This is a genomic window from Bradyrhizobium sp. USDA 4011 (assembly GCF_054063415.1).
The window spans coordinates 2,602,076-2,831,331 of sequence record NZ_JBSSGG010000001.1 but is presented as its reverse complement, the minus strand read 5'-3'; the positions used below and the strand labels follow the sequence as shown (position 1 = coordinate 2,831,331).

Genomic DNA, 229,256 nt, shown 5'->3' with positions numbered 1-229,256 from the left:
CAGCAGCGCGACCTTCAACTCCGCGGCCGGACGATAACCGGCGACGGAGAGCTCTTCCTGCCGATCGTAGGCGACCCGCACCGGCGCTTTCGCCTCGCGCGCGAGTTCTATGGCGGCGATCGTCTCCACGCCCAGGCTCGCCTTCGAGCCGAAGCCGCCGCCGACGTGATCGGCGATCACGCGGACCTTGTCGTGATCGAGCTTGTAGCGCTTTGCGATCTGCTCCTTCAGGTGAAACACCTGCTGGGTCGAGGCGTGCAGGGTCAGCCGGTCGCCGTCGAAGCGCGCCACCGCGGCATGCGGCTCGAGGCATGCATGCTGTTGCGTGGCGGTGCGGAAGGTTGCTTCGACGAGCAGCCGGTTGTTGGCCTGGCGCGCCTCGTCGACCCAGGTGCGGGCCTTCCTGGCGCGCGTCGAGAACACCGCGGTCGGCCCGCGGATGTTCTGCTTCCATGGCGCCGGCCCGCCGGCCGCCTCCGAGACATTGCCGGCCCGCTTGCGGCTCGCCTTGTCGAACACCACAGGCGCGCCGTCCTTGCGCCCGGCGTCGAGCCCGACCACCGCGGGCAGCCGTTCGCTGGTCAGCTTGATCGCAGCCAGCGCGGCCAGCGCGGTCTTGCGGTCCCTTGCGGCGACCGCCGCAATCGGCTCGCCGACATAGCGCACGATACGGTCGTCGCTGAGCAGCGACACCGCGGCGACGCCGGCGATTGCGCGCGCCGGAGCCAGATCGAGCGCGGTGATGCGGGCATGCGCCTCGCGCGAGCGCAGGATCAGGCCTTCGAGCTGGCCGTCATGGTTGATGTCGACGGTGTATTTCGCCGCGCCCGTCACCTTGTCGCGCGCCTCGATCCGCGGCGCTGTGACATTGTCGCCGTCGAAGCGGCCGGCGCAGGCGTCCGCCACCGCACGGAAGATCCCGTCATAGGCGCCGCAGCGGCAGAGATGGCCCGACAGCGCCGCGCCGATCTCCTCGCGTGACGGCACGACCGTTCCCCTGGTCGCGCGCCAGCGGTCGCAGAACGCGGTCGCCTCCACGATGAAGCCCGGCGTGCAGAAGCCGCATTGCAGGGCGTCATGCGCCATGAACGCCTTCTGCACCGGATGCAGCCCAGCGGCGCCGATGGCCTCCACCGTCGTCACCGCTTTGCCGGCCGCGGCGTGCGCCGGCATCAGGCAGCTTGCCACCGGCGCGCCGTCGACCAGCACCGTGCAGGCGCCGCAGACGCCGGCACCGCAGACGAGCTTGGTGCCGGTGAGCTTGAGCTGGTCGCGCACGATGTCGATCAAGAGCGCATCGGGATCATCGGGCAGGGATTCGACGCGGCCGTTGACGGTCGTCGTGCTCATGGATGTCCTCCGCTTGTCCTGCGTGTCGGGTTTTTTCTGATTGCCGTCTTCTTGACGGGCGGCTTTGCGGATTTTGGCAAGGATTTCGTCACCGCGCCCGCGCAGAGCGTCCGCACCATCATGGCCATGTCCTTCAGGAACGCATCCGCCGGCTGCATCGCCGGATACTGCGACTTCGATGCGTACACCGACATTTCGACCAGCCGCGCGAATTCGGCCGGCGAGAGATCCTGCGGCAGCGCGAGCTGCTGCTTGCGCACGGTCCGTGCGATCGTCGCGACCATTCGCTCCGCATAGCGCGCGGCGTAGGTCTGGTAGAGGTCGCGCGCGTGCACGAGGTGTTCGGAATACAATTCCTCGAGATGCGGCGAGCCGTCCAGCGACGCGATCATGGTCGACATCCGCGCGGTCATGCCCGCGGCAAGAATGTCGCCGAGACTGCCGCCCGCCGTCTCTGCCTCGGCAATGGCCGTTTCCTCGGCCGCGATCGCGGACTCATGCATGCGCTCGATCACGGCGCGGAACAGCGCTTCCTTGGATTCGAAATGATGATAGAGCGCCTGCCGCGTCAGGCCGGCCGCCTCGGCGACCTGCTCGATCGAGGAGCGGCGAAAGCCGTGCCGGCGGAATACCAGCATGGTGGCATCGAGGATGCGGGTTTTCGGTCCCATTTGACGAATTTGACAAGTATAGGAGAACTGTCAAATCGCGATTTGGTGAGGGCGGCGGCGCGGCCTGGCGGCCGTGTCGCACTTGTGTGAGCCGCATCACGGATCGGCGCGCGCTGCCCGCGTAAGGCTTCGTCATGCAAGGGCGAGCCCGATCGCCCGGAGCTAGCGAGGATACGCAGATGGCTCAGGTCTATTTCCATTGCTCGAACACGCGCGGAGTGCTGATGGATCGCCGCGGCACCTCGGTGGCCAACCTCACCGAGGCCTGCGAGGCGGCAACCAGCATGATGCGATCCCTGGTCGCAACCGTCAGCATGGAAGACTGGCGTGACTGGGCCGTGCATGTCAGCGACGAGGCCGGCGAGGAGATCGTGATCCTGCCCTTCGCGTTCGTTCTCGGCAAACCGCACTGAGAGGAAGCCATGCTGTCGCTGCAGTCATTGCTACCTCTGCGCCGCGGCCTGAACGTGATCACGACCGGCTGGCAGAACTTGATCGAGCGAATGCGCGATCCCTACCGGCCCGAGCTGCACTACATGCGCGGACCGGGTCCCAAATGGCGTGCGAAGCATCCCGTCCACGCCGCGTCGGCCGGCTGAACGCGGAGATCCAATTTAGAACGATCCCAGGAAATCGCGCTGAAGGCCGAGACGCATCGTCGCAGTTCGCGGACGCTCTCGTTGCGTGATCGCAACATGACCGACGATAAGTCCAACACTGGACGGGTTCTAATCGCCGCGCGACCGCGTGCATTTCTCATCGTGTTAGTGACGGCAAGAATGGAGACTGGAATTAGGTAGCGAAGTTGACTGCGACGACCAAATCCCTGCGGCGATGGAGCGCCGTCCACAAATGGACCAGCCTGATCTGCACCTTGTTCATGCTGCTGCTCTGCATCACCGGCCTGCCGCTGATTTTCCACGACGAGATCGATGATCTCCTGCACAGCCAGGTCAAGCCGGCCGAGGCGCCCGCAGGTACGCCGCCGGCCAATCTGGATCATCTGCTCGCCAACGCGCTCGCGCGGGCGCCGGGCAAGGTGCCTCATTTCCTGATCTGGGATCGCAACGAGCCCGGCGCGATGTGGGTCAGCGTTGGCCCGACGATCGACGCCGATCCGACCAACAACCTCCTGATCCGGATGGATACGCATACCGGCGCCTATCTCGATTCCCCCGACGTGACCGGCCGCTTCACCTACATCATGCTGAAGCTGCACACCGACATGTTCGCGGGCTTGCCCGGCAAGTTGTTCCTTGGATTGATGGGGATCCTGTTCTGCGTCGCGATCATTTCCGGCATCGTCGTCTACGCGCCATCGATGCGAAAGCTGCGCTTCGGTGCCTACCGTGCGCGGCGGAGGCGCGTCGTGCGCTGGCTCGACGTCCACAATCTCGCCGGCATCCTGCTGGTGGCCTGGACGCTGGTCGTCGGCTTCACCGGCGTCATCAACACCTGGGCCGACCTCGTGCTCAAGATGTGGCAATTCGGCCAGCTCGCCGAAATGACCGCGCAGTATAAGGACCGGCCGGTGCCGTCGAAGCTGACCTCGCTGAACAGGGCCGTTGAGGTCGCCAGGCATGCAGTGCCTGGAATGACGCCGAGCTTCGTCGCGTTCCCGGGGACCCTGTTCAGCAGCAAGAGCCACTACGCGGTGTTCCTGCACGGCGATACGCCGCTGACCTCGCGGCTGCTGAAGCCCGCGCTGATCGATGCGGAAACCGGGACACTGACCGACAGCCGCGACATGCCCTGGTATGTGTCGACGCTTTACGTCTCACAGCCGCTGCATTTCGGCGATTACGGCGGCATGGCGCTCAAGATCGTCTGGGCGCTGCTCGACATCCTCACCACCTTCATCCTCGTCACCGGCGTGTATTTGTGGATGCGCCGGCGCAAGGCGGGCGTCAGCCAGGAACGCGCCATCGCCAACGCCGCCTCCATCGACAACCCCGCGCTCACCTCGTAACATCAGCATGGTCGCACATCGTTCATTGAGCCAGATCTTTGCCGCTCCGCTCGTCATCGCGATCGTCAGCACGGTGGGATTGATCAGCGCGCTGGTCGGCGACGGCTGGTGGGATGCCGTCTCCTGGGTGGCGCTCGGCCTGCCTGTGCTGCTCTATCTGCTGTTCATCTGGCGGCGCCGACCGAATTGATCGGAATATGCGCATCCCTGCGGTGTCTCAACTGCGGAGATGCGCGGGAAGTCGACCAGGAAATCGAGCAGGCAATCGCCGCCACGCAAGTGCCTGGCTGTGCGGCATCGCACCGGTGCGAGCACCGCAGATCATCTTCCATGGCTGTATCGGCTCGGCGGCGGTCGAGGCCGTGCGCAAATCCGGGGTCGCGGGGGGAGGGAGCCGCCGGGGAAAGCCAAGGCGCATGTCGCGCGTGCTCTGAAGAAGCCGCGGCTTTATCCCGGCGTACCAAGGCGGCTGTCCAGGTGGACAACCAGGTTGTGTAGCCAAGAACGTGAAGGCAAGGCGATGTCATGATGTCCCGCCGTTTCCGCTATGGGCAGAAACCGGTTTCAGCATTTCGACGGCGTTGTGAGACGACCGGCTTTCACTCCGGGAGCCCGGCCATGCGTAACGGGTTGACCAATGCGTCCAGGTCGCCTTGTCGGCGATACGGAAGCAGCTTGGCCCAGCGGGCCAAGCTAAAATTGGGGTGACCCGCCAGCAAATCGGTTGAGATAATACGCGCTTCATCTTGCCGGCCAAGATTCCAAAGTGCCGCGATGAGTGTCGATTGCGCGGTCAGCCAGAGCGGCCGCTGCTTCAGGACGCGGGAGGCAAGGTCGTGCGCTGCTGCGAAGTCTCCGAGATGAAATCTTGCGCGCGCTTCGTCGACCATGGATTCATTGCGCTCAATAGGACTGAGCCGTTGGGCGTGTTCCTCGTAGAGGACGGCTTTCCTGAAATTGCCGGCGTAACCATGATACATGCCCGCCATGTGATGGGCGTCAGAACTGCTGGGCACGAGGCCTATCGCCGCTTCTCCTGCTGTTATCGCCTCATCATGGCGACGCTGAAAGGTGCGAACATAGCCAATGACCAGATATGCTTCGCCGAAAGTAGGGTCAACGGCGAGGGCCCGATCAGCGCAATCCAGTGCGGCTTGATACGTTTCATCCTCATCTTTGGCCCAACCAAATCGGGCCTGGTCGGTCAGAGTAAGACCCAGGAGGTAGAGTGCCGGCATGAAGGCGGGATTGATCTCCAACGCTTCTTCTAGAAGCTTCCGAGCTTGTGCATGAGTCTGCCTTGCAAAATTAACGTATAGAGCTCGCCCCTTCAGAACATACTCATATGCTAGCGGACTGCCTGACCGCTTTCGCCATATCCTTGCGCGTTCGCCGACCGTTAGCTGCACTTCAAGCGCTTCAACAATCTCGCGTGTAATTCGGTCTTGAAGGTCGAACACGTCATCGAGTTCTCCATCAAAACGATCCGCCCAAAGGTGGCGGCCGTCTCGACTATCAATCAATTGCGCCGTCAACCTTATGCGATTGCCAAGCTTCCGAACGCTCCCTTCCAGCAGATAGCGAGCGCCTAGAATCTGCCCGATCTTGCGAATGTCCCTGTTCTGCCCCTTGAACGCGAAGCTCGAATTGCGAGCTATCACCATCAGCTCTTGAATCTTCGACAGGGTCGTGAGGACGTCTTCGGCGATCCCGTCTGCGAAATACTCTTGTTCGATGTCGCCGCTCATATTTTGAAACGGCAGCACCGCGATGGAGGGCTTTTGCGAAAGCGGGCGGACATGGCGTGGTGCGGTGGAAGTTGCAAGATGCGCAGTCGAGGCTTTGGCGCCGATTTTCATTCGCCAAGCACGTACCGGTTCAGCGATATTTTTCAGATTCTGATGGCCGATGTCTTCGAAGGCCGCATCGACCTTGCCCCGGATTTGCCGGTAAGCGTCGTCGGACAGGCATATGCCGCCCGGGTCGGCAACATTCTCCAACCGCGCGGCGATGTTGACGCCGTCGCCGAAGATGTCGTCGTTATCGATAATGATGTCGCCGACGTGAATGCCGATGCGAAACTCGATCCGCTGCTGTTGAGGTGCCGGGGCGTTCAGCTCCGCCATCCTGTTCTGAACCTCAACAGAACTGCGCACTGCATCGACGGCGCTGCCGAATTCGACGAGCATGCCGTCGCCGGTTGTCTTGACGATGCGGCCACGATGAGCGGCTATCGTTGGATCAATGAGATCCTTTCTGGCGGCCTTGAGTCGCGTGAGCGTGCCTTCTTCATCCGCTCCCATGAGGCGGCTGTAGCCGGCGACATCCGCCGCCAGCACTGCTGCCAGTCGTCTTTCCACTCGCTCGGGTGCCACGGAACTGTCCTAACTCGGAAGTTCAAGCCAGCCAATTAAAGCACGCCAGGTTGCCTCCGGGCTAGAGGCCGCACTCTCGCAGGCCCCGTTCGACGCGCTAGACCCGCGCTTCCGCGCGCAGTGTCGTCTCGATCTCGCCGAGGATGCGCGCCAGCCGCTCGGCCCATGCCGTCTCGCCGGCCTGGTCGGAGATCAGGTCCTGGCGGATCTCGATGCCGGAATTCATCAGGCCGCGCTTTTCGGCATGCACGGGGATCGTGTAGTCGGTCTCGTCGCTGACCGCATAGGGCTCGTTGTCGCCGACCACGAGATCGCCCTCGCTGCGCAGATGCTTCAGCAGCAGCGGCGGCAGTGCCTTGTCGCGGTGATAGAGCGTGCCGATGTGCCAGGGACGCGCGATGCCGGCATAGACCGGCGTGAAGCTGTGCAGCGACACCAGCACCGTCGGAATGCCCTGACGCGCACGTTTGTCGATGATCTCGTCGATGCGCTGGTGATAGGGATCGAAGATCTGCACGCGGCGCATCTCGGCGGCTTCGCGCGACAGGCCCTCATTGCCGGGAACGGTGGTGGCTTCGCTGATCAGCGGGACCGCGCTTGCGACATGCGGCGGACGATTGCAGTCGATCACGAGCCGCGAGTAGCGCTGCGCGATCAGGTGCGCGCCGAGCAGGTCGGAGAGCTGGGTTGCGACGCCGGCGATGCCGATGTCCCAGGCGATGTGCCGGACGAGCTCGCTTTCGGGCAGGCCGAGGTCGCCGAGCAGGGAGGGAATCAGCCTGCCATAATGATCGCAAGTCAGAAGGAACGGTGAGCGGCCGCCAGGATTATGTTCAAGAACCGGTGAAACATCGGTGTCTGTCAGCAGAAAGAACGGGCCACCGGCGTGATTCACGGGCTTTTTCCTCAACTTTGCCTATTCAAGGGGCATGCTGGTTTGGAATCAAGCAGCATTCTCTATAGATTTGGCGGCCCAAATCACGATGATTGTTTGAAGATGCCGCTCCTGACTATCCATCACAAGACCGTTTATCGCTATGCGCGCCCGGTGGCGTTCGGCGAACACCGCATCATGCTGCGCCCCCGCGACGGCCATGATCTGCGCGTGCTCGACAGCGCACTTGCGATCGACCCGCAGCCAATGTCGCTGCGCTGGATCCACGACGTGTTCGGCAACAGCGTCGCGATCGCCACCTTCGACGAGCGCGCCGACACGCTGTCGTTTGTCTCGACCGCGACGGTGGATCACAATCCGGCCGACAGGTTCGCGCTGACGCCGGACGACGCCGCCTACTTCTATCCGTTCCTCTACGATGATGAGGAATTCCCCGACCTGCAGCAGTTCATCACACCGCAATATGGCGACCCGAACTGCGAGCTGTCGGCCTGGGCGCGGCGCTTCCTCGATGTCGAGGCGCCGACCCTGACGTTCAAGATCCTGAGCGACATGACGCATGGCATCCGTGAGGCGTTCAGCTATCGCAAGCGCTTTGAGCATGGCACCCAGCATCCGCTGGATACGCTGCGGACGCAGTCCGGCACCTGCCGCGACTATGCGCTGTTCATGATCGAGGCGCTGCGCCGGCTTGGCATCGCCGCGCGCTTCGTCTCCGGCTACCTCGCGATGCCCACCGACAGCGCGCATGGCTATGTCGGCGGCGGTTCGACCCACGCCTGGGTGCAGGTCTATCTGCCGAGCGCCGGCTGGATCGAGTTCGATCCGACCAACGGCATCGTCGGCACGCGCGATCTGATCCGCGTCGCTGTCGCGCGCGATCCGCGCCAGGCGATCCCGCTGCACGGCGTCTATCTCGGCCCGACCGATGCCTTTCTGGACATGGACATCGACATCAAGGTCGTGTCGGTCGGCGAGAATGCGGCAGAGCGGGAGACGGCCTGACGATGCAGATCAAGGTCGGCTTCGAAATCACCTACACGGCTCCGCAGCCGACCCCGATGGTGATCATGCTGTCGATCCATCCGTCGCGCTACGCCGATATCGTCGGCACCGAGAGCATCTCGGCCGAGCCGGATGTCCCGATCGGCCTCTATCGCGACGGCTTTGGCAATGTCTGCGGGCGTCTGGTGGCGCCTAGCGGTGGCGTCACCTTCCGCGGCAGCGCGCTGGTGCGGGATTCCGGGTTGCCCGATGTCGTCAATCCGGCGGCGCAGCAGGTTCCGATCGAGCAGCTGCCTGACGACATGCTGCTCTATCTGATGCCGAGCCGCTATTGCGAGACCGACAAGCTGACCGATATCGCCTGGTCGCTGTTCGGCAACACGCCGCAGGGGTGGGCGCGGGTGCAGGCGATCACCGATTTCGTGCACCACCACGTGACGTTCGGCTACGAGCACGCCCATCACATGAAGTCGGCGCATGACGTCTACGAAGGCCGCGCCGGCGTCTGCCGCGACTTCGCACATCTGGCGCTCACCTTCTGCCGCTGCATGGGCATTCCGGCGCGCTACTGCACCGGTTATCTCGGCGACATCGGCGTGCCGCCTGATCCCGCGCCGATGGATTTTTCCGGCTGGTTCGAAGTCTATCTGTCGGGCCAGTGGTACACGTTCGATGCCCGCCACAACACGCCGCGGATCGGCCGCATCCTGATGGCGACCGGCCGCGACGCTGCCGACGTCGCGCTCACCACGAGCTTCGGCCGCATGACACTGACGAAGTTCGTCGTGGTGACCGATGAGGTGGCGACGGCTTGATTCTTCCCAACCATTCCGTCATTCAGGGCTCGCAGCTTTGCAGCGCTTCCCGTCGTCCCTGCTTTCGCAGGGACGACAGCGAGTGTGAGGCGCAGCTTGTGAGTTATACTGCCCCATTCTGCCGGAATGACAAGTAAGCTCATGATCTCCGACCTTCTCTTCGTCTACGGCACGCTGATGCGCGGCTTCGATCATCCGATGGCCAAGCTGCTCGCAGGCAATGCCGAATTCCTCGGGCCGGCGCGGTGCCGCGGCCGGCTCTATCTCGTGAAGCATTATCCGGGTCTCGTCGCGTCGGATGATCCCGCCGACATCGTGCACGGCGAATTGTTCCGCCTGCGCGAGCGCGAAGCCATGCTCCGCGAATTCGACATGTACGAAGCCTGCGGCGAGGGCTTTCCGCCGCCGACCGAATATGTCCGCGAGATGCTTGCTGTCACGCTTGCCGACGGCAGCGTGAGGGAGGCGTGGACCTACCTCTACAATTGGCCGGTCACCGAGCTGCCGCGGATCGCGTCAGGAAGGTTTCTCGAGCACTGACTGCTTCAGACTTCCCGCTCGACCCGGATGTCGACCTCGCGCTCGACATAGCTCCATTCCTCGGTCGCGCGCAGCATGCCGACCAACTCGTCAAACAGGGCGACATGCTCGGGGGCGAATTCGAACCAGGTCAGGAAGTCGAATGGCATGCCGAGATCGCGGCTGTGAAACAGCTGGCGGGCGATGGCGGGGAGGAATTTCAAGGTGCCGGCGATATGGTGCGACTTGTCCTCGAAGATCTCGCGGCGCTGCTCCTGCGTCAGCTCCCACCACGCCGCGGATTTCCTGATCGGGATCAGCGCCGCATGCGTTGCCTCGCTGCGGCCGAGCCCGGCCTGCACGGCGGCAAGCTTCTCGCGCTCTTCCTTCTCAGTGTAGCGCAGATAGCTGGCAACGCCGGCGAGCCGCCAGGAGGTCTGCGCCGGCAGCAGCGGCAGCGCGATCGACTCGCTCGCAACGATCGACAACGCCGCGACCTTCGGCAGCGTCTCGCCCTTCACCCGCGTGATGGACGTGACCTGCCAGCCGCCGCTCTGTCCGCCCCTGAATGTCGTGAACATGGCGCTATCCAATCCCGGAAGCGGGGAGGGGGCAAGCTTGCCGTGCGGGCTCTCCACCGTGGATTCGGGGGTAGCCCGCTCGACGGAGCTGCGACGGAAAGGCCTGTGAATAGCCCGGAAAAGCCCCACATTGTTCGGCATGCCCGGCCGTGCCGCTATATGGCTAACCGGTTGTCCCTGATTCGCCGCCCGAGCCCAGAATCACCCTGATGCGTTTCACGCCCGAATTCCTCGATGAGCTGCGCGCCCGGCTTCCGGTCTCGGAAGTCGTGGGCCGGCGCGTCAAGCTCAAGAAGGCCGGGCGGGAGTGGAAGGGGCTGTCGCCGTTCCAGCAGGAGAAGACGCCGTCGTTCTTCGTCAACGACCAGAAGCAGGCCTGGTTCGACTTCTCGTCCGGGCTGAACGGCAACATCTTCGACTTCCTGATGAAGACCGAGGGCGTGACTTTCCCCGAGGCGGTGGAACGTCTCGCGGCGATGGCGGGTGTCCCGCTGCCGGCCGTAACGCCCGATGCGGCGCGCCACGAACAGCATCGCCGCACCCTGCATGACGTGATGGAACTGGCGACGAAATTCTTCGCCGACACGCTGGCCTCGCGGGGCGGCGCCAAGGCGCGCGGCTATCTCGCCGACCGCAGCATCTCGCCGGCGACCCAGCTCCAGTTCCGGATGGGCTATGCGCCGCCGGATCGCTTTGCGCTGAAGGAGCATCTCGGCGCGTTAGGCATCTCCACCGAGGACATGGTGGAGGCAGGGCTTCTGGTGTCCGGCGAGGACAAGCCGGTGCCGTTCGATCGCTTCCGCGACCGCGTCATGTTCCCGATCACGGATGGCCGCGGCCGCGTCATCGCTTTCGGCGGCCGCGCGCTGGAGAAGGACGTTCCGGCCAAGTATCTGAACTCGCCGGAAACCCCGCTGTTTCACAAGGGCGACAATCTCTACAATTTGTTCACCGCGCGCCAGGCCGCGCATGACGGCGCGCCGCTGATCGTCGTCGAGGGCTATGTCGACGTCATCGCCATGGTCACCTCGGGCTTTCCCGGCGCCGTCGCGCCGCTCGGCACCGCGCTAACCGAGAACCAGCTGGCGCTGCTCTGGAAGATGGTGGACGAGCCGATCCTCTGCTTCGATGGCGACCGCGCCGGCCAGAAGGCCGCCTATCGCGCCGCCGACCTTGCCTTGCCCCAGCTCAAGCCGGGAAAGAGCCTGCGTATTGCGCTGCTGCCGGAAGGGCAGGACCCCGACGATCTCGCGCGCTCCGGCGGCCGCGGCGCGATCGAGGATGTGATCGGCGCCGCGAGGCCGCTCGCCGAAATGATCTGGTCGCGCGAGATCGAGGGCGGCAATTTCGACACCCCAGAGCGCCGCGCAGCACTGGAGGCGCGGATCGGCGAGCTCACCAATGGCATCCGCGACGAGGTGGTGCGCCGTTATTATCGGCAGGACCTGCAAGAGCGGCTGCAACGCAACTTTGCCCCGGAGGGGGGACGCGGCGGTTACGGCCGCGGCGGCTACGGCAACAGGGGCAATTTCGGCGGCGGACGCGGCGGCGAATCACCCCGCCAGTTTGCCCCCCGCGGCCCCGGCCAAGGTCGCCAAGCCGGCCGGTTCGGCGCCAGCGGCGGCGCCACCCCCGGGTTTTCACGGGGCCCCTATCAGGCCGCGAGCCAGCAACTGGCCAACAGCCCGATCATGCGCGGCCAGCGCAGCGCGATCTCGAGCCGCGAGGCGCTGATCCTGCAATCCCTGATCAATCACCCCTGGCTGCTGCACGACCATCTCGAGGAGGTGGCGGCGCTGGAACTCGCCCATCCCGAGGCCCACAAGCTGCGGGCTGCCATCATTGCGGCCTTTGCCCACGACCATCACCATTCCCCTGATGTCGAGGAGCAGGCCGAAAAGATGCGGGCCGACCTTGAAGCAGGCGGATTATCGCAGATTCTTCAAAGGGTTGAGCGGGCGATCACAACCCAGGCGGTTTGGGGGGCGCAGATCGGCGCCGCGCGCGAGGATGTTTTATCGACCTGGCGTCAACTCGTTGCCTTGCATCAGAAAACCCACGCCTTACTTAGGGAAAGAAAAGATGCGGAAGCGGCTTTGGCTGAAGACTCCAGCGAGGCCAATCTGGCATGGTTGCAGGATATCCAGGCCCGGATGGCAGAAGCCGATGGGACCGAAGCCCTGATTGAAGGGTTCGGCGAATTATCGGGCCGGTTCCAGCGTAATGTCTGATAACAAAAATGCTGCGGACGGCGCTGGCCGCACCCGCAAAAAGACTCGCCAAATCCATGGTTTGGCTGCAAAAACAGGGTTAAGCGAAACTTAATAGCCTCGCGGCTATTTCAAGATGGAAACCGTCGAGACGGATGACAGGGGTGGCGATAGTGTGCGCCGCCCTTTGTGCGTCGAGAGAGTAAATCTAGATTTCGTGCGGATGCGCGTGCGTGGCGCCATCTGGCATGACCGCGTTTCGGGAGCTTAGTGAATGGCCACCAAGGCAAAGACGCTGCAGGTTAAGGACAAGGAAAAAGACGACAAGGCAGCGGATGCTCCTGAGAAGGATGCCGCTGACGCGCCGTCGCCGTTGCTCGACCTGTCGGATGCCGCGGTGAAGAAGATGATCAAGCAGGCCAAGAAGCGCGGCTTCGTGACCTTCGATCAGCTCAACGAAGTGCTGCCCTCCGACACGACCTCGCCCGAACAGATCGAAGACATCATGTCGATGCTCTCGGACATGGGCATCAATGTCACCGAGGCGGATGACAGCGAAGGCGAGGACGAGAAGGACGACGGCGACGACGAGACCGACAACGAGCTCGTCGAGGTCACGCAGAAGGCCGTCACCGAGGTCAAGAAGTCGGAGCCGGGCGAGCGCACCGACGATCCAGTGCGCATGTATCTGCGCGAGATGGGCACGGTGGAATTGCTCTCCCGCGAGGGCGAAATCGCCATTGCAAAACGCATCGAGGCCGGCCGCGAGGCGATGATCGCGGGCCTCTGCGAAAGCCCGCTGACCTTCCAGGCCATCATCATCTGGCGCGACGAGCTCAACGAAGGAAAGATCTTCCTTCGCGACATCATCGATCTCGAAGCCACCTATGCCGGCCCCGAGTCGAAGGGCGGCATCAATCCGAATCTGATCGGCAACAACGGCGCCGAGGGCGCCGCCGCTGAAGGCAATGGCGGCGATGTGCAGGCCGGCGCGCCGGCCCATGTCGCGCCGCCCGCGGCGCCGCCGGCGCCGACCCCGTTCCGCGCCGCGCCCGCCGGTGGCGAAGCCGGCGTTGAGGAGAAGGATCCGGCCGAAGCCGCCGCCGAAGGCGACATGGACGACGACGAGTTCGAGAACCAGATGTCGCTCGCTGCCATCGAGGCCGAGCTGAAGCCGAAGGTGGTCGAGACCTTCGACAAGATCGCGTCCGAATACAAGAAGCTGCGCCGCCTGCAGGAGCAGGACATCGCCAACCAGCTGCAGAGCGAGTCGCTGTCGCCCTCGCAGGAGCGCAAGTACAAGAAGCTGAAGGACGAGATCATCGTCGAGGTGAAGTCGCTGCGCCTCAACCAGGCCCGCATCGATTCACTGGTCGAGCAGCTCTACGACATCAACAAGAAGCTGGTCTCGTTCGAGGGCCGCCTGCTGCGCCTCGGCGACAGCCACGGCGTCGCGCGCGAGGATTTCCTGCGCAACTACCAGGGCTCGGAGCTTGATCCGCGCTGGCTCAACCGCGTCTCCAAGTTGTCGGCCAAGGGCTGGAAGAACTTCGTCCATCACGAGAAGGACCGCATCAAGGATTTGCGCCACGAGATCCAGTCGCTGGCGGCGCTGACCGGGCTTGAGATCGGCGAATTCCGCAAGATCGTGCACGGCGTGCAGAAGGGCGAGCGCGAGGCCCGTCAGGCCAAGAAGGAGATGGTGGAAGCCAACCTCCGTCTCGTGATCTCGATCGCCAAGAAGTACACCAACCGCGGCCTGCAATTCCTCGACCTGATCCAGGAAGGCAATATCGGCCTGATGAAGGCGGTCGATAAGTTTGAATATCGCCGCGGCTACAAGTTCTCGACCTACGCCACCTGGTGGATTCGGCAGGCGATCACCCGCTCGATCGCCGACCAGGCCCGCACCATCCGCATCCCCGTGCACATGATCGAGACGATCAACAAGATCGTCCGCACCTCGCGCCAGATGCTGAACGAGATCGGCCGCGAGCCGACCCCGGAAGAGCTCGCCGAGAAGCTCGGCATGCCCTTGGAGAAGGTCCGCAAGGTCCTCAAGATCGCCAAGGAGCCGCTGTCGCTCGAAACTCCCGTTGGTGACGAGGAGGATTCGCATCTCGGCGATTTCATCGAGGACAAGAACGCGATCCTGCCGATCGACGCGGCGATCCAGTCGAACCTGCGCGAGACCACGACGCGCGTGCTGGCCTCGCTCACCCCGCGCGAGGAGCGCGTGCTGCGCATGCGCTTCGGCATCGGCATGAACACCGACCACACGCTGGAAGAAGTCGGCCAGCAGTTCTCGGTGACGAGAGAGCGCATCCGCCAGATCGAAGCCAAGGCGCTGCGCAAGCTGAAGCACCCGTCACGGTCGCGGAAGCTGCGGTCGTTCCTCGATAACTAATGCCGTCATTGCCGGGCTTGACCCGGCATCCATCGAGACAAAAAGCGGCGGGCAAAGGCCCGCTGTTTTCATTGGTAGAGATCCCGCAAAATTCTCAACGCCAGCGCCCGGGGCCACCCCTCTCCCCAACCCTCCCCCGCAAGGGGGGAGGGAGCCTGACGAGCGTGCCTACATGACATCAGAGCGCACGATGCGTTTCGCATCTTGTGCGAAGCCTGAAGATTGATGGCGAGTGAGTAAGGCACCGGTGGAAGGGTTCCCTCCCCCCCTTGCGGGGGAGGGTTAGGGAGAGGGGTGCCGCTTGCTCCGCTGCTGATGGGGCGCGAAAACTTCGCGCGCGCCGCTACTTCTTCTTGGCGCCGACGCGCTCGATGGTCTTGATCTCGAGCGGCGGGCGGCCGCCCTTTTCGGCGATCTCGCGGTCCTGCTCGCGCAGGAAGGCGCGCGCCGGCTCGTCGCCGTCCAGCCCGCCCAGCAGCTCCGAGGGCACGCGGCGGTTCGAGCGCTGCGAGCCGTCTTCATAGAAGACGTTGAAGAAGGCAAATTCGCCTTTGGGATTGGTCCCGGGTTTTTTCGGCATGGGCGGCTTGTCCCCGATCAGGCCGCCGCTGTCAAAGCAAATTACCTGCCGCTCGTGCCGATCTGCCCTGCATGATTCGGCGGCGGAGAGCCCTTGCGCCGTAAATATGAGGCCCGCGCCTCAGCCCTCGAACAGCACGAACGCCGCCCACGCGCTCGCGCGGCGCAGCTTCGCTGACGCCGCGCCCGGTCAGCATCTCGACCGGCGCGCCGCGCGCGCGGGCGAGCTTGGCGATCGCCTCGATCTCGGTCTTCGTGCCGGGCAGGGGCATCGGCCCGGGCTGGCCGTATTCGAGGCCGCCGGCGAGCAGCATCGCCCCGTCCGGTCGAGGCTCTCGCGCGCATGGATCGCGATCAGCGCATCGGGGCTGGTCTCGGCGACCGACTTTCGCTTCGGAATAGAAAAGCGCGCCGGCCGAAAGCTGAGGTTCTTCTGACCTTCGTCACTTGCACCGTCCGGTCCGATTCGCGTATGAGGCGCATCTTCCCTTTTCTGCAACTTTTTCCTTTGATCGAAGGCGCCCCGCCGATGTCCAACGCCACCCTCGACGCCAACAAGGCGCTGGTGCTCGCGCATTGCGACGCCGTGACCAATCGTCTCGATCCCGATGCGATCCGCGCGCAGCTGGCGTTCGATTTCTTCGACCATGCCGTCGGCAAGCGGATGAGCGCGGAGGAAGTGACCGCGCATGCGGCCGCCATGCACGAGACCTTTGCCGATCTGTCGGTGGTGGCGGAATGCCTTGTGGCCGAGCGCGACATCGTCGCCGGCCGCTTCGTCTGGCGCGGCCGGCACCGCAGCCCGTGGCGCGGCATTGCCCCGACCGGTCGCCACGTCGAATTCCGCGGCATGACGTTCTGGCGGATTCACGACGGCAGGATCTCCGAGCGCTGGGCGGAGATCGACTTCGTCGATCTGGAGCGGCAGCTCAAGGATTGAGGGCAATCTGCACAACTCCGCCGCGCTGCGACCGTGATCTACGGCAACGCTGGTCAACTTGGTCAATGCGCCGCAGGCATTGACCTGCGAGAATGCTGATGCCGATGCGACGAGGTCGGAAAGCTGCGGATCGCATGCCATCCCTACTTGCCGAGGTTGGCCTGCTTACTCAACCTGAAGTATCTCACTACGCTTGGGCGCGTGAAATCGTAAGGCAGAATCAACGACCTGGTCGCCATACTTCGCTCGCATCCTCCCGAGGAAAGCAGGTTCATTGGCAACACAAAAGCCTAGTAGTCCTTTCAAGCGGCTGCGCTCCATCTGATTCAGTAGCTCCTTCGATGACCTATGGAGCATTGATGAAATCAATCTCTTCCTTTCTCTTCCAACCGAGATTGATCCGACCGGCGTCACGACGAGACCGGTGACGAGCCGGCGCTGTCCTTTCTTAAAGAGACCACGCTTTTCCTCATTGAAGGTGAGCTTATGCTCTACGCTGCGTCTCTGGAAGGAGAGCTATCACGACTGACCGCTACCGGTATCAGGCGCCGCCCACGAAGCGGACGGTTGAGATAGCGCGGAAGGTTGAGCGTCGGTGCCGACGCTTTGACTGCCTCGTTTGCTCCGTGGCATCATCGGCCATTCGAAGCAGGAGGGATTGTTGCATGCTCAGGTGTCGTTTGGCGGTTGTATTCGGCGCCTTGCTGCTTGCCACCCCCTCCTATGCCGCCCGCTGCGGCGGCAGTTTCCCCACCTTCGTCCAGTCGTTCTCGCAGGAGGCGGCCGCGGCCGGCATCCAGCAGGACGTGATCTCCCAGGCGCTCGGCGGGGTGCAGCAGGACGGCGGGGTGCTCGCCTTCGACCGGCGGCAGCGCTACACCTTCAACAAGACCTTCGAGCAGTATGTCGCAACCCGCGTCGGCGCCGGGCGCATCAATGGCGGCCGCGCCATGTTGCAGCGGCACGCCGCGCTGCTCTCGAAGATCGAGCAGCAATACGGCGTGCCGCGCCAGATCCTGGTCGCGATCTGGGGGCTGGAGACCGATTTCGGCAAGGGCGACATGGGCAAGCTGCCGGTGTTCCGCGTGCTCGCCACGCTGGCGCATGATTGCCGCCGCACCGAGCTGTTCCAGGGCGAACTGCTTGCTGCGCTCAAGATCCTGCAGCGCGGCGACCTCAGGCTCAACGACATGATCGGCGCCTATGCCGGCGAGATCGGCCAGACGCAATTCCTGCCGTCGTCCTACATCAAGTATGGCGTCGATTTCGACGGCGACGGCCATGTCGATCTGCGCCACTCGGTGCCCGACGTGCTGGCCTCGACCGCGAACCTGTTGCACTCGAACGGCTTCAAGATGGGCGCGCCCTATGGCGAAGGCAGCGCCAATTTCGAGGCGATGCGCGAGTGGAACAGGGCGGTGATCTATCGCAAGACCATCGGGTATTTTGCCGATCAGCTCATCGGGCGGTGAGGGGCGCGGCTTTTGCGTCTGCCGTCATTGCGAGCGAAGCGAAGCAATCCATCTTTCAACATATGGGGGACGATGGATTGCTTCGTCGCTTCGCTCCTCGCAATGACGGCTGACATGGCCGGGTGATGGCATGGAAACCATCGGCAGCCAAAAAATCTGGTCGTTCTTCGACCGCCGCGGATGCCAGATCGCGAAGAACGCGGCGGTGCGGGAGGGGCCGGGCCATCGCGTCGGCTCCTATCTCGAGCTCGCGACCAAGATCGCCGAGCTGCAATTCCTCAACCGCGACCATGTGCTGCTGTTCCGCGGCCAGGGCGCCGATTTCAGGAACGTCAAGCGCAACTCGTCGCTGAAGCCGACGCTGTTCCGGGCTGGCCGCGGCAATCCGGACCGCGAGACGCTGGCGGCGCGGTTCGCGGCGCTGGCCCGCGCCGAGCAGATCCTGATTGCGGAATACGCGAAAGCAAAGCTGCTCGGGCTGGAGCGGCTGAAGCGGCATCGCATCCTGCGCTGGTCGATCCTGCAGCACTACGAGGTCTGCACCACGCCGCTGCTCGACGTCACCCATTCGATCCGGATCGCGGCGTCGTTTGCGTCGCTGGCGGAGACCGGCACCGCCTTCCTCTATGTGCTTGGCGTGCCGAACCTCAGCGGCGCGATCACCGCGAGCGCCGAGGCCGGCCTGCAGATCGTGCGGCTCTCCAGCGTCTGCCCGCCCGCGGCGGTGCGGCCGCATATCCAGGAGGGTTATCTGCTCGGCGAATATCCTGAAGTATCCGGCACCGACGAGAGGGAAAACTATTTCCCCTACGAGATGGATTTCGGCCGGCGGCTGGTCGCAAAATTCTCGTTCGCGCCGGCGTCGTTCTGGAAGAACGACAATTTCCCGCAGGTCACGAAGAGCGCGCTCTATCCGTCCGAGCGGAGCGATCCGCTGTTTCGGCTGGCGCTTGGGGTGAAGAAGCAGTTGGGATGATCAGGCTTCGCAGGATGTGTGACTCGCACGCAGGTGTATGGACCCGCGGGCCGCGCAACATCCTCAGTGTCGTCCCGGGCTTGACCCGGGACCCATAACCACAAATGTTGCTTGTTGCGCGATGTCGGAACGACGAGTCCCGCTCGCTACGCCTGCTGCGGCGTATGGGTCCCTGCTTTCGCAGGGACGACACTGGTTATATGCACGGGCTACCCCCGCGACGCCGCACATTCAACCGGCCCTCGGCGCCTCGCGCGCCAGCCGCCGCGCCGCCGTCTTCTCCATCATCCGCTGCATCACCTTCCAGTAGGTCGCAGGACGGAAGCGTTGCAGCAGGTCCATGAAGCGGGCGTCCTTGCCGATCAGGATGCGCGGCTGGTTTTTCTCGATGCCGGCGATGATGCGCTGCGCGGCTGCGGCCGGCGTGGTCCTGGCCAGCGCGTCGAAACGCTCGATCGATTCGGCGCGGCGGGCATTGTCGGTGATGCCGGCGCCGGTGCGCGAGTTGCGCGCGATGTTGGTGGCGACGCCGCCGGGATGCACGACGGAGAGCCGGACCGGGCTATTCGCCACCGCAAGCTCGTGGCGCAGGCTCTCCGAGAAGCCGCGCACCGCGAACTTGGCCGCGCAGTAGGCACTCTGGCCGGGCGGGGCGATGATGCCGAAGATCGAGGAGACGTTGACGATATGCGCCTCGCGCTGCCGCAAAAGCAGCGGCAGGAAGGCGCGGCTGCCGTGCACCACGCCCCAGAAATTGATGTTGAACAGCCACTCCATCTGCGCCTGCTCGATCTCGTCGAACTGGCCGAGCAGCGCGACGCCGGCATTGTTGACGACGATGTTGAGCCCGGGATGGGCGGCGCCGGCGGCCTCGGCAAATGCCGTGATCTGCCCGAGCTCGCTGACATCGAGGCGATGCACCGTGACCTTGCGCGGGCTCGCCTTGGCGATCTCGGCGGCGGCGGCCTGCAGGCCGGCCTCGTCGCGGTCGGCGATCGCCAGATCGCAACCGCGCAGCGCCAGTTCATGCGCGAGCGCGCGGCCGATGCCGCTGGCGGCCCCGGTTACGGCGGCGGCAGATCCAGAGATCGCGGTCATGTCAGGTCAGCTCCATCTCAACGAGGGGTGGCGGGAGCCATGAGGAACACGGCGGGTTTCCCAACTTTTCTCAGATTGGAACCGAACTATCCAGCGCCCAGGTGTTTGACCCTCGTCACACTCTCAAACCGAGGCATTCAACCCAAGGGAGGCCAGCCATGGGACAATCGAGACCCTGTCGTGCGAAGGCCCTGGTTGTCGAAGACGACCCGATGCAGCGCCAGATGATCGAATTGCTGCTCGAGGAGAGCGAGTTCGAGGTCATCTCCTGCGAGAGCGCGGAGGCCGCGGAATCGGTGCTGCGGAGCAACGGCGACAGCGTCGTGCTGATGTTGACCGATGTCGAGCTGGCCGGAAGCATGACCGGCGTCGAACTCGCTTATGTTGCGAAGAAATACAGCCCCGATCTCGATGTGATCGTGACCTCGGGCAAGCCGCTGCGGCAGCGCCTGCCTGACGGCACCCTGTTCTGGTCCAAGCCCTGGGCGCCGTTGGATGTCATCCGGGTCGCCGAGATGAAAGCGTCGGAGCTGTCGGCGGCGGGGTCCGCAGGTTCTGACAAGATCAGCTTCTGACAGGACCGGGGCCCTCATAACGGATTTGTCAGCACGGGGAAAAGGCCGCCGGCTGGTGGCTGCTTCCGCCCCGGGGGTGGGACGTGATATTGCGGGCGATCTCCCCGGGGATATTGAAATGACCTTGTCCTTCCTGGTGACCACCCTGATCGTGGTCGCCTCACCCGGCACCGGCGTGCTCTACACCCTGGCGGTGGCGCTGACCCGGGGCTCACGCGCGAGCGTGGCGGCGGCGTTCGGCTGCACGCTCGGGATCGTGCCGCAGATGATCGCGGCGATGCTCGGCCTTGCCGCCATCCTGCACACCAGCGCCATGGCGTTCGCGGCGCTGAAATGGGGCGGCGTGGTCTATCTGCTCTATATGGCCTGGCAGGCGCTGCGCGAGCGCGGTGCGCTCGCCGTCGACACCGAGATCAAGCCGCGCTCGAGCGGGCGGGTGATCGTGACCGCCATCCTGATCAACATTCTCAATCCAAAGCTGTCGATATTCTTCCTGGCCTTCCTGCCGCAGTTCATCGCCGTCGACGAACCCCACCCGCTGGCGCGGATGGGCGAGCTCAGCGGTGTGTTCATGGCGATGACCTTTGCGGTGTTCGCGGTCTACGGGCTGTTCGCGGCGTCGGTGCGCGACCGCGTCATCACCCGGCCGAAGGTGATGGCCTGGCTGCGGCGCAGCTTTGCCGCGGGCTTTGCCCTGCTCGGCGCCAAGCTCGCCTTCGCGGAGCGCTGAGTTCGCATTCCCTCGCGCCCTGTGGCAGGCAATAAAAAAGCAGGCCTTGCGCCTGCTGCCTTGCGTCCCTGCCTGGATGGTCCGGATCGGGTGCCCGGGCAGGGCAGGAGCCGCTACCCGGGCGAGAAATTGGTTACTTCTTGGCGGCCTTCTTCTTGGTGGCCTTTTTCGCCTTCGCCTTCTTCGCCTTCTTCGCTTTCTTAGCCATAGTATCCTCTCAAGGTTTCATGGATTGAACGCGACTCCGAGGCATGCTTGGCGGAGGGCCAGCCTCGCAACATCCTCAGTATCAAACTCAGCAGATTCGGAGGCTGCTGCCGCGTGCTGTCACTGCGCTGTCATCGTGTTATCCACAGCTGTTACGTGTTTTCGCCAGTTTTTCGCCAGTGTGCGCGTGTCACGCGTCGCGGCGGCGTCGCATCCGTCATGCTTAACGACGCGCAAACGGCCGGTGCGCCGATCTTCATCAATTCAAAACCACAGCGCGGATTGGCGCGTGGCGGGTGAGAGTCCGTTAAGCGGCGCGGCCGCATCCTGTCCCGCAAGGCAACGGGGATTGCCAGCGGGAGAAACGCCCCAGGGGCGGACGGTCATTTCAGGAGAGGCGAGGCCGATACGGGTCTCGAACAGGGGCGATGTTGAGCGTTCCGACGCTTTGGACGGTATTCGTTATCAATTTTCTCGCGCTCGGCCTGATCTGGGCCTATGTCGCGCGCAGCTATCCAGCTTTCGGTGCGGCGCGGTTCTGGACCGCGTCCACCTTCGTCGCGTCCGCCGGCGCCGCCTGCGCGATGCTTCGCGTGATGATGACGGACTCGCTGCTGCCGCTGCTTGCGGCAGGGACGCTGATGGTGTTCGCCGCCGGCCTTGCCGCGATGGGCGTCGAGCGCTTCTACGGCAAGCCGGTCGGCTGGCGCAGCACCGCGCTGTCGACCGCATTCGCCTTCGCCGGCCTCGGCTTCTTCATCTTTGCCTATGACAGCATGCCGATGCGCATCCTGGTCTACACCGTCGCCCAGGTCACGCCGTTTGCGCTGACGCTGAAGCTGTTGCTGTCGCCCGAGAACGGCCGCGTCAACCCTGGCGCGCGCCTTGCCGGCATCGTCGCCTCCGTGTTGATCTGCATCTATGCGCTGCGCCTCGTCGGCGCCTTGCTGCAGCCCGGCGAGTTCTCCTTCGTTCGCTTCAGTGCGAGCCAGTCGCTGGTGATCCTGCTGATGGTGTTCCTGTCGATGGCGCTCAATTTCGGCTTCCTGCTGATGGCGATCGACCGGCTGCGCAACGAGGTCGCCGACCTCGCGCTGCTCGACGATCTCACCGGCGTCGGCAACCGCCGCCATCTGTTGCAGCGGCTGACTGAGGAATGCGCGCGCTCCGACCGCAACGGCGAGGCGTTCGCGTTGCTGGTGATCGACCTCGACGGCTTCAAGGGCATCAACGACACCCATGGCCATGCCGCCGGCGACGCCTGCCTGCAGCACTTCACGCTGATGGCGCAGACAAGGCTCCGCCCGGGCGACATGCTGGCCCGCACCGGCGGCGACGAGTTTTGCATCGTGCTGCCGTCCTCGACGCTGCGCGAGGGCGCCATGATTGCCCGCCGCGTGCTGGAGGTCTGCCGCGCCGACGCCGAGCAGTGCACCGGCAATGACATTCCGATCGCGGTCTCGATCGGCGTTGCGCAATGGACCCGCGAGATCGGCCTGCATCCCGACCGCCTGGTCGCTGCCGCCGACCATGCGCTCTACGACGCCAAGAAGGGCGGCAAGAACGGCTACGCGACCTATGAGCCGAAGCTGCCGTCCGAGATGGCCGCTCTCGTGGAGGAGACCCTGCGCAAGCGCGCGTGAGCGTGCTAACGAGGGGCCACACTGGATCTCTCCGTGATGATGCCTCGCCTGCTCACCACACTCCTTGCGCTCGTGCTGTCCTCCGCCGCATCGGCCGAAACCGATCTTGCAGCGATCGCGCGATCGCAGGGCACGCCTGAGATTCCCGGGTTGAAGGTGGTGTGGCTGTCGCCATGGGGCGATGTTGCCAAATCCCACCCGTGGCGCAACATCATCGTGCACCAGACCGAAGGCCCGGCCGGCTCGGCGCGAAATGGTGCCGCCGAGCAGCACAAGAACCCGACCCGCCGCGGCGTGATGGTTTGGGTCGAAACTGACGGCACGGTCTATTGGGCGGTCGCCGACAATCTGGTCCCAACCCATACCAACGGCGCCGACCGCAACGACAACAAATACATCGACAACAACAAGACCTATCGGCAGGTGAACAAGGACACCTCGATCGGCGTCGAGTTCGCCGGCAATTTTCCCGATGTCACGAAGGGCCCGACCGATGCGCAGATCGCCGCCTGGCGGGTGCTGGTGAAGCTGCTGCGCGCGCGTTACGGCATCCCGCTGGAGCGCGTCTATGCGCACAACTGGATCGACTTCAAGGACGCCCGCTATTGCGAAGGCTGCGCGCTCGCGACCATGGCGCGGCGGTGGGGCGAGTAGGGCACGTACTCATTAAAATCCAGGACGCCCGCTTCGGGACGAAGCGGAAACCCACCCATCCTACAGCCGAACTGGCGTTAACGACGCTTGGTGATTTCCAGCCTGAGCGAAATCGCTTCGAAGCTTGTTAAAATTTGCTGGGTACCTGTTCGAAAGCACAGGGATCGGGGGAAAGAAAAGACATGGCAAAGCGGGCCAAACGCAGGAAGACTGAGGCGCTCGCGCTGCCGGTGATCGGAAGAGTTGCAATTGGCGCCGTGGCGGCTGTCGCATTGGGGTACGGCTTGCTGTGGCGGCCGGCGAGCGTTCAACCGATACGGAAGCAAGCCGCGCACCAGGTCCCGGCGCCATCTAGTCCTGCGCCATCGACGCCTGTTCGCGTATCGGCGCCAGTTCAGGTAGCAGCGTCAGTTCCGGTTCCAATCCCGGCCCCAGCGCCCCGGGTCGAAACACCAAAAGCCGCTGACGCTCCCGGAAGGTTTGTTCGGCAGGTGGTTGACTACGTCAGCCACCAGACGCCGGGCACCGTCGTCATCGATACCGGAAACACATTCCTTTACCTGGTTCTGAACGACGGACAGGCGATGCGCTACGGCATCGGCGTTGGCCGCGAAGGTTTCACATGGTCCGGTGAACAGACCGTGGCCCGCAAAACAGAATGGCCGGATTGGCGTCCGCCGGCAGAGATGATTTCGCGCCAGCCTTATCTGCCGCGGTTCATGGCAGGGGGTCCCGGCAATCCGCTCGGCGCCCGGGCGATGTATCTCGGCGATACCGAATATAGAATTCACGGCACCAACAAGCCCGATACGATTGGGAAGCGGGTTTCGTCCGGCTGTATCCGGCTGACCAATGAGGACGTCGTGGACCTCTATGACCGGGTGAAGGTCGGCGCGAAAGTGATCGTGCTTCCGGCACAAGCTGCCCATCGACCATCCCAGGGAGCGCCGCCCTACACCGCCTCAACGCCGGACCCGGCGTCGCCGTCGGATCGACCTTCGGCAACGAACCTGCAGTTGCTGTCACCTCGACCGAAGATGGCCGATGCCCAATAACTCACTACGGTCCGCCGCGGGCATCTCGACAGCGCCGGTCATGTGCGCTCTCGAGCTGATGCGTACATTCGTCGGCAGCGAGCGGGGGATTTGGCTTCCGCGGCCGGGACCTTCCCTGTTGAGGGGAAGGTCTTTGTTTAGGCAAACGCTTTGTTCAGGAGAATGCCTTGGGAAGGTCGGCTGACGGCTTAGTGACGATCTGGTGCGCATCGCGCCAGAGCACTTCGCGCTGGCGCGATGTGGTGATCGTCCGCACCGGCAGGCCGCCCTCCTCAAGCAGCCAGGCGCAGTAGCGCGCGCGGCTGATCGCTTCGCGGGCGTCGGGGTCGAACCAGCAAATCCCCCAGATCGAGTCGCGCCGCTTGAAGTGCCGCGCGATGCGGCCAGGAATCGGTAGATGCTGTCCGAACCAGTTGAACTGCTCCGAAAGTTCCTGCCGGATCCAATCCGGACAGCCGTTCCGGTGGATATACCAGGACGCACGAAAGAAGCCGCTCTCCACGCGGCTGTGCGGGTGGATGAGCGGTGTAACGAACCGCAAATACATGACGACACGGCGCGACGCCGTGTTGCATCACGCCCCTCGTAGCCAAATTGGATGAATGGATGAACGGCCGCGAAGCGGCGTTCAGCGCGTGACCGCTAGCCGATCACAGATGGGCGGCGGCGGTCGGGACGTATCGATCTAAACTTCATGCCGCCTCCCTTGAAAGCGTTGAACAGAACAGGCGCGGGTTGGCGCCGGGCGGCAGCACATACACCCGCAAACGACCTACGACAAGCCTACTCATCCGGGAGGCGGTTCGCTGGCGCGTGGCCAACAAAAAAGCCGGCGTTGCCGCCGGCTTTCGTGTCTGTTGGCTTGTCGCCGCGCGATCAGTGCGCGGCTTCGAGTGCGGCTTCCTGCCGGGCGATCGTGCCCTTGACGGCCGACTGCACCTTCTCGAACGCGCGGACCTCGATCTGCCGCACGCGCTCGCGCGACACGCCGAACTCGGCGGCGAGGTCTTCCAGCGTCATCGGCTCATCCGCCAGGCGCCGCGCCTCGAAGATGCGGCGCTCGCGCGGGTTGAGCACGCCGATCGCACCGTTCAGGGCCTGGCGGCGATGATCGAACTCCTCGCTCTCGGCCATCAAGGCTTCGGCGTTGGGCGAGTTGTCGACCAGCCAGTCCTGCCATTCGCCGGCTTCGCCGTCGTCGCGGATCGGGGCGTTGAGCGACGCGTCACCGCCGAGGCGGCGATTCATGTCGATCACGTCCTGATCGGTCACGCCGAGGCGCTTGGCAATCAGCTTCACCTGGTCGGGGTGGAGATCACCCTCTTCCAGCGCGGAGATCTTGCTCTTCGCCTTGCGAAGGTTGAAGAACAGCTTCTTCTGGTTCGCGGTGGTGCCCATCTTCACGAGCGACCAGGAACGCAGGATGTACTCTTGTATTGACGCCTTGATCCACCACATGGCGTATGTGGCGAGACGGAAGCCCTTCTCGGGCTCGAATCGCTTCACCGCCTGCATCAGGCCGACATTGCCTTCCGAGACGACCTCGGAGATCGGCAAGCCGTAGCCGCGATAGCCCATGGCAATCTTGGCCACGAGCCTGAGATGGCTGGTGACAAGCTTATGCGCCGCGTCGCGATCATCGTGCTCGCGCCAACGCTTGGCGAGCATGTACTCCTGCTGGGGCTCCAGCATGGGGAACTTGCGGATCTCGGCGAGGTATCGAGAGAGGCCGGATTCTCCATTGAGGACCGGCAACGTAGCTGTACGGGCCATTACTTGCGCCCTCCAGTGGTTCAGGCCCCCGATAGCGGCGGGCCCGGCAGGTGGCCGCTGGGTTAAAGCCGGCCAGGCTGCGATGTTCCGCGTTGGATATTCAACGCAGGTGCAACATACACCAAACTGTCCGTGATAGGGAAGGATTGCTGACGTCACGTCCCCGTGTGGCAGCCATAACCTATTGTCATGGCAAGTCTTTTCAGTAGGGGGTGCGTCATACCGCCGCTGCCAGCGCGCGCTGCAGGAGAAGCAAATCCTCCGGCAAGGCCGACTCCCAGTGCAAAAGTTCCCTGGTCCGGGGGTGTTCCAAAGCCAGCAGATAGGCGTGCAGGGCCTGCCGATCGAGCGCGGTGAGTGCGTCCTTACCTTCCACGCTGAGCTGCCCGGCCTTGGTCTTGAAGTGGGCGCCGTAAACGCTGTCGCCCATCAGGGGATGGCCGAGATGGGCAAGGTGCACCCGGATCTGGTGGGTCCGGCCGGTCTCGAGCCGGCAGGCCAAGAGCGAGGCGACCGGCTTGCCGTCGCGGCCGGCAAAACTCTCTCGCACCTCGAAATGGGTGATCGCCTCGCGGCCGCTCTGGCGCACCGCCATTTTCTCGCGGGCATGCGGATGGCGGTCGATCGGCGCGTCGATGGTGCCGTGGGGCCGGTTCGGCACGCCCCAGGCGAACGCCATGTAGCCGCGTTCCATCGGGCCGGTGCGGCCGTGGTCGGCGAATTGCGCGGTCAGCGACTGATGGGCGTGGTCGTTCTTGGCAACCACCATCAGTCCCGTGGTGTCCTTGTCGAGACGGTGCACGATGCCCGGCCGCTTGACCCCGCCGATGCCCGACAGGCTCGAGCCGCAATGCGCGATCAGCGCGTTGACCAGCGTTCCCGTGGCGTGGCCGGCCGCCGGATGCACGACGAGGCCCCTCGGCTTGTTGATGACGATGATGTCGTCGTCCTCGAACACGATATCGAGCGCGATGGCCTCGCCCTGAGGCTCGGCGGGCACGGCCTCCGGAATGTCGATTATGATCGTATCGCCCTTGGCGACATGATAAGCGGGGTCGCGCACGACGGCGTCCTTGACGGCCACGGAACCGGCGAGGATCAGCGACTTCAGCCGGGACCGCGACAGCTCCGCGGTGCGCTGTGCGAGCACGCGGTCGAGCCGGGCCGAGCCCTCGTCGCCCGCGACGATGACCTCCAGCTTCCGACCGCCATTCGAAGAGACCTGATTCAAATCGACCTGTTGCAAAGATAGAGCCTTGTGATGACCGACACCGCTGTGACCGAACCGACCCCCGACCAGGCCGCGCTGATCGCACGGGTGCGGCGCATGATGCTGATCGCGGGCCTGACCTCGGCCCTGGCCGTGGCCGTCGTGTTGATCGCCATCGGCTACCGCCTTTATCGCAGCGAGGGAAGCCCCGTTTCCGTATCAGACGTCACTGCTGCGCTGCCGAAAGGCGCCCGTATCGTCGCAACCGGCGTCGCCGGCGAACGGTTGGTGCTGACGATCGATATAGGCGGTGCAACAGAAATCCGCACATTTGATGCAAAGACACTGAAACCTGTCGGCAGGCTGAGCTTCGTCAACGAGCCCTGATCGAAGCAGTCGCAAAGGCGCACGGTCGATCAACTAAAAGCTGCAGCGTATTTTTTGCGCATGCGTTCGCGCATCGAGAATGTGTGCCGCCATCTTTTCGGCTGAGTTGCACGCTCAGCTTGCGCCATGTCGCAATCCAACCCCAGCGTTTCCATCAAACAGTCCGGTGAATCCGATGCAGCAGGGGCGCGGATCGACCCGACGCGTCGCGCGGTGTTGACCGCGCTTGCGGGCTGCGCCTGTCTCGCGGCGATCGAACCCGCAGCCGCCGACGATGAAGAACAGCCCGGCGCCAGTGAGCGACCGCAAAAAGCCGACGTCCTGGTGCGCGCCGAAGGCGACAAAGCCGGCCAGGTCATCAAGTCGGATGATCTGACCTTGGGCGGACCGCCCATTCGCGCCTGGCCGCAGGACCCGAAGACCTCCGTCGTCCGCAAAGGTTCGCGGCTCAACGAGGTCGTGCTCGTCAAGCTCGATCCGAACGAACTCGACGATGCCACGCGTGCGCGCGCGCCCGACGGCATCGTCTGCTACTCGATCATCTGCTCGCACGCCGGATGTCCGATCACCGCCTGGGTGAAGCAAGACCAGGGCGACAAGAACGTTCTGAAATGCCTCTGTCACAACTCCGAATACGATCCGCGGCAGAATGCGCAGGTCGTGTTCGGGCCGGCGCCACGTCGCCTCGCGGCATTGCCGCTGACGGTTGCCGACGGCGCGATCATGGTCGCAGCGCCATTCGTCGGGAAGGTGGGTGCTCAGCAGGGAGGATGAGGCCACATCGGGATTTCTGCACGACCTAAAGCATGATCCGGAAAAGTGCGAAGCGGTTTTCCGCGCGACAAACGCGGAACGCGTTTGCGCGGAGATCATGCTCAAAACAAAGCTAAAAAACAAAACAGAGCAGGGAGGTAGCATCTCATGACAAGCAAGCAGTGGTTACTGTCGAGTTGTGTCGCATTCACGTGCCTCATTTCGACCTACGCGGTCGCAGGGCCGATCGAAAACTACAGTTCGGTGACGTCTGCGCGTCTGGAAAATCCCGAACCCGGCAACTGGATGCTCTATCGCCGGACCTATGACGGACAGGGTTTCAGTCCGCTCAACCAGATCAACACGTCCAACGTCAAGGACCTCAAGCCGGCCTGGACCTTCTCGACCGGCGTGATCGAAGGCCATGAGGCGCCGCCGATCGTCAACAACGGCGTGATGTTCGTCGCGACCCCGATGGGGCAGGTGATCGCGCTCAACGCCAAGACCGGCGACGAGTACTGGCGCTACAAGCGGCAGCTTCCCGACGATCTGTTCCAGCTGCATCCGACCAGCCGCGGCGTCGGCCTGTGGGAGGACAAGCTCTATCTCGCCACCACCGACGACCACGTCGTCGCGCTCGATGCCAAGACCGGCAAGGTGGTCTGGGACACCAAGGTCCAGGACTACAAGAAGGGTCAGTACATGACGCTGATGCCGCTGTTGGTCGACGGCAAGGTGATCGTCGGTGGCTCCGGCGGTGAGTTCGGCGTGCGCGGCTATGTCGTCGCCTACGACGCCAACAGTGGCAAGGAACTGTGGCGCACCTTCACCATCCCCGGCGAAGGCGAGCCCGGTCACGAGACCTGGAGCGGCGACGACTGGAAGTCGGGCGGCGGATCGGCCTGGATGACCGGCACCTACGACAAGGACACCAAGACGGTCTATTGGGGCGTCGGCAACGCCGCGCCGTGGCCCGGCTCGATGCATCCCGGCGACAATCTCTACACCAGCTCGGTGCTCGCGCTCGATCCCGACACCGGCAAGATCAAGACCCACTTCCAGTATCACCAGAACGATTCCTGGGACTGGGACGAGGTCGATGCGCCGATGCTGATCGACATGCAGCGCGACGGGCGGTCGTTCAAGAGCCTGGTCCATCCCGGCCGCGACGCGATCTTCTGGGTGCTGGAGCGCAAGCCGGACAAGATCAACTACGTCGCCGGCTGGCCGTTCGTGAAGACCAATGTCTGGAAGGGCATCGAGGCAGAAACTGGCCGGCCGATCCTCGATCCCGAGCACAAGCCCGTGCTCGGCAAGCGGGTCGAGTTCTGCCCGTCGCTGTGGGGCGGCAAGGACTGGCCTTCGGCGGCCTACAGCCAGAACACCAAGCTCGTCTATGTTCCCGCCAACGAGAATTTCTGCGGCGGCTTCACCGGCGAGAAGCAGCCCTTGGTTCCCGGCCAGCTCTGGCTCGGCACCAAGCCGGAGGACATCGGCCTGACGCCGGCACCGAACGCCGATCATTTCGGCGAGTTGCAGGCATGGGATCCGGTCACCGGCAAGAAGGTCTGGCAGCACGACTACAAGACCTCGCAATTGTTCGGCGCGGTGACGGCGACCGCAGGCGACCTGGTTCTGGCCGGCGGCACCAATGACCGGATGTTCCGCATCTTCAACGCCAAGACCGGCGAGCTGTTGTGGGAGCAGAAGACCAACTCCGGCATCATGGCGATGCCGATGTCCTATGAGGTCGACGGCAAGCAATACATCGCGGTCCAGTCGGGCTGGGGCGTCGACGCGCAGCGCATCCAGGACGCGCTCGCCGGCAAGGTTGCGGGCTTCGAGAACAACGTCCCGCAAGGCGGCGTGATCTGGGTGTTCGCGCTCGACAAGAAATAAGGCACGCGATCGGAGCTTCGGTTCTATTGAATCAGAACCGAAGCTCCAGAAAAGCGCTTCTCGCCGATAGGGGGCGATGCGATCGGGAAGCGGCGGTTGGGGAGACCGCCGCTTCCCGGTCCGCTTTGGCTTTCCGCATGATCCTTCCGGATCATGCGCTACTTTCCCTTGGTGTCGACCTTCTGCTTCTCGTCCTCGTTCATCTGCTTGATCGTCGGATCACGGCTGGCCTCGCCTGTGGTTTGGCCGGTGGTCGAGGGCGGGCCGCTGCTCGGAACCGAGGTCTGGTCGGGCAGCACTTTCGCTGGACGCGTCGCGGTCGTGCTCGGCGGCGAGGCGGTCTGCGCAAACGCTGCCTGTGTCGCAAAAAGCAAGACGCCCGCGGACAAGATCGCCGCGAGCGTCCGGAATTTTCGAGGTGGGGTTCTCATCGATCGGCTCCTCTAAAGCGCGATCTAGATCGCGCTTTAGCTGATTTGCTGGGGCATGATCTTCTCGGAAAACCGCTTCGCACTTTTCCGGATCATGCCTCGGATCGATGAGAACGGCCCGCTTCAGCTAACGTTCCTGCTTCAGGTCTCCAGCTGCTTGCCGATCGGAAGCGCGCGGATGCGCTTTCCGGTGGCGGCAAAGATCGCGTTGCTCAGGGCCGGTGCGAACGGCGGCACGCCGGGTTCGCCGACCCCGCTCGGCGGGGTGTCTGCCCCGGGCGGCACGATGTAGACGTTGGTGATCACAGGCGACTCGTCGATCCGGATCACCGGGAAGTCGTCGAAATTGCCCTGCTGCACCTTGCCGTCCTTGAAGCTGATCTCGCCATATTTGGCGAGGCTCAGCCCCATGATCGCGGCGCCTTCGGTCTGCGAGGCGATCCGCTCTGGGTTTACGTAGGTGCCGCAATCGATCGCGGTGTCGACCCGCGGCACCGTGAGCTTGCCCTTGTCGTCGACAGCCACCTCGACGATGGTTGCGATGTAGCTGACGAACGAGCGGTGCACGGCGATGCCGAGACCATGGCCCTTCGGCAACGATCGGCCCCACTCGCCCTTTTCGGCAACCAGTTCGACCACCTTGCGGAGCCGCGCGGTGTCGATCGGGTAGCTGTCAAAGGGCTCGCCGTAGTTCCACGGATCCTTCACCGAGGACAGGTTGACGATCCGCGGGCTTCCGATCAACTCCAGCAGCATCTCCTTCTGGTCGCGGCCCGTCGCATGCGCGATTTCCCCGACCATGGATTGCACCGCGAAGGCGCGCGGGATGTTGGACACCGAGCGGAACCAGCCGATCCGCGTGAACGCGGCCGCTTCCGGATTTTCGCACTGCAGATTGGCGATCTCAAACGGGTTGTCGATCAGGCCCATGCCGAGCTCGAACGGCGCTTCGTGGTTGGCGCCGGCGGCGAAGGTGGAGGCGATGGTCGGCGCCACGCTGCGGTGCCGCCACGCGATCACCTTGCCGCTCTTGTCGAGACCGGCCTCGATCCGTTCCACGGAGACCGTGTGCAGGAAGTCGTGATGCACGTCGTCCTCACGGGTCCACTGCACCTTGACCGGCGCGCCGAGTTCCTTCGACAACAGTGCCGCCTCGAGCGCGAAGTCGCATTTCGACTTGCGGCCGAAGCCGCCGCCGAGCAGCGTCACGTTGACGGTGACATTGTCCTCGGGGATGCCGAGCGTCTTGGCGACGTCCTCGCGGGTGCCACCGGGGCTCTGCACCGGCGCCCAGATCTGGGCCTTGTCGCCCTTGACGTCGGCAACCGCGACCGGCGGCTCCATGCTGACATGGGCGAGATGCGGCAGATAATATTCGCCCACGATCACCTTGTCGGCGCTCTTCAGCGCCGCATCGACGTCGCCTTCCTTCCGCACCACGAGGCCGGGCTTGCGCGCGGCCTCCTCGAGCGAGGCACGATAGGTGACGGAGTCGTATTTGGCGTTCGCGCCGTCATCCCAGACGATCTTCAGCGCGTCGCGGCCCTTGATGGCGGCGCCGGTGTTGCGCGCGATCACGGCCACGCCGCCGAGCGGCTGGAACTTGGACGGCCAGGGCCAGCCTTTGACCTCCATCACCTTCTCGACGCCGGGCACCTTCATCGCCGCGCTGTCGTCGAACGACTTGAGCTTGCCGCCGGTAACCGGCGGACGGGCGATGACCGCGTATTTCAGGCCGGGGAGGCGGACATCGGCGCCGTACTGCGCCTTGCCGGTGGTGATGTCGTGCAGGTCGACGATCGAGACCTCGCCCTTGCCGAGATAGCGGAAGTCCTTCGGGTCCTTCAGCTTGAGGCCTTCGATGCTCGGCACCGACTCCTTGGCGGCATCGGCCGCGAGATCGCCGAAGCCGATCTTGCGTCCGCTTGAGCTGTGCACAACCTCATGGTTCTGCGCCTTCACCTCGGCGACCGGCACGCCCCATTTCTTGGCGGCGGCGGCTTCCAGCATCGAGCGCGCGGAGGCGCCGATCTGGCGCATCGGGATCAGATAGTGCCGCGTGCTGCGCGAGCCGTCGGTGTCCTGGTTGCCGAACTTGACCTCGTCGCCATGCGCCTGCTGGACATGGACGCGCGACCAGTCGGCCTCCATCTCCTCGGCGACGATCAAGGGCAGGCTGGTGCGGACGCCGGTGCCCATCTCGGAGCGGTGCGCCAGGATGGTGACCACGCCGTCGGGGGCGATCGCGACGAACACGCGCGGGTCGACCACGACGCCGTGCGGCATCTTGCCGGCACCGGTCTCATAGGCGAACGCCTGCCGCGTCATCACGGGTGCGGCGAGCACGAAAGAGCCGGCGATGCCGAGACCCTTGAGGATACTGCGGCGCGAAACGTTCTCGACCTTCACGTGCTTCTCGAAGCCGCGAAGCTTGCCAGAGTTGGTGGGTATGTTGGTGCGGATGTTCATGTCACACTCCCGTCGATGCGAGATGGACGGCATTCTCGATCCGCTGGTAGCAGCCGCAGCGGCAGATGTTGCCGGACATGGCTTCGCGGATCTGGTCGTGGTTGGGCTTCGGGTTCTGGTCCAGCAGCGCCGCGGCCTGCATGATCTGGCCGGCCTGGCAGTAGCCGCACTGCGGAACATTGACCTGGCGCCATGCCTTCTGCACCGGATGGTCGCCGGTCGGGTGCAGCCCCTCGATGGTGGTGACCTCGCGGCCGACGACGTCGGAGACCGAGGTGATGCAGGCGCGCACCGCCTCCTTGTCGACGATCACGGTGCAGGCGCCGCATAGCGCCTGGCCGCAGCCGAACTTGGTGCCCGTGAGCCCTGCTTCGTCACGGAGATACCAGAGCAGCGAAAGATTAGGGTCGCCGTCCCAATTCTGTTCCTGGCCGTTGATTTTTAGTTTGATCATGGTCTTTCCTCGCTCTGCTTAAGCTATTGACCGGTGCGGGCAGGGCGGAACGTCTTCCATGGCCTGCGGCCGCGTTGATGTTTGTTTTTGCCAAGATGTTCGTGAGCCAAATTGCCGTGCTGGCGGGTTTGCGCTTTGTTCCAAGCACTCCTCTCGCTTCTCGAGCGCCTTGCCCGGCGCAGCATGGTGAAAAACTGCGATGTTAGCAGAGGCAGGCCGTCGGGTGACTTCACAGCCAGGTGTTTTGCATTTCCGTTTGGCGAAAGCAGGGCCGTGCACGATACAGATATGACATCCGGAGGTAGCCATCATGCGGGCGGCGCGGCCGCATCGCGTCCGTGCGGGTGCGGCGCGCTGAGGCCCCGCGGGGCGCAGGGGCGTTGCGGGGCCGCTCCCGCGCCGAAATCGCCGGCACGGCATGGTAAGCATGGATGACAAAATCCCGCCGCAATGCACAAGCCATCTTGCGGCGGGGCGATTTCGAGGCTATTGTCTTCCCCCCAACGCTCCCTTCGTCTAGCGGTTAGGACGCGGCCCTCTCAAGGCTGAAACAGGGGTTCGATTCCCCTAGGGAGCGCCAGAGATTTCAACGACTTAGAACTTGCATTGAAAAGTCGTCGAATATCCGTTGAATAAGCGTCGGCGAACGTTGCCGGACTCTGACGGCTAACTAGTACGGCCCAGCCGCAGCTTACTCTAGCTTTCATCGCCGGCTAAAGTTCAGTGCCTCCTAAGCGCTGAGCGCGCGGTCTGCTCGCGCAGGCTTTCGCGCACGATTGCATCGTCGCGCGTCGCCGATGGGTAAAAGTCGACCACAACGCTCGGTGGAGCGGAACTCAGGCAGCCAGTTCCGCTAAGATGAACCATTGTCCGATTCGGTTCGCTGGCGTCTTCCGCGTCGTTCGGCGTCCCTTTCTTAGTGATCAGAAGGATGGATGAGCAACTGGCGCTGCGCCTTCTCAGGCGCATCATGCAATGGGGTGAGGACGTCGCGACCCAGGAGTATGCTTGGGTTCGCCTAATTGCAGGCCTAAAGTACGATGGATATGGCGACTACGTCGCGGGCGTCCGATTTGCGGAGAGCCTGGCGGGATGGCTTGCCCAATTCGAGCAGGCTGATCGACAGACCGCTTACCACTTCGTCAAGCATCGGTTGGTCTATTTTTCCGCGAGCGAGGTCAAACGGCTTGTCGTCGAGCTCCAGCCTCGCTTCGTCGAGCCAATGCTCAGAAGGGCGGTCGGCGACGCATGCAAGGTCCCCGCGTACCTTACGTTAGCCGATCCCGATGCGAGTGCCGAATTAAAGCGCCGTCGACGGCAAACGCTATACATCGGACTCAGTGATGGTGCTCGCATCGACCTATTGCGGCGAGCCAACGCCGGGACGCTGGTCAACGACCAGATTGTACTGGCTACCCACATCGATCACGAAAAATGGGAGGATCTCAGCTCGAATCTCGCCACTGATCTCGCCAAGCTTGGCGGCACTGGCGAGGCGCTGTTCCGCAATGTCGTTCTTATCGATGATTTTACGGCATCGGGAACAACGTTCGTCAGGAAGAAGGATAACGGAAAATGGACCGGCAAGATTTATAAGTTCTTCACTGCCGTCGTCGAAACGCGCAAACAGTTTCTTGAGAACAACAAGCATTTTCCGCTCGCGCCCGATGCCGCCATGCGTGTCCATCACTACATCTCAACCACCCAGGCTCGAAATGCGATCCTGACGCGTCTCGATGCCGTGAAAGCGGACGTGACCGATTGGTTTCCAGATGTGACAGTGACCGAGGGATTGCTGCTGCCACCGACCGTCACAGTCGATGAGCAGCGCGACCCTGAAATCTGGAAGCTCACGGAAAAATATTATGACCCCGACATCTACGAACAGCTCAAGGCTCATCTCGGTACGGAACAGAAGGATTTGAAGCGCGGCTACGCTGAATGCGCCCTTCCTGTTGTTCTTGAGCACAATTGCCCAAACAATTCGCTGACTTTGCTCTGGGCGGAAACCGAGGGAAAGGGCGGCGCGCATCCGATGCGCGCCCTGTTCCCACGCCGTCACAGACATTCCTGAAGAAGCATGACATGGCAAATCCCTTCGAGAAGCGCGCAACAGAATATCTTCGAGAAGACGAAGCTGCGTTTCTCTCGCTCGTAAGCCCGGAACCGCTCCGAACGTATCTGGGCGACGCAGCCAAGCGTGGACAACTTTTCGAGAAGCTCATCCGCATTGTAGGGACGCCCGGGAGCGGCAAGACCACGCTTGCAACACTTCTTGAAGCACGCATGGTTGAAGCAGTCCTTTCGGATCCGGAAAAGGATGGGTATTCGGATATCATTCAGGCACTCGAGGCCTGTCAGTTCATCCAGAAAGGGCAGCAAAAGATCGCGGCCGTTCGGCTTCCGCTGGAAGGGGAATATCGCGATTTCTGGGAGCTGCCCTACGACGAGACGCTTCGGACAAAGCTTGTTCTCGCCCTTATTCAGGCGCGCGCCGTATTGGGCCTGGTTCGTAATCTGGAACGTCGATCTTTGCGCCTTGAAAGATGCAAGGACACTATATTGGCATGACCGCCCGCTTGATGCGCAGAATGATCTGCCGAAGTTCCTCGTGCAAGTGAAGTCGACGGAAAAGTCAGGCGCGCCACCCCGGATAAAGCTGTCGGCGCTGAAGCACCTCGTTGATGCGGATTTGCCAGCAGCGATCGCGGTGCTGTTCTTTATTCAGGGTGGGAAGGTGCCGGTGCGCAAGACCGAGGATAAGGTCCGGATTGGCGGGTGCTTGAGCTCGGTAATGCGCCTGGTCGTATCTCGACGCGAACGGGCGATCTAGGTTTTCATTCATATTCGCGGTGTGCGGATCATTGCCTGCTCGATCCAAATCGCGAGTCTCTGGCCTCCGTTCACCTAGAAGAGTCGAGGGAAGGCATAAAAATCAATTATTAATTGACTCATCGATTTTCTGCGTTAATTTTGGCGGCGGGAGAACCGTTCGCGTGATTCTCTGATCACAATTGGTGACGCAGCGCGTACTGATGGCAGGTCCGCGAAACGGGCACTGTTCGTACGGCGAGCGTATCGCGAACGACGCCGAACATGTCACGAAGATTGGGGCACCGATTGAGCAGCTCACTACGAGCTCGTGACCCTACGGAGTGGTAGGGCCGACCGGTTAGATTCTAAATCGAGCCACCTACAAAGGCAGCGGAGAAACCGTTGATGAATGATCTAGACAATGCCTCGATCGAGACGAGCCGCGCAGCGTTCGTTGCGCCATCGGCGGCGCTGTTCGGCAAAGTAAGCTTGGGTGAGGGAAGCAGCGTCTGGTTTAATAGCGTCATCCGGAGCGAGCACCGATACGTTTCGATAGGTCGCTATTCCAACGTGCAGGATCTAGCCATGCTGCATGTAGGCGCGCAACATCCAACTATTGTCGGCGACTATTGCTCGATCACTCATAAGGCGGTCCTGCATGGATGCTCGATCGAGGATTACTGCCTGATCGGAATTGGCAGTACGATCATGGATGGTTGTGTCATAGGAAGAGGATCGATCGTCGCCGGGCATACTTTCATCCCAGAGGGAACGGTGATCCCACGTGGATCGGTGGTCATGGGATCGCCCGGTAAGGTAGCGCGTGAGCGCGATTCATCGGTAGCCAACATCGCCAATGCGCTTCTGTACTACAAGAACGCCACGGCTTACGCCGCAGGCAACCATCGTGCATGGGTCGGTTTAACTCCGATTGATATTAAGAAGGAGGCGGAGCGGCTCGCTAAGCAGCTTGGCATCGGCTGAGGGCCCGAGGAGATATCGCTCCGCCTCGATAGAGAAGTTTCAGGAACTGACGGCTGGGCGTATCCGACTAGATAACGATTATTCAGCCTATGATCGTTTCCGCGCAGCTTACCGGAATCACCAGCTTATTCACTCTATCAGGCGCTTGCCCAGAGGGACCATCGACGGAACGGTTGATCGGCCCGCTCCTATTCCCGTCCATGCTTCTAGCCAAGTATCACAACAGCGGGGGGCCGACATATTGTAGCACAGAGCTCCTTCTGCACGCAGCCAGAAGCCGCTTTTGGTTCACTTCTCCCGTTCGCGGGTGCGCGGCCGTAGTTGCCAGTCTGGGGCGCACTATCGGACAGGCGTTATAGGCATTTCCATCTGTTCAAGCTTGCCGCCTGAAGCTCTCTGTCGGTGCTCTTGATTGTTCAGGAAGCTGTATGGGAAGATAGCTGGAATCGTGCTGGCCTGATCAAGGCGCATTATCTGATCGCGCGTTAGAACGAGGTCGACCGCAGCAATGTTATCGCCTACCTGTTCACGCGTGCGGGGGCCAATGATAGGAAACACTCGCTTCGACGAAACCCAAGCGATGGCTACTTGACTTGGAGACGCTCCCGTTTCGATTGCGAGCGCGAGTACGGTATCCAAGATTGAGGTTCGTTGCTTGGTATCCTCCGGTTGAAAGACACGACCTCCAAGCCCTTGCGCGCGGCCGGCCTCACCACGACGATACTTGCCGGTAAGCATTCCTCCGCCCAGCGGCGACCACGCGACGGTACCTAAACCCAGTGACTGAGCCATTGGAATCAAATCGTGCTCGCCGGTTCGTTGAACGAGACTATACTCGATTTGGAGACCAGCTATTGGCAATGATCCCCTTAGCTCTGCGATTGTCGCGCCACGCGCTATCCGCCATGCCGGGAAATTTGAGAAACCGGCATAAAGGATCTTTCCGGCGCGCGCCAAGTCGTCGAGCCCTCTGAGAATCTCGTCGATCGGCGTAAAACCATCTGCGTAGTGAACCCAATAGACGTCGACCCGGTCGGTTTGCAGTCGCCTAAGGCTTGCTTCAAGGGACGAAACCATGGCCTTCCGACTGTTGCCCGCGGCAAGTGGGCTGCCGCCTTGAACCGAGGTCTTGGTGAACTTCGTCGCGAGGACCACGTCTTCTCTACGACCGGCTAGGAGCCGGCCCAACAGCTCCTCTGACTCACCGGACTGGTAGCTATCAGCTGAGTCAATGAAGTTCCCACCGGCATCGACGAACGCATCGAGGATCTTTGCCGATTCGTCCGGCGGGGCGCCATATCCCCACCGCGTACCGAAATTGGCGGTGCCCAAAACCAGTTCCGATACTCGTAGACCGGTATGATTTCCGAACGTCCGATACTTCAAGAGTATTCTCCAAATCTGCTCTTTCGGCCGCTGGCGTTCCGCGACGCGACCCTGGACGCACTAGCCATTCATCACAGGATCAGCATGATAAGCCACTCTGCGATCAGAGCGGGCTTCTCTTCATTTTCGATTTCTACGGTGAATTCGAAGGTCTGCATAAAAGTTCTAGGGTCCTTTTCGACAAGATCGGAAAGAACGAAACGACCTCTGACGCGCCCGCCTGACCGAACTGGAGCAGTAAATCTCAGCCGATTTGCGCCGTAACTAATCGCCATTGTCATGCCGTGCACGCGGGGCGCGTTGCTCTCCTCGAACATAGCCCGCAGGAGCGAAAGGGTAAGTAAGCCGTGCGCTATGGTGCCTCCGAATGGAGTCAGTTTTGCTCGTTCGGGATCGGTGTGGTGGAATTGGTCATCGCCAGTCAGCTTGGCGAATTCGTTGATCATCTCCTGGTCAATTACGAACCACTTTGACAGCCCAATCTCTTTACCGACCAGCTTCCTCAGCTGGTCGATACTGATTTCCTTCCGGTTTTCCATGCCAGGTTGCCTTGCGAGCCGTGAATAATAGATATCTGCAGGATAATCGACATTAGCATGATCGCTCGATCGGACGACCTAGGTCAAGCCAATAAATCGATTTTTGGTTGACAAATTGATTTCAAGGGGCAGAGTCGCTGGCAAAGAACCAGCGGCGGCAAGCTGCTGTCAGATAGGCGGTGGGAATGACCAGGATGCACCTAGAGCGGCAGCACAGCAGATGCTTCTGCACAATGATCGGCCCCGGCTTGGATTGCGTAAGTGAGCGCCGGACGGCGTCGCTTATGGTCCTGCAGTGCGGCTTGTATCCCCGACCTTCTTGCCGGTTGTCCCCACGCAGCTCTCTAGAGGGTTGGAGCTAGCCAAATGCAGGCTTCTGTCGACACGCATGACGGCGCCGATCCTGGGTTTCGGGCAGCGAGGTTCATTAGGCCGCGCATCCAAGTCGAACGACGGGGCGACGGGACGATCATTCTTCGATCCGACGGTCCAGAGGGCAAACCACGGTCGAACTTCATCGAGCATATCCGATATTGGGCAGAGCTGAGGCCGGCTCGCACATTCTTGGCCGAGCGTGGTACGGACAATCAATGGATCAAGCTGACTTATAAGGAAGCTTGGCGACGTATCTCAGCCATCGGTCAAGCTTTGGTCGATCGCGGTCAAACCGCGGAGCGACCGGTTGCGATCTTGTCCCAGAATTCGATAGCGCATGCGATGATCGCGTTCGGCGCAATGTCGGTGGGAATTCCAGCTGCGCCCATTTCACCTCAATACAGCCGGCTCGAGGGCGGGTTGGAGCGTCTTAGGCATATCGGCGAGGTGCTCCGTCCGGCGGCGGTATTTGCTCAACAACTCTCCGGGTACGAGTCAGTTAGACAGATACCTTCTTTCGCAGGTGCGGAGTGGATTGTCGGCGAAAATGATAAGGGGGCCACATCGTTAGACGATCTTCAAAACGTACGTCCTGAGTCCAAGTTCGAGTCAGCGTTCGAGGCTGTTACAACCTCTACGGTCGCCAAGATCATCTTCACCTCGGGATCGACTGGTCTCCCGAAGGGGGTGATGAATACCCATGGCAACATCTGTAGTTCCGCTGTTGCGGTCGGCGAGATGTTCCCCTGGGATGACGAGGACTATGTTCTCGTCGACTGGCTCCCGTGGCACCACTCACTGGGGGGAACAAACAACGTAAGTAACGTCATCTACAATGGCGGCACGATGTACATAGATCGAGGGAAGCCGCTTTCGTCGGAAATCAGCGAGACCGTTCGTAACCTCAAGGAAATATCCCCCACGTTCGTGCAGGGCGTGCCTGCCGCCTTCGCAGCGCTAGCGGACGTGATGGAAGCGGATGAAGAGCTGTGCGAAAGCTTCTTTCGTCGTCTTTGTTATGTGTCGTACTCAGGAGCTAGCCTTCCCCAAGAAGTGTGGAGCCGCTTGCAGGCATTGTCGATCAAGACGATCGGCAAGAAGATCGCATTTCTTTCGGCGTGGGGGGCAACGGAAGCGGGACCTGGCATTAGTTCAACGTGTTGGTACACGGACGGCCACGGTGAGGTTGGGGTTCCGTTGCCCGGGCTTGAAGTTAAGCTCGTCCCGCTCGGCGATCGGTTTGAAGCGCGCGTTCGAGGCGCGGCGGTAACTCCAGGGTACTGGAGATGTCCGGAACTGACCGCTGCAGCCTTCGATGAAGAGGGCTTCTACAAGGTCGGTGATGCCATGCGCCTCGTCGATGCTAACCACCCGGAACAGGGAATGCGGTTTGCCGGACGGGCAAGCGAGAATTTCAAACTCGTCAGCGGCACGTTTGTGAATGTCGGGGCGCTACGTCTGGCCGTTCTTTCTGCGACCAATCCACTCCTACAGGACGTCGTTGTTGCAGGTGAGGGGCGGGACGATGTTCGAATTCTCGCATGGCCGAGCCCGTCCGGTTGTGCGAATTGGATGCGCAATGAAATAGCGCTGCACACCAACCCCGACGTTCAAAATGCTGTTCGAGAAGCCTTATCCCAATACAACGCGGCCAACCTAGGTAGCTCGCGTCGGGTCGCCGCCTTTCATCTTCTCGCAGAGCCGCCCTCTCTCGGTAAGGGTGAGACCACCGACAAGGGCTACATCAACCAGCGCGGCGTTCTCGCTGCTCGGTCGGTCCTGGTCGAGGATCTGTACGCGAGATCCCCGCCCGGACATGTGATCGTCCTCTGAGAATGGTCAGGGCACGCGAACCTTCTACAAAGTTTAATCGAAGAATTGCTGAAAGGGGGAAGCATATGACGATACCGACCGTGGTGAGCTCGCTGAGCGACGAGATCAAGCTAACCAGCAGTCCGACAGTATTGCGGAGGGTGGGATGGCGGATCGTGCCCCTCGTTACGTTAATGTTCCTTTCTTCCGTTATTGATCGGGCGAACGTCAGTTTCGCCGCGCTTTCAATGAATCATGATCTTCAAATCGATCCGGCGGCGTTTGGGGTCGCCGCGGGATTGTTCTTCTTCGGTTATTTTGTATTCGAAGTCCCTGCGAACGTCATATTCCTTCGCCGCCTCGGCGCGCGCATTTGGTTGGCTCGGATCTTGATGACTTGGGGGCTCATCTCTGCGGGGACTGCTTTTGTCTCGACCACCGCGCAGTTCTACATTCTTCGCTTTTTCCTCGGTGTTGCAGAGGCCGGATTTGTACCATGCATCATCATCTATCTCGCGGCGTGGTTCCCGGATAGTGTCCGCGGTCGCATCACCGGCGCAATGTTCATCGCGCTGCCACTCGCAAACGTCATCACCGGCCCTTTATCGAGCTACATGCTTGGCTTGAGCGCATTTGGACTGAAGGGTTGGCAACTGATGTTCATCGTGGAAGGCCTGCCTGCGGTCATACTTGGCGTAGCGGCCTTTGTCTGGATGTCGGATGATCCTTCGTCGGCAAAATGGCTCAACAACGATGAAAGAGCCGAAATGGTGAGGATACTGTCGCGCAATAAGCCGGAACCGCATCATCTGGCGCTGCGCGACGGTTTCTTGAGTGCAACCGTCTGGTGGCTAGCGGCCATTCTGTTCTGCTTTACGGTTGGCATTTGGGGTTTCGTGTTTTGGGGACCGCAAATCCTAAAGAGCCTCGCGGGTGTCTCGAACGAACGCGTTGGACTCTTGATGCTCATTCCCAATGTGATCGCGATCGTCGCGGTCGTCCTTTACTCGCGTCACTCCGACTGGCGCAAAGAACGACGGTGGCATATTGCCGTCGCGGGGCTCGTTGCTGCTCTCGGCTTTGTCCTCAGCTTTCAGAGTTCTGACACGGCCGTCATCATATTTTCGTTCTGTCTGATCGCTGCTGGGGTTTACTGCTCGGCTCCAATCTATTGGACGATACCAAGTACTGTGTTGGCAGGATCGGCTGCCACAAGTGGAATTGCCGTCGTTAACTCGATCGGAAACCTGGGCGGCTATGCGGGACCCTACTTGATCGGAAAATTGCGCGAGTCGACGGAAGGGTTTTCCGCAAGCCTCACCGCGATCGCCATTTTTCTATGCATCGGAAGTATCTTAATCCTGGCGATGCCTCAGCTTCGGCGAACACCAAAAGGGCGTGCCTGATAGCGCAGGATCGCATCCCGCGGTATCAAGCGGAAGTCGGCAAAGGAAGAGCGCCCGCGAGTGCGGGCGCGATCTCGCGGATCGAAGCTATAGAACGAGCAGCGCCGTTTTCAGCGGCGCACGATTGCTAAACCACGCGGCGGCATCAACGGGCACTTGGGGAGGATGTGAGCAACACGCTTGGTCGGCCCAGAGGCCACAAAGAATGGGAGCCGTTCCCTCTCGTGGCGATGATGTCGATCAGTGCGTCATCAATGACTCTGCCGGCGACCGTCAACGCGACTGAACCGGCGTTCTCGTTGGTGTCGCTGCTCAGCCGTGCAGGCTCGCACCGAATCCGTCCTAGTCCGGTTCAATCTGCCCACTGCGTCTCGATCACAAATATTCGATCGGGGTTGAGAATGTTGTTGGGATCGAGCGAGCGTTTGAGCGTCTTCATCAATGCCACCTCCTCCGGAGTGCGACTGTGATGAAGGTAATCTCTCTTATCGATGCCGATCCCATGCTCGGCAGAGATTGATCCCTGATATTCCCCGGTAATGCGGTAGAAAATTGCCTTGATATCAGCCGTGACATCTCCGAGCGCAGCATCGTAGTGAACTGCAACGTGAAGATTGTTGTCGCCAAGATGAGCAATGGTACTTACGGAAATTGGTCCCAAGGCGGTGCGGAGGCGAGCCTTGAGAGCTTCAAGGTATTCAATCATCAGATCAAGGCGCATGCTCACATCAAAAGCGACGAAGGGCGATCTCTGCCCAACGGCCTCAAAGGCCGCTTCGCGGATACGCCAGATTGCACGAGCATCCGCGGTAGACTTGGCGATGACGGCGTCGTTGATGATATTCTTGCGCAAAGCGTCTTGGAGGACGCTCTCGAGCCGATGAGCGCTCTCCAAACCAGCAACCTCGATCAGAGCATAGAAGGGACTTCCGAGTGGAAGCGGGGCCCGAACAAACGGAAGCAAAATTGCCAATTCATAATATGATTCCCACATCGCCTCGAATGCAAACAGGCTTCCTTCCAAGTTATCGCGCATATGTCCAAGAAGAGAGACGAGCGCCGGGAAACTCGGTACGGCGCAGATCGCGACAGCATTCTCATTCGGCTTAGGAAAAAGGCGTAGAATAGCTTTGGTAACGATCCCAAGCGTTCCCTCACTTCCGATGAAGTTCTGCTTTATGTCATAACCCGTGTTATTCTTGAGATATGGATGCATGGAGTTCACGATCGTTCCATCCGCAAGAACAACCTCCAATCCTAACACTAGCTCGCGCGTCATCCCAAATCGTATGACCATCGTGCCGCCTGCGTTAGTGGCGATCACGCCGCCAATAGTTGCGCTTCCGCGTGCAGCAAGATCGAGTGGAAAAATGAGACGATGTTCCTCAGCGCTTTCTTGAACCTGCTGTAGCGTGATGCCGGCTTCAACCGTCATCGTCTTCGCGTTCCTATCCAGCGCAATGATCTTTGACATCCGCTCAAGCGAGACGACAACTTCATTGCCTTTGGGCAAAGCGGCCGATACCAGCCCTGTCATGCCCCCTTGAGAAACAACTCGCCAGCTCCTCGTGTTGCAATACTCAAGAAGCCTAGAGAGCTCCGCGACTCCGGACGGCCGGACTACGATCGCTGGCGGAGCGACCGGCCGGCCGAACCAATCCGTAAAGTACTTAGGGCTGATGCCTGGGCCGGCAAGAATGCTGTCGGGTGGTAGAATGGAGGATATTCCGTCGATCCTAGCATCGTATTGCATCGTCTCCTCCTTGCCTTCTCGAGAACCCGAACAGCTTGAGCTATGCATCCGCAGGCTGGTCCAGAGGGGCGCCCAACCAGGCTCTCAGGGCCGTATTGACGGATGAGGCGCGTTCGCTTTGCAGGGGTTTATCTGGCTCATGACCACGGAAAGCTGATCGGCCGAGCAACCACAGCTATTGATAGTCCGACGACTAGCATGATGAGCCGTCCGAGGCGGACGTCCTGCTCCTGGATGTTAGGGCCGCGCGAGAGCGTGTACGTAATCATCCAACACTCCATGAGTTGCTCCCCGTAGCCGATCGAGGCGAATTGGGTGGCCCGATCCATTCTTGCATTCCAAGGTCGATGATTTCAACGAATAAATCGATTTCGATCAATTTAATGCATTATCACAGGAGTGCCTGTTGGGGAAGGTTATCAACCCTTGCGTTTGGACAGGCCTTGCTCGGTAGTATGACAATTGACATGCAAACTGGTGGAATCCATCATCGTGCCGATGTGGGGCGTGAGAGTTCACCGAAGTCGAATGCGGCCCCGAATGTAGTTTCTACGCAGCCGGACAAACCCGGCTGCTTCCTTTGTTGACGGAGTAGCAGGTATGGTCTCAGAGGCTGCCTCCATGAAGCTTGAGCTCTATGGCGCGAAGACAGGCAACTGTTTGCGTGCGGCGGTCGCTCTCAGCGAGGCTGGCCTTTCTTACCAGGTCCGAAGCATTGATATCGCTGGCGGGGAGCAACGAGGTCAGGCATTCAAGCGCCTGAATCCGACAGGCAAGATCCCGGTTCTCCTCATATCCCGTTCTCCTGATGTCGAAGCGCTCGCAATATCGCAATCCAGCGCGATTATGTTTTTTGCGGATCAACAGGCGCCTGGCCGGCTTCTACCGGCCGTTGCGTCCCCGAGCCGCGCAAAGGTTCTGGAGGCCTTCTTTTACTTCACAAGTGAAGTAATTGGCGTAAATGGAATCGCGTTCAATCTCTTCCGCGGCGGGTACACCGACGCAGCTGGAGAACTTACTCAACGCTATCTCACCTCAATGATCGAGTCCGAGCGCTTTCTCAGCCAGGCTGGCTTCATGGGCGGTGATGACTTCTCGCTGGCGGACATCGCTGGGTATACCGTGATCAGATCCGCGGCTGATACACTGCCTTGGGAGCGACTTCCTCGGCTCGCTGCCTGGCGCGATCGAATTGCCCAGAGGCCAGGTTTACAGAGAGGGATGGCTGCGTTTGATGCTGTCAGCGGGAGTTGATTGTGGCCCGCCGATGTTGATGCGGCCGGAGCAGCATGATCCGGTTGCAAGTTCAAAAGAGGTAAGCAATGGACTTCCACTACTATGAGCCGTCAAAGGGCCGCGGGTTGAAGCATAACCCATTCTACGCCATCATCGCGCCCCGTCCGATTGGCTGGATATCGTCGCTCAACGCACAAGGGCATCTCAATCTTGCGCCATATAGCGTTCTTCAACGCGTTCCTTTACGATCCACCCATTATCGGATTTTCATCGATATCCTGGAAAGACACGGTGAAGAACGTGTCCGAGACAGGAGAGTTCGTCTGGAATTTGGTCACGAAAGACCTGGGTGACCGAATGAATCGGACGTCGGCGCCCTTCGAGCACGGCGTCAGCGAATTCGAAAAGGCGGAACTCACGCCGGTCTCTAGTCGCATTGTGAAGGTTCCTCGTGTTGGCGAGAGCCGAGCCGCAATGGGGTGCGAGCTTGTTGAAGTGGTCGGGCTCAAGCACGCTACCGGCGCGCCAGCGGAGGGCTGGCTGGTTCTTGGCAAGGTCGTCGCGGTGCGCATCGACAAGGCTCTGATTAAAGATGGTGTCTACCAAACTGCGTTGGCCAATCCGATCCTTCGGGCCGGTCGCGAAGGGGACTACGTCGAAGTTACCGAAGAGGCGGTGTTTGAGATGGAGCGGCCGACCGGCAGCAGCAATCCCGCGCGTTTCACGGCTCATAGTTGTGGCCATATCGATGTCTCACGTGAATTAGTTGGTCACCCGATTGGCGGCAGGGGCCGATTGGTGCTCTCATAAGGTGTAAGTGACGACCCGTCCCTTTATTCACCAGCTTAAGCGTGTTTCGATCTCGAATATGACACAGCACGACTTTGAAACGATTGCGCGCTTTGTCTGCCCGAAGTGCAAGCGCCATGTCTCCACCAACGTCGCCGTGCCGGAGCCGAGCTTCGATTCTGAGCCGGCTTCGGACACCGTTTCAGAAGGTGCGGTTGAGGTTTTATGCCCAAGATGTGGGGCGGCCTTTAACGGGCACTGCTTCAGCACCGTGAACAGCTGCGAAATCACTCTCGACGATTTCGATGAAACAACGGTTGAGGCTGGCCTTGCGCAGTACGTACCCGATGAGCCCTGACTGGATTGACTACGATCCGCCTGACGATCCGCTTGGGATATTCCTCGACACTTATCACCACACTGGCGAACTATTGGCAGAGCAAGGTGGGGAAGCATACCTTTACGCCCGAAGAATCGGTCACCGAGGAGATGCCTGGGTAGCACCGAGTATGAGTGCGCGCGCCGTGGGGTAGCGTGAGCGGCTTTCACCTGCTTCGACGGATGCGTAAGGAAGCAGCCTCATTGAGTGGCGGTTAGCCATTCCGACGAGTTCTTCCTACGAGACGGGGGCAGGCTCGACCATCAAAAGGTAGCAGGAATCACGATCCTTGACCGAGCAACAGACCCGCGACTTCTAACCGTAGCGGTCCGCAAAATCATCAATAAGCGTTGCGAATACAACGGCTTAGCGTCCGTTCGGCCAAAGAGTTCGCCTGTCGAAAAATTTTCGAAGCGCCTGCTTGTATGTCGCGAGGCAACGGCGTATTTCTATATAAGAGCATATGCTCCTATTTGAAAAGGATACGTTCAATGAGCAAAGCGGACATCCTCGTGAGTGGCGCGACCGGACGCACGGGAGGTGCGGCGATCGACGAGTTGTTGAAGATGGGGCAAAAGGTGAGGGCCTATGTCCGCGCGGACGATGATCGGGCGGCTTCCTTCAGGAAGCGCGGCGTCGAGATCGCGGTTGGCGATTTCACCAATATCGATGCGATCCGAGCGGCACTCGAGGGAATTCGAGCTGCCTATTTCCTTCATCCGATTCGGCCAGGCATCCTCGAAGCTACCGCATACTTTGCACAAGCTGCAAAGGAGGCTGGAGTCAGCGCGATCGTCAACATGTCGCAGATCTCCGCGCGTCGGGAATCAAAGAGCAACGCAGCTCAAAACCATTGGGTCTCCGAACAGGTGTTCGACTGGTCGGGCGTGGCAACGACACATCTTCGGCCGACATTCTTCGCCGACTGGCTCGTCTACCCTCACTTCGCGAAGGAAATCTGGGCGAAGAAGCGGATTGAATTTCCCTTTGATGGAGGCCGTCACGCGCCCATCAGTACGCCTGATCAGGGGCGGGTCATTGCCAAGCTTCTGGTGAACCCCAAGGGGCACGAAGGAAAGGTCTACAAGCTGCATGGCCCGGTCGAGATGGATTTCGACCAGATCGCTGTGGACATGAGCGAAGTGCTCGGAGCCAAGATCGCGTTCGCCCCAATTTCAATCGACGAGTTCCGCCAGAGGATGGAAAATGTCTACAAGTTCCATCCGTTTCTCGTCCAGCACCTGGTTGAGGTCGCGCAGAACTACAAGGAAGGCATTTTTGCCGGGACGAACGATGCGGTCGAGAAGATCACGGGAGAGCCGGCGCTCTCCGTGGCTGAGTTCGTCGCCCGCAACAAGAAGGCGTTCGCTTGAAGCAGACGTGGGCATCGAAAGTTGTCGTGGCCTTACAACGCAAGGACGAAAGTAATGCTGTCGGACAGCCGCTCTCACGTGATCGACAAATGCAGTTGTTCCGCCGTGAGACGGGCTGCCCGGCAGATATCGCGCTTCTATGATGCTCACCTAGAGCCCGCGGGCCTTAGGATTACGCAATACTTGATCCTGGCCACCGTGAGGGAGCTTCACTGCGTTCCGGTGAGCGTCCTTGCCGAACGGCTCGATATCGAGCGCACTGCGATGGGGAGAATGGTAGCTCTTCTCGAGCGCAATGCCCTTGTGGTCATTCGGCCATCACCCTCAGACAGCCGAAGCCGAATAGTTGCGCTCACTCAGGAGGGGGTACGTACAGCCGAAAAGGCTGCGGCCCTTTGGCGCGAAGCGCAGCGTCGATTTGGTGAGTTGAATGGAGGCACGGATGGAATGCGGTCTCTGCGGGAACGACTCGAAGGTCTGGTGGTCGTATCGGCAACGACGGAATAACGATAAAGCTGGTATCTCAGTCGCAATACTGAGGCGAAAAGGCCCTCTGCCGCGGCTTGTTCACTTTCCTATAAGCTCCTTGAGTATGCCTCCGTAGCGGCTGAAAGCCTTTGTGAGGTGGCTTTGATCCGCGAAGCCGTATCGTATCTATGGGTCACTATAACCAGTAAGGCGCTAAGGAGCTGCTTGTGATCAAGAGCAGATTTGCCAAACTATCGGACGTCAACTTGCACTATCTCGATGGGGGTGAGGGCGAGGCCGTCGTTCTCCTCCATGGCTGGCCACACACGTCCCATGCTTGGCGCCATGTCATGCCGGTGCTGGCCGAGCATTACCGCGTCATTGCACCCGATCTCAGAGGGCTTGGAGATAGTTCTCGGCCGGCTACCGGGTTCGATAACGCGAGCGTTGCTGGAGATGTCCTCGAATTGATAGAGGCGCTGGGGATCCAAAGCGTCTCGTTGGTCGGTCACGATTGGGGTGGTCCTGTGGCGTTCGCCGCGGCGCTTCTGGCTCGTCAACGCGTCAAGAAACTGGCAATTGTCGATGTCGTGCTTCCGGGGGACGGTCGCGTGGCCGGATCTGGTCAGGGGGGTGCACGTTGGCACCATCTTTTTCACCGTACGCCTCATCTGCCCGAGGCGCTGACCGCTGGCCGAGAGGAGATTTACCTCAGTTGGTTCTATGACGAGTACAGCGAGCGGCCTGGCGTCATCGGTGCATCTGATCTCGCGGAGTACGTGCGCTGCTACTCGAAGCCCGGCGCTATGCATTGTGGTTTCGAATATTATCGGACGGTCGAAGTATCATCGGCATTTGTAAAGGAGCGTATCGCTCGAGATGGCAAGCTAAACGTCCCCGTCTTGACTGTTGCGGGCGGTGCTGGCCGAGGGCGGGGCGATGAAACGGCCGATAGTGTGGGGCGATTGGTGATCGACCTAGAATCGCACGTTATTCCGGGCTGCGGTCACATGGTGCCCGAGGAGGCGCCGGAAGAACTGAGCAATCTGCTGCGAGCGTTTCTCAGCCGCCCGGCCTGAAACGTCGTTATGCAACCATTCTGGAATAATCAATAATATAGAAAAAATCAATTTTTTTATTGACAGCGGTTGCTTCCAAGCCCTTAAAGGGCTGGGCCGGTGTGCCAAGAGCGCCAGAGACCCGGTCAGGGAGGAGACGAAGGCCATGACAAACAAGGAAGACAAAAAGCGGCTTCGCTCACGAGAATGGTTCGAAAACGCCGACGACCCGGTGTTGGCTTCGCTCTACACTGAACGATATCTGAATTTTGGACTGACGAGAGAGGAACTCCAATCGGGGCGCCCGATCATTGGCATCGCCCAGACAGGCAGTGATCTTTCGCCCTGCAATCGAAGCCACCTTGAACTTGCCACCCGCGTGAAGGACGGCATCAGAGAGGCTGGAGGCATCCCGCTCGAGTTTCCGGTTCATCCAATCCAAGAGACCGGCAAACGTCCGACGGCCGCCCTCGATCGCAACCTGGCGTATCTGGGACTCGTGGAAGTGCTGTTCGGCTATCCAATTGACGGCGTCGTGCTGACGACGGGCTGCGACAAGACTACTCCGGCTTGCATCATGGCCGCGGCAACCGTGAACTTGCCGGCGATAGTCCTGACCAACGGGCCAATGCTCAATGGCTGGTACAAAGGAGAGCGCGCCGGCGCGGTAAGCATCGCCTGGAAGGTGCGGGCGCTCTATGCAGAAGGCAAGATTACAGAGCAGGAACTGACCCGAGCGATTACTGCCGGGGCGACGTCGGTTGGTTATTGCAACACGATGGGTACCGCGTCGACCATGAATTCGTTGGCGGAGGTTCTCGGGTTGTCATTGCCAGGCAGCGGGACCATACCCGCGGCCTATCGGGAGCGCGGAGAAGTCGCATACAAGACGGGTCGCCAGATCGTCGATCTCGTCCGAAGGGACGTGCGTCCTTCCGACATCCTTACGCGACAGGCGTTTGAGAACGCGATCGTCGTGAATACCGCGCTGGGAGGCTCTAGCAACGCGCCCATTCATATTAACGCGATTGCGCGACACGTCGGCGTTCCACTCGAGATGGCCGACTGGGAATTGGGGCATAAGGTCCCGCTTCTCGCGAACGTCCAACCGGCAGGTAAGTACCTCGCAGAAGACTTTCATCGGGCTGGCGGCGTGCGCTCGCTGATGGGCGAGTTGTTGCGAAATGGTCGTCTACACGGTGATGCGATGACCGTGAATGGAAAGACGTTGGCCGAAAACTGCGCGGATGCTCAAGTCGAGGATCCAGATGTGATTCGGTCTGTCTCAAATCCGGTCAAGGAAGATGCTGGATTTATTGTGCTCACAGGCAATCTGTTCGACTCGGCGATCATCAAGACATCTGTGATTACGCCGGAGTTCAAAAAGCACTATCTTTCTAACGCTCATGATCCGGAAGCATTTGAGGCGAGGGCGGTCGTCTTTGAAGGACCAGAGGATTATCGGCGCCGTATCGACGATCCCAGCCTTGAAATCGACGAGCACTGCATCTTGATCATCAGGGGGGCTGGACCTGTTGGCTATCCTGGCGCCCCGGAAGTGGTGAATATGCGACCGCCGGCGAGCCTCCTGAAGAAGGGGGTGACTGTGCTTCCTTGTATTGGAGATGGGCGCCAATCAGGAACGTCTGCGTCTCCCTCTATCTTGAACGCATCGCCAGAAGCCGCCGTTGGCGGAGGTCTTTCGATTGTGAATACAGGGGATCTATTGCGAGTCGATCTCCGTCAAAAGCTGGTCAATCTGCTTGTTTCCGAAGACGCTATCGCTCAGAGGCGCAAGAGCCTGCAGGAGCGTGGTGGGTTCGCCATCCCTCCCAGTCAGACACCCTGGCAGGAAATTCAGCGCTCGCTGGTGGACAGTCTCTCGGATGGCATGGTGCTGAAGCCGGCGGTCGGATTTCAACGCCTCGCCGAAACGAAGGGCGTCCCGCGGCATCCTGTGTGAGTTGCTGCTGAGCGCGGACGATCCAATAAGGTCGTCCGCTTGATAGCGAATAGGGCAGGATTCTGTCCAAACAGGAAATCGATTTTTTGTATTTAAATCGATATTTATGTGACGGCATCAAATGTCCGATGGAGAGAATTCCGTGATTCAACATAAATACGCGTCTTTGAGTGCCGTTAGGATGCATTACCTTGAGGCCGGAGCGGGCGACCTCGTCTTGTTGCTTCATGGATGGCCTCACACTTCTCATTCCTGGCGCCACGTCATTCCCGAGCTCTCGAGACACGCGAGGGTTATCGCGCCCGATCTAAGGGGGCTTGGCGATACATCTAGGCCGCTGTCAGGTTATGACAACGCAACGGTCGCAGGCGACGTCCTGGAGCTCATTGATCGTCTTGAAGCGAAGACCTTCTCGGTGGTCGGTCACGACTGGGGAGGGCCCGTCGCTTTCGCTCTCTGTCTTATGGCTCGGTCGCGAGTGAATAAGCTCGTTCTCGTCGACAGCGTACTTGCAGGCGACGGCCGCTCGGCCGGCGGATCCCAAGGTGGAGCGAGATGGCACCACCTATTTCATCGTACACCGAACTTGCCCGAATTCCTCACCGCTGGGCGTGAGGCGGCGTACTTGAGTTGGTTCTACGAAGAGTACAGCGAGCGCGGAGGCAGTGTTACTCCCGCTGATCTTGCTGAATACGTCCGAACGTACTCGCAGCCGGGCGCAATGAGATGCGGGTTTGAATACTACCGGACAATCGATGCGTCTGCGGCCTTCGTTCAGAAGGCAATTAAAGCGGAAGGCAAGCTGAACGTGCCGGTCCTCAGCGTGGCGGGCGACTCCGGTCGAGCAAGAGCGAACGAAGCCAAAGAGAGCATCCAACTATTGGTCGAGCAATTGGATCACCGATTGATACCTTGGTGCGGCCATCTCGTCCCTGAGGAAGCTCCCGAGGAGCTACTGCAGCATCTTGTTCCGTTTCTAGCTCGGTAATCAACAATCATTAGGGGAGTCCAAAAATGACGGAGGGAACCACAGTTCGGCATGGCTGGCTGGTCGTGTCGCTTCTTTGCTTGCTCTATGTGGTCGCATTTATCGATCGGCTGATCTTGGCCCTTCTCGTGCAGCCACTCAAAGCGAGCTTCGACGTGTCGGACTTTCAGATCGCGCTCCTATTTGGGACTGCGTTCGCGCTGGTGTTCGGTGGTTTCGGTCTCCCATTGGGCAGATTGGCCGATCGAATGAACCGACACAAATTGATCGTGTTTGGCGCGGTCGTTTGGACGGTCTGCACGATCCTTTCGGCTTTCGCGCCAAACTTCGCGACCCTTGTGCTTCTGAGGGGTGGACTAGCGTTCGGCGAAGCCGCCCTCATTCCCGCGGGATACTCGCTGATCGCGGACCTATATGAAAACGAAACGAAACGGAGGAGTGCGTCGAGCTTCTTTGCCGCCTCCGGGACCTTGGGGGCATCCTGCTCGTTCATAGTAGGCGGGATGATCCTGACCGCAATCGCGTCGATGACGGCGGGCGGAAGAGCATTTGGATTCCAGCCCTGGCAGGCCGTTTTGATCTCTGTCGGCGTTCCTGGCCTCGTATTAGCGTTAGTCTTTGCGGTATTCGCGAAGGAGCCGGCGCGACGCGATCGAACAGAAAAGCATTCCCATCCGTCACTTGCTGATCTGTTTGCGCACGTGCGCCAGAACGTCGGGGTATTTGCGGGGATGTTCGGGGGAACGGCATTGCTCTTCGTCGCGGTCTATTCCGCGACCGCTTGGGTACCAGAACTCCTGGTGCGTAGCTACGGGGTCCCGATCAGCAGAGCCGGATTCCTGTTTGGTCTCGTCCTAATGTTCGCAGGGCCTGTCGGCAGCATTGTCGTTCCGTGGTTCGTCAAGACTGTTGGCGCCCGATGGCTGAATACCGCCATCATACAGTCGGCTGTTGCAGTCGTGGGGGGAGCCATTCTGATAATCGGCTATCTGCAGTCGGATGCCACGATATTCCTGGTGCTGTTCGCGCTCGGAGCCCTGTTGATCATTGGATTGTCCAGTGATGGCATTATCAGCATTCAAATGCTGGCTCCTGATCGCATGCGAGCGACATTGGTGGCGGCCATCGTGTTCTTGAACATCCTTGTCGGTCTCGGGGTTGGCCCGGCAGGAGCAGCCGCAGTCATGGCCAACGCACCGGTTCAGTATCAAACCCTGAACGTGGCGCTGTCGGTCATGGCGCTATTGGGGACGCTGTCCTCGGCTCTGTTCTTCATGCTTGCGGGATTGAGCTTCTCGAAAGACCGATCGAAGCTTGGCGTCGGTGCGCTCGTATCTCAGTAGCGAATTGTCAGCGAGGGCATTCGCGCGTCGAGAAAAAAGCGCGGCGCAAAAGCGAAGTATCGGGAGTGTAGGCGAGGTACGATGAAGAGCTATCAAGTCACGGAATTCAATGCGCCGTTGAAGGAGGTCGAGCAGTCGACTCCGCAGCCGAAGGGCACACAGGTCCTGATCGAGGTGAAGGCGGCAGGTGTGTGCCATAGCGACCTCCACATTTGGGAAGGTGGCTATGAGCTCGGTCACGGACGCAAGCCGCTTTCCTTGCGCGATCGCGGCGTGTTGTTGCCACGCACTATGGGGCACGAAACTGTCGGCGAAATCGTCGAGTTCGGGTCGGATATTAATGAGGCTGACAAGAACGGTTTGAGGGTGGGCGACGTTGTGCTTGTCTATCCGTGGCTCGGCTGTGGCGGGTGTTCGATGTGCCTTGCTGGTGACGAGAATATGTGTCTGAAGCCCCAATCGCTCGGCGTCTATTGCGATGGCGGCTACGCCGACCACATGATCGTCCGGCACCCCAAATACCTGCTCAACCTGAAGGGGCTGGATCCAGTCATGGCCGCGCCGTACGCGTGCTCGGGTGTCACGACCTATAGTGCGCTTAAGAAGGTTGAGCAGGAGTTTGATTCCCCGATTGTGATTGTTGGTGCCGGTGGCCTCGGCCTGATGGCGTTGTCGCTACTGAAAGCGATGGGTGGCAAGGGCGCGATTGTCGTCGACATCGATGCCAAGAAGCGTGAGGCAGCCGAGAGGGCTGGCGCGCTGGCCACCGTCGACGGCAGTGCGCCGGACGCACTAGAGCAGCTCGCCATGAAGGCAGGCGGACCGATCAGAGCGGTGATCGACCTCGTCGGCAGCACTAGCTCTGTTCAACTCGCCTTTGACTGCCTGACAAAGGGTGGAAAGCTTGTGATTGTCGGCCTGTTTGGCGGCGGTGCTCCATGGGCGTTGCCACTGATCCCGTTGAAAGCCCTGACTATCCAAGGAAGCTACGTGGGCAATCTGCGCGAGACCCAGGAGCTTCTCGATCTCGTGCGCGCGAAGAATATCGAGCCAATTCCCGTCACGCCGACGCCGCTCGCGAGTGTCAACAGTGCTTTGGATGATCTGCGGAAGGGGCGACTCGTCGGCCGCGCGGTGCTCGTGCCGTGACGTCTCGATGCTTGCGATCATATGCAGCTGACGATCTACGCGAAATCGGCAGCGTGGTTGCTAACGGATGCGCTCTCGGAATTGAGCAGAAGCTGCGGCCCTGGGTGACTTCGAGATCGCTCGCAGGTGTCCTTACTCGTCAGCTTGTCACGGGCGAGGACACTACCGCACGCCATCCAAGAGCGGCGCCAGTTAAGGGGCCAATGCTTCACTGACGTCAAAGTGAGCATTCGCCACGTTTATCAATTGTGCGGCGATCCTGCCGATCGAACCAATGAGGCTTGTAATGGAAGATGTTCTCGCGAAGAAGACCATCACCGTCCTTGGTAGGCGGATGGCGTACCATGAACGAGGCGAAGGTGCGCCAATTCTGTTTCTACATGGCAATCCGACTTCGTCATACCTTTGGCGAAATGTGCTTCCGGCGCTGCGCGGCCAGGGAAGATTGATCGTACCGGATCTGATCGGCATGGGAGACTCCGAAAAGCTCCCGAATTCAGGTCCGGAGACCTACACTTTTGCGACGCATCGCGAATTCCTATGGAAGTTCATTGATTCAGTGACCGGCGACCGAGAGAAGATCGTACTGGTCATCCATGATTGGGGGTCAGCGCTTGGCTTCGACTGGGCAAATCAGCATCGGGATCGCGTTCGGGCCATCGCCTATATGGAAAGCTTTGTTCGGCCTGTCGCCCGCTGGTCGGACTGGAACGATGAGCGTAGGCCCCTGTACCAAGCTCTTCGTTCCGAAAAAGGCGAGGAGATGATCCTCGAGCAGAACATATTCATCGAGAAGGTATTCCCAAGCTCCGTCATCCGCCCCATGTCGGAAGCGGAAATGAACGAATATCGCAGGCCGTTTCTCAACAAAGAGGATCGATGGCCGACCCTGACGTGGCCACGTCAGATCCCGATCGAAGGAGAGCCGGCGGACGTACACCAGGTCATGAGCGCCTACTCAAGCTGGATGTCCGAAAACAACCTGCCAAAATTGTTCATCAACGCTGAGCCAGGAAGGATCGTCTTTGGTTCAGCTCGAGAGTTCTGCCGATCCTGGAAGAATCAGACCGAGGTAACCGTAGCGGGCATCCACTATATCCAAGAAGACTCGAGCCCCCAGATCGGCAAAGCAATCGCAACCTGGCTTTCGGAGAAGGTTGAAAAGGGGAGCGAAAAATAATGTCGACGGACTTCGTAAGAGGAGCGTTCTCGAACGCGCAAGGCATTTTCCAAAGCCGAGGAGTGCAAAGCCATGGTGCCTAAGTCAAATCGCCAAGTCCTGCTCAAGAGTCGTCCGGTAGGAATACCGCAAGCGTCTCATTTTGAGGTCGTGGAAACGCCCTTGGTCGAACTTGCGTCCGGTCAGTTTTTGGTGCGCAATCGCTTTCTTTCTATCGATCCTGCGATGCGGGGCTGGACCAATCCGACCCAGAATTATTCAAAGCCGGTCGCCTTGGGCTCTGTCATGCGCTCGTTTGCCGTTGGCGAAGTCGTCGCTTCGCGACATGACGGGTTTGCGGTCGGCGATGCCGTTGTCGGGATGCTGGGCTGGCAGGAGTACGCGCTGACGGACGGCGCGAACGTCCGCTACAAGGTTGTAGATAAGGATCTGCCACTTTCCACTTTCCTAGGTGTCTTGGGACTTAATGGGTTCACTGCCTATCTTGGTCTGACGGAATTCTGCGTACCGAAGCCAGGAGACACATTCGTGGTGTCTTCGGCCAGCGGTGCGGTTGGCTCAGCCGCCGGTCAGATTGCTAGTATATATGGCTGCCGAACCATCGGCATCACCGGCGGTCGCGACAAGGTGAAGGTTTGCCTGGATCAATTCGGCTTCGATGCGGCGGTTGACTACAGGAGCCCGGACTTCGAGGAGCGCTTGAAGGAGGCCGTCCCAACCGGCGTGGATGTGTATTTCGACAACACGTCGGGATCCATTTCGGATGCGGTGATAAAGAATCTTGCGAACGGCGCCAGAGTAGCGATTTGCGGGACTGCGTCGATCGCGGATTGGGAGGCTTGGCCGACCGGCCCGCGGGTCGAGCGTCACTTGCTTGTCAAGCGCGCCCGGATGCAGGGCTTCGTCAACCTAGACTATGACCACCAGTACGACGAAGCGGTACGCCGTCTCGCGACGTGGGTAAGGAATGGGCGATTGAGGTACCGAGAAGATATCAGGGAAGGGCTAGAGACGGCGCCATCCTTGATTGCGGAGCTATATGAGGGGACACACACCGGCAAGTTGTTGGTCAAGCTCTGACGCCTTCCCTCGGCGGTTATCTAGCGACGACGCTACTTCCTCGACGCCCCGGCTTCGCGTGAGGAAACTTCAAATCAGCCCGCCTCAGTGACAGGCGATCGTTCCAACAGCCGCGATTGGGCCCGGGACTACCGGAGCTCAGGGCCAACCAGGTCGAGAGGACCTAACCATGAGCGAAGAGCCTCTTTCAAAAGCAACCGTCGAAGTGCTCGGTCGCCGCATGGCCTTTCATCAATCGGGGGAAGGGGCGCCCCTACTTGTCCTGCATGGCAATCCGACGTCTTCCTACTTGTGGAGGAACGTTGTTCCGGCTCTACGCCCACTGGGGACCGTCATCGTTCCTGACTTGATCGGAATGGGCGAATCCGAAAAGTTGCCGGATGTTGGGCCGCAGACCTATCGGTTCACGACCCATCGCGAATACCTGTGGGCGTTCATCGATCGAATCGTGCCCAAAGATCAAAAGGTCGTCCTAGTAATTCATGATTGGGGCTCAGCTCTAGGCTTCGACTGGGCCAATCATCATCGCGATAGAATCCGCGGCATCGCCTATATGGAGGGTATAGTGCGGCCGATCGCGGATTGGGCCGAATGGAATAAAGCCGCGGTACCGATCTTCCAAGGCTTCCGCTCCGAAAGCGGGGAGCAAATGATCTTGGATAAGAACCTCTTCATTGAAAAGGTTTTGCCGGGTTCGATCTTGCGAAAGTTGTCCGAAAGCGAGATGGCCGAGTATCGCCGGCCGTTCCAGAAGCGGGAGGACAGGTGGCCTACGCTTACTTGGCCGCGGCAACTCCCGATCGCCGGCGAGCCTGCTGACGTCACGGCCATCGTCGCGGCATACGCCGAATGGATGAAGGAAAATGAGCTGCCTAAGCTATTTATCAACGCTGAACCGGGAGCAATCCTAACGGGTCCGGCCCGCGATTTTTGCCGGTCGTGGAAGAATCAAGCAGAGGTGACCGTAAAGGGCTCGCATTTTATCCAGGAGGACTCGGGACAAGAGATCGGCCAAGCAATCGCTGACTGGCTGGTGGCTGCAACAGTTTGAGTAGAACTCAGCCAGCCGAAGAGGCGGCTTTCCCTCGTTTTACAAGACCGCCCTGGATCAATATCTCCGTGGTGAGGCGCATGTGCGTTGACATGAGCTTCGCCGAAAGAACCGGATCCTTGGCGATCACGGCATCTGCGATCTTGGAATGTTCCTTATCTAAGTCTCTCTTTTTTCCGGACGTTGCCGCGGAAAGCCAGCGGTATCGGTCGCTCTGTGTGGTCAGCATCTCGCGCATTCTGAGCAGCCAAACGTTGTCGCAAGCTGCGACCAAAGAGGTATGGAAAAGCGAATGAGCGGAAGCCCAGTTCGGCGAGAGGTTCTTGCCGCTAGCGTCGAATCTGGGGGTATGCAGAAGTCGATGCAGCGAGGCAACGATCGACGTTTCCCAATTGAGGTCACCATTCTCGATCGAGCGAGCCAGGCACAAAGTCTCGATGTGCACACGAGCGTCTGTGAGTTGGACTAGGTCGTCAACGGATATGGGAGCAACCCTAAAACCGCGCTGGGGTTCGGCGATCACCAATCCTTCAGAGGTCAACCGCGCCAAAGCCTCCCGCACCGCACTGAGGTTGACTGACAGGGTCTCGCACAAGGTAGAAATCTTGAGCTTCTCCCCCGGACGAAGATCGCCGTTGAGGAGCTTCGTGCGAAGGTCCTGATAGACGCTTTGGGTCAGACTCGAGGCGAGGGTCATTGTCATTCTATTGTCTTACTTCGAAAGCTCGAAAAACTCAACTTTTACCTTTATGGCGACTGTTGACCGGAATCGTGCATTTTTAGCAACAACAAGCATTCGGCCGAAAAATCAATTTTTTATTGACTAATGGATTTTTATGTCGTTCTTGGGTCTTCGAAGAAGGGAGATCAACATGCGGTTTGCTCGATTTTCAGACCGCGGCAGGCTTGGCCTGGCCGCTGCAGCGAAAGACAACAAGTTCAAAGGGCTGACGACCGGAGAAGGGGGCTATCCCGGAGATCTGACTGATCTGATCAAAAAGGGGCGTGGTGCCCTTCAGGCCGCTTACGAAGCGCTTTCCAAAGGAGCGTCAATCGACCTGGACGCCGTAACGGTGCTCCCTCCACTGGGGAATCCCGGAAAGATCATCTGCATCGGGCTAAACTATGTTGATCACACCGCCGAGACTGGCTTTCAGCAGCCCGAATATCCGATGGTGTTCAGCCGGTTCACCTCCACTTTGATTGGGCACAACGCGGCGATCGAGCGTCCTCGGATCTCCGAACAGTTGGATTATGAAGGTGAGTTTGTTGCCGTCATCGGTTCGTCTGCAAGGCATGTCGGCAAGGCCGACGCCCTGAAGCATGTAGCTGGCTATTCGCTGTTCAATGATGTTTCTGTGCGCGATTTCCAACGGCGCACGCCGCAATGGACTGTAGGCAAGAACTTTGATGCAAGTGGCCCCTTTGGGCCATACTTCGCAACGGCCGATGAGTTTCCGCCGGGTTGTCGGGGGCTCAGGTTGCAGACCCGATTGAACGGAAGGACCGTCCAGGATGCGAACACCAACGATCTGGTGTTTGACCTCGAAACGCTGATCGTAACCTTGAGCGATGCGTTCACCCTCGAGCCGGGGGATATCATCGTCACCGGTACGTCAGCCGGAGTCGGTGCGGGACGAAAGCCACCCTTGTGGATGAAGGCTGGCGATGTCGTCGAAATTGAACTCGAGGGCTTCGGCGTGCTCCGTAACACTGTTGCCGACGAGGCGACATAGCGCGGCGTGGGAGCTTGGCCGCAAGGGGCGGTGAGCTAGTCCGCCTCCCGAACGAGTGGCTAACGGAAGGATGTCGCGGCGCCCGGATCCGTGTGGAGGTGGATTACCTCACTTGGTTTTGGCTGCCGCGATCAAATAGAACAAAAGGGAGAAGCCATGGCGCTTCCGTCGGAGGTTTGGCTGCGCCTGGTCGCTGTGATCGTGTCTGCATTCAGCTTGATCGCCGCTGGCGTTTGCTGCTCCACAGGCGTCTTTTGGTCAATTCCGAGTACCCTACTGAAGGGAACCTCCGCGACTAGTGGCGTTGCCCTGTCCGATTCGTTCGGCAATCTCGGTGGTTACGTTTGGGCCTTGTCTCATCGGAAAACTGAAAGAGGGGCGGATTCATTCGCGCCAAGTTTGGTCGCGATTGCGGTTTGGCTGGTTCTAGCGATGCCGCAGCTCAAGTACTTGTGGAAGCCATCTCGGAAGGGCAGCCCGTGACTCGCTTCGCCCTCTTCGGTCCAATCGTAGGTCTGATTTCAACGCTCTAACTTAGAAGAGGTACCAATGTCACCCGAACACCATGCGACCCAGGATTTTTGGAACAGTGCCCGGGCGGGCGAGGCGTTCCCGACCCAGTGGGCCCGTCGGCTGTCGGTGCCCGAAGGATACCGTATACAGTTCGAAATTGCCGACCGGCTTGCGCAAGCCGGCAATCCGCGAGCCGGATGGAAGGTCGCGACAGTCAACAAGATTCTGCAAGAGCAACTCGGAGTGACCGAACCATTCTTTGGTTCCGTTCGAGGCAAATCTGTTTTTGAAGCAGGATATCGGCTCCCCGCATCGAGCTACTGCAAACCCCACGTGGAAACCGAAATTTGCTTTCGCGTGACGAAGGGCATCGAGATCGCGACGACCGCGGAGGCGGTTCGTCAGTGCCTGGACGCCTGCTATCCCGCGTTTGAATTGGTCGAGAAGCGCTGTCCGGTGCCGGACTTGGGCGTCGCGCTGGCGGACAATGCCGAACACGCGGCTATCGTACTAGGAGCGCCGGTCGAGGTTACAGACGATATCGCGTTTGGTGACGAAGGTGTTTCACTTTACTTCAACGGTAAAGAGGTTGGCACCGGACAGGGCTCGGCCATTCTTGGCGATCCCGTTAGATCCGTCCTTTGGTTGAACGACAAGCTAAGGGAGTTTGGACGCACGTTGCTGCCGGGGCAGCTGGTTATGAGTGGATCGATCATACGCCAGTTCCCGGTGAGCCCGGGAGATCAGGTCGAGGCGAAGTTCTCGACCCTCGGCAACGTTCAGATCGCCGTATCTGACTAACCGATTGCTGCGTCGATAGCGCGCGGCACCTCGAGCGCTTGTGCGCCCGAGGTGCCGCGGAGCGTCCGCTCAAAAGTTAAAGGACAGAAGGGGTCATACGTGCTTGTAGAACCCGACCGGATCCAGAGTGTTCTCGCCCATCCCGCCTTCAAGGAATTGGCGGACGCGACGCGCGCGGCCCTGCAAGCCGAATCCCTCAACTCTCTGTTCGCGCTTGGTCTTGGTGCGTTGCGAGACTTGCGACACGCGGTCGCCGATATGCTCGACCAGAAAGCGAGTGGCGATCACGTGCGGAGGCACGCGTCAGACTTGTTGGTCCCTCTCGATAGCTGCGCGTTGCATCTTCCGACCCGGGTCGGGAACTACACGGACTTCTACGCTGGCATCTATCACGCGCGCGCCGCAGGCGCTTTGTTAACACCCGAGAACCCGCTTCCGTCGAATTACAAGTGGGTGCCGATCGCCTATCATGGTCGAGCGTCGTCGGTGCAGGTTGGAGGTGGTTTGGTGCGCCGGCCTCTTGGCCAACGCCCTCCTTCAGTGCCTGGCGCGGCGCCGAGCTTTGGCCCTTGCGAGCGATTGGATTTCGAGCTCGAGATGGGATTTTACGTCACCGAGGGCAACAGTGTTGGGAAGCCAACACCCATTGGCCTGGCATCGAGACAGATTGCGGGTTTCTCGCTGTTGAACGACTGGTCAGCGAGAGACGTTCAACGTTGGGAGATGTATCCGCTCGGCCCGTTTCTTAGCAAGAGCTTTGCCACTGCGGTTTCGCCCTGGGTCGTCACGGCGGATGCGCTCGCTCCGTTCCGCGTAGAGGCGCTGTCTCGACCGGCGGAGGATCCACGCCCGCTAGCATACTTGTTTGACTCTGACGACCAGGCACGTGGCGGCCTCGACATCGATCTGCGTGTGCACCTGTCCACCGAGGCAATGCGAAAGACCAATCAGCCGGCAACTGAGATCATTAGCTCGAACGCGAGATACCTCTATTGGACGCCGGCGCAGATGATAGCGCATCACACGATCAATGGGTGCAACCTTCAGCCAGGCGATCTCATCGGTACAGGCACTATATCAGGGCCAAGTCCGGTCGAGCTCAGCAGTATGCTTGAGTTGACGAACGCAGGCGCAAAGCCGGTGACCCTTCCGAACGGCGAGCAACGAGGCTTCCTGCTGGATGGAGACGAGGTCACCTTGAGTGCCAGGTGCAGCCGGCCTGGATATGTGTCGATAGGGTTCGGTTCTTGCATCGGCAGAATCGAAGCCGCGCTGATCTAGCCCGGGAGGGACGATATGGAGTGTCACGCTGCTCTCATATATTCGCTGTTGATGTCGCCGGATGTCGATCTCGACGAAGTACGCTTTGGACAGCTTCTCGTCGCTCTCGTGATCACCGTGGGAATGGTGCTCTTCGCGGTGTCTTCACTGCTGTTCGGTAGATTCTTTTAGCGTCGCTCGGAACGAAAGTCGGTGGGAGCACGATCGGTCCACTTTTTGAAGGCCTTTCGAAAGCTTGTCGCATCGGCGAAGCCGATGCGCTCGGCAATCTGGTCGACGCTCATAAACGTATTTTCGAGCAATTCGATCGCCAACGATTGGCGCATCTCATCTACGATCGCTTGGTAGGACGCCCCTTCGTCCGCCAGTCTTCGATGAAAGGTTCGCAGCGAGAGGCCGATATGAAGTGCAACTTCCTGAGTGGTCGGAAAGCGGTTTGGACTGTTGAGGCACGCTGCGCGTATCTTCCGCACGAGAGCGGATTCGCCCGGGTGCTCAGTTAGCACTGTATCGCAAACCTGCTGACAAATCTTCGCGGTGATGGGGTTTGCGTTGGGGCAGGAAATATCGAGTACCTTGGCGTCGAAGTGCCATTCCATGCGATCAGAGTCGAACTCAATCGGACAGTTGAACAGGCGCTCGTAGTTCCGCCAATGAACCGGAGCGGGAAATGGAAAAATCATCCGCTTGCTGGGAAACGGCGCTTCGAGGACGCGGCTGAATAGCGCTGTCATAGAACTTCGCCAGAACTCGGCTGCAAATGGCAATAGCTCGCCGAGCGTGTCTAAGCCGTGACTCCTCAAGATAGCTGTGTTCTTACCTTCGACACGGAAACTTATCTGTCTGACCGCCGGGCCCGCCATGGTCACGTGATTGAGCGAGAACTGCAGTGCGTCCCCAAAGGTGGGACTCGACACCATGGCGTAACCATAGATGCCGTAGTCGCTAATTCGCTGTCGAGATCCCGCCAGCAGGCCCACGTCCGGGCGCTTCGCGAGCTTCATGGCGTTTCGGTAAATTGCGAGGCGCTGACGGTGCGAGATGCGTGCGTGATCGTCCTCCAGTTGTCTTGCATTGACACCGGTGCCTGCGAACAGTTCGTTTACCGAAACTCCCTCTGCCCCAAGTTCGGCTGCCAGTGCAGCCAAACCTAGGAGGGTCTGGTTGGGAGTGTCCAAATCCCCCGTTATCGGGGTGATCAGCTTCCATGGCTTAGACGTCGGACTCTCTCGATTGGCACGGATAGACATGTACCAGATGCCTTACTCGTCAGCTTTGGCAGCGTTTGACATGATAATTGGCAGAAAGTGACATTGCTGGCTCTCTCAGGCCTGGTCAAGATGTCTTTGAAATCACCAATAGCTGAAGCCCATTGGGCACACGCGCAAAGAGAGGGGACGTTCGTCGACCATCGCAGTCGCGGGTTCGGTCGCTCGACGAAGAGAGGGATAGAGATGAGCACAGTTACGTACAAAGTCGACGACAAAGTCGGCGTGGTCACGCTAGCAAAGCCCCCGCACAACCTGATTGACGACAAGCTGATTGAAGACCTCGTGGCCGCCTACCGGGCCGTGGTTGATGACGGCTGTCGCGCAATTCTGCTTCGTAGTTCGATGCGGCACTTCTGCGCTGGGGCCGAAATGGCGTCGTGGGGGACCGGAACAACCATTCAAACCGACAAGCCGCGGTTCGACGCCATGCTGCAGGCCCTTGAAGAGGTTTCGGTGCCGACAGTAGCGGCCGTCAACGGCGGGGTGCTCGGCGGTGGCCTGGAGATTGCGCTTACCTGTGACATGATCCTTGCCGCCGACACTGCGTTCTTCGGTCAAGTTGAAGTCGCGGTGGGCCTCTTGCCTCTCTTGGGGGGTACTCAGAGGCTGGCCCAGCGAGCTGGTGCCGCGCGCGCGAAGGAGATCGCGATGCTCGGACGGCGCCACACGCCGCAGGCTTTCGAGCGCTGGGGCATCATTAACCTGGTTGTCCCGGAATCTGAGCTTGTATCTGCCTCAATGACCTGGGCGAGGCAACTTGCGGCCGGACCCACTCAAGTCATCAAGGGAATCAAGATACAGGCGAATCTGGCGGCGCGCAGTGGGATCGGCGCGGCCGATGCACGCCAGATCGAGATCAACGAAATGATCTGGAAGAGCAATGATCGGCAACGCGGCGCTGAGGCATTTTTTGCCACCGGGCCGGCGACCGCAGTATTTCAGGGAGATTGAGAATGTCCTCCGCTCCTCTGGAAGGTGTGCGCGTCGTCGATTTTACTCGCGTTCTCGCTGGTCCGCACTGCACCAAAGCCCTTCGCGATCTCGGCGCAGACGTCACGAAGATCGAGCCTCCGGCCGGCGACCTCGCGCGGGTTGGGTTGCCCTACGTCAACGGTATCGGCCTCTACTATGTCCAGCAAAACGCCGGAAAACGGAATCTCAGTCTCGACCTGAACTACCCAGAAGCTCGCGAGATAGTAAGGCAACTCTGCAGCCAAGCGGATATCATCGTTGAAAACTTTCGCCCTGGAACGTTGGCTCGATTTGGCTTCGCCTACGAAGACGTGAAGGCGTTCAACCCAGGCGTTATCTATGTTTCTCTGAGCGGATATGGTCAATCGACGTCGTGGAAGAACCGGCCCGCCTTCGCGCCAACTGTCCAAGCCGAGACTGGATTGACGGCGATCGTTCAAGAGCATTTCGGCGAGGTTTTGACCGAACCTCGGGGCGATTCATGCAGCCATGCAGACGTCTATACTGGCTTGCAAGGCGTTGTCGCTGTGCTTGCGGCCCTGCAACATCGGAACCGAACTGGGGAGGGCCAACATGTGGATGTTTCCATGGCGGCCACCATGCTTTCGGTAAACGAGCGTGCGGGCGCCCTATTGTCGGACATCGATACCGATGGCGAGCCGATCGCATTGTCTGCGAATGAGTCTCATATCTTCGAGTTGGCTGACGGGACGCAGTTAACGATCGCCGGAAGCCCTATCTATTCGCCGATGTTCACGCGATACTGTGCGATGATGAGGCGGAGCGACTTGCGCGCGGATTCCCGCTATGCAACTGCAAAGCTTCGGCGGGAAAACCTCTCTTCATTGTTGGCTGAGGTCCGAGCTTGGCTTGCCACGTTCGATAATCTGGAGCAACTGCAGGCGCAAGTCAGCGAATCCGGTCTAGCGATAGGTTCCGTTAGAACGCTGAATGAGTTCGCAAACTCGGATTGGGCCAAGGAGTGGAATGCCGTCGTTGACGTCGACGATCGGGATGGTGGCGTCGTTCGAATGCCAGGGAATCCCTGGATCTTTGGCACATCGAAGCTGCCACCGCCTGGCGCGCCGGCGTATCAAGGCGAGCACAACGAAGAAATTCTGAGAGAATTGCAGATCTCAGAGGATCAAATTCGCGACATGCAGAAGAAGAGCGTCATTCTGAGCCGACGTTAGCGCTCGGCTCAGTGCGAGTCCGAGCCTGCCAAGTCGGAGCTTACAAGTCCTCGCGACTGAGAGCCGTCCAACCGGACCTCAATCCAGTGGAAGGGCGCTAGTCGAGTGTCTCGTTTCTCAACGCGACAAATCTTGGCTAGCCGGATTACCGTGTGGTTGATGACAGAATTTCGTACTATCGGTAGCTGATGGCTTCGGGCGGCTGCGCTCGAATCCTGGGCCTTCGAACTTGAACTGCTGAAGTCCGATGACGTGGCCCAAGGCCAGGACCTGTTTCGAGGTGGGAGACTTCCAAATCCGGGTTCGGTCGGAGGGCGTCCACCCACCCTAGATGCTCATGGATCACCGACGACCATGTTTCGCAAGGCTCCTCGCAACGCGACGACATTTTTTGTGCCGTTTAACTTCTCAAATTCCTGCTGTGCCGCCTGCCAAAGAGGCGATGCCTTGTCGTGAAGTCGGCGTCCCGCGTCGGTGAGTTCGATCAGGCGACTTCGGCCGTCGGTGGGTGAAGGCCGAATTTTGGCAAGGCCATCGTGTTCAAGGAAGCCGGCCATCTTGCCCATCGCGGTCCTTTCGATGTCGAGCCGCTCTGCAAGCGCATTAACTGTCGCGCTCCCGACCTCGTTTAGAGCTGCTAAGGTGAGGAATTGGGTGATGCGGAGGCCCGCCGGCTCGAGGTGAGCGTCGTAAAAGCGCGATATCTGCCGGTTTGCCTTCCTCATGGCGAAGCAATTGCACTGATCGATTCCCAAAGGCTTGCTCACCGGCATCGTCTCGTCCTTCCGATTTCCATTTACGCCCGTTTCATATGGATTCTGGGCGAATGCAGTATTCTCAAAGACCCGGCGGCGTCATGTAGCCCGGGACCTCAGCCGCAAGTGTGCCCTTCAGTACAGCCGTTCCCTTGTCAGCCATGACCTCGCTCGCGCCAGCGGTTAGGGCGTCATAGGTCTGGCTGACCACGTCCTCCGGCTTGGCTTTGGTACGTCAATTCCGTTGGTGAGGTCGGTATCTACGAACCCGACATGCAGGCCCAGAACCTGGACGCCGCGCTCGCGTAGGTGGAAGCGAAGCTAGTTAGTGAAGCTCCATGCTGCCGTCTTTGACGCAGCATAGGGTGTTAGATAGGGCCGGAGGAGCCACACGATGTCGGATAGCACGTTGATAATAGCGGCTTGGGGCTTGGCCAACAACGCCTCCTCGAAGGCCTGCGTGACCCGTATTACGCCGTAGTAGTTGGTGTCGAACATACGGGCCGATTGAGTCGTGACGTCGACCGCCAGAGGACCCTCGATCAGAGCGGCGATCCCGGCATTGTTGATCAGCAGATCCGTATCGGCTGCCAGAGCCGCTGCTGCTGCGATCGATTTGACGTCCGTGACATCGATTTTGACCGGAACGACGCCTGGCTCTTCAAACCGATTCGTGTTGCGCATGCCCGCGTACACCTTCCTCGCGCCGCGGCGATGCGCCTCTCGTGCAAAAGCCAAACCTAGGCCGCGGTTGGCACCAGTGATGAATACGGTTGCGTTTGTGACGTCCATGCAAAGCTCCTATTCCAGACTTGCATTTTAGATTGAACAGACTCCTGGCGACCTCATGGGTAGTCAGGGAAAAAGGCTCTCAGGTAGCTGGTTAGAAAGCGCTCCCCGCAAATGGTGGCCGAGAGAAAGCACCGCGCCTAGCGGACTCATCCGCACGCTAACGCGCGGCACCGATCCGTCGGGATTGCGGTCGACGATGACGGCTGCGGTCAGGCTCTCCCCGCTCGTCAGAACGGCTTCGTATTCGAGAACCAGCCTCGATCCAAGGCTTTGAAAAAACGTGGGCTTCTGTGAGGAGTAGAAGGTTCCGACGGCGTTGACGACAAGTCGAATTTCATCTCGTCCGATGATGCGGTCGCGCAGCACCGAGCTAATGAGCTCTGCGTCGGCAGTCAGATCGTCCAGAAACGGGTGGCGTTCGTCCGGTGTGTGCGACATTTTCAAATCCTTACGCTCGTGCTCGAGTGAACACGGTTCGATTTTGAGCGATCAATTTTTGGACTTAGGAGTCGCCACGTTCCGGTTGCGGCGAATTTTCCCGCAACTTCGACCGGTGCTGCATGGAATACTGACCGCCGACCCGAACGTCTGCTTCGATCACAGTTTCGCTCCTGACCGCCAAGAGAGATTAGCTTTCGACTGCTCATCTAAGAGCATGTGCTCTTATATGCAAGTGGCCGAATCGGCGCGGAGACTGGCGCTACGGGGCGTGCAACTGCGACGATCAGGGCGATGAGCTCGCGTTATGCTTTCCACTTTGGCAGCGGCATCGAAGGGGGCGATCGCCGACGGCCTGGCGGCCCGTGTCACGCACTTTTTATTGTTTCGTTACCCGTTGTGAACTTCAAAGGCGGACCCAGGGACCCCATTTTGAGGAAGGAATGACGGTCATCATTCAATAGGAGACGCCATGGGCGAGGTTATCCAGTTTGTCTCGAAATCCGAGCGCGAGCGCATCCGTCTGATCTCGGAAGCCCGCGCGATTTATGACAGCATCTTCCCACCAGCCGCTGCGGGCAGCGAGCAGTGCGACGACGCAGCTCTTCGAGTAAGTGGCATCAATGCTCAACGCGGCGAGGGCGCTGCGTCGTGATCGCGATCATTGCCCTGCTATGTAGCCTGTCTTCCCCAACGAATTGCCACGAGCAGGCCGTCACCACCTCGGACTTCGCTGAGGTGTCGATGCAGTCATGCATGATGGGCGCGCCGCAGCTTGCCGACTGGATGAAGGAGCATCCGGCCGAGCGCCTCGCAGCATGGCGTTGCGTGATCGGGAAGCGGGGCGGCAGGGGAGCTTAGGGTGGAAAATGGACCCATTCTCAAGAGGCGCAAGCCCAAGACGACCACTTGGGCGCATTACATGGCGGTGGTCTGGTCGGGTCAAAAGCGGGGGTTCGGAAGCGACCGAGCCTCAACATTGGAAAATTTGGCGTCTCGCCTCGAAGCTTGGTTACCGCGATCCTCGGTCATTCCGAAGCGCCTTTTTGGGAGTTGCCCGGTGTTGCGCCAACGATTCAACGTGAGCAGTATCTTGTCTTGCTGAGACGCCCTGAACACTCGTATCCTGGTCCGATACCCACGCAAGGCTGAGCGGACCAGCGGAGTGCGACTCCTCAGTCCGCAAACGGTGCGCCGTTCAGCAAGGCTTGTGCGTCCGGCACCGAGAGCGGGGCGCGATTGTGCGCGATGCACGTGCATATGTGGTGAAAATGTTCGTACGGCTGCTTGCCGTCGAGTTCTTGACAGAGCAAGTCGTAGAAGCCCTGCTTGAAGCCCATTCTCGGATAACGTCGTACCACCTCGGAAACATCAGCCGGATCAAGCTTTGCGTCGGCTATGCCGACGACATCGTAAAGGATTCCAAGCTCGAATATGCGGCTGGTGTCATCTCTGAAGAGATTGATGTCCCATGTATGCAGTGCAATGTTGTCCCAAACTCTCCAGGCCCGGTCGCTCGGAACGCTATGCTTCGCGAGAAACATCCGAGCCGCGTTCGCGCCCTCGATTTCGAAACGGTGCGGACCGCGGCCGAGATCGGTGAAGCCTAAGTCATGCAGTATTGCCGAAAGAAACATCAATTCGCGGTCAGCCTTCGAGCTCTCCCGCTGCGCGAAAAGTTCGCCAAACCAGTAGCATCGCATGACATGATTGAACAGCATGTCGCTAGACACCGTGCGCACGAGTTCTTCAGCTTGACAAGCGATGGCGCTATCTGGAGCCTTAATATCCGAAATCACAACTTTACCTCTAACGTCGACGAGAGCATGTGGTCATCTGCCAACTACTGAGAAACGGTAAGAAGGGTTCACAGAGGTCCTCGGGCGCCTCTTCCGGGACCATGTGTCCGCAATCGGGAAGACGGCGACTCGTGCAACAATATCGTGGGTGGGAACGTCTGACCGATGTCAGGCGTCCACGTCGGTCGAGTACGCAAGATCTTTTTGGGCCTCGAGGATCGCAAGACGCTCCATCAGGGCACCGTGGACAAGCGTATAGGCATCGCTGCCGAGCGTGAGACGCTTCGGCGCCGGGCTTTGGTCGGCCGAGGCGATGATCGCTGAGGCGACTTTGCGCGGATCGCCCGGAAACATAGCAAGGCCAGCCGACGTGACGAGACGGCGGAAGTCGCCGACAGGGGTCTTGTCGTACACATCCAGAATCTGGCCACTGTCCGCGCTGGAGGAGGCAAAGTTCGTTCGCGAGGCGCCCGGCTCGACGAGCGTCACCTCGATGCCAAAGGGAGCGATCTCGGGGATCGTGCCTTCGAAAAAGCCCTCGATACCCCATTTAGTCGCGGCATAGACCCCCATGGTTGGATAGGCAGCCTGGCCGACCGACGATGAGATCTGGATGATCCGCCCACCGCCCTGGCACCGTAGGTGCGGGATCGCCGCCCGGGCGACCTGGATTGAGCCCGTGAGATTGGTCGCGATCTGACGCTCGATCTGGGCGTCCCCAACCTCCTCCGCCGCACCGAAGAGCGCATAGCCGGCATTGCTGACCACGACATCGATGCGTCGAAGATCGGCAAAGGCGCGGTCGATGACGCTGCGCACCGCGGCCCCGTCTGTGACGTCGAGGATGCCGACCCAGAGGCGCTCGCCATAGGTTGCGGCCAAATCCCCCAGCGCGTCCGCATTGCGAACCGTAGCGGCGACCTGATCGCCGTGCTGGAGCAGAAGCTCCGCCAGCTGCCGGCCGAAGCCGCTGCTGGCGCCGGTGATTAACCAAGTCTTCGGCATGGGAAAATCCTTTCGTTTGGGCAGAAACATCCTGTCGCTCCGGCTGAGCAGAGGCAGTCGGGATTTCGAATGACCGGAGACGGCATCGTGACGCGGTACTGGCGGTTCAAGGGCTCAGATGTCGGACCGTTCGAGGAACAGGTTGGTGTGCTCCACGAAGAGACGGGCGTGCTGGAACAGCGCGCCGTGGCCCGAGTCCGGATAGATGATCAGCTGTGCCCTGGGGATCGCCTGCGACAGGATGTAGGAGTTGATCGTGGAGACCATGATGTCGTTGTTACCGTTGGCAACCAGGGTCGGGTGCGGCAGCACGCGAAGCCGCGCTAAATAGTCGGCGTGGGTAGCTGCATGGCCCCACTCGCCAAGCGCCTCGCTCTGGGCCTGCATGGTTTGCATAGAGGGGCCAGGATCGAGGTCGGCGGTGCGCTCCGCGTTGCGCGCCATGAAGCGGGCGGCCTCGGTACGGCCGTTCTCTGTCTGGGAAAAGAACAGGAATGGGCGAGCCGATTTCGGGTCAGGGCCAGCCTCGGTCAGCGCCTTGACCACGTCCGGCTTCGGTTGCTGCATGCCCTCGCCCCCGCGCGGCCCGGTGCCGACAAGCAGGAGCTTGCGCACGTCATCAGGATAGAGGAGCACCAGTTCCTGCGCGACCATGCCGCCGATCGAGAAGCCCAGCACGTCGACCCGGGTCAGACCCAGCCCATGGATGAAGGCATGTACGTCTGCCGCCATCATCGCGATGCGGTCGGGCGTCTCGCCCGAGGAAAGTCCGACGCCACGGTTGTCGAACAGGATGACCTCCCGCGTCTCGGCCAGGCTGTCGACAAGCAGGGGATCCCACCAGTCCATGGTTGCGATGAAATGGGGTAGCAGCAGGAGTGGCGTGCCGTCGAGCTTACCGAAGCGCCGGTACGCGTAGTGCACGCCGCCGACCTCGACGAACTGATTTCGGGCAGTGTTGTGCGTGGTCATAATCTTCGTCCTTTCGTATGGCGCGCACGCGTTAGCCGCTGACGTCATCGTGCAGATTTCTTCAGTTCGACCGACGCATGGCCCGGGCTTGTCGTATGGCAAGCAGTTATTCGCGGATGAATGCCAAGATATCGGCGTTCAGTTCGTCGGCGTTTACGGTCAACATGCCGTGGGGATGGCCGGGATATACTTTGAGGCGACCATGCCGGAGCAGCTTTGCTGATAGCGGGGCAGAATCGTTGTATGGGACGATCTGGTCGTCGTCGCCGTGCAACACCAACGTCGGCACGTCGATCTCCTTGAGGTCTGCCGTGAAATCGGTCTCCGAAAACGCCTTGATGCAATCGTAGTGCGCTTTCGCTCCACCCATCATCCCTTGGCGCCACCAATTGTCGACGACGCCGGCGATCAGTGTAGCGTCCGGCCGATTGAAGCCGTAGAAGGGGCCGCTCGGTAGGTCGCGGTAGAACTGAGCGCGATTTGCCGCGAGCGCGGCGCGCATGCCATCGAAAACGCTTAGCGGAAGGCCGCCTGGGTTGCTTTCCGTCTTCAACATGATTGGGGGGACGGCACCGGCCAACACCGCCTTTGCAACGCGTCCCTTGCCGTGGCGGGCAACGTATCGCGTCACTTCTCCTCCGCCCGTCGAATGACCGATGTGGACGGCGTCCCGCAGGTCGAGAGCCTCGGCCAGTTCTGCGACATCGGCAGCGTAGGTGTCCATATCGTTCCCACCATCCGTCTGTGAGGAACGGCCGTGACCGCGTCGGTCATGGGCGATCACCCGATAGCCCTTCTCGCGGAAGAAGATGAGCTGCGCATCCCAATCGTCCGCCGACAACGGCCATCCGTGATGGAAAACGTTCGGCTGGCCCGTTCCCCAATCCTTGAAGAAGAGTTCGGTGTCGTCCCTTAGTTTAAGAATGCCCATGTTGGTCTCCATTCGTGCGCCTTAGCGGGCTGGTAGATATGCGATTGTGATCATTTGGCAGGAAACAGGCGGCCGGCTGTCAGTCACGGCTCAGCTTTGCCAGGACGAGTGGCGAATGACGGTACAGAAGTTGCCAGGGTGAAAGCCGTGATCCTTGTCGGCGAGCACGTCGGCTTTGACGTTGCCGAAGGTCGTTTCCGGTTTGTGTTTGATGCCGTCGTAGAAGGCCTGGATGATGTCTTCCTTGAAATGGATGGTGCGCGGGTGCGCCTTCACGACCGCTTCGCGCTGAACGTCGGGAAACTCATGATAGGTTAAGCCAAGGACATCCATCTCGACGCCGGCGGTCACAAGAGCGACGACTGGGTGCATGAACTCGGGAATACCAGGCGTCGCGTGCAGGGCGATCGCTGTCCAGACCAGATCTATCTCTGCCTCGGAGATGCCGTGGCCCTTGAGGAAGTCTCGGGCAACATCGGCGCCGTCGACCTCGAAGCGCTTGTCGGGACTGCTGTGCTCGTGCAGCAGCCCCATGTCGTGAAACATCGCACCCGCATAGAGGAGCTCGCGATCAAACTTCAGCCCGCGCCTCACACCCGACAGCGCACCGAAATAGTAGACGCGGCTCGAGTGATGAAAGAGCAGCGGAGGAGCTGTGGTGCGAACTAACTCCGTGATCTCCTGCGCAAGCTTGCTGTCAGGAATGGAAATGCCTTCGACATTGAACGACATGGTCGGTCACCTCTCGGTTGGAAGCTTAGACGTCGTAGTCGCGTCCTATTCCGCGGCGACCTCTTTCGGTGTCTGCCGCCTCGTCAGAGCCATACGCACTCCCTCGCCGTAGGACGGATCGGCTTTCGTGCAGTTTTCGATGTGGCGTTCCTGGATATGGACCGCCGCGGCACCGATCTGTCGCGCCGTATTGTCGAACAGGAGCTGACGCTGGGCAGCGGTCATCTTCCGGAACAGGTTGCCGGGCTGCTGGTAGTGGTCGTCGTCAACACGGTGATCCCAATGGGCGACCGCTCCATCGATCTCCAATGGCGGCTCGTTGAGGTCAGGTTGATCGGTCCATTCACCAAGGCTGTTAGGGAAGTAGGTCGGAGTGCGGCCGAGATTGCCGTCCGTGCGCATGGCCCCGTCGCGATGATAGCTGTGATAGGGACATTGTGGCGCGTTGACCGGAATAAGGTGGTGGTTCACGCCGAGCCGATGGCGGGCGGCATCTCCGTAGGAGAACAGTCGGGCCTGCAGCATTTTGTCAGGCGAGAAGCTTATGCCCGGGACCACGTGTGCCGGTGAGAACGACGCCTGCTCGACTTCGGCGAAGAAATTCTCCGGGTTCCGGTTGAGCTCGAAATAGCCGACCTCGATCAGCGGAAAGTCGCCCTTCGGCCAGACCTTGGTCAGATCGAATGGATTGAATGGGAAGGCCCTGGCCTGCTCGTCGCTCATGACTTGGATGAAGAGCGTCCACCGTGGAAAGTCGCCGCGTTCGATGCTCTCGAAGAGATCGCGCTGATGCGTTTCGCGATCCTTGCCAACCAGGGTCTCGGCTTCCTGATCCGTCAGGTTCTTGATGCCCTGCTGGGTGCGGAAGTGGAATTTTACCCAGGTGCGCTCATTGCGGTCGTTGATGAAGCTGTAGGTGTGGCTGCCAAAGCCGTGCATGTGCCGGAAGCTCTTTGGGATGCCACGCTCGCTCATCACGATCGTGACCTGATGCAGCGCCTCAGGCAGAAGTGTCCAGAAGTCCCAATTGTTGTCGGCTGAACGCAGCCCCGTGCGCGGGTCGCGTTTGATGGCATGATTCAGGTCGGGGAAGCGCAGCGGATCGCGGAAGAAGAACACGGGCGTGTTGTTGCCCACCATGTCCCAGTTGCCTTCCTCCGTATAGAACTTGAGCGCGAAGCCACGGATGTCACGCTCAGCATCGGCCGCGCCGCGTTCACCAGCGACGGTTGAGAACCGCGAGAACATCGGCGTCTGCTTGCCGATTTCGGAGAAGATTTTCGCCTTGGTATAGCGGGTGATGTCGTGGGTAACCGTGAACGTGCCGAAAGCGCCCGCGCCTTTCGCATGCATGCGCCGCTCAGGAATGACCTCTCGGTCAAAATGGGCCAGTTTCTCGATCAGCCAGATGTCCTGAAGGAGCGCTGGGCCGCGCCGGCCAGCGGTCATTATGTTCAGATTGTCGCTGACGGGCGTACCAGTCGCATGCGTCAGGTATCTCGGTTCGCTCTCTTTTGACATGGCTACACCTCAACAAAGACAGACACTGCAGTGCTCCGACAACGGTCTCGATGCCCTGTCGGGTTTTGCCGAGACCTTATGATCTTCCTATCGAGGCTGCTGCTCGCTGCAGACGCTTGCGTTCGTCAAATCGTAGGGATGTGATGTTATGAAGTCTGGTAGGAAGGCGTCCGAGTTGGTACCATCCAGCCGTCATCGTCTTGCATTTTAATGGATGTCGGGGATTCCCTTGCGTGGCAAGGCACGGGGAGCGGATTGAGGAAATTCCAAGAAGATCTAGACCGGATAGGAGGTTCGCGTGCTCGCCGATCGAGTGTCCTTCGCCATTAGCAAGGGATACAAGATCCCGCCGCCTCCAACGATCACCGCTCGCATTGCGGGCGCGTCGGAAATTGCGTTTTCGCACTTCAAGAGCTTAGAACCTCAGCCTGGCCTGTCTTTGCCATCTCCTCGCGAGGAGGCGTTCGTCTTCAATATCCCATTAGCACCGGCACGGTATCCGATCGTGTCTGTCGATGGCAGGCGACAATCCGTCGTCCAAGATCCGGGCAAGGCTTATCTGTTCGACTTGACGTCGAGAAACGAAGTCAGCCTCGACACGGCGTATGACAGCATACGTATTCATCTGCCGCAAACCACGATCGACTGGATGGCTTATGAAAAAAATCTACCTCGAGTCGGCGGTCTTCGGGCTGACCGGATCGGACAGGACGACGTCGTGCTTTATCGCCTCGCTCTCACAGTATGGCCAGCTATCCTCAACGAGGTGCAGGTCACCACAGCATTTATGGAGTACATTGCCTTAGCGGTGCACGACCATGTCATCTACACTTATGGAAATGTTCAAAGAGACGCCCGCGCGATCGGTGGATTGACACCGTGGCAGGCCCGTCGCGCCTGTGACTTTATCGAGGCCAATCTAACCGACGATCCATCGATTGCCGAGCTCAGTCGGGAGTGTGGCATCTCGTCGAGCTATTTTGCGCGAGCCTTTCGCACCACACTCGGCATGACGCCTCACCAATGGATCACCAGAAGGCGGATCGAGCGGGCAAAATCGTTGATGGCCCAGACCATGGAAAGCTTGGCGGAGATCGCTATCATGAGCGGGTTCGTCGACCAAAGTCATCTCGGGCGGCATTTCCTCAGGTCGGAGGGCGTCAGTCCCGCACAGTGGCGCCGGCGGCGGCGCACTGAGTAGCTTTTTAAACTCTGAACGATATCGGACCGCCGGGCGGCACAAGCCCGGTCAAACTCACCAACCTCGTATAGCTCGGCAAGGCTGGTGAAGGCTTTGCGTGGACGACGCGAATGACGCTGCCGGATCGTCCCAAAGCGCATGGTCCAGTACTCTAGGTTGTCTTCAACTCACTGCGCTTCCGCATGTAGTAGCCCTGCCTCTGAACGGTAGACTTAATCTCGTCACTGACGCTGGGGACCCTCCTCTTTCTCTTTTGCCATCTCCCTGACGTGAAACCGAGAGGTATCGACGATCCCCGCCTCACAACGAGCAGATCACGTTTATGGTTTAGGTACACGTCAAACATGTGCCACCTCCGATCCGAACCCAAAACACTATCGTTTCGCAGCAGAGAGAAGGTTGCATGGCTGCAACAGCCCGAGCGGTATTTTGGTGATCTTCACCGTTCACCCGGCCACCACGTTGACGGCGGATCGCTCGCCGAAATCTTCGTCGGCCCCAACGCGATGAGATGGCCGCGCTTGTACGGATAGCCGGGCGCGGTGGCGGAGGTCTTGAGCGCCATCTATGAAGCCGACTTCCTCGATTGCTCCTTTGGCTTCCGACCCAGGCTCAGTGCTCATCAGGCGCTGCGGGTGGTGCGCGAAGCCATCACGACGGAGCCGGTGAACTGGGTACTCGATGCCGACATCCGCAGATACTTCGACAGCGTTGACCACGACTGGCTGCTGCGGATGCTGGCGCACAGGATTGCCGACCCGAGAGTCCTGCGGCTGATCGGCCAATGGCTCCGCGCCGGCATCCTGGAGGGTGGCGTGTACGCCGATACGGTGGAAGGAACGCCCCAAGGCGCGGGCATCAGCCCGCTGCTCGCCAACATCTTCCTACATTATGTGCTCGATCTCTGGGTGGAACAGTGGAAGCGGTGGCATGCGACCGGTCAGGTACGGCTGGTCCGATATGCCGACGACTACTTGCTCCTATTCCAGCGACGGCAGGATGCGGAGACGATGACGGCGGCCTTGGCGGAGCGACTGGCCAAGTTGGGTCTTCATCTCCATGAGGACAAGACGCGGCTGATCGAGTTCGGACGGTTTGCTGAAGAAAACCGTCGGCGCAAGGGCAGGGCACGGCCGGAGGTGTTCGACTTCCTGGGCTTCACGCATTACTGCGGCAAGACCAGAGACGGACGCTTTCTCCTCTGCCAGAAGACCCAAAGGAAGCGGATGATCCGCAAGCTGAAGGAGCTGCGCCAGGAGATGAGGCGACGGATGCACCAACGGCTCCGCGACCAGCACAGGTGGCTGGCTGCGGTGCTGCGCGGGCACTACGCCTACTTCGGCATCCCTGGCAATAGCACCTGCCTCGGTCGCTTCCGTCTTCAGGTCATGAAGGCGTGGCGGCGGGTCCTGCTACGGCGAAGCCAACGGCCGAAGCTGTCGTGGGAGCGGTTCAACGCGATCCTGAAGGTCTTCCTGATACCGATCGGGCATGTACGCGACTGGCGTCACCAAATGGCCTGATCAAGTTGCTCGTCAGAGGAGCCGGATGCGGGAAAGCTGCACGTCCGGATCTGTGAGGGGGGCGTCGAGCGATCGACGCCTCTACTCGACCCTATTCCGGGACGAAAGCCGGCGATGGATTCCGTACGAGCGCTGGCTTTTGACGCATTGCCAACCGCGTACGCCGCGAGAGTTAAGACGCCCTCCGGTAGGAAAACAGGAGTTCGGAAATTGTAGGATTAGCATTGTAGCCCTGCGACCATACGTTTCGGGCTGGCGGTCTCCCGGCTCGAGCCCACGTCACTTGCAGGCTAAGCTCCTTTAACTAGGAGGGAACCCCGACAACTCCGCGAGGACCCCAGCAGAAGAAAGGGGCAAAGCGCACGATCATGCTGCAATCTTTCCCAGCTTTTGGACTGGCAGGGCCTCAACGTGCCGCGCCCAGCGTTGAAGTGCCTTGCGCATCTCGGCCGCATACCGATACCGAGCGGATATATACACCAGCAACACCCGCCCGATGGCCGCTGATGTGGTTTAGGATCGCCTCCACGATGTGTGGCAACACGCCAAACCAGTCGGCCATCACAGTCTCTCACAGGCTGGAGCGTTGCTTATGACCATCTTCGACATGCGGCGAGTTGAGCTGATCACCACTATGGCTAGAACTGAGCAGTCGGCGTGGAGCGCGATATCCTGAGCTCCTCCTCGTTCATGTCGGCTGAGACATCGGCGAAGAGGGGCGTGCTAAGATAGCGCTCTCCAGTGTCGGGCAGCATGCAAAGAATATTTGCGCCCTTCTCCGCCTGTGCTGCGACCTGGAGCGCACCTGCCAATGTTGCGCCCGAGGTGATGCCGACAAAGATGCCTTCCTTGGTCGCAAGTTCCTTGCTGCATCGAATAGCCTCTGGGCCGGTGATCGGCAGGATCTGGTCAATGACCTCCATCATAACGGCGTCACCGGTCAGCTTCGGAATGAAATCAGGCGTCCAGCCCTGCATCGGATGCGGCTTGAAACCCGGATGCGGCGCCGCCGGCGAACCATCCGGATTGCGCTTCTGCTCGATGCCGCTGCCCAACAACTGCGCGTCTGCGGGCTCGCAGACGACAATCCTGGTTTCGGGGCGCTCCTTGGCGAGCACCCGCGCAACACCCTTCAGGGTGCCACCGGTTCCATAGCCTGTGACCCAGTAGTCCAGGCGTTCTCCTGCGAAATCATCCAGAATCTCGATTGCGGTGGTTTTCGAGTGAAAGTCGGGATTGGCCTCATTCTCGAATTGCCGCGTCATGAACCAGCCGTGCGTTCTGGCCAGTTCGATCGTTTTGTTGATCATTCCAACCGCCCGATCCGCCGCAGGCGTCACAATGACCTTGGCGCCCAAGAATCGCATCAATTTGCGCCGTTCGACGCTGAAGGGCTCGGCCATTGTGACCACCAGCGGATATCCCTTGGCGGCACAAACCATCGCAAGCCCGATTCCCGTGTTGCCGCTTGTCGCCTCAATGACGGTTTGACCAGGTTTCAATTCTCCGGACTTCTCGGCGGCTTCGATAACGCCGAGAGCCAGCCGATCCTTGACCGAGCCGATTGGATTGAAAGCCTCGATCTTCACGAACAAATTTACTCCTGCGGGAGCGAGGCGGTTGATCCGCACGACGGGAGTATGGCCGACCGTCTCAAGAATACTTTGATATCTATGACCCATGATACCTCCGGTGTCCTATTCATTTAGGAAAAGAAAATCTCAGAGTGTCGCCGGCTAACAGGCAGAGCATACCCGAATAGAACCATCCGGCAATTGGGCACGCCTTGCATCCGCACCCACAATTTCTGACAATGCGTGGGGCGGAATTGTAGCGACCCGTGGTTTGACAAGCTTGCGCGGCAGATATCGCCGGCTATAGTCGACTAATGCGCCGCGATGAAGAGCGCACCTAGCTGAACTAAAGGTGCTTCGCAAAACGCTGGTCGATACTTCGATTGTCTCGCGCCGTGGCCGGATTGTCAAAACCACTGGCGACGGCATGCTGTTCAACTGCGTCCGCGCCGTCGACGCAATGCGGACATTCGACCGAAAGCGCGATGCTTGGCAGCGTCCTCAAGCACGACCGCCGCAGTATCCAAGCCGGTCTGAACTGGCTTCCCTGTCTCTGGGCAACGGATCAAATGTCGGGCATGAGCACAACCGTCTTAGTTCGCCGCGCTGGCTTCGCTATTCGTATGCACCGAACAGTCTCCCGGCTTCCCGCACGCTGGCCGAAGACCTGAATGACCTTCGACAGAGCATCCCGAACATGCTTCAACGAGAAAACGTGAGTAGATTCTGGAGTTACCTTCTGGGTGTATCGTCCGGCCGTTCGACAGCCACAACGGAACGAATCTCGTCTATCCGTCGACAAGCGCCGATCGCTACACTCTCTCAAGTCGTCGATCGATTGCGCCGCTGCCCCTGTCTTTTCAAGCTCTTCGATTTGCGAATTGAGGGCAGCAAGTTCTGCCTGCAGTTGCTTAAGTAGCGATTGGTTGGATCCGACCGCCCTTTCCACCCGTTTTGCCCGCATTGTCGTCCCCAAATACGGTTGTGCGCTCGTGACAGCGATCGTCGTCATTATGGATCCAAAGGTTCCTAGCTTGAAGGGAAGCTTGGCATTATCCATCGTGGGAGCGCGGTCCGCGGGCGAGCAACAGGAAGTTCGTGCCCATCTGCGCCTCACCTCAGCGCCATGAGCAAGCTTGATCCAGTCGTCGAACTTCGCCCACGCCTCCTTGTCAAGAGGGCTGATGGCCCTCTCGGCGTGCCTACGATCATTCTTCCGCCGGTTGGCGAAGAGACTGCTCTTCTGTTCTGGTAGGTCCTTTACCGGAGTCTGACATGAGCAAGACCTCGTTTCATCGCCAATGCCTGCGGATTAACCAGGTGGACGCTATCAGGCATCAAATCACGCACGGCAAGGCAGTGTCTGGAAACGAGTTGGCTTCAGCGGTCGAAGAATTGCCCGGATGCGACCTGCCACCAGAGCTTCGTGAGTTGTTCAACCACCGACGCGAATCGTCGATCAAGGGATCGCCGCGCACCGCGACCGGATCAAGACCGCCGGCGGGCGATTTGTATCATGGATAATGAGCGGTCGCAGCAATCGACGAGCGTAAGGAGATTGGGGTGCTCCAATGTTAGGGTTCAAGGGCAAGCCGAATACACGTGTTGCGCTAAGTTCTCCTCAGCCTGAGCCAATTCGCCATTTCGGCCCCTGATGGCGCCATTGGGATTGAATGCCGGGCATCCCGGGCGGTAAACTGGCCGCGTATTTGCGAGATTGACACGCCCGCTGTAGCCCCGGTCCTAAAGCTCGATCGGGTCAACACAATCCGCGGGAGACCGCCATGCAGCAAGTTCAGGACTGGCTTAAAAAACTCGGCATGTCGGAGTACGCCCAACGCTTTGCCGAGAACGGGGTCGACCTCGGCGTGCTCCCCGATCTGACGGATCAGGATCTTAAAGACCTCGGCGTCTTGCTCGGCCATCGCCGCAAGATGCTGCGTGCGATAGCCGAACTGGAGAGCGGCGAAGCACCGAGGCCTGCTGCGGCAACCCTTCAACCGAACGATACCGCGGAGCGCCGCCAAGTCACAGTCATGTTCGCGGACCTTGTGGGTTCGACGGCGCTCTCTGTCCGCATGGACCCGGAGGACCTGCGCGAGGTCATTTCGGCCTACCAGAGATGCGTCGCTGAAACTGTGAGCCGCTTCGGCGGGTTCGTGGCGAAGTATATGGGCGACGGCGTGCTGGTCTACTTCGGCTACCCGCAGGCTCACGAAGATGACGCAGAGCGAGCGGTACGCGCAGGGCTGGAGTTGGTGAGTGCCGTAAGTAATCAAAAGACCCGGACGGTACTGCAGACGCGGGTCGGCATTGCCACCGGGCTAGTGGTGGTCGGCGACCTGATTGGGTCGGGCTCTGCTCAGGAGCAGGCAGTCGTTGGCGAGACGCCGAACCACGCGGCACGCTTGCAGGGCATTGCAGAACCGAACACGGTCGTTATCGCCGAAAATACTCGTAAGCTGCTCGGCAATTTGTTCGAGCTTGAGGACCTCGGAGTAAAGGATCTGAAGGGCATCGCGGTGCCTGTCAATGCCTGGGCGGCGCTGCGACCGGCTTCAGTCGAAAGCCGCTTCGAGGCTTTTCACGCGACCGGGCTGACGGAACTTATCGGGCGGGAAGAAGAACTCGAACTGCTACTACGGCGCTGGTCGAAGACAAAAGCCGGCGAAGGCCAGGTCGTGTTGCTTTCTGGCGAGGCCGGCATTGGCAAATCGCGGCTCACGGCCGCGCTTTTGGAACGCCTTGCTGGTGAGGCGCACACTCGTCTGCGCTATTTCTGTTCTCCACAACATACCGACAGCGCGCTCTATCCCATCATCCACCAGATGGAACGGGCCGCTGGATTCGCGCACGACGACTCCCTGCAAGAGAAGCTCGACAAACTCGACGCACTCCTCGCGCAGACTTCGACGTCACCTCAAGATGCGGCACTCTTTGCCGAGATGCTGTCGCTCGCGCACGATGACCGCTATCCGGCCATCGAGCTGACACCGCAGCAACGCCGGCAACGAACGCTGGAAGCGCTCACCGCGCAATTAGAGACGCTAACGCGAGCGAATCCGGTGCTAATGATCTTCGAGGATGTGCACTGGATCGACCCGACGAGTCTGGAAGTGCTTGGTCGGGTGGTGGACCAGACTCCGACCTTGCGCGTGTTGCTGAGCGTGACGTTTCGGCCAGAATTCAATCCACCTTGGATCGGCCGGTCTTACGTGACCGCCCTCACTATCAATCGGCTGGGCCAGAGCGACATCGACGCCATAATCGAGCATCTGGTCGGCAACAAGGGTCTGCCGGCAAGTATCCGGCAGGATATCATCGAGCGCACCGACGGCATTCCCCTTTTTGTGGAGGAAATGACAAAGGCCGTGATGGAGGCGGACGGCGAGGGCGAAGCGCGGCGGACGGCCAGCGCGGTTCCGCCCCCAGCGCCGGCGGTCCCCGCGAGCCTGCACGCGTCGCTAATGGCGCGGCTCGACCGGCTTGGCCCGGCCAAGGAGGTGGCGCAGGTCGGGGCGGCGATCGGGCGCCAGTTCTCCTACGCCCTGCTGGCTTCGGTGGTGCGCCAGCGGGAAGCGGAGCTGGGATCGGCGTTGGACCGTCTCATTGCGGCTGGCTTGCTGTTCCGGCAGGGCGCGCCGCCGCATGCGACCTATCTGTTCAAGCATGCCCTGGTGCAGGACACGGCTTACGGCACTCTCCTACGCAGTCAACGCCAGGAGTTGCATGCACGTATCGCCAAGGTGCTCGAACAAGAATTCCAGGAGACGATCGGCGCTCAGCCAGAGACTCTTGCTCATCATTACTCGCAGGCAGGCCTGTCCGATCTCGCAATCGATTTTTGGGGACGCGCCGGCGCGCGCAGCGCAGACCGATCTGCTCATCACGAAGCGGTCGGTCATTTCGGATGCGCGCTCGATTTAGTAGGAAAGCTGCCGCCGAGCCATCAGCGCGATGAGCGTGAGCTGGGTCTGATGCTTGCTCTCGCAGTATCCCTGATCGCAGTCTACGGCTTTGGGTCGTCACGTGTCGAGGAGTGTGCTGTTCGGGCGAAGGGCCTTTCGGACAAGCTCTACGGATCGCAAAGTCGCTTCGCCGCGCAACGGGTCGCATGGAATTCCAGTCTGATGCGCCAGCCGGTTCCGCGGACGGCGGCTTTGGCGAGAGACTTGGTCGGTTTGGCGGAAGAGGACGGGAATCCAGCAAAACTCGCCTTGGCGCATCGGGCATCGGGGTACTCGCTACTTATTGCTGGCGAATTCCGAGTGGCCGCCGAAACCCTTGCTCGGGGAGCGACCATCGCCGACACAATTTCGGAGGGCGAATTCGCGATTTATGGCGAGCATCCAAGCATGGTTTGCCGCGCCTATGGCGGGCAGGTAAAGATCTTGATGGGTTTCCCCGAATCCGGGATGAGGCTGATTGAGGCGGCCATAGCGCATGCGCGCCAGCAAAATAACCCACACAGCCTTGCCTGGGCGCTCGGCGTTGCCGCGCATGTTTCTCAGTCGCAGCGCGAGCCTGCGGCAACGGCTCGCTTCGCATCCGAAGCCATAGAGACGGCGCGCGAGCACCGCATGCCACAATGGCTGGCTCTCGGGGAGCGATGCAAAGGCTGGGCAATTCATCAGCTCGGCGATTTTGAGGCCGGCCTGAATCTCCTGCGACAGGGTGTGAGGCGATGGTACGAAACCGGAGCCGTCCTGCACACCACCCACGCGGAGATCTGCCTGGCGGAAAGTTATCTCCTGCAAGGTCACGCCGTGGCGGCGCGGTCCTATTTGTCCGCCGCGCAAGCGCATTGCACGAGTTTTGGCGAAAACTATCTCGCGGCGGAAATGCGCCGGCTGGACGCTTTGTTGCTTCAGTGCGAGGGCGCGCCTACCGAAATGGTAGAAGAATGCCTGGCCAAAGCCGTAGACGTCGCGCGCCAACAGGGGGCTCGGCTGTTTGAGCTCCGCTCCGCCACAGCATTGGCCCGGGTAACGGCCGAACACAATGAACACAAGGCCCGCGATATCCTCGCGCCAATTTACTATTGTTTCACCGAGGGGCTATGTACTTCGGACCCGAAAGACGCAAAGGCGCTCCTCGATCGGTTGAGGTGATGCAATTTATTCATCCGCTCCGCGCTGACTGACATTTGTTCCCTCGCATCGGCGCATCGCCGGTCCAGCGCATTTGCCACGCCACTGACTGATCAGATCGCTGTTGCGGGTCTTGCCGGTTTTGGTGACGGCCTGGTTCTGCGTCACATGCGGCGTCACGCCGATGGCGCGAAGATTGGCGACATGATCGGCGGTATCGTACGCCTTGTCCTCACCGGCGGTGATACGGCGGCCTGCGGCTTTGCGTCTCGCCCTCAGCATGGTCTCCGAAGCCCGGCGTTCGGCGGTGCCATCGGCATGTGTGACCCTGCCGGCCACCGCCAGCCCATGCCGATTCTCCATGGTGACGTGGCCCATATAGCAAAGCCTGGCCTCCCGTCCGGCCGCCTTGCGATAAAGCCTGCTGTCCGGATCGCTGGTGCTCGCATGGGTGTCGTTCTTGCGCTTCTGGCCGTGGAAGTTGGCGCCGTCCTCATCGTCGCCGCTGCCGTCCTTGGGGCGAAAGCTCTTCTGTGAAGCCCAGGCTTCGATCAGCGTTCCATCCACCGAGAAGTGCTCGTCCGACAGCAGCGGTTTGACCTGCGGATGGTTCAGAAGCCTGGTCATGAACTTCGTGAACACATCGCCGTTCTGCAGCCGCTCCCGGTTCTTGGTGAAGGTGGTCGGGTCCCACACCGGATCGTCCGGCGACAGTCCCACGAACCAGCGGTACAAAAGATTGTAGTCCAGTTGCTCCATCAACTGGCGTTCCGAGCGGATGCCGTAGAACACCTGCAGCAGCAAGGCGCTCAACAATTGCTCTGGAGGGATCGAAGGGCGTCCCTCGCTGGCGTAGAGCCTCCCAAGGCTGCGGTTCAAATCACTCAAAACGTCCCGGACAAGTTCCCGAACCTGCCGCAGCGGATGGTTCGCTGGCACACGCTTATCCGGCGCAATGTACGAAAACAGGCCGCCCTGATCCGTAAACCTGCCGCGCATCATCATCTCCACCGAATCGAGATGATAAAGTGAATCATCAAGCCCCCTCCGTGCAGCCAGCTGCGAGCTTTGGATCAGGGTGGCCTGCACGTACCGCAGCAACAGTTTCTGGATGCGGCGTCCTCCCTTACCAGCTCGATTAGCGCGTCAGCTTCGATGCGCGCAAGGCTCTACCGGGAACCTGAACTATGCACCGGTGAGGCGAAACGCGCATGCCGAGGATCAGAGGAATGCCGATGAAATCCTGTATCTCGACGGGCAGGCAGTCTCCGGCTCTGGCGCTCAGCGAGGCCGCGCCATGTTCGAGAAAGTAGGCATGCTTCAATGGCAGATTGCGCTCCTGCAACATCTGTCTCGGTCTCAGTCGCACCTCCTCGCAGAGCTCAACCAGCCGGCAGCGAGATGAGTGTGGGAGACGTCGGATCAGATCGTTGTTCTCGTGGTGCGCGGGCTGAGCTTGATTTCTCTTGCGTGTCGGCTCGAACGACGGTGTCGGACTGAGCGCCGGAACAGCGTTCGCGGGTTCGTTCCTCAACATATTCGTCTCCCGGGGACGGCGATTTACTAAGATGTGGGGTGCGTGCCGGCTGATTCACAGTCGGGCTGAAGGTGAGGAGCCGTCAGGAGAAATCTGACCTGGCCATGAAATCGGGGATCGGCGACCTCGCCTTGGGGCGCTGAGCCATGAATAAAACGAGACCTAGCAGGCTGTTGGAGAAGTCTCTTAACGGCGCGCGATGAACGGGATGTCGTCGCCGTTGGTGAGGCAGATTTCGCCTTCGAGCGTGCCCTCATCCTGCAGTTCGGCCCATCTCTCGCCGCCGGCTGGCTCCATTTCGTCGTTTCCTGCCAGTTGAATTGGACGGCATCACCATCGCAGGAACCATGAATGGAGCCCGTGAGGCAGTTGAAGGCGAACTCGCCGCCGACCTCATCGAACAGTTAGGCGCCTGCCACGGCCATGTCGTAGCCCGGACGTCTCCACGACGCGCCATCGACCCCGGTCGCTCATGCCGGCGCGGCCAGAAGTTTGGGCAGCCGGACCAGATTGTAAGCCGCCAAGGCCAGCGTGAAGGCAGCGTCCACCCGGTCCCGACCTCGTAGCTTCCAGACTGGCGAAGTTCTTGATCCAACCGAACACCTCCTCAATCCGCTTGCGGCAGCGCTGGCTGACCTCGTAGCCGGCGTGGCGGGTGGTGCGAGCATCGACCGCGGTCTTGTGCGGGACGACGGTCTTGCTGAGGTGTCCGTCAATCGCGACATGCGGCGTCACCGATCGCTCTCTCAAGTCGTGCAAGAATTGCGCAACGTCATAGGCCTTGTCCGCACCCAGCGTGATCCGCCGGCCTGCGCGATGGCGACTATCGAGCAATGCCAGCGCCGCCTCTCGTTCGGCAGCGCCGGTGGCCTGGCTGACGATGCAGCCGACCGCCAGACCATGGCGGTTCTCCATCAGTCATGCCCCCATGTAGCAGAGCTTGGCCGGCTGCCCATCCTCCTTCTTGTACAGCCGGGCATAAGACCTCGATATCGATCTGCCGCAAATTCCTTAGCGAGCACGCGTCTAAAAAGTCGGACGGCGAAACAGCCGGTAAGCTCGACCCCAAACCGGTGAGTCCCGCAAAATTGTTGTACGCTAAGAAGCTGGCGCAGGGGAAAGGTCTCATTATCCCCGATGATGCGAGGTCTAACTCGGTCGCGATGTCCGCATGGATTGAAATGAATCGAGGCAAAAAAGCGCCGCAAGCCCAGTCGCAAGACCTTCAACAAACCGGCTGGGTCTACGACCACGCGCATGAACAACGTTGATCGTGAAATTTGGCGGTGAGAAGATCTTGGGTGCGTCGTGGACGGTCGATGGCTTTACGAAGCAATCGTTTAAACCGGGCGGATGGGAGGAGGTTCTGCGTCGTTACTGCCGGCTGCCTGTGCTGCGTGGCATTCAGCGCGCGCCAGTGGATGAGCGGCCGCGTTGAGGGGCAGGGTGAGCGCTGACGCCCTGTTCGTTCGGATAGCGCTTCCATTGCACGTAATCGTAGTTGCCGGACCACCGATAAACTATGCTGTCGCATTGCTCGCATCTGAAGGACTTAGTCGCCGGCCGCGATACTTGGCTGGCCTCGTAGACGGCCATGCAGACCTCACAAACGAACATGATACTGACGCTGCTTTCTGCGCCGGGCACCCTCGTTTTCTTGCAGCTGGTGTCTGTCATCGGGGTCGCCATATTGGGCGGGGCCACAGTCTCTACCGCAGAACAGCAGCCCCTGACCGGGCGGCACGCATGAACAAAGCCAATCCGCACGGCTGCACGATGATCGGACGTAGACGGAGGGGCAGCAACGCCATTCAGTTCTTAACCTTGCTGTTTGAGGTTAATGGGCAACGTTGCGCCGCCCGCGACCCGGGCATCGTTCGACGGACGGTCGACGCCGCCGTCAAGGTCCGGCAAGGGCTCTGAGCCATTTCTTGGGTTTCCAGAGCTGCAACGAACGCTATCCAACGTTTCCATGACTTTGCATCACCGCGATGTCAATAACTGGCATGCCGGAAAAACTGTCGGTGTCATTTTAGGCGGCCCTGCGTCGCCGGCGCGTCGGAATGCCTTGGGATCGCCGGACATTGAGACCAGCCGTGAAGCCCAGGGCGCTGCCGAGTTGTCATCGAAACGCTGTCCGCCATTGGTGCGCATCCGGGGACCCTGGACTAGCTGAGAATAATCGACCGGCATTGGTTGAATTTGGATCGATCGGATGAGACCCTTGCGTGCCCCTCGAGCCGATACCGGATGTCCGAATGTTTGAACGCTTGCCTGTGCTCTTCCATTCCGCAATGTACGCGCTTCGCGGCGGCTTCCTCATTCGGCCGTTGGCCATCGCCATGATCCTGGGCGCAGTGGGCGCAGTGCTCTCGTCGCTGGAGGAAGCAATCCCCGGGATTGGCGCTTGGATTCCGAGCACACTTTTCCCTTCGCACGATGATCCGGGCGTGGCGCAGGTGATCCTCAGCAGCATCGCCACGTCGATCATGACGGTCGTATCGATTGTGTTCGCGATCCTGCTGATGACGCTCACGCTTGCATCGACGCAATTCTCGCCGCGCATCCTGATCAGCTTCGTCAGGGACCGCACCACACAGGGGACGCTCGGCGTATTCCTGGGGACGTTCGGCTACTGCATGGCGGCATTGCCCGCCGCACGCTCATTGCCGCATCCGTTCGTGCCGGTCGCGACCGTGACGGGGGCAATGGTGCTTGCGCTGGTCTGCGTTGGATGGCTTATCTACTTTATCAACCACATCTCCCGCTCGATCAGTGTCAACCACATCGTGGATCGGATTGCGCACGAAACCGAGCTGGTCATCGACGAGTTCATGATTTATCCGCGGGGTCCGTTCGAGTTGCCGGATCGCAGCGAGGCGCCTGCGGCGGAGCACGGTACGCCCATCTTCAGTCGGAAGTCCGGCTATATCCGTTATATCGATATCAATCGCCTTGTCGCCCTTGCGAAAGGCTACCAGATTTGTGTGCATCTGGAACGCCGCGTCGGTCAGTTTGTGCCGGCCGGCGTCCCGCTCATGCGGGTGTCGAAGCCAGAGCGCGTGCCGGCCGGCCGCGCGCTCCATCTGATCGCTGCCTTCGACATCGGGCCGGCACGCACGATGCAGCAGGACGTTGAGTTTGGCATCATCCAGATCGTCGACATTGCGCTGCGCGCAATATCGCCCGCGATCAACGATCCAAGCACGGCCATTAGCTGCGTGGATCAGCTCAGTCGGATCATGATCCTCTGGATTAGCCGTCTACCGCCACCGTCGCACTATTACGCGCCGCCGCACGTATTGCGGCTATTCGTGCCGTGGATCACCTTCGACGGATTGCTCGATACGGCGTTTGAGCAGATCAGGCACTATGCGGTCGCTGACGTGGCGGTCAGCTTGAGGTTACTGCGCGCCTTCGACGATATCGCAAGTACTACCCAGCACGCCGACATGCGAACGAGACTTCTCGAGCGCGCACGGCGCGTAACGGCCGGCTGCGCTGGTCACCTTCCGACCGACGAATTGGCAAGACTCCAGCATCGTCTCGCGACGCTTGAGATTGCGATCGCAGCAAGGACGGAAGGTTAACCGAAAGGCTTCGGCCGGCGGCCGCCCATCTCATAAAGGTTCACGTCAGGACCTCCGATTCTTATTAATTTCCTATATCGTTGTCGTTCCCCGCGTCTCGAAAACATATGCGCGACGTGCTGCGACTAGACGTCCATTGTGCGTGATATCCGTTGCATTTTCCTTCCCGGAACGCTTCTGAGGAGAACGAAAATGTCCTTCGATTATTCACTCGCCGCCGTCGTCGCTGCCGGCCTGCTGTGTTACTTGCTCTATGCCCTGCTGCGGCCTGAGCGATTTTAGCCAAGAGCCTGCGCTCAGATCGGGTTTCGTCAGGCATGCCAGGAAAGTCGCGGCGGGCGCTCATAGCGACCAGACCCATGATCGGTCCGTGGCCTTACACATGCTTTCGTCATCCCCCCGGAGCGTCGGCGAGCACCGGGTACCCGTTCTTGGGTGCGCCATTACCGGCGGCGCCGTCAGCTTTCCGGATCGCTGGACGAGCCAAGCAGTCCAGGCGGGCCACCACGACCCCTCGCATTGCTCCACCGTGCAGACCCATGTCTCGGAATCGATATGACTCCCGTGTGCAGGGCGCTTCGCGATGCGGAACGAGCGGGGCGGCAATCCCAGCCTGCGTTCACCCGTGCCAGCTTCCACGATTTCACAGGCGGCGCCGGCCCCGAGTTGCGAAGGATCAATAGTCGCGCCAGCGCCCCCCATATTGATGGCGCTACTTCCATCGAGCGGATTCGGTCGTGCACCTGAACTCCGACGATCTTCTGGAGGGGAATGCGATTGTTCCAGTTCGGATACCTTCTTCTCGTCCTTCTCGCCGCCCTTCCGCTCGGTCGCACCCTCTTGAGCCGGCAGGCCGGCGGCTCCCCGGCCATGTTCGTGCACCGCCTCTATCGCGACTTGGCCTTCATTGCGGCGGCCGTCCTTGGTCTCATCTGTCTCGAGTCGGTGTTGACCATATCGCTGCAGGACTACTGGTTCGAAGAACTCGGCCAACGCTACCGTTACTGGCTGGCGCTTGGACTTCGCTCGGGGCTCTTCGTCACCGTGGTTTTGTCTGTCGGCATCTTCGTAGGCTATAATTTGCGAGCCATGTGCCGGCCATTGTCCGTGGTGCCAAAGAGTGCGCCATGGTTTGCGGCTTTCGTCCTCGCCGCGTTGGTTGCCTTGAGCACGACGACGCTCTGGGTGCCGCTGTTGGGCTTCCTCGGGGCGACCCCTGCCGGCACTCCTGACCCGGTCTTTGGCAACGACATTTCATTCTATCTGCTGGCGCTGCCCTGGTACGAAGACCTGGTCGGCATTGTCATGATCGCCCTGGTCATCACGATCGTGCTTTGGGCGGCAATCGGCTTCTGGCTGTATCCAAGCTCAGGACGACCGCAGGATTGGTTTGCCGACTACCTCGCGCAGCGCAGCACGCCGTCGCTGCGCATCATCGGCGCCGTTGACGCCGCCCGCACACCAGGCGAGATGATCTGGGGCCGGTGGATACGCCGGGGCCTGACGTTGGGCGCGCTGCTCTGCTTGGCGTCGGGTGTGTCCCGCTTCCTGGATCGGTATTATCTCATCATCGGTGGACATTCGAAGGTCGTTGCCGGGGGCTCGTATGCCGACATCAATTTCTGGATCCCGGCCTACAACGCCGTCGTGGTCGGGTGGCTAACCGCCGCCTTTATTTTGCTGGCGGCAGCCTGCGTCACGCCGGTTCGTATCTGGCTGCTGTCGCGGCCATCGCATTGGGTCGTTCCGTGCGCGCTGTTTGTGGCGCTCTACCTCGGAGCAGCCATCGTTCCGACGGCCGTCGAGCACCTTTATGTTGGGCCGAACCAGATCACCCTCGAGCAGCCCTATCTGGTCAGGAGCATCGCCGGGACCCGGGAAGCCTACAATCTCGATGGCGCGTCGATGCAGGAGCGGGAATTCGCCGTGTCGGCCGCGCCGCTCACGCGCGAGGATCTGGACAAGAGCGGGGCAACGCTGCGAGACGCCCGCATCTGGGACTGGCGAGCGCTCGAACCGCAACTCCAGCAGATTCAGGGCCTGCGGCCGTACTACACTTTCGCCGGTGTCGATATTGACCGCTACATGATCGACGGCGTCGAGCGACAGGTCATGATCACGGCGCGCGAGCTCAACGTGGAAAGGCTCCCCGATCAGGCCAAGGTCTGGGTCAATCTCGCCCTCAAGTATACCCATGGCTACGGAGCGGTTGCCGTTCCCGCCAACGAAATGGACGGCAGGGGGAATCCGCTGCTGTGGGCGCACGACATTCCCATCAAGGCGAAGGGCGATCTTGCCGTGAAGCAGGGGGCGATCTACTACGGCGCCCTTACCCGGGACCGGATCTACGTCCGCACATCGGAGAAGGAATTCGACTTCCCGCAAGGGCAGGCGAATGCCGAGACCGTGTATGAAGGACGGGGCGGAATTCTGTTGTCCAACTTCTGGCGCAAGCTGGTCGTTGCGCACGAGACCGATGGATTGCGGCTCTTCATCTCCGAATATTTCACACCCGAAAGCCGGGTGCTGTTGCGGAGGAACATCGTTGAACGCGTCGAACGCCTCGCGCCGTTCCTCACCTTCGACCGGGATCCCTATATCGTCGTCGACGGCGACCACTATTCGTATATCATCGATGCCTATACCAGCTCGGCCAACTATCCCTACAGCGAGGCCTATAGTGGATCGCTGCCGTCGCTTCATGGGCACAACTACCTGCGCAACTCGGTCAAGGCCGTAATTGACGCCTATAATGGCTCAGTCACGTTCTACGTCTTCGACAATCGTGATCCCATCATCAGGGCCTACCGGAAAATGCTGCCCGGCCTGTTTCGGGACCGCAACGAGATGCCGGAGAATCTCCAGCGTCATATTCGCTATCCCGAGGATTTGTTCACCGTACAGGCCGAAATGTACGGCACCTATCACATGACCAATCCAACGACCTTCTACAACCGCGAGGATCGGTGGGAGGTGCCGCACGAGCTCTATCGCGATCGCGAGATTGAGGTCAGGCCTTATTATGTCATCGCGCAGCTTCCGAATACAAAACAGCCGGAGTTCCTGCTGATGCTGCCGTTGGCCGTGGCGGGGAAAAACCAGATGGCAGGATGGCTCGCTGGGCTTTGCGATGGCGAGAACTACGGCAAGATGGTTGCGTTTCGCTTTCCGAAGGGAACGTTCATCGACGGTCCGGCCCAGGTTGAATCGCGGATCAATTCAGACAGCCGGTTCTCCGGAGATCTGACACTCTGGGACCAGCACGGCTCCGAGGTGATCCGGGGCAATCTGATCGTGCTGCCGCTCAATGGCAACCAGCTCATCGCCATCGAACCGGTCTACATCGAGGCCGAGCAGACCAAGATTCCGACGCTCGCGCGCATTGTGCTGGCCCAGCTGTTGCCCGACGATCGCAAGATCGAGTGGGCCAAAAGCCTCAAGGAAGTGGAGGATCTGCTGGTCGGGGCGTCGGTTCGGCTTGAAACTTCATCCGCTGACACGGAAACGGACAACAGAATCGATCGCGCGCGCATCGTGTTTCAGGAAATGCAGCGTCAATATGCATCGGGCAACTACGCCAAATATGGAGAGCTGCTGCAGGAGCTCGAAAAGCTTCTGATGGCCCGGTAGGCGCGCCTTTGCAACGCCAGGGGCCGCATCAAGCGTCGGCTCTTTCGCTGTGATCGGTGCCTCTTCCGGATTATGCTTGCAACCAAATTTGATCGACCTATGGAAAGCCAGAATGCTGTTCCTGGAAATCATTGTCGTCCTGGCGCTGTTCATGCTGAATGGGGTCTTTGCGATGGCGGAGTTTGCCATCGTGTCTTCGCGTCGTTCACGCTTGGCGCACCTGTTGCAGGAGGGACGACTGGGAGCGCAGGCCGCGCTCGCTCTCATTGACGATCCGGCGCGCATGCTGGCGGCCGTTCAAATCGGCTTTACCACCAGCGCGATACTCGCAGGAATTTTCAGCGGCGCCACGCTGGCCGAAAGGCTGGAGGAGGCGCTGCTGGTCGTCCCTCGTCTGGAACCCTATGCGAAGCCGCTTTCTATCGTCCTCACGACGCTCGGCGCGACTTACGCCGCGCTCATCGTCGGGGAATTGGCTCCCAAGCATATCGCCTTGAGCAATCCGGAAGCGATTGCGATCCGCGTCGCCCAGCCGCTCTCGTGGGTGGCGAGGACGGCGGCGCCGCTGGTCTGGCTGCTTAACGGGTCGACCCGCCTTCTTCTGCGTGTGCTGCCTTTGCGTCCATAGCTCAAACGCGCCTTGACCGAGGATGACATCCACTACCTCGTTGCGGAGGGCGCCAGATTGGGCGTGATCCACGCCGTCGAACGCGACATGATCGAGGGTGTTCTCGATCTGGCCGACAGTTCGGTCCGAATGATCATGACCCCGCGGCCGCATGTGCAATGGGTGGACCTCGACGGTCCCAGAGAGCAGGTCCTGAGTAGAATCCGCTCTTGCCCACATGCTCAGATTTTGGTCTGCCGCGGGTCGATCGACGAGGTCATCGGAATTGTGCGCAAGCAGGACCTGGCCGACCATTTTCTGGATGGACGGTCGCCAGACGTGGAACAGGAGACGCGGCCTCCTCTGATCGTGCACGAATCGACAACCGTTCTTCGAACGCTCGATCGTTTCCGAAAAACGCCAGTTCACACCGCCATCGTCGTTGATGAGTTCGGAGCGCTTCAAGGCATCGTCACCCGAACCGATTTGCTGGAGGCCATTGCCGGCCACTTGCCCAAGATTGACCCCCCAGCAAGGCCAAAGGTCACGCAGCGCGAGGACGGCTCATACCTGATCGATGCCTTCGTCCCGTTCTCCGATGTGATGCAGCTGATCGGAATGGCCGAGCCGCCCTCCGGCGACTACGTGACACTGGCCGGTTTCGTTCTCTCTCAACTGCATGAATTGCCGAAGCCGGGAGACCACGTTGTCTGTCACGGCTGGCGCTTCGAGGTGGTCGATACGGACGGCAAACGCATCGACATGATCTTGGTGCAGCGTCAGTCCGATGAGACGTCCGCTGTTAAAGGATAATCTGCAGCACACGAGGCGGAAGGTTGGCACTGCCGGCGTTGGTGCCGTCCCGCAATGACCGCCGACAAACCGGCTGTGTTACGATCTGCCCTTTATGACTCGCTTATGAATGGCGACGGCCCCGTCATCTCGATTTCATATGCCCCCAGGCACATCTTCTGCGCGTTCGCCTCTTCAGCCGTATGGGCCGCAAGGTCGAAGATGACGATGTCGCATTTCTTGTCGGGTAAGCCTCACATGTTTGACCAAGATTCGATCCCTGCGCGGAAATGGGCTTCAAATTTGCCCGTTTCACATGGAGCTGGGCATTCTGTTCTGACGCTCGATGATGAGACAACGGATGACGTTGCTGACATCTACAACGATGCCGGTGACGACTATGTGGCTTATGCCGATGGCGATCCGTCGCGACTATTTGCCTTTGACGGGATGCACGGATACGCGGATCGCTGCGTTTGGGCCGTATCGGAAAAGAAGCTGACCGACCTGCGGGCCTCGGGCGCAAGCTCGGTCAGGCTGCTCGATGCGGGTTGCGGACCCGGGACATGGCTGCGTCGACTGGTCACACGCGCATATGCGCTCGGTTTCAGCAGCATTGCCGCGCGCGGATTCGACATCGCACAGGCGCAAATCCAACGGGCGCGGTTGGCGGCCCGAAATCTTTCCAGCCTTCCTGGAGTGACTCTCACGTTCGACGTCGCAGACCTGGCCGACCGGTTGCCGGAATCCGATGCGTCCGTCGATCTGACGCTCTGCCTGTATAGCGCTCTCAGCCATCTACCTGTGGCACGCCTGCCGGATATCTCGAAAGAGATCGCCCGCGTCACATCGGGTTATTTCATAACGACGGTGCGTCCGATTGGCAACATGCCAACGGCTTTTGTAGACTCGATCGAGAAAGTCCACCGATTGAAACAAGATCATGCCAGGGACCGGTGCGAAATCGACCTCAGCGACGGTAGGCAGATTGCGTTCAGCTTTCACCAATTTACGGCAGCCGAGTTACGGAACCATTTCGCCGGCTATTTCGACATCGAAGATGTACGCGGCATCGACCTTTTTCACAGTCGATTCATGCCGGATTCCCGGTGGAACCCTCTCTCTCCGACCGGCGACAGTCGGCTTGCCGATGAACTCGAGCGGCTTGAGAAGGCGTATGCCTCACGCACGGAGTTCATGGATCGCGCCACCCATCTGCTGCTCGTGGCGCGCAGCCGGTGGGCACAACGGCCCACCGGCCGTGTCGTTGGTCCGGCCTAGCGCCAGCGACTTTTGTCTGAATCCTCTTTGAACCAAACCAACTCACGAGACGGCGAGGGTTCTTCGCAGCCGCGTGATCGCTTCGGGCAGACCGCGCACCCTCATGATCCTGCCGGTGGCGTCGTAGTCCTCGGAGAGCACATACGCATGCTCATACACGTCGCTGAGCAGCCCCTGCTTCGCGTAGGGCAGCACCAGCTGGTCCTCCACCATCGCAGATTCAAAGAACGCGATGATCGTCTCGCGCAGTGCAGCGACATCCTTGGGCGACACCGCAGAAAGCAGGATCGCGTTCGGGTGCTTTGCGCGGAGTGCGACGCGATCCGCCTCGCTCATGCGATCGATCTTGTTGAAGAGCAGGCGCGACGGGACGGCCTCCGCGCCGATTTCGCGCAGCACGCCGCGGCTCACCTCGAGCTGCGATTCGTAGGCCGGATCGGACGCGTCAACGACGAACAGCAGCAGCGACGCTTCGAGCGCTTCGGCGAGCGTGGAACGGAATGACGCCACGAGATCGTGCGGCAGTTTCTTGATGAACCCGACGGTGTCCGAGACCAGCACGCGCGGGTTCGTCTCGGGCTGCAGGGCCCGCACCGTCGTATCGAGCGTCGCGAACAGCTTGTCCGCGACCAGCACCTCGCTGCCCGTGAGCGCTCGCATGAGCGACGACTTCCCCGCATTGGTGTAGCCGACGAGGGCGACCCGAAGCTGATCGCGACGTGCGGACCGACGCTGGTCGCTGTCTCGCTGGATATTGTCCAGTTGTTCTTTTAGTTCCGCGAGGCGATCGCGGATCTTGCGGCGGTCGAGTTCGAGATCGGACTCGCCTGAGCCGGGCCCCTGCTGCCGTCCGCTGCCCGGCGCTTCCCGCAAGCGCGGCGACACGTACTTCAATCGCGCGATCTCGACCTGAACCTTTGCCTCACGACTGTACGCGTGACGATGGAAAATCTCTACGATCACGCCGGTCCGATCGAGCACCTGCGCGCCGGTCGCGCGCTCCAGGTTGCGGGCTTGGCCTGGCGATATTTCATGATCGACGATCACGAACTCCGGCTTCGGCTGCGCCTCAAAATCAGGCTCCGGCTGCCTGGCGTTCGGCTTCTTGCCGTCGGAGTCCTGGAAGCGCTCCCGGGCCTTCGACTTCCGCGGTACTGCCATCGATCCGACGACTCCCGTGCCGCCGGTGATTGCCGCGACCTCCTCAAGTCGACCCTTGCCGAGCACCGTCGCGCCGTCGATTTCGTCGCGCTTTTGCGATACCGTGCCGACGACTTCGTAGCCGAGCGTATTCACCAGATGGCCCAGTTCTTCGATGCTTGCGGCGTGCGCGACGTCATCGACGCCCGGAAGCTGGATGCCGACCAGGATCGCGCGCGGAACGGGCGGTTTGGTTTCTACGATGCGGCGCTCGCCGGCAGCGTGGCACGCTTCTGTTTTTGCCATTGACATTCTCCTACCTGGCGACAGGCCGATCCATCTGCCAAAGTTCCACATCACGGCGGTCGACGAGACGCGCCGCGGAGTTGATGGCGGAGCCATCATCGACACAATCGATTTGAACAACCCCGACGGGACAGTCTTGTAACCCAATGACATATGCGCGATAGATCGGCATCCTGGGCCTCCAGATAGCGTGAACGCATCCTTGGTGATTTGGATCGGGGTCTTGATGCATGACGACGAATGAGCCGGCGACGCGATCGTGACGAGGACCGGTTGTCGGAAGCGCTTGCGATCAAGCGCTCACGATCCCGCAGATTGATCCAGGCCGTGCTTCTCTCGCCATCTCGGCCCGCGGCCCCGCATATGTGCGCTTCCGGGCGGTATCGCACCGCCGTCATTCCCCAGAAAGAACTGGAATATCGCCAAAGCTGCTCTTCGAACCAGGCTCTTCGGATCTCCGGCAAGGGCAGGGTGAATCATCTTCTGTCTCCATCGCCACCATGGGCGAATGTTGGTTTGGAAGATGAACGCGAAGGCATGTGAATTCGAGGGGGATTGGGGTGTCCTTTCATAAGAGCGGAATAAGAGCCGGCCAAATGCGAGGAGCCAGGGAGACAGGAGGCCCCTGGTGCCGACCACGTGCTGACTGGTGCAGTCACGCAACCATCCCCAGTGACGCGGAAATCTCCGAATTCAACCTACCTCGGTCCTCGATTCCTATGTTGTCCTTATATTGGGGAGTCGATGCTCTATCGAATTCGTGCGTTGACTGGTCAACGGTATGGCCCCCCGCTATTCTGATGTCGACGGCGGCATTACGGACGTCTGAAAACGCCGTTGGAGTCCTTATGTACTCGTTCGTGGCCGATCAGGTCCTTGGGATCAACGGTCTGATCAACCTGTCAAACATCGTGTTCCTTGTGGCGTTCTCGGCGCGGGGCGTCCTTCGCTTCGTGTCCTGGCGATCGTAGGAGAGGGGCTGACCTTGCCTTATTACTATTTCCAGGACGATAACTTATGGCCGCCGATTTTCTAGGGCGCAGCGTTCATGGTGGTCAACGCGATTCGCGTCGTGGCGATATTCCTGGAGCGGCGGCCGGTCGTTCTCAGCGATAGGGAAGAACGGCTCTACCAAGTCGCGATCAGCTCGATCGACAAACGGGAAGTTTTGAGGTTGGTCAGCATTGCCCGGAGGACCGACTGCTCACAAGGGGAGGTTATCCTCAAAAAAGGGGCAGCACATGTCCGAAGCCATCGTCGTTATTGCCGGAGAGCTCGAAGCCATTCTCGGCAACAACACCAGAATGGCGCTTCGGCCCGGTCAGCTAATAGGGGATGTGAGCGCCTACGGCGGCTGGGCCATTCCGGTGGACGTCGACCCCGGCCCCGGAATGCTTGCAAGCTGGGATCTCGAGCATGTGAGAGAATTCACCGCGATCAGACCAGAACTCCGCGCCAACCTCCTGCGGATTGTGAGCGCGGACCTTGCTGCCAAATTGCGCGACGTCACCACCGCCGGTCCGGGCCTCGCTGCGGAAAGACTTGCGTCGAAGTGACCTAGACGGCGTAGGCGGGCGCATCCCGTGTCGTGCGGCGATCTTATGCAGCTCCTATAAGCAGAGAGTTGCAGCGCTCTCGAAACTATATCCCTTCCGGCAGATATTGGCCGAGAGAGTTGCGCAAAGATCACGGTTTGCCCGGTGGGCGAGACCGAACGAAAACAGGTAATGTCATGTCCTCTCCTCAGGTTGCCGCTGGCGATAGAATTATTGATCCGATGATCGCACTCGCGGGCTGCTCAACGCGGCATCGCATTGTGGTCGCCGGCTCAAAGAGCATGGAATTGATGCTGCAGTTGCACCGGCGAGGGTATTTGCTGGCGGCTGCGACTGGCAACTGCGGTCGTGCAGCTGGTCAATACGATGTTGCCCTGGTGGATTGGCGCCGCCGCACGCTTCACGAGCTTGAGTCGACGTTGGACTGGCTCGTGAAGTTCCTCCGCCCGAATGCTGTGCTGGTGGTCTGGGTTGACGCTCAGAAATCGGCAGCGAGTGAGAGCCTACGGGTCGCGGTGGCGAAACGCGGCTTTGTTGTCATGCAGGACACAATGCATGAATGCGGTTGTGCTCTGTCGGCGCGGCGATTGCAGACGTATCCAGTCCAAAAGGCGGCATAGCGCGCTGCCGGAATAGCTGGCTCATCGAAAGGAAATCACAATGGCCAGGCCGAAAGTACGACGTGACATCATTCGCGAGTGGATGTCACTTGCGCGGCAGAAGCGGCAATCCGGCGAGCAGGCACTGGCCTTTGCAGAGGCCGTGGTCCAACGGCACAGCCTGCCACGCAGCCGGCGAACGCCGCGCCAGGTGGCGATGGAATGGCTGCGGCCGCGCCGACCGGAATCGACCGATTATATTCCGGAGTCACGAACAACAACGCGTCGACCGCACTCACCGCGTCCTTGAATGCGCGCGCAACGGGCGGATAGTCGGCATCATAATCGTAGCTGTAGAGAGGAAGGTCTTTGGGCGATATTTCCATGAATTCCAGGCTCGGAGGCGTCAGCTTCGTGAGCGCCCGTGCGAGCTTGCGGTTGATCGACTTCGTAGCAAGGCTTCCGACGAAGTATCCCACTTTGTAGCTGGTCATCGGATCGTTCGACAGGCCCCAAGGAAGCCAACTCGACAGTCCTTTCCAATTGGTCGGATCGTCGCGAATCCGACGACGGCCACGTTCACAAGCAAAACCCATTATTGGAGCGGCGCAGGGCCAACATTGTCCGCCAATGCGAACGCACTCCTGAGCACTCGCGTCCGCAGTCCGGAGCTATGGCTACGTCGGCGAGCCAGCACGTTTGGCTTGTCCGACGTACTCCCTCTTGATTCTGAATCGCCGTGTAACCTATTGATCCAATTGGAGATGAAAACGGCGCGAAATTCAGAATAGTTATTGATATATCTGAAGATACCGCCTGATTTTGATTCCGCCGTACTGAGTTTCCGGCAAAGGTGGTCCGCGAACCGGTCCGCGAGAAAAGGCGCCCGCCTACTAAGCAATTGAACTCATTGGTGGGCCCGGCAGGACTCGAACCTGCAACCAGACCGTTATGAGCGCTCGGCTTGCAGGTACGGTCGCCGCCACGTGCAATATAGTTGGGTCGGCAACGCTCCTTGCATTTCTCCGTGGGGGCGACAAAGGCTATTTGCTGGGGCATCCCAAGGGGAGGGCGATTGATCGATAATCTTTGCTCGCCAATGGAGTCAGTTCTTAGACTGATAAGGTTTCTAACAAAACCTTACCAGTTGTCGTCGGGCCGCTTGTGGCGCGAAGCGGCCGTTGAGGAATAGATGTTGAGCTTTCCAGAAGACGGTCCGCTTGAAGCGGAAGCGACGCAGATATCGTCAGCCCGACGTCAATAACGGGCCGCGGACCTGATCCGCCAATCACGTCCGATAGCGCACGTTTAGCTTGTTGCATTGACGCGTTTCTTTCACGCGAACCGGTGCCCGCTTCGCTCGTAACCGCTATGGTCGGTCTACAAGATTGTATCCTGCATCATTGCCTGAGCGTCTCGGCGAGAACACTCGCAATGGCGCTGGTGCCACGCTCGACCGATCAGCATCAGCGCCTGGGCATCATTGGTGAGTTCGCGGACCGGAACGTAGGCGAGCCGGCCCGCCCCGGCGTTCAAACTCGATGTCGAACGGAGTGAGGAAGGTGATGCCGTTGTCCAGGATTGCGGCGTGCCTCATGATCTCGATCGAATTTGTCTCGATGATCGGCCGGAGATCCAGCGTGGCCCTGGTGAAAGCGGCGTCGAGGTAGGGGCGTATCGCGCTACTGGTGTCAGCAATGATAATCGGATAGTCGACGCAGTCGTTGGGGCGAATACTGGCGCGTTTCGCCAATGGATTCCGGCGCTGCTTGAGCCCCTCTTGTATTTAACTCCGCCGTAACGGCTGGACCGGCTTCTGTCGTTACGCGACGGCTCTGACGCGCACATAACCGCCGGGGGCGTCCTCGATTACGGGCAGGTTGCCCCCACCGGGCCGGCGCGCCGGAACCCGCACATCATCCAGGCGGGTCATCCAGGCGTCCCAGACAGGCCACCAGGAGCCCTGATGGCTGATTGCGTCGGAAAACCATTGGTCGGGATCGGCCGGCAACTCGTCATTGGTCCAGTGGCCGTACTTGCTTCCCGGCGCACTGATGACACCCGCCATGTGCCCTGATGCCGACAATACGAATTTGACTGGACCCGAGTACAGCCGCGTGGCCGCGTAGGTTGATTTCCAGGGTGCGATATGGTCCTCGCGCGTCGACAGGATGAAGCTCGGGATATTGATCCCGGACAGGTCGATCGGCATGCCAGCGAGCACAATGCCACCAGGCCTGGCCAGAAGATTTTCGAGATACATCTTCCTTAAGTAGAACGAGTGCATGGCCGCCGGCATCCGCGTCGAGTCCGAATTCCAGAACAGGAGGTCGAACGGAAGGTGCTCCTTGCCGAGCAGATAGTTGTTGACGACGAAGGACCAGATCAGGTCGTTTGCACGCAACATGTTGAACGACGTTGCCATGTCATGGGCTTCGAGATATCCGCGCTCGCGCATGCGCCATTCCAGGGAGGCGAGTTGCTCCTTGTCGATAAAGACCGCCATGTCGCCGACCTCGGAGAAATCCACCAGCGTCACGAAATAGGTCGCGCTTGCGATGCGGTCGTCATCATTCGCCGCAAGGTAGGCAGCCGTCGAGGCGAGCAGGGTGCCACCTAGGCAGTAGCCGACCGCGTTGACCTGCCGCTCGCCAGTGGCTCTCTGGACCGCATCCAAAGCCGCCACGGGACCCTCGAGCATGTAGTCTTCGAATCCCTTTCCGGCGAGCTTCTCGTCCGGATTGACCCATGAGATCACGTAATACGGTATGGCCCTGGTCGACCGCCCACTTGATCAGCGAGTTCTTCGGCTGGAGGTCGAGAACGTAGAACTTGTTTATCCACGGCGGAATGATGAGGAGCGGCCGCTTCCGAACGTCGGCCGTCGAGGGAGTGTACTGGATCAGCTGCATCAGGTTGTTCTGGAAGACGACCTTTCCGGGCGTCGTCGCGATGTTTTCGCCGAGCCGGAAGGCCTTCATATCGGTCATCGTGATCGACAGGCGGCCGTCGCCGCGATCGAGATCGGAAAGCAGGTTCTCCAGCCCGCGGAGCAGGTTCTGTCCCCCGGTATTCAGCGTGGCCTCGAGGACCTCAGGGTTGGTTGCGACGAAGTTCGAGGGAGAAATGGCGTCGACGAACTGACGCGTGTAGAAATCGACCTTGCGAGCCGAGCCTTCATCCATGCCCTTGACGTCCCTGACGGTCGAAAGGATCGACTTGGCGGCGACGAGATAGCTCTCCTTGACGTAGTTGAAGACCGCATTCTCGGTCCAATCCGGGTGTTTGAATCGCTTGTCCGACGGCTTTTCGGGTTCGGAAGGACGCGTTGTCCATATGCGCTCTGCGGTCTTCTGCCAAAGCGCAACGCTCTCGTTGAAGAGGTCGATCTGGGCCTTGGCGGCCGGGGTAGGGTCGGACATCACGTTCGTCATGAGGTCGATGAAGTCGAATCCGAGCGTCGAGGTGTCTCCCATGCCGATCCTGGTGGCGTGGGTCTGGCTCGCGGCAAAGCGCTGCATGAGCGATTGGCTCTGCTTCGCTATCGCGTGCAATTGGCCTGCGATGACGAGGGGGTCCCAAGTCGGTGGTTGTGTCGATCGATCTGCCATGGCTCCCTCCCTTGGGCGTTTTTCGAAAGACTAACACCGTGGAAATCTAAGACAACGAGGCAATCAGGATCCATCGATCGCAATATGCTCTCCTGGGCGGCGCGCCATTGTCTGCGCGGATCGGGATTTGCGTCGCACGAAGGAGACGAACGAGTGGAGCACTTACGCCGCCGCTCTCCAGGGAAAGGCCTAGCGCGCGAGGCGGCTGGGCATTCTGTCTCCCTGCCGTGGTCGAGCGCGTCTCCAAGCCATCTGGTCTGAATAAAGGTATGAAAATCCGGCGACCGCGCCTGACATCTTTCTCCAATGAGCCAAACCTCGCCCCGCACGCGGGGCGAGGTGGTGAGGCTCAGGTGCCCTCGAATTTGAACGATACGTTGAGCTTGGCGCGATAGGCTTCTACTTTTCCCTTTTCATCCAGTTGCATATCGAGTTTGACGACCTCGGCAACGCGGAGATCTCGCAGAGATTTTGCAGCTTGCTCGACCGCATTGGTGGCGGCCGTTTCCCAGGAGTCGTTGCTGGTACCGATCAGCTCTATGACCTTGTAGACGCTCTCAGGCATGTCGTCCTCCCGTTCAGTGTGAAGCAAGGAGCAGGTGCACCCTGCCGCTGTGAGCCTAGCATCAAGATATCGGCGACGATACGACCTACATAACTTCACGGACGTCGTCCGGAGCGAGAAGGCGCGGACAGCGGCCTGCCGAGAACGTCCGATCAACTTCCGTGCGAGGCGTCGATCGTGCCTGACGCCAGTGGCACACCGGATGTTCTCGTCTCTCTCGGAGGCGCAATATGATGAAGTCTCTGAGTGCGTCGATATCGCACGGGTTGCGCAGTATTTTTCAGGTTTGCAGAGCTGCCTTTGCAGGATCACTATAGTCGTCGTACGCGCTACCGGTAGCTTGGGATACCGCGAGCGAATTTCTCTCGCCAGCCCGCCGCCGTCGATGGTCGCTGAAGACGAGATCGATCCTTGCCGGCCTAAGGCCATGTAGCGACTGCAAGCGTCACATTTGCATGTGAGCGTTTCTACTGAGTACCTCCGATGTCGTGGGATTCTCGTTGGGCGGAATGATCGCGCAACAGCTCGCCTTCGAATATCCGGATATGGTTAGGCGCATCACCGGCCCGCGGGGCGGTGAGGGCATGACTTTCACCGAGCTTTCGGTCGACGAGTAGCCAATCCCGAGAAGTTGCTGATGTTTGCGTTCTTCACGCCGAGCGGGACAAGCCAGGCAGCGGGTCACGCCTAACTCGAACGCTTGAAACGGCGCAAGGCCGACCGCGACGAACCCGTCTCCCGTGAGGCTCGCGCAATTGGATGCCATCCGCGAGTGGGGAGCGATCCCCGTGCAAGATCGCTTTGCAATGCTCGGCGGGATCTACCAGCCGGTGCTGATTGTTCAGGGCAAGAAGGACGTCGTGGTCATGCCGATCAACGCTTTTCTTCTCGCCGAACACCTGCCCAACGCGCAACTGGCCATGTATCCGGACGCCAGCCGCGGGCTCAGTCGCAACACAGGGAGATTTTTCACGAGCACGCGCGGATGTTTCTGAACGGGTGAGGCGAGGCGCGCAGCACGATCCACGCTGCGTCAGAGACCCTGACCAATAGGACTGCGCGAGGGACGTGTCGGCGGGCGACCATCAAATTGGCAGTTCAAGCTTGGGACTAAAGGTTTGAATTTCAATTCATCGCTCTGCAAAGCGCTGGCTTGCTTGACAAGGTTAGTGCATTCTATTTAGGAACCCACGACGCAGGAATGGTCCCGGAGAGGACGCGTTGGGAGGAGGAAAGCATGGCTGAGCTTCATGCGTCCAATTCGTTCGTGCGCCTGGTCGGGGGCGATCTCGTTTCGTCGCGGATTACCAACACCGACGCGATGCGGATCGAAGTTTTGCGTCGGGTCTCCCGGCCCAAGATGGAATGGCACTTCCGGCAGCCCGAGGTCACGCTGTTCTGGTTTCGGCAGGGCGCCGAGAATCTCCACGGCACGATCGACGGATGCAACGTCGCCCATCGTTTCAACGGAAATATCAATCTCGCACTGTTTCCGGCGGGCATGGAGATCCGGGGTGAATGGAGCGTCGGTCCTTCGCTCGACTATGTCGTCGTGTTCCTCGATCCGGAGTTCGTGCAAGGCCGGCTGAAGACCGATATCGATCGCCCGCTGGTCGGCTTTGCGCATGAACAGCTGACGCGAGGCCTCGAAGAACTTTGCCGGGAAACGCTGGCCCCCGACAATGTGTTTGGTCTGTTTGCCGAAGGATGGGGCACACAGGCCCTGGCGCATCTGGCGAGGGTTACGCGAACGATCGGTGCGGGCAAGGTCGCATCAAGTGGAGGATTGAGTACGCGGGTGTTGCGTCTGCTAGACGAATATATCAGGGCGCGTCTCGCGGAGCCAATCACGCTCGAGGATTTGTGCGGCATTGCCGGGCTCAGCAAGCGACATTTCCTCCGATCCTTCCAAGTGAGCATGGGGACGACCCCGCATCGCTACCTCCTGGGCCTGCGCATTGAGGATGCGAAACGCCGTCTGGCAGGTTCGGACGATGATCTTACCCGTATCGCTTCGGCGTCCGGCTTCAGCCATTCACAGCACTTCTCCACCACATTCCGGCGCGCGGCCGGGATGACCCCCTCGGCATTTCGGCGCAGTCGGCTGTCCTAAAGCACCAGGTAGATTGCGGCACTTTTTAGCAAAAGCTGGCGCTCCGACGGAAGTATCGCATCACGCGTCCCCCTAAAGCTCAAGCGTGGCAGCCCATCCAAGGAAGGTGGGCGCCGGCCGGAGACGAGCTGCGGGAGGGCTCTGATGAAGTATACAGGCGTTTTGGCGGCGGCAATCCTATCTGTGCTCGGCGCTGCAGCGCAGATGGCGCGCGCCGAAGATCTGCCGCCCCTGAAGATCGGCCTCATGCTGCCCTACAAAGGGGTCTATGCCGTTCCGAGCGAGGGAATAGATCGAGGCTTCCAGGTCGCGCTCGCCGAATACGGAAACAGCGTCGCCGGCCGGCGCATCGACATCATACGTGCCGACGACGAACTGACGCCGAATGTCGGCGTTCAGCAATTCAACCGGCTGGTTCAACTCGAGAAGGTCGATCTGGTGGCGGGAGTGATCAGCTCCAGCGTCGGCATCGCGGTTTCGGGATTGGCCGACAAAGCCAAGGAGCCACTCGTTCTCGTCAACGCCTTTGCCGACGAAATCACGGCGAAATTTTGCAGTCCTTACGTTGCCCGCACCTCGTTCAGCGCGAATGGTTTCCAGTACAACTCCGGCAAATACTGGGCCAGTCACGGCATTCGTACAGCGGTGATTATGGGGCCAGATTACTCGGCGGGCCATTCCTTCCTGGATGCCTTCAAGCGTGGCTTCGAGGAGGCCGGCGGCAAGGTCGTCCAAAAGATTTGGACACCGTTCCAGAAGACGAAAGATTGGGGCGCGGCACTCACCCAGGCGAGCAATTCGGGCGCGCAAATCATCTATTCGTTTTACGCGGGTGCCGAAGCCGTCCAGTTGGTCAAGCAGCACGCCGACTTCGGACTCCGCGAGAAGCTCCCGTTGGTCGGCGACCATTGGATATATGACCAGCTCAACCGGTCGGCTCTCGGCGATCTCATCGTAGGCCCGGAGTTCATTACGACGTATCTGTCGACAGCCACGACCGAGGCGAACGAAAAGTTCGTCGCTAGGTACCGCGAGATGTTCAAGCAGGATCCGGAAGTCAACGCCGAACTCGGCTACGACAACGGAAAAGCGGTCATGCTTACCCTTGAGAAGCTGGGCGGCAGGATGCCGGCGGACAAATCCCAGTTCATCACGACCATGCGAAGCCTGGTCTTCGGCTCACCGCGCGGAAAGCTGCGGTTCAATGCGACCAACAGTGCCCTGCTCGAAAAAATCTACGTCGTGAAGATCAAGAAGGATCCCGCCGGCAATCTCCTTCCGACCTATGTGGACGAGTTTGCCGGTGCCGAAGATTTGCCCGGATGCACGAAGTCATTCTGACCGGATTCCATAAGAGCACAGTCCGATGCAGGTATTCCTCACACAAGTACTGAACGGTCTGCAGCTCAGTATGCTCGTGTACCTCCTGGCCGCAGGCCTAACCTTAATCTTCGGCCTGATGAACATCCTTAACCTCGCGCACGGGGCATTCTTCACGCTGGGAGCCTATTGCGGCGTCGTTGTCGCGGGCCTCACAGGCTCGTTCTGGCTTGCGTTGCTGCTCGGGCCCCTGCTGCCGCTTCTGTTGGGCGCCTTCCTGCAGTCGATGGTGCTGCAGCCGCTTGCCGAACGTGGCCGGTCCACTCATCTTGACCTCGCTTTGCTGACGTTCGGCCTGCTGTTTGCGACGGCTGGCGCCGTCGAATGGCTGTTCGGATCCGCATTCCTCGCGGTACTGACGCCGGCGATACTGACCGGCCATCTCCATCTGCTCGGCATATCCTATCCGGTGTACCGGCTCTTCATTATCGGTGTCGGACTGGCGGTCGCCACCGGCTTGACCTTCGTCTTCGACCGAACACTGCTCGGGGCGACGCTGCGCGCGGGTGTGGACGATCGCGCAATGGTGACGGCGCTCGGCGTAAACATTAATGCCCTGTTCGCTGTGGTCTTTGGGCTCGGGGCAGCGCTGGCGGGCTTGGCCGGCGTCATCGCCGCTCCGCTCACGAGCGTTTATTCGCAAATGGGCATCACCATCGTGGTCGAGACGTTCGTGGTGGTGGTGGTCGGCGGCCTGGGCAATCTGAGAGGCTCCTTCTATGCGTCGCTGATTGTTGGGATGACGAACGCCATGTCGCAGGCCTATCTGCCCGAGGTCGAGATGTTCGCCATCTATCTGCTTCTGATCGGGGTCATGATCGTCCGGCCGCAGGGCATGTTCCGCACGGTGGAGCGCGTGGCATGAGCGACGAGGCCATGATCGTGCGAGCGGCGGCGCGGCACAGGATCTCCCCTGCGCTCCAGGTCCGGCGTGCGACGTTCGCACTTGCCGCTTTCACCATCCTGGGAGCATTAGCGCTGCCCTGGCTATCAGCCTCCTACGCCACGACGCTTGCGGTCGAAATCATGATCGCGGGTATCTTCGCCTCGGGCATAAATCTGCTCGTCGGCACGACCGGGCTCGTCTCCTTGGGACAGGGAATGTTTCTGGGTCTCGGCGGTTACGGGATCGGAATCGGGTCGACGGTGCTGGGTCTGCCTTTATGGCTGTCGGTGCCCGCGACGCTCGCTTTGGTCGCGATGCTGGCAGCCGCGATCGGCGCTGTCTGCACGCGGACCCGCGGCGTCGAGTTTCTGCTGATTACGCTTGCGTTCTCGCAGATGTTCTATGGTGCCGCGATCAAGCTCCGGTTGACGAACGGTTCCGATGGTATGTCGGGCATACCGCGGCCCGATCTCGGTTTTCTCGGTCTGAACGCCGACAGTCCGGTTGTTTTCTACTACTACGTTCTGATCGTCACCATTCTTGCCGTCGCCGCCATCTGGCGGATTGTCGACTCGCCTTTCGGCAGCGTCCTAGCCGCGATCCGAGAGAGCGAACGACGCGCGGCGGCCATGGGTTACGCGGTTGGCAGCTACAAGGTCGGCGCGTTCATCGTGGCAGCCGTGACGTGCGCCATCGCCGGCATCGTTCAGGCCCAATACACCTATTTCATCAATCCGGACTCGATGAGCTGGCAATTGAGCGGCGAGGGCGTCCTGATGGTCATCATCGGTAGCACCACGACGGTGGCCGGCCCTCTGGTCGGGGCGGCCGTCTTCGTCCTCGCCAAGCAAGGACTGAGCGTCCTGACCACCGAATATATGATGTTCTTCGGCATTTTCTTCATGCTGGTGGTCGCATTCTTTCGCAACGGTGTGGTCGAGGCGTTCAAGTCGGCCGTCCGGAGCAAGCCATGAGCGCGCTCGAAGTCCGAAAACTGTGCAAAGCCTTTGGCGGTCTGAACGTCATATCGGACCTTAACCTGACGGTGCCGCCCGGTCAGCGCCGCGCCGTCATCGGTCCGAACGGTGCCGGAAAGACAACCTTCCTCAACTTGGTCACCGGGTGGCTGATTCCGACCAGCGGCGATGTGCTGGTCGACGGACGAGCCGTCGCAACCAATCCGGAGAAAGTAACCCACTCTGGAATTGCGCGCTCGTTCCAGCGCAACATGCTGATGGAAGATCTTACGGTTATGGAGAATCTGAGGGTCGCCTGCCAGGCCTTTGATACGTGCCGCCGCGTGTTCTGGCGCTCGAAGCGAGAGTTTACCGACCTGATCGAGAAGGCTCGGCGGGCAGCGGAGCGCATGCACCTGACGGATACCCTTCAGGTTCCGGCCAAGCATCTTTCCTACGGTCAAAAGCGGCAGCTCGAGGTGGCGCTGGCGCTCTGCGCCGATCCGAAGATCCTCCTCATGGACGAACCCGCGGCGGGAACCTCGCCGCAAGAGCGAGCGCAGCTTATCGATCTGATCAACAAGCTTCCGAAAGATCTTACGATCGTGCTTGTCGAGCACGACATGGATGTCGTGTTCTCGACCTGCGACATCATTACCGTCCTGAGCTACGGTAAGGTGCTCGCCACCGGGACGCGCCGTGAAATCCAAGAGGATCGGACGGTGATCGAAGCTTATCTGGGGCACCGTCATGCTCGCGGTTGAAGACCTGCACGCCTATTACGGCGACAGCCATGTGGTGCAAGGCATTTCGCTTGCCGTAGGGGCGCACGAATGCGTGGCGCTTCTCGGCCGCAATGGAGCGGGGAAGAGCACGACCCTCAAGGCCATTGTCGGCCTGGTCCCATCGCGCAAAGGCAAGGTCGTCTTCGGCGATCGCCAGATCGAGCGTTTGCCGACCTATCGGATCGCGCGGACAGGCATCGCTTATGTGCCGGAAGATCGCGGCATCTTTCCATCGGTCACCGTTGACGAACACCTTGGCATCGCGATGAAGGCGTCGCGCGGCCGTCCGTCGAGAAAGACGGCCGACTACGCCTACGAGCTTTTTCCTCGCCTTGCCGAGCGGCGCCGCAGCCTCGGCGGGCAGCTTTCCGGTGGTGAGCAACAGATGCTGGCGATTGGACGCGCACTCCTTTGCGGTCCTGATCTCCTCATCCTGGACGAGCCGAGCGAGGGGTTGGCGCCGGTGATTGTCGACCATCTTGGCGACGTTCTCGAACGCATTAGAGACGAAGGGACGCCCATTCTGCTGGTCGAGCAAAACTATCAGCTCGCGGCACGGCTCGCTCACAGGGCCTACGTTCTCAGTCAGGGGGGCGTCCAATTTGCGGGGACGATGTCGGCGTTGGATTCCGACGAAGCCGCGCGCCGCACGTATCTAAGCATCTGACCATGCGAGGCAGTCATTCCGTTTGAAGCGAAAAGGAGAGAATCTAATGCCGGGACCACTCAACGGCGTTCGCGTGCTGGACTTGACCGGGGTCGTATCCGGGCCATTTGCGACGATGTTTCTCGCGGATCAGGGCGCCGATGTCCTGAAAATCGAACCGATCGGAGGTGACATCACGCGTCGCAGCCGAGCGACGATCGACAAGGCGGGCGAATTCTCTGCGCTTTTCATCTCCTCCAATCGGGGTAAGCGCTCGCTTTCCGTCGACGTCAAGTCCGAAGCCGGGCGGGATATCCTCGCCCGTCTCGTCGCCCAAGCGGATGTGCTCGTGCAGAACTTCCGCCCCGGCACGATGGAGCGGCTGGGCCTCGGCGTCGACGAACTGCGAAAGCGCCATCCGCGCTTGATCTACGTTTCGATCAGTGGGGTGGGGGACCATGGCCCTTACGTGAAGAAGCGCGTCTACGACCCGATCGTTCAGGGCCTGTCCGGCTTCGCGGACATACAATCCCAGCCGGTGACCAATCGCCCGCAGATGATCCGCACGATCGTGTGCGACAAGACGACGGCGGTGATGACCGCGCAGGCGGTGGCTTCCGCTCTCTACGCACGGGAAAAGACCGGGCACGGCGATCATATCCACGTCGCGATGCTGGATGTGATGATCTCCTATCTCTGGCCCGAGGGGATGATGCAATACACCGTCGTCGGCAAGGAGCAGACCGTCACCGACCCCAATGACCGGCCTGACCTGGTCTTCAAGACGCTCGACGGCTTCCTGACCTGCGGCACGATCTCGGACTCGGAGTGGCAAGGCTTCTGCAAGGCGTCGGGCGATCCGGAGCTCGTCAAGGACGAGCGCTTCGCGACCCCGACGGCGCGCTCAGTGAACGCCACCGCGCGCATCAACAAGATGCAGGAATATATCGGCCTGCGCACCACGGCGGATTGGCTCGACCGACTTGATGCGGCGGATGTGCCGTGTGCACCGATCCTGCGGCGGTCCGAGATCATCAAGAACGAACAGGTGGTCGCCCGAGGCATCATCACCGAATTCGATCAGCCAGGCGTCGGCCGCGTCCGGCAACCGAAGCCGGCGGCCCAGTTTGCCGTGAACCCGTCCGCGATTGGCGGGCCGGCGCCGCGCATCGGCGAGCACAGCCGCGAGGTCCTTCGCGAACTCGCTTATTCCGACGCCGAGATCGAAAAAATGATCGCCGACAAGGCGGTGCGGGTTGCCGTTGTGAAGGAGCACGAGCATGTCTGACGGGAAAAAAGTTGCGTTGCTGGTTGGCGCTGGTGACGCGATTGGCGCCGCGGTCGCAAAGCGTTTCGCGCTGGGCGGCTTCACCGTGTGCGTGGCGAGGCGCGACGCCGCCAAGTCGCATCAACTCGGCGACGAGCTGAAGAAAGCAGGCTGTGATTTCCATGCCTTTTCGGTCGATGCCCGGAACGAGGCGGAGGTGCAAGAGCTGTTTGCGAAGGTCGAAAAAGAGGTGGGACCGATCGAGGTGTGTCTCTTCAATGCCGGATCGAACGTGAACAAGCCTCTTCTCGAGACCACCGAAAAGCTCTTCACGCGAGCCTGGGAACTCGCCTGCTACGCCGGATTTCTTGTCGGTCGCGAAGCTGCGCGGCATATGCTCCCGCGAGGACGCGGCACGATGCTGTTCACGGGTGCGACCGCCAGTCTACGCGGCGGCAAGGGCTTTGCGGCGTTCTCTGCGGCTAAATTCGGATTGCGGGCCGTAGCGCAGGCGATGGCGCGCGAATTGGGTCCAAAAGGCGTTCACGTCATGCACCTGATCATCGACGCCGGCGTCGATAGCGTGGCCATCCACGAGCGCTTGAAAGCCTCGGGCGTCGACCTTGAGACCATCAAGCCGGACAGCCTAACGAAGACATCCTCGATCGCCGAAGCGTACTGGTACGCGCATCAACAGAGCCGCGATGGATGGACGCATGAGCTCGATCTTCGGCCAAGCGCGGAGACATGGTGACATGGATCCGAACCTGATCTTATGGGGGGTCGGAACGTCCCGCACGATCCGTCCGCATTGGGCGCTGCACGAGCTAGGGCTCAAATATGATATGCGTCCTATTCAGCCGCGAACCGGCGAAACCAAAACGGTCGAGTTCACCGCGTTGAGCCCGCGGCAGAAAATTCCTCTGCTTCAAGACAATGATCTGACGATCGGGGAAAGTGCCGCGATCGTGGCTTACTTGGCGCGCCGCTATGGAACCAGCGAAAATCCGCTGGTCCCCGAGGATCCCAATGGCTACGCCAAGTGGTTGGAGTGGTGTTTTTTTATCGTCACTGAACTCGATTCGACCAGTCTTTACGTGATGCGTCGGCACGGCACGGTGAAGGGATTGGCGCACATTTATGGTCATGCGCCCGAAGTCGTGCGTCAGGCGGGCGAATATTTCCGCAGTCAGCTACGAAACGTCGACGCCGCGTTACGCGATGACCGGACCTATCTCATGGGTGATCAATTTACGACGGCGGACATCCTCCTCACGACGTGCCTTACCTGGGCGATCGATTATGGCGTGGGTATCTGCGATAGCGCAGTCCCGTATCTCGAACGAACCACGGCAAGGAGCGCCTACCTCGCCAGTGAGAAGACCAACTGCTCGAGTTAAGACTTAGACGCGACCGCAGGGTCGCTGGCTGTGCCTCAGCAACGTTTCGGCGTGACCGAGGATTTTTCGCCGTCGTCCGGACGAAGCAGATCCCATGTCCCGCAGGCGTGGGCCCAGCTTAGATAGTCTTTTCCAGGCGGGCTAGCACGACGTATAGCATGCGCCGCTGCGTCTGCCTCCAGCCCGCTTCCTATTAACATTTGAACTTCTCTTCCCAATCAGAGTCAACGGGAAAGCGGAGGCCGGATTTCTCTCAGCTCGGTTGACGATGACTACGCGTGCACAATGGATTTCCGCTCAGGGTGCCTTAGCGGCCATTTTTCGACCAAGACCCGGTGCCCGCTTTTGACCCGAACCGATCATCAAAAAAGCGGCACTCTAGACAGGCTGTCTCGCCTGAGGGATTATGCACCGTTAGGCGAACCAGGGCGGCCGCCATGGACGTCGGGGATTGGCTGCGGAGGCTTGGCTTCGAGCAATATGAGGCGGCATTCCGCGACAATGAAATCGACGACACGGTCTTGCCGAGCTTGTCGGCGGAGGACTTGAAGGAGCTCGGTGTTGGATCAGTCGGGCATCGCCGCAAGCTGCTCGACGCCATCGCGGGCTTGCGAGCCGAAGCGGACGGACCAACGCCGCTATCCGACACTGCTCCGGCAAGAGACGAAGCCGCCAAGGATACCGCTGAGCGCCGCCAGGTGACCGTGATGTTCTCGGACCTAGTCGGTTCGACATCGCTCTCCGCACGGATGGACCCAGAGGATCTCCGCGACATTATTTCGGCCTACCAGTCGTGTATTGCCGATACCGTGCGCCGCTTCGGCGGCTTTGTCGCGAAATACATGGGCGACGGCGTGCTCGTTTACTTTGGCTATCCGCAGGCGCACGAGGACGATGCTGAGCGAGCCGTTCGCGCAGCGTTGGAAGCGATTGCTGCAGTTGGCGCACTGAAGTTTTCTGTTCCCCTACAGACCCGCGTTGGTATCGCGACTGGAGTCGTGGTTGTGGGCGATCTCATCGGATCGGGCGAGGCACAGGAGCGCGGCATCGTAGGCGAGACGCCGAACCTCGCATCTCGCCTTCAGGCCATCGCCGAGCCGAGCACGGTTGTCATTGCCGGGGCAACGCGCGGGCTGCTGGGCCGCCTGTTCGAACTGCGGGACCTCGGACCCAGGCAGCTCAAGGGGATCGCTGGGCCGGTGAAAGCCTTCGCGGTGTTGCGGGCAAGTTCTGTCGAGAGCCGCTTCGAGGCAATGCACGCCGGCGACCTCACTGCGCTCGTCGGACGAGAAGAAGAACTTGAACTGCTTCTGCGGCGCTGGGCGAGAGCCAAGGCCGGCGAAGGCCAGATGGTGCTGTTATCCGGTGAGGCCGGGATCGGCAAATCCAGGCTCTGCGCAGCGCTCATGGAGGGGCTTGCAGCCGAACCGCACACGCGGCTGCGTTACTTCTGCTCGCCCCAGCACACGGACAGCGCTTTTTATTCACTCATCGGGCAGTTCGAACGTGCCGCCGGATTTGAGCACGGCGACACACCGCAAACAAAGCTCGACAAGCTCGATGCGTTGCTGGCGCAAAGCTCGACGTCCAAGCAGGACGCGGCGCTCTTTGCCGAGATGTTGTTACTCCCCAACGACGGACGCTACCCCGCTCTGGAGCTTGCTCCCGAACAACGCCGGCAGAAGACGCTGGAGGCACTTGACCTACAAATGGAAACCCTGGCGCGCTCCAGCCCCGTGCTGACGGTCGTTGAGGATGCGCACTGGGCCGACCCCACTAGCCTGGAAGCGTTTGGTCGCACGGTAGACCGGATTGCAAACCTTCCCGTGCTGTTGATCGTGACGTTCCGGCCCGAATTCGAGGCACCCTGGGTTGGGCAACCTCACGTGACGACACTTGCGCTCAATCGGCTGGGCCATCGCGACATCGGCACCATGATCGACCGCGTTGTCGGCAACAAGCCGCTGCGGGCGGACATCAGAAAGGACATCATCGAGCGTACCGACGGCGTCCCCTTGTTCGTGGAGGAGATGACAAAGGCAGTATTGGAGGCAGGCGGCGAGCTGGAAGGGATGCAGACTGCGGCTTCGGTTCCCTTGCCGGCGCACGCCGTCCCCGCGAGTTTGCATGCGTCCCTGATGGCCCGGCTCGACCGGCTCGGCTCGCCCAAGGAGGTGGCACAGATCGGGGCGGCGATCGGTCGTGAGTTCTCTCACGCGTTGTTGGCCGCCGTGGCGCGCAAGCGAGAGGCGGAACTGGTCTCCTCACTCGATCGTCTCATCCAGGCCGGCTTGCTGTTCCGCAAGGGCGTGCCGCCGCACGCGAGCTATCTGTTCAAGCATGCACTTGTCCAGGACGCGTCCTATGGCACGCTGCTGCGGGAGCCAAGGCGCGCGCTCCATGCCCGTATCGCCGAAGTCCTCGAAAGCCAAATCGTGGATATTGCCGATCGTCAGCCGGACCTGCTGGCGCACCACTGCACCGAGGCCGGCCTGACCGAGAAAGCTGCGCGCCTCTGGAGCAAGGCGGGGCGGCAGTCGCTCGCGCGCTCGGCCTTCATCGAGGCAGTGGCGCATTTTACGCGCGCGCTCTCCCAATTCGAGGTATTGCCGGTTACGGCGTCGCTGATCCGCGATCGGATCGAAGCGCTAGTAGGGCTCGGGAACGCACTGATCGACACCGCGGGCCACGCGGCGCCTGAGACGAGAGCGGCGTATGGCCGGGCTAGCGAACTGATGACACAAAGTGAACAGCTCGGAGAGGCTCTGGACGATCCACTGCTGCAGGTTTCGGTGCTCGTGGGCCTCTGGCGCGGCGCTTACGTGGCGTTCGACGGCGACCGGATGCGCGAGCTTGCGGCGGAGCTACTGGTGCTCGCCGAGAAGCACGAGGCGACCGTCCTGCTCGCCATCGCACATCACTACATGGGAATGACACAGGGGCTTACAGGAAATATTGCCGAAGCTAGAACGCGCTTCGATAAGGCGCTCGCCCTTTACGATCCTGCCGAGTACCGTCCACTGGCGACGCGACTTGGCATTGACGTTCGAATTGCGGCCTTGTCCTTTCGAGCGTGGACCCTCTGGTTGCTTGGTTATCCCGGGGCCGCGCAAGCGGACATTGACTACGCGGTTAATGAAGCGCGCAAGATCGGCCAGGCTACCAATCTGATGCTAGCGCTGGGCATCACGAGTTATACCCATATGCTCTGCGGGAACCACGCTGCGGCGAACGCGCTCGCGGACGAGCTCGTCGTCTTGGCGGATAAACAGGGCGCTTTGCTCCGCAAAGCTGAAGCAGTCTTTCATCAGGGTTGCGCGCTGGCGCTTAGCGGCAGAACGGCTGATGCTGTCCGAACAATCACATCCGGGGTGACCGCCTGGCGGTCGACCGGTGCAACTTGTTGGACGCCGTTGCACATGTTGTTCCTGGCGGATGCCCATGCGAGGCTCGGCCAATTCGTTGAGGCTTGGCGCTGCATCGGCGAGGCACTTGCGGCGAGCAAGGCATCCAAGGAAAGCTGGTGCGATGCCGACATCGACCGCCTGGCCGGAGACATCGTGCTGCTCTCGGGCGAGCCGGATACGGCAAAAGCGGAAGTGTATTTTGAAGGTGCACTCGCGGTGGCGCGTAGGCAGCAGGCAAAGTCCCTCGAACTGCGCGCGGCGACGAGCATGGCACGGTTGTGGCGCGATCAGGGGAAGCGGGACAAGGCCCGAGAACTTCTTGCTCCAATCTACGGCTGGTTCACGGAGGGCTTCGATACCCTCGATTTAAAGGAAGCCAAGGCACTGCTCGCCGGGTTGCAGGACTGACAACGAGTTTTTTCCTCGGATTTTTTGCGGCGCATAAGTCCGTTACTGGCCCTTCTGAGACATGCCAAACGGCCGTTACGATGTCCGCATGGGAGCCAAGACCGGAAGTGCCGCTCCCACTGGTCCAAGATCTCAGTTTGACCCATCGCGGAATTGGTCGGCTTCAAGGGGGAGCGCCCTAAACCTTCGTATCGTTCCGTGACACCATTTAGATGACGGACGACTACCGACGTTCAATTGAGTTGCTGATCGAGACCGTCCTAGGCTGCACGCGTTAGAAAAGCGCACGGGCTCATGAAGTGCGATCGTGAAAAAAGGATGATCGACGAACAGCTGCGATAGAGCCAAGAGGAGACTACGATGCCCATCTGCTCCGAAAGTCTTAAATCTGGCAGTGCCGCGCGATGCGCCGTTTGTGACGGGAAGTTTGGTCTCGTGCGGCACTACTCGTGGCGAACGCCTCTTTGTTCTAAGAAGTGCGTCGATCGCTTCAGAGCTCGCAAGGAAAGTGATCGCAATTGGGTGGGTTGGCTCCAGATCACCTTCAACCAGCTGACAGAGAACCGAGCGAGGGCTTTGTGATGATCCAGATCTCACAACGAGGCAAGGGATATTTAGAGACGGCACGGACTTTGCTCCGCGCAGCCCAAACCATGACCGACTCAGCGATTGCGGGTCAGCTTAAGGCCCTAGCCGACGACTACGAGCGGCGAGCTGAGAAAGCTTCGCATGTTGATGCGGCAAAGCATTCGCCCGATCGGCTGAGCGCTGAACGCGAATGGCGTGCATGACCGGCTGGGCAGCTTCAAACATGTTCCTCAAATTCTGTACCATTGAAACGCTGAACCTGCGCTCCGGCTCCAAGGAGCTGGAGGCATTCAACGTCGAGCGTGTGCGCGGCTACCTCAGGCGCAATCTCGGCTGCAAGAAGAAGGAAGTAATCCACGCGCTAGGCCTAAATCCACGAACGGTGGCCAAGGCTATCAAGATCATCCGGGCAAATGCCCATCGGAGCGATGGGGTTCTCCAGTCGTGATCAAGATCATCGCCGTGCTCTGCAATCTCTCCGCTCCGGCAAATTGCCACGAGCAGACCGTCACCACCTCGGACTTAGCCGACGTCTCGATGCAGTCCTGCCTGATGGGCGCGCCGCAGCTCGCCGAGTGGATGAACCTGCATCCGGCAGAGCGCCTGGCGGGCTGGCGCTGCGTGGTCGGCAAACAGGATAGCAGGGGAGCTTAGGGTGGCTAGCCGCTTCCCGGGATGCGTTGAACCTCTTAATTCCAAAGGCTGCGATCACTGACTAGGACCGTTCGATAGCCACCAAGGCCTGCCGATCGAGTAAGTCCTTATTTGGTGTATGAGGCCGGGAGTGGCCTTCTCGGAAGTGTCGCGCTGGCTATTGAAGGTCCGGTGCCGGGAGTGAAGCGGACGTCGCGAATCGCGCGTTCCAACTTCCGAGTGTGACCCTGGCTGTGTGAAAACGCGAAAAATCAAAGCGCCGCGAGAATTGGTTTATCCAATTCGTTCTCTGAGTTGAGTTCGCTTGCGATGTGAGGGGCAAAACGGTCTCAGACGAATGATTTCGTCTCTCGCCATTGAGCGCCTCGGCGTTTTCACCCAGCCAAGGCCCTTTGCAGACCTGGGTTGACGATGGCAGAAGTCTGCCGTTGGGGCTAAAGTCATGACGCCCGCACGTGTCGCATCGGAGCGTCAGGCGGAGGGAGAACGGCATGGCAGCGCGCGGATCAGATGGACTGCTCCTTTGCCTGGGTCTCCTGCTTGCGATGCCGGCGCTGGCCGCCAAGCGGGCCGAACGGAATGAGTGCGCGGCCAGCGCCAACAAGCCCGAGGTCGGGGGCGCGGCCTGCAGCCGCATCATCGAGGATGCGAGCGAGCCGGTGGCAGAACGCGTCGAGGCCTTTAAGAACCGGGGCCGCGGCTCCTTCAACAGGAAGGATTACGACGGCGCGATTGCGGACTACGGCGAGGCCGTTAAGCTCAGCCCGAAGGACGCCTGGGCTTTTGCGCACCGGTGTGAGGCGTACGAAAGCAAAGAGGATCACCACGCGGCCATTGCGAATTGCACCGAGGCGATCAGGATCGATCCGAATTATGGCTGGGCCTACAACAACCGCGGCGTCGCCTCCTACGGTCTGCATGAATACGACGCGGCGCTGGCCGACCACGCCGAGGCGATCAGGATCGACTCCAGGGACGCGTGGGCCTACGCCCGCCGCGGCATGGCGTGGACGGAAAAGGGTGAATTCGACCAGGCGGTCGCCGATATCACCGAGGCGGTCACAATCGATCCGAAATACGCTTTTGGTTTTGGCCAAAGAGGTCAGGCGCTCTTCAGGAAGAGGTTGATCACGAAAAAAGGCGGATGGGAGCCCGCGATCGCAGACTACAGCGAGGCCATCGAGCTCGATCCAAATCTGGTCTGGCTGTACAGTTCGCGTGGCGTCGCCTACAGCAACAATCACCAATACGATTTAGCCGTTCCGGATTGCAGCGAGGTCATCAAGCGCGAACCAAAAAATTCCAGCGGGTACAACTGTCTCGGCGTCGCTTACGAAGGCTCAGAGGACTATAGCCGCGCGCTCGCCGCCTACAATGAGTCCATCAGCATCGATCCAAGGAACGGCGTGGCGTATTGGAATCGCGGCAATGCCTATGCGGCGTCGCGCAGGATGGATGACGCGATCCGCGACTATGAGCAGGAGATCGCGATAAACCCCAAGGACTTCAACGCTTTCAACTCACGCGGCAAAGCCTGGGTCGCAAACGGCGACCGCGGTGCCGCGATGGCAGACTCCAAAGCGATTGCAGATTTCACGCAAGCGATCCACTTGAATCCGTCCTATGTCGAGGCCTACGACAACCGCGGCCGCACCTATGAAGTGATCGGGCACCGCACTGATGCGATCGCCGATTTCCGCAAGGCGCAATCGATCGATCCGACCGACGAGGTCAGCACGAAACTGCTCCGCATGCTCGGTTTCTGACCGCGTGCCGCGGAGCCGCCTCAAGCGAGAATGTCTGCAAGTGGCCCCCTTGAGACATGTCGGACGGCCGTGACAAGTCCGCTCCGAATGAAGACCGGAAGTGCCGACCCGCCGGTGCGAGGTCTCAGTTTGACCCACAGCAGAACTCGCGGTCAGGTTGCCTGTTCTTTAGGACGGCTCACAAGTGCAGCATCACGACGCAGTGTTTGCGATCGCCGGCAGGGCGAATTGAAAGCTGGCGCCGCGGGGCCCGTTTGCGCTGGCCCACAGGCGTCCGTTATGCGCTTCGATAATTGACCGGCAGATCGATAGCCCAAGCCCCAAACCGCCCGGTTTTGTGGTGTAGAAAGCCTCGAACACGCGCTCAAGATCCGCCGGTGCGAAGCCTGGACCTGAATCGCGCACTTCGACGAACACGCCATCCGGCTCGTTACGGGTGCTGATGAGCAATTCTCGCTCCTTTTCGCCAACGTCGCGCATCGCTTCGATGGCATTGAGGATCAAGTTAAGCAGTACCTGTTGCAGCTGGACCCGATCCCCCCTGATATGCGGCAAGCCCTCCGCTAACTGCGTCCGCTCCGAGACGCTATTGTTTGCGGCCTCCACTCGGGTGAGAGCAATAACCTCAAGGATGGCATCGTTGATCGCTACGGCGTCCTTTCGCGCGGGCGCCTTCTTTATGAGCGCGCGGATCCGCCCGATGACCTCGCCAGCGCGATTCCCCTCCTTGACAATAAGAGAGACCGCGTCATCCACCTCGCGAAAATTCGGCGTCTCCGCCCTTAGCCAGCGCCGAGCGGCTAACGCGTATGTGACTGCCGCGGCGATCGGCTGATTCACTTCATGCGCGATTGATGACGTCAACTGTCCCATCGTTGCCACGCGATTGGCGTGCGCCAGATCCATCTGCATGTCCCGCAGCGCCTCTTCTGCCCGCTTGCGCTCGGTGATGTGCTGCGCGACGCCTCGGTAGCCGATGAAGCGCCCCGCCTTATCAAACACTGGCAGGCCCGAAACAGATATGTAGCGCTTGCCGCCGTCCGCGGCGGGTCGCGCGAGCTCAAAGTCACGGAAAGGCAGGTGGGCCTCGAGGGTCTCCCGGTGCTTGCGCCAGGCCTCCGCGTCAGGCTCCAAGTAGGGCACTTCCCACCTTGTCTTGCCGATTTCAGAGCCCGGCGCCGGCGGGTCTGCAAGGCCTTCGGCGAAATCCTGACGGATGAAGCGATGCTGCGCATCGGATTCCCAGTACACGTCGAAGGAGAATTGTGTGAGCGTGCGAAAGCGCTCCTCGCTCTCGCGCAATGCTTCCTCCGCGAGCTTGCGCTCGGTCAGGTCGAGCACGAAAGCGACACCCTGGTGTCGTTCTTCGCCGAACGCAGCCAAACCGATCAACACGGGCACGCGGCCCCCATCTTTCCGAAAGTACTCCTTCTCGAATGGTTGGACTGCCCCGATCAGCTTCAACTCTGCATCAGTCCGCGCGTCGCGCTCGCGCCATTCCGGCGGCGTCAGGTCCGTTCGGTTCAGGCGACCCGAGATAAGATCCTCTCGATCGTATCCCCCCATGCGGAGAAACGCGTCATTGGCCTCAAGAATGTGACCTTCGAGATCCCAGATGATGATCCCCATGATATTGGCGTCGACCAGGCGCCGGATCTTTGCTTCGTGCTGTTCGAGCTGGCTGTGCAATGTTGCTAGCGTTCTCAAGTCGTTCTGCAACACATCGCGGCACAGCAGCAGCTGCCTGAGGTAAAGCTGGCTATATTCGTTGCTTTTGTTGTCGTAAACGCAAATAGTCCCGAATATCTCGCCATTGGGCCAACTGATCGGGACACCCAGGTAAGAGACCATTCCCCGTTTGATGTCAGGACTCGATTTCCAGCGTTCATCCCGGCGAGCGTCAGGGACAAGCAGCGGTCGACCGGTCTTCATCACGGTCTCGCAATAGCGCGATCCGGCTTCGGAAGGTTTGCAGTCGCTGGCTACGGCGACTTCGCTGTTGGAGGGCTCTACTCGCATCACCACGGCGGAAGGAACGTGCATGATCTCGGCAAGTAAGTCCACGATCTCTTGCCACTTCTTGATGATTTCAGAGGGTACCCGAGCCAGAGCAGGCATGGTCTCTTCGAGCCTCGTCTTTCAACAGGTGGGGACTCCGTTTGCGCGTCCGGCGGCAGATCTCTGGAACGTCTCCGATGATGAACGCCAGTTCGGGGACCGAGGCCCGCAATTCCCGTCCCCTCGACCCAGTGCTTCGCTGCGAGTGGGCTCGTCACCGAGGTACCCACGGGATTGGAAAATGCTATCCCGCATCAGCGCTGAACCGGAAGGACAAATCCCATTGACGCATACTGGACGCTACCACCCTATACCCCAAATTCAAAGGGCGCTTCAGAGCCTCCGCAACGGTCGTGAGCTTGACCGCCGGCTGGCCCAGGTCCGGAATTGGCCGATTTCGTTGAAAAAGGCGGCAGTAATCCGGTGCATTGGCGCCAGCTTCGAAGCAGCCCAGCGCTTGGGTTCTCCGCTATGCGGACCTTGGGATTTGCATCGGGATCAGCTTGGCCATCTTACGAAGGTTCTGAGCGGTGGCTGCGAGGGTGAACTCGTCACGCGCGCCGTTCGGGCCTCTTAGTCGCAGACGATCGAGTTTGAGAATGCGCTTGAGGTGCGCGAACAGCATCTCGATCTTCTTGCGGAGCCGACGAGAAGTGCGGCCCTTCCATGATCTTGCGATCTGGCGCGCCATGTCGCGAGCGCCCTCGTAGATCGAGCGCGGCACCCTCCGTGAGGCCTGCGTGGGACAGCACCGGGACTTCAATGCGCAGCGATCACAATCGCGCTTGCTGGCGAGGTAGAGCATGGTGGCGCCATCGTTCACCAGCGTTCCGGTCGTGGTAAGAACTTTGCCGCCGGGACAACGATAGAGGTCTCCGGCATGGTCATAGGTGAAGTCATCGCGCGAGAAGATCCCGTCTGCGCGGGCTTCGAGGTCGGCGTTGGCGCTTCGCATTGGAGTGCGGCGCCCTATTGCAAAGGTCAAGGATCTTACAATTTCGTGGGGCACGAACACGCAAGGCCGAGACGCCGAAGGCGGCTGCTGCTGGGACTCGGCGCTTGCGCCTTGCTGCTCATTGCCTTCTGGGGGCTGACGTCGCGATAGTACCAAAAAACTACGCCGCCCGTTCGTACAACTAACGGAAGAAGAGCCGGCGCCAGGGCCCGTGCGCCAGCTCCTCCCGAAACGTGACCGCACTACTGCCGCTCCGGATTTATGCGGCCGGTTCCGGCTTGCGATATCCCGCGCTGACGCTAGGCTGAGAGCCTTACTTCAATTGGAGAGACGACGTGGCTACAGGTACTGTTAAATGGTTTAATCCCACCAAGGGGTATGGGTTCATTCAGCCCGACAACGGTGGCAAAGACGTATTCGTGCATATTTCGGCGGTCGAAAAGGCCGGTCTGAGCAGCCTCAACGAGGGTGCAAAGGTCAGTTACGAAGAGCGAGAAAATAGGGGCAAGACTTCCGCCGAAAACCTGCGGGTGGGCTGAGCGGGCTAGGAACAAGTGACAATGCCAGGAGTCAGGGAAAATACTCCCGGCTCTCACACCCCACACACACCCGGTCGGGAGTTAAGAATGGCGACCTCGGCGTGCGCGGCACGCCGGGGTCGTTCTCGTTTCAGAGTGGCGCAAACGCCACAAGGTCAGTGGCGGGTCGAAGGGGGTGTCAGGCCGATATTCCACTCTCTCCAATGGGTCGGATGAACCAGCACGGGTCGATTTGAATCGGCCTTGACCCATCCGCCTAGAACTCGGCAACAGGGGAATATGAGCGCGTGGAGGCCGTCCGAGTCGATCACGGCCAATTCAAAACGCGATTGAAGTAAGCCATCGGCGGGCGTCGGAAGTTGACTACGATCAAAATCTAAAGCCGTAAGTGCGAGAAACTACCGCCCAAATGTCCGGTGTCCTGATTCTCCGCTGCGAGGTCGGTGTCGCCTGCAGCCGGTGTTTTTACGGTGGAGAACACGGGACGAACGTCACCCTTGCTGCTCTGGTAGTCATCCCTCGATAGTGAGGCGACCCAGGAACGCATTGCAGGCCCGCTCGGCTTCAGCGAACGTGCCGAAGGGCGGATCCGGATACTTGAGCCGCGGGCATATTCAGAAAGTCCGGGCGATATGACGCAACAAAACCAGGCTCTCCATGCCAGCCAGGTCCACTTCGATTCTCGCTGCTGATAACGAATGAATAGTCGTCGCTGCTTGCGATCCAAATTTCCAGATCCTTAGCTGTATCCACGCGGTGATAGTGCAGGGCCATTTCCACCCTCCACCGGCAGAGGTCCAAGCTTGGTTCTCCGCGGTCAGCCAGATGGACGCTTTAACCTACTTTTGTTCGGTTGGCCGCTTCAGCCTCGCGCGCCAGCCGTTCCGCCTTTAGGCGCTCCCGATTGTCGTGGAGTGCTTTTTGCGCTTTCGCATATTCGGTCAAAGCTTTCTTCGCTTCGGCTTGTCTGAATACCTTGCGGGCTTCGCGTTCCGCTGCCGTAGGTGCCCGCCGTTCTCGGTCACTGATCATTGTTGACCTCCCATTTTGGGCTCGACAGTCAACGCCCAGAGACTCGGTTTTGATCCTATTGGCTTTGGGGGCTGACAGGGGACGGCGGCGGCCATGCCGAAACTGCTCAAGTTGAGTTTCGGTCGCGTCTGACTTTCTGAAACTCCTCCGGTCCTTTGATGAGCCGACGCTTACGACTGGCTTGATCGTCCGGGCTGGCCGCGGGGTCGGTAACCTTGTCGATTGCTTTGCTCGCCAGTTCGCGGGCGCGCTGCTTTGGGTCTTCGCGGCCTTGCTGGTCTTCGCGCTCATCAAGCGGTGGCTTAGTCAGTACGGTCAGCCCGAGCTCGACCAGTCGGCGGATGGCTTCGGACAGAGAAGGCGAATCCGGTTGATATTCAGCCCATCTGACTACGCTTGCCCGCATTTCAGGAGATGCGCGAAAGCCCATTAGGGGATCCTTGCCCGTAGCGGGCCGGCCCCTCTTTTTAGGTTTAACCTTTATTGGCTTCTTCATGATTTAGGTTGTACGTTAAAAGCGAGCCGAGCGAGGATAATCCGTCGGACTGGCAGGGAACCTGAGGGCTAAGTACTTAAAATAAAAGGTAATATATTATAGTATTTTATATCGAGCGAGCTATCAGTCCATAACGTGGAACGAATGTTTGGCCTCGGGAATCATGAGCCCTTCACTTGATCAAGAGGCGCAGTGGCCAGCCGCCCGAGAGGGGAGCCGGGTGGGCCTAGGCAGCCCCCAGGATCCCCAGCGGAGCCCCGAGAATTCGCTCCGGCATGCAAGGCGGCTCTAGCCAGACGCTCACCAGTGGATTCGCAAAGCCGTCTGAAGGAATGCGCACAATTCTGCGCTGGCGATCGGGTGGCGTGACTGGCGAGTTCGCCTTAGGATGGTCCCGCTAGGGGATTTGCGTGTCATGGCCGAAATCGAGCCTAGCAGGGTTGGACGCAGGTTGGCGGCGATAGTGGCCGCTGACGTGGTGGGCTACTCGCGGCTCATGGGCCTCGATGAGGTGGGCACCGCCCGCACCCTCCGCGAACACCGCAAGGTTACGGACGCCCTCGTGTCAAAACACGGCGGTCGCCTCGTGAAGACCACCGGCGACGGTGTGCTCCTTGAGTTCCCCTCGGTGGTCGACGCGGTCGAATGCGCGGTAACTGTGCAAGCGGTGATGGCCGAGCGGAATTCCGGTCTTCCCGAGGAGCGGCGTATGCTGTTTCGGATCGGGATCAACCTTGGCGACATCCTTATTGAGGGCGATGACATTCTTGGCGATGGCGTCAACGTTGCGGCGCGGCTTGAGGGGATCGCTGAGCCGGGTGGCATCTGTATCTCGTCATCCGCTTACGATCAGGTTCGCGGCAAGGTCCCGATCGAGTTCACTGATCTAGGCGAGCAGACCCTCAAGAACATCGTCCGTCCAATTCGCACCTACGCAGTTGGTCTGAGTGCGAATGCTGACCGGGCTGTTCCGCCTTTATCTTCTGCTCCGCGTCTGTCCATCGTGGTACTGCCATTCGCAAACATCGGTAGCGATCCCGAACAAGAATATTTCGTGGATGGAGTGACTGAGAGCCTGACCACGGACTTGTCGCGAATCAATGGTGCTTTCGTGATTGCGCGCAACACTGCGTTCACGTTCAAAGGCAAAGCCGTGGACGTGAAGAAACTGGGGCGTGAGCTGAACGTCCGATACGTTCTTGAAGGTTCGGTGCAACGTGGCGGCGACCGGCTTCGGGTAAATGTGCAATTGATTGATGCTGAGACTGGAAATCACTTGTGGGCCGAGCGGTTCGAAAAAGCAGTGGCCAACCTTTTCGATATGCAGGACGAAATAGTATCCCGGCTCGCAAACACGCTGAACTCGCAATTAATTGCGGTCGAAGCGCGGCGAGCAGAACACTCCCCCTGCCCCGATACGACTGACCTGTATTTCCAAGGGGCCGCTTGGCTTAACAAGGGCCGAAACCCCGAACACTTGGGACAAGGGCGCCGCTTCTTTGAACAGGCCTTGGCGCTCGAACCCGCAAATGTTGAGGCGCTGGTCGGCACGGCGCTGGTTGATGTCGGAATTGCCACCACCTTTTTGACAGATGATCGGATCGAACGTCTTACCGCCGCTGAGGCGGTTGTTACACGGGCGTTGTCGTTGGCACCGAACCATCCGATGGCCCATTTCGTCCTGGGAATGGTGCAAACTTATACCGACCGGGTGGCTCAAGGTATCGCCGAATGCGAGCAGGCGCTGGCACTAGATCGGAACTTAGCCCGGGCGCACGCAAACATCGGGGTCGCCAAGCTTCTTATCGGCCGGGGTGTTGAAACCGAAGCTCACATACAGGAGGCGCTTCGCCTTTCCCCCCGCGATACCAACCTCCATATTTGGCTAATGTTCGGGGGGCTCGCCAAATTTTTGCTTGGCGCCGACGCCCAAGCGATTGACTGGTTGCGGCGCAGCCTTGAGGCCAACCGGAATTATCCCCTTGCGCATTTCTTTCTCGCGGCCGCTCTTGCGCAGGTCGGCGAGTTAAGTGACGCGCGGGCAACAGTGCAGTCGGGCCTTTCGCTCAATCCGAGTTTCAGTATCCGCCGTTTTCGCAATAACAGCCCAAGCAATCATCATGCGTATCTCGCACTACGGGAGCGCCTCTACGAAGGGCTGCGGCTAGCCGGGGTACCAGAAGCTTAGGGACTTTGAGACTAGGGCTGGCGATGTCAGACCTACGGCAGTCAGCCGACGCCTCACAGTCCTCGCAGTGGATGTGGACGGCTACAGCGCCTCATGGCCGCCGCGAGGTCGCATTGCAGGCCCAGGAAATCCTCAGGAATGCACACGGCTCGTTTCAGCTCGGCAGGTGCGCGCAGCGAAGCGGTCATCGTTTGAGGTCGAGGGATGGCCAATCCAGCGCCCCGGCCGTAGGGACCCAAATCAAGGGGCGCGCCCAGCTCGAAGCGTTCGCAACCAGGGTTTACGCCTTTCGTCTTTGCTCCTTGGCCTTTCTCCTCTGCTTAGAGTTTCAAGCCATGACCTTTCGTCCAACGTGGCTGCCCACGCCAACCGAGACGAAGGGGACCGCATACCACCACCATTTGACCTGCCATGTCGGCGCTTGATCTGATGGTACTGGCGGCGGCGTCGAAGTTTGTGCTCTGAACTCGGGTACATCTCCGGCCCTTAGCCAATCCGTAAAGCCAGCATGCCAAACGAGGACATTCTCTGGATTGGACAGGCGCGGAAGCCTATCTTTCAATTTGCTGAAGCGTAAGCGGCCCAATCTGCCCGTTGTAATCGGCATAACCAAGCTTCAGCCAAGGCATTCTCTCCGATGTTGTGTCGAGACACGCAGCATACTACTGGGATTGGCTGTCTCAAGCACGCTCTGGTACGTTCGCGACTGTCTACCATTGGCCGCCGCGGGCAGTTGCGATGCCACGAGCGTTCAGCGCCTCCGCAATCTCCCTGAGGGTATGCGCGCCGGCCTTCTGCGCCTCACGGATAATCGGAGCACATTCGCCGCGTATCGGTCGGCCTCGGCCTTCACAGCCTCAACAGCGCTCTTGCGGGCTGTGTGGAGATTTGGGTTATCCAGGGAGACCCCGCGAGCCTTAGCCGCTGATAGGGCTTGTCGGGTGCGCGTGGAGATGAGCGCACGTTCCTTCTCGGTTAACGCGGCGAACAAGTGTAGGACGAAGGGATCAACGTCAGGCCCTAACTCGGCCACCAGGAACGGTACTTTGTAGGCCATGAGCCCGCTGATGAAATGAACGTCGCGGCTCAAGCGGTCCAGCTTTGCCACCGCCACATGAAATTGAGCTTCCCTGCGGCGGCCAAGGCGGCCTTTAGCTGCGGCCTGCGGTAAGGCATCGGAGCCTTTACCAGTCTCGACCTCGACGAACTCTCGCAGGATCACCAAGCCCTCAGATTCACGCCGACTGGGTCGCGATGCAGATGAACAATCTTTATGCACGTTGGTGTCGGGAAAATCAGCGAGAGCCAAAGGACCACTACGCCTTTAAATGCATGGGTGGGGTTAACAACGGTGCGGATATGATCGAGCCCATGCGGCGCTCCGGTGAGCGTGCCTTCATCGCCTGCACGGTAGATTTACTGGAGAAAGGCGTGGACATTGAGCGGCTCAACGCCGTCGTTTTCCTCCGGTATCCCAAATCGACGATCAAGTTTTACCAGATGGTCGGGCGAGGCACCCGCAAAGTTCGAAATCGGCGCAAGCGCCGCGAGAAGGTCAGCGTCCGCCCCAGCTTCTCCGAAAGGACTTCCACTGCACGTAATCGTAGCTACCGGACCACCGGTGAACGATGCCGTCGCATAGCTCGCATCTGAAGTGGCTAGTCGCCGGCCGCGGTATTTGGATCGCTTCATAAACGGCCTTACAGCCCTCACAAACGAACATGATGCTGACGCTGACGCTGCTTTCTGCGCCGGGCATCCTCGTACAGCGTTTGGCGAATTGACCAATTCGCGGCAGTTCTCTTGATGGTCCAGCCCAATACCTAGCGGCTTATCACCGCGCGCGATCGGCGCGATCATGGCTCATGCCCTGGCGCCGCAAGCCCGCTCAATTCCTCAGGTACTGGTCCGGGCCCGTCGATCGCAATGCCGGCTTCAGGACAGTGCTTGTCTTCTGCGTCGGGTGCCAGCACCACAACGGCCGGCTGAAGCTTGCCGACCTGCCCGATTGGGACTGTCTGCGACGATTACGACGCTCGAGAACGTTCCTACGCGCGTAGCCAGCAACGAGACGGCCCCGGGTACGACGAGGCTAGCTCGGCCGCATCCGCCGTTTGATCTGGCGTCAGGCGCACCGCAGGCGCCACAACAGAGGTAGGGTCCGTCATAGCTGGGGTAGGCTGCCTCAGTTGACGGCCTTGGCTCTGCCGCAAGACGCCTAGGTAGGCTTATGCCGTTCGCTCTCAGCCCTACTCACAGCCTTTAGCTGGCTCGCGATGTAGTCGGAGATATCGCCGATCTCAGCCTGCAAGTCCGCTTCCGGGATCCCTCGTTCCTTGGCAGCATCAATGAGGCGGCGGCTCAGTTCGGTCGCGCCGACAGTCCTTGGCGAAGTTGCTTTGGCCCTGGGGGCTTTCCGGTGGCGCTCCGCCTGAGCCGGTGTTAAGTGGCCCAGTCCAGCCTTGGGGCTGCAATTGACCTTTGTCTTCGGGCGCCGAACGCCCAGTTGGCGCATTGACGTCCCCTTTTGTCGCAGGCTGCGCCGTGGCTAATCCGCAGGACAGCATGATGAACATCAATGCTAATCGGTCCCGCACTGAAACCTCCAATGTCTTCGTACTAAGCAAACAATCGGATATGCACCTCAGTTCCTGCAATGGTCGGATTGGCGCCGACAAGCACCGTCCTTAAAGCCGGCGTTGCGATCGACGGGACCGGTCCAGTAACGGAGGAAGTGAGCGGGCTTGCGGCGCCAGAGCCCATGATCGCGCCGATCACGTACGGAGCCGCTAGGGATCGCCCCGCCTGCCGGTATCAGCCCGAGCCGTTGGTCAACTCGGGAAGGAGTGGCACGCTGCAAATAGAATGGAAAAGGCCCCCGCCGATGCGGGGGCCCTGCAAATCAATCGCGCTCTTTGATGATTGTCTTTTCGCGCGGTTCGTCATGCTCCCGCTTGATGACCGTCGTGCGATCCGCGGGCTCGCGCTCCTTGATCACAGTGGTGCGGTCGCGGTCGCGGTCCCGATCGACGTGGGTTTCGCCCGTGGTTACGCCGGCACCCACGGGCCCGACTTGGACACCCACTTCATCAGCGAAAGCGGGGGTGGCAAGTGCGATAACAGCGGCAACAGCCAACACGTATTTCATCTCGTAGCCTCCAGTTTGTTCGATCCCGGAAAATGCCGCGAGTTGCCGAATGTTCCTCGTCATCTTGACAGTTTGTCGCACCGAATTCGCCTTGGCGGTGTCGTCCGGCAACGTCGTGACCAAGGCTCTGACGCCGTCATTAACGCCCGAAGAACAACCACAGCAGGATGATCACAGGAATTGGCACGCCCAAAAGCCAAAGCAAAACTCCTCGTCCCATGGATTTCCTCCTCGCTTAATCGCTTGGAGGGAACGCCAGAGACTCATCCATGTTCCTGTTGCTACTCGATAGCCTTTTACGTGGGATCAACCGGGAGTCGGTTGCCCGCTTCTGCCTCCCGGGCTAGCCGTTCTGCCTTCAGGCGCTCTCGATTATCGTGCAGCGCTTTTTGGGCTTTGGCGTAATCGGTCAAATCTTCCTTCGCCCTGTCCGCTTTGAATACCTTACGGGCTTCCCGTTCGGCTGCCGTGGGAGCCGGTCGGTTTCGATCGTTCATCATTGTTGACCTCCCATTTGGGCTCAACGAGCGCATAAATATGGCTTTCGATCCTGTCGCCAAAGGGCAACTTTGTCACGCCGTAGGGCCGCCAAAAACGAGGTGGCATTAAACTCCAAACGAATGCCTCATCTGACTCGCCATGCGCTGGACCGCATCCGTGTATTGACCATCGTTGAAGCGCTGATCGCCTGCATAGAGGACTACAACAACGCCTATCGCTATCAACAAACCTTTCACCCCATGCTCCTTTAGTGGCAAATCTGATGGGCAACATGGCTATGGACGAGGCGGCTCGGATCGCCTCGATGATTCCGGCGTCCTAGCCGGGCCCTCTGTCCGTGTTGGCTCGGGTGGCCGGCCTGGTTCTAACGTTCTGTTCGAACGCGCCATCCAGGCCGCAAGACGGACGTAGCCGCGCCGCAACGTCGGCCTGAACCATTCCTGGTCGCCCTGATCCATACGCGAGAATTATTTCTGTCGCCGGTTAAGGAACTGTTGCGGGCGTCGATCGCACCGTGATCTTACGGGCAGGTAGTTTGTGCCAGTTTGCGCAGGCACTTTCTGCAGATATCAGGGACATTTGCGGGGCTATCAATTCCAGACAGGAACGAAGCGTGCTCGGTAGCCCCCACGGGGACGATCGCTACACATGCACGCTCGGCTTGAAAGCGAGTTAGTTGTCGTCAACCACAATGCGGGCGCTCCAAGCGCCTCAGCCCGTCTCGTGACAGCCTCGCAGGCAGCCACATACATCATCGGGATAGCTGTCCGGAACGCGTGGACGCTGGTGTTGCACACAATCCGGAACGCCCAATAGCGGCGTCCGATGGGTTGAACCCCGTACATCTTCTTATAGTCGCGGGTGTCCATTGAGACACTCATGCGCGTGAGAGCTTAGGAACATAACGCGGCCCCAGCAACCCTTGGAGGCCCGGGGGGCGATTGCTGAGGCCGCATGGCCCGTCCCGCGTCAGTCGAGATTGGTCGATTGATCGCATACCGAATCCGGAGATAAGACAAGCGAGAACCAAAGCTCTTGTCGTGGCGCGGGTAAAACGTGGCAATATTACCACGCGGATTCACATGGGTTATAAACACCAACGCCGCCCGCTTAAAATACACGCGGTCGGCGCTGGCTCTACCCCAGGATGTAAAGTGCAAAATCCTGACGCGCGTTAGACTGCGCAGGCGCGCAAACGTTTCATACCTAGAAGGGTAGTTTGCGAGAGGGCGCGCTCGAACAGGAAAATAGGAACCTTATCCAAGTGCGAAAATTAAATCCGTTTCAAGAACGGCCTTTGCGAGGAGCGTGTGGGAGACTTAAGGCGTCGGGTTGTGCAGACCGAGACACTAGAAGAACGACTGGCGAACCAGGCCAGAGAGCTTCGCGGGCGGGCGAAAGCAATGCCGCCCGGTGTCGAGAGAGAGGCTCTGTTGAGGAGGGCGCGAGAGGCCGAGGCTGCCGCGCAGATGAGTGAATGCCTCGCGTCGCCGGGCAAGTTACCGGCCTGAGGGCTTACGGCGATCAAAAATCCAGAGCTTCACTTGAGATGCCCCGGTACTTTTTTCACGTCTATCACGATACGACAGAACTCGACCAGGAAGGCGAGGAACTGCCGGACAAGCACGCAGCGTGGAAAGAGGCGACAGTTACGGCGGGCCAGATGTTGGCGAGCATTGACGGTCGCCTGCGGCCGGGGCACGACTGGCGCATGGAAGTGACGGATGAATTCCAGAACCCTCTGTTCGTCCTAAACATTAATGCCGTGAATTCCAGGTCCAGATAAGACCCACATAACATTGAACGCCGCAAGTCGATGGATTAGTGGGGTTCACGCCTTCGGCGCCCTTACTGTCAGCTTGCGGTTGATTAGCATTTCAGCGCGCCGCTTCGCCAACTCGACCAATCTTGTTCGCGGCTTACTGCGGATCAACTGGCCTCGAACTTGATGGCGCTGTCAAATGCATCATCATAGCGATGGGTCACGGTGAACGTGACGCCTCGGTGGGTAAAGGTGCTTGGCATGCCCGCGAGATAGGTATCGAGCGCGGCGATTGCGAACCCCGTGGGAGACCCATTGGGCCTACGGCTCCACGATGATCCGGAAGGCCTTCCAGAATGCAAGTTGGACATCGCCACGCTGGGCGAGCTTGCCATAGCCGGCATAGCCATCGACCTGCAGGATCCCTTCGAAGCCCGCGAGATGGGCGATCGGCCGATCGGCTTTGCGATCGGGGGCGTAGACATAGGCAACGCCCGCCGGATCGGCACCGCCGGGACCAGGTCCAGCCGCTCGCTTCTATCCTCGCCGATCCGGTGTAACTCGCCCTGGCAACAGGGACAGGTCTTGCCCTCAATGTCGACGACGACCTCGATCCGCGGCAGGTGCATCGGCAAGGCGCCACGGTTGCCGCGGCGCGTGCGAGCCCGCGTCTCACGGCCTTCGGGTGCGCTCACGTCCTGTGTCGTGTCTCGTTGTACGCGGCAACCTGCTCGACGTCTTCCAAGCCCAGCAGCATCTGATCTTCAGGCAGCGTCTCTGCCCGCCGGCCAAACCGATGCCGCTGCAATTCCTTGATGATTTGACGCAGCCGCTCGCTCGCACCGCTCGGCAAGCAGCATCGCTTTCAGCGTCTCAGGATCGTCAGGCAGGGCGTCGCTCACACCCAATTCAGAGCATATTTGCCGCCATCTGGCGACGCGTCCCACGCTCCTGATTCACTTCGCCGCAGCTTCGCCAACAGCTATCCGGCTTGCGTTGGCGCCGATGAGGTGGCTGCCCGCGACATAGCGACACCAAGCCTCATCAAACCAAAGAAACCTTCATGAGCACCGGCAGTTGCCATCCGCCGTCAAGCGATCCCGCGGCGGGGGCTTTAGCAACGCTTCTGGGCGTGCTCACTGTTTTGGTCACAGCTTCAGGCGTTTTTGGCGAGATGCACACGGCGCTAAACGCGACGTTCAAGGCCAAGCCGATCAATTAGCCGATCTTTTCCCTAATCCGGACCCGTGCGGCCAGTCTGGGCCTCGTCGCCGCCCTTGGTTTCATGCTGATAGTATCGTTGGCCGCAAGCACCGTGCTATCCGCTCTGGGACAGGCCTTTCAGGGATGGTTCGCCGGCAAGATTCTGTTGGCGGCCCTCAACACCGGCGTATCCCTGACGATCTTTACGCTACTGTTCGCGGCGATCTACAAAGTCCTGCCCGATACAGCGATACCGTGGCGCGAGCTCATGCTGGGCGCATTCGTCACAGCCGTACTCTTTACGGTCGGCAAATCGATCATCGGCATTTACCTCGGGCGGGCAGCACCGAGCTCGGCCTATGGCGCAGCGGGCGCGCTGATCGTTCTGATGTTTTGGACCTACTATTCCGCCCAGATATTCCTGCTTGGCGCTGAGCTGACCAAGGCCATTGCCGATGAGGGCACGTCCGCGGGCCAGGCTGCCAGAGGAACGATTCACCAAAGCGTGAGTTCGCTTCAAACAAGAACGATAGATCGGTGACAGCCATGACAAGATCCGTTGAGGAGTTGAGGCGCGAGTCCGAGCGGAGCCGCGCGCAGCTTTCGGCAACCGTCGATCGGTTAAGAGAGCAGATCACCGATACCGCAGAAGACTTGCGCTACAAGGTCTCCCCGCAGGGGATCAAGTCAGAAGTCTCCGAGTTTGTCGGCCGAAAAGCCCAAGGCTGGCTCGACTCGCTTAAGCAGCAAGCCATGGAAAACCCGATGCAGACGATCGCTGCGGGGACTGCGGTTGCGGTGCCCGTGCTGCGGCTGGCTCGGGGCTTTCCACTTCCCCTTCTGATGATCGGTGCCGGCCTTGCCCTGACGTCGAAGACCGTTCGCAGCCGCGCCGTTGAGGCGGCGGCGCCAACGATCGAAAAGGCCAGGGAAATGGTAGGTGAGGCTGCCGAACGCGTTCAATCCTTCGGGGAAGGTACGGTGAATGCGATATCCGCGACGGGGCGTGAGGCCGCCGACCTGGCGAGCGAAGCCCAAGCCGCCGCGACCGGGTTTGCCGGCTCCCTGAAAGACCGAGTAGCCCAGACTGTCGATCGAGTGAAGGCAGGCATCGATACCGCCTCGGACGCGGCAAACGATAGCATCGATCGAGCCCGTTCCACCGCGCGCGAAAAGCACGGCGTCGGCTGCCATGTCGAGCGCCGCGGATGCGGTCAAGCAGGGGTTGGATGAAGGCGTCACCTATGCGCAGGAAAACTTGGGTAAGCTTGGCGATGCGATGCCTCGAAAGGAGTCGATCGCAGAGGTCCAGTCGTCCCTCTCGGCGCTGCTTGAGTTGATCGGTGCAATAGGTTTGACAGTTGGAGCCGCGGTTGCCGGCGCGTTCAGCGCGTCAGAGTTCGAAAACAAATGGGCCGGAGAGTTCAGCGACAGCGTCAAAGAGGATCTGAATGCTCGGGCGGAAGCGGTAGCCCAAAGCGTGCGCGAAGCCTCCGATGTGCTCAAGGCTGAAGCTGACGACATCGGCACCGAAACTCTTGAGCGGTTGCAAGAAACCGGCCGGACGGGGGCAAATGTGGTGCTTGAGCATCTAAGGACGCGGTAGGCCGCGGGTGGGCGGCCCAAAGCTTCGCAACATGCGCCGCAGTGCGGTGGCGTTTTTCGGCGCATAGGCGTCATTATCGTTATTGAAATAGACCCAGGCTCGTTTGGCTCGGCTGGCCTTAATCCTGTCGGTCCACACCGTCAGCTCTTCCTTTGTATAGTCGTGCCGATACCAGCGCTTGGGACCATGCAACCTGACATATACTTCGTCCGCGGTCCGGATAAGTACGTCCGGTAATCTCGGCCCACTGCAGGAGCAGAAGATGATGCCTGCCTCACGGAAGGCGCCCCCACTTTGTCCGTGTGATCCGATCCAGCCGTGATGCCATTAAGTGTTTTGTTTGGACGGGTCGCATTAACGCATGAAGGTCAGCTAATTTGTCCTAATTTGCCCAAGTGATTTCTTGGGAGCCGCGGGCAACGACTCTCGAACTGCTGTCGGGAGGCCGCGCATTGCCGGCCGTCTGGCACCAGGACGTTCGAAGGGATGGTCGACTCGCGGCGGTCTCTTACGAAACGGCGCGGTTCTCAGCCGGTTGACGCGGGTTCGAGTCCTGCTGCCAGTGCCATTCGCCCACGTAACCGGCTGTGCCTACGACGCACAAGTACCGTAACTGGAGCATGCAAGTTCGACTCTTGCTAACCACAATCCTCATAGGAATTTATGCTTGGACATAGATTGGGTTGATCGAGGCTGCGTAACCTGCTCGACCTTCTTTCAAATCCCGCTCTATGCTAGGGCTTTTGACTTTCCTGCCAGTGCCGTAGGATATCAAATGTCCTTGAGCCTCAGCGAAGTAAAGCCACCAACCGCGAATGAAATGGCTGGCCTCATCGCGAGCAAGGATTGGTCAACGACAGCGCTAGGCGACCAGAAGAATTGGCCTCCCAGCCTTAAGCTTATCGTCGGGATCATGACAGCGTCGGGCTTTCCGATGGCGGTGCCCTGGGGGCCCGACTTTATCCTAATCTACAATGACGGATACCGGCCCATTTTGGGGGACAAGTCGCGGTACCGGCAACAACGGGGGTCTCATTCAGGCGCTCCGGCTCGGAGCCAGCGATAGCCTGAACCAGACCGGGCAAAAAATCGTTCAGCGCAATCTCAACATTCAACCGACTCTGACGATCAGACCTGGTTTCCCAGTCCGCGTGATCGTCAATCGTGACCTCGTGCTCGAGCCTTACAAGGGGTGAGAAAATGGCAAAGCTCAAGCTCGGTGCTATCGCCGACGACAAGCCGGTGAAACTCACGCTCGAATTACCCGCACCAGTGCATCGCGATCTGCTTGCGTACGCCGAAGTGCTTGCGCGCGAAACGGGACAGCCTATCCCAGCAGCGCTTCCGCCGCTTGCCGGAAGCTGCCGTGATCTGCGGCCGCTACGGCGCACCGGAGATGTACGAGGTCGATCGCCGATGTTGAACTGCGAAAAGGCGCAGTCTTCGCTTTGGGATCGAGACTCTTGTGCTCCACCGCTTGCTCTCCGGCAGTTTAAGTTTGCGTCTCACGTTCGGTGTGGTCGCATCTGGGCGTATTTGCTCAACATCGCGAGGGCCATCGCATGGCTCATTGTGCGCAGGACGTACGCCAAACGCTGACGAGTCCAAAATATTGCGGCTACGCGATGATGGGCAGCCACAGCCAATTCGTCTTCTCCGTTATAGAGAATTTGGCTATGTGCCGCCATCCAGTTCAAAAAAAGGTGGCGTGGGGAGTGGTCCCTCAGATGCTCATCTTGTGACGGGAAGATAAGGGCAGCGCGACTGATCAGCAGTGCTCCCGCGACAAGCTCTGTCATTTCGTTGGGAGCGCTTCAGTAGCGTCACTGAGCGACGAAAGGAATGAATGGTCCAGATTCACCTAATACGTGTTCTTACTGGCCCTGTCGATTTTCCACAAACCAAGTAATTGAAGCACTCCTTCCTCCCAGACTTGGACCGCTTGCTTTGCAAGCGGTCGCCCTTTCTTTTCGCTTCTGGCCACTTGATGCGTCCATCGCTAAAGCTCTACCTTAAGTGATCCTCGACAAAAGTATGGCGCGATGATCTTTATCAAGAGCGCGCTGCGGGGCGCATAAGAAATCGATGAACGCATCGCGGCCGGTGAATGCGTCGGAGCGTTGGCCCGATTCCATTGTGAACGACTGCCGTGATCTTTGAGGAGAATGGCGTCGGATCCTCACAGGACTTGCGGACGTTGCTCGCGGAGCAATAAAGTTGATGTGATCGAGACGCGATATCGGTCCATAGTGAACTGGGCTGGACGAAGAGGAAATGCGAATTCACTTTGGTCGTTTGCAGAGACTTGCCGGCCGAACTCCGTCTGCTTAATACGGTTCAGTCACCCGACGGTACCCATTCGAAGGCGAGGTTCCTCCATAAGCCCTCTAAGTCTCGTGATAGCTTCACTCATCTCGTGCCGATCTTTACTGGCAAACCCGAGTCTGAGTCCGTGCGGGGCTGAAGAGCAGATGCGATAGGAGTCGCTCAGCAGGAGCCGAAAGCCTTTCGCGAGAGCTCTCGTCTCAAGTTGATGGAGGTAACTATCATGTTGGAAGCGGATCCAAAAAGCCAGTCCACCGACAGGGACTTCGAACCGTATCAAATCGCCGAAATGGGCGCGTAGCAAAGACGCAAAGGCATCCCGGCGTCCGCGATAAACCGTCAAGGCTCGCCGGGCATGACGCGCAAGTTCGCCTTGATCGATAATCTCGGCGACGGCTGTCTCGGTGATCTGATCGCCTTGTCGGTCGATGAGAAGGATCTGCTTGGCGAATACGTCGATTACTTCCTTCGGCGCGACCACGTAACCTAGGCGCAGATTGGGTGAAAGGATCTTTGAAAAGGAGCCAATGTAGATGATTTTGGTCGGGGCAAAACTCGCCATTGGCAGCAATGGCTTAAACTCGAAATTATATTCGTGATCATAGTCATCTTCGATTATTGAGAACCGATAACGGTCTGCGATCGTCAGCAATTTCATCCGACGTTCCGGAGGAAGAATAACGGTCGTCGGAAAATGATGATGAGGGGTAAGATAAATCGCCGAAATGCGGGTCTCGCGGCAAACTTCTTCAAGGTGATCCACATCGAGTCCCTGTTCGTCAACACGAATGCTGACGACATTAACGCCAGATGAGGTGAACGACAGGTGCGCCGGCGGATAGGTGACTTTCTCGAACGCAACAGTGTCTCCCGGGCGCGTAAGAACCCGTGCCGCCAGAAAGATACCCATTTGGCTTCCACGGGTCAGGCAGATGTTGTCCGTCGTCGTGGTCAAACCCCGATCAGCATTTAGGAGCCGCGAGATTGCCTCTCGCAGACCTTGGTGACCGCGGGGGTCGCCGTAGTGAAGGCGGTTACTGCGCGCTGCTTGTTGGATGGCGGAGCGGTACGCACGTCCTAATATCGCGGCTGGTACCAAGCGCGTGTCCGGTAACCCATCATCAAACGACTGTGCTGCCGGGCCTCCCACGACGACTGGGACGTCGCCTATATCGTCGGCGATCTCATAATCTCGCCGAAGTGGCATCTGCGGCTCGAATGGCCGCGCGGAGCCGTCGGCTGGCTCTGGCAAAATAGAAGATACAAATGTGCCGCGCATAGGATCGGCCGTGAGCCAGCCCTGAGCGATTAGCTCATCATACGCAATGACGACGGTCTTTCGATTGATCTGTAGTTCGGACGCGAGTTCGCGTGTTCCAGGTAGTGCTGTGCCGGGAGCCAAGCGCCCGCGACGAACTTCTTCGATGAGTTGTTGCGCCAACTGCTGATAGATCGGCATGCGCAGCCGTCTATCCAAGCGGATAGGCATATTGATGGGCCACCTGCGAACAACTGGACCGGTCATCTTTCCCAAACTGGCTGATGCATGGGTCCATCACATGAACCCATAGTGCTCCTACGCTGAATCCAGGGCACCTGGCAAGATGGACGAAGAAACGACAACGTACGACTTGGGGCGTTTCGCGCTTGCGAACGACGCGGTGCAAATTGATGCGTTGCAAGCGAAAGCCGCATCTTTTGCGCAGTCATGCCGCCCACTTGTTGTGGCGCCGTCTGTCGGCTCGCGGCAGCAGACAGCTATCCCACCCAGGTCGTGTGTGGCCGGCCAAACACTGCGGAGGCTGCCGCTCTTCGAACTGAACTTCGGCCGCGGATCTTTGGAGTGGATCGCCGTCTCGGGATTCCACGCAGACGGACGTTTTCTAAGGCGGTGCACGCTGTGAGCGCAGCTGAATATAGCTGCCCAGCGCCTCATCGATCGTGAAGTCGGAAGTGCTTTGAGTTTGGAAAGTTATCAAAAGAGGGGGAATGCTATGTCGAGGGAATTCAATTTTACTAGTCAAGCAGGCGCGATCACGCGGCGCTCTGCTCTCAAATTGGGTTTGGCGGGCGCTGCAGCCATTGCTGCGCCGGCAATCGTGCGTGCCGAAGACTCGACGTTGCACGTCGCGAGCCTCTTCGACCTGACCGGGAATCTCAATATCTACGGGATTCAGGAGATGAACGTCTCTCGCTACGCGATCGACGCAATCAACGCGTCGGGCGGCGTTCTGGGTAAGAAGGTCACGCTGCACGAATACGATACGCAATCAAAGATCGAGCTTTACTCGCGCTACGCTCAAGAGGTCGGATCGAACGACCAGATCTCCGCCGTCGTCGGCTGCTTCACGGGCGCCTCGCGCGAGGCGGCGCGTCCCGTCCTCAGCCGCAACAAGAAACTTCTGTTCTTTCCGACCATCGACGAAGGCGGCGAGTGCGACAAGTACTGCTTCATGCAGGGGACGGACTGTGTTCAGCAGGAAGGGCCGCTGCTCGACTGGGCGATCAAGAACGGCGGAAAGAAGATCTACGTCGTGGCCGCGGATTACATCTACGGACACGTCGCGAATGCCTGGACGAAGAGCCTCGTCGAGAAGAAGGGCGCCGCGATGGTCGGAACGGAATTTATTCCGCTCGACGTATCGGATTTCAGCGCTACGATCCGCCGTATCCAGGCAGCGAAGCCCGATGTGATCATGTCGAATCTCGTCGGCAACAACCACGTCGCGTTCTACCGGCAGTTTGCCGCCGCCGGCCTGAACAAGTCGATCCAGATCCTGTCGCCGGTGTTCGGCTTGGGCAACGAAGAGAAGGTACTCTCACCATCCGAGGGCGCTGGCATCGTCGTCGCTTATTCGTACTTCGAAGGTCTCGATAATCCCGAAAACAAGACGTTCTTGGAGGGCTTCCGCAAGAAGTATCCGGACGCCGGTGTCGTCGCGGATACGCCCGCCCAGGTCTGGAATGCCTGGCACCAGTGGAAGACCGCGGTGGAAGCTGCCGGATCCGCAGAGGTCGACAAGGTGGTCGCAGCCTTGGAGAAGGCCACCCCCTTCAACGGGCCGGCCGGCGAGGTCCGTCTGGATGCGCAGAGCCACCGCAATATCCAGAACGTCCACCTGGCGCGCGTGACCGACAAGCAGACGTACGAGATCATCCAGAAATTCGATCAGGTTGCTCCGACGCGGGAAGTCGTTGGGGCGGGAACGTGCGATCTGACGGACAAAGACAAGACGTCACATCGAATGATCAACCCCAAGTTCTGAGGTTACAGCATCATGGATGCATTCGTCGTCATAGCGGTCTCAGCTGTGACTGCAATCGCCACCCTGGTTCTCATCTCGACGGGGCTTGCAGTCATCTTTGGTCTCATGCGCGTGGTCAATATGGCGCATGGAGAATTCTTGATGGTGGGAGCGCTAACGACGACTTCCTTGGTGCTGAAACTCCACTTTCCTTGGTGGCTCGCGATGATGGTGGCTCCCTTCGTGGGAGCCACCATCGGCGGTGTCATGGAGGTCCTGCTGATCTCGCGGATCTACCAAAGGCAGCTCGTCGACACCCTCCTCATAACGTTCGGTATTAGTCTTGTGATGTTCCAACTCGCCGTGGATGTTTTTGGCACGACACCACCAGGCATCGAGACGCCACTCGGAGCGGTAACGATCGGCTCCTATTCGTTTCCCGCTTACACTTTGGTGATGTTGCTATCCGCGATCGCGATGCTCGCGGGCCTCTATCTCTTGTTCACCCGAACGAAGTACGGCCTGCTGGCACGCGCGACGGCGCAAAACCCGACGATGGCCTTGGCCTTGGGCGTGCCGGCGCAGCGAATCAATTTCATTACGTTCACGCTTGGTTGCGCGCTGGCCTCGCTCGGCGGCGCGATCCTTGCGCCGATGATCTCGGTCAGTCCGAGCCTCGGCCAGGCGTATGTCGGGCAGGCGTTCATGGCGGTGGTCATTGCAGGGCCAGCCTTCATCTCGGGCACGCTCTTGTCGGCCATTCTGCTTGGCGGAGTGTCGAACGCGTTGTCACAGGGGGCGACCACGCTCTGGGGCGTCACAGGTCTGTTTGCGATGGCGATCGTGATCCTCCGGTTCAAGCCGTTCGGCGTGTCCTTCGGGTGGAAGAGGGGGCTGTAATGACGTCTATGCCTCAAGACGAATGCTTAGCGTCCGAATTCGCTCCACATCTCGCGCTCCGGTCCGCGCGTCTGAAGACAGCGGTGGCAATACCCGTGATTGTCGCGTTCTTGGTGGTAGCCGCGCAGTTTACGTCAAGCACTTTGGCGCTGAAGCTGACCCTTTGGATCAGTTTCGCCATTTGTGCCTTGAGCCTCGACTTCGTTTGGGGCAAGGCGGGAATATTCAGCTTCGGCCAAAACGCCGTATTCGGATTGGGCGGTTATGCGTATGCCGTGATTGCGCTCAATTTCTTCCCGGACAGCCAGGAGACGATTTCGGCGCTCGTCGGAGCGGGCCTGGTCGGCGCTGTTAGCTCCGTGCTTTTGGGCTACTTCCTATTCTACAGTCGCCTCACCGATGTGTCGCTGTCGATAGTTACGCTGGCCGTCACGTTGATCATCTATACGGTCCTCGCGAGTACGGCCGGTCCCGAGTACCATATTGGAGATGCCCTGCTTGGTGGCTTCAATGGCATCCCTTCGCTTCCCGGTATCGCATTTCCCGCAATCGGCGGGATAGGAGGCGAGGAGCTGACCATTCGTCAGTTGTTGACCTTCGCAATTGTGTTCGCGGGGGTGATCTACCTTGCTCTTCATCTTCTGGTGCACAGCCGCTTTGGATTGAAGATCGAAGGGCTCCGCTCCAACGAGCTGCGCATGGAGCTTCTCGGGTACGATGTGCGTCGGCTAAAGCTCACGGCTTTCGCTATCGGGGGCCTCATTGCCGGACTTGGTGGCGGTCTCTTTGCGGCTTGGGGTACATTCGTAAATCCCTCCGTCTTTTCACTGGCTCAAGCGGCGACGGTTGTTGTTTGGGTCATGGTCGGCGGCCGAGGCTCGCTGATCGGAGCATTTGTCGGCGTATTCATCGTTCAGTCGGCCGCAGATGCGGCAGACCTCGTCGTTACACAGCAAACGCCTTTGCTCGTGGGCGCACTATTGGTTGGCGTCGTCATGTTGATGCCGGATGGTGTGGTACCGACGGTCCGCCGTTGGCTTCTGCCTGGCCGGCCTCAGCGGCACGAATTCCGGATCAGGATTCGCCAATCGAGCTCGGGGCTGGCTAGTGGCGCCACAGGGCGTCAGTTGGCGGTAACTGATATCGCCAAGCACTTCGGAGGCGTCCATGTTCTCCGCGGGATCAGCGCTGCCTTCGGGCAACATCCAATAAACGCGATCATTGGACCGAATGGCGCGGGAAAGAGCACCTTCTTCAACATTCTGACGGGAAGGCACGCCCCCGATCAAGGCACTGTCGTCCTAAACGGCGCCGACGTCAGCAAGATGCCGACTTTTCAACGCTGCCGCCGCGGCCTCGGAATCAAGATGCAAGTGCCGTGCATCTTCCCCGAGCTGACCGTACGGGAGAACATGTTGTTGGCCGCAATGATCTCCAGCGATCCTCAGGAGCTCGGGGCCGTCCTGCAACGGGTAGGATTGGGTCATCGTGTAGGGGACGTGGCCAAAAACCTGTCGCACGGCGAACAGCAGTGGCTGGAGATAGCGCTGTTGCTCGTACAAAACCCGTCGGTTGTTCTGTTGGATGAGCCAGGTGCCGGAATGGGCGACGAAGACAAGCGTCGCACCATTGCGTTGATCCATGCTCTCTCGGAGCATCACACCCTCATCGTGGTCGAACACGACATGGAGTTCATCAGATCGCTTTCGGCCCCCGTTCTGATGTTGCATCAGGGGATTGTTTTCCGCTCGGGCTCGTTCGATGAGTTGGTCCGCGACGACGCGGTGATCGACGCCTATCTTGGGAGGCGCTCTCATGCCGCATGAGAATATATGCAATCTCGAGCGCGCGGATGCGGCGCTGTTGGTCAACGAGCTGTCGTCGAGCTACGGATCCGCTGCCATTCTCAAGAGTGTCTCGTTTTCCGTAAGCTCTGGGGAGATCGTAAGCGTTCTTGGCCGCAACGGCGCCGGTAAGACCACCTTGCTGAAGACTATCATGGGGCTCGTTCGCCCCGAACACGGTGAGATATGGCTCGAAGGGAAGCGGATAGACAGGTTGCCGGCTAACAGTATTTCGATTGCTGGTCTTGGCTATGTCCCGCAGGGGCGCGCGATCTTTCCGAACCTCAGTGTGATCGAGAATCTTCAGGTCACGCAGTTTGCACAAGGCAAGGGAAAAGAGCGGGTAGACGAACTCATCGAAATGCTGCCTGCATTGAAGCCACATCTTGGCTCGAGAGGCGGCGGATTGAGCGGCGGTCAACAGCAGATTCTTGCGCTGGCGCGGGCCCTGGTCGGTCGACCGCGCGTATTGCTGCTGGATGAACCGTCGGAAGGCATTCAGCCATCGATTCTCGATACGATCATCGGCGTGCTGAAGAATCTGATGAGCAGGGAGTCGCTCGCCATTCTGCTCGTGGAGCAGAATCTTGACTTCGCTGCTGCTCTCTCTCGGCGCGCCTACGTAATGGACATGGGACGGATCGTACGGAACGTCGATCAGGACGAATTGGGTGCGAGCAGAGAGCTCGCGCGCAACTTGATGAGTGCAAGCTAAAACTCGGAGGATGCACAAATGGCCGCTACAACGACTCTCGCCGCAACCACGGATTCCAATCTTTGCTACATCACGGCAGAGCAGGCCGTAGAGGCGTTCAAGGCGAAGCAACTGTCGCCTGTCGAACTCATGCATGCGGTCATCGCGAGGTGTGAGACGGCGAATCCGAAGGTGAACGCTCTGACATACATGTATTTCGATAAGGCATTGGAAGAGGCGAAGGAGGCGGAGAAGCGCTACGCCCGCGGAGGCGGCAATCCGCGTCCGCTGGAGGGGATCCCGCTGGCCATCAAGGATCTGCATCCCGTGAAGGATGAGATTACGACATGGGGTTCCAAGATCTTCGAGGGCGTCAGAGCTGACTATACGCTTCCGATCGTTCAGAGACTTCTGGATGCCGGTGCTATTCTGCACGTCCGCACGACGACGCCGGAGTTCGCGCATACAGGCCATTGCCACAGCCCGCTCTGGGGCGCGACACGAAATCCTTGGAACACCGAATACAGTTCGGGTGGTTCCTCCGGTGGCTCGGCCGTGGCAGTGGCGACCGGTATGACGACCCTTGCGGACGGTGACGACGGCGGTGGATCGATCCGCATTCCCTCATCCGTCAACGGTGTCTTCGGCTTCAAGCCGCCGTTTGGGCGTAACCCCGGATGCCTGTTGCCGACCAATCTGGATTGGATCCTTCATCTGGGCCCGATCACGCGCTCGGTAGGGGACGCGATCATCATGCAGAACATCATGAGCGGACCTCATCCGGACGACATGGCGTCGCTGAAGCCCAAGATCGACGTGCCTTTGAAGGGCGGGTCAATGAAGGGCAAGAAGGTCGCCTTCTCCATGGATCTCGGTTACTTCCCGGTCGATCCGGAGGTGCGGAAGAATACGCTCGCTGCGGTCGACGTCTTTCGATCACTTGGCTGCGAGATCGTCGAGGTCGACGTCGGCTGGAATCTCGGTTCGTACGATGCCTGGATGACCCACTGGGAGGGACTGTTTGCGTCGGTCGCCGGGCAGCACCTTCCTCGCTGGAAGTACGAGATGGATCCTTACGTTCGCGGGCTGCTGGAGCGCGGCATGCAGCACAACTACGTGCAGGTTAAGCAAACGGAGTTCGTTCGAACCGAGATGTACAAGAAGCTTAGCCCCATCCTTCAAGAGCACGAATTTCTGCTGTGTCCGACAACTGCCGTGCCATCGGTTGCTGCCTGGCATCAGTGTGACGACAAATCCTTCAAGATCGATGGCCGGCCGTGGGATGCAATGATCAATTGGTGCATGACTTATCCCTTCAATCTGATGAGTCCGTGCCCGGTGGCGACCGTTCCAAGCGGCTTCGCGAGCTCCGGCGTGCCGACGGGGATGCAAATCGTCGGTCGAACTTACGAGGATGCCTCCGTGTTTCACGCTGCGCTGGCTTACGAGGCCGCCAACCCTTGGATCGGCAAACATCCGCAGATCTGAGGCGGAGACGATCGAGGACGTCGAGACGGTAGGGATAGCAGCCGCAGGGCCTCGCCGTGCGGCCGCGATACTCTGCGCCTGAGCAATCTCAAATTCCCGCGGTTCAGCCGCGGGTGACCATGTATCAAAAGCTCTCTGAAGAGGACCTGACAGTAATGTCGAAGGAATACATCGCCGAATTCATTGGTACCGCAATTCTCGTGTTTGTCGGATGCGGGTCGGTGGTTGTTGGGGCATACGGATCTGCAATCCCGATTGGCGCATTACCAATTGGTCTCGCCTTCGGCCTGACCGTGACTGCATTGATCTATGCATTGGGACCAGTATCCGGCTGTCACATCAATCCAGCCGTGACGGTGGCGCTGTGGGCGGCTGGACGCTTTAAGTCCAGTCGAATTCCCGGATACATCGTAGCTCAGCTCGCTGGTGGTGTCGTTGGTGCGGGTGTTTTGGTCCTTATTATGGGCGGTAAGATCGGGACCTCGTTCGATCCATCATCCGGCCTGGGTCAAAACGGGTGGGGAGACAATTATCTCGGGCAGTACGATGTTCTGTCCGCCTTCCTGACCGAGTTCATTACGTCAGCGATCTTTATCGTTGTGATTTTAGGGGCTACTTCGACGAAGTCGATGGGCGATCTTGCGGGATTGGCGATCGGGGGCTTGCTTGCGGTAATCATCGTTGCGTTCATCAACGTGACGGGGGTGTCGTTGAATCCGGCGCGTAGCCTGGGACCCGCTCTGTTCGTCGGTCAGCACGCTATTGCACAAGTATGGTTGTTCTTCCTTGCACCGTTGTCCGCCGCACTTCTCGTAGGTTTCGGCTTTCGATCGATTGATGCAAACTAGGCAACCGGCTTCGCTAGTCTGATGACCCGTACTGTTGTAGCCATCCGGCATCTTGCCTTTGAAGATCTCGGCGCTTTCGAGGATGTGTTCCGACAAAGCGGACTTGACGTTCGTTATGTCGATGCCGGAATAGACGATCTTAGCAGCCTCGATCCTGGTGACGACGATATCGCTGTCATTCTGGGAGGTCCTATCGGTGCCTACGATGACAGTAAATATCCGTTTCTGAAGGTCGAGGCCGACTACATCGAGAGACGGCTTGGCCATAAGCGAGCAACACTGGGAATTTGTCTCGGAGCCCAACTAATGGCCCGGAGCCTGGGCGCCCGCGTCTATCCCGCAAACGACAAGGAAATCGGGTTCTTTCCCGTAGATATGACTCGTGATGGCAACCGGTCCTGCCTGGCGAGCTTGCTAGGCGAGCCCGTCCTCCATTGGCATGGCGATACGTTCGATCTTCCCTCGGGAGCCGTGCGGCTTGCATCTACGCAGATATGCGAGAATCAAGCGTTCTCCTTCGGGGACAATGCGATCGCATTTCAGTTCCACCCTGAATTGGGTTCAGTCGGATTTGAGCGCTGGCTGATAGGTCACACCTGTGAACTCGCCGTTGTTGGCATCGATGTGTGCAAGCTGAGACGTGAGTACAAGTCACTTCGATTCAAGCTTGAAGCCCGGGCTCGCGCCTGCCTACGTCTTTGGTTGAACGAAATCGAGATGATCCCCCAAAACGCGGCGCGCTGATTCCGCTATTTAGAAGTCGAGAAGCAGCAGTGTCGCGGACAGTGGGCTGTTGCTGTTTGGAGAAGGCGAAGCGAAATGAAGAAGTCGGGGGCACTGCCAACGTCTGAGAGGGTCTACGACGTCCCCGCGGAATGGGCCAAGCGCGCCTGGGTCGATCCGGCCAAGTACAAGGACATGTACGCCTGCTCGATCGCGGACCCGAACGCCTTCTGGGCCGAGCAGGCCAAGCGCGTCGACTGGATGAAGGCGCCCACCAAGATCGAGAACGTCTCCTTCGCGCCCGGCAACATCTCGATCAAATGGTTCGAGGATGGCGTGCTGAACGTCGCCTGGAATTGCATCGACCGCCATCTCGAGAAGCGCGGCGACCAGACCGCGATCATCTGGGAGGGCGACGACCGCTCCGAATCCAAGCACATCACCTACCGCCAGCTGCACGACGAAGTCTGCAAGATGGCCAACATCCTGCGCACGCGGAACGTCAAGAAAGGCGATCGCGTCACGATCTATCTGCCGATGATTCCGGAAGCGGCCTACGCCATGCTGGCCTGCGCGCGGATCGGCGCGATCCACTCGGTGGTGTTCGGCGGCTTCTCGCCGGACAGCCTCGCCCAGCGCATCAAGGACTGCGACTCCAAGGTGGTCATCACCGCCGACGAAGGCCTGCGCGGCGGCAAGAAGGTGCCGCTGAAGGCCAATGTCGATGCCGCGATCGCCAAAACCGGCGGCGTCGATTGGGTCGTGGTGGTGAAGCGCACCGGTGGTGCGATCGACATGAACCCGACGCGCGACCTCTGGTACCACGAGGCCGCCGAGATGGTGACCACGGACTGCCCGGTCGAGCCGATGAATGCCGAAGATCCGCTGTTCATCCTCTACACCTCGGGCTCGACCGGAACGCCGAAGGGCGTGCTGCACACCTCCGCCGGCTATCTGGTGTTCGCGTCGATGACGCATCAATACGTGTTCGACTATCACGACGGCGACATCTACTGGTGCACCGCCGACGTCGGCTGGGTCACCGGCCACAGCTACATCCTCTACGGGCCGCTCTGCAACGGCGCGACCACGCTGATGTTCGAGGGCGTGCCGAACTACCCGGACAATTCGCGCTTCTGGAACGTGGTCGACAAGCACAAGGTCAACATCTTCTACACCGCGCCGACCGCGATTCGCGCGCTGATGCAGGGCGGCGACGAGCCGGTGAAGAAGACCTCGCGCAAATCGCTGCGGCTGCTCGGCTCGGTCGGCGAGCCGATCAACCCGGAAGCCTGGGAGTGGTACCACCGCGTGGTCGGCGACGACCGCTGCCCGATCGTCGACACCTGGTGGCAGACCGAGACCGGCGGCATCCTGATCACGCCGCTGCCGGGTGCGACCAAACTCAAGCCGGGATCGGCGACGCGGCCGTTCTTCGGCGTGGTGCCCGAGATCGTCGATGCCGACGGCAAGACGCTGGAGGGCGAGACCTCGGGCAATCTCTGCATCGCCAAATCATGGCCGGGCCAGATGCGCACGGTCTATGGCGACCATGCCCGCTTCGAGCAGACCTATTTCTCGACCTACAAGGGCAAGTATTTTACCGGCGACGGCTGCCGACGCGACGCCGACGGCTATTACTGGATCACCGGGCGGGTCGACGACGTCATCAACGTCTCCGGCCATCGCATGGGCACCGCCGAGGTCGAGAGCTCGCTGGTGGCGCATGAGGCGGTCTCGGAAGCCGCCGTGGTCGGCTATCCCCACGACATCAAGGGCCAGGGCATCTACGCCTATGTCACGCTGATGAAGGGCACCGAGCCGACCGAGGCCTTGCGCAAGGAGCTCGTCGCCTGGGTCCGCAAGGACATCGGCCCGATTGCCTCGCCGGACCTCATTCAATTCGCGCCCGGCCTGCCGAAGACGCGCTCCGGCAAGATCATGCGCCGCATCCTGCGCAAGATCGCCGAGGACGAGCCCTCCAGCCTCGGCGACACCTCGACCCTGGCCGATCCTGCCGTGGTCGACGATCTCGTGAAGAACCGACAGAACAAGCGATAGCGTGCGCGACGCATGAACGTCTGCCGTGCGGCTGACGGCACTGGGGCGCGCCGAATGAAGCGCGCAGGTTGATTGACGCCGCGTTCGGCCAAACGACCGCAGGACAATCTGGTCGATGGAGAAGTGATGTGAGACTTGTACTATTGGGGCCACCCGGCGCCGGGAAGGGTACGCAGGCGTTCAGACTGTCCCAGATGCTCGCGATTCCTCAGCTCTCGACCGGAGACATGCTGCGGACGGCAGTGTCCGCGCGAACTCCGATCGGACTGAAAGTGGCAGACATCATGCAACGTGGCGAACTCGTTCCTGACGGTTTGGTGGTGGAATTGATCATCGGGCGAATTGCTCAGCCCAATGCTGCGCATGGATTCATCCTTGACGGGTTTCCGCGCACAGTTACGCAGGCCACAATGCTCGACCAGCTCCTGGTCGTCGACGGACACGAGCTCAATTGCGTGATCGAACTCAAGGTCAGTGAAGCGAAGTTGCTCGACCGGATCCTGGGGAGGGCCATGCAGGCCCGCGCGGGGGGCGAAGCAGTGCGAGCGGACGACAATAAGGAAGCGCTCAGCGTGCGTCTGACTGCCTACGCAAGCCAGACGAGGCCGCTTACTGAATATTATTCAGCCAAAGGATTACTGAGGACAGTTGACGCCTCACAGTCGATTGACGCCGTAACGACAGCTTTGATCGATGCGATGAAATGACAGAAGGCTTCGTGCGCCAGCGCTCTCGGTGCCCACCGAAAGCACGCGCTCGCCACCCCTGTTCCTTTTGTTGGCTGAGAGTACAGGCAGTCGATTTGCCTGCGCACAGAGAAGATCAGGCCAACCTATCTGACGCATATTGAGCGGTTCTTGCCAGAGATATCTGCATCCACTGTGCTGTATTCCTCGATCGGCGTTCGCGCGCGAACGCGCCACGCGCGGTAGGGCAGCAGCGACCAGTCGTCCAACTAAGTTCAGTGGGTAAGCATGACCGAGGTCGGGCGTTGGCGCCCGACCTCGGTCTTGTATACCGACCCCCTGCCGGGCTTGCTTGCAGGCGGTTAGTTCGGTCCGAAACTGGACTCCACACCCGGGACAGGAAAAGCCCGGCACATCTGGACGCATTCTGATCTGAGCCGCGCGATGACCGCATCGTCTCCCTTGGCGTTCAAGGCGGTCGCAATGAATTCGCCGATACGACGCATCTCGGAATCTCCCATTCCTCGTGTGGTCGCCGCCGGCGTGCCGAGGCGGACACCGCTAGGCCTCAGCGGCGGGCGCGGATCGTCCGGAATCACCTGCTTGTTCGTGGTGATGGCCATCGCATCGAGCATTTCCTCGGCGGCTCGTCCATCGATTCCGACCGACGCTGAGGTATCGATGACCATCATGTGATTGTCCGTCCCATCCGTGACGAGTTTCATCCCGCGCTCCATCAGCGCGCCGGCCAGCACCTTTGCGTTGCGCAAGACTCGTCGCGCGTAGGCCTGGAAATCCGACGTTGCCGCCCTCTTGAGCGTGACAGCAATTCCGGCCACGACGTTCATGTGAGGTCCGCCCTGCAAGCCGGGAAAGACGGAGGCGTCGATCCGACCGGCATGTTCTTTCTGGCACAGGATGATCCCGCCACGGGGCCCGCGTAGCGACTTGTGGGATGTCGTCGTCATGACGTCGAAGCCGGAATCGAGCGGATTGTGCATAACGTCGGCGGCAACCAATCCGCCGAAGTGGCTCACGTCAGCCATCGTCAGCGCACCGATTTCGTCGGCAATGCGTTTGAAGGCGGCATAGTCTAGGTCGCGCGGATAGGAGCTGTAGCCGCACAACACCATTTGGGGACGCGTTTCCTTTGCGATTGCGCGCAATGCGTCGAAATCGATTTCTCCGCTCTTTGATGGGCTCGTCTTGTAACGAGTGAAGTTGTACAGGCGACCCATGTGGGACACCGGCGCGCCATGGGTGAGATGGCCACCGTGCGACAGATCCATCGCGAGGATGGTATCGCCGGGTTGGAGCAGACCGAGATAGACGGCCTGATTCATCGGCGATCCAGAGAGAGGCTGCACGTTGGCGTGTTCGGCGCGAAAAAGCGAACACGCCCGTCGGCGTGCGAGATTTTCGATCTCGTCCGTATATTGCTGTCCGCCGTAGTACCGACGTCCCGGATACCCCTCCGAGTATTTGTTGGTGAAGACCGACCCGAGCAGCTCAAGCACTTCCGGATAGGTGTAGTTTTCGGATGGAATCAGTTCGACGCCGTCCTGCTGGCGGCGTTCTTCTCCCGCAAGGGCGGCGGCGATCTCTGGATCGTTGATGGACAATTCATTGCGAAATGACGACATGCTCGGGCTCCTCAACTCGCTGTTATCTCAGCAGATTGGTTGCCCAGGCGATCGGCATGAACCCATCGCGCTTCACCGTGGTCGATTCCACGTTAACTCGCCAGTTGCACGATAGGACGAATGAGCACGGGAGCTCTTCGCGAAACAGGATTTAGCCGACCTGTGGACCTTCCGCAACTACCAGTTCGCGGACTGCTCGCGGGCAGGGCCTGAAAGTGGGCGCCAAGCGCTTGTCCGAAGATCCTCGTGCCCTCCGAAGCCGAACTTTAGCGACATAAGTGAGTTCTGAAAAAGATCCGTGACGCATCGAGCTCCCTCATGTCCAACGGGGCGGGTCAGCATTTGCACGGAGTTTTGGAGAAGATGAGAAGTAGGAATCGTTGTCGCGGGAAACTTCGGTGCCACAAAATACCGGCGTGCCCCGTACGTAATCTTACCTACGCGGGATGTTAACGCTGCCGAAGCTTGAATCAATTTGTATGTAGCATCGACATATCGACCCGGTATCCACCCTCTCTCAGAAGAGAATTGCTAATGTTCTCCAGATTCTCCATTCGCTCGAAGATTGCCGCCGTTGTGGCGATCCTCATTGTCGCGCTTGCCGGCATGGGTGTTCTCGCCCTTCTGAAGATGCAGGCAATGAACACGAGCATGAGCGAGATTACCCTCAACTGGTTGCCCAGCATTCGTACGTTGGGTGAACTGCGGGCGAGTAACCTCGCTTACCGAGCGGCGGTGCGTCAGCACATGCTGGCCCAAACTCTTGAAGAGAAGTTGGCGATCGAAAAAAATCTAGAGGAAATGAATAAGAACCACGACGAGATATGCCGGACCTATGAGCCGTTGATCTCCTCAACAGAAGAGCGCGCACTCTACGACGAAATGGGCCAAGACTTGGGCTTCCTATCGGGAGATTTCAACGAAGGTCATGACGCTGTCGCGTGAGGACTCTCTTCGCGACGCCTATGAGACGGCCGTGTCCGCCGATCAAGTGGCGACGAAGGCGGAAGATCTGCTGGGAAAAGACGTTGCCCTTAATAATCGAGGTGCTGACGCCGAAACACGGACCGCGTCCGATGCATATAACTCGACGTTCTGGTTGGTCGTAACCATCCTATTGGCTGCGACCGTCGTTGGCGTGTCCATGAGCGCCTATCTTGTTCACGACGTCTCGAACATCATTGCTTCGATCATGGAGCCTATGCAGGCTCTCGGCCAAGGCGACCTCACCGCTGAGGTTCCCCATCGTGGCGAGAAAACTGAGATGGGGAAGATGGCAGACGCTCTGCAAGTGTTCAAGGAGGCGTTGATCGTCAAGAGAGTTGCTGACGAGGCAGCGGCCGAGGAAGCCGATGCCAAGATCGAGCGTGGTCTTCGGGTCGACAGCATCACCCGCGAATTCGAGAAGGTGGTCGGCGAAGTCGTTAACAATGTCTCTTCCGCGTCGTCTGAACTCGAGGCATCGGCTAGCACCTTGTCGGGTACGGCGGCGCGATCGCAAGAGTTGTCTACCGCTGTGGCCGCAGCTTCCGAAGAAGCATCGACCAACGTTGAGTCGGTTGCCGCTGCAACTGAGGAACTGTCATCGTCGGTCAACGAAATTAGCCGTCAGGTCCAAGCATCCGCTCGGATGGCTAGTGAGGCCGTCGGTCAAGCGCGCGTGACGACCGAGCGTGTCGGCGAGTTGTCGAAGGCGGCTACCCGAATCGGCGATGTCGTCGAGTTGATCAACACTATCGCCAGCCAGACCAATTTACTCGCGCTCAACGCAACCATCGAGGCCGCCCGAGCGGGGACGCGGGTCGCGGCTTCGCGGTCGTGGCTTCGGAGGTAAAGACTTTGGCGACGCAGACTGCAAAGGCTACCGGTGAAATCGATCAGCAGATTAACAGTATCCAAGCAGCGATGCGGGACTCGGTCAACTCCATCATGGAAATCTCCGGTACCATCGAGAAGCTTTCCGAGATCTCCTCGACGATCGCAGCCGCGGTCGAAGAGCAGGGCGCGGCGACGCAAGAAATTTCGCGGAACGTTCGCCAGGCGGCGCAGGGCACTCAACAGGTGTCGTCCAACATCACTGAAGTGCAGCGCGGCGCAACAGAGACGGGCTCTGCGTCTTCGCAGGTGCTATCAGCCGCGCAGACGCTGTCGTTCGACTCTAATCGCCTCAAGACAGAGGTGTCAAAATTCCTCGTCAACGTACGCGCTGCCTAGGCAACTAAGCCGCGAGAAGCCTTTAGTGAGGCCGAGACTTCGTCTACGCCAATGCAAAACGTTAGCTAGGCCAGGGGATCGTGGTCTAGCTCCTCCCAGCCGGAAAATCGGATCGCAACATGCCATACTTAAAAATAGGCGCACGTATTACCTTGCTGATTGCGATCAACGTTGTTGGGTTAATCATGGTTAGTGTGATTGCTGTCGATCGACGTCTAAGACACAGGCCATGTTGTCTCGTACTGAAACTGATGCACTAAAATCGATCGAACAAACGTCCAAACTGAACGAGTCGATGCAGGAGACGTTCCGTCAGCTTCTGTTGGCCGTCCAGCATAATCCAGCAATTCCCGCAGCGAAGCGTGACAATCACCCGGTTACTCTCCATACGGAAGCGATGGAGAAGGCTGTTGCGATCATGAACAATGCGCTCCGTGATTATAGGAGTTCCAGCCGGGCACGTACTTCACCGATGTCGTGACCCAGGTCGAGACTTCCGAGACAAAGCTGGTCGAAGACGGTCTAAGACCATTGGCTGCCAGGATATTGTCTGGTGACTACGATCAAGCAGGAATTGAGATCACCACGACAGTGCTGCCGCTATTCAATGAGGTCAAGAAAGGGGCCGCGCAACTGCTCGCACGGCATCGGGATATGGCCAAGCAGATCGAACAGTCGGCTGATGAGCAATATGCATGAATCCGCCTTTTCCTCCTCGTGGGCGGAGCCGTGATCTTTGTTGCGATGGTCGGAGCCGCCCTCATGATAGCGCGGTCGATCACCAGGCCGTTACGTTCATTGACCGCCGCTATGACGGTGTTGGCGACCGGAGGTCACTCAGTATCGATCCCCGGCACGGACCGCCATGACGAAGTGGGCGAGATGGCCAATGCGGTTCAGGTGTTCAAGGACAGCATCATCGAGGCGGAGCGCCTTCGCAGAGAGAAGGCGGAGTCAGAAGGGGTGGAGCACGAGCGGCGCCGAACTTATATGCGCGAGCTTGCTCAACGCTTCGAGGGCGACATTGGCGAAATCGTGGATGCAGTCTCGTCAGCCTCGGGCGACCTTGAACTCGCCGCAAACAGCCTCTCCAAGACAGCCGTGAGTGCGATGGCGCTCTCGTCCATTGTCGCCCAGGCCTCCGATGAGTCCTCCACGAACGTCGGATCGGTCGCCGCATCGATCGAAGAACTCGCTCATTCAGTGGTAGAGATCGGTGTGCGCGTCCGAGAGTCGGCCGCGATGACTGCCGCCGCCGTGGTACAGACCGAGAAGACAAACGAGCAGATCAACGCGCTCTCTAGTGCGGCCACGCGGATCGGGGACGTCGTCGAATTGATCAACACGATTGCTGGGCAAACGAACCTTCTTGCATTGAACGCCACCATAGGGGCCGCTCGAGCAGGCGAGGCCGGGCGTGGATTTGCCGTGGTGGCTGCCGAGGTAAGGCTCTGGCGGAACAAACGGCCAGGCGACGTGCGAAATTAGTCAGCAGATCAGCAGCATTCAGGCCACGACGCGGGGCTCTGTGCACGCCATCCAGGAAATCAGCTCCACGATTGCCCCGATATTGCCGCTGCAGTCTCGACTGCGGTCGAAGGACAGCAAGCCGTTACGCAAGAGGTGTCGCGGAATATCCAGCGCGCTGCGCAGGGCACCCAGCAGGTTGCGTCAAGTATTGGAGACGTGCAGCGTAGGGCGAGTGAAACAGGGTCTGCATCCATGCAGGTACTTACTTCGGCCGGCGCGCTAACGCAGCAGAGCGCGCGTCTGAAATCTCAGGTCAGAAAATTCCTGGAATCGGTCCAAGCCGCATAGAGCGCTGCGTATCGGTCGATCGACCCGACCGGCTCCGTTGCCCGCCGCGAGGCGAATGGGCGGACCTCCATCGCGAAGCAATCGGGCTCGACGATCTCAAAGCAGATTGCCATCCACGCCCTGGAGTCAATCGAAGCAGCTATCCACCTCGATCTGCTGACAGGACGGCTTCTCGCAAGACGCGACGATACAGCTCAAGCACATTTCGTGCGTCCAGCTTCCGCATGATCTTTGCGCGGTGACATTCGACTGTGCGGGCGCTTACTTTGAGGAATCTCGCAGTTTCCTTGCTTGTCTCCCCAAGAACCACTCTCGCGAGAATTTCCTGCTCGCGGGGTGTAAGCAATTCACGCCCTGGTAGATAAGGTTGGAGCGTGTTTGATTTCGGACTAGCCGTCCTGATCAAAGCCGCTTGAGCAATCGCCGCCTCCGCCTCGCCGAGTAAATCTACGCAACGTGTCCTCTCGATGACATCGTAAGCTCCGTTCCGCATCGCCTCGACCGCCACTGCGAGGTCTGGCTTGTCCACGATTACGATGATCGGCGACGGGAAGTTTTGCGAGCGCAGCGACTTCAAGGCCGACATGCCAAGCGGACTTGCACTGAAAATCAAGAGAATGCAGGCAGGTACGCGCTGCTTAGCAAGTGACAGCAGCGCAGGCGTGGTTCCAAAACACACCAGCTCCAAGTTCTTGTCCTCCGCGGAGATCTTCAGTGATTTTCTCAGATTGACGCCAGCTCCGAGCACGAAGATGTCCATGCTGGACGCCTTCACGTCTGACGGACTGTCAAAGCCCAGCAGAGCGACCATCCGAAATCTTGATCAAGCGGATCACGCCGTCTTGCCTTTGGATCTTAAAGGAAATCGCGATTATTTCTGCGAACGGTATCAGCTCCAGACGTCGAACGCGTCGTCCAGTTTGGGAAAAGGAGACTGGTCCAGACTTCGATAGTTCGAAAAGTCGGGGTAGGTACAGGGAACATAGTCGATCCGAAATATGCGATCGGTGCCTCGATCAAGAAGATGTTCTTTCCGTGACGGAGCGGTAATTGTCTGACGACCTCAGCATCGCTGCTAGGGCGAGAGGCAGATTCGAGGAATTCAGCTTCGGCGCCCCTGGCCGGAGGGTGAGAGCTTGGCATGGGCTCTCACAAACTCGAGCCCGGCATTCACTTGCCGGGCTCCTCTCCTGAATTGAGCGAATGACCTGTAGAGTTAGATCTTGAGTAAGGCAACACCCACCCGGCCGACCGTGACGCAACGCAGGCGCCCGAACACCACTGCGATTGCGGATTATCTCTGATTGCGGTCGCTTGGCCGCGAAGAGCGGAGCGATTGCGATCGTCCGTTACTATATTCTTAAGCGAGGCTATCTAGACGGTTGTGTTCCGCGTTCTCGCGCAAGCGGTTGGCTCGATCTGCGTGATTTCGCACCGGACGCGACCGCACTCGCTCGATGGCCCGAGCCAGAAGATGCGCACCGTTTTTGATCTGCCGCACATCCAAGGCTGAATATTACATCACAAGGTCGGTACGCATCCGGCGGGCACCGGCGGGCGCCGTCTTGTCTGATGACGCAGGGAGGTTTTTCCAATGAGAAGATGCGTACCCGCCTATTTCATGCCGGCAAATCAGAAATTCAAAGCAATCTCCAGCGAACTTCCTGCCGTCAACTTCTTCCCAACGCCGCCGGCCACTGCTGCGTAACTGCCAAAGCGGACGCCGGCTTTCGATCCCCTGTAACGACCGAGCGTTTGGAGTGGCTCTTGGCCGAACTCCGCCTTCTCCTGGTCGATCGTGGTCATGTTGCAACGGTAGCAGACGTCGACGAAACGGAGTGTGATGTCGTCGACGCGTGCTCTCGCGAAATAGTCCTCGCCATAGGCGTCGACGCCCTCGATGACAATGTTCGGCCTGAAGCGGTTCATCGGTACGCCGGTGACGAGACGCTTATTTAGGTCGTTCCGTGAGGCCTCCGAGATCACTAGGATCCCGTAATTGTCGACGAAACTGGTCGGAGCCTCATCCCTCGATGGGTATTGAACGCCACCCTTCCTCAGGAAACCCGGGTCGCGGCAAACGAACTGGAAATTTCCTCCGAGATATTCTCCGAACCATTTCGAGGGCTCATCACCGGCAAAAAGCGATGGCATCTTCTCCCCGAACAGTTCGACCTCGCGACTCCGTGTCGCCGGCGCCTGGCGCGGAATGACAAGTGTGGTCATCCCGGGTGCGTTCAGAGTCAGGTTGCTTTCGGAGAGTGTCGGCTCCACGAGGGCGAGCTTCGGATACTCGCGCTGGGTGACGAACACTCCGGCTTCGTCGACGATCATCCAGTTTCTGTCGCCGAGAAATCCGGTCCGGGATAGCTCAATCTCACTTACTCTGATGCCCTTGCAGGACTTGATAGGATAGACGAATAGATCTTTGATTCTGATCATCAGATAAACCTTTCCTGGATTGAATGGGTTGGCGCGCGGCCGGCCACCGAATAATCGAAGCTGTCCGCGAAGAAGCGATCTGGTCGGGCGCCGCGCGCGCTCAGAGCTTCGTAAGTCGCGTCGACCATCGCCGGGCTCCCGCAGGCGTAGACGTCGAAATCCGACAGGTCGGTGAAGTCGCGTAGCACCGCTTCATGGACCAACCCAGTGCGTCCGGTCCAGATGTCATCGGGGTCGGAGAGGACCGGCACATATTCGATACCATTGCCGCCGCCGCAGAGGTCTCTAAGCTCGCGGTCGATATAGAAACCGCTCCGCGCCCTGCTACCCCAATAGACCCGGGTCGAGGATCGAGAATCGTCTCTTGTGAGTGCTTCGAGAATAGCGCGCACAGGTGCGATGCCGGTGCCGCCGGCTACGAAGATGGAAGGCCGGTTCTGTGATGAAAAAGCGAAGTTTCCATAAGGTCCGCTCACCTCCAGAACGTCGTTTATCTTCAATTTCTCGAAAACGTGTCCCGTGAACGCACCGCCGGCCACGCGTCCGATATGCAACTCAATAGTTCCGTCATCGCGTGGCGCATTGGCAATTGAAAATGACCGGTCAATTCCATCGGAATGGCGAATGCCGACGAACTGGCCCGGCTTGAAGGTGGGTTTATCAAACGGCGGAAACCGCAGCGTAACGCGGATGACGTTGTCGTTTTCACGCTTTAAAGCGACTACACGTGCCGGCACGCGCGGCCTTTCGCTTGCCGGTGGTTCGGGAAGGTCGATTACGTCGATCGTAACGTCGGTGAGCGCGCTGGCCCTGCATAGCAAGGCGGAAAGAGGATCATGACTGCGGCCCAGACCGCCGACGGTCCCGTTGTGGATGAACTCGCCCGTGACAATCTTGGCTTTGCAGCTCCCGCACGAACCAGCGCCACAGGCGCTCGGCAACCAAATGCCGGCCCGCATGGCGGCGGCGAGAATCGTCTCGTCCGACCTGGCTTCAAACGTCCTCCCGGACGAAAGTGTTGCTTTGACAGTCCTCATGCTCCGACCTCGAACCATTCCCGATCAGTAGGCCGGGAGGCGAAATGGAGCCGTGATCCAGTTTTCTGATCACATATGGGCCAGTACACTTTTTCGGGCGGACAGCCTTGGTGCCATGCCTAAGGGGCCATCGCCGCCTTCATCCGCCTGACCGCATCGCGGATGCCGGCGTCGTCAAGGCCGGCAAAGCCGACCCGAATCCCGCGGCGGCCATCTTCCTTCCCGGCAAAGCTGCCGCTGGGCAGGAATTGCAGTCCATGCTTCGACGCATTCTGCTCCAGCCGATCCAGATGCGATGCACTTGCGAATGTTAGCCAGAATGCAAGGCCACCGTCGGGAAGGCGGAAATCGATGGTCTCGCCGAGCTCGGCGCGCAAAGTCACCGCCAGCTTCTCCCTACGCGCCGCATAGATCTTGAGTACCTTGTTGGCATGCCGTCTTACTTCACCCGACTCTACGAGTTCAGCAACCGCATCCTCCGTGACCGGATCGCCTTGGCGATCGATGAGGCAGATTTCCTGCGCGGCCCGTTCGATGAATTTTTCGGGCGCCGAAATGTACCCTAAACGAAGGCTGGGAGAGAGAAGCTTCGACATCGATCCGATGTAGAGGACCGAAGGATCAAATGACGCTAATGGCAGCAGCGGCTGGTGCTGGAAATGAAACTCGTGGTCGTAGTCGTCTTCGATGATGGTGAAGCCGAACTGTGAAGCGAGCCCCAGCAGCCGCAGTCGCCTGTGGGGATTTAAAAGCACTGTGGTGGGGAAATGGTGATGGGGCGTCAGGTAGACCAGGCGGACACGGTGGCGTCGACAGGTCTTCTCGAGGCTATCCATGTCTGTGCCGTCGTCGTCGACATGCACCCTGAGAATATTGGCGCCGGCCGCGCGAAACGCCTCGCGGGCGGGCGGATAGGTCAGATCGTCCACGACCACCCCGTCGCCATTCCGAATCATGATCCTCGACACGAGATAGATGGCCATCTGGCTTCCTCGCGTCATGCAGACGCGGTCCGGCGTCGTCGCAAGGCCACGGTCGACATTCAGCATTCGCGAAATCGCGCCCCTCAGACTCGGACTGCCGCGGGGATCGCCGTAACCGAGCTTTCCAACCTTGCCCGCGATCGTCATTACACTCCTGTAGGCGCGGGCAAAACTTTCGGCGGGAAACAGCCGCGTGTCCGGCGTTCCATCGTCGAGCGATAGCAGGCCCGGCCGGGGGAAAAGGACGGGAACGTCCATCGGCGGCGCAAGTCGGCTGAATTGGGGGCCATCGCCCCGTGAGCGCGGCCCATCGAGCGCCAATCGCGATGGCCTGGCCTTTGGTTCTGGAAGTTTCGCGGAGACGAAGGTGCCCTTGGTGCCACGGGACGTCAACCAACCCTGAGCGATGAGTTCGTCATATGCGAGGACTACGGTCTTGCGATTGACGCCAAGCTCTTCAGCCATCTCGCGCGAGCCTGGAAGGACTTCACCGGCGATCAACCGTCCCCGTCGTATCTCGGCGACCAGTCCGTGAGCGATCTGAACATAGACAGGTGTGCCCCCAGGCTTGCGCTTCAGATTGAGCTTGAGATTTAGTCTCCACTCGCGCAGCACCGTTGCCTCTCCACTGGCCCATCTTCAATTGTAAATTCTTGCCGGCGCCTGGTCCAGCTCCGGTCGCCTCCCCTATAGACGGTGAAGCTCGGCGGAGTAAAGCAAAGGTGCCGGCACGCGCATCCTCCAATAGCGTTGTAGCGGGCGGACAGCCTCGCGGTGGTCACCGATGATTCGTCGATCAGGTTTGGACTGCGACACCAACCTGATTCAAGGAGCCACCGATGATCGACGCGCCTGATGCGGTTTGGGATGGCGATGACGAAGAGCGGCCGGGGCACGGTCGAAGCTCCCAGAACGCTGGTCCGGAAACGGGCTAACCAGACGCTGCTCGAGATCGCCCCGCGGGCGATCCGAACCATGCTGGAGTACAAGTGCCCAGCGGGCGCTCGCAGCGATTGCGGGCCGGGTGACCTTCGTTAAGCACGGTGATGAGATCGTGTCCGTGACACCCCTGGGCATACCCCAGGACAGTTTTCGCCGGACCTCGAAGGCGATACTGGCCTGATCATCACCGCGGACGCGCTGACGCACGAAGTCATTTCCTTCGAGTATCCGGAGTGGGTCAACGGGTTAGATCTGGATTCAGACGTGGCTATATCGACCCGTAGGAAACTCCTTAACCGGGTAGCAATGGAGCGCACGAAGCTTCTTGGGGTTCACTTCAGATATCCCGGAGTCGGGTATGCCGATGCCTCAGGCGCGGTCTATCGCTTCGTTCCCGCCTAGCTCTGGGGCAATTCGCGGACATATTGGTTACACAATGTAGACATGCGCAATGCGATCATCTCCGGCGTCATGCCAACGAGCGTTGGAGGTGGCAATTGCCGAAATACTGCCACAGCCATTGGACCCGCTGATGACGAGCTTGATGATCTCCTCGCGTTGAACCAGTTTGTTCCGCCATTGTTGTGCGGCTGAAACCGAGGGGAGGCTAAGCGAGACTTTTGTCTCAAATAGATGAATATTGGCCATCGTTGGAGCGACCCGTCACGGGACGCCTGCTTTCAGTCAATGTTGGCTTGCCACGCGATGTCGCCTGGCAAGGCAGCGGTTCATACCGGCGTTTGGAAAGCGCCTGGGCCCACGGCGCTCCGTCTCAACATCGACGGCGACGGCCAGGGGGACCTCGCGGGCCACGGCGGCGAGAACCGCGCTGTATTAACGAAGTCTGCATCGGAGACCGCTACCGGATCGGCCGCGCCTTGTTCGAGGTCACGCAACCCCGCGTCACATGCTACCGGGCAGGGATCCGCATGAACCAGCCGGACATCGCCGCCATGCTGGTCAAGCACGGCCGGCCGGGCTTCCGTGTGCTTGAGGAAGGAGAGGTGCAAGCGAGATTACGCGGGTTGAAACAGGCCCTGAGCACATGAGCGTCGCCGAGATCGACGCGCTGCTCTACATGCCCGGTCACCCCTGTGATCAGTTGGAGCGCGCGCTACGCATCCCGGCGCTGAGCGCCGGCTGGCGTCATTCCTTCGAGGCTCGCTCAGAAACAGGTGCCTTTAGGTGACCTCAAGCGAGCGCACCTCCCTTGATCGGCATCACCTTCTTGGGATCGAGCCAATGGTCGATCCGATCCGCCCAATGCTGCATCAGCTTTGTGCGCGAGCCGATCAGCGCGAGTGGTCCGTGCTTCTTATAGAGTCCTTCCACTGTAGAGTTATCGAGATGCGCGAGCTGCAGCTCGACGACATCGCCATCCCATGCCTTGGCGTCGTTGATCTCTTCGTGATGAGACAAGGTCGAGAAGGTGGTCCGGAAACCGTGGGCACAATGATCAGTCTTGGTGTCAATGCCAAGCAGCCGCAAGCGCTTGTTGAGCGTGTTGTTTGACAGCGGCGCATCCTTCGAGCAGGAAAACACGTAGCGGCGATGGCCGGTCAGCTTCTGGACGCTGCGCAGGATTGCAAGTGCCTGCCGTGACAAAGGCACGACGTGGTCCCAGCCGGTCTTCATCTTCGCGGCTGGAACAGTCCAGCGTTCGGCGTCCCAATCGACCTCGCTCCACTCCATTTCATTGACCATGCCGGGTCGGGGAATGGTCAGCGCATCGAAGCGCAAGGCAAGCCCGACGACGTCACCAAACCTCGCTCTCGTCCACGGTGCGTTGATGAGCTTGAAGACGCGCGTCACGTCACGTGGTTCGGTAACGCCTGGACGCGGCGTCGAAATGTTGGCGATCATCTGCCCCTTCAGGTTGCGGAATGGATTGTAGCCGTCGCCTTCGACATCGGCATAGTCGCAGATTTGCTCACCGATGCTGCGCACGCGGTCGCGCGTTTCCAGCTTTCCCTCGGTTTCGTATGAACGCATGAACGCGAGAACGTCCGGACGCTTGATGTCCAGCCTAGATAACTTGCCGAAGCGAGCTTTGACGTAGCCGACACGCAGCTCAAGCACCTCGATGGTCTTGGGGTCGCGCACCGCGACGATCCTGCCGCGTTTGACTTTTTCGATTTTCTTCTTTGCGAGCCAGTCGTCGGCCCATTGCCCGAACGAGCGGGCGGCCGTCTGCCGGTGCTTGTCGAGCTGCTTCTCGATGCTTGGGTCTTTGCCTTCCTTGAGCAGATCTTTGGCTTTGTCGCGCTCGCGCCGCGCGTCTGCGAGCGAGAACGTCCCATCCTTGCCGTTTCCGTAGGGGCCGATGGAGTAGGTTTTCTGGCGGCCATGGAAGCGGTAGTCCATCCGCCAGAGCTTCGAGGCAGCGTTGCCAGGCCTGCTCACGTCCGGCGTGACGAAGAGATAGAGCCAGCCGCCGGTCACGTCGGAAATCTTGGCGGGACTCCACGCGCCCTTGACGAAGTTCGGTCGGGCGGCGCGGCAGTCGACGTCGGTCTTGATCTGCTTGGGATTGGCGCACGCGCCGCCGGCCATCTGCTCAATTCCTTCATTCGGAAAAGCGAAAGTCGCCGTGAACGTTTGTCCTCCCGATACCAGCAAAAATACCAGCAAATCGGGCGGCTGGGATCGGAGGAGAACAAACAGTGACGAACAAGAATGTACGCGGAAGTGCCTATTTTTCAAGGGTTTCCGGGCACTGCGCGGACGATTGCGGACGCTTCGGAACGGGCTTGAACAGCCTAGTTGGTGCCCCTGGCCGGAATCGAACTGTACGTCGATATTGGTTGTGAAAAATTCTGCGTTGCCTTTTGTAGCCGAGAGTTTTCCGATGCTTCCTGACGTTCGCTAAGGCTCTCCATTGTGCGCTTCTGCTTCCGTTGACGTGGAAGGCGGCGCGCCTCAGGGTAGCTCCTTCGATCGTGGCGGAGGCATAACCTTGATACGGCTTGGCCTGGAGCGCGAACGCAGTGCCCAAACTGAACGCGAGGCGGCGGCAGATAAGTCGATGCCCTGTCATCAAGGCCCACGCCTTCCGTTTGCGCAGCGGTTGACCTGCACCGTCGCGGAGGCTTGTGAAGTGACCGGTCTCGGGCGGACCAAGATTTATGAATTAATCGGCGAGGGTCGAGTTATCACGACGACCGTCGGTCGCCGTCGGCTAGTCATTGTGCAATCTCTGCTGACTCTGGTTGGCGTCAATACGACATCGGCCGACCGTGGATAGGTTCGCGGCTCCTGATGACAGTCACCCGAACATGTGCGGAAGCTGACGGCAGCACGCCTATCGAATCGATCGTGAAATAGCCCTTGATTCAATTGTGTATCAGCCCGGAAAGGCAGCGAGTGCGCTCCGGGCTTGGGGCCGCGGAGCCAAGCCTGCAGAGTTATGCGTTAGATGGAAAAAGCTTCTTGCCGTCATCCGCTCCGGCCGCATTTTCACCGGGCCGAGGGACCAGCGGTACAACTGCTGCCCGAGCGAGATCTTCCAAGGCTGTCGAGATATATTTCGCGTAGTGCCGCTCGATCATTTTCACAGAAGTGTTGTGCAGTTTAGCAACGTGTTGAATCGGAAGTAGGTTTCGCAAGCCGCGGACGATGCTGGAATGTCGTAACGCATAAGGAATAGCTTCCGGCAGCCCTGCGCGCTCACGGATGGCATGCCACGGACGAGTAAGTTCTGCCGTCTTCCACGGACCGCGTTCTGACTTTCTCCAAACGATGCTGCCTGCTTCTTGTTCATGGCTCCATCGCTCGAACAACGGCGCGTCTCTTGGACGATCTAAGATTCCCGGTAAGAGGACTTCGATGATATCCTCGCCTACCGGAACCGGTACGGAGCCGCCGTTGCCGCCACGTCCCTTGTAGGAACCTGGTACCATCAAGCGTCGCTCTTTCCGTTGTACATCACTGACGCGCATCCGCCTTGCCTGCGCAAATCGCGCGCCCGTTGCTGCAAGGCACACGACAATGCGATATAGATCGCCTTCAAATCCCTGCTCATCGTCGATCTCGCGGGCGGCTCGAAGCAGCGTGCTGATCTGCGCGTCCGTGAGGATTTGATTGTCTCGAGCGACAGATATCTCGTCATCGTCATCAATGCGCTCAGCCTTAAACCCGTCTTTCACAATCGAGAGGAATGTTGGATTCAGTTTCTTTTGTTCCGCCGTCAAGCGTGGCCATGCTGCGTTCAGCGCTGCCTTCAGGTCGTTTATGAGCCGTTGCTTTGTCGTGGCTTTCAATTCTACAGGAAGGTCCTCTCGCCACGCGAGGAGGTTATCTTCCTGTAGCGCGTGCAAATAGACTGCGGTGAGAGAGGCAGCCTCAACGGCTTCCTGGCTACCGCGCTCTTCTTGACCAAGAACGTAGCGCCGCAAGCGGTGACCAGCATCGGATCGAACCTCGCGGCCAGCCCTACGGCTGTCACGGGCATTACGCTCCCTGATGTATGTCTCTACAGCCGTCCGCACGGTGGGTGCCGGTCCGGCAGCTTGGGCCGCAGCTTCTATTCTGGACCGGGTGACGTGTTCCCGCGCTTGTGTCACCGCCTGCTCGAAAGTCAGCGTTCCTTCGGCAGGCTTGTCGTTGACGTCGTTGGCGACGCCGACCGGCGCCTGCTTGTAGATGGCTCCGCCATGGTGATTACGCCAACGCACGAACCACACGCCGCTCCGCTTGCCCTTGCGATAGCCTAGGTGCGCCTCGGCATCGAGGCGGCGCCAATGCGCGCCAAACTCCAACCGGGCGCGCGCTTTAGCGGTCGTGATCTGAGCCTCTACTAGTGTTTTCGCCACAGCACCCGCCCCCAAAAGTCGTCGAATATCCGTCGAATAAGCATCGGCGTACAAAGCCGAACAGTGACGGACGAGCTTCAGCTAAGCAATTGATAAACTTGGATTGTGGCGAACAAATGTGAACTGGCAGAGGAAAAAATTTCCAGCCCTCTCAAGGCTGAAACAGGGGTTCGATTCCCCTAGGGAGCGCCAGTGATCTTCCATTCATTTTGATTTTCCTGCGGTTTTTGACAGTTTCCCCAACTGACAGACAAGGTTTGGGGAATTCTGTTCGCCTTGTGATCTTCAAGCTTTGAGATTGCGCGACGGGCACCGCGGCGACGGTCAGCCTCGCGCGTGTGGCGCTCCGCCTCGCCGAGCGTCAGATGGCCCAGCGCGGCCATGATGTCGTGAGCGGTCGCGCCAGCGTCTGCGAGAGGTCGGCCAAAGGTCTTGCGAAGGCCATGCGAACGGCAATCAAGCGGTAGCCCGGCCTCCGTCATCGCATCGCGCATCCATCCGCTTTAGCCGTCGACCGTGAATGGCTTGCCCCATTCGGTGGTCAAGATGCAGACGTGCTTCCGAGGGAGTGCGGCGAGGGGGGCGCAAAGGGATTGCGCTTTCTCGACCAAGACGCCGGTTTTGCGCCTTGTGTACTTCGAAATCGCCAGCGTCGGCCTGCACCCATGTCGGCAGGCGGGTGTCAATGCGAGCGGTGCCAACGTTGAGCATCAGCTCGTAAGCCGCGCGTTGCTTTGTGCCAAACGCCCATCGGTCCTCGAAGGCCTTCATTTCGGCATCTGTCCGGGTTGTACAAGGTATCGACCTTGATGCGGTCCCGCCACCGGGGTGAGGAGCAAGGCCTAACTAGCCGTACTCTCTTGTCGAGGCTCGTTCGGGTGCATTGACGCGACATCTCGCTGCCAAGGCCAGCGCCCCTCGATTTCGAGCGCCAGTGTCCAACTTAGGAAGGTGCGTACCAGGACCAGGCCGGCGAGGAGACCCAGGCTCGTAAAGGTAAGCTCTATGGCGATCGTTTTGACGATATCTGCTGCCACCAAAACTTCGAGCCCGAGCAGAAGCGAACGTCCGATGCTGATCTTGTAGCCCTCGTAACGGGACGTGAGTCCGCGACGATAGACGTATCGGCTGGACCATATGATCCCCGCGACGATGATGAAGACTCCAAATATCTCGATGCCTATGCCGACCAAATGTATCCACTGGCTGGTGGTCATCTCGAAGGAGGGCAAGGGAAGGGAGCCGGAATCCATGCTTTCAAGTGTCCCCTGCGTCGCGAAGCACAACGAGATCTGTCCGGTGAGCGACCAGTTCGCGCACGGGACAGCAGGAACGGGCCACGCCGGTCCGTCGCGGACAGCTTTCCGTGCCGCAGCCGTACCCGATTGACCTATGTCAAGACTGGCGCCGAAAACTGGCAGTCAATGAATCGCCGCGAGGACGTGAAATGCAGCTCTGGCTCATACCCACGATCTATGCCGCCTTGAGCATCGCAGGCGGCTTCGTGGTGCCGCGCCTCGAGTCCAGATTTCTCGCTATCAGCCTTCACCTTTCGACGTCGTCTGCCCAGGCGTATCTGTCGGCGGTTGCTTCTGGAATGATGGCCTTGACCGGCATCGTTTTCTCGATCGCCTTTGTGCTCGTCCAATTCAACGCTATCGTCTATTCGCCTCGTCTCGTCGTCTGGTTCGCACGCGACCGGCTCTTGTTTCATTCATTGGGCATGTTTGTTGCGACGTTCATGTACAGCCTCGCGACGTTGGCCTGGGTCGATCGCGCGGACGCGCCGAGCGTTCCTTTGCTGTCCGCGGCCATCGTGGCCGCGATGCTGATGGCTAGCGTGCTGATGCTTTCGCGGCTGGTCGAGCGCTTGAACAATCTTCAGATTACGCGGGTGCTGCAGATTCTCGGAGATAAGGGCAGGGAAGTCATCATCAGCACCTATCAGGCCGCCCCATGGTTGACATCCGGCGAGACGATTCAAGCGCAGCAACCACCCAGAGGGACGGTGCTTACGGTCAAGCGTACCGGAAATCCGCGATCGGTTACGTCAATCGATATCGCTGGGTTGGTAGGCTATGCGCGTCGGATCGACGGAGTCGTCACGTTGGATTGCGCCGTCGGCGATACGTTGCTCCAGGATACGACCATCTTGCATGCTCACGGCAAGGTCGCCTTGGTCTCGGAGGAGCAGTGGAACGCATGCATTCATCTCGGCGACCAACGCACCTTCGAGCAGGATCCGAAGTACGCGTTACGCTTGCTGGTCGATATCGCCATTAAGGCCCTGTCTCCAGCAATCAATGATCCCACAACGGCGGTCCAGGCTATCGACCAGATCGAGGATCTGCTGCGGCGGCTGGCAAAATGCGATCTGGAGACCTGCAGCGCGCATGATCAGGAGGGTGTCCTGAGGGTGATCTACCGGATGCCAACCTGGGAAGATTACCTCGCACTCGCCTTCGATGAGATTCGGCAGTTCGGATCGACTTCTATTCAGGTCATGCGCCGCTTGCGCTCTGCTTTGTTGGAGCTTGCCGACTGTATCGGCGGTGAGCGTGCGGTTATAGTTCGCGCTTATCTCAGCCATCTCGATTCCAGCATCGAACGGTCGGGCTTCGATCTGCAGGATCGCGCCGCGGCCCGTATCGAAGACCGGCAGGGGTTGGGCTTGTCGCATCGGCACGAGGACGACAAAGTCGATCGGTCCGCATTGATGGAATCGGCCGGACGGGCTGCATCGTGACCGCCGGGTCATCCGGATCGATGCGAGCAAGACTGCGGGCTTCGCGGGTCGCCGCAGTGGCCGGCATCCTGTTTTCGCTGCTGCTCCTTGCGGTATTCCTGTTGATGCGCGGCTCCGTGCCGGCCGATCCGCTCGAACCTGGAGCATGGCTCGAGGGTGGAACGGGGAATGTGGCACTGGCGCTCAATCTGGTGCCTTTCGCCGGCGTCGCCTTTCTTTGGTTCGTCGGGTTTCTTCGCGATCGCCTCGGCGCGCAGGAGGATCAGTTCTTTGCGACGATCTTCTTCGGCAGTGCGGTACTGCTGCTCGCTATGCTGTTCACCGCCGCGGCCGTCATCGGCGCGGTCATTCTTGCCTTTCACGCAGCACCCGGAACGCTGACCGATTCGGCGACCTTCCACTTTGGCCGCGGCTTGGCCTATGGAATGGTCAACGTCTACATGGTCAAGACCGCTTCCGTTTTCATGATCACGACGTCGACGATTGCACTCTACACCGGCCTGACTCCGCGCTGGCTGGCGCATGGCGGTTATACAGTGGCGGCGATATTGCTGATCGGCAGTTATTTCATCGATTGGAGCCTTGTCGTATTCCCATTCTGGGTGCTCTTGGTGAGCGCGAATATCTGGTTTGAACGGGACCACGGAGTCCCCTGACGCGGCTCCGTCAGGTGCGGCTGGCACTTCAAAGTTCACCGCCACGCCAGCGCTACGTGAGCTTCAGAACAAGATGGACCGTTTGTGGATCCCGGGCCGAGACGGGTCTAACAGTCTGCTGAAAAACCTTGAAATGGAGAGCTTTCTTGTTGTTGCGGCCGTTGCTGGGTCGGCGCGGTGGAGTTGGTTATAGTTTTCCAGGCTGGTGTTGGGTGTACCCTGACGCGGGGTGGCTAGGCGGCAAGCAGTTTGGGAATGCGGATCAGGTTATAGGCGATCAGATTGAGCAGGAAATCGGCGGCGACGCGGCCGATGCCACGATGTTTGGTCTTGCGCATGGTGCCGTGCTGCTTGCCCCATCCGAAGATGCACTCGACCATCGCCCGGCGTGATTGCGACATGCCATATCCCGGATGCCGCGTGGTTCGTTCGTCGATGGCGCTGTTGCGGGTCTTGCCGGTTTTGGTGACGGCCTGGTTCTGCGTCACATGCGGCGTCACGCCGATGGCGCGAAGATTGGCGACATGATCGACGGTATCGTACGCCTTGTCCTCACCGGCGGTGATACGGCGGCCTGCGGCTTTGCGTCTCGCCCTCAGCATGGTCTCCGAAGCCCGGCGTTCGGCGGTGCCATCGGCATGTGTGACCCTGCCGGCCACCGCCAGCCCATGCCGATTCTCCATGGTGACGTGGCCCATATAGCAAAGCTTGGCCTCCCGTCCGGCCGCCTTGCGATAAAGCCTGCTGTCCGGATCGCTGGTGCTCGCATGGGTGTCGTTCTTGCGCTTCTGGCCGTGGAAGTTGGCGCCGTCCTCATCGTCGCCGCTGCCGTCCTTGGGGCGAAAGCTCTTCTGTGAAGCCCAGGCTTCGATCAGCGTTCCATCCACCGAGAAGTGCTCGTCCGACAGCAGCGGTTTGACCTGCGGATGGTTCAGAAGCCTGGTCATGAACTTCGTGAACACATCGCCGTTCTGCAGCCGCTCCCGGTTCTTGGTGAAGGTGGTCGGGTCCCACACCGGATCGTCCGGCGACAGTCCCACGAACCAGCGGTACAAAAGATTGTAGTCCAGTTGCTCCATCAACTGGCGTTCCGAGCGGATGCCGTAGAACACCTGCAGCAGCAAGGCGCTCAACAATTGCTCTGGAGGGATCGAAGGGCGTCCCTCGCTGGCGTAGAGCCTCCCAAGGCTGCGGTTCAAATCACTCAAAACGTCCCGGACAAGTTCCCGAACCTGCCGCAGCGGATGGTTCGCTGGCACACGCTTATCCGGCGCAATGTACGAAAACAGGCCGCCCTGATCCGCAAACCTGCCGCGCATCATCATCTCCACCGAATCGAGATGATAAAGTGAATCATCAAGCCCCCTCCGTGGCGAGGAGTTCTTCAGCAGACTGCTAAAGCCGAATTTGCGGAACACGTTCAGCATCGCCGCGTTTTCCGGCAGGACTTCCGCGGTCAGTTCCTTTAGCCCGGCATGCCCCGCAAGCTTGATGAGATGGCGCATCAGCATCGAGCCGATCCCACGCGCTTGCCAGGGATCGATCACCATGAAGGCCATCTCGGCACGCCCCGGCGCGAAGACGATGTATCGGCCGCCGCCGATGATGATTTTCCGGCCTGCTTGCTCGGCGAGTACCGCCAACGCCACGTGGTTGCTGAAGTCGATGTCCAAAAAGAACGCACGCTCCTTGTCGGAGAAATGGCGCTTCATCACGAAGAACCGGCGTTGCAGCGACTGGGCGCTGGTCTGCTCCAGCGCCGCCAGCATGTCGGCTTCATCATCCGGCCGGAGCGCTCGAATTTCGACCGGCCGACCGTCGCGCGAATGTTCGTGGGCGATGTAGTTGGCGAAATCCGACATTGAGAGGCTTTTCCCGTCTCACGCCGGGACAGCGATCTCGACCGGCGTCCACTGATGAATCCTTCGGGCTGTCCCTGATCGCTTGATCTGGATCAAGACAGGCGCGCGAAGGCGCCAGCTACGCTTGCTCGCAGCAGGCACCGCTAGAGGATAGAGGCGCGGACGTGAAAACCCTTCGTCAGCTTCTCACCGGAGAGGAAATGGTCCAGCTCCTGATCCGGCTCGGACTGCTCGGCTTGTTGATGTTCTGGACATTCGTCCTGATGCGGCCGTTTGTGCCGATCCTGGTGTGGGCTTTCGTGCTCGCAACTGCGCTCAATCCCGCGTTCGTGCTGCTTGCCAAAGTCTTCGGCGGGCGGCCGAAGCTGGCGGCGGCCACGCTCACACTGATCAATCTTGTCATCGTCATTGGGCCAGCGGCTTGGCTCGGCCTGAGCGCGCTGGATGGACTCAAGGACTTCGCCGGACGGTTGACCACGGGCGATCTGGTGATCCCTTCGCCTCCCCAGGCCATCAAGAGTTGGCCGCTGATCGGATCGCAGCTCTATGAGCTGTGGGACCAAGCTACAACCAATCTCCGCTCCGTTCTGCATCAAGTCGCGCCGCATCTGAAAACCGTCGCGACCACTTTGCTGACCCTTGCGGGCGGCGCGGGCCTCGGCGCCATCAAGTTCCTGCTTTCCGTGGTCGTGGCGGGTGCCATCCTCCCATTTGGATCACAACTCGTAGCGGCAGGGAGGGGCTTTCTGTCGCGGATCGTGCCGGACCAAAGCGAGCATTTTCTGGACTTGGCCGGTGCAACGATCCGCGCGGTGTCCCAAGGTGTGATCGGCGTCGCGATCATCCAGTCGCTGCTCGCCGGTGTCGGCTTCAAGCTGGCCGGTATCCCAAGCGCCGGCCTGTTGGCGCTGCTGGTTTTGCTGCTGTCTATCGTTCAGATTGGTGCAACGATCATCATTCTGCCCGTGATCATCTGGATCTGGACCGACAAGGACATCACCACGGCACTCCTGCTGACGTTGTTCCTTGGGGTTGTCGCCATTCTCGACAACATCCTGAAGCCGCTGCTGATGGGGCGCGGGCTGACGACGCCGACACTGGTCATCCTGATCGGCGTGATTGGCGGCACGCTTGCGCACGGAATTGTCGGCCTCTTTGTCGGGCCGATCATCCTGTCGGTGGCTTGGGAGCTCGCCGTGGCTTGGATTCGATCGGATCGGGCCAGCTTGCAAGTATCCGGCGAGCGTTGACCTAAATCAACGTCCTGCACCGCAACTCACCTTGTATGAGACGAGATACCAGTGAGGTCGGATCAACATGTCGATGGAAACTCCAAACCTGCCCGGCGGTGCTATGTCCGGGCTTGTCGCCTCGGCAGTGGAATACATGGTCGATGCAGGGCAACGGAGCGTGCTGTTCCTGGACATCATGCGCCGGCGTGGCGACCAGTACCGTGAACACGTCGCCCAGACGGCGCCGCATGTCCTGCAATATGCCGCTGAATTGATCATCGACGGTCGCAAGCTGGACGAGCCGGTCAACTACGCGCTCGTCCGCATCATTCCGCCCGCGGGCGTCGAAATCGATCCGGAGCGGCGGCCGTTCATCGTGGTGGATCCGCGCGCCGGGCACGGTCCCGGAATTGGCGGGTTCAAGGCCGATAGCGAGATCGGCGTTGCGATGAAGGCTGGGCATACCTGCTACTTCGTCGGGTTCCTGCCGGAACCGATGCCCGGGCAGACCATCGAGCGCATCGCGCGCGCTGAAGCGCGGTTCATCGAGAAAGTGATCAGCCTGCATCCCAAGGCTGACGGCAAGCCCTGCGTGATCGGCAATTGCCAGGCCGGCTGGGCCGTCATGATTCTGGCGTCGCTGCGGCCGGAGCTGTTCGGGCCGTTGATCATCGCCGGCGCTCCGCTCGCCTATTGGGCGGGTGTGCACGGCAAATATCCGATGCGCTATTCGGGCGGCCTGTTGGGCGGGAGCTGGTTGACCGCGCTGACCGGCGATCTCGGGGCCGGCAAGTTCGACGGCGCCTGGCTGGTGCAGAACTTCGAAAACCAGAATCCCTCGAACACGCTGTGGACCAAGCAGTACAATGTTTATTCCAAGGTCGACACCGAGGCCGATCGCTACCTCGAATTCGAGCGTTGGTGGGGCGGCCACGTCAATCTGAATGCCGAGGAGATCCAGTTCATCGTCGATGAGCTCTTCATCGGGAATAACCTCGCCGCCGGCAAGATCGAGATGTCCGATGGCCAGAAGGTCGACTTGCGCAACATCAGATCCCCGATCGTGGTGTTCTGCTCCAAGGGCGACAACGTCACCCCGCCGCAGCAGGCGCTGGATTGGATCCTCGATTGCTACGCCGACGTCGACGAAATCAGGGCATACGGGCAGACGATCGTCTACACCGTTCACGAAAGCATCGGCCACCTTGGCATCTTTGTCTCCGGCGGTGTCGCAAAAAAGGAGCATGCGGAATTTTCCAGTAACATCGATCTGATCGATGTGCTGCCGCCGGGACTTTATGAGGCGACGTTCGAAGCCAAGGGCGAAGAGACCACAAGCTCCGATCTCGTCGTCGGCCAATGGGTGATGCGCTGCGAAGCGCGGACACTCGATGACATTCGTGCCATGGGCGGCAACTCGCCCGAGGACGAAAGGCGCTTCGCCACCGCCAAGCGTATCTCGGAGCTCAATCTCGCGGCCTACAAGAAATTCGTCCAGCCCTGGATCAAGAGCATGGTGACCCCGCAGATGGCGGAAACGATGCGCAATCTGCATCCGCTGCGGCTCCAGTATGAGGCGCTCAGCAGCCATAATCCTTGGATGGCGGCGGTGCAGTCGGCCGCCGACCAGATGAAGGAGAGCCGCAAGCCGGTTTCGAAGGACAATCCTTTCCTGCTGTTCCAGGAACAGATGTCCAAGCAGATCGTGCATGCGCTGGATAGCTGGCGCGACTCGCAGGAGGCGCTGAGCGAGGCGATCTTCCTCAATGTCTATGGCTCGCCCGCGCTGCAGGCGGCCGTCGGCATCGATCCGAAGTCCGAGCCATCGCGCAGGCGCGAAATGCCACCCGAACACCGTGCAATGCTCGAGAAGCGGATCGCGGAACTGAAGTCCAGGATCGGTGACGGTGGCCTTCGCGAAGCGGGAATTCGTGGCCTGCTCTATGCCGGATCGGTGCGAGGGATGGTCGACGAACGCAGCCTCGAGGCGCTGCGCAACTTGCGCCGCCAGGATACCGGTGCGCGGATCACGCTGTCCGAGTTCAAGATGTTGGTCCGGGAGCAGTTCTTCATGCTGCTGCTGGACCAGGAGGCTGCGTTGGCGGCAATACCGAAATTGTTGCCCGAGAATGCCAATGAACGTCGCGCGGCCTTTGCGGCGATCCAAGAGGTGCTGTCTGCCAGCAGCGAAATTTCGGGTGAAGTCGCCAAGCGTCTCAATCGGATCAGCGAGTTGTTCGGCATTGATGCGGGGGTGGCGTCGAATGTTGCCCCTTTCGATCCCAAGGCGAAAGCGTCGTAACCCCGGTTGGAAGGAACGGCATCATGTCAGCCGACACGCAGTTACCCAGCAAGTACGACCGCCTGATCGCGGCGGCCAAGGCCGTGCCTGCGGTCCCGACCATTGTGGTGCACCCCTGCGATGAGACCTCGCTGCGCGGCACGGTCGAGAGCGCGAGGGCCGGCATCATCCGACCGATCCTGGTCGGTCCCGAAAGGAAGATCAGGGACACCGCAAGCAAGCATGGTCTCGACATCTCCGGCTTCGAGATCGTCGATGCCGCACATAGCGAGGAAGCAGCCTCCAAGAGCGTCGAACTGATCCACGCTGCCAAAGGCGAAATGCTCATGAAAGGCAGCCTGCACACCGACGAACTGATGCGCGCCGTCACTGCGAAAGTGGGCGGCCTGCGCACCGATCGTCGCATCAGCCATGTGTTCGTGATGGACGTGCCGGCCTATGCCGAAACGCTGTTCGTGACGGACGCGGCGATCAACATCTTTCCGGACCTCGACGCCAAGCGCGACATCATCCAGAACGCCATCGATCTCTATAACGAGGCTGGGTTCGGCAAAACGCCGCGCGTGGCAATCCTGTCTGCGGTCGAAACCGTCACCACCAAGATTCCGTCGACGATCGAGGCGGCGGCGCTCTGCAAGATGGCTGACCGCGGCCAGATCACCGGCGGTGTGCTCGACGGGCCGCTGGCGTTCGACAATGCGATCGACCTGGAGGCAGCACGAATAAAGGGCATCAAGTCCGAGGTCGCTGGCCGGGCGCAGATCCTGCTCGTTCCCGACCTCGAGGCGGGCAATATGCTGGCGAAGAATCTTGCCTACTTCGCCAAGGCCGATGGCGCCGGTATCGTGCTCGGCGCCCGGGTCCCGGTCGTACTGACGTCGCGAGCGGACTCGCCGCGCGCGCGAATGGCGTCGTGTGCCGTGGCGGCGCTCTATGCCAATGCGCGGCGCCAGCGTGCTCCAACAGTAGCCGCGTGATCGGCATGGATACCATCCTCGTCGTCAACGCAGGCTCCTCAAGCGTAAAGTTCCAGATCTTTTTGGTCGAGGGGGAGGGCCGGCTGCGGCGGCAGATCAAGGGCCAGGTCGACGGAATTGGCAGCCGTCCGCGCTTGCGGGCAAGCGGTGTGAGCGGCGATCCGCTGGCTGACCGCGCCTATCCGATTGAAGCCATTCCGGATGTCCCGGCCGCAATGGGCATCGCCGGCGCATGGTTGCGGGACGAGCTTCGCATCCATCCGATCGCTGTCGGGCATCGCGTGGTGCACGGCGGTCCGGACTTCGACCGGCCGGTCCTGATTGACCACGGGGTGGTCGCCCGCCTGGACCGCTTCGTCAGCCTCGCACCGCTGCATCAGCCGCACAATCTGGCGCCGATCCGCTCGATCCTCGCCGGCTTTCCGGCATTGCCGCAGGTCGCCTGCTTCGACACTGCGTTTCACCGCACGCACAGCGCGGTCGCCGATCATTACGCGATTCCGCGTCAACTCCACGCCGACGGCGTGCGGCGGTACGGCTTTCACGGCTTGTCCTACGAATACATCGCAAGAGCCTTGCCACAGGTCGCGCCCGATATCGCGAAGCGCGGGGTGATAGTCGCCCATCTCGGCAGCGGTGCCTCGATGTGTGCGCTGAAGGAAGGGCGCAGCATCGAGAGCACCATGGGCTTCACCGCGCTGGATGGTCTGCCGATGGGAACGCGTCCCGGTCAGATCGATCCCGGCGTCGTGCTCTATCTTCTATCCGAGAGGGGAATGTCGGCATCGGACGTGCAGAATTTCCTCTATCGCGATTGCGGATTGAAGGGGCTCTCCGGCATCAGCAACGATATGCGTGAGCTTGAGGCCAGCAAAGACGCCAACGCCAGGTTGGCGATCGACTATTTCGTTTATCGGATCGGACTCAATGCCGGCATGCTTGCAGCGGCGTTGCAGGGGCCGGACGCCTTCGTGTTCACGGCCGGCATTGGAGAGAACTCCGCAACCATCCGCGCACGCGTGGGAGAACACCTTGGTTGGCTCGGCGTGACGCTGAATCCTGCCGAGAATTCCCGCCACGCGACCCTCATATCGGGCCCCGACAGCCTCATTCCGGTCTATGTCGTGCCGACCGACGAGGAGTTGATGATCGCGCAGCACACGTTGTCGCTCTTGATGAACAGGCCATCGCCCAACCCCAAGCATGAGAGGCTGTCATGATCCCCGTATTTCCGGATACCAAGGTTGCCCTGAAAGGGAAAAAAGGTCTCATCGTCGGCATCGCCAACGATCAATCCATCGCTTGGGGCTGTGCCAGGGCATTTCGAGCGCTCGGGGCGGAGCTTGCGGTCACCTATCTGAACGAGCGTGCCCGGAAGCACGTCGAGCCGCTTGCGCAAGCGCTGGAAGCGCCGATCTTCATGCCGCTCGATGTCATGGCCGAGGGGCAGACCGAACAGGTATTTGAGCGGATCGCAAAGGAATGGGGGCAGCTTGATTTCCTGCTGCACTCAATCGCCTTCTCGCCAAAAGAAGCGTTGCACGGACGCGTGGTCGACGTCGGCCGCGATGGCTTTCTGAAGACGATGGATGTCTCGTGCTGGTCGTTCATGCGGATGGCGCATCTGGCTGAGCCGCTGATGAAGAACGGCGGCACGATGTTCACCATGACCTATTACGGCAGCCAGATGGTGGTCGAGAACTACAATGTGATGGGCGTGGCGAAGGCGGCGCTTGAGGCTGCCGTCCGTTACATTGCCGCCGAACTGGGGCCCAAGGGCATCCGCGTGCACGCGATCTCGCCGGGGCCGCTCGCCACGCGGGCTGCGTCAGGCATCCCCGAATTCGACGAGCTGATGGACAAGGCGCAATCGAAGGCGCCGAGCCGCAGCCTCGTCAGCATCGATGACGTGGGCAACGCCACGGCATTTCTGGCGCTCGACGGCGCCAAGCTGATCACAGGCGGAGTGCTCTATATCGATGGCGGCTACCACATCATAGACTGAGCGTGATCGGCGCGCGCCGCTCAGCGATAGTGCAGGGCAATCAGCTCGGCGACGCAGGCAGGCTTCTTGCCACCTTCGATCTCGATGACGAGATGATAGTTGACCCGTAGGCCGTCGGGCGGCACGTCTTCTGCCTCGGCGACGGTGACGCGGCCGCGCAGCCTGGAGCCCGCCGGCACCGGGGCCAGATACCTGATCCTGTCCGCGCCGTAATTGAGGGTGTTGCGCAGTCCCTTCAGGCCCATTACCGACCGGATGAACATCGGCGCGAGCGCGAGCGACAGCAGGCCGTGCGCGATCGTGGTGCCGCTGGGCAATTCCTTCCTCGCGCGTTCCTGGTCGACATGGATCCATTGCTCGTCGCAGGTCGCCTCCGCAAAGCGGTTGATGCGATCCTGAGTCACCTCGATCCAGTCGCTGGCCCCGATCTCAGTGCCGACGGCGGATTTGATCTCGTTGAAGTCGCTGAATATCCGCATGTTCATTCCTGCTCATATCTTCATTTCGGGGACCGTATCGGGAATCACGAGTTCGGCGTCCGTGACCGCCATGACTTCGCCGAGGGTGATACCGGGAGCGGTTTCCAGCAGGGTGGCCTTGCCGTCGGGGAAGCCGATCACCGCGAGATCGGTCACCACCAGGCTGACCGCCCGCGCCGAGGTCAGGGGCAGGTTGCATTGCTTGACGATCTTCGATTTGCCCTTGGCCGCGTGCTGCATGGCGACGATGACGCGCTTCGCGCCGGTCACGAGATCCATCGCGCCGCCCATGCCGGGCACCATCTTGCCGGGGATCATCCAATTGGCGAGATGTCCGTGCGCGTCGACTTGCAGACCGCCAAGCACGGTGACATCGACATGGCCGCCGCGGATCAAGGAGAACGACATTGCGCTGTCGAAGGTCGAGGCGCCGGGCAGGGCGCTGATTGGCCGACCGCCAGCGTCCGTCAGCAACGGATGCGCCAATCCCTGCTCGGGGATCGGCCCGGTGCCGATCAACCCGTTTTCCGACTGAAAGAACACGTTCAAGCCAGGTGGAACGTAGTTCGCGACCAACGTTGGAATTCCGATCCCCAGATTGACAAGATCGCCGGAATGGAGTTCCTGCGCGACCCGCCGGGCGATGATCTCCTGTGCGTCCATGTTTCACCCGTTCGGGTTCGTAATGAGATAGTCGACCAGCGGCGCGGGCGTCACGACATGGTCGGGCCCGATGACGCCGACAGGCACGATGTGCTCCGCCGTCACGATCACGGTATCGGCTGCCATCGCCATGACTGGATTGAAGTTGCGGGCAGTCAGCGCGTAGGAGAGGTTGCCGAGATAGTCGGCGAGAAAGGCGTGCACCAGGGCGAACTGCGCCCGCAGTGCGGTCTCGAGCAGGTACGGCTTGCCGTCGACCTCGATCTGGCGCTTGCCCTCCGCGACCAACGTGCCGACGCCGGTCGGCGTCAGGACGCCGCCGAGACCGCATCCACCGGCGCGAATGCGCTCGACGAACGTTCCTTGCGGAATGAGATCGACGGCGATTTGGTTGGCGAGCATCTGCTGCTGTGCCTTCGGATTGAGCCCGATATGGGTCGCAATGAGACGCGACACGAGCGCAGCATCGAACAGTTTGCCGACGCCTTTGCCGGGCACCGCCGCGTCATTGCTGACGATGGTGAGTCCGCTCTTTTGCTGCCGCACCACCTCATCAAGCAGGCGCTCCGGCGTTCCAACACCCATGAAGCCGCCGACCATCACGGTGGCGCCGGCCGGGATCGTCGCGACAGCTTCTTCGACGGAAACGGCCCTCATAATTGTAACTCCGGTCTGCAGGCGATCAAAGAAAGGCGACGGTGAATGAATGTCGGCGTGCCATCACCACGCTCCATTGATCTGCATCAAGGCTTTTCATCATTCGCGAACGATGACGCCGACGCCTTCGAGCGCTTCGCGCCAGAGCTTGCGCACTTCGGCGTGACGTTTTTCAAGAGCCGCGTTGACGGCCGCGCGAAATGGCACGAGTGCCGAACCCTTGAGGAACAGGATTTGTGCCTGCAGGAGTCGGCCGCTTTCGAATTCGATGCGGCGCAGCGCCATCATGAAGGGGTCGCTGGCATTGGCTTCTAGCGGGAGCAAGGCTGCTGGCCGTATGCCGGCATGAACGGCATGTGCAAGCGTTGCGAGGTCGAGCGCCAGCGCCAGGGGACGATCCGGAATCTCTTCGGGCGGCCGAGGGAACCATGCCGTCTCCCACGACATCGCCATATAGCCCAGCGCGACATCCGGCACCCACGAGGTCGCGCGCAGCAGCAGAGAAACGATCTCCGCTTCGTGGTAGAACTGCGCGTTCAATTCGGTCTGCCAGGCGGATTCCAGCTTCGGGGGCAACGCAAATGCGAACTGGCGTGCCAATGCGCCATGGGCGGAGGTCAGGAACGCGGCGGCGCGCGTCTGCTGGCGCGGCGGCACGCGGCCTTCGGAGTCGAGCGGCCCGAAAAACGCGCTCATTGGGTCGTTCCCTGCACCGGGATCGCGCGCAGATGATCATAGCCGGCCGGAAAGGGAACGAGTGCGCCGCCGGCGTCCTCCGGGGCGATCCAGACGGCCTTGTTGCCGTGCCAGCGACCGGCCAGCACATCCTCCGCGAAACGCGCGAGCAGGTCCGCGGTCAGCGCGGGCTTTTCCAGCGTGAAGGCGTGATAGGCTCTCGGGATGATCACCAGCGAACTGTCGGGGATATGGACGCGCAGCGTCTCGTGCAGTGCGCGCGGCGTCAGGAAGTCGAATTCGCCGTTCAGGATCATGGTCGGTACGCTGATCGACGGCAGCTGCGGTGTCAGCGGCTGGAAGTCGAGGAAGGACTCCATCAGGTTTTGCAGGGCGTAGACGTCGTTGACCAGCCAGCCCTGCCGCTTCACGCTGTCGAGCTTGTCCAGCACCGGCTTCAACCATTGATCCGACACGTTCATCGGCAGCAGCAAGTCCTGCAGATAGCTGGTGCCGCCAAGGATCAGCCCGGTGCGCAGGGCATTGCCGAGCAGGAAAAGCTGTGGCGGAAGGTCCGCAAAGCAGCTCATGGGCACCAGACCGGCCAGACGATCGCCGTGCTGGATGGCATAGCGTAGCGCGATCAGGCCGCCGAAGCTGATACCGCTGAGAAAGACGGGGACCTCGCCGAGCTCGCCGACCAGAAGATGAAGCGCTGCAACCTGGTCGTCCTGATTGATGAAGAGGGCGGGCTTGTCGGACTCACCCTGGCCCAACAGGTCGAATGTCGCGACGCGAAAGTGACGCGTGACGAGGGCGTCGCGATAGGCCGCCCACAGCTCGGCATATTGCGTCAGTCCGTTGACCAGCACAAAGGCGGGGGCATCCGTCGGCCCCTCGAGCTCATAGCGTATGCGATATGAGCCGTGGCTGAGAAAGGGCATTGCGGCGGTCCGCACCAGAGGAATGACAATAAATACTCGTCCATGAAAACGGTCATCCCTTGAGCTATATCAACGGTCGACCGAGACGCCGTACCTAGCCTTCTTCCAAAGCTGCCAGGAGGAATCGGCCATGACCGCAAGAAATTTTGCAAGGCATTGCTTTGTCAGCGTGCTCCTGTTGCTGATCGGCACCGCCCTTGCAGTTGCGCAGCCCTTTACCCGCCGCTCATCGCAGATGCAGCATGATGAGCTCAAGAAGACGATCGAGATTGCCAATTTCCGGCTCGGCGGCAAATACGATCTGAGCGATCCCTCGAAATGGGAGAACGGCGGCGAGGGCGGCGTCACGCTGGAATCACTCGGCGCCGGAAAACTGCACAGCGCCTATATCGCGGTCGGCACACCACGTCGCAACGCCGCTGGCGAAATTACCAATGCCGTGATCATCAATTCCTATTATTCCGGCGATTCCACCGACATGTACGAGCAGTGGGTCAAGGGCGCTGCCCTGTCGGGCGGTGTGCCGATCATTGGCCCGGGTCGGCCGATCGATACCGATCGCTACTACGTCGTCATGGTCGATCCGCTCGGCACCTGGGGCGCGAGCAAGCCGTCCGACGGCCTCGGCATCAAGTTTCCGCAGTACAGCTACTACGACATGGTGCAGGCGAATTACCGCATGCTGCGCGACGGCTTGAAGATCGCGCACGCCGCGCTCATCACCGGCGTCTCGATGGGCGGTACGCAGACCTATGTCTGGGGCGTCATGCATCCGGACTTCATGGGTGGGCTGATGCCGATCGGCGGGACCACGCAATCGGACGCCGAAGATCCGGTCGGCAACTGGACGTTCCAGTTGATGACCGCTGCCATCGAGGCCGATCCGGTATGGCAGGCCACGAAGGGCGACTACTACAAGCTGCCCAAAGAGAAGCATCCGATGCTCGGCGTGGCATTCGGCTGGTCGGTGCTCGGCTTGACTGGCTATGATTTCGGCTTCCGAACGACGCAAAGCTTTTCGGCAGTACAGCCAGAAGTGTTTTATTGGGACCCACCGAACGAGAAGGCGGGCAGCAGCGTGATCACGCGAGCCAAGCTGTATGACGCCGTTGATCTCGTTTGGCGCAACCGCGTTGGTGAAACGCACAACATCAATTCATATCTCGGCCGCATCCAGGCCCGTACTCTGGTGATGCACATCACCAACGACCAGTGGCTGAACTACAAGCTGGCCGAACGCGCCGTCGATCGGGTCCCCGGTGCACAGATCATCGGCGAGGAAAGCCCAGTTGCCCATTACGGCGTATTCCCGATCATCAACCACCGGAAGAACGACCCGAAATTCGTCGCCTTCATGGATGATGTGGCGAGCCTGGACCGGGCGCAGAAATACGTCGACAAGAACTATCGCGTGCCCGGCGTTGCCGAGAACATCGACCCGACCAAGTCGTTCTGGAAGAATTATGTGACCTATCCGTATCCGGTCAAATACGCGACCGCAAAGGACAAGCGTGGCACGTCCTGGCAAATCGGCTACATGGACGAGTACGCCGGCACCGACAAGGACCCGAAAGTACTTGTCATCATCCATGGCAAGGGCGCGTTCGCCGGGCATTACGGCAATGTCATGCAGTATGCTCTGCGCAGCGGGTTGCGCATCATCGCGCCCGATCTGCCGCATTACGGCATGTCCGGACCCGGCAATCTCGACAAGAGCCCGGCACGTACCATGCAAGATATGCGCGAGGTTATCTATGACCTCGTGGTCAACCAGCTCGGCGTCAAGAAGGCATATTATCTCGGCCACTCGCTCGGCGGTCAGTTCGTGATGGGCTACGCCCTGACCTGGCCGGACGCAGTGCAGGCTCTCGCGCTCGAGGCGCCGTCCGGTCTGGAGGAATATCCGCGCGACATCACCATCGCCAAGGACAAGAAGGCTCGCCTGTTCGATGAGGCCTTCGGCCGCGACTTCGACAAGTGGAAGCAGACCTGGGACCAGACCGGCATTTTAGCCGCAGAAATGGGACGCTCCGAACAGAACATCCGCGACTTCTTCTATTTCAAGAAGCGCGATCCGGAGACCAACGTCGTGTCTGCTGCAAAGAGCGGCTATTTCTTCAATGACAGCGAATATGCCCGCTTCCACACCGAGCAGCGCGTCGGGCTGACCAAGGGCAATCCCAAGGAGCTGGAGCAGTGGTGCAACGTCTTCATCTTCGACGTCTATACGATCGGGGCGGAGCTGCAGCAGGATGATCCCAAGAACTTGTACGAACGGCTAACCCAGATCAAGGCGCCGATCTTCCTGTCGTTCGGCGACAAGGAGCCGTTCATCCCGACGCCTGCGTTCAACGGGCTGACCGACCTCGGACGCGACGTCATTACGCCGTTCATGTCGCGCATGACCAATGCCGGCAACCGGCCGATCCTTAAGATCTACCCGGACACCGGGCATTTCATCCACACGGACAATCCGGTGGAATTCCCGGCCGACGTCGTGGACTTCGTGACCAAGGGAACGGTCGATACCAATTCGCCGCTCGGCACCGACCGCATGATCAAGGGGGCGGTGGTATCCGCATTGCCTGTGGCGCCGACGCCGGCCGGTGCGGCGCCGACGGCCGGTCTGAACAAATAGGCCGGGTCATGTCAACGGTGCAGGCGGGTGAAGTGAGATTGGGTTGGCGGGAGTGGGGCAAAGGCGACACCACCGTCGTCTTCATCCACGGCAATCTCGCCAGCAAGGATTGGATCGAGCTCGCCGCGCCGCTCTTTCCCATCGGCCTGCGGGTGATCGGGATCGACTGGCGCGGCTGCGGCGACAGCGATCGGCCGCAGCCCGCGGCCGACTATTCCAACTATTCCATGCAACAGCACGCGGAGGACATGCTGGCGGCGCTGGATGGGTTGGGTATCAAGTTCTGCCACCTCGCCACCCATTCGACCGGCGGCATCATCGCCGCGCGGATGCTGTTGATGCAGCCACGGCGGTTCGGTCGGGTGTTCGCGCTTGATCCGGTGACGCCGCTCGGCATGGCCTTCAATGCGGATCAGATCGGCCTTTTCCGGGCGATGATGGCAAGCAAGGAGCTGACGCGGACGGTGATGGCCACAGCGGCGTCCTCGCTGTTCGTGCCGGACAGCATGGCGCCGAATGCGATCCCGCGATTCCGCGACGGGCTCGGGGATATCCAGGCGCTGTTCGACCGGATCATCGAACAGACCTTTGGCGTCTCCGAAGGAATTTGGATCGGAACGCCGGTCAATCTCACCCGTGAGCGGGAGAGTGGCGAACTGGAACGCCGCATGCGGGACATCTGCCATCCACACCTGGTGCTGTGGGGTGAGCGGGACGGCTGGATTCCGCCTTCGGATCTTCGTGCAATGGCCGAGGCGATGCCGGATTGTCGGCTCGTCATCGTACCCGGTATCGGGCACTCAATGAATCTCGAGCTGCCGGCCCTTTACGCCGGCTATTTCGGCGCCTGGTTCGGGGGACTTGCCGCGTAACTGCAAACGAGCAAAGGAGCATTGTCATGCCAGAGATCAATCCATCCGCCGACAAGATGCGCGCGATGCTGACCGAAACACTTGACCGCCTGCGAAAGGCCAACGAGGAGTATTTTGCGCTGCTGGAGAAGGGCTTGAGTTCCTCGCCGCTGCCCATCGCCGACCAGGCCAAGCAGTTCTGCCAATTCATGCAGCGCAACGTTACCGCGACGTTCGACCTCGGCGACAAGCTCGTTCAGGCCAAGGACATGCAGGACGCGCTCAAGACGCAGTCGGAGTTCTTCCAGGACCAGATGCGAGCACTGACCGACCAGGCCAAGAACATGGGCGAGACGGCCATGAAGGCTGCAAGCGGAATGTTTGGCCACAAGGGCTGAAGCTGTAGAGACGTTGGAGTTGGAATCGTCCAGCTGGCCTGGCGCCGCGTCGGTGCTCGGTCAGATCGTGAGAACGGCGACGCAGGAGAACTTCATGGCAGAAACGACGAAACTCTCGGTCGAGAAGGCGCTCGAAAAGCTGCGCGGCCGCGATCGGCTGAAATCGAAGGATCAGCAACTCGATGAAAAGACCGAGGCCCTGAATGAAGAGGTCAGGCGGATGCGAGCGCAGAGATTGCGCCTTGACCAGGGCAAGCCTAAACGCGGCTGAGGCTTGACTGGTCCATATGACGCTTCAATTCCTGGTCGGCGCCGTCGTCAGCGGGATCAACATCATGATCCACGCGATGGTAACTGTCGGCGCCATCGGCATCGCCCGGTGGGCCGGGCTACGCCATACGGCGTGGCCGAGATTGCATCTGATGGCCGTCATGGTCGCGACTGCGACTGCCTTGATGATAGCGCACACGCTCGAGATCCTGGTATGGTCGCTGGCATATCGCATTTTCAGGGTGGCACCCGCCGATAGCGATCTGATCTATTTTGCCTTCGTCAATTACACCACGCTTGGCTACGGCGACATCACGCCGGTCGAGGCGTGGCGCATGACCGGGCCGATGACGGCCATGAACGGCATCCTGATGTTCGGCTGGTCAACCGCCGTTCTGTTCGAAGTGTTGCGCAAGACGCTCGAGCATTTGGCGGCGATCGCCGCGCCGGACCTCAGTTCTGCAGATCGAGACTAGCAAGCTGCACCCGGTCCAGCAGAACGATCTCGCGCTGGGTGCTGCCGATGAATCCGAGAACGCCGAGCTCATGCAGCCGCGATAGCGCGCGAGACACGGTCTCCAGTGTAAGGCCGAGATAGTCGGCAATATCGCGTCGCGACATCGGTAGCGCCATGATGTCGGCCGCGGTCAGCCGCTTGTCCATCTCGATCAGGAAGGCGGCAACCCGCTCCAGGGATGTCTTGCGTCCAAGTAGGAGCATATGGTCTTCCGCGTGCCGCAAATTGGTCGTGGTCATGCTGAGCAAATTCCTCGCGACAACGACGTCGTGCTCGGCGACCAGTTCAAGGCTTTGTCGTTTGATCAGACGAACGGTCGTCTCGATGATCGCTTCCGCCGTGAACCGATGCGACGCACTGTTTTCCAGCCCGAAAATATCACCGGCGAGGTGGAATGCGCCGATCTGTCGTCTTCCATCCGCGAGCAGCTTGTAGCTTCGAACCGCACCAGACTTGACCTGATAGACGTACTCGGCGGACTCCTTCTCGCCGTAGATTTCAGTGCCTCTCTTGTAGGTAAACTCGCTCAAGCTGACGATCGGATTTGAATCGCTGGTCATTCCAAATTCGCCAAGGGAATTGGCGCGCCCTGTCGGGCCTGTCGCGATGCGTACTAACATGACCGAACTCCTGAACTTCGCAGAATTCCTTCCAGATGCACCGTGAACGCGGCGCGCTTTTCTCTCCCGCACCAGTGATCTGCGGCGTCCAACAGCGCCGGTCCCGATCATCAACCGATCAACTCGATTTCAAATGACTCAGCCACATCGCCTCGCGGCTGCAAAACGCTACTTCGCGATACGAGTTTATTCTACTGATCCAAGTAGTGGGAAATCGGCGGCGTTGGCGTCATTAGTTAATGACCGTGGAGTGGAATCTTGTTGATCAAAATCAAATGAGAACGGCCGTCCGGCAGCGCATTCATCAACGGATGTTCTTCGACATTCTTACCATACTTGTTCGCCTCGGCAAAAGATGTGCCAAGCAGATTGGTTGGACGCAGTCGCCTATGCAGTTCGTGCCAGACCGGTCCTCCTGCCGAGTGATCCGCACTTGTACGTACCGGTTTTGAAAAGAGCATCAATGGCTCTAACTCAAGGTAGGTGAATAGCGCTGTCGGTAACTGAGAGGCTCGAACTTCAGTTTTCAATCGACTCATGAGCGCAATAGGTATCCACTAGCGTCATCACCGCTCCGATCTCGGCATTCACCGGTGACAGAGAGCGTTGCGCTCCCGCCTGCCAAAACGAGGGCACATCACGTGTCCGAAATTCGACCAGACCGGAATGAGTCCGACAACGTGCGGTGCCGGTTCTCCATGACCGCAGCAGGCGCGCGTTCGAGCTATGAGTTCTGCGTGTTTGAGTTTCCAGCATGCAAGGGTTGCCCAAGGGCGGTTCATGTCGTCGGTGCAGTCGGAAGCCCGGAAGACCCCATGAAGTCGACGGTTTGCAGCAACTGGATTGCGAGCGTCGCTGGTCCGAAGGGCGGTTGTGCGTAATCAGGCAGATTCGCTGATGGAGAGTTCATTCACGAACAGAATCTTTCGCTGTTCAGGAAGCGTTTCGCAGGCCTGAAGACAGACGCTGAGCGAGAGTTGCTCATGAGGTTGTTGACGGTTGAGAGCGCCAAAGCGCCGCCGCAGCAAGATTGAGCCCTCAGGCCAAGATGACCGGCAGCAGGCGTTCCGGTGGCTCTCAGCGCCACCGACGGCAGACGTTGCCAACGCCCCACACCGCACACCTGCGGACCTGGCGTTTGGTGGTCCTGGCTACGCAGACATCGCCTACTCGCGTTCGACCGGCTCCGCATCCGAAGGCGACCATTGTGGTCATGGCGGCGGGCTGATGAAGCGGCGCGGGTGACATGGCCTGCGCCGACGTTGTGACGGTTAAGGCAAAGGCAGCAACTGCGATCATCCTGATCATTAGAATCTCCCGTATCGTCACGTCGAGATTTGACGATGCTTTGTCTTGGTTGGCATACGTTGATCCATATCAAGCTGCGGTCGCCCTCCGAGAATCAATTGAACTCAACCAGAGGTGACATGAAGCCAGCTATTCATCGATGTCCTGCTCAAGCGTCGGCGCCGGCGCACTCCGGTGAACATCGGCGAACTGTGCAAGCGGCAGTACGGTCTTCAGCGACAGTAGACTGGAGTCGACGACGACCAGTTCGAGGGTGTGTCCTGCCTCCAATTCCTTGATAAGCCTCGGATCGGCGACGTCGGCTGCGATGCAGGCATTGGCGAGACACCAGCTGTAGGGGATCGAATGAGGCGGACCGTGGTCGACCGTGAGCTTGGCCGGGATCTGGAGATACATCCCGACTGGAACGAACAGTTGAAGTCGCGCGATGCGGTCGCCTTCGCGCTCGACCAGATCGACGCGGACTGCCGTCTGGCCGGTTTCGAATGTTCCAGTGATCGTCGTTCTGCAAAGCGTCTTTGCGCCACCTGCCTTGAAGCAGAGCTTCCGCCAATCTCCGTACTTTATGTCCTTTGTCGTGCGCTCCCCGCGGGGCGAAACTTCGGCAGCGATCGGTTTCGACGTCACGGACGATTTGTCCCGCGCCTCGGATGGATCAGTGGCGGAGGCACCGAGAACGACAGCCAGCAGGAGTGATGCGAGAGCGGGGTTTGCGATACTGTGTTGCAGCCGGTCTTGCTTACGTGGATCGTGTGGCACGATTGCACCTCCAAGGGTCGGCGTTTGCCGTTATCGCTGTTCATCGAGAAATTTCGTCACCAGTGGCGACCAGATCGGAACCGCGTCGGGTGAACCGATGAAAAAGTGTCCGTCGTGGCCGAACGGAGGCAATAGGTGGTATTCGGCCTTGCCGCCCGCGGCGGTGAAGGCCTGGTGCATGCGCTGGGTCAAAGCTGGGCCGAAGAACGTGTCGTTCTCGACATAGATCCATAGCATCGGCACCCGTGAGGTACGGCCGAACTCACCGGTTGCCTGGACCAGCTTGTCGGGCGCGCAATTGTTGTTCGGCTTGCCGCCGACACGGCCGCCGCGGCCGGCGGCAAAGGTGATGATCGCCTTGACCTGTGGCGGGTTCAGGCTCGACAGCCCGATCGAAGCCCAGCCGCCGGCGGATTGCCCGACCACGATGACATCCTTTGGCACGATACGCTTCTCGGCCGCCATGTAATCAATGATCCAGAGGTCAGCCTGGGCGACCGCCATGGCGGGATCGCGAAAATTCGGGTTGGTGCACTTGCCGACCTTGGAAAAGAATGGACCGTAGTGCCCGCGTTCCGGCAGATCGATGGCAGCCGCGCCGTATCCCGAGCCGACGGGCGCGACCACGAGATAGCCGCGTCTCGCGAACCATTTGGCCGCATCGCGGAATTCAACCAGCGGAAAGAAGCTGCGCTCGGTCGGATTGAGCGAGACACCATGGTTCATGATAGCGAGCGGAAACGGCCCGTCGCCGACCGGGCGGACCACATAGGCGAACATCGGCAATGGCAGCGGCAGAGCCCAGATTTCCTCCTGAATGCGGGGCGAGGCCGCCTTGTCCTCGGCGTGCGTCGGTGCGATCAAACAAGCGAGGCAGAGCAGGGCGGTCACAAGCGAACCGAACAGTGCGGCAGGTTGCCGAGGCATCGAAACCTCCTTCAGCCGGTGTATGTCAGAGCTACGATGATCGGGCCCAGCACGGTCAGCACGACGTTGCCGACGGCGTATGGCACGGCGACGCCGAGCACCGGCGTCTGGCTTTCGGCAACGTCGCAACAACCGGTCACGGCGGCATCGACCGTCATCGCGCCGGCCAGCGCGCCGCAGGTAATGACCGGATTCATGCGAAGGACGTGATAGGCAAACAAGGTCGCGACGATCAGTGGCACCAGCGTGACGACAAGGCCCATGCCGACCAGCAGAACGCCGTGCGCCTGGATAGCAACCCAGGCGGCGTGGCCGTTGCCCAGCCCTACAGCTGCGATGAAGCCGCCGAGGCCGAAGTCGCTCAGGGTCTGCTGCGCAGCGGGCGGCAGCGCGCCCATTGTCGGCCGGCGTGAGCGCAGCCAGCCGCAGACGAGGCCCGCAATCAACGCGCCGCCGCCGCCACCGAGCGTCAGCGCGATGCCGCCGACCCTGAAGCTGACGAGACCTGCGAGCAGTCCCGCGGCGATGCCGGTCGCAAGGAAGGCGATGTCGGTTCGGTCGCCGGAACGCAGGATTTGGCCGACTTGCGTGGCGGCGCGCTCGATGTTGCGGGTGCTGCCGACCAACGTCATGACGTCGCCGACGTAGAGCCTGGTATCCGGGCTCAATGGGACCTCACGGCCCATCCGCGTCAGCGTGCGCAAAAAGACGCCGCGTGCATTGTCGCCGACCCGATCGGCGACCTCCTGGAGGGACCGGCCATGGAGCTTGTGGCTGTCCACCAGAACGTCGACCACGTTCCCGGGTATCGCCTTCAGAATCTCGTCGGCATCGATTTCGGTGCCGATGATGGGTCTGGCGGCGACAATGGCGGCCGTTCGTCCGGCAATCACGATATCGTCACCGGTCGCGAGAACAGTATCCGGATGCGGTTCGATATCCGTGCCTTGGCGCACGATCCGCTCGATCACAGTGCGGCTGCCGATCTCGTCTTCGATCGCCCTGACGGTTCGGCCGGCTGCCGCCGCAACGCGATAGGCGCGGGCCTGGAACTTGCGATAATGCAGGTTCTCGGCCTTCGGAGGCTTGCCGCCCGAAAGCTCGATCTCGAGCTTCTTCGCTTCTTCCTTGAGGTTGATCCCCATCAGCTTCGGCGCGAATAGCGGGACGTAGATGAGTGTAAGGATGTAGCCGAGCACATAGGTGACCGCGTAACCGGCTGCGATATTTGCCTCCTGCTGTTCCAGCGCAGCTTTTGGGAGCCCGAGCTGGTTCAGCGCGCCGGATGCGGTCCCGATCACGGAGGATTGCGTCAGGGCACCGGCCGCGAGACCCGATGCCGTGCCGGGATCGAGCCCGAAGGCAAAAGCAAAGATGAGCACGATGGCGAGACCGGTGCCGCCGAGCACGAGGGCCAATGCAACCTGTGCGAGCGTCCGTACGCTCAAGGAGGCAAAGAACTCCGGCCCGGAGCGGTAGCCGATGGTGAATACGAACAGGCTGAAGAGAACAACCCTTAGCACGGAAGGAAACGTAAAGCTGCCGAGCTGTCCGATGAGGACTGCCACGATCAGCGTACACGCCGTCGTGCCGAAAGAAAATCCACGTACCTTGACGCGGCCGAGAATGGTGCCGAGCGCGATCGCTGACAGTAGAAAGATTTCGGGAGCGGTGGCGATGATCCACCTGACCGTATCCATAGCCGTACGCCCCAAGTGTCATTGATCGAGCTCAATTGAGCCCTCCAACCCGGGTGAAGGCTTGATCCAAATCAATCCTCTCACGCGCCGAGGCGTCGTTGATGCAACGATGCATGACCAGCGACACACGACGTCCCAAACATGAGTTCACAGGATATCGCTGCCATTCCATTGCCGCCCCGCGACGAAGCCGTGTCGATTGCACTGCTGCTGGCGTTTGTCGGCGGTTATCTCGACGCCTACACCTGGATCATCCATGGCGTAATGGCCAATGCCCAAACCGCCAATCTCGTTCTGCTCTGGGTCTATGGCACGGCGGGCAATTGGGCCGACGCGCTCCGCTTCGTGCCTCCGATCCTGGCATTTGCGATCGGCATCGTCGCCGCCGCGTGGCTGCGCCGGGCCAGCGGCGAGCGGGCCAGCGCGATCAACACGTTGATCGAGATCCTGCTGCTGGTCGCGATCGGCATTTTGCATAATCGGCTGCCGGATCTCGCGGGAACGCTGGGGATATCCTTCGTCGCTGCCATGCAGACTGCCATCTTCACCAAGGTCGAAGGCGTGGCCTACAGTTCGGTGATGATCACCGGCAACATGCGCCAGGCGATCGAAGGCGTTTTCCTTGCGCTGTGCAGCGGCGGTCCGCTCGGGACGCTCCGCCGCTCGGGCATCTTTACCGGGCTATGCATCGCCTTCGGCCTCGGGGCGGCCGTCGGTGCCTTTGCGACCGAGAACATCCAGGATCTGGCGCTCGGGATTCCCGTGATCGCCCTGGTGATCGTTATGCTACGTTGCGAAGTTCAACCTAACGAGGCAAGCCCATGAACTCGCAATCCGAGCAGCGCGCAGGTTGGACACGGTTTTTTCCGCCTTCCGACTGGCTTGTCGGCTATCGCGCTGAATGGTTGTCCTTCGACGCAATTGCCGGAATAACGCTGGCCGCTTACGCGATCCCGGTATCGCTGGCCTATGCCGCGCTTGCCGGCTTGCCGCCCCAGGTGGGGATCTACGGCTACATGCTTGGCGGCATCGGCTACGCGGTGCTCGGTTCGTCCCGCCAGCTCGCAATTGGTCCGACATCCGCGATCTCGCTCATGATCGCCAGCACCGTCGGGGCGCTCGCGGGCGGAGACGCGGTGCGATACGCGCAAATCGCCAGTCTTGCGGCATTCGCAGTGGCCGTCCTGTGCTTTATCTCCTGGCTGTTCAAGCTCAGCGTCCTCGTCCGCCTGGTCAGCGACAGCATCCTGGTCGGCTTCAAGGCCGGCGCCGGGCTCACCATCATCGTGAGTCAGCTTCCGAGCCTGTTTGGCGTCGCCGGCGGCGGTCACAATTTCTTCGAGCGCGTGTTTCGGCTCGCGGGTCAGCTTGGCGGCGTCAATCTCCTCATCGTGGCGATCGGCGCGGCGGCGCTTGTGCTGCTGCTGCTCGGCGAACGGCTTCTGCCAGGCAAGCCGGTCGGAATCACGATCGTGGCGCTCTCGATCGTGGTTGCAACACTGCTCGGTCTTCCGGCCGCGGGCGTGCCGGTCACCGGGAAAATCCCGGAGGGATTGCCTGCACTTGGGCTTCCGACGTTTGGTCTTTTGGAGTTCGACGATCTCTTTCCGCTCGCGGCGGGATGTGTGCTGCTGGCTTACATAGAGGGGGTCTCGGCGGCCCGCAGCTTTGCGGTCAAGCACGGCTACAATCTGGATGCACGGCAGGAATTTTTGGGGCTCGGCGCCGCGAATCTCGCGGCGGCGTTCGGTCACGGGTATCCCGTCGCGGGCGGCCTGTCGCAGTCCGCGGTGAATGACAGTGCAGGTGCGCGCACGCCGTTGGCTCTCGTGATCTGCTCAGCGACCCTGGCGCTCTGCCTGCTGTTTTTCACCGGACTATTGACTAATCTGCCAAAGGCCGTACTGGCCGCCATCGTCTTCGTCGCCGTGTACAGGTTGGTCGACATCCCGGCGCTGATGCGGATGTGGCAGGTCAGCCGGCTCGATTTCTATGCCGCGGCGATTGCGCTGGTGTCCGTACTCCTCCTCGGAATTTTGCAGGGCGTGCTGCTGGCGGCGATTGCGTCCATATTCCTGCTGCTGGCACGCGCATCGAGCCCGAACATCGCGTTCCTCGGGCGCCTTCCGGGAACCGGGCGTTATTCCGACAGCGCCCGACATGAGGGCGTGGAGCCGCTCGTTGGCGTGATCGCTTTTCGCCCCGAAGCCTCGCTGCTTTACATCAACGCCGAGACAATTTTGGACTCTGTTCTAGGTGTGCTCAGGAAATCGTCCGACATCAAGCTCGTTGCCTGCGATCTTTCGGCATCGCCCTACATCGATCTGGCGGGTGCGGGCATGTTGCGCGATCTCCATGATGAGCTCGCCGCCCGTCACGTCGCGTTCTGTATCGTCGGCGCGCATGCGCAATTGCGCGACCTGCTGCAGGCGGAAGGATTGGCGGAAAAGACCGACAGCGGTCTTTGGCTCCGGTCGCTCGACAGCGTGCTTGGCAACGGTAAGGCCAACTGAGCTCTGATCTCGGAGCCGGGCGATGCGACCCTCTCGGCCTCCCGGGCGCATTATTGCAGTGCGATGACGTATGCGCGCCGAAATTGTCATCGCAAATCTTGAGTTGAGTATCGCCGGCAACCGTTGACTTGGATCAAGGGAGCACGAGGGAAGGGAGCCACGGTGCGTCATCAGCTTTGCCCACCAGTCGGGAGACAGGGACATGCCCAACGACGCCAAGCCCACCCAGAAGCGCATCGATCAATTTTTTTCCGGCCCCGGCGGGCGCGGGGACGACTGGCGTGACCTGGTTGAAGCCGCAAAGGCATGGGCCCAGGGTGGTGACCGCGCGAACTACGATGCGGCCTTGGCCGATATCGCGGTGACGGAGGAATTTCATGGTTATCCCGGCTTGCACTTGATGGCCGCATTGAAAGAGGCGGCGACGTCCGGCGACGCAGCGGCCTCGCTCCTGCTTTCGACGCGGATTGCGCAGGCGCTGGCGACAAAGTCCTTCCGTCAGCACGCCGGCGACTGGAATGTAAATGACGAAGCCGAGGGTGACGTTCCGGATCTGCTGCCGCCCGCGTTCGGACGGAAAGAGGCGCACCGCCCCTACTTTGAGACCCTGATCGTCACCGGCGTTCCTTCCAACAATTGGCCGGGGCTCTGCACGGAATGGCGCAAGCTGAGGCGTCCGATCGACTCGTTCGTCTACGAGCCTGTCGTTGTCGGCAGCCTTGAAGACGCATTCTGCGCCGCCGTCCTGAATCCAGATCTTGCCGCCGTCGTGATCAACGAGGGCTTTACGCTTCGGTCGCGTCACGACGCGCCTGTGCTTCGTGCCCTGATGGCCTCGATGGGCCCACAGATGGAGTCCGATCTTTCTGCGCTGCGGCTCGCACAGATCATCAAGCGGCTGCGTCCCGAGCTTGATATTTATCTGATGTCCAATCGCAACGTGGAGGAGATGGCCGGCAACCCCGAGGCCAACGTGGTCCGCCGCATCTTCTATTCGATCGAGGAAATTCTGGAGCTGCACCTCTGCATACTGGAAGGCGTCCAGGATCGGTATGACACGCCGTTCTTCGACAATCTCAAGAAGTATGCGCAGCGTCCGATCGGGACGTTCCATGCGCTGCCAATCGCCCGCGGCAAGTCGATCTTCAAGTCCGACTGGATCCGCGACATGGGCGAATTCTACGGCCCGAATCTGTTCTTGGCCGAGAGCAGCGCGACCACAGGCGGCCTCGACAGTTTGCTGGAGCCAACCGGTAACATCAAGACGGCGCAGGACAAGGCGGCGCGCGCGTTCGGCGCGGACCACGTGTTCTTCGTGACCAACGGGACCTCGACCTCCAACAAGATGGCGGTGCAAGCGCTGCTCGGTCCGGGTGACATCGCCATCGTCGACCGCAATTGCCACAAGTCGCATCATTACGGGATGGTGCTCGCCGGCGCGCAACCGCTGTACGTCGAAGCGTTCCCGATGACGGAATATTCGATGTATGGCGCCGTGCCGCTGCAGACGATCAAGCAGGCTCTGCTGCATGCGAAGGCCGACGGTCGGCTCGACCGGATCAAGATGGTTGACCTGACCAACTGCACCTTCGACGGCCACATCTACAATACCCGGCGCGTGATGGAGGAATGCTTGGCGATCAAGCCGAATCTGATCTTCCTGTGGGATGAAGCCTGGTTCGGCTTCGCGCGCTTCTCGCCGTTCCTCAGGCCGCGCACCGCGATGGGCGCCGCCAACGACATCGAGGCGTGGATGCACGACCCGAAATCTGTCGCGGCCTACGAGAAGCAGCAGGCGGAACTCGGCAAAAATCCGTCTGATGAACTCTTGCTCAAGACCCGGCTGATTCCCGACCCGCGCCAGATCCGCCTGCGCGTGTACCAGACCAACTCGACCCACAAATCGATGTCCGCGCTGCGGCAAGGCTCCATGCTGTTCGTCAAGGATGTCGAATTCCACACCGTCGAGGCCCAGTTTCACGAGGCGGTTTTCACGCATGCTTCGACCAGTCCCAACCAGCAGCTCATCGCGAGCCTCGACGTCGCGCGGCGACAGATGGAGCTCGAAGGCTATGGCCTCGTGAACAATGCCTTTGAGATTGCGTTCGCCATCCGGCAGGCTGTCGCCAACAATGCGCTGATCTCGAAGTATTTCCACATCCTCGGTGCGGACGGCATGGTGCCGGCGCAGTACCGACAAACCGGCTTCGTCGACTACCTGGCACCCGGTACGAACTGGGTTACGGCTCTGAAGAGCTTCCAGGAGGATGAATTCTGCCTCGATCCGACCCGGATGACGCTCGTATGCGGCACGGCCGGCTTTGATGGCACTCAATTCAAGGGCATTCTGGCGAACAAGTACGGCATCCAGGTCAACAAGACCTCGCGCAATTCGGTGTTGTTCCAGTCCAACATCAACAACACGCGCAGTGACGTCGCGCATCTGATCCGGGTGCTGATGGAGATCGCCAGCGAGGTCGACCGGGGCCTGGCGCAAGGCGGCGCCAATGCAAGGAAGACCTTCGAGGCACGGGTGAAGAGCCTGATGACCGATGTGCCGGACTTGCCGAATTTCTCGCATTTTCACTCGAGTTTCCGCGGCGATGCGGGCGCAAAGACCAACGAAGGCGACATCCGCAGCGGCTTCTATTCGGCCTATGACGCGGCAGGATGCGAATATATCCGGCTCGCTGATCCGGAGATCGATCGTCGCCTGAAGGGAGGTCCGGATCTCGTCTCGGCCAATTTCGTGATCCCGTATCCGCCGGGCTTCCCGATCATGGTACCGGGCCAGGTCATCACGCAGGAAACCATCGACTTCATGCGGAAGCTCGATGTCAAGGAAATCCATGGCTACGACGCAAAGGAAGGGCTGAAGCTCGTGCGCGCGGAGGCCCTGATGAAGATCGGAAATCTCAAGCCCGGCGCAGCGCCGAAACTGAAGGCCGCGTCATAGGGGAGAACGAACGTGCAGGGCTTTTTCACATTTCTTCAGCAAAATCCGTTCTTGCTGCTGTTCTTCGTTGTCGGGCTCGCGGTGTGGATCGGCCGGGCCAGCATCAAGGGCTATGGCCTCGGCATGGTTGCCGGCGCCATCGTGGTCGGCGCGGGTCTATCCGTCTGGGGTTCGACTTACGGGGTCAAGCTCGAGCTGAACAATTTTGCCAAGAGCCTGTTTTACTACCTCTTCATGTACGGCGTTGGGCTACGTGTAGGGCCTTCCTTCATCAACAGTCTGAAGGGTGACGGTCTCAAATTCTGCGTATTGGCGCTGGTCTCGAGCGTGCTCGGGTTGGCGCTTGTCGTCATCGGCGCAAAGCTCTTCTCGCTGCCCATCGGCGCGGCAGGTGGCATGCTGGCGGGTTCGCAGACCATGTCGGCTGCGATCGGCTCGGCGGAGCAGGCAATCACTTCCGGCGTGGTGAAGCTGCCGGAAGGGATGAAGCCCGAGGACGCGACCGGCATGATCGCACTGTCTTACGGCATCACCTACATCTGGGGTACCGTTGGCATCATCCTGATCTGCAAATACCTGCCGCGTTGGTGGGGAGTTGACGCCAAGGCTGCAGCGAAGCAGTACGAACAGGAGTTCGGGGTCAAGGATCTCGAAGGCGGCGGCCTCACCGGCTACCGGCAATTTGGCTTGCGCGCATACCGGTTGGAAAACGCTGCCCAGGTCGGCATGAGCATCGCCGGCTTCCGAAAGAGCAATCCCGAGTATCGTATCATCAACGTGTTGCGTGCGGGCGAATCGTTGGGGGCCGATCCCGATCTCGTCCTGCAAAGGGGTGACGTCATCGCATTGGGTGGCGCGACCGAGCATCTCACCGACAAAATGGGGCTGATCGGTCCCGAGGTCGCGGATGCCAAGGCGCTCAGCGTGCCCATGGATCAGGCGGAGATTCTCGTCACCAACAAGGAAGTTGTCGGGCGGACCTTCGAATCCTTCCGCGACAAGGCGCTTGCCGGCCAATTGCAGGTCACGAAAGTCGAGCGCGGAGGCGTGCAGATTCCGGCAGGCCTCAAAACCGAGCTGCAACGGATGGATATCATTTCGGTGGTCGGTCTGAAGTCCGCCGTCAGCGAGCTTGGCGAGATGTGGGGACGCATCGCGCGAACCAACACGTCGACGGATTTACTGACGCTTGCCGTGGGAATGATCATCGGTTTCCTGATTGGCATGATCGAATTTCCGGCCTTCGGCGCCAAGATTGGTCTCGGCAATGCCGGGGGCCTTTTGCTGTCGGGCGTGATCGTATCGTCGATCGTGTCGCGGCTGCGTTTCTTCGGCAATACGCCGAACGCGGCGCGTAACGTGCTGGAGGATCTCGGCCTTATCGTATTCGTCGCAATCGTCGGCGTGAATGCGGGAGCGGGTCTGCTCGCACAGCTCTCGGGCGCCGTCGCACTGAAGATATTCATCGTCGGCTTCGTCGCCTGCACCATTCCCCCGTTCATCGTCTGGGCGATTGGCTTTCATATCTTCAAGATCAATCCAGCCGTGCTGATGGGCGGTGTCGCCGGCGCGCGATCGCATTCAGGTCCGTGCCGCGAGGCCGCGGTGGAAATCCAGAGCTCCGTACCCTGGATCGGATTCCCGGTCGGCTATGCCGTTTCGGGCATCCTGCTTACCGTGTTCGGTTACTTCGCGATGCTCCTGGCCCAATAGCCTGGCGTCATAACCTCAGAGGACAGAAAGCCATGAGAAGATTTGCTATCCCCACCGTTTTCGTCGCCCTTCTTGCTGGCGCAGCTGGCTTCAGCACGCCATCGCGTGCCGAGACCGGTCAGGTCGGCGTGATCTTCACCAAAGGCGGATTCATCGTTGGGGTCGGCGGCGGTGAGGGCGTGCTCATTCTTCGCGGCAAGCGATACCCGTTTACCGTATCCGGCATGAGCGTCGGTTTCACGATCGGTGCATCGACCACCAAGCTCGTCGGCCGGGCCATCAATCTCAGAGGGCCGGCCTCGATCGAAGGCTCTTACGCCGTGGCCGGAGCGGGCGGTGCGATTGCGGCTGGCGCAGGAGGCGTGCAATTGCAGAACGCCAACGGGGTGATCCTGCAGCTCAGCGGCCCGAAGGTAGGCGCGGAGGTGTCGGCCGCGGTAGGAGGCGTGACGATTCGCTTGAAATAGTGGGGCGGGCGATTGGGCCGCGCGATGCGCGGCCTGGTCCGCTCAATACCGCTCTGCGACGAATCTCATCCCGCGCAGGCTCGCCTGGTCGTTGTAACGCCCTTTGTCGGAACGCTTCGGCAGCTTGACCTTGTCCTTCCTGACGCGCTTGTGCGGGATCGCCTTCAGGAGATGCGCGATGCAATTGAGCCTCGCGCGCCGCTTGTCGTCGGATCGGATGACATACCAAGGTGCGTGCTTCGTGCTCGTCTTTCTCAACATCAGGTCGCGGGCGCGCGAATAGTCGTACCAGCGCCGATAGGATTCCAGATCCATCGGGCTCAGCTTCCATTGTCGCACCGGATCGTCGATACGCGCCTTGAAGCGGCGCTCCTGCTCGTCCATTCCGACCTCGAGCCAGATCTTGATCAGGATGATGCCGCCGTCGATGACGTACTTTTCCATCTCGGGGCAGAGCGAAAGAAAGCGCTCGTGCTCGGCGGGCGTACAGAAGCCCATGACATATTCGACGCCGGCACGGTTGTACCAGCTGCGGTCGAAGATCACGATCTCGCCGCCGGCCGGAAACTGTTCCATGTAGCGCTGGAAGAAGAGTTGTGTCTTTTCGCGATCCGACGGCGCCGGAAGCGCGACGACGCGAAACGCGCGGGGACTGACCTTCTCCGTGATCGCCTTGATCGTGCCGCCCTTGCCGGCTGCGTCCCGGCCTTCGAACAGCACGATGACCCGAAGCTTGTTCGCCCTCACGAAGTCCTGAAGATGGCAAAGCTCGACTTGAAGCTTCTTGAGCTCCTTCTCGTATTCCTTGCGCTTCATCCGCTCCGCGGGCTCGTCTTTTGCCATGCGCATTTTTGCTACTTCAGGTTCAAAGCGACCGGACGGCCTTCAATCTCCCCAGGAGATGGTGATGCCGATGTCGCCAGGCACGCCGCCCGGAAAATCGATGATCTGGTAGGCGATGCGATAGCCGCGTGGCTTCAGATAATCCGTCCAGAGCTGGAAAATCTCCTTCGGGATTCCCGTCAGGGTGTTCTCCCAGCCAGCTTCCATCTGATTGATGGCGCGGCCCTTGTCCGTGCACAGCGTATTGGGGAAGCGATAGACCAGGACGTCCGTCATCCCGTTTCGTACCGCACGCTGGATGATGGTGGAGGCGAGCTTGATCTTTTCCTCCTCGGTCTTGCCTGACGGTTTGCTCAATCGATCGATCAAGGCGTGTTTCTCGGCCTCGGCTGCGGCGGCAAGGCGGGCATATTCGTCCGCCTTTTCGGCCTCCTTGAGCGCCGCTTCCTTCCGGATTTGCATCGCGTTGGGAATGAGATCGTCGATGGTGTTGGACATGGCTGACGCCTCCCGGTCGGTTTGCTGCTCCAGCGTTGTTCTTGCAAGGGTAGGGCCGGAAGGGCTCGATCCCTTGATCCAGATCAAGCGGGCTCATTCCCGGTTTGGTCAATCTGGGCATTGGCTACGGGAGCCGGCCGGTTGCCATCAAGGGAGAGAACGTTGAGCGAGCAGCTTCACCCGATGGCGCCGCACCATCTGCCCTTCTATCTGGCCCCGGCGAACGGGACCGATACGCTGATGGTGCTGATGGGGATCTTCCTGGTTGGCACCGTATTCTGGGTCGGAACGATCTACTGGCGCCTGCACAGCCTCCCCGAGCGGATGGCGCACAAGTCACAGAAGCTGCAATTCGAAATCGTGGCCATTCTCGGCCTGCTGTCCTTGTTCACGCATAACCATCTCTTCTGGGTAATAGGACTGTTTCTCGCGCTGATCGATATTCCCGATTTCGGCACCCCGCTGCGCAGCATTGCCGATTCGGTGGAGAAGATCGCCGAGACGACGCCGGGAGACGGAAACGAAGCCGCGCCGTCACCTTTGCCGGCCGACGGCCAAGCCAATGCTCAGCCGACTGAGAAGGCCGGTCCCGTGAAGGCGAGGGAGCAAAGCAATGTTTGAGCTTATGTTCTGCTCCCTGTTGACGATACTGCCCGACTATCTGTTCCGCCGCTACGCCCAAGGCAAGCGCTTCGGCAAGGAGATCACGTTCTACTCGGTCTGGTATGAGCTGCGATGGGGCATCACCGGCTGCCTGATGCTCACGATATCGCTGATCACGATGATCTTCTATTTTCATCCGGCGACGAGCTCAGCCGCGCTGTACTTTCGCACGATCCCAATTCTCCCTGAAGGTTCGGGACGGGTGGCCGAGGTCGATCTCGGCCATAGCGCACCGGTGAAGAAGGGCGACGTGCTGTTCAAACTTGACAGCTCAAAGCAGGAAGCGGCCTTAGAAACCGCCAGGCGCAAGGTCGCCGAGGTCGATGCGTCCCTGCAAACCGCGCAGTCAGACGTGGTCAAGGCCGAAGCCCAGATCCAGGAGGCCAGGGCGAACCATCAACAAGCCAGGGACGAACTGGAGGTCAAGACCGAACTGCAGCGCCGCAATCCCGGCATTGTGCCGCAGCGCGATATCGAAAAGCTTCAGGTACTGGTCGATCAGCGGCAGGCCGCGATCGATGCCGCCACAGCGGCCAAGGAATCGACGACGTTGCGGGTCTCGGCACTCTTGCCGGCGGAGAAGGCAAGCGCCGAAGCGGCGCTGGCGCAGGCCCAGGTTGATCTCGACAAGACCGTCGTCCGCGCCGGCGTCAACGGGCGGGTCGAGCAGTTCCTTCTTCGCGTCGGAGATATTGTCAACCCGCTCATGCGTCCCGCCGGGATACTCATACCCGAAGGCGCCGGTCAGCGCGCGGTGCTCGCCGGATTTGGTCAGATCGAGGCCCAGGTGATGAAGGAAGGAATGCCGGCCGAGGCGGCCTGCATGTCCAAGCCATGGGTGATTATTCCGATGGTAGTCACGACTGTTCAGGACTACGTCGCCACAGGTCAGTTTCGCGGTGGGGAGCAGTTGATCGAGGCCCAGAACATTGCAAAGCCCGGTACTATCCTGGTGTACCTCGAGCCGCTTTACAAAGGCGGTCTCGAAGGGGTCACGGCGGGCAGCAGTTGCATCGTCAACGCCTACACCAGCAACCACGAGGAGATTTCCGCCAAGGACACCAGCGTCGGTCGGAAGATCGCGTTGCACGTCGTCGACGGCGTCGGCCTCGTACATGCCATGCTTCTGCGAATCCAGGCGTTGCTGCTGCCGATCCAGACGCTAGTGCTGGGCGGTCACTGAAAAGGGGACAGGGAGAATAAATGCATGGTCTGCTTACCGAAACTCTGCGCTCTGGCTGGATTGCTGATCGTTTCAGCGGTCGCAACCGGCGCGCGCGCGGATGCCTTCGATCTCAATGGCGCCTGGGTCGGCGACGCCAATCAATGCGACAAGGTGTTCAACCGCAAGGGTGGCAAACGCGGCTTCACTGAGATGTCCGACGTCTATGGCGGCGGCTTCATCATCGATGGCGACGAGATCATCGGAAAATTCGCGCGCTGCAAGATCAAAGCCAAGAAGGAGGACGGCTCGAGCATCAACCTGATCGCGGGTTGTGCGACGGATATCATGTTGTCGAGCGTTCAGTTCAGCGTGAAGAAACTGGATGCGAACAGCATCATCCGGCTGTTTCCAGGCATGGACGGCATGGAGATCACCTATCACCGCTGCCCGAACTCATGAAATCGAAGCCAGCCAGCAGAGCCCGTGGAAATGGGGGCGTCGCGATCGCGAGGTCACGCAAGTTGTTTGTCGCAGCGACGCTTGTCATTGCCTGCCAAACGATAACGCAGCGGCTTGACGCATTCGAGCTCGCCGGCGCCTGGGTGGCCAAGGCGGATCAATGCAGCAAGGTGTTTGCGCGGAGGGGGCGCGCAAATCAGGTCGACTTCACCAACTTCTCCGGCGCCTATGGCGGCGGCTTCCTCGTCGAGGCCAACCGCCTGCGCAGCAAGTTTGAAACCTGCACGATCAAGGCCAGAAAGGACGACGGTGAATCCATCAATCTGGTTGTCGCTTGTGCGAACGGTGTCATGCTTTCCAACATCCAGTTCTTCCTGAAGGTCATCGATGACGATACGGTCACGCGGCTATTCCCGGGCGTGGACGGGATGGATACGAACTATCACCGTTGCAAGATCTAGCCCGCCGGCTCGTCTGCGCGCCGATCAACCTGCAAAATTTAGGGTCAAAGCCAGGGTGCTCCGATATTCCTCAGCGACAGGCGCCGCGTCCCTGAATGTCCAGTTTCCTTGATCTTGATCAAGCTTGCCCCATCGGCAACGCCGATGTTTCCCGCTGGAAGGCGAGGGAGGTGTCGATGTCTCGTCGTGGCCAAATCCTGCTCGTGCTCGCGTTGCTGCTGGGCATTCCGATCGCCGCGATGGCGCAGACCGCCGAGAAGCCGCCTGCTCAGAGCAGTCAGGCGCAGCCGGCGAGCCCGGCTCAACCGGCCGATCAGCTGTTGAAGCCTGAGCAACTCGAGGCGCTTGTCGCGCCGATCGCGCTCTATCCGGACGAATTGCTCGCCAATGTGCTGGCGGCGTCGACCTATCCGCTGGAGGTTGTGCAGGCCGACCGCTGGCTCAAGGAGCGCAAGAACCTGAAGGGCGATGCGCTCAAGAAGGAAGTCGATAAGCAGGCCTGGGACGACAGCATCAAGGCACTCACCAGCACCGCCGACGTTCTGACGATGATGAGCGACAAACTCGAATGGATCAAAAGCCTGGGTGATGCCGTACTCGCGCAGCAAGCGGACGTGATGGACGCGATCCAGCGGCTGCGCACCAAGGCGTACGACAACAAGAAACTTGTCACCACCAAACAGCAGAAGGTCAGCGTTCAGACTCAGGAGAACAAGCAGGTGGTCGTGATCGAACAGGCTGAGCCGGATACGATCTACGTGCCGTATTACGATCCTGCCACCGTGTACGGAACTTGGCCCTACACGGAATATCCGCCCTACTATTTCGGGTATCCGTCTTATATCGGTGCAGGCGTGATCGCAGCTGGCGTTGCCTTTGGGGCAGGATGGGCAATCGGGCGTTGGGGCAATTACTGGGGCGGCGGCTGCAACTGGGGCAACCGCAACCTTTACGTCAATCATTATAACAAGATCAACAACGTCGGAAACAACTGGCAGCACAATCCGGCGCATCGCCAGGGGGTACGATACAATAACGCAAACGTTCAGCAGCGTTTCGGTAACAACAATCTGAAGGCCGGTGCTGCTGATCGAATGGATTTCCGCGGCCGTGATGGACAGCAAGTGCTCAAGGATCGCGCCGGTGTCGCTGATCGCGCCGGAGATCGGGCCGCGGATCGCGGTGGCGATCGCGCGGGCGCGCGCGACGGCCCCGGGAGCAGTGATCGCGCCAACCGCTCGAGCACGGCAGATCGCGCCAAGGCAAGCGGCAAGGGTGCTCCCAAGGTGGGCGGCAAAGCTGCTACCAAGGGCGGTGCAGATCGCGCGAGGGCTGCCAGCAATGCTGGCAATGCGACGCGCCGCGGCGGCGAAAATCGCGGCGGTGCCATGAACGTGTCGTCGGGCAGGGCGGCTGCCGCCGCCTCAGCCCGCGGTCAAGCCAGCATGGGCGCCCGTGGCGGCGGCGCGGCGAGCTTCGCCGGGCGTGGCGGTGGCGGCGGTGGCGCCATGCGTGGTGGCGGTGGCTTCGGTGGTGGGGGCGGTCGTGGCGGAGGCGGTGGAGGACGGCGGTCCGACATTGCGCTGAAGCACGACATCGTCCTGCTCGGGCATCTCGCCAACGGTCTCGGCTTCTATCGCTTCAGCTATCTTGGCAGCCAGGAGGCCTATGTCGGCGTCATAGCGCAGGAAGTGGAAGGCGTGATGCCGCAGGCCGTGACCCGCGGTCGCGACGGCTACTTGCGTGTCTATTATGAAAGGCTCGGATTGAAGCTGCGTAGCTACAGAGACTGGCTCGCAGACGGTGCAAGGATTCCCGCGGAGATGACACCATGATCATTTTGAGGTCGCTCCATCGCGCAGCTTTGCCAGGCATCATGGCGCTTGCGCTGCTGACGTCTGCGTCCCGGGCGCAGCAGGCCTATCCGACGCCGGAGGATGCCGCGGCCGCGCTGGCTGCGGCAGTCAAGAGCGGCACAAACCTGGCAGTCCTGAAAGTTCTCGGTAACGCTGCCCAGGACCTCGTCGCCTCCGGTGACGAGGTTGCAGATGCCGAGACGCGCCGAAGCTTTGCCTCTGCCTATGATGCCAGACATTCCGTCAAGACGGAGGGCAATAAAAAGGCCACGCTCGTTCTCGGCTCCGATGATTTTCCATTCCCGATTCCGCTGGTCAACACCAAGAGCGGCTGGGAGTTCGACACGGAGGCAGGCCGTATCGAGATTCTCTATCGCCGCATCGGTCGCAATGAGTTGGACGCGATCAAGACCTGCCTTGCCTTCGTCGATGCCGAGAATGAATATGCCGACAAGGATCGCGGCGACGGCGCGGGCGTCTATGCGCAACGCATCGTCAGCAGTTCCGGCAAGAAGGACGGCTTGTTCTGGCGCGACGACCGCGACCCGAGCCCGCTCGGCGAACTGGCGGCGCGGGCATCAAGCGAAGGCTACAAGGTCGACGGGCAAGGGGCGCCCTATCACGGATATTATTTCCGGATATTGAAGGGGCAGGGCTCCGATGCGCCGGGCGGCGCGCTCTACTACGTCGTCAGAGGCAAGATGATCGGCGGCTTCGCGCTGATCGCCTATCCTGCCGAATACGGCAACTCCGGCGTGATGACCTTCATGGTCAATCATGCCGGTACGGTCTACCAAAAGGATCTGGGTAAGCGCACTGGCATCATCGCCAAACGGATCATGCTGTTCGATCCGGACCAGACTTGGAGGAAAGTCGATGCCGCGAAACCGTGAGAGCAGGCAGACTGTTCTGCAGACATACTTCGTCCGCTTGGCGGCTATCGTACTTTTCGCGTTCGCCGTCCCCGTGACGCCGTCCTTCGCCCAGGCCCCCGCTTTTGTCCAGCTCAAGATCGTTAAAGCGGGCTTGCTCGTGGGTGCGGGCGCGGGCAGCGGCGTGTTGAGCTATCGCGGCCGCAATTATCGTTTTCGCTGGTCCGGCATCAGCCTCGGTGTCACGGCCGGCGCGACTGTCGGCCGGCTCGAGGGGTCGGCGTCAGGAATTCGAGAGATTTCCGATTTTGCCGGTACGTACAGTTCTATCGGCGGTGGGGCATCACTCGTCGGCGGCGTTGGTGCCGTTCACCTGCGGAACGACAAGGGCGTCACGATGGAGCTGCGCGGTCCAAGGGGTGGCTGGGAGTTCGCCGCCAACTTGAGCACGATCACGATTTCAATGAACTGAACCGATTTTCACATCAGGGTGAACGCGATCTGTGGTCGTACGTTGGTCCGTCATAGCCTCTCTCATTATCAGCGTTAGCATTGGCCTTGACGTCCGACGAACCCTCTTACTTGACGGCAACAACCCGGCGCCTGCCAAGGCGCCCCCAGGGGCTGATCCAGTGCATCGTAGGTAGCGTACCGCTTTGCCAAGACGCGCTCGTACCGCCCCAGCCGCTGGCGGCCGAGATAGACGGAATGCTCGAGAGGCTCGAATTCGGGTTTGGGGTCGGCCTCGGAAACCCTTTGAGGTTCAATGCCGGATGATTTTCCCAAATCATCGGCTAAGTGCTTGATAACGCGAGGTTGATGCTCTCCCCTAGGGAGCGCCATTTCCGCTTCGCGTGCGATGCCGCCGATCAATTGCTGGCGCTTCCCGTGGTGTTCCGGATCCTTGCCACAACGTCGGGCCGGTTCTTCTCGAGCCAGGCCACGGCGTCGGGTCCATCGACGACGCACGCGAAGGTTTCCCAGGTTGGGTCCTCCAGGGATTCCGGTTGCAGTCGCTTCGCCGCATACTCAACGAGGTCGTGCAAGCGTTCATAGCCTCGCCGGCGCTCAAGGGAATCTGCAATCGCTGTGCTGGCCCATCCCCGCTGGGCCAAATCGACAATGCTCGGAGCGTCGGCCTCGCTGAACCAGGGTGTGGCATCGAACTCGATGCAGCGGACATTATCGGCGGTATGGCAAGTCGCGTGGATCATTGGATTCCTCCGTTCGCCGGCTAACAACCTGCGCTAGCATTGCTCTTTAGAGTTTCACATCGCTGCCTCGCACGCCTCAGGCTTTGACCAGATCCCCGAGCAGGTTCGCCGCCACCGTCAGCTTGGCGAGCGTCATGCCGCTGGCCGCGATCTCCTCGACCGAGCGGCGGATGCGGGTCGCTTCGGGGTGGGCCGCGAGCCAGGTCTCGACAGCCTGCTGGCCGGACTGCCCGGTTGCCAGCATATCTGCGGCCAGTCTTCTTTCGGCGCTAGCGATCTGCTCAACGGCGCGATCGATCGCCATACGTTCGAAATAATCGTTTGCCGGCACGCTGCGCGCGGCGGCGACGATGTGGTCGAGGCGGAAATTCGCTTCGGCGGCGAAGAAGGTCGCGGCGGCGTCGCCGATGGGGCGGGCGGTGCGCTCGGCGACCGTCACGATATCGGGTGCCGAGACCAGAGCGTCGAGATCGGCGAGTTCGCCGGCGAGGCCGGCCGGGACGCCGGCATCGGTCAGGTCCTGCCGACGCTTGGCACGTGCGGCCTGCAAGTCCGGCGGCAGCGCGGTGTCGAGCCCTGCGACGATCTCGCGGATAGCCGGGCCGAAGCGCGCGATGACGGCCTCCAGCCCGTCCTTGAAATCAACATTGCGCACGTACCAGACCATGCGGGAGAGCAGGAGGTCCTGGACAGACGCGTAGAGGGACAGCTGCACCTGCCCGTCGATGCAGGCATCGAGTGCATCGATCGCGTCACTGAGCCACTTGAGCCCGTAGCATTCATCGACCGCCACATAGGCCATGACGATGGTCGGGACATCGGCGTCCGTCTCGTCGATCAGGCGCACGACACAGGCCGGGCCGCCGCGGTTGATTACCGCATTGGCGAGGCTCGTCGCGATGATCTCCCGCCGCAGGCGGTGGAATTCGACCGCTGTCGGGAATTTGTCCTGAACCTCGCGCGGAAAATACTGGGATAGTTCTCGGGCAAGATAGGGATCATCGGGCACGCTGGTGACGAGCAGGTCATCGTGAAGCGTCAGCTTGGCGTAGGCGAGCAGCACGGCAAGCTCGGGCCGTGTGAGGGAATGGCCGCGCCGTGTGCGCTCGGTGAGCGTTGCGTCATCGGGCAGGAACTCCACCGCGCGGCTGAGCAAATCGCGCTGCTCGAGCGACTGCATCAGGCGCGTGAGGAAGCCGGTCTCGGCCACGCCCTTGCGTTCGGCGAGCGAGAGCGCCAGCGACTGCAGATAGTTGTTGCGCAGCACCAGCGTGCCGACCTCGTCGGTCATCGCGGCCAGCAAACTGTTGCGGTCCGCGGGGCTGAGCCGTCCCTCGCGCTCGAGCCGCGCCAGCGCAATCTTGATATTGACCTCGACGTCGGACGTGTTCACGCCGGCCGAGTTGTCGATGGCGTCGGTGTTGAGCTTGACGCCCTTCTGCGCCGCCTCGATGCGACCGCGCTGGGTGACGCCGAGATTGGCGCCTTCGCCGATCACCCGGGCCCGCACGTCGCTGCCCGTGATGCGGATTGGATCGTTGGCGCGGTCGCCGGCCTGATCGTCGCTTTCCGCGGCGGAGCGGACATAGGTGCCGATGCCGCCAAACCACAGGAGATCCGCGCGCGCCTTCAGGATTGCCGTCATCACCTCGAAAGGCGTCGCTTGCGGCTTGTCGAGATCGAGCAGGGCGCGTACCTCTGGAGCGAGCGGGATCGCCTTGAGCTGGCGCGAGAACACGCCGCCGCCCGCCGAGATCAGCGACTTGTTGTAGTCCTGCCAGCTCGATCGCGGCAGGTCGAACAGGCGCTTGCGCTCGGCGAGGCTGATCGCAGGATCAGGCGAGGGATCGATGAAGATGTCGCGGTGATCGAAAGCCGCCACAAGCTTTGTCGCTGGCGACAGCAGCATGCCGTTGCCGAAAACGTCGCCGGACATGTCACCCACGCCGACCACGGTGAACGGCATGGTCTGAATGTCGGTGCCGAGCTCGCGGAAGTGGCGCTTGACAGCTTCCCAGGCGCCGCGGGCCGTGATCCCCATCTTCTTGTGGTCATAGCCCTGGCTGCCGCCGGAAGCGAAGGCATCGCCGAGCCAATGGTTTTTCTCGGCCGAGATCGCGTTGGCGACGTCGGAGAAGGTGGCGGTGCCCTTGTCGGCGGCGACAACGAGGTAGGGGTCGTCGCCGTCGTGGCGCACAGTGGAGTCGGGCGGCACGACGATGTCGCCGTCGAGATTGTCGGTGAGCTCCAGCAGCGAGCGAACGAAGATGCGATAGGCTTCGGTGCCTTCCGCGAGCCAGGCGTCGCGATTGGCAGGCGGCGGCAGGCGCTTGGGCACGAAGCCACCCTTGGCGCCGACCGGCACAATCACGGCGTTCTTGACCTGCTGCGCTTTCACGAGGCCGAGGATCTCGGTGCGGAAATCCTGCGGCCGGTCGGACCAGCGCAAGCCACCGCGCGCAACCTTGCCGAAGCGCAGGTGAATACCTTCGACACGAGGTGAATAGACGAAGATCTCGTAGAGAGGTCGTGGAGCCGGCAGGTCGTCGATCCGGCGCGCGTCGAACTTGAAGGAGATCACCGGACGCGGATGTCCATCCTCGCCGATCTGCCACAGATTGGTGCGAATCGTCGCCTGCACCAGGTTGGTGAAACGGCGCAGGATGCGGTCCTCGTCCAGCGAGGCGACGGATTTGAGCTGCTCCTCGACCTCGGCAAGCAGGGCCGTCTCGCGTGCCGAGCGCTCGGCATCCGTGGAGGCGAGGCGCGGATCGAGGCGGGTCTGGAACAACGCGACGAGGTTGGCCGTGATCGCGGCGTTCTTGCGCAAGGTCTCCCACATATAATCCTGGCTGAACGGCGCGCGGATCTGGTGCAGGTAGCGGGACAGTGCCCGGATGGTCGAGACTTCCCGCCAGCCCAGGGCGGTGCGCAGGATCAGGCCGTTGTATCCATCGGATTCGGCGTGATCGCGGACCACTGCCATGATCGAGGCTTCAAGGCGATGGCTGAATTCGGGGCTGATCGTGATCGGCTGGCCGTCGCTGGCCTCGATCGTCATCTCGTGGAGCCAAACCGGCGGAGGCGCCGGCGTGGCGCGCGGCGCGATCTGATAGGTGCGTTCGTTGACCACGTGCAGGAAGTGATTTTCGATCACGGGCACGCGGTAGGACAGCGACAGGGGCGCGCCGTGCGAAAACACCCTCAGTCCGAAGCGCTTGGGATCGGCCTCGCTTTCGTCACGGTAAACCGAAATCGCCACGGGGCGGGTTGGCGTAAGCTTTTCGATGGTGGCGATATCGGTGATCGCCCGTTCCGCGCTGAACACCTCGGTATAGCCGCCGCTAAACGCCTGGGCATATCGGTTGGTGAGCATGCGCGCCCGCATGCCGTCGGTAGAGGCAGTGAGCGCGGCCTTCAGCTTGTCGGCCCACGTCGCGGCAATGGCGCTGATCCCGGCTTCGAGCGTGGCGCGTTCGACGACGGGAGTTTTGCCGTCATAGCGTCCGATGATGTAGTGGACGCGCACAAGCGCCCCTTCAGGGAACGAAACGTAGGAGGCCGACAGCATCCCCTTGTAGACCTGCGACAGGAAGGCCCCGACGCGGGTGCGGACGTTCGTGTCGTATTTCTCGCGCGGAATGAAGGTGAGGATGGAGACGAAGCGATCGAACTTGTCCACCCGCGCCAGCGCCCGGACGCGCGGACGCTCGTAGAGGATCAGGATCTCCATGACGAAATTGTAGAGCGTGTCGACGTCGACCTGGAACAGTTCGTCACGCGGATATTCTTCGAGAATATGCATGAGGGCCTTGCCCGAATGGCCGTTCGGGTCGAAGCCGGCGCGTTGCAGCGCGCGCGTCACCTTGTGGCGGACATAAGGGATCTGCCGTGCGGAGCGGGTATAGGCGCCCGAGGTGAACAGGCCGACGACCCGCAATTCGCCCTCCAGCCGGCCGTCGGGCGTATAGAGCTTGATGCCGACATAATCCATGCGAATGCGACGATGAACGCGGCTGGAGACGTTGGCCTTGATGACGATGAGCAGGGTGGGGTCGTGCATGAACTCGCGTATTTCCGACGTCATCACCACCATTTCGCTACCGCGGCGCAGGACCTTCGCATCCGGATCGCGGAGGACGCCGAGGCCTTTGCCGGTCGTGATGTCGTCGGATGCATCGCTGTCGGGCGAGAAGCGATATTCGCGCACGCCGAGGAAGGTGAAATTGTCCGCGCACAGCCATTGCAGGAACTGGTTGGCCTCGGCGACCTCGTCGATCGGCAGCGGCGGGGGATTGGAAGTGAAAGTCTTGATCGCGTCCTCGACCCGGTCGCGCATGGCACGCCAGTCGGTGACGCAGGCGCGGACGTCGTTCAACGTCCGGGTGAGGCCGTCGATCAGCTTCTGGCGATCAGCATCGGCGTCCAGGCGGGTAATGTGGAGATGAATCAGGCTTTCCCGCGTGCCGTTTGCTCCCTCCGGCAGCGCTTCGCCGTGGAAGCGCAGGAGCTTGCCTTGGCTGTCGCGCTCCACCGCGAGGATCGGGTGAGCGACGAGGGTGACTTCGATGCCTTGCTCGGCCAGCTCCGCCGTCGTGGAATCGAACAGGAAGGGCATGTTGTCGTTAAGAATCTCGAGCACGGAAATCTCGCGCCCGTCCGGCATCATCGGATTGACGACACGGATATCGGCGCTGCCGGCCGTACGCTGCTGCACGTGCTCCCAGGCTTGTTCCGCCAGGAAGGCCAGCGACTGGGCATCGTGATTGGCGAGGTCCTCGACATTGGTGTAGCCGAACAGAAGTTCGGCAAAGCTCCGGGGCGCCTTGCCCGGCTGCACGCTTCCCGCTGCATCGCGGATCAGGATCGAACGGGCCTTGTCGTCACGCCAAGCCATCACGTCCTCCATTTGCCGCGCCGTCCGATCGCAGCCGCGATCATCGGCTTGATTCTGGAGTGCATCGCTTCGAGCGCCTCAGCCTTGACCGCGATCGAGCGCGTCCGCGAAATCCCCGGTCTCAAAGCTGCGACAACTCCCGTCGACAATACTCCGATCCCAAAGCTATCCAAGGCGGATGCTGTCGTGAGACGTGCCGGGATGCCCTGCTGCAGCGCGTGAGGCCGAAGGCGGGGCTGGCGGCCGACGGATCATGGGGGTAGACAAAATCACAAGCAATTTCAATTGTGTATGAGTACGCAATTTTGTTTTGGGGGGCGCGCCAAATATACTCTATTCCACGGCATTGTACGATACGGCTCCATTCGTGAGCGCATTCCTGCTCGACGACTGATTGATCACGCCGGCCGCCTGAGCAGTTGCCGCCTTGTGCTCATTCGTGTCCCGGTGACGGAGCTTCGAGCACTCATCGCGCCTTGGCGGGGCAATCCCTCCCACGAATCAAGCGGCGAGCGTCCCTCGTTTCCGCTATGATCAAGCCATGACGATCGGGATTACCGGACCCGGCCCGAAGGCACCACGGCAAAGTGGCGTGGTCAGGCTGATCGTTGCGGCCGTCGTCATCACGATTGGCCTGATCCTGCTCTCGCTCGCGAGCGACTTCCTGGTCGATTGGCTGTGGTTTTCCGCGGTCGGCTACCTGCAAGTTTTTTTGACCGCGATCGGCGCCAAGGCGACCGTCTTTTTCGCCGTCTTGGCGGCGACCGCCGTCGTCCTCTGGCTGAACGGAGTGCTGGCGGCGCGGTTTGCCATGTCGCAGCCGCGACAGATTCCAGCCGCCCCGTGGAAGGTGGCCGGTGTTTTGCCGCCGCCCCCCGATCCGTCCGCAATACTGCGCGATCGACTGACCCGGCCCTGGTTCATCGCACTCGGTGCGGGTTTGCTCGGCGTGCTGGTTGCCGCAAGCGAAGCCGGTAATTGGGGCATCTTCCTGCAGTTTCTCTACCAGGTGCCCTACGGCGCGGAGGATCCGCTCTACAACAAGGACATCGGCTTCTACCTCTTTTCGCTACCCGCCTATCTGGCGATCAAGAACTGGATGCTGCTCGCAATCGTCCTGAGCGCGCTGTTTGCCGGAGCGATCTATTGGGCGCGCAGCGACATCGCGTACGACGTCCACAACCGATCAATCTCGCCGACGGTCATCGCGCATGGCTCGGCGCTGGTTGGCCTTCTGTTCGCGGTGAAGGCCTGGTCCTATGGTCTCGACCGCTATCTGCTGCTCTACGGCGACAACGGTGTCGTGGTCGGGGCAAGCTACACCGATGTCCATCTGGGGCTGCCGGCTCTGTGGCTGATGATCGGGCTCTCGATCATCGCGGCGGTCATCGCATGGGCCAATCTGCGAGCCCGCACCTACCGGCTTCTTGCCGCCGGGTTCATCCTGGTCGGCGCCGGCTCTGTCGTGCTGTCGAGCATCGTCCCTTCGCTGTTCCGGCACTTCGTCGTCAAACCGACGGAGTTGCAGCTGGAGAAGCCCTACATCGAACGCAACATCGCGCTCACCAGGCAGGCCTACAATCTCGACCGGATCGCAGCCAAGCCGTTTGCAGCCGAACAGCGGCTGACCTTCAAGACGCTGGAAGCCAACAAGGCCACCATCGACAATATACGGCTATGGGATTGGCTGCCGCTGTCGGATACCTACGCGCAACTGCAGGAGATCCGTACCTACTACAAATTCCACGATCTCGACGTCGATCGCTATTGGCTCGACGGCTCCTACCAGAGCGTGATGCTCTCGGCCCGCGAACTGCGGGCCTCCCTGCTGCCGGCAAACGCCCAGACCTGGGTCAACCGACACGTGCTGTTTACCCACGGCAACGGCGCGGTGATGAGCCCGGTCACCCGCAAGAGCCCGGAAGGACTGCCGTTCTTCTATTTGCGCGATATTCCGCCCGTTGCAGAAGGCGGTCCCAAGATCGAGGAACCGCGCATCTACTACGGCGAAGAGAGCGACGACTACGTCATCGTCAAGACCAGCATCCCGGAGTTCGATTATCCGAAGGGGAAAGACAACGTCTATGCGGCCTATGACGGCAGTGGCGGTGTTCCGATCGGAGCATTGGGATGGAGAACGCTGTTCGCTTACTATTTCAATGACGCGAACCTGGTCCTCTCAAGCTACATCACGGCCGACAGCCGGATCATGATCCGGCGCAATATCCGGGAGCGGGTGCGCACGATCGCTCCGTTCCTCAGGCTCGATCATGATCCCTATCTGGTCATCAGCAACGGGCGGATGTTCTGGATGCTGGATGCCTACACCACGAGCTCCTATTTCCCCTCCGCGCAGCCTGTGCCGGAGCTTGATCTCAACTACATCAGGAATTCGGTGAAAATTGTTGTCGATGCCTATAACGGGACGGTCGATTTCTATCTGATCGACCCACGCGACCCCGTTGCAGCGACCTACCAGCGCATCTTTCCGAGCCTGTTCAAGCCGTTCACGGCCATGCCCGCGGATTTGCAGAAGCACATACGCTATCCGGAGGATCTGTTCCTGATTCAGGCGCGGCTGTATCAGACCTACCACATGGAGCAGGCCGAAACTTTCTACAACCGCGAGGACTTCTGGCAGTTTCCGCGACAGCCGGGCGGCGATGGCACCTCGGTGATGACGCCCTATTACATCATCATGCGGCTGCCCGGCGAGCCGCAGGCCGAGTTCTTTCTGATGCTTCCCATGGTGCCGAGCCGTCGCGACAACATGATCGCGTGGCTCGCTGCGCGGTGCGACGCCCCCGACTACGGCAAACTGATCGTCTACGAATTCCCGAAGGACAAGCTTGTCTACGGGCCGTTTCAGATCGAGGCGCGGATCAACCAGAACACCGAGATCTCGCAACAACTCACGCTGTGGAATCAGATGGGCTCGCGGGTGATACGGGGAGCGAACCTGCTGGTGATCCCGATCGAGAACTCGATCCTTTATGTCTCGCCGCTCTATCTGCGCGCCGAGCTCGGACACCTGCCGGAGCTGAAACGCGTGATCGCAGCCTACGGTGAGCATGTCGTGATGAAGGAGACGCTCGCCGATGCCCTGGCCGCGCTGTTCGCAGAGCCCGGTGCGGTGCCGGCCGTTTCAAACGCACCGGAAGCGGTGCCCCCTGCGGGCGGGGCGGCGAGCCCGGCGCAGCAGGCGCTCGATCGCTACAACCAGGCGGTGGAGCGATTGAAGGCCGGAGACCTGAGAGGTTTCGGCACGCAGTTCGATGCCCTGCGCGAGCCCCTGGAGGAAATGAACCGGCGCTCCGTCGGTCACTAATGTGCGGGGAATTGTGAGCGCAGAGCGTCGCGCGTTCCAGCTCAGGATCGCGCGGGCGCGTCGCCAGCAAGCATCTCAAATCCAGTGGCGCCTGCCGCCAAAACCGCGCCCGATCAATCGCAGGATCAGCAGAAGTACACCCTCACGCCGCTGCGACCAGCACCGGCTGCGCCGGGCGTCTCGTGATCGTCAGTGACAGCACGGCCGCGACGATGCCGGTCAAGCCTGCGATCATGAAGGCCTGCAGATAATCGCCCTGGGCCGAGCGCATGAAGCCGGCGAAGAACGCGGCGCAGGCGGCGCCGAGCTGATGGCCCGCGACCACCCAGCCGAACACCAGCGGTGCGTTCTTGTCGCCGAACGCCTCGTTGGCGATGCGCACGGTCGGCGGCACGGTCGCGATCCAGTCGAGACCATAGAACACCGCGAATACCGACAGGCTGACCAGCGAGAAATCGGAGTAGGGCAGGTAGATCAGCGACAGGCCGCGCAGTCCGTAATAGAAGAACAGCAGCTTGCGCGGATCGAAGCGGTCGGTGAGCCAGCCCGAGAGCGTCGTGCCGAACAGGTCGAAGAACCCCATCAGCGCGAGCAGGCTCGCCGCCTGTACCTCGACGATGCCATGGTCGCCGCAGAACGCGATCAGATGGGTGCCGACCAGCCCGTTGGTGGTGAAGCCGCAGATGAAGAAGGTGGCGAACAGGAACCAGAACGCCCGCGTCTGCGCGGCGCGCGCGAGGTTTGAGAACGCGGCGGTGAACGGGTTGCCCTCGGCCTTCGGCGCGGCATGATCCTCGTGCGGGCTGCCGAACGAGCGCAGGCCGACCGACGCGGGCCGCTCCGGCACCAGGAAATACACCAGCGGGATCAGCGCCGCGCAGCACGCGGCCACCGTCAGCACCACCGGCTTCCAGCCGCCCCATTCCACCAGCGCCGCGAGGCCCGGCATGAAGATCAGCGTCCCGGTCGCGGTCGACGCCGTCAAAAGCCCCATGACGAGGCCGCGATTGGTGGTGAACCAGCGATTGACGATGGTGGCGCCGAGCACGTTGGCGACCGCGCCCGAGCCGATGCCGGACAGCAGTCCCCAGCTCATGAACAATTGCCACGGCGCGGTCATGAAAACGCTGGCGCCGGTCGAGGCCGACATCAGCACCAGCGCGCCCAGCACCGTGCGGCGGATGCCGAAGCGCTGCATCACGGCCGCGGCGAACGGGCCCGCGAGGCCGTAGAGGAAGATGCCGACGGCGGCCGACGACGAGATCACGCCGACATCCCAGCCGAACGCCTTTTGCAGGGGCAGCATCAGCACGCCCGGCGTTGAACGCAGGCCGGCGGAGGCGAGCAGCGCGAGGAAGATCACGGCGACGACGACGAAGGCGTAGTTCTGGCCGAACGGCCGTCTCGAGGTGGCGGCGGGTTGAATGGAGGCATTGGGCATGTTACTTACCGGTACGTATTGCGATGCGGCATGTATACGTACCGGTCAGTAACATTGTCAAGCGTGCCCAGCGCAAAATCTGGAGGGAGCCGTCATGAAGAAAACCGTCGCGCCGTCTGCGGAACGCCCCGCGCGCGCCGCCGACCGGATCCGCGCCTCCGCGCGCGAGCTGTTCTATCGCGAGGGCATCCGCGCCGTCGGCGTCGACGAGGTGGTCGACCGCGCCGGCGTCACCAAGCCGAGCCTCTATCGCAGCTTCGCCTCCAAGGACGATCTCGCCGCCGCCTATATGCGCGATTACGATCTGGCCTTCTGGGAGGAATTCGAGAAGCCCGGCGGCAAATCCTATTCGGATGCGCGCGAGCACGTGCTCGCCTACATTCGTGACCTGTCGACGCGCGCGGTGCGCAAGGGCTATCGCGGCTGCGGCCTCAGCAACGCCACCGTGGAATATCCGGCGCGGGACAATCCCGCGCGGCAGGTCGCCGAAGCCCACAAGAAGCTGTTTCGCAAGCGCCTGCGCGAGCTCGCGGCCGGCATGGGCGCGCGTCACCCCGCCGTGCTCGGCGATGCCCTGCTGCTGCTGATCGAAGGCATCTACGTCACCGGCCAGCAGTCGGAAGACGGACCGGCGCAGTCGGCGCTCGCGGCGGCGAAGCTCCTGATCGATGCGAGCGTCGCGAGGGGTTGACGTTGAGCGGCGCCGCAGGTCCACCTCTCCCTCGGGAGAGGTCGGCGTGCCACGCCGGGTGAGGGGTTACGGTCCCTCCCGTACCGATCAGGACCGTAACGCATCGATGGCGTGGGCAACGAGAATGCCGACGCTCACTATAATCAAAAGGGAAATTATCACGTTAAACATGGGCTCTACGAAAGCGTCCGGCCCATAATCAGTCAAAAGATTTCGCGCCATCGCGCTTGTTTCGTGCGCCACTGATGCGCTCACGACACGGAATAAAAGCCGCCCTGGCATCCCTCAGGGAGCGCCACCATGCTCCCACAATTTCAGAGGGATTTTTCCCATGCTGTTGAAATCGATTGCTGATTGCCTGTGGCCTGTTGCTCTTCTCCGCGAACGCTCCGCGGGAGTACGTCGTCCGCCACGCGAGCAACCTTCTTTCCTTGCCAGGCCAATCAGCCGGCTCACGACCAGCGTCGAAACACCAGGCTGGCGTTGACGCCGCCAAATCCAAACCCGTTCGAGATTGCGTGGTCGATCGGCATCGGCCGCGCGACGTTCGCGACCAGGTCGATGCCCTGCGCGGCCGGATCGGCGTTCTCCAGGTTGAGGGTGGGCGGCGCCACCTGATCGCGCAGCGCCAGGATCGTGAAGATCGCCTCGATCCCACCGGCAGCCCCAAGCAGATGTCCTGTCGCCGACTTGGTCGCGCTGACGGCAACGCTTCCCTCGCGCCCGAACACGCGCTCGATGGCCGCGAGTTCGCTGAGGTCGCCGACCGGCGTCGATGTCGAATGCGCGTTGAGATGCTGGATCTGGTCAGGAAGCAAGCCGGCCTGCCGCAGCGCCGCCTCCATCGCGCGCCGGGCGCCGTCGCCGTCTTCGGGACCCGCGGTGATGTGATAGGCGTCCGCCGTCGTGCCGTAGCCGATGAGCTCGGCGATCGGCTGCGCGCCGCGCCGCAGCGCGTGGTCGAGTTCCTCGATGACGAGGACGCCTGCGCCTTCGCCCATCACGAAACCGTCGCGGTCGCGGTCGAACGGCCGCGAGGCCCGGGCCGGCGTGTCGTTGAACGACGTCGAAAGCGCCCGCGCCGCCGCAAAGCCGCCGAGGCTCACGGGATCGATGCAGGCCTCCGTGCCGCCGCAGATCGCAATGTCGGCCTCATTGGACCTGATCAGGCGCGCGGCATCGCCGATCGCCTGCACGCTCGCGGCGCAGGCGGTCACCGGCGCGCCGATCGGACCCTTGAAGCCGTATCGGATGCTGATGTGCCCGGCCGCGAGATTGGCCAGGAAGGAGGGAACGGTGAACGGCGACAGCCGGCGCAGCCCGCTCTTCTCCGCGGTGCGCACGGCATCCGCGATCGCGGGAAACCCGCCGATGCCGGATGCGATCACGGTCGCGGTGCGCACCTCGGCAAGCGCCTCGGCCGGCATCCAGCCGGCCTGCGCCACGGCTTCCGCCGCGGCCAGCAGCGCGAACAGGATGAACCGGTCCATCTTCTTCTGGTCCTTGCGCGGCGCCGCCAGATCAGGATCGAAGCCGCCCTCGGCATCGGCGGCCCTGTCAGGGACCTGTCCTGCGACGCGCCCCGGCAGCGCCGCCGCCCACGCCGGCAATGCCGTAAGCCCCGAACGCCCCGCAAGCAGCCTCGACCAGACCAGTTCGGTGCCACAGCCCAGCGGGGACACCGTCCCCAGGCCTGTTACGACAATTCGACGCATGGTGCTCCTGTTGCGGTTGCCGGCGCGCCCGGGACTTGAGCGGCCGGGGTTTCGAGGTTGCGTTTATATATGATGATCATCATTTATTGTCTCGACCAGCGTGACGTCAAGCTATTGCGTTCCTTCTCAACGCTCCCTTCGTCTAGCGGTTAGGACGCGACGCGGCCCTCTCAAGGCTAAACAGGGGACGATTGCCCTACCGAGCGTCAGAGACCTGCCGCTGCACTCTTCTTGCGGTTGAGTTTGCGGCTCTCTACATTCCGAGCCATTCACAGCTTGCGACGTCGATGGAGCGACCTCGGGAGGCCGCGCACTCATGAACACTTTGTTTGATAACGCTATTCAGTCCATTCAGCTCGGGATCGAGGATTACGAACACAATGATCCTAAGCGGGCACTCTCGGCCGTCCGGAATTTCTATGCCGGCACGCTGCTACTGGCAAAGGAAGTCCTGGTTCGTGCGGCGCCGAAAGCCGACGTGAAGGCGATCATCGGTTCCAAGTTTGTCCCTGTCCCGGATGGCAATGGTGGCGTGATCTATGAGGCGAGCAACAAGACCGTCGATTTCACCGAGATCGGCGATCGCTTCAAGGCGTTCGGCCACAAAATCGACAAGAGCGCGTTGGCGGACTTGAACAAGATTCGGAACGACATGGAGCACTACTACACGAACGCAAGCGGTAAGAAGGTTCGGGAGGCGATCGCACGCGCGTTCCCGGTTATTGTCGAGCTATTCAAACAGTTGCATGAAGCGCCTCGAAAGCACCTCGGTAAGTGCTGGGATACCATGCTAGAGGTGAAGACGGTCTATGATCACGAGCTCGCCGAATGTCAGGCGAGTTTCGACAAAGTCGACTGGAAGTCGAGCGCAATGGCAAACGCCGAACGGGTCTGTCCGAAATGCGACTCCCGCCTGATTCACCAGAAGAACCCGCACAACACAGTGCACGAAAACGCTGACGCGATGTGCCGCCAATGTGGCGAAGATCTTGATGCATACGAGGTGCTCGAAGCCGCCCTCAAGGAGCACTTTGCTGGTGACAACTATATCGCCATGACTGATGGTGGTGAAGAGTCTCTGGCCACCTGCCCTGAGTGTAGCTACGAGACGTATGTAATGAGCGAAGACGAGCGCGGCTGCGCTTGGTGCCAGCTAGAGCTCGATAAATGCCAACGGTGCTTTACGTCGCTCACGCCGAGCAACGTCTCCTGGGATTCGCACCGGTTCTGCAGCTATTGCGATCACGTGATGTCCAAGGACGACTGAGGCAGCACGGGGCAACAGTCAGAAGAGGGCTGGCGCCAGCTGACGCCTTTTGTAGCGAAGCTGTTGATCGATGCGAGAGTGGGGAACCGTGAGAGGGATGAGAGTCTGGTGCCGGCGGCAAAGTTGGTAGGGTAACCCCGCTTGAGCTTTTTATATCCGAAATTTCAATGATATAGGAGTGCGCGGTGTTATGAGTGGCACGCCAACAAGAGCAATCCTTATTAACCGGGGTATTGGGTAGTTTTTTGGGCCAATGGTCTCAGGGAGTCCGGTAAAGCTAGGGTGCTACTTTCAGTTGTGGTCACACACACAATCCATCTACCCTTGGCAATGGACCAGCCTGGACGCGCACGGCAAGGTGCGGCTGCTCTACGAGGTGAGTGAGTGGGACGGGTATGTTGACGTTGACGTGCCCGGAGGCCCGTATTTCTGGGACGAGATTACACTTCAGCGAGACGTCAAACCTCTGATCGAGGCGAAGTTTGAGGTTCGCAAGCGAGTGTATAATCAACTGCCTGCATTCGTTACCGCGTTGGCCAAACACTACGCGATCGATCCAAATAAGCTGACCGATTGGGGCGAGGAGATTCCGTTCTAGGCGATGCGACAACGAGCCGGGCGCGCACGCAGCGCCCGGCTTAGTGCGCTCATCGCTTCATTCGTGGCTTGCTGTTGCTGTGGACCGCACCGGGCTCGTGATGAATTGAGAAACGAAGGTGCATGCGGCTAAGGGGAGATTGCGGTTGCGTAGCTGGCAGCCTCCTTGCCGCGCGCATTAACCTCGCTTGGGCCGCCCAATAGGCAAAGCGGCTCTTGTCACGGCATGAGCCTAAGGTTCTCGATCTGGATCAGATAGACGGCGAATGCCGCTACATCTGCACGCGGTTCATTGGTCCGCTGTCCCATTATCTGGTGGTGAGTGGATGCGAGCATATTTACACCCCTGGATTGCGAGAACTTTGTGAATGAGGCTTCATCCAAGGTGCGCCTGCGAGGGTTGCGTAGATGAATCGCGCCGCAAGCTGCACAAGATTGCCCGGAAAACAGCGTCACCTCATCCCGTCCAACAACCTCCGCACGTCCCCCAACAGCGCCCGTATCTCCCTCCGCTCTTCGATCGCATCCTTGGTGAACAGGCCGTGCTTGCGCGCGTTCCGGTTTGCCCTTGGCGCGCCGGATCCCTTTGCGCCGCCGTGCATGCGGCAGCGCCTCTTGCCGTGCACCGCCGGCGCGCGGCACGCACCGCCGCAGCGGGTTTTGGCGCCGCAGCGCGGGCTCGCCCGCATCGGGCCGATCGTGCCGCTGTGACCGCTCATGCCTGCGCGTCCTGCCCGGCACCGGCGCAATCATGCCGTCGCCTGGAGCCCGCGGGCCTCAGCGCCCGCGCCGCGGGTGCCGGCGGCTTGTCCGAGACGATCACGTTCGCATGCTGGGTGACGTTGCCGACGATGGCGTTGCCGCCGTCCTCCACCTTCACGTTCTGCACGGTGATGGCGGGCTCGCGCTGGCTGCGGTAGCGGGTCAGCGCGTCGATCTGGGCGGGAAACGTGCGGGTGAGCCGGCCGAGCGCCCGCGCGGCGCTGTCGTGCTGGGCGAGGTCGTCGGCATGCGCGAGGTGATGGGCGCAGCGCATCGCCATCACATGAACCGAAACCATCTGCGCCACCAGCATGGCCTCGACGGAATCCCGTGGGCCAATGCTCTTCACCATCGAGATCATGAAGGCGAGATTGACCTTGCACGCCTTGCCGCCGCTCACGCTGGCCTTGACCAATTGCCGCAGGATGCCCTCCATCGCGTCGCGATCGGCGACGCCCAGTGCGTTCGCCATCAGCTGTTCGCCGAGCTTCGGGTCGGGGTGGTCGATGGCGTATCCGCGCGGCGAGAGCTTTATCCGTGGGGCTGTGGCAGCCGGGGTCTGATCGGTTGCGGCCGCCGTTGTCGGCACGGCAATGTCAGGTGCAGTGGTCACGCGCGCGGCACGCGCACAGGCGATCGCTCGCTGCGGGCGCCGGCGCGATGTCGGTTGTGAGGAGGGTTTGGGCGCAAACGCACCCGGCGCGCCCGCTGGTGCGGGCGAGGGGGCGTTTGCACGATTTCGGAATATTGGAAAAATACCCCTGAGTTGCCCGACGTGTCAAGTTGCCTCGTCGAACGCTGGCCGCCGCCGCTCCTTTGCATGGGGTTGTTTTCGATATTTTGGCGGCGCGCCCAGCGGCGGGGCGTTCCGGCACCATCACCCGCAGTCATGCCGGCAAGGCACGGGGCGATAACCGGCCGGCGGGTACCGCGTGCCGATCGGATCATTATACTGGCCGGAGCGTTGCGACCGAGGCGCGGCCGGACCGCCGGCCTGCAGATGAAGGAGATGAGATGAGCGAAACCATTGGCTACCCCGATCCCGGCCTCGATCTGTCCGATGGTTTCAAGCCGCATACCTCGCATTGGGGCGTGTTCTCGGCGCGGCTCGGCCAAGCCGGCCTCGAAGTCCGGCCCTATGGCGGCGATCCCGATCCGAACCGCATCATCAACAACTTCCCCGGCGCGCTGCGTCACCAGGCGCGCATCGCGCAGCCGGCGATCCGCCGCGGCTGGCTCGAGCGCGGTCCCGGGCCGGACGATCGGCGCGGCCGCGACGAGTTCGTCTCGGTCAGCTGGGAGCAGGCGCTCGACCTGCTCGGCGGCGAGCTTGCGCGGATCCGCGACACGGTCGGTCCCGGCGCGGTGTTCGGCGGCTCCTATGGCTGGTCGAGCGCGGGCCGCTTCCACCACGCGCAGAGCCAGGTGCATCGCTTCCTCAACATCGCGCTCGGCGGCTATGTGCGTTCGGTGAACAGCTATTCCTCGGGCGCGTCCTCGGTGCTGCTGCCGCAGATCCTTGGCGGCTACGAGGACATCACCAAGCGCAACGTCACCTGGGAGCAGATCGCCGCGGAAACCGACATCGTGCTGGCATTCGGCGGCATGGCGCTGAAGAACTCGATGGTGGCTGGCGGCTCGATCAGCAAGCATGTCGAGCGCGGCGCCATGGAGGCGGCGCAGCGGCGCGGCTGCCGGTTCATCCTGGTCAGCCCGCTGCGCGACGATCTGCCGGTCGAGGCCGGCGCCGAATGGCTGACGGCGGTGCCCGGCACCGACACCGCGCTGATGCTCGGCATCGTCCACACCCTGGTCGCCGAAGGCCTGCACGATCAGGCCTTCCTCGATCGCTACACCGAGGGCTGGCCGGTGTTTTTGCGCTATCTGACCGGCGAGGCCGACGGTGTGCCCAAGAGCGCAGAATGGGCCGCCGCGATCTGCGGCATCGATGCCGGCACCATCAAGGCGCTGGCGCGGCGGCTCGCCGGGCGGCGCGCGCTGATCACCGTGTCGCATTCGTTGCAGCGCGCCGAGCATGGCGAGCAGCCGGTGTGGATGGGCATGGTGCTGGCGGCAGCCCTCGGCCAGATCGGCCTGCCCGGCGGCGGCTATGCCTATTCGCTCGGTGCGATCGGCTATTACGGGCGTCGCGTCAATGCCGTGCCGGGGCCGACGCTGGGGCAAGGCCGCAACGGCGTCGCCGACTTCATTCCGGTGGCGCGCATCGCCGACATGCTGCTCAATCCCGGCACCACCTATCGCTACAACGGCGAGACGCGCGTCTATCCGGACATCCGCCTGGTCTATTGGGCCGGCGGCAACCCGTTCCACCATCACCAGGACCTCAACCGCCTGCGCAAGGCCTTTGCGCGGCTCGACACGCTGGTGGTGCATGAACTGGCCTGGACCGCCACCGCGCGCCACGCCGACATCGTGCTGCCCTCGACCATGACGCTGGAGCGCGAGGACATCGGCTATTCCAGCAACGATCCCTTGATGGTCGCGATGCACCGGATCGCCGAGCCGTTCGGCCTCGCCCGCGACGACTACGAGATCTTCGCCGATCTCGCCGACCGGTTAGGGGCCCGCGAGCCGTTCACCGAGGGACGCACGTCGCGGCAATGGCTGGAACATCTCTACGAGCCGACCCGCGAGGCGCTCGCCGCGCGCGGGCTGGAGGCCCCTCATTTCGAGGAATTCTGGCAACGCGGCAGCCTGGTGGTGCCGCAGCATCTCGACGACGGCGGCTCGCTGCGCCGCTTCCGCGAGGACCCGGTGGCGCGGCCGTTGCCGACGCCGAGCGGGCGGATCGAGATCTTCTCGCAGAAGATCGCTAGCCATGGCGACGCGGACTGCCCGGGCCATCCGGTCTGGCTCGCGAAGACCGATACGCCGACATCAGGTGCGCCGTGCTTTCTGGTCGCCAATCAGCCGGTGACGCGCCTGCACAGCCAGCTCGACTTCGGCGGCCACTCGCAAGAGGCCAAGCATCGCGGCCGCGAGGTCGCGCGCATGAACCCGCGCGACGCTGCGGCGCGCGGCATCACTGATGGCGACATCATCCGCATCTTCAACGCCCGCGGCGCCTGCCTTGCCGCGGTGCTTGTCACCGACGGCATCGCGCCCGGCGTGGTGCAGCTGCCGACCGGCGCCTGGTATGACCCGATGGACCCCGAGGAGGAGGCGCCGCTCTGCGTCCACGGCAATCCGAACGTGTTGACCCGTGACATCGGCACGTCATCCTTCGCGCAGGGCTGCACCGGCCAGCTCACGACGGTCGAGGTGGAGCGCTTCAACGGCAATTTGCCGCCGATCCGGGCGTTCGATCCGGCGTAGCCGGGGGACTTACGGCCGATCACGAACAAATCATCGGCGGGCGCTGGATGGCGCCCGACCGTTCGGCTACGGCATCACCGGATCGCCCCTGATTTTCCGGATTTGCCGAGATGCACCTGAAAACCCTGTTTCATCTTGCCGTCGCCGCGACCGTCGCGCTCGGTTCGTCCAGCGCATCGGCGCAATCCGCCGCCGAGCCGGCCTACGGACCGGAATTGCAGGGTTTCGACTATCCCTATCCTGTGGAGCACTATCGCTTCAGCTCGCAGGGGCAGGAGCTCGACATGGCCTATCTCGACGTCAAGCCAGCGACGCCGAACGGGCAGACCGCGGTGCTGCTGCACGGCAAGAATTTCTGCGCCGCGACCTGGGACGGCACCATCAAGGCGCTCAGCGGCGCCGGCTACCGCGTGATCGCGCTGGACCAGATCGGCTTCTGCAAATCCAGTAAGCCGGAACGCTATCAGTTCACCTTCCAACAGCTCGCCGGCAACAGCCGCGCGCTGCTCGCCTCGCTCGGGATCGCGCATGCGATCATGGTCGGCCACTCGACCGGCGGCATGCTGGCGATGCGCTACGCCCTGATGTATCCGGACGCCACCGACCGCCTGGTGCTGGTCGATCCGATCGGGCTCGAGGACTGGAAGGCCAAGGGCGTGCCCTGGCTCAGCCTCGACGGCTGGATGCAGCGCGAGACGCGCGTCACCGCCGACAGCATCCGCGCCTATGAGCGCGCCACCTACTACGCCGACACCTGGGATCCGTCCTACGAGACCTGGGTGCAGATGCTGGCCGGCATGTATCGCGGGGAGGGCCGCGCCGCCGTGGCATCGAGTTCGGCGCGGCTCTACGACATGATCGCGACCCAGCCGGTGTTCTACGAGTTCGAGCAGATCAAGCCGCCGACGCTGCTGCTTGTCGGCGACAAGGACACCACCGCGATCGGCAAGGACACCGCGCCGCCCGAGATTCGCAAGACGCTCGGCAATTATCCGGCGCTGGGCAAGGCGGCCGCGAAGCGGATTCCGCATGCGCAATTGATCGAATTCCCCGACCTCGGCCATTCGCCGCAGATCCAGGCGCCGGCGCGCTTCCACGCGGCGCTGCTCGGCTGGCTGCAGCATCCGGAGACCGGTGCTGCGCTGGTCAAATAAGAGTCGGTGGGACAAGCGGACGGCATCATGACGACAGCCGAATTGGTCAGTGTGTTCACGGTGGATGGGCAGGGCGGCAATCCCTGTCCGATCGTGGTCGATGCGAGCGGCATGAGCGCGTCCGAGATGCAGGACGTTGCCCGCCGTCATGGTCACGAATCCGGCTTCGTGCTGCCGGCGCAGAGTGACGATTTCGACGCCACGTTCCGCTTCTTCGTTCCGAACCACGAAATGGAGATGTGCGGCCACGCCACCGTCGGTGCGCTCTGGCTGCTGGCGCGCCATGGAAAGCTGCCCGGCGATACGGTCCGGATCTCGACGCGCAGCGGTCCTGTCACCGGCTTCATCAGCCGGGATCGCGACGGCGAGCCCCGTGTCGAGATCACCCAGCCGGCCGGAAAGACTGTTCCGCTGACCGCAAGTCAACGCGATGACGTGCTGCGGGCGCTCGCGGTCGCGCCGGATGCGATCGGCCGGGCGACGCCCTGCAATGCGGTCACATCGCGGATCAAGACGTTGATCCCGATGCGCTCTCCCGATGCGCTGAATGCGCTGGATCCCGCGCCCGAGGCCGTCGAAGCGGTCTGCGGCCGGATCGGATCGACCGGGCTCTATCCGTTCGCGGTGATCGACCGCGAGGCGCGCCTGTTCGAGGCGCGGCAATTCCCGCGCTCGTCGGGTTATCGCGAGGATGCCGCAACCGGCATTGCGGCCGCGGCGCTGGCATTCGGCCTGCTCGACAGCGGTCTGGTCGCGCCGAACGACGCGGAGATTCGAATCCTGCAGGGCAGGGCGATGGGGCGTCTGTCGGAGATTCGCGTCCGCATCGGCTTTGCCGGCGGCCGTCCCGTCGGTTGCCTGCTCGGCGGCAATGTCGCGCTGATGGCCGCGCCGTCACACTGAAGCGAGCTGATCTCTAGCTCGATTCGGCGGCGCGCTTGGCCCGTTCCTGCGCCCGCGCGTGCACCGGTGACGACTTCCGCGCGCCGGGGCCCGGATGCACGTGGACGGACTTGGCCGTCAGCGGCTCGCCGCATTCCGAGCAGACCATGACGGGATCGAACATCTTCCCGCAGGTCTTGTGTTCGTGCAGCATCGGCCGGCCGCGCGCATCGACCATGTGAATGTTGCCCCAGTGCACGATCGACATGATGATCGGATAGAGGTCGAGACCCTTCTGGGTCAGGATGTACTCGTAGCGCTTCGGCGCCTCCTGATAGGGAATCTTGCGCAGCACGCCGAACCGCACCAGCTTCTTCAGCCGGTCGGCGAGCAGATGCCGTGTAATTCCGAGCGATGCCTGGAAGTCATCGAACCGTCGGATGCGCAGGAAACATTCGCGCAGGATCAACAGGCTCCAGCGGTCGCCGATCACAGCGACGGTGCGGGCCAGCGAGCACGGCTCCTCCTCGAGGGTATCCCATTTCATCGGCGTCTCCTGCGATCTGCGACGGCATCGCACATAAAATTCTAAAATAGAACTAACGTCATTTCAATAGGATGCCTACGTAGTGGCTGGCTCACGGCCATTGGATGACAAATATCATATTGACAGTTCTAAAATAGAACTTATGGTCCGCATCACGATCAACCGGCGGCAACAGGCGATTGCCGCCCATCGAAGGGAAGGGCGTTCCATGGCTGCTCCGCTCAAGGTCGAATTCCATTTCGATTTCGGAAGTCCGAACGCCTATCTCGCCGAGCTCGCGCTGCCGGGGATCGAGAAGCGCACCGGCGTCAAGTTTGAGTACATCCCGGTGCTGCTCGGCGGCGTCTATAAGGCGACCGGCAATGTGTCGCCCGGCGAGTCGCTGCGCGGGATCAAGAACAAGCCCGAATACAACGCGCTCGAGACCGAGCGCTTCCTGCGCCGTTACAACGTCACGAAGTTCACCATGAACCCGTTCTTTCCGGTGAACACGCTGGCCTTGATGCGCGGCGCGGTGGCCGCGCAGTTCGAAGGCGTGTTCGAGCCCTATTTCCGGGCGGCCTACAACCACATGTGGGTTGAACCCAAGAAGATGGACGACCCGCAGGTCTTCCGCGAGGCGTTCCTGTCCTCGGGTCTCGACATCGATCGTCTGATCGCCCGCGCCCAGCAGGATGACGTCAAGAAGAAACTGATCGACAGCACCAGCGACGCGGTCGCGCGCGGCTCGTTCGGATCGCCGACGTTCTATGTCGGCAACGAGATCTTCTTCGGCAAGGACAA

General features: G+C 60.5%; 197 protein-coding genes, 2 tRNA genes, 15 pseudogenes and 1 riboswitch (2 of these 215 running past the window's edge). Of the genes and pseudogenes, 133 read left to right on the top strand and 81 right to left on the bottom strand.

From position 1 onward, the window contains the following. Both ACVW1C_RS13255 and ACVW1C_RS13250 read right to left on the bottom strand, forming a co-directional pair. On the bottom strand, positions 1-1,350 hold the 5' portion of the coding sequence (locus ACVW1C_RS13255; protein ID WP_456758804.1) for a molybdopterin-dependent oxidoreductase. It extends 1,332 nt beyond the left edge of the window; the window shows 1,350 of its 2,682 coding nt (coding positions 1-1,350); it begins with the start codon at positions 1,348-1,350; its stop codon lies off the left edge, out of view. Next, positions 1,347-2,021: a TetR/AcrR family transcriptional regulator gene (locus tag ACVW1C_RS13250; RefSeq protein ID WP_456758803.1), complete on the bottom strand. Its 675-nt coding sequence runs from the start codon at positions 2,019-2,021 to the stop codon at positions 1,347-1,349. Before ACVW1C_RS13250 ends, ACVW1C_RS13255 begins: the two co-directional genes overlap by 4 nt. Before the next feature lie 179 nt (positions 2,022-2,200). On the opposite strand from ACVW1C_RS13250, the gene ACVW1C_RS13245 reads away from it, so the two are divergent. The 4 genes from ACVW1C_RS13245 to ACVW1C_RS13230 all read left to right on the top strand — a co-directional run bounded on the left by ACVW1C_RS13245 (position 2,201) and on the right by ACVW1C_RS13230 (position 4,180). Then, a complete protein-coding gene (locus tag ACVW1C_RS13245) occupies positions 2,201-2,434 on the top strand; it encodes a DUF6894 family protein (protein WP_456758802.1) in 234 nt (77 codons plus the stop codon). 9 nt (positions 2,435-2,443) lie between these two features. After that, complete coding sequence (locus ACVW1C_RS13240; protein WP_456758801.1) at positions 2,444-2,620, top strand: hypothetical protein; 177 nt, start codon at positions 2,444-2,446, stop codon at positions 2,618-2,620. A 206-nt stretch (positions 2,621-2,826) separates the two neighbouring features. Beyond that, the gene (locus tag ACVW1C_RS13235) at positions 2,827-3,990 is read left to right on the top strand and encodes a PepSY-associated TM helix domain-containing protein (RefSeq protein WP_456758800.1); all 1,164 of its coding nucleotides are present in this window, start codon (positions 2,827-2,829) and stop codon (positions 3,988-3,990) included. Between the two features lie 7 nt (positions 3,991-3,997). Beyond that, on the top strand, positions 3,998-4,180 hold the full coding sequence (locus ACVW1C_RS13230; protein ID WP_176529339.1) for a hypothetical protein: 183 nt from the start codon (positions 3,998-4,000) through the stop codon (positions 4,178-4,180). Between the two features lie 409 nt (positions 4,181-4,589). Here ACVW1C_RS13230 and ACVW1C_RS13225 read toward each other — a convergent pair whose 3' ends face one another. Both ACVW1C_RS13225 and ACVW1C_RS13220 read right to left on the bottom strand, forming a co-directional pair. Continuing rightward, positions 4,590-6,365 carry an adenylate/guanylate cyclase domain-containing protein gene (locus tag ACVW1C_RS13225; RefSeq protein WP_456758799.1) on the bottom strand — a complete coding sequence of 592 codons (1,776 nt, stop codon included), beginning with the start codon at positions 6,363-6,365 and terminating at the stop codon, positions 4,590-4,592. 97 nt (positions 6,366-6,462) lie between these two features. Then, the gene (locus ACVW1C_RS13220) at positions 6,463-7,260 is read right to left on the bottom strand and encodes an N-formylglutamate amidohydrolase (RefSeq protein ID WP_456758798.1); all 798 of its coding nucleotides are present in this window, start codon (positions 7,258-7,260) and stop codon (positions 6,463-6,465) included. A gap of 102 nt (positions 7,261-7,362) precedes the next feature. Here ACVW1C_RS13220 and ACVW1C_RS13215 point away from each other — a divergent pair, with 102 nt between their 5' ends. From ACVW1C_RS13215 to ACVW1C_RS13205, 3 genes are all read left to right on the top strand, one after another. Further along, a complete protein-coding gene (locus ACVW1C_RS13215) occupies positions 7,363-8,265 on the top strand; it encodes a transglutaminase family protein (RefSeq protein ID WP_456758797.1) in 903 nt (300 codons plus the stop codon). Between the two features lie 2 nt (positions 8,266-8,267). Further along, a complete protein-coding gene (locus ACVW1C_RS13210) occupies positions 8,268-9,080 on the top strand; it encodes a transglutaminase-like domain-containing protein (protein ID WP_456758796.1) in 813 nt (270 codons plus the stop codon). Positions 9,081-9,221: 141 nt separating this feature from the next. Beyond that, positions 9,222-9,620, top strand: a complete 399-nt coding sequence (locus ACVW1C_RS13205) for a gamma-glutamylcyclotransferase family protein (protein ID WP_456758795.1) — start codon at positions 9,222-9,224, stop codon at positions 9,618-9,620. Between the two features lie 5 nt (positions 9,621-9,625). On the opposite strand, the gene ACVW1C_RS13200 is transcribed toward ACVW1C_RS13205, so the two are convergent. Continuing rightward, complete coding sequence (locus ACVW1C_RS13200; protein ID WP_456758794.1) at positions 9,626-10,180, bottom strand: chlorite dismutase family protein; 555 nt, start codon at positions 10,178-10,180, stop codon at positions 9,626-9,628. A gap of 209 nt (positions 10,181-10,389) precedes the next feature. Between ACVW1C_RS13200 and dnaG the strand changes: the two genes are divergently transcribed. After that, positions 10,390-12,411, top strand: a complete 2,022-nt coding sequence (gene dnaG / locus ACVW1C_RS13195) for a DNA primase (RefSeq protein ID WP_456758793.1) — start codon at positions 10,390-10,392, stop codon at positions 12,409-12,411. 253 nt (positions 12,412-12,664) lie between these two features. Further along, positions 12,665-14,797 (top strand): RNA polymerase sigma factor RpoD, encoded by a 2,133-nt coding sequence (gene rpoD / locus ACVW1C_RS13190; protein ID WP_456758792.1) that lies wholly within the window; start codon positions 12,665-12,667, stop codon positions 14,795-14,797. Between the two features lie 343 nt (positions 14,798-15,140). Here the strand turns inward: rpoD and ACVW1C_RS13185 are convergent, their stop codons facing one another. Both ACVW1C_RS13185 and ACVW1C_RS13180 read right to left on the bottom strand, forming a co-directional pair. After that, positions 15,141-15,377, bottom strand: a complete 237-nt coding sequence (locus tag ACVW1C_RS13185) for a hypothetical protein (RefSeq protein ID WP_092124162.1) — start codon at positions 15,375-15,377, stop codon at positions 15,141-15,143. A gap of 31 nt (positions 15,378-15,408) precedes the next feature. Beyond that, on the bottom strand, positions 15,409-15,690 hold the full coding sequence (locus ACVW1C_RS13180; RefSeq protein WP_456758791.1) for a hypothetical protein: 282 nt from the start codon (positions 15,688-15,690) through the stop codon (positions 15,409-15,411). A gap of 215 nt (positions 15,691-15,905) precedes the next feature. Here ACVW1C_RS13180 and ACVW1C_RS13175 point away from each other — a divergent pair, with 215 nt between their 5' ends. The 3 genes from ACVW1C_RS13175 to ACVW1C_RS13165 all read left to right on the top strand — a co-directional run bounded on the left by ACVW1C_RS13175 (position 15,906) and on the right by ACVW1C_RS13165 (position 18,764). After that, on the top strand, positions 15,906-16,316 hold the full coding sequence (locus tag ACVW1C_RS13175) for an ester cyclase (protein WP_456758790.1): 411 nt from the start codon (positions 15,906-15,908) through the stop codon (positions 16,314-16,316). Between the two features lie 665 nt (positions 16,317-16,981). Then, positions 16,982-17,788 (top strand): lytic murein transglycosylase, encoded by an 807-nt coding sequence (locus ACVW1C_RS13170; protein WP_456758789.1) that lies wholly within the window; start codon positions 16,982-16,984, stop codon positions 17,786-17,788. Positions 17,789-17,918: 130 nt separating this feature from the next. Then, entirely contained in the window at positions 17,919-18,764 is an 846-nt protein-coding gene (locus ACVW1C_RS13165; RefSeq protein WP_456758788.1) for an FRG domain-containing protein, read from the top strand. A 231-nt stretch (positions 18,765-18,995) separates the two neighbouring features. Here ACVW1C_RS13165 and ACVW1C_RS13160 read toward each other — a convergent pair whose 3' ends face one another. After that, positions 18,996-19,862, bottom strand: a complete 867-nt coding sequence (locus tag ACVW1C_RS13160) for an SDR family NAD(P)-dependent oxidoreductase (protein ID WP_456758787.1) — start codon at positions 19,860-19,862, stop codon at positions 18,996-18,998. 158 nt (positions 19,863-20,020) lie between these two features. Here ACVW1C_RS13160 and ACVW1C_RS13155 point away from each other — a divergent pair, with 158 nt between their 5' ends. The 5 genes from ACVW1C_RS13155 to ACVW1C_RS13135 all read left to right on the top strand — a co-directional run bounded on the left by ACVW1C_RS13155 (position 20,021) and on the right by ACVW1C_RS13135 (position 24,726). Further along, on the top strand, positions 20,021-20,437 hold the full coding sequence (locus ACVW1C_RS13155; RefSeq protein ID WP_456758786.1) for a response regulator: 417 nt from the start codon (positions 20,021-20,023) through the stop codon (positions 20,435-20,437). Between the two features lie 118 nt (positions 20,438-20,555). Further along, the gene (locus ACVW1C_RS13150; protein ID WP_456758785.1) at positions 20,556-21,167 is read left to right on the top strand and encodes a LysE family translocator; all 612 of its coding nucleotides are present in this window, start codon (positions 20,556-20,558) and stop codon (positions 21,165-21,167) included. 635 nt (positions 21,168-21,802) lie between these two features. Next, the gene (locus tag ACVW1C_RS13145) at positions 21,803-23,017 is read left to right on the top strand and encodes a GGDEF domain-containing protein (RefSeq protein WP_456758784.1); all 1,215 of its coding nucleotides are present in this window, start codon (positions 21,803-21,805) and stop codon (positions 23,015-23,017) included. 36 nt (positions 23,018-23,053) lie between these two features. Next, on the top strand, positions 23,054-23,671 hold the full coding sequence (locus ACVW1C_RS13140) for a peptidoglycan recognition protein family protein (protein WP_456763069.1): 618 nt from the start codon (positions 23,054-23,056) through the stop codon (positions 23,669-23,671). Between the two features lie 182 nt (positions 23,672-23,853). Further along, positions 23,854-24,726 carry a L,D-transpeptidase gene (locus tag ACVW1C_RS13135; protein WP_456758783.1) on the top strand — a complete coding sequence of 291 codons (873 nt, stop codon included), beginning with the start codon at positions 23,854-23,856 and terminating at the stop codon, positions 24,724-24,726. Positions 24,727-24,880: 154 nt separating this feature from the next. Here ACVW1C_RS13135 and ACVW1C_RS13130 read toward each other — a convergent pair whose 3' ends face one another. The 3 genes from ACVW1C_RS13130 to ACVW1C_RS13120 form a co-directional block, all read right to left on the bottom strand. Further along, positions 24,881-25,273 (bottom strand): hypothetical protein, encoded by a 393-nt coding sequence (locus ACVW1C_RS13130; protein WP_456758782.1) that lies wholly within the window; start codon positions 25,271-25,273, stop codon positions 24,881-24,883. Positions 25,274-25,602: 329 nt separating this feature from the next. Beyond that, a complete protein-coding gene (gene rpoH, locus ACVW1C_RS13125) occupies positions 25,603-26,499 on the bottom strand; it encodes an RNA polymerase sigma factor RpoH (protein WP_024581019.1) in 897 nt (298 codons plus the stop codon). Between the two features lie 217 nt (positions 26,500-26,716). Then, entirely contained in the window at positions 26,717-27,697 is a 981-nt protein-coding gene (locus ACVW1C_RS13120) for an RluA family pseudouridine synthase (RefSeq protein ID WP_456763068.1), read from the bottom strand. A 63-nt stretch (positions 27,698-27,760) separates the two neighbouring features. Between ACVW1C_RS13120 and ACVW1C_RS13115 the strand changes: the two genes are divergently transcribed. The 3 genes from ACVW1C_RS13115 to ACVW1C_RS13105 all read left to right on the top strand — a co-directional run bounded on the left by ACVW1C_RS13115 (position 27,761) and on the right by ACVW1C_RS13105 (position 30,748). Next, positions 27,761-28,096 (top strand): hypothetical protein, encoded by a 336-nt coding sequence (locus tag ACVW1C_RS13115; protein ID WP_456758781.1) that lies wholly within the window; start codon positions 27,761-27,763, stop codon positions 28,094-28,096. Positions 28,097-28,222: 126 nt separating this feature from the next. Further along, positions 28,223-28,870, top strand: a complete 648-nt coding sequence (locus tag ACVW1C_RS13110; protein ID WP_456758780.1) for a QcrA and Rieske domain-containing protein — start codon at positions 28,223-28,225, stop codon at positions 28,868-28,870. Positions 28,871-29,017: 147 nt separating this feature from the next. Continuing rightward, positions 29,018-30,748, top strand: coding sequence for a methanol/ethanol family PQQ-dependent dehydrogenase (locus tag ACVW1C_RS13105; RefSeq protein WP_456758779.1), 1,731 nt, complete (start codon positions 29,018-29,020; stop codon positions 30,746-30,748). A gap of 158 nt (positions 30,749-30,906) precedes the next feature. Here the strand turns inward: ACVW1C_RS13105 and ACVW1C_RS13100 are convergent, their stop codons facing one another. The 3 genes from ACVW1C_RS13100 to ACVW1C_RS13090 form a co-directional block, all read right to left on the bottom strand. Further along, a complete protein-coding gene (locus ACVW1C_RS13100) occupies positions 30,907-31,179 on the bottom strand; it encodes a hypothetical protein (RefSeq protein ID WP_456758778.1) in 273 nt (90 codons plus the stop codon). Positions 31,180-31,320: 141 nt separating this feature from the next. Next, positions 31,321-33,648 (bottom strand): molybdopterin cofactor-binding domain-containing protein, encoded by a 2,328-nt coding sequence (locus tag ACVW1C_RS13095; RefSeq protein WP_456758777.1) that lies wholly within the window; start codon positions 33,646-33,648, stop codon positions 31,321-31,323. 1 nt (position 33,649) lies between these two features. After that, complete coding sequence (locus ACVW1C_RS13090; RefSeq protein ID WP_173638451.1) at positions 33,650-34,102, bottom strand: (2Fe-2S)-binding protein; 453 nt, start codon at positions 34,100-34,102, stop codon at positions 33,650-33,652. Between the two features lie 505 nt (positions 34,103-34,607). Here ACVW1C_RS13090 and ACVW1C_RS13085 point away from each other — a divergent pair. The 5 genes from ACVW1C_RS13085 to ACVW1C_RS13065 all read left to right on the top strand — a co-directional run bounded on the left by ACVW1C_RS13085 (position 34,608) and on the right by ACVW1C_RS13065 (position 37,900). Then, a tRNA-Glu gene (locus ACVW1C_RS13085) sits at positions 34,608-34,682 on the top strand. A gap of 351 nt (positions 34,683-35,033) precedes the next feature. Continuing rightward, positions 35,034-36,176 (top strand): phosphoribosyltransferase-like protein, encoded by a 1,143-nt coding sequence (locus ACVW1C_RS13080; protein WP_456758776.1) that lies wholly within the window; start codon positions 35,034-35,036, stop codon positions 36,174-36,176. Positions 36,177-36,187: 11 nt separating this feature from the next. Next, a complete protein-coding gene (locus ACVW1C_RS13075) occupies positions 36,188-36,673 on the top strand; it encodes a hypothetical protein (RefSeq protein ID WP_456758775.1) in 486 nt (161 codons plus the stop codon). Next, positions 36,642-36,935 carry a hypothetical protein gene (locus tag ACVW1C_RS13070; RefSeq protein ID WP_456758774.1) on the top strand — a complete coding sequence of 98 codons (294 nt, stop codon included), beginning with the start codon at positions 36,642-36,644 and terminating at the stop codon, positions 36,933-36,935. The genes ACVW1C_RS13075 and ACVW1C_RS13070 overlap by 32 nt, the downstream gene beginning before the upstream one ends. Positions 36,936-37,321: 386 nt before the next feature. Further along, a complete protein-coding gene (locus ACVW1C_RS13065; RefSeq protein WP_456758773.1) occupies positions 37,322-37,900 on the top strand; it encodes a gamma carbonic anhydrase family protein in 579 nt (192 codons plus the stop codon). A gap of 339 nt (positions 37,901-38,239) precedes the next feature. Here ACVW1C_RS13065 and ACVW1C_RS13060 read toward each other — a convergent pair whose 3' ends face one another. After that, on the bottom strand, positions 38,240-39,286 hold the full coding sequence (locus tag ACVW1C_RS13060) for an aldo/keto reductase (protein WP_456758772.1): 1,047 nt from the start codon (positions 39,284-39,286) through the stop codon (positions 38,240-38,242). 71 nt (positions 39,287-39,357) lie between these two features. Further along, entirely contained in the window at positions 39,358-39,825 is a 468-nt protein-coding gene (locus ACVW1C_RS13055; RefSeq protein WP_456758771.1) for a MaoC family dehydratase, read from the bottom strand. 366 nt (positions 39,826-40,191) lie between these two features. Here ACVW1C_RS13055 and ACVW1C_RS13050 point away from each other — a divergent pair, with 366 nt between their 5' ends. Then, positions 40,192-42,033, top strand: a complete 1,842-nt coding sequence (locus ACVW1C_RS13050) for a feruloyl-CoA synthase (RefSeq protein ID WP_456758770.1) — start codon at positions 40,192-40,194, stop codon at positions 42,031-42,033. A 65-nt stretch (positions 42,034-42,098) separates the two neighbouring features. Beyond that, positions 42,099-43,418: an MFS transporter gene (locus ACVW1C_RS13045; RefSeq protein ID WP_456758769.1), complete on the top strand. Its 1,320-nt coding sequence runs from the start codon at positions 42,099-42,101 to the stop codon at positions 43,416-43,418. Between the two features lie 352 nt (positions 43,419-43,770). On the opposite strand, the gene ACVW1C_RS13040 is transcribed toward ACVW1C_RS13045, so the two are convergent. Continuing rightward, positions 43,771-45,171, bottom strand: a complete 1,401-nt coding sequence (locus ACVW1C_RS13040) for an FAD-binding oxidoreductase (protein WP_456758768.1) — start codon at positions 45,169-45,171, stop codon at positions 43,771-43,773. A 621-nt stretch (positions 45,172-45,792) separates the two neighbouring features. Between ACVW1C_RS13040 and ACVW1C_RS13035 the strand changes: the two genes are divergently transcribed. The 13 genes and pseudogenes from ACVW1C_RS13035 (at position 45,793) to ACVW1C_RS12975 (ending at position 59,228) form a co-directional block, all read left to right on the top strand. Then, entirely contained in the window at positions 45,793-46,425 is a 633-nt protein-coding gene (locus ACVW1C_RS13035) for a glutathione S-transferase family protein (RefSeq protein ID WP_456758767.1), read from the top strand. 68 nt (positions 46,426-46,493) lie between these two features. Then, positions 46,494-47,103, top strand: a pseudogene (locus ACVW1C_RS13030) (flavin reductase family protein); the annotation flags it as partial. Between the two features lie 121 nt (positions 47,104-47,224). Next, positions 47,225-47,554 carry a hypothetical protein gene (locus ACVW1C_RS13025; protein ID WP_456758766.1) on the top strand — a complete coding sequence of 110 codons (330 nt, stop codon included), beginning with the start codon at positions 47,225-47,227 and terminating at the stop codon, positions 47,552-47,554. Between the two features lie 512 nt (positions 47,555-48,066). After that, complete coding sequence (locus tag ACVW1C_RS13020) at positions 48,067-48,948, top strand: NmrA family NAD(P)-binding protein (protein WP_456758765.1); 882 nt, start codon at positions 48,067-48,069, stop codon at positions 48,946-48,948. 54 nt (positions 48,949-49,002) lie between these two features. Beyond that, positions 49,003-49,455, top strand: a complete 453-nt coding sequence (locus ACVW1C_RS13015; protein WP_456758764.1) for a MarR family winged helix-turn-helix transcriptional regulator — start codon at positions 49,003-49,005, stop codon at positions 49,453-49,455. A gap of 188 nt (positions 49,456-49,643) precedes the next feature. After that, a complete protein-coding gene (locus tag ACVW1C_RS13010) occupies positions 49,644-50,495 on the top strand; it encodes an alpha/beta fold hydrolase (RefSeq protein WP_456758763.1) in 852 nt (283 codons plus the stop codon). Positions 50,496-50,640: 145 nt separating this feature from the next. After that, positions 50,641-52,437 (top strand): IlvD/Edd family dehydratase, encoded by a 1,797-nt coding sequence (locus ACVW1C_RS13005; protein WP_456758762.1) that lies wholly within the window; start codon positions 50,641-50,643, stop codon positions 52,435-52,437. A gap of 121 nt (positions 52,438-52,558) precedes the next feature. Beyond that, entirely contained in the window at positions 52,559-53,425 is an 867-nt protein-coding gene (locus tag ACVW1C_RS13000) for an alpha/beta fold hydrolase (protein WP_456758761.1), read from the top strand. Between the two features lie 26 nt (positions 53,426-53,451). Continuing rightward, the gene (locus ACVW1C_RS12995) at positions 53,452-54,768 is read left to right on the top strand and encodes an MFS transporter (protein WP_456758760.1); all 1,317 of its coding nucleotides are present in this window, start codon (positions 53,452-53,454) and stop codon (positions 54,766-54,768) included. Positions 54,769-54,849: 81 nt separating this feature from the next. Beyond that, positions 54,850-55,917: an alcohol dehydrogenase gene (locus tag ACVW1C_RS12990; protein WP_456758759.1), complete on the top strand. Its 1,068-nt coding sequence runs from the start codon at positions 54,850-54,852 to the stop codon at positions 55,915-55,917. Positions 55,918-56,203: 286 nt separating this feature from the next. Continuing rightward, positions 56,204-57,097: a haloalkane dehalogenase gene (locus ACVW1C_RS12985; protein WP_456758758.1), complete on the top strand. Its 894-nt coding sequence runs from the start codon at positions 56,204-56,206 to the stop codon at positions 57,095-57,097. A 72-nt stretch (positions 57,098-57,169) separates the two neighbouring features. Continuing rightward, on the top strand, positions 57,170-58,177 hold the full coding sequence (locus ACVW1C_RS12980) for an NADP-dependent oxidoreductase (protein WP_456758757.1): 1,008 nt from the start codon (positions 57,170-57,172) through the stop codon (positions 58,175-58,177). 169 nt (positions 58,178-58,346) lie between these two features. Next, on the top strand, positions 58,347-59,228 hold the full coding sequence (locus ACVW1C_RS12975) for a haloalkane dehalogenase (RefSeq protein WP_456758756.1): 882 nt from the start codon (positions 58,347-58,349) through the stop codon (positions 59,226-59,228). A 7-nt stretch (positions 59,229-59,235) separates the two neighbouring features. On the opposite strand, the gene ACVW1C_RS12970 is transcribed toward ACVW1C_RS12975, so the two are convergent. Next, positions 59,236-59,931 (bottom strand): GntR family transcriptional regulator, encoded by a 696-nt coding sequence (locus ACVW1C_RS12970; RefSeq protein WP_456758755.1) that lies wholly within the window; start codon positions 59,929-59,931, stop codon positions 59,236-59,238. A 169-nt stretch (positions 59,932-60,100) separates the two neighbouring features. On the opposite strand from ACVW1C_RS12970, the gene ACVW1C_RS12965 reads away from it, so the two are divergent. The 3 genes from ACVW1C_RS12965 to fahA all read left to right on the top strand — a co-directional run bounded on the left by ACVW1C_RS12965 (position 60,101) and on the right by fahA (position 63,559). Then, positions 60,101-60,964 carry a fumarylacetoacetate hydrolase family protein gene (locus tag ACVW1C_RS12965; RefSeq protein ID WP_456758754.1) on the top strand — a complete coding sequence of 288 codons (864 nt, stop codon included), beginning with the start codon at positions 60,101-60,103 and terminating at the stop codon, positions 60,962-60,964. Positions 60,965-61,513: 549 nt separating this feature from the next. Further along, positions 61,514-62,278 carry a 2-keto-4-pentenoate hydratase gene (locus tag ACVW1C_RS12960; RefSeq protein ID WP_456758753.1) on the top strand — a complete coding sequence of 255 codons (765 nt, stop codon included), beginning with the start codon at positions 61,514-61,516 and terminating at the stop codon, positions 62,276-62,278. 99 nt (positions 62,279-62,377) lie between these two features. Then, complete coding sequence (fahA, locus tag ACVW1C_RS12955) at positions 62,378-63,559, top strand: fumarylacetoacetase (protein WP_456758752.1); 1,182 nt, start codon at positions 62,378-62,380, stop codon at positions 63,557-63,559. A 167-nt stretch (positions 63,560-63,726) separates the two neighbouring features. On the opposite strand, the gene ACVW1C_RS12950 is transcribed toward fahA, so the two are convergent. Then, entirely contained in the window at positions 63,727-64,809 is a 1,083-nt protein-coding gene (locus ACVW1C_RS12950) for an AraC family transcriptional regulator (RefSeq protein ID WP_456758751.1), read from the bottom strand. Between the two features lie 204 nt (positions 64,810-65,013). Here ACVW1C_RS12950 and ACVW1C_RS12945 point away from each other — a divergent pair, with 204 nt between their 5' ends. Beyond that, complete coding sequence (locus tag ACVW1C_RS12945) at positions 65,014-65,781, top strand: enoyl-CoA hydratase/isomerase family protein (RefSeq protein WP_456758750.1); 768 nt, start codon at positions 65,014-65,016, stop codon at positions 65,779-65,781. A 2-nt stretch (positions 65,782-65,783) separates the two neighbouring features. Beyond that, positions 65,784-66,995 (top strand): CaiB/BaiF CoA transferase family protein, encoded by a 1,212-nt coding sequence (locus tag ACVW1C_RS12940; RefSeq protein ID WP_456758749.1) that lies wholly within the window; start codon positions 65,784-65,786, stop codon positions 66,993-66,995. A 335-nt stretch (positions 66,996-67,330) separates the two neighbouring features. On the opposite strand, the gene ACVW1C_RS12935 is transcribed toward ACVW1C_RS12940, so the two are convergent. The 3 genes from ACVW1C_RS12935 to ACVW1C_RS12925 all read right to left on the bottom strand — a co-directional run bounded on the left by ACVW1C_RS12935 (position 67,331) and on the right by ACVW1C_RS12925 (position 68,980). Beyond that, a complete protein-coding gene (locus tag ACVW1C_RS12935; protein ID WP_456758748.1) occupies positions 67,331-67,768 on the bottom strand; it encodes a MarR family winged helix-turn-helix transcriptional regulator in 438 nt (145 codons plus the stop codon). Between the two features lie 303 nt (positions 67,769-68,071). Continuing rightward, on the bottom strand, positions 68,072-68,542 hold the full coding sequence (locus ACVW1C_RS12930; protein WP_456758747.1) for an SDR family NAD(P)-dependent oxidoreductase: 471 nt from the start codon (positions 68,540-68,542) through the stop codon (positions 68,072-68,074). Between the two features lie 63 nt (positions 68,543-68,605). Then, positions 68,606-68,980: a hypothetical protein gene (locus tag ACVW1C_RS12925; RefSeq protein ID WP_456758746.1), complete on the bottom strand. Its 375-nt coding sequence runs from the start codon at positions 68,978-68,980 to the stop codon at positions 68,606-68,608. 472 nt (positions 68,981-69,452) lie between these two features. Between ACVW1C_RS12925 and ACVW1C_RS12920 the strand changes: the two genes are divergently transcribed. After that, positions 69,453-69,635 (top strand): hypothetical protein, encoded by a 183-nt coding sequence (locus ACVW1C_RS12920; RefSeq protein ID WP_456758745.1) that lies wholly within the window; start codon positions 69,453-69,455, stop codon positions 69,633-69,635. After that, positions 69,632-69,841 (top strand): hypothetical protein, encoded by a 210-nt coding sequence (locus ACVW1C_RS12915; RefSeq protein ID WP_456758744.1) that lies wholly within the window; start codon positions 69,632-69,634, stop codon positions 69,839-69,841. The genes ACVW1C_RS12920 and ACVW1C_RS12915 overlap by 4 nt, the downstream gene beginning before the upstream one ends. A gap of 314 nt (positions 69,842-70,155) precedes the next feature. Here ACVW1C_RS12915 and ACVW1C_RS12910 read toward each other — a convergent pair whose 3' ends face one another. The 6 genes from ACVW1C_RS12910 to ACVW1C_RS12885 all read right to left on the bottom strand — a co-directional run bounded on the left by ACVW1C_RS12910 (position 70,156) and on the right by ACVW1C_RS12885 (position 75,940). Further along, positions 70,156-70,779: a metal-dependent phosphohydrolase gene (locus tag ACVW1C_RS12910; protein ID WP_456758743.1), complete on the bottom strand. Its 624-nt coding sequence runs from the start codon at positions 70,777-70,779 to the stop codon at positions 70,156-70,158. Positions 70,780-70,947: 168 nt separating this feature from the next. Further along, entirely contained in the window at positions 70,948-71,784 is an 837-nt protein-coding gene (locus ACVW1C_RS12905) for an SDR family oxidoreductase (RefSeq protein ID WP_456763067.1), read from the bottom strand. Between the two features lie 114 nt (positions 71,785-71,898). After that, the gene (locus tag ACVW1C_RS12900; RefSeq protein WP_456758742.1) at positions 71,899-72,756 is read right to left on the bottom strand and encodes an alpha/beta fold hydrolase; all 858 of its coding nucleotides are present in this window, start codon (positions 72,754-72,756) and stop codon (positions 71,899-71,901) included. A gap of 106 nt (positions 72,757-72,862) precedes the next feature. Continuing rightward, on the bottom strand, positions 72,863-73,687 hold the full coding sequence (locus tag ACVW1C_RS12895; protein ID WP_456758741.1) for an alpha/beta fold hydrolase: 825 nt from the start codon (positions 73,685-73,687) through the stop codon (positions 72,863-72,865). A 90-nt stretch (positions 73,688-73,777) separates the two neighbouring features. Further along, positions 73,778-74,419, bottom strand: coding sequence for an HD domain-containing protein (locus tag ACVW1C_RS12890; RefSeq protein WP_456758740.1), 642 nt, complete (start codon positions 74,417-74,419; stop codon positions 73,778-73,780). 45 nt (positions 74,420-74,464) lie between these two features. Continuing rightward, positions 74,465-75,940, bottom strand: coding sequence for a catalase (locus ACVW1C_RS12885; RefSeq protein WP_456758739.1), 1,476 nt, complete (start codon positions 75,938-75,940; stop codon positions 74,465-74,467). Between the two features lie 298 nt (positions 75,941-76,238). Here ACVW1C_RS12885 and ACVW1C_RS12880 point away from each other — a divergent pair, with 298 nt between their 5' ends. Next, entirely contained in the window at positions 76,239-77,141 is a 903-nt protein-coding gene (locus ACVW1C_RS12880) for a helix-turn-helix domain-containing protein (RefSeq protein WP_456758738.1), read from the top strand. Between the two features lie 439 nt (positions 77,142-77,580). On the opposite strand, the gene ACVW1C_RS12875 is transcribed toward ACVW1C_RS12880, so the two are convergent. After that, positions 77,581-77,706 (bottom strand): hypothetical protein, encoded by a 126-nt coding sequence (locus ACVW1C_RS12875; RefSeq protein WP_456758737.1) that lies wholly within the window; start codon positions 77,704-77,706, stop codon positions 77,581-77,583. Here ACVW1C_RS12875 and ACVW1C_RS12870 point away from each other — a divergent pair. After that, on the top strand, positions 77,696-78,664 hold the full coding sequence (locus ACVW1C_RS12870; RefSeq protein ID WP_456758736.1) for a reverse transcriptase domain-containing protein: 969 nt from the start codon (positions 77,696-77,698) through the stop codon (positions 78,662-78,664). The two genes, ACVW1C_RS12875 and ACVW1C_RS12870, sit on opposite strands and share 11 nt — an antisense overlap. Before the next feature lie 406 nt (positions 78,665-79,070). Here ACVW1C_RS12870 and ACVW1C_RS12865 read toward each other — a convergent pair whose 3' ends face one another. After that, a complete protein-coding gene (locus tag ACVW1C_RS12865; RefSeq protein WP_456758735.1) occupies positions 79,071-79,226 on the bottom strand; it encodes a hypothetical protein in 156 nt (51 codons plus the stop codon). A 76-nt stretch (positions 79,227-79,302) separates the two neighbouring features. Then, positions 79,303-80,346 carry a cysteine synthase A gene (gene cysK, locus ACVW1C_RS12860; RefSeq protein WP_456758734.1) on the bottom strand — a complete coding sequence of 348 codons (1,044 nt, stop codon included), beginning with the start codon at positions 80,344-80,346 and terminating at the stop codon, positions 79,303-79,305. Between the two features lie 244 nt (positions 80,347-80,590). Here cysK and ACVW1C_RS12855 point away from each other — a divergent pair, with 244 nt between their 5' ends. The 3 genes from ACVW1C_RS12855 to ACVW1C_RS12845 all read left to right on the top strand — a co-directional run bounded on the left by ACVW1C_RS12855 (position 80,591) and on the right by ACVW1C_RS12845 (position 85,349). After that, on the top strand, positions 80,591-81,157 hold the full coding sequence (locus ACVW1C_RS12855; RefSeq protein ID WP_456758733.1) for a hypothetical protein: 567 nt from the start codon (positions 80,591-80,593) through the stop codon (positions 81,155-81,157). Positions 81,158-81,513: 356 nt separating this feature from the next. Further along, complete coding sequence (locus ACVW1C_RS12850; protein WP_456758732.1) at positions 81,514-81,762, top strand: hypothetical protein; 249 nt, start codon at positions 81,514-81,516, stop codon at positions 81,760-81,762. Positions 81,763-82,022: 260 nt separating this feature from the next. Beyond that, positions 82,023-85,349: an AAA family ATPase gene (locus ACVW1C_RS12845; RefSeq protein ID WP_456758731.1), complete on the top strand. Its 3,327-nt coding sequence runs from the start codon at positions 82,023-82,025 to the stop codon at positions 85,347-85,349. A 99-nt stretch (positions 85,350-85,448) separates the two neighbouring features. Here ACVW1C_RS12845 and ACVW1C_RS12840 read toward each other — a convergent pair. Beyond that, positions 85,449-86,327, bottom strand: a pseudogene (locus tag ACVW1C_RS12840) (IS5 family transposase); the annotation flags it as partial. 1,008 nt (positions 86,328-87,335) lie between these two features. After that, positions 87,336-87,843: pseudogene (locus ACVW1C_RS12835) on the bottom strand (transposase); the annotation flags it as partial. Between the two features lie 768 nt (positions 87,844-88,611). Between ACVW1C_RS12835 and ACVW1C_RS12830 the strand changes: the two are divergent. The 7 genes from ACVW1C_RS12830 to ACVW1C_RS12800 all read left to right on the top strand — a co-directional run bounded on the left by ACVW1C_RS12830 (position 88,612) and on the right by ACVW1C_RS12800 (position 96,765). Beyond that, positions 88,612-88,788 carry a hypothetical protein gene (locus ACVW1C_RS12830; protein WP_456758730.1) on the top strand — a complete coding sequence of 59 codons (177 nt, stop codon included), beginning with the start codon at positions 88,612-88,614 and terminating at the stop codon, positions 88,786-88,788. A 335-nt stretch (positions 88,789-89,123) separates the two neighbouring features. After that, complete coding sequence (locus tag ACVW1C_RS12825; RefSeq protein WP_456758729.1) at positions 89,124-90,455, top strand: DUF2254 domain-containing protein; 1,332 nt, start codon at positions 89,124-89,126, stop codon at positions 90,453-90,455. A gap of 192 nt (positions 90,456-90,647) precedes the next feature. After that, positions 90,648-90,737: a K(+)-transporting ATPase subunit F gene (locus ACVW1C_RS12820; protein ID WP_456758728.1), complete on the top strand. Its 90-nt coding sequence runs from the start codon at positions 90,648-90,650 to the stop codon at positions 90,735-90,737. Positions 90,738-91,226: 489 nt separating this feature from the next. Further along, on the top strand, positions 91,227-94,085 hold the full coding sequence (locus ACVW1C_RS12815) for a UPF0182 family protein (RefSeq protein ID WP_456758727.1): 2,859 nt from the start codon (positions 91,227-91,229) through the stop codon (positions 94,083-94,085). A 112-nt stretch (positions 94,086-94,197) separates the two neighbouring features. Continuing rightward, the gene (locus tag ACVW1C_RS12810) at positions 94,198-94,713 is read left to right on the top strand and encodes a CNNM domain-containing protein (RefSeq protein WP_456758726.1); all 516 of its coding nucleotides are present in this window, start codon (positions 94,198-94,200) and stop codon (positions 94,711-94,713) included. A gap of 12 nt (positions 94,714-94,725) precedes the next feature. After that, positions 94,726-95,505, top strand: coding sequence for a hemolysin family protein (locus ACVW1C_RS12805; RefSeq protein ID WP_456758725.1), 780 nt, complete (start codon positions 94,726-94,728; stop codon positions 95,503-95,505). A gap of 54 nt (positions 95,506-95,559) precedes the next feature. Beyond that, on the top strand, positions 95,560-96,765 hold the full coding sequence (locus ACVW1C_RS12800; protein ID WP_456758724.1) for a class I SAM-dependent methyltransferase: 1,206 nt from the start codon (positions 95,560-95,562) through the stop codon (positions 96,763-96,765). A 42-nt stretch (positions 96,766-96,807) separates the two neighbouring features. Here the strand turns inward: ACVW1C_RS12800 and hflX are convergent, their stop codons facing one another. Next, positions 96,808-98,211 (bottom strand): GTPase HflX, encoded by a 1,404-nt coding sequence (hflX, locus tag ACVW1C_RS12795; RefSeq protein WP_456758723.1) that lies wholly within the window; start codon positions 98,209-98,211, stop codon positions 96,808-96,810. A 1,241-nt stretch (positions 98,212-99,452) separates the two neighbouring features. On the opposite strand from hflX, the gene ACVW1C_RS12790 reads away from it, so the two are divergent. Beyond that, positions 99,453-99,767: a hypothetical protein gene (locus ACVW1C_RS12790; protein WP_456758722.1), complete on the top strand. Its 315-nt coding sequence runs from the start codon at positions 99,453-99,455 to the stop codon at positions 99,765-99,767. 176 nt (positions 99,768-99,943) lie between these two features. Then, on the top strand, positions 99,944-100,387 hold the full coding sequence (locus ACVW1C_RS12785; RefSeq protein ID WP_456758721.1) for a hypothetical protein: 444 nt from the start codon (positions 99,944-99,946) through the stop codon (positions 100,385-100,387). Between the two features lie 200 nt (positions 100,388-100,587). Here the strand turns inward: ACVW1C_RS12785 and ACVW1C_RS12780 are convergent. The 5 genes and pseudogenes from ACVW1C_RS12780 to ACVW1C_RS12760 all read right to left on the bottom strand — a co-directional run. Beyond that, a pseudogene (locus ACVW1C_RS12780) lies at positions 100,588-100,860 on the bottom strand (NADPH-dependent FMN reductase); the annotation flags it as partial. Positions 100,861-101,846: 986 nt separating this feature from the next. Beyond that, positions 101,847-102,119, bottom strand: a complete 273-nt coding sequence (locus ACVW1C_RS12775; protein ID WP_456758720.1) for a LysR substrate-binding domain-containing protein — start codon at positions 102,117-102,119, stop codon at positions 101,847-101,849. 69 nt (positions 102,120-102,188) lie between these two features. Then, positions 102,189-103,124 (bottom strand): PHA/PHB synthase family protein, encoded by a 936-nt coding sequence (locus tag ACVW1C_RS12770; RefSeq protein WP_456758719.1) that lies wholly within the window; start codon positions 103,122-103,124, stop codon positions 102,189-102,191. An 85-nt stretch (positions 103,125-103,209) separates the two neighbouring features. Continuing rightward, positions 103,210-103,788 (bottom strand): annotated as a pseudogene (locus ACVW1C_RS12765) (class I poly(R)-hydroxyalkanoic acid synthase); the annotation flags it as partial. A gap of 538 nt (positions 103,789-104,326) precedes the next feature. Then, positions 104,327-104,542, bottom strand: coding sequence for a dodecin family protein (locus ACVW1C_RS12760; protein WP_456758718.1), 216 nt, complete (start codon positions 104,540-104,542; stop codon positions 104,327-104,329). Between the two features lie 755 nt (positions 104,543-105,297). Here ACVW1C_RS12760 and ACVW1C_RS12755 point away from each other — a divergent pair. The 14 genes from ACVW1C_RS12755 to ACVW1C_RS12690 all read left to right on the top strand — a co-directional run bounded on the left by ACVW1C_RS12755 (position 105,298) and on the right by ACVW1C_RS12690 (position 120,798). Continuing rightward, positions 105,298-105,537: an alpha/beta fold hydrolase gene (locus ACVW1C_RS12755; protein ID WP_456758717.1), complete on the top strand. Its 240-nt coding sequence runs from the start codon at positions 105,298-105,300 to the stop codon at positions 105,535-105,537. Between the two features lie 242 nt (positions 105,538-105,779). After that, positions 105,780-106,655, top strand: a complete 876-nt coding sequence (locus ACVW1C_RS12750; RefSeq protein WP_456758716.1) for a helix-turn-helix domain-containing protein — start codon at positions 105,780-105,782, stop codon at positions 106,653-106,655. A 144-nt stretch (positions 106,656-106,799) separates the two neighbouring features. Continuing rightward, on the top strand, positions 106,800-107,996 hold the full coding sequence (locus ACVW1C_RS12745) for an ABC transporter substrate-binding protein (RefSeq protein WP_456758715.1): 1,197 nt from the start codon (positions 106,800-106,802) through the stop codon (positions 107,994-107,996). A gap of 25 nt (positions 107,997-108,021) precedes the next feature. Further along, a complete protein-coding gene (locus tag ACVW1C_RS12740; RefSeq protein ID WP_456758714.1) occupies positions 108,022-108,900 on the top strand; it encodes a branched-chain amino acid ABC transporter permease in 879 nt (292 codons plus the stop codon). Further along, positions 108,897-109,895: a branched-chain amino acid ABC transporter permease gene (locus tag ACVW1C_RS12735; RefSeq protein WP_456758713.1), complete on the top strand. Its 999-nt coding sequence runs from the start codon at positions 108,897-108,899 to the stop codon at positions 109,893-109,895. Before ACVW1C_RS12740 ends, ACVW1C_RS12735 begins: the two co-directional genes overlap by 4 nt. After that, on the top strand, positions 109,892-110,641 hold the full coding sequence (locus ACVW1C_RS12730) for an ABC transporter ATP-binding protein (RefSeq protein WP_456758712.1): 750 nt from the start codon (positions 109,892-109,894) through the stop codon (positions 110,639-110,641). Before ACVW1C_RS12735 ends, ACVW1C_RS12730 begins: the two co-directional genes overlap by 4 nt. After that, positions 110,628-111,329: an ABC transporter ATP-binding protein gene (locus ACVW1C_RS12725; RefSeq protein WP_456758711.1), complete on the top strand. Its 702-nt coding sequence runs from the start codon at positions 110,628-110,630 to the stop codon at positions 111,327-111,329. Before ACVW1C_RS12730 ends, ACVW1C_RS12725 begins: the two co-directional genes overlap by 14 nt. Before the next feature lie 46 nt (positions 111,330-111,375). Next, complete coding sequence (locus tag ACVW1C_RS12720; RefSeq protein WP_456758710.1) at positions 111,376-112,596, top strand: CaiB/BaiF CoA transferase family protein; 1,221 nt, start codon at positions 111,376-111,378, stop codon at positions 112,594-112,596. Then, positions 112,589-113,329 (top strand): SDR family NAD(P)-dependent oxidoreductase, encoded by a 741-nt coding sequence (locus ACVW1C_RS12715; RefSeq protein WP_456758709.1) that lies wholly within the window; start codon positions 112,589-112,591, stop codon positions 113,327-113,329. The genes ACVW1C_RS12720 and ACVW1C_RS12715 overlap by 8 nt, the downstream gene beginning before the upstream one ends. A 1-nt stretch (position 113,330) precedes the next feature. After that, positions 113,331-113,975, top strand: a complete 645-nt coding sequence (locus ACVW1C_RS12710) for a glutathione S-transferase family protein (RefSeq protein WP_456758708.1) — start codon at positions 113,331-113,333, stop codon at positions 113,973-113,975. A gap of 437 nt (positions 113,976-114,412) precedes the next feature. Beyond that, positions 114,413-117,790 carry an adenylate/guanylate cyclase domain-containing protein gene (locus ACVW1C_RS12705; protein WP_456758707.1) on the top strand — a complete coding sequence of 1,126 codons (3,378 nt, stop codon included), beginning with the start codon at positions 114,413-114,415 and terminating at the stop codon, positions 117,788-117,790. Between the two features lie 787 nt (positions 117,791-118,577). Further along, on the top strand, positions 118,578-118,826 hold the full coding sequence (locus tag ACVW1C_RS12700) for a hypothetical protein (protein ID WP_456758706.1): 249 nt from the start codon (positions 118,578-118,580) through the stop codon (positions 118,824-118,826). Beyond that, positions 118,823-119,032, top strand: coding sequence for a hypothetical protein (locus ACVW1C_RS12695; RefSeq protein ID WP_456758705.1), 210 nt, complete (start codon positions 118,823-118,825; stop codon positions 119,030-119,032). Before ACVW1C_RS12700 ends, ACVW1C_RS12695 begins: the two co-directional genes overlap by 4 nt. Before the next feature lie 545 nt (positions 119,033-119,577). Continuing rightward, positions 119,578-120,798: a tetratricopeptide repeat protein gene (locus ACVW1C_RS12690; RefSeq protein ID WP_456758704.1), complete on the top strand. Its 1,221-nt coding sequence runs from the start codon at positions 119,578-119,580 to the stop codon at positions 120,796-120,798. A 192-nt stretch (positions 120,799-120,990) separates the two neighbouring features. Here ACVW1C_RS12690 and ACVW1C_RS12685 read toward each other — a convergent pair. From ACVW1C_RS12685 to ACVW1C_RS12675, 3 pseudogenes are all read right to left on the bottom strand, one after another. Then, positions 120,991-122,469: pseudogene (locus ACVW1C_RS12685) on the bottom strand (PAS domain-containing sensor histidine kinase); the annotation flags it as partial. A gap of 78 nt (positions 122,470-122,547) precedes the next feature. Next, positions 122,548-122,916, bottom strand: a pseudogene (locus ACVW1C_RS12680) (GAF domain-containing protein); the annotation flags it as partial. A 409-nt stretch (positions 122,917-123,325) separates the two neighbouring features. Next, positions 123,326-123,793: pseudogene (locus ACVW1C_RS12675) on the bottom strand (transposase); the annotation flags it as partial. Positions 123,794-124,146: 353 nt separating this feature from the next. Between ACVW1C_RS12675 and ACVW1C_RS12670 the strand changes: the two are divergent. Further along, positions 124,147-124,350, top strand: a complete 204-nt coding sequence (locus ACVW1C_RS12670; RefSeq protein ID WP_076865209.1) for a cold-shock protein — start codon at positions 124,147-124,149, stop codon at positions 124,348-124,350. Between the two features lie 834 nt (positions 124,351-125,184). Here the strand turns inward: ACVW1C_RS12670 and ACVW1C_RS12665 are convergent. Both ACVW1C_RS12665 and ACVW1C_RS12660 read right to left on the bottom strand, forming a co-directional pair. After that, a complete protein-coding gene (locus ACVW1C_RS12665) occupies positions 125,185-125,382 on the bottom strand; it encodes a hypothetical protein (protein ID WP_456758703.1) in 198 nt (65 codons plus the stop codon). A 106-nt stretch (positions 125,383-125,488) separates the two neighbouring features. Then, entirely contained in the window at positions 125,489-125,812 is a 324-nt protein-coding gene (locus ACVW1C_RS12660) for a hypothetical protein (protein ID WP_456758702.1), read from the bottom strand. 481 nt (positions 125,813-126,293) lie between these two features. Between ACVW1C_RS12660 and ACVW1C_RS12655 the strand changes: the two genes are divergently transcribed. Next, positions 126,294-128,066, top strand: a complete 1,773-nt coding sequence (locus tag ACVW1C_RS12655; protein WP_456758701.1) for an adenylate/guanylate cyclase domain-containing protein — start codon at positions 126,294-126,296, stop codon at positions 128,064-128,066. A gap of 328 nt (positions 128,067-128,394) precedes the next feature. On the opposite strand, the gene ACVW1C_RS12650 is transcribed toward ACVW1C_RS12655, so the two are convergent. Both ACVW1C_RS12650 and ACVW1C_RS12645 read right to left on the bottom strand, forming a co-directional pair. Next, a complete protein-coding gene (locus ACVW1C_RS12650; RefSeq protein WP_456758700.1) occupies positions 128,395-128,673 on the bottom strand; it encodes a GYF domain-containing protein in 279 nt (92 codons plus the stop codon). Between the two features lie 144 nt (positions 128,674-128,817). Then, positions 128,818-129,174: a recombinase family protein gene (locus tag ACVW1C_RS12645; protein WP_456763066.1), complete on the bottom strand. Its 357-nt coding sequence runs from the start codon at positions 129,172-129,174 to the stop codon at positions 128,818-128,820. Positions 129,175-129,326: 152 nt separating this feature from the next. Between ACVW1C_RS12645 and ACVW1C_RS12640 the strand changes: the two genes are divergently transcribed. Next, positions 129,327-129,719 (top strand): helicase-related protein, encoded by a 393-nt coding sequence (locus ACVW1C_RS12640; RefSeq protein ID WP_456758699.1) that lies wholly within the window; start codon positions 129,327-129,329, stop codon positions 129,717-129,719. Between the two features lie 1,249 nt (positions 129,720-130,968). Here the strand turns inward: ACVW1C_RS12640 and ACVW1C_RS12635 are convergent. Both ACVW1C_RS12635 and ACVW1C_RS12630 read right to left on the bottom strand, forming a co-directional pair. Then, the gene (locus ACVW1C_RS12635; protein ID WP_456758698.1) at positions 130,969-131,337 is read right to left on the bottom strand and encodes a hypothetical protein; all 369 of its coding nucleotides are present in this window, start codon (positions 131,335-131,337) and stop codon (positions 130,969-130,971) included. A 173-nt stretch (positions 131,338-131,510) separates the two neighbouring features. Continuing rightward, positions 131,511-131,714, bottom strand: a complete 204-nt coding sequence (locus tag ACVW1C_RS12630) for a hypothetical protein (RefSeq protein ID WP_456758697.1) — start codon at positions 131,712-131,714, stop codon at positions 131,511-131,513. Between the two features lie 1,478 nt (positions 131,715-133,192). On the opposite strand from ACVW1C_RS12630, the gene ACVW1C_RS12625 reads away from it, so the two are divergent. Then, on the top strand, positions 133,193-133,501 hold the full coding sequence (locus tag ACVW1C_RS12625) for a DUF6894 family protein (RefSeq protein ID WP_456758696.1): 309 nt from the start codon (positions 133,193-133,195) through the stop codon (positions 133,499-133,501). Positions 133,502-133,831: 330 nt separating this feature from the next. Here ACVW1C_RS12625 and ACVW1C_RS12620 read toward each other — a convergent pair. Continuing rightward, positions 133,832-134,337 (bottom strand): annotated as a pseudogene (locus tag ACVW1C_RS12620) (IS66 family transposase); the annotation flags it as partial. Positions 134,338-134,540: 203 nt separating this feature from the next. On the opposite strand from ACVW1C_RS12620, the gene ACVW1C_RS12615 reads away from it, so the two are divergent. From ACVW1C_RS12615 to ACVW1C_RS12600, 4 genes are read left to right on the top strand one after another with little or no spacing between them, the layout of a single operon-like run. Next, positions 134,541-134,699: a hypothetical protein gene (locus ACVW1C_RS12615; protein WP_456758695.1), complete on the top strand. Its 159-nt coding sequence runs from the start codon at positions 134,541-134,543 to the stop codon at positions 134,697-134,699. A 3-nt stretch (positions 134,700-134,702) separates the two neighbouring features. Next, positions 134,703-135,221, top strand: coding sequence for a YihY/virulence factor BrkB family protein (locus ACVW1C_RS12610; RefSeq protein ID WP_456763065.1), 519 nt, complete (start codon positions 134,703-134,705; stop codon positions 135,219-135,221). Positions 135,222-135,226: 5 nt separating this feature from the next. Next, the gene (locus ACVW1C_RS12605; protein WP_456758694.1) at positions 135,227-135,913 is read left to right on the top strand and encodes a hypothetical protein; all 687 of its coding nucleotides are present in this window, start codon (positions 135,227-135,229) and stop codon (positions 135,911-135,913) included. Further along, positions 135,873-136,286, top strand: coding sequence for a hypothetical protein (locus tag ACVW1C_RS12600; protein ID WP_456758693.1), 414 nt, complete (start codon positions 135,873-135,875; stop codon positions 136,284-136,286). The genes ACVW1C_RS12605 and ACVW1C_RS12600 overlap by 41 nt, the downstream gene beginning before the upstream one ends. Here ACVW1C_RS12600 and ACVW1C_RS12595 read toward each other — a convergent pair. Continuing rightward, positions 136,272-136,598, bottom strand: a complete 327-nt coding sequence (locus ACVW1C_RS12595) for a DUF72 domain-containing protein (protein ID WP_456763064.1) — start codon at positions 136,596-136,598, stop codon at positions 136,272-136,274. The two genes, ACVW1C_RS12600 and ACVW1C_RS12595, sit on opposite strands and share 15 nt — an antisense overlap. A 701-nt stretch (positions 136,599-137,299) precedes the next feature. On the opposite strand from ACVW1C_RS12595, the pseudogene ACVW1C_RS12590 reads away from it, so the two are divergent. Together ACVW1C_RS12590 and ACVW1C_RS12585 are read left to right on the top strand one after the other, a co-directional pair. Next, positions 137,300-137,482 (top strand): annotated as a pseudogene (locus ACVW1C_RS12590) (TrbI/VirB10 family protein); the annotation flags it as partial. A gap of 4 nt (positions 137,483-137,486) precedes the next feature. Further along, positions 137,487-137,615: pseudogene (locus ACVW1C_RS12585) on the top strand (DUF2274 domain-containing protein); the annotation flags it as partial. A 1,012-nt stretch (positions 137,616-138,627) separates the two neighbouring features. On the opposite strand, the gene pdxR (ACVW1C_RS12580) reads toward ACVW1C_RS12585, so the two are convergent. Then, positions 138,628-140,070 carry a MocR-like pyridoxine biosynthesis transcription factor PdxR gene (gene pdxR, locus ACVW1C_RS12580; protein ID WP_456758692.1) on the bottom strand — a complete coding sequence of 481 codons (1,443 nt, stop codon included), beginning with the start codon at positions 140,068-140,070 and terminating at the stop codon, positions 138,628-138,630. 535 nt (positions 140,071-140,605) lie between these two features. Here pdxR (ACVW1C_RS12580) and ACVW1C_RS12575 point away from each other — a divergent pair. The 9 genes from ACVW1C_RS12575 (at position 140,606) to ACVW1C_RS12535 (ending at position 151,121) form a co-directional block, all read left to right on the top strand. Next, positions 140,606-141,877: an urea ABC transporter substrate-binding protein gene (locus ACVW1C_RS12575; protein WP_456758691.1), complete on the top strand. Its 1,272-nt coding sequence runs from the start codon at positions 140,606-140,608 to the stop codon at positions 141,875-141,877. A 12-nt stretch (positions 141,878-141,889) separates the two neighbouring features. Further along, on the top strand, positions 141,890-142,756 hold the full coding sequence (locus tag ACVW1C_RS12570; protein WP_456758690.1) for a branched-chain amino acid ABC transporter permease: 867 nt from the start codon (positions 141,890-141,892) through the stop codon (positions 142,754-142,756). A gap of 95 nt (positions 142,757-142,851) precedes the next feature. Continuing rightward, on the top strand, positions 142,852-144,582 hold the full coding sequence (locus tag ACVW1C_RS12565; RefSeq protein WP_456758689.1) for an ABC transporter permease subunit: 1,731 nt from the start codon (positions 142,852-142,854) through the stop codon (positions 144,580-144,582). Then, positions 144,572-145,315: an ABC transporter ATP-binding protein gene (locus ACVW1C_RS12560; RefSeq protein ID WP_456758688.1), complete on the top strand. Its 744-nt coding sequence runs from the start codon at positions 144,572-144,574 to the stop codon at positions 145,313-145,315. The genes ACVW1C_RS12565 and ACVW1C_RS12560 overlap by 11 nt, the downstream gene beginning before the upstream one ends. Positions 145,316-145,333: 18 nt before the next feature. Continuing rightward, a complete protein-coding gene (locus ACVW1C_RS12555; RefSeq protein ID WP_456758687.1) occupies positions 145,334-146,782 on the top strand; it encodes an amidase in 1,449 nt (482 codons plus the stop codon). Between the two features lie 119 nt (positions 146,783-146,901). Continuing rightward, on the top strand, positions 146,902-147,630 hold the full coding sequence (locus ACVW1C_RS12550; RefSeq protein WP_456758686.1) for an aquaporin: 729 nt from the start codon (positions 146,902-146,904) through the stop codon (positions 147,628-147,630). Between the two features lie 21 nt (positions 147,631-147,651). Beyond that, positions 147,652-148,374 carry a glutamine amidotransferase gene (locus tag ACVW1C_RS12545; RefSeq protein WP_456758685.1) on the top strand — a complete coding sequence of 241 codons (723 nt, stop codon included), beginning with the start codon at positions 147,652-147,654 and terminating at the stop codon, positions 148,372-148,374. A gap of 75 nt (positions 148,375-148,449) precedes the next feature. Further along, complete coding sequence (acs, locus tag ACVW1C_RS12540; RefSeq protein WP_456758684.1) at positions 148,450-150,414, top strand: acetate--CoA ligase; 1,965 nt, start codon at positions 148,450-148,452, stop codon at positions 150,412-150,414. Between the two features lie 128 nt (positions 150,415-150,542). After that, entirely contained in the window at positions 150,543-151,121 is a 579-nt protein-coding gene (locus ACVW1C_RS12535) for an adenylate kinase (RefSeq protein ID WP_456758683.1), read from the top strand. A 341-nt stretch (positions 151,122-151,462) separates the two neighbouring features. Here ACVW1C_RS12535 and ACVW1C_RS12530 read toward each other — a convergent pair whose 3' ends face one another. Next, positions 151,463-152,743 carry a serine hydroxymethyltransferase gene (locus ACVW1C_RS12530; RefSeq protein ID WP_456758682.1) on the bottom strand — a complete coding sequence of 427 codons (1,281 nt, stop codon included), beginning with the start codon at positions 152,741-152,743 and terminating at the stop codon, positions 151,463-151,465. Between the two features lie 34 nt (positions 152,744-152,777). Next, a riboswitch (ZMP/ZTP riboswitch) is annotated at positions 152,778-152,861 on the bottom strand. A gap of 416 nt (positions 152,862-153,277) precedes the next feature. Between ACVW1C_RS12530 and ACVW1C_RS12525 the strand changes: the two are divergent. The 4 genes and pseudogenes from ACVW1C_RS12525 to ACVW1C_RS12510 all read left to right on the top strand — a co-directional run. Continuing rightward, positions 153,278-154,957 (top strand): annotated as a pseudogene (locus ACVW1C_RS12525) (methyl-accepting chemotaxis protein). A gap of 229 nt (positions 154,958-155,186) precedes the next feature. Then, on the top strand, positions 155,187-155,438 hold the full coding sequence (locus ACVW1C_RS12520) for a hypothetical protein (RefSeq protein WP_456758681.1): 252 nt from the start codon (positions 155,187-155,189) through the stop codon (positions 155,436-155,438). After that, the gene (locus ACVW1C_RS12515; RefSeq protein WP_456758680.1) at positions 155,435-155,656 is read left to right on the top strand and encodes a hypothetical protein; all 222 of its coding nucleotides are present in this window, start codon (positions 155,435-155,437) and stop codon (positions 155,654-155,656) included. The genes ACVW1C_RS12520 and ACVW1C_RS12515 overlap by 4 nt, the downstream gene beginning before the upstream one ends. A gap of 57 nt (positions 155,657-155,713) precedes the next feature. Further along, positions 155,714-156,775: pseudogene (locus ACVW1C_RS12510) on the top strand (methyl-accepting chemotaxis protein); the annotation flags it as partial. A gap of 139 nt (positions 156,776-156,914) precedes the next feature. On the opposite strand, the gene ACVW1C_RS12505 reads toward ACVW1C_RS12510, so the two are convergent. The 4 genes from ACVW1C_RS12505 to pdxR (ACVW1C_RS12490) form a co-directional block, all read right to left on the bottom strand. Then, positions 156,915-157,535: a response regulator transcription factor gene (locus ACVW1C_RS12505; protein ID WP_456758679.1), complete on the bottom strand. Its 621-nt coding sequence runs from the start codon at positions 157,533-157,535 to the stop codon at positions 156,915-156,917. An 872-nt stretch (positions 157,536-158,407) separates the two neighbouring features. Continuing rightward, the gene (locus ACVW1C_RS12500) at positions 158,408-159,217 is read right to left on the bottom strand and encodes an MOSC domain-containing protein (RefSeq protein WP_456758678.1); all 810 of its coding nucleotides are present in this window, start codon (positions 159,215-159,217) and stop codon (positions 158,408-158,410) included. Then, positions 159,217-160,254 (bottom strand): 2Fe-2S iron-sulfur cluster-binding protein, encoded by a 1,038-nt coding sequence (locus tag ACVW1C_RS12495; RefSeq protein WP_456758677.1) that lies wholly within the window; start codon positions 160,252-160,254, stop codon positions 159,217-159,219. The genes ACVW1C_RS12500 and ACVW1C_RS12495 overlap by 1 nt, the downstream gene beginning before the upstream one ends. Before the next feature lie 119 nt (positions 160,255-160,373). Then, complete coding sequence (pdxR, locus tag ACVW1C_RS12490) at positions 160,374-161,852, bottom strand: MocR-like pyridoxine biosynthesis transcription factor PdxR (protein ID WP_456758676.1); 1,479 nt, start codon at positions 161,850-161,852, stop codon at positions 160,374-160,376. 977 nt (positions 161,853-162,829) lie between these two features. Here pdxR (ACVW1C_RS12490) and ACVW1C_RS12485 point away from each other — a divergent pair. After that, a pseudogene (locus ACVW1C_RS12485) lies at positions 162,830-163,341 on the top strand (MOSC domain-containing protein); the annotation flags it as partial. 29 nt (positions 163,342-163,370) lie between these two features. Here the strand turns inward: ACVW1C_RS12485 and ACVW1C_RS12480 are convergent. Then, positions 163,371-164,732 (bottom strand): tyrosine-type recombinase/integrase, encoded by a 1,362-nt coding sequence (locus ACVW1C_RS12480; RefSeq protein WP_456758675.1) that lies wholly within the window; start codon positions 164,730-164,732, stop codon positions 163,371-163,373. Between the two features lie 472 nt (positions 164,733-165,204). Here ACVW1C_RS12480 and ACVW1C_RS12475 point away from each other — a divergent pair, with 472 nt between their 5' ends. Further along, positions 165,205-165,423, top strand: a complete 219-nt coding sequence (locus tag ACVW1C_RS12475; RefSeq protein WP_456763063.1) for an excisionase family DNA-binding protein — start codon at positions 165,205-165,207, stop codon at positions 165,421-165,423. 160 nt (positions 165,424-165,583) lie between these two features. Here ACVW1C_RS12475 and ACVW1C_RS12470 read toward each other — a convergent pair whose 3' ends face one another. Next, entirely contained in the window at positions 165,584-166,990 is a 1,407-nt protein-coding gene (locus ACVW1C_RS12470; RefSeq protein WP_456758674.1) for a tyrosine-type recombinase/integrase, read from the bottom strand. Between the two features lie 114 nt (positions 166,991-167,104). On the opposite strand from ACVW1C_RS12470, the gene ACVW1C_RS12465 reads away from it, so the two are divergent. After that, a tRNA-Glu gene (locus tag ACVW1C_RS12465) sits at positions 167,105-167,182 on the top strand. On the opposite strand, the gene ACVW1C_RS12460 is transcribed toward ACVW1C_RS12465, so the two are convergent. Together ACVW1C_RS12460 and ACVW1C_RS12455 are read right to left on the bottom strand one after the other, a co-directional pair. After that, positions 167,170-167,484 (bottom strand): hypothetical protein, encoded by a 315-nt coding sequence (locus tag ACVW1C_RS12460; protein ID WP_456758673.1) that lies wholly within the window; start codon positions 167,482-167,484, stop codon positions 167,170-167,172. The two genes, ACVW1C_RS12465 and ACVW1C_RS12460, sit on opposite strands and share 13 nt — an antisense overlap. A 348-nt stretch (positions 167,485-167,832) precedes the next feature. After that, a complete protein-coding gene (locus tag ACVW1C_RS12455; protein ID WP_456758672.1) occupies positions 167,833-168,243 on the bottom strand; it encodes a DUF1622 domain-containing protein in 411 nt (136 codons plus the stop codon). A 194-nt stretch (positions 168,244-168,437) separates the two neighbouring features. On the opposite strand from ACVW1C_RS12455, the gene ACVW1C_RS12450 reads away from it, so the two are divergent. Both ACVW1C_RS12450 and ACVW1C_RS12445 read left to right on the top strand, forming a co-directional pair. After that, positions 168,438-169,736, top strand: a complete 1,299-nt coding sequence (locus ACVW1C_RS12450) for a DUF2254 domain-containing protein (RefSeq protein ID WP_456758671.1) — start codon at positions 168,438-168,440, stop codon at positions 169,734-169,736. 56 nt (positions 169,737-169,792) lie between these two features. Further along, complete coding sequence (locus ACVW1C_RS12445; RefSeq protein WP_456758670.1) at positions 169,793-170,392, top strand: hypothetical protein; 600 nt, start codon at positions 169,793-169,795, stop codon at positions 170,390-170,392. Positions 170,393-170,625: 233 nt separating this feature from the next. Here the strand turns inward: ACVW1C_RS12445 and ACVW1C_RS12440 are convergent, their stop codons facing one another. Both ACVW1C_RS12440 and ACVW1C_RS12435 read right to left on the bottom strand, forming a co-directional pair. Continuing rightward, positions 170,626-171,711, bottom strand: coding sequence for an IS5 family transposase (locus ACVW1C_RS12440; protein ID WP_456763062.1), 1,086 nt, complete (start codon positions 171,709-171,711; stop codon positions 170,626-170,628). An 87-nt stretch (positions 171,712-171,798) separates the two neighbouring features. Continuing rightward, positions 171,799-172,254, bottom strand: a pseudogene (locus ACVW1C_RS12435) (N-acetyltransferase family protein); the annotation flags it as partial. A 164-nt stretch (positions 172,255-172,418) separates the two neighbouring features. On the opposite strand from ACVW1C_RS12435, the gene ACVW1C_RS12430 reads away from it, so the two are divergent. From ACVW1C_RS12430 to fabI, 5 genes are all read left to right on the top strand, one after another. After that, positions 172,419-173,504, top strand: a complete 1,086-nt coding sequence (locus ACVW1C_RS12430; RefSeq protein WP_456758669.1) for an AI-2E family transporter — start codon at positions 172,419-172,421, stop codon at positions 173,502-173,504. Between the two features lie 67 nt (positions 173,505-173,571). Then, positions 173,572-175,788 (top strand): DUF3141 domain-containing protein, encoded by a 2,217-nt coding sequence (locus ACVW1C_RS12425; protein ID WP_456758668.1) that lies wholly within the window; start codon positions 173,572-173,574, stop codon positions 175,786-175,788. Between the two features lie 23 nt (positions 175,789-175,811). Then, the gene (locus ACVW1C_RS12420) at positions 175,812-176,765 is read left to right on the top strand and encodes a phosphate acetyltransferase (RefSeq protein WP_456758667.1); all 954 of its coding nucleotides are present in this window, start codon (positions 175,812-175,814) and stop codon (positions 176,763-176,765) included. A gap of 5 nt (positions 176,766-176,770) precedes the next feature. Continuing rightward, the gene (locus ACVW1C_RS12415; protein WP_456758666.1) at positions 176,771-177,985 is read left to right on the top strand and encodes an acetate/propionate family kinase; all 1,215 of its coding nucleotides are present in this window, start codon (positions 176,771-176,773) and stop codon (positions 177,983-177,985) included. Further along, the gene (gene fabI / locus ACVW1C_RS12410; RefSeq protein ID WP_456758665.1) at positions 177,982-178,770 is read left to right on the top strand and encodes an enoyl-ACP reductase FabI; all 789 of its coding nucleotides are present in this window, start codon (positions 177,982-177,984) and stop codon (positions 178,768-178,770) included. Before ACVW1C_RS12415 ends, fabI begins: the two co-directional genes overlap by 4 nt. Positions 178,771-178,790: 20 nt before the next feature. On the opposite strand, the gene ACVW1C_RS12405 is transcribed toward fabI, so the two are convergent. From ACVW1C_RS12405 to ACVW1C_RS12385, 5 genes are all read right to left on the bottom strand, one after another. After that, on the bottom strand, positions 178,791-179,249 hold the full coding sequence (locus ACVW1C_RS12405) for a MaoC family dehydratase (protein ID WP_456758664.1): 459 nt from the start codon (positions 179,247-179,249) through the stop codon (positions 178,791-178,793). 12 nt (positions 179,250-179,261) lie between these two features. Then, positions 179,262-179,912, bottom strand: a complete 651-nt coding sequence (locus ACVW1C_RS12400) for a 3-oxoacid CoA-transferase subunit B (protein WP_456758663.1) — start codon at positions 179,910-179,912, stop codon at positions 179,262-179,264. 3 nt (positions 179,913-179,915) lie between these two features. Beyond that, on the bottom strand, positions 179,916-180,569 hold the full coding sequence (locus tag ACVW1C_RS12395; RefSeq protein WP_456758662.1) for a CoA transferase subunit A: 654 nt from the start codon (positions 180,567-180,569) through the stop codon (positions 179,916-179,918). Positions 180,570-180,668: 99 nt separating this feature from the next. Beyond that, the gene (locus ACVW1C_RS12390) at positions 180,669-181,265 is read right to left on the bottom strand and encodes a hypothetical protein (RefSeq protein WP_456758661.1); all 597 of its coding nucleotides are present in this window, start codon (positions 181,263-181,265) and stop codon (positions 180,669-180,671) included. Further along, entirely contained in the window at positions 181,262-182,188 is a 927-nt protein-coding gene (locus ACVW1C_RS12385; RefSeq protein WP_456758660.1) for an alpha/beta fold hydrolase, read from the bottom strand. Before ACVW1C_RS12385 ends, ACVW1C_RS12390 begins: the two co-directional genes overlap by 4 nt. 130 nt (positions 182,189-182,318) lie before the next feature. Here ACVW1C_RS12385 and ACVW1C_RS12380 point away from each other — a divergent pair, with 130 nt between their 5' ends. Genes ACVW1C_RS12380 through ACVW1C_RS12360 form a run of 5 tightly spaced genes read left to right on the top strand, consistent with a single transcriptional unit; the run spans position 182,319 to position 186,821 of the window. Next, complete coding sequence (locus ACVW1C_RS12380; protein WP_456758659.1) at positions 182,319-184,826, top strand: alpha/beta hydrolase; 2,508 nt, start codon at positions 182,319-182,321, stop codon at positions 184,824-184,826. Positions 184,827-184,834: 8 nt separating this feature from the next. Then, entirely contained in the window at positions 184,835-185,698 is an 864-nt protein-coding gene (locus ACVW1C_RS12375) for an alpha/beta fold hydrolase (protein WP_456758658.1), read from the top strand. Positions 185,699-185,724: 26 nt separating this feature from the next. Next, positions 185,725-186,075, top strand: a complete 351-nt coding sequence (locus tag ACVW1C_RS12370) for a phasin (protein ID WP_456758657.1) — start codon at positions 185,725-185,727, stop codon at positions 186,073-186,075. A 52-nt stretch (positions 186,076-186,127) separates the two neighbouring features. Then, the gene (locus tag ACVW1C_RS12365; RefSeq protein WP_456758656.1) at positions 186,128-186,346 is read left to right on the top strand and encodes a hypothetical protein; all 219 of its coding nucleotides are present in this window, start codon (positions 186,128-186,130) and stop codon (positions 186,344-186,346) included. A 16-nt stretch (positions 186,347-186,362) separates the two neighbouring features. Further along, entirely contained in the window at positions 186,363-186,821 is a 459-nt protein-coding gene (locus ACVW1C_RS12360; protein WP_456758655.1) for a potassium channel family protein, read from the top strand. Here the strand turns inward: ACVW1C_RS12360 and ACVW1C_RS12355 are convergent. The 5 genes from ACVW1C_RS12355 to ACVW1C_RS12335 all read right to left on the bottom strand — a co-directional run bounded on the left by ACVW1C_RS12355 (position 186,799) and on the right by ACVW1C_RS12335 (position 192,176). After that, the gene (locus ACVW1C_RS12355) at positions 186,799-187,482 is read right to left on the bottom strand and encodes a helix-turn-helix domain-containing protein (protein WP_456763061.1); all 684 of its coding nucleotides are present in this window, start codon (positions 187,480-187,482) and stop codon (positions 186,799-186,801) included. The two genes, ACVW1C_RS12360 and ACVW1C_RS12355, sit on opposite strands and share 23 nt — an antisense overlap. Before the next feature lie 236 nt (positions 187,483-187,718). Beyond that, positions 187,719-187,943, bottom strand: a complete 225-nt coding sequence (locus ACVW1C_RS12350; protein WP_456758654.1) for a hypothetical protein — start codon at positions 187,941-187,943, stop codon at positions 187,719-187,721. Between the two features lie 976 nt (positions 187,944-188,919). After that, on the bottom strand, positions 188,920-189,549 hold the full coding sequence (locus tag ACVW1C_RS12345) for an invasion associated locus B family protein (RefSeq protein WP_456758653.1): 630 nt from the start codon (positions 189,547-189,549) through the stop codon (positions 188,920-188,922). Positions 189,550-189,579: 30 nt separating this feature from the next. Beyond that, positions 189,580-190,476, bottom strand: coding sequence for an alpha/beta hydrolase family protein (locus ACVW1C_RS12340; protein WP_456758652.1), 897 nt, complete (start codon positions 190,474-190,476; stop codon positions 189,580-189,582). Positions 190,477-190,487: 11 nt separating this feature from the next. Next, complete coding sequence (locus ACVW1C_RS12335; protein WP_456758651.1) at positions 190,488-192,176, bottom strand: aspartate:alanine exchanger family transporter; 1,689 nt, start codon at positions 192,174-192,176, stop codon at positions 190,488-190,490. A gap of 141 nt (positions 192,177-192,317) precedes the next feature. On the opposite strand from ACVW1C_RS12335, the gene ACVW1C_RS12330 reads away from it, so the two are divergent. The 5 genes from ACVW1C_RS12330 to ACVW1C_RS12310 all read left to right on the top strand — a co-directional run bounded on the left by ACVW1C_RS12330 (position 192,318) and on the right by ACVW1C_RS12310 (position 199,825). Continuing rightward, positions 192,318-193,001, top strand: a complete 684-nt coding sequence (locus ACVW1C_RS12330) for a YoaK family protein (RefSeq protein WP_456758650.1) — start codon at positions 192,318-192,320, stop codon at positions 192,999-193,001. Beyond that, positions 192,998-194,689, top strand: a complete 1,692-nt coding sequence (locus ACVW1C_RS12325; protein ID WP_456758649.1) for a SulP family inorganic anion transporter — start codon at positions 192,998-193,000, stop codon at positions 194,687-194,689. The genes ACVW1C_RS12330 and ACVW1C_RS12325 overlap by 4 nt, the downstream gene beginning before the upstream one ends. Positions 194,690-194,891: 202 nt before the next feature. Further along, positions 194,892-197,645, top strand: a complete 2,754-nt coding sequence (locus ACVW1C_RS12320; RefSeq protein WP_456758648.1) for a decarboxylase — start codon at positions 194,892-194,894, stop codon at positions 197,643-197,645. Between the two features lie 12 nt (positions 197,646-197,657). Then, complete coding sequence (locus tag ACVW1C_RS12315; RefSeq protein WP_456758647.1) at positions 197,658-199,358, top strand: aspartate:alanine exchanger family transporter; 1,701 nt, start codon at positions 197,658-197,660, stop codon at positions 199,356-199,358. 32 nt (positions 199,359-199,390) lie between these two features. Further along, positions 199,391-199,825, top strand: coding sequence for a hypothetical protein (locus ACVW1C_RS12310; RefSeq protein WP_456758646.1), 435 nt, complete (start codon positions 199,391-199,393; stop codon positions 199,823-199,825). A 42-nt stretch (positions 199,826-199,867) separates the two neighbouring features. Here the strand turns inward: ACVW1C_RS12310 and ppk2 are convergent, their stop codons facing one another. Together ppk2 and ACVW1C_RS12300 are read right to left on the bottom strand one after the other, a co-directional pair. Then, positions 199,868-200,668 (bottom strand): polyphosphate kinase 2, encoded by an 801-nt coding sequence (ppk2, locus tag ACVW1C_RS12305; protein ID WP_456758645.1) that lies wholly within the window; start codon positions 200,666-200,668, stop codon positions 199,868-199,870. A gap of 42 nt (positions 200,669-200,710) precedes the next feature. After that, positions 200,711-201,166 (bottom strand): hypothetical protein, encoded by a 456-nt coding sequence (locus ACVW1C_RS12300; RefSeq protein WP_456758644.1) that lies wholly within the window; start codon positions 201,164-201,166, stop codon positions 200,711-200,713. Positions 201,167-201,349: 183 nt separating this feature from the next. Here ACVW1C_RS12300 and ACVW1C_RS12295 point away from each other — a divergent pair, with 183 nt between their 5' ends. From ACVW1C_RS12295 to ACVW1C_RS12265, 7 genes are all read left to right on the top strand, one after another. Beyond that, positions 201,350-201,787: a hypothetical protein gene (locus tag ACVW1C_RS12295; RefSeq protein ID WP_456763060.1), complete on the top strand. Its 438-nt coding sequence runs from the start codon at positions 201,350-201,352 to the stop codon at positions 201,785-201,787. Then, a complete protein-coding gene (locus ACVW1C_RS12290) occupies positions 201,780-203,012 on the top strand; it encodes an HlyD family secretion protein (protein ID WP_456758643.1) in 1,233 nt (410 codons plus the stop codon). Before ACVW1C_RS12295 ends, ACVW1C_RS12290 begins: the two co-directional genes overlap by 8 nt. 24 nt (positions 203,013-203,036) lie before the next feature. Further along, the gene (locus ACVW1C_RS12285) at positions 203,037-203,453 is read left to right on the top strand and encodes a hypothetical protein (protein ID WP_456758642.1); all 417 of its coding nucleotides are present in this window, start codon (positions 203,037-203,039) and stop codon (positions 203,451-203,453) included. 62 nt (positions 203,454-203,515) lie between these two features. Next, positions 203,516-203,914 carry a hypothetical protein gene (locus ACVW1C_RS12280; protein ID WP_456758641.1) on the top strand — a complete coding sequence of 133 codons (399 nt, stop codon included), beginning with the start codon at positions 203,516-203,518 and terminating at the stop codon, positions 203,912-203,914. A gap of 176 nt (positions 203,915-204,090) precedes the next feature. Further along, the gene (locus ACVW1C_RS12275; protein ID WP_456763059.1) at positions 204,091-205,749 is read left to right on the top strand and encodes a DUF3300 domain-containing protein; all 1,659 of its coding nucleotides are present in this window, start codon (positions 204,091-204,093) and stop codon (positions 205,747-205,749) included. After that, positions 205,746-206,663: a DUF2950 domain-containing protein gene (locus ACVW1C_RS12270; RefSeq protein WP_456758640.1), complete on the top strand. Its 918-nt coding sequence runs from the start codon at positions 205,746-205,748 to the stop codon at positions 206,661-206,663. The genes ACVW1C_RS12275 and ACVW1C_RS12270 overlap by 4 nt, the downstream gene beginning before the upstream one ends. Then, entirely contained in the window at positions 206,647-207,114 is a 468-nt protein-coding gene (locus tag ACVW1C_RS12265; protein WP_456758639.1) for a hypothetical protein, read from the top strand. The genes ACVW1C_RS12270 and ACVW1C_RS12265 overlap by 17 nt, the downstream gene beginning before the upstream one ends. Before the next feature lie 397 nt (positions 207,115-207,511). Here ACVW1C_RS12265 and ACVW1C_RS12260 read toward each other — a convergent pair whose 3' ends face one another. Next, a complete protein-coding gene (locus ACVW1C_RS12260; RefSeq protein ID WP_456758638.1) occupies positions 207,512-207,856 on the bottom strand; it encodes a hypothetical protein in 345 nt (114 codons plus the stop codon). A 76-nt stretch (positions 207,857-207,932) separates the two neighbouring features. Further along, positions 207,933-212,765 (bottom strand): NAD-glutamate dehydrogenase, encoded by a 4,833-nt coding sequence (locus ACVW1C_RS12255; RefSeq protein WP_456758637.1) that lies wholly within the window; start codon positions 212,763-212,765, stop codon positions 207,933-207,935. 529 nt (positions 212,766-213,294) lie between these two features. Between ACVW1C_RS12255 and ACVW1C_RS12250 the strand changes: the two genes are divergently transcribed. Then, positions 213,295-216,081: a UPF0182 family membrane protein gene (locus ACVW1C_RS12250; RefSeq protein WP_456758636.1), complete on the top strand. Its 2,787-nt coding sequence runs from the start codon at positions 213,295-213,297 to the stop codon at positions 216,079-216,081. Positions 216,082-216,223: 142 nt separating this feature from the next. On the opposite strand, the gene ACVW1C_RS12245 is transcribed toward ACVW1C_RS12250, so the two are convergent. Continuing rightward, positions 216,224-217,522 (bottom strand): MFS transporter, encoded by a 1,299-nt coding sequence (locus ACVW1C_RS12245; protein WP_456758635.1) that lies wholly within the window; start codon positions 217,520-217,522, stop codon positions 216,224-216,226. 94 nt (positions 217,523-217,616) lie between these two features. Between ACVW1C_RS12245 and ACVW1C_RS12240 the strand changes: the two genes are divergently transcribed. After that, positions 217,617-218,213, top strand: a complete 597-nt coding sequence (locus tag ACVW1C_RS12240) for a TetR/AcrR family transcriptional regulator (RefSeq protein ID WP_456758634.1) — start codon at positions 217,617-217,619, stop codon at positions 218,211-218,213. Positions 218,214-218,665: 452 nt separating this feature from the next. Here ACVW1C_RS12240 and fabF read toward each other — a convergent pair whose 3' ends face one another. Beyond that, positions 218,666-219,928 carry a beta-ketoacyl-ACP synthase II gene (gene fabF / locus ACVW1C_RS12235; protein WP_456758633.1) on the bottom strand — a complete coding sequence of 421 codons (1,263 nt, stop codon included), beginning with the start codon at positions 219,926-219,928 and terminating at the stop codon, positions 218,666-218,668. Between the two features lie 316 nt (positions 219,929-220,244). Between fabF and ACVW1C_RS12230 the strand changes: the two genes are divergently transcribed. Together ACVW1C_RS12230 and ACVW1C_RS12225 are read left to right on the top strand one after the other, a co-directional pair. Next, complete coding sequence (locus tag ACVW1C_RS12230; protein ID WP_456758632.1) at positions 220,245-221,195, top strand: hypothetical protein; 951 nt, start codon at positions 220,245-220,247, stop codon at positions 221,193-221,195. Positions 221,196-221,553: 358 nt separating this feature from the next. Continuing rightward, positions 221,554-221,793, top strand: a complete 240-nt coding sequence (locus ACVW1C_RS12225) for a hypothetical protein (protein ID WP_456758631.1) — start codon at positions 221,554-221,556, stop codon at positions 221,791-221,793. A gap of 451 nt (positions 221,794-222,244) precedes the next feature. Here ACVW1C_RS12225 and ACVW1C_RS12220 read toward each other — a convergent pair whose 3' ends face one another. Together ACVW1C_RS12220 and ACVW1C_RS12215 are read right to left on the bottom strand one after the other, a co-directional pair. Next, complete coding sequence (locus ACVW1C_RS12220; protein ID WP_456758630.1) at positions 222,245-222,511, bottom strand: HGGxSTG domain-containing protein; 267 nt, start codon at positions 222,509-222,511, stop codon at positions 222,245-222,247. Continuing rightward, positions 222,508-223,167 carry a hypothetical protein gene (locus ACVW1C_RS12215; protein WP_456758629.1) on the bottom strand — a complete coding sequence of 220 codons (660 nt, stop codon included), beginning with the start codon at positions 223,165-223,167 and terminating at the stop codon, positions 222,508-222,510. The genes ACVW1C_RS12220 and ACVW1C_RS12215 overlap by 4 nt, the downstream gene beginning before the upstream one ends. A gap of 401 nt (positions 223,168-223,568) precedes the next feature. On the opposite strand from ACVW1C_RS12215, the gene ACVW1C_RS12210 reads away from it, so the two are divergent. The 3 genes from ACVW1C_RS12210 to ACVW1C_RS12200 all read left to right on the top strand — a co-directional run bounded on the left by ACVW1C_RS12210 (position 223,569) and on the right by ACVW1C_RS12200 (position 227,947). After that, entirely contained in the window at positions 223,569-225,890 is a 2,322-nt protein-coding gene (locus ACVW1C_RS12210) for a molybdopterin guanine dinucleotide-containing S/N-oxide reductase (RefSeq protein ID WP_456758628.1), read from the top strand. 110 nt (positions 225,891-226,000) lie between these two features. Continuing rightward, entirely contained in the window at positions 226,001-227,044 is a 1,044-nt protein-coding gene (locus tag ACVW1C_RS12205; protein WP_456758627.1) for an alpha/beta fold hydrolase, read from the top strand. A gap of 27 nt (positions 227,045-227,071) precedes the next feature. Then, entirely contained in the window at positions 227,072-227,947 is an 876-nt protein-coding gene (locus ACVW1C_RS12200; RefSeq protein WP_456758626.1) for a PhzF family phenazine biosynthesis protein, read from the top strand. A 13-nt stretch (positions 227,948-227,960) separates the two neighbouring features. Here ACVW1C_RS12200 and ACVW1C_RS12195 read toward each other — a convergent pair whose 3' ends face one another. Further along, complete coding sequence (locus tag ACVW1C_RS12195; protein ID WP_456758625.1) at positions 227,961-228,473, bottom strand: winged helix-turn-helix transcriptional regulator; 513 nt, start codon at positions 228,471-228,473, stop codon at positions 227,961-227,963. A 208-nt stretch (positions 228,474-228,681) separates the two neighbouring features. Between ACVW1C_RS12195 and ACVW1C_RS12190 the strand changes: the two genes are divergently transcribed. Next, positions 228,682-229,256: the 5' portion of a DsbA family protein gene (locus tag ACVW1C_RS12190; RefSeq protein WP_456758624.1), read on the top strand. 64 nt of this gene lie beyond the right edge of the window; the window shows 575 of its 639 coding nt (coding positions 1-575); the start codon lies at positions 228,682-228,684; its stop codon lies off the right edge, out of view.

Excerpts from the sequence above, each read along its gene's own strand:
- ACVW1C_RS13250 (WP_456758803.1), bottom strand. The coding sequence starts at position 2,021 with ATGGGACCGAAAACCCGCATCCTCGATGCCACCATGCTGGTATTCCGC.
- ACVW1C_RS13245 (WP_456758802.1), top strand. The coding sequence starts at position 2,201 with ATGGCTCAGGTCTATTTCCATTGCTCGAACACGCGCGGAGTGCTGATG.
- ACVW1C_RS13240 (WP_456758801.1), top strand. The coding sequence starts at position 2,444 with ATGCTGTCGCTGCAGTCATTGCTACCTCTGCGCCGCGGCCTGAACGTG.
- ACVW1C_RS13230 (WP_176529339.1), top strand. The coding sequence starts at position 3,998 with ATGGTCGCACATCGTTCATTGAGCCAGATCTTTGCCGCTCCGCTCGTC.
- ACVW1C_RS13215 (WP_456758797.1), top strand. The coding sequence starts at position 7,363 with ATGCCGCTCCTGACTATCCATCACAAGACCGTTTATCGCTATGCGCGC.
- ACVW1C_RS13210 (WP_456758796.1), top strand. The coding sequence starts at position 8,268 with ATGCAGATCAAGGTCGGCTTCGAAATCACCTACACGGCTCCGCAGCCG.
- ACVW1C_RS13205 (WP_456758795.1), top strand. The coding sequence starts at position 9,222 with ATGATCTCCGACCTTCTCTTCGTCTACGGCACGCTGATGCGCGGCTTC.
- ACVW1C_RS13200 (WP_456758794.1), bottom strand. The coding sequence starts at position 10,180 with ATGTTCACGACATTCAGGGGCGGACAGAGCGGCGGCTGGCAGGTCACG.
- dnaG (WP_456758793.1), top strand. The coding sequence starts at position 10,390 with ATGCGTTTCACGCCCGAATTCCTCGATGAGCTGCGCGCCCGGCTTCCG.
- rpoD (WP_456758792.1), top strand. The coding sequence starts at position 12,665 with ATGGCCACCAAGGCAAAGACGCTGCAGGTTAAGGACAAGGAAAAAGAC.
- ACVW1C_RS13185 (WP_092124162.1), bottom strand. The coding sequence starts at position 15,377 with ATGCCGAAAAAACCCGGGACCAATCCCAAAGGCGAATTTGCCTTCTTC.
- ACVW1C_RS13180 (WP_456758791.1), bottom strand. The coding sequence starts at position 15,690 with ATGCTGCTCGCCGGCGGCCTCGAATACGGCCAGCCCGGGCCGATGCCC.
- ACVW1C_RS13175 (WP_456758790.1), top strand. The coding sequence starts at position 15,906 with ATGTCCAACGCCACCCTCGACGCCAACAAGGCGCTGGTGCTCGCGCAT.
- ACVW1C_RS13170 (WP_456758789.1), top strand. The coding sequence starts at position 16,982 with ATGCTCAGGTGTCGTTTGGCGGTTGTATTCGGCGCCTTGCTGCTTGCC.
- ACVW1C_RS13165 (WP_456758788.1), top strand. The coding sequence starts at position 17,919 with ATGGAAACCATCGGCAGCCAAAAAATCTGGTCGTTCTTCGACCGCCGC.
- ACVW1C_RS13160 (WP_456758787.1), bottom strand. The coding sequence starts at position 19,862 with ATGACCGCGATCTCTGGATCTGCCGCCGCCGTAACCGGGGCCGCCAGC.
- ACVW1C_RS13155 (WP_456758786.1), top strand. The coding sequence starts at position 20,021 with ATGGGACAATCGAGACCCTGTCGTGCGAAGGCCCTGGTTGTCGAAGAC.
- ACVW1C_RS13150 (WP_456758785.1), top strand. The coding sequence starts at position 20,556 with ATGACCTTGTCCTTCCTGGTGACCACCCTGATCGTGGTCGCCTCACCC.
- ACVW1C_RS13145 (WP_456758784.1), top strand. The coding sequence starts at position 21,803 with ATGTTGAGCGTTCCGACGCTTTGGACGGTATTCGTTATCAATTTTCTC.
- ACVW1C_RS13140 (WP_456763069.1), top strand. The coding sequence starts at position 23,054 with ATGATGCCTCGCCTGCTCACCACACTCCTTGCGCTCGTGCTGTCCTCC.
- ACVW1C_RS13135 (WP_456758783.1), top strand. The coding sequence starts at position 23,854 with ATGGCAAAGCGGGCCAAACGCAGGAAGACTGAGGCGCTCGCGCTGCCG.
- ACVW1C_RS13130 (WP_456758782.1), bottom strand. The coding sequence starts at position 25,273 with ATGTATTTGCGGTTCGTTACACCGCTCATCCACCCGCACAGCCGCGTG.
- rpoH (WP_024581019.1), bottom strand. The coding sequence starts at position 26,499 with ATGGCCCGTACAGCTACGTTGCCGGTCCTCAATGGAGAATCCGGCCTC.
- ACVW1C_RS13115 (WP_456758781.1), top strand. The coding sequence starts at position 27,761 with ATGACCGACACCGCTGTGACCGAACCGACCCCCGACCAGGCCGCGCTG.
- ACVW1C_RS13110 (WP_456758780.1), top strand. The coding sequence starts at position 28,223 with ATGTCGCAATCCAACCCCAGCGTTTCCATCAAACAGTCCGGTGAATCC.
- ACVW1C_RS13105 (WP_456758779.1), top strand. The coding sequence starts at position 29,018 with ATGACAAGCAAGCAGTGGTTACTGTCGAGTTGTGTCGCATTCACGTGC.
- ACVW1C_RS13100 (WP_456758778.1), bottom strand. The coding sequence starts at position 31,179 with ATGAGAACCCCACCTCGAAAATTCCGGACGCTCGCGGCGATCTTGTCC.
- ACVW1C_RS13095 (WP_456758777.1), bottom strand. The coding sequence starts at position 33,648 with ATGAACATCCGCACCAACATACCCACCAACTCTGGCAAGCTTCGCGGC.
- ACVW1C_RS13090 (WP_173638451.1), bottom strand. The coding sequence starts at position 34,102 with ATGATCAAACTAAAAATCAACGGCCAGGAACAGAATTGGGACGGCGAC.
- ACVW1C_RS13080 (WP_456758776.1), top strand. The coding sequence starts at position 35,034 with ATGGATGAGCAACTGGCGCTGCGCCTTCTCAGGCGCATCATGCAATGG.
- ACVW1C_RS13075 (WP_456758775.1), top strand. The coding sequence starts at position 36,188 with ATGGCAAATCCCTTCGAGAAGCGCGCAACAGAATATCTTCGAGAAGAC.
- ACVW1C_RS13065 (WP_456758773.1), top strand. The coding sequence starts at position 37,322 with ATGAATGATCTAGACAATGCCTCGATCGAGACGAGCCGCGCAGCGTTC.
- ACVW1C_RS13055 (WP_456758771.1), bottom strand. The coding sequence starts at position 39,825 with ATGGAAAACCGGAAGGAAATCAGTATCGACCAGCTGAGGAAGCTGGTC.
- ACVW1C_RS13050 (WP_456758770.1), top strand. The coding sequence starts at position 40,192 with ATGCAGGCTTCTGTCGACACGCATGACGGCGCCGATCCTGGGTTTCGG.
- ACVW1C_RS13045 (WP_456758769.1), top strand. The coding sequence starts at position 42,099 with ATGACGATACCGACCGTGGTGAGCTCGCTGAGCGACGAGATCAAGCTA.
- ACVW1C_RS13040 (WP_456758768.1), bottom strand. The coding sequence starts at position 45,171 with ATGCAATACGATGCTAGGATCGACGGAATATCCTCCATTCTACCACCC.
- ACVW1C_RS13035 (WP_456758767.1), top strand. The coding sequence starts at position 45,793 with ATGAAGCTTGAGCTCTATGGCGCGAAGACAGGCAACTGTTTGCGTGCG.
- ACVW1C_RS13020 (WP_456758765.1), top strand. The coding sequence starts at position 48,067 with ATGAGCAAAGCGGACATCCTCGTGAGTGGCGCGACCGGACGCACGGGA.
- ACVW1C_RS13015 (WP_456758764.1), top strand. The coding sequence starts at position 49,003 with ATGCTGTCGGACAGCCGCTCTCACGTGATCGACAAATGCAGTTGTTCC.
- ACVW1C_RS13005 (WP_456758762.1), top strand. The coding sequence starts at position 50,641 with ATGACAAACAAGGAAGACAAAAAGCGGCTTCGCTCACGAGAATGGTTC.
- ACVW1C_RS13000 (WP_456758761.1), top strand. The coding sequence starts at position 52,559 with ATGTCCGATGGAGAGAATTCCGTGATTCAACATAAATACGCGTCTTTG.
- ACVW1C_RS12995 (WP_456758760.1), top strand. The coding sequence starts at position 53,452 with ATGACGGAGGGAACCACAGTTCGGCATGGCTGGCTGGTCGTGTCGCTT.
- ACVW1C_RS12990 (WP_456758759.1), top strand. The coding sequence starts at position 54,850 with ATGAAGAGCTATCAAGTCACGGAATTCAATGCGCCGTTGAAGGAGGTC.
- ACVW1C_RS12985 (WP_456758758.1), top strand. The coding sequence starts at position 56,204 with ATGGAAGATGTTCTCGCGAAGAAGACCATCACCGTCCTTGGTAGGCGG.
- ACVW1C_RS12980 (WP_456758757.1), top strand. The coding sequence starts at position 57,170 with ATGGTGCCTAAGTCAAATCGCCAAGTCCTGCTCAAGAGTCGTCCGGTA.
- ACVW1C_RS12975 (WP_456758756.1), top strand. The coding sequence starts at position 58,347 with ATGAGCGAAGAGCCTCTTTCAAAAGCAACCGTCGAAGTGCTCGGTCGC.
- ACVW1C_RS12970 (WP_456758755.1), bottom strand. The coding sequence starts at position 59,931 with ATGACAATGACCCTCGCCTCGAGTCTGACCCAAAGCGTCTATCAGGAC.
- ACVW1C_RS12965 (WP_456758754.1), top strand. The coding sequence starts at position 60,101 with ATGCGGTTTGCTCGATTTTCAGACCGCGGCAGGCTTGGCCTGGCCGCT.
- ACVW1C_RS12960 (WP_456758753.1), top strand. The coding sequence starts at position 61,514 with ATGTCACCCGAACACCATGCGACCCAGGATTTTTGGAACAGTGCCCGG.
- ACVW1C_RS12950 (WP_456758751.1), bottom strand. The coding sequence starts at position 64,809 with ATGTCTATCCGTGCCAATCGAGAGAGTCCGACGTCTAAGCCATGGAAG.
- ACVW1C_RS12945 (WP_456758750.1), top strand. The coding sequence starts at position 65,014 with ATGAGCACAGTTACGTACAAAGTCGACGACAAAGTCGGCGTGGTCACG.
- ACVW1C_RS12940 (WP_456758749.1), top strand. The coding sequence starts at position 65,784 with ATGTCCTCCGCTCCTCTGGAAGGTGTGCGCGTCGTCGATTTTACTCGC.
- ACVW1C_RS12935 (WP_456758748.1), bottom strand. The coding sequence starts at position 67,768 with ATGCCGGTGAGCAAGCCTTTGGGAATCGATCAGTGCAATTGCTTCGCC.
- ACVW1C_RS12930 (WP_456758747.1), bottom strand. The coding sequence starts at position 68,542 with ATGGACGTCACAAACGCAACCGTATTCATCACTGGTGCCAACCGCGGC.
- ACVW1C_RS12925 (WP_456758746.1), bottom strand. The coding sequence starts at position 68,980 with ATGTCGCACACACCGGACGAACGCCACCCGTTTCTGGACGATCTGACT.
- ACVW1C_RS12920 (WP_456758745.1), top strand. The coding sequence starts at position 69,453 with ATGGGCGAGGTTATCCAGTTTGTCTCGAAATCCGAGCGCGAGCGCATC.
- ACVW1C_RS12905 (WP_456763067.1), bottom strand. The coding sequence starts at position 71,784 with ATGCCGAAGACTTGGTTAATCACCGGCGCCAGCAGCGGCTTCGGCCGG.
- ACVW1C_RS12900 (WP_456758742.1), bottom strand. The coding sequence starts at position 72,756 with ATGACCACGCACAACACTGCCCGAAATCAGTTCGTCGAGGTCGGCGGC.
- ACVW1C_RS12895 (WP_456758741.1), bottom strand. The coding sequence starts at position 73,687 with ATGGGCATTCTTAAACTAAGGGACGACACCGAACTCTTCTTCAAGGAT.
- ACVW1C_RS12890 (WP_456758740.1), bottom strand. The coding sequence starts at position 74,419 with ATGTCGTTCAATGTCGAAGGCATTTCCATTCCTGACAGCAAGCTTGCG.
- ACVW1C_RS12885 (WP_456758739.1), bottom strand. The coding sequence starts at position 75,940 with ATGTCAAAAGAGAGCGAACCGAGATACCTGACGCATGCGACTGGTACG.
- ACVW1C_RS12875 (WP_456758737.1), bottom strand. The coding sequence starts at position 77,706 with ATGGCGCTCAAGACCTCCGCCACCGCGCCCGGCTATCCGTACAAGCGC.
- ACVW1C_RS12865 (WP_456758735.1), bottom strand. The coding sequence starts at position 79,226 with ATGGCCGACTGGTTTGGCGTGTTGCCACACATCGTGGAGGCGATCCTA.
- cysK (WP_456758734.1), bottom strand. The coding sequence starts at position 80,346 with ATGGGTCATAGATATCAAAGTATTCTTGAGACGGTCGGCCATACTCCC.
- ACVW1C_RS12850 (WP_456758732.1), top strand. The coding sequence starts at position 81,514 with ATGAGCAAGACCTCGTTTCATCGCCAATGCCTGCGGATTAACCAGGTG.
- ACVW1C_RS12845 (WP_456758731.1), top strand. The coding sequence starts at position 82,023 with ATGCAGCAAGTTCAGGACTGGCTTAAAAAACTCGGCATGTCGGAGTAC.
- ACVW1C_RS12830 (WP_456758730.1), top strand. The coding sequence starts at position 88,612 with ATGAACAAAGCCAATCCGCACGGCTGCACGATGATCGGACGTAGACGG.
- ACVW1C_RS12825 (WP_456758729.1), top strand. The coding sequence starts at position 89,124 with ATGTTTGAACGCTTGCCTGTGCTCTTCCATTCCGCAATGTACGCGCTT.
- ACVW1C_RS12820 (WP_456758728.1), top strand. The coding sequence starts at position 90,648 with ATGTCCTTCGATTATTCACTCGCCGCCGTCGTCGCTGCCGGCCTGCTG.
- ACVW1C_RS12815 (WP_456758727.1), top strand. The coding sequence starts at position 91,227 with ATGCGATTGTTCCAGTTCGGATACCTTCTTCTCGTCCTTCTCGCCGCC.
- ACVW1C_RS12810 (WP_456758726.1), top strand. The coding sequence starts at position 94,198 with ATGCTGTTCCTGGAAATCATTGTCGTCCTGGCGCTGTTCATGCTGAAT.
- ACVW1C_RS12800 (WP_456758724.1), top strand. The coding sequence starts at position 95,560 with ATGACCGCCGACAAACCGGCTGTGTTACGATCTGCCCTTTATGACTCG.
- hflX (WP_456758723.1), bottom strand. The coding sequence starts at position 98,211 with ATGGCAAAAACAGAAGCGTGCCACGCTGCCGGCGAGCGCCGCATCGTA.
- ACVW1C_RS12790 (WP_456758722.1), top strand. The coding sequence starts at position 99,453 with ATGTCCGAAGCCATCGTCGTTATTGCCGGAGAGCTCGAAGCCATTCTC.
- ACVW1C_RS12785 (WP_456758721.1), top strand. The coding sequence starts at position 99,944 with ATGTCCTCTCCTCAGGTTGCCGCTGGCGATAGAATTATTGATCCGATG.
- ACVW1C_RS12760 (WP_456758718.1), bottom strand. The coding sequence starts at position 104,542 with ATGCCTGAGAGCGTCTACAAGGTCATAGAGCTGATCGGTACCAGCAAC.
- ACVW1C_RS12750 (WP_456758716.1), top strand. The coding sequence starts at position 105,780 with ATGGCTGAGCTTCATGCGTCCAATTCGTTCGTGCGCCTGGTCGGGGGC.
- ACVW1C_RS12745 (WP_456758715.1), top strand. The coding sequence starts at position 106,800 with ATGAAGTATACAGGCGTTTTGGCGGCGGCAATCCTATCTGTGCTCGGC.
- ACVW1C_RS12740 (WP_456758714.1), top strand. The coding sequence starts at position 108,022 with ATGCAGGTATTCCTCACACAAGTACTGAACGGTCTGCAGCTCAGTATG.
- ACVW1C_RS12735 (WP_456758713.1), top strand. The coding sequence starts at position 108,897 with ATGAGCGACGAGGCCATGATCGTGCGAGCGGCGGCGCGGCACAGGATC.
- ACVW1C_RS12730 (WP_456758712.1), top strand. The coding sequence starts at position 109,892 with ATGAGCGCGCTCGAAGTCCGAAAACTGTGCAAAGCCTTTGGCGGTCTG.
- ACVW1C_RS12725 (WP_456758711.1), top strand. The coding sequence starts at position 110,628 with ATGCTCGCGGTTGAAGACCTGCACGCCTATTACGGCGACAGCCATGTG.
- ACVW1C_RS12720 (WP_456758710.1), top strand. The coding sequence starts at position 111,376 with ATGCCGGGACCACTCAACGGCGTTCGCGTGCTGGACTTGACCGGGGTC.
- ACVW1C_RS12715 (WP_456758709.1), top strand. The coding sequence starts at position 112,589 with ATGTCTGACGGGAAAAAAGTTGCGTTGCTGGTTGGCGCTGGTGACGCG.
- ACVW1C_RS12710 (WP_456758708.1), top strand. The coding sequence starts at position 113,331 with ATGGATCCGAACCTGATCTTATGGGGGGTCGGAACGTCCCGCACGATC.
- ACVW1C_RS12705 (WP_456758707.1), top strand. The coding sequence starts at position 114,413 with ATGGACGTCGGGGATTGGCTGCGGAGGCTTGGCTTCGAGCAATATGAG.
- ACVW1C_RS12700 (WP_456758706.1), top strand. The coding sequence starts at position 118,578 with ATGACCGGCTGGGCAGCTTCAAACATGTTCCTCAAATTCTGTACCATT.
- ACVW1C_RS12690 (WP_456758704.1), top strand. The coding sequence starts at position 119,578 with ATGCCGGCGCTGGCCGCCAAGCGGGCCGAACGGAATGAGTGCGCGGCC.
- ACVW1C_RS12665 (WP_456758703.1), bottom strand. The coding sequence starts at position 125,382 with ATGATCAGTGACCGAGAACGGCGGGCACCTACGGCAGCGGAACGCGAA.
- ACVW1C_RS12660 (WP_456758702.1), bottom strand. The coding sequence starts at position 125,812 with ATGGGCTTTCGCGCATCTCCTGAAATGCGGGCAAGCGTAGTCAGATGG.
- ACVW1C_RS12655 (WP_456758701.1), top strand. The coding sequence starts at position 126,294 with ATGGCCGAAATCGAGCCTAGCAGGGTTGGACGCAGGTTGGCGGCGATA.
- ACVW1C_RS12650 (WP_456758700.1), bottom strand. The coding sequence starts at position 128,673 with ATGCCGATTACAACGGGCAGATTGGGCCGCTTACGCTTCAGCAAATTG.
- ACVW1C_RS12640 (WP_456758699.1), top strand. The coding sequence starts at position 129,327 with ATGAACAATCTTTATGCACGTTGGTGTCGGGAAAATCAGCGAGAGCCA.
- ACVW1C_RS12630 (WP_456758697.1), bottom strand. The coding sequence starts at position 131,714 with ATGATGAACGATCGAAACCGACCGGCTCCCACGGCAGCCGAACGGGAA.
- ACVW1C_RS12625 (WP_456758696.1), top strand. The coding sequence starts at position 133,193 with ATGCCTCGCGTCGCCGGGCAAGTTACCGGCCTGAGGGCTTACGGCGAT.
- ACVW1C_RS12615 (WP_456758695.1), top strand. The coding sequence starts at position 134,541 with ATGAGCACCGGCAGTTGCCATCCGCCGTCAAGCGATCCCGCGGCGGGG.
- ACVW1C_RS12605 (WP_456758694.1), top strand. The coding sequence starts at position 135,227 with ATGACAAGATCCGTTGAGGAGTTGAGGCGCGAGTCCGAGCGGAGCCGC.
- ACVW1C_RS12600 (WP_456758693.1), top strand. The coding sequence starts at position 135,873 with ATGTCGAGCGCCGCGGATGCGGTCAAGCAGGGGTTGGATGAAGGCGTC.
- pdxR (WP_456758692.1), bottom strand. The coding sequence starts at position 140,070 with ATGCCGATCTATCAGCAGTTGGCGCAACAACTCATCGAAGAAGTTCGT.
- ACVW1C_RS12575 (WP_456758691.1), top strand. The coding sequence starts at position 140,606 with ATGTCGAGGGAATTCAATTTTACTAGTCAAGCAGGCGCGATCACGCGG.
- ACVW1C_RS12570 (WP_456758690.1), top strand. The coding sequence starts at position 141,890 with ATGGATGCATTCGTCGTCATAGCGGTCTCAGCTGTGACTGCAATCGCC.
- ACVW1C_RS12560 (WP_456758688.1), top strand. The coding sequence starts at position 144,572 with ATGCCGCATGAGAATATATGCAATCTCGAGCGCGCGGATGCGGCGCTG.
- ACVW1C_RS12555 (WP_456758687.1), top strand. The coding sequence starts at position 145,334 with ATGGCCGCTACAACGACTCTCGCCGCAACCACGGATTCCAATCTTTGC.
- ACVW1C_RS12550 (WP_456758686.1), top strand. The coding sequence starts at position 146,902 with ATGTATCAAAAGCTCTCTGAAGAGGACCTGACAGTAATGTCGAAGGAA.
- ACVW1C_RS12545 (WP_456758685.1), top strand. The coding sequence starts at position 147,652 with ATGACCCGTACTGTTGTAGCCATCCGGCATCTTGCCTTTGAAGATCTC.
- acs (WP_456758684.1), top strand. The coding sequence starts at position 148,450 with ATGAAGAAGTCGGGGGCACTGCCAACGTCTGAGAGGGTCTACGACGTC.
- ACVW1C_RS12530 (WP_456758682.1), bottom strand. The coding sequence starts at position 152,743 with ATGTCGTCATTTCGCAATGAATTGTCCATCAACGATCCAGAGATCGCC.
- ACVW1C_RS12520 (WP_456758681.1), top strand. The coding sequence starts at position 155,187 with ATGTTGTCTCGTACTGAAACTGATGCACTAAAATCGATCGAACAAACG.
- ACVW1C_RS12505 (WP_456758679.1), bottom strand. The coding sequence starts at position 157,535 with ATGGACATCTTCGTGCTCGGAGCTGGCGTCAATCTGAGAAAATCACTG.
- ACVW1C_RS12500 (WP_456758678.1), bottom strand. The coding sequence starts at position 159,217 with ATGATCAGAATCAAAGATCTATTCGTCTATCCTATCAAGTCCTGCAAG.
- ACVW1C_RS12495 (WP_456758677.1), bottom strand. The coding sequence starts at position 160,254 with ATGAGGACTGTCAAAGCAACACTTTCGTCCGGGAGGACGTTTGAAGCC.
- ACVW1C_RS12480 (WP_456758675.1), bottom strand. The coding sequence starts at position 164,732 with ATGGCCGGCGGCGCGTGCGCCAATCCCAAGCAGATCAAGACCGACGTC.
- ACVW1C_RS12475 (WP_456763063.1), top strand. The coding sequence starts at position 165,205 with ATGCCCTGTCATCAAGGCCCACGCCTTCCGTTTGCGCAGCGGTTGACC.
- ACVW1C_RS12460 (WP_456758673.1), bottom strand. The coding sequence starts at position 167,484 with ATGCGCGATGCGATGACGGAGGCCGGGCTACCGCTTGATTGCCGTTCG.
- ACVW1C_RS12455 (WP_456758672.1), bottom strand. The coding sequence starts at position 168,243 with ATGGATTCCGGCTCCCTTCCCTTGCCCTCCTTCGAGATGACCACCAGC.
- ACVW1C_RS12450 (WP_456758671.1), top strand. The coding sequence starts at position 168,438 with ATGCAGCTCTGGCTCATACCCACGATCTATGCCGCCTTGAGCATCGCA.
- ACVW1C_RS12440 (WP_456763062.1), bottom strand. The coding sequence starts at position 171,711 with ATGCGCGGCAGGTTTGCGGATCAGGGCGGCCTGTTTTCGTACATTGCG.
- ACVW1C_RS12425 (WP_456758668.1), top strand. The coding sequence starts at position 173,572 with ATGTCGATGGAAACTCCAAACCTGCCCGGCGGTGCTATGTCCGGGCTT.
- ACVW1C_RS12420 (WP_456758667.1), top strand. The coding sequence starts at position 175,812 with ATGTCAGCCGACACGCAGTTACCCAGCAAGTACGACCGCCTGATCGCG.
- ACVW1C_RS12415 (WP_456758666.1), top strand. The coding sequence starts at position 176,771 with ATGGATACCATCCTCGTCGTCAACGCAGGCTCCTCAAGCGTAAAGTTC.
- fabI (WP_456758665.1), top strand. The coding sequence starts at position 177,982 with ATGATCCCCGTATTTCCGGATACCAAGGTTGCCCTGAAAGGGAAAAAA.
- ACVW1C_RS12405 (WP_456758664.1), bottom strand. The coding sequence starts at position 179,249 with ATGCGGATATTCAGCGACTTCAACGAGATCAAATCCGCCGTCGGCACT.
- ACVW1C_RS12400 (WP_456758663.1), bottom strand. The coding sequence starts at position 179,912 with ATGGACGCACAGGAGATCATCGCCCGGCGGGTCGCGCAGGAACTCCAT.
- ACVW1C_RS12395 (WP_456758662.1), bottom strand. The coding sequence starts at position 180,569 with ATGAGGGCCGTTTCCGTCGAAGAAGCTGTCGCGACGATCCCGGCCGGC.
- ACVW1C_RS12390 (WP_456758661.1), bottom strand. The coding sequence starts at position 181,265 with ATGAGCGCGTTTTTCGGGCCGCTCGACTCCGAAGGCCGCGTGCCGCCG.
- ACVW1C_RS12385 (WP_456758660.1), bottom strand. The coding sequence starts at position 182,188 with ATGCCCTTTCTCAGCCACGGCTCATATCGCATACGCTATGAGCTCGAG.
- ACVW1C_RS12380 (WP_456758659.1), top strand. The coding sequence starts at position 182,319 with ATGACCGCAAGAAATTTTGCAAGGCATTGCTTTGTCAGCGTGCTCCTG.
- ACVW1C_RS12375 (WP_456758658.1), top strand. The coding sequence starts at position 184,835 with ATGTCAACGGTGCAGGCGGGTGAAGTGAGATTGGGTTGGCGGGAGTGG.
- ACVW1C_RS12370 (WP_456758657.1), top strand. The coding sequence starts at position 185,725 with ATGCCAGAGATCAATCCATCCGCCGACAAGATGCGCGCGATGCTGACC.
- ACVW1C_RS12360 (WP_456758655.1), top strand. The coding sequence starts at position 186,363 with ATGACGCTTCAATTCCTGGTCGGCGCCGTCGTCAGCGGGATCAACATC.
- ACVW1C_RS12355 (WP_456763061.1), bottom strand. The coding sequence starts at position 187,482 with ATGTTAGTACGCATCGCGACAGGCCCGACAGGGCGCGCCAATTCCCTT.
- ACVW1C_RS12350 (WP_456758654.1), bottom strand. The coding sequence starts at position 187,943 with ATGCTCTTTTCAAAACCGGTACGTACAAGTGCGGATCACTCGGCAGGA.
- ACVW1C_RS12340 (WP_456758652.1), bottom strand. The coding sequence starts at position 190,476 with ATGCCTCGGCAACCTGCCGCACTGTTCGGTTCGCTTGTGACCGCCCTG.
- ACVW1C_RS12335 (WP_456758651.1), bottom strand. The coding sequence starts at position 192,176 with ATGGATACGGTCAGGTGGATCATCGCCACCGCTCCCGAAATCTTTCTA.
- ACVW1C_RS12330 (WP_456758650.1), top strand. The coding sequence starts at position 192,318 with ATGAGTTCACAGGATATCGCTGCCATTCCATTGCCGCCCCGCGACGAA.
- ACVW1C_RS12325 (WP_456758649.1), top strand. The coding sequence starts at position 192,998 with ATGAACTCGCAATCCGAGCAGCGCGCAGGTTGGACACGGTTTTTTCCG.
- ACVW1C_RS12320 (WP_456758648.1), top strand. The coding sequence starts at position 194,892 with ATGCCCAACGACGCCAAGCCCACCCAGAAGCGCATCGATCAATTTTTT.
- ACVW1C_RS12310 (WP_456758646.1), top strand. The coding sequence starts at position 199,391 with ATGAGAAGATTTGCTATCCCCACCGTTTTCGTCGCCCTTCTTGCTGGC.
- ppk2 (WP_456758645.1), bottom strand. The coding sequence starts at position 200,668 with ATGGCAAAAGACGAGCCCGCGGAGCGGATGAAGCGCAAGGAATACGAG.
- ACVW1C_RS12300 (WP_456758644.1), bottom strand. The coding sequence starts at position 201,166 with ATGTCCAACACCATCGACGATCTCATTCCCAACGCGATGCAAATCCGG.
- ACVW1C_RS12295 (WP_456763060.1), top strand. The coding sequence starts at position 201,350 with ATGGCGCCGCACCATCTGCCCTTCTATCTGGCCCCGGCGAACGGGACC.
- ACVW1C_RS12290 (WP_456758643.1), top strand. The coding sequence starts at position 201,780 with ATGTTTGAGCTTATGTTCTGCTCCCTGTTGACGATACTGCCCGACTAT.
- ACVW1C_RS12285 (WP_456758642.1), top strand. The coding sequence starts at position 203,037 with ATGGTCTGCTTACCGAAACTCTGCGCTCTGGCTGGATTGCTGATCGTT.
- ACVW1C_RS12275 (WP_456763059.1), top strand. The coding sequence starts at position 204,091 with ATGTCTCGTCGTGGCCAAATCCTGCTCGTGCTCGCGTTGCTGCTGGGC.
- ACVW1C_RS12270 (WP_456758640.1), top strand. The coding sequence starts at position 205,746 with ATGATCATTTTGAGGTCGCTCCATCGCGCAGCTTTGCCAGGCATCATG.
- ACVW1C_RS12265 (WP_456758639.1), top strand. The coding sequence starts at position 206,647 with ATGCCGCGAAACCGTGAGAGCAGGCAGACTGTTCTGCAGACATACTTC.
- ACVW1C_RS12260 (WP_456758638.1), bottom strand. The coding sequence starts at position 207,856 with ATGATCCACGCGACTTGCCATACCGCCGATAATGTCCGCTGCATCGAG.
- ACVW1C_RS12255 (WP_456758637.1), bottom strand. The coding sequence starts at position 212,765 with ATGGAGGACGTGATGGCTTGGCGTGACGACAAGGCCCGTTCGATCCTG.
- ACVW1C_RS12250 (WP_456758636.1), top strand. The coding sequence starts at position 213,295 with ATGACGATCGGGATTACCGGACCCGGCCCGAAGGCACCACGGCAAAGT.
- ACVW1C_RS12245 (WP_456758635.1), bottom strand. The coding sequence starts at position 217,522 with ATGCCCAATGCCTCCATTCAACCCGCCGCCACCTCGAGACGGCCGTTC.
- ACVW1C_RS12240 (WP_456758634.1), top strand. The coding sequence starts at position 217,617 with ATGAAGAAAACCGTCGCGCCGTCTGCGGAACGCCCCGCGCGCGCCGCC.
- fabF (WP_456758633.1), bottom strand. The coding sequence starts at position 219,928 with ATGCGTCGAATTGTCGTAACAGGCCTGGGGACGGTGTCCCCGCTGGGC.
- ACVW1C_RS12230 (WP_456758632.1), top strand. The coding sequence starts at position 220,245 with ATGAACACTTTGTTTGATAACGCTATTCAGTCCATTCAGCTCGGGATC.
- ACVW1C_RS12220 (WP_456758630.1), bottom strand. The coding sequence starts at position 222,511 with ATGAGCGGTCACAGCGGCACGATCGGCCCGATGCGGGCGAGCCCGCGC.
- ACVW1C_RS12210 (WP_456758628.1), top strand. The coding sequence starts at position 223,569 with ATGAGCGAAACCATTGGCTACCCCGATCCCGGCCTCGATCTGTCCGAT.
- ACVW1C_RS12205 (WP_456758627.1), top strand. The coding sequence starts at position 226,001 with ATGCACCTGAAAACCCTGTTTCATCTTGCCGTCGCCGCGACCGTCGCG.
- ACVW1C_RS12200 (WP_456758626.1), top strand. The coding sequence starts at position 227,072 with ATGACGACAGCCGAATTGGTCAGTGTGTTCACGGTGGATGGGCAGGGC.
- ACVW1C_RS12195 (WP_456758625.1), bottom strand. The coding sequence starts at position 228,473 with ATGAAATGGGATACCCTCGAGGAGGAGCCGTGCTCGCTGGCCCGCACC.